The sequence below is a fragment of the Campylobacter sp. TJR-1 genome (genome assembly GCF_032840035.1).
Taxonomy (GTDB): Bacteria; Campylobacterota; Campylobacteria; order Campylobacterales; family Campylobacteraceae; genus Campylobacter; species Campylobacter fetus.
Map to the genome: position 1 here is coordinate 57672 of NZ_JAWIZX010000002.1, position 226959 is coordinate 284630.

The following is a 226959-nucleotide window of genomic DNA, read 5'->3' on the forward strand; positions in this document are numbered from 1 at the left end:
TCAACATACCAAGAAACAAACTCGGACTAAATGGAGATGACGCGGTTGATGTTTTGAATGTCAAATGCGAGAAAGATTTGGCTATTTTGCTAAAAGATAACAAAGCCATCTTTTCCGCTTATCACATGAACAAAAAGAACTGGATATCGATTTTGCTTGAAAAGGCGGAAAATAAGATGGTTTTTGATCTCATTTCGCAAAGTTATAAAATAACTCTTTAACTATTTTATCAACTTTGAGATATCTTTAAATTTGACATGCTCGGCACTTCACATCATCTCAAACGCTATCATTTCGGTAGATTTTACGGTAACGCCATTTAAATTTAAAAAAGTAAGCTCTTTGTTTCTTTCGTCTCTACTGCCCACACACTCGTCTACCAAAGTCACATTATAACCATTATTTAGCAGATCTTTTGCGCTTTGATATACACATATATGAGCTTCTACTCCGATCAAAATCACATTTCTATAACCTGAAATTTCATCTTTTATAACGTTAAAAGCCGAGAATTCCGACTTATCAAATATTTTGGAATTTATCAAATTTAATATCTGCTCATCGGTATCGCCAAGCCCTTTTTTATACTGCTGCGTAGCGATCACCTTAAGTCCTAGATCATTTGCTATTTTTAGAAATTTAACACTGTTTTGCAACAAATTTTTATCGCTCATCGTGTTTAAAAGCTTAGTTTGCATATCGATAACCGTGACTATACTATCCATGATTTTCCTCCGTTTTTTTTATAGATCTATCTCGATACCCACTGGACAGTGATCGCTACCTTCTATGCTATCAAGTATAAAGGCATCTTTTAGTTTATCTTTTAAATTTGAGCTAATGAAAAAATAATCAATCCGCCAACCGACGTTTTTAGCTCTTGCGTTAAATCTATAGCTCCACCATGAGTAAGCGTTCTCTTTGTCGCCATTTATAAATCTAAAAGTATCTATAAATCCGCTATCGATAACCCTATCTATCCACGCCCTTTCAATAGGCAAAAATCCGCTTGTTTTGGAGTTGGCTTTTGGATTTTTAAGGTCGATTTCACGGTGAGCGGTATTTACGTCGCCGCAAAATATCACTCCTTTGCCTTCGCTCACCAAAGCATTGATATAAGATAGAAATTTGTCATAAAAATCCATCTTATATGCTAGTCTTTCATCTCCGCTTTGACCGTTTGGAAAGTATATATTGAAAAGATGTATATTATCAAATTTATGTTCCAAAACTCTGCCTTCATCATCATCAAAAAACTGCGATTTTAAATTTTGAGATTTTAAATTCGACAAACTCATCACACCTGAGTAGCCAGGTCTTTTGGCTGAATTTGCGGATATATTTTCAAATCCCAGATTATAAATTTCTGCTGGTATCTTATCTTCACTTACTTTGATCTCTTGCAAAGCTAAAAAGTCCGGTTTATGCTCATCTAGCCACGAAAAAGACTCTTTTCCAAGCGCTGCTCTAAGTCCATTTACGTTCCACGAAATTAGTTTCAAATTTAATCCTTTTATATATTTTCTTGCTTAAATTATAACTTCAAATTTAAAATACTTATACTAAATTTTTATCTATTTACCATATTGAATTATAATTTTAACAAATAATTTTAAGGATCTTCATGAAAATCAGCTCAAATATTTTTATATTGAGTTTTGCTCTTTTTATAACCTTGCTTAACTACAAATTTTTTGAATTTGCAATCAATAAAGCAGGTTTTTACGAAAACAAAATTGTTATTTTAACGCTTCCGGTGCTATTTTTTGCACTATTGATAATAGCTTTTAGCTTATTATTCCTACCTTATCTAACTAAACCATTATCAATTTTTATAGGTATTAGCGGAATTGCCGGAGCGTACTTTATGAACACGTACGGCACAATAATAGATAGCGATATGATAAGAAATGCGGTGCAAACGGATGTAAAAGAGGTGAAAGATCTACTAAATTGGGATATAATTTTATGGATTTTAGGCGCCGTTTTCGTCGTGATTATCGTAGTAAAAACGAAAATTATCTATTCTAAGGTTTTGCACGAGATAAAAATCAGATCTATTTTTATAGTAGCGGCTTTAGCCATTTTCGGAGCTTCTTTTGGTATATTTAGCAAAAACTTTATACCATTTTTTAGAAACTATCCGGAAATCAGGTTTTTTACAACTCCGTTTTATCCTATATACTCTATAATTAAATTTACAAAATCACTAACTCCTAAAGCAGAATTTCAAAAAATAGGACTTGACGCAACTCTAAAAGATGATAAAAAAAGATTATTTGTACTTGTAGTAGGAGAAACTGCGAGAGCTGCTAATTACTCGTTAAATAACTATATGAAAAACGATACCAACCCATACTCGAAAGAAAACGGCGTACTTAGCTTCACGAACTTCTACTCATGCGGAACATCTACTGCTATAAGCGTACCTTGTATGTTTTCAAATTTAACAAAAAAAACGTTTTCTCCAAGCAAAGCTAACAATACGGGTAATTTATTAGACGTATTTACTGTAGCAAATATTGATGTAAGCTGGTTTGGTAACAATTCTGGATGGTGCAAAGGAGTCTGCGATAGACTGCAAAACGCTAAAAATTACGGCGGAGAGGGCTTTGATGAAGTCATGCTAAAAGATATAAATTCCAAAATACAAAACGCTTCAAAAAACAGCTTTATAGTAGTTCATCTGCAAGGAAGCCATGGGCCAACTTACTTTAAAAGATATCCAAAAGAGTTTGATAAGTTCAACCCTACTTGCGATACTGCCGTACTAAAAGACTGTACGCATGATGAAATAGTAAATACATATGATAATACTATACTATATACCGATTATGTTATGAATAAAATAATAAATATGCTAAAAGATTCTAAATTTGAGACCGGGCTCCTTTACGTAAGTGATCACGGCGAGAGTTTGGGAGAAAACGGATTATATTTGCACGGTATGCCTTATGCTTTTGCTCCGGATTTTCAAATACATGTTCCTGCCATACTTTGGTTAAACGACAATAAAAAATTAGATGAATTGAGCAGATTAAAAGATGAGAATTTATCACAAGACTATGTTTTTCACTCTATGCTTGGATTTTTTAGTATAGATTCAAACGTGTATGATAACAATCTGGACTTATTTGCTAAGGATATAAAGTGAGAAATCAACCGAAATATAGCTTTTTTAAAAACTCATCATATGCCTTTAGCGGACTTTTTGATATCATATCTAGCGAAAAAAGCTTTAAAATAGAACTAGCCATCATAATTCCTCTACTTATCGTATCTGTTTTTTTAAATTTAACCCTAAGCGAACATCTACTTTTAGCCGCCGTGCTATTTTTGATTCTTGTAGTAGAGTGTATCAACTCATCTATAGAAAGAGCCGTAGACCTTACTACGACAAACTATCATATACTAGCTAAAAAAGCAAAAGACGCTGCAAGTGCGGCTGTGTTTTTAAGTATATGTTTAGCGGGATTAGTATGGATAAGTATAATTTTAAATTTAATATTCTAACAAAACTCTTTAAAAAAATTCTAGGCGAAAAGAAAACGCTTATAATGGAGCTTCTAGTAGAAAATATGGATGAAAAATATCTTGTAAAATATACTATAAAAGAGATTTGCGACGAGCTCGAAGTAAGCAAACCCACAGTTATTCAGACCTTCAAGCTCTTAGAGGAAAAAGGCGTTTTAACAAAGATAAAAAACGGTTTATATAGACTTAATTTATCAGATGAGTTATGATAATTTTACAGCCTATCAAAATAAGTATAACGCCGCCAAGAACTAGAGCTTTGCTTTCTAACATTTCGCCCAAAACTCTGCCCATGTAACTAGCAATAACGCATAAAACAAAACATACCAAGCCTATCACAAAAGCCGCGATAGCTATATTTATCTCTTCAAAACTAAAAGTAATTCCTACGGCAAGCGCATCCAAACTAGTCGCAAAAGCTCCTAACATAAGCATTCTTAAACTTAAATTTAAACTACAATGTACGCTAATCTGTCGACTCTCTTTTATCATTTTTATACCTAAAAATAGCAAAATAGCAAAAGCTACGTAATGATCTATATAAGATATAAACCCAACAAATGCGAGACCCAAAAAATAACCGATAACCGGCATAAAAGCTTGAAATATTCCAAACAAAAAAGACATTTTAAAAATTTGCAAAGCTTTTATGTTCATACACCTTGCGCCGTTTGCCATACTTATAGCCACACTGTCCATTGCTAAAGCGATAGATAAAAAAATCAGCTCCATTATTATCCTTATTTTAAAAAGAGTGTAATTATATCTTAATTTACATTATGCTAGAATTAACGCATTTTTTATTGAAAGAAGATTAAGTTGAAAAAGAGTGTCATAGCTGAGATCTTACTTATTTTTGTAGCGATCTCTTGGGGAATGACGTTTGTACCGGTAGCCGAAGCTATAAAAAGCGTTAATGTTTTTAGCTTTTTGTTTTGGAGATTTTTAATCGCTACTATTTTTATGTTTGTTTTTTGCATCAAAATATGTAAATTTGATAAAAAATCAATTTATTATGGTTTATTTTTAGGATTTTGGTTATTTTGCGGATTTGCTTTTCAGACATATGCGCTCAAATACTCATATAGCTCAACAGTAGCATTTATCACAGGATTAAGCGTCGTTTTAGTACCGTTTTTGATGCTTGTATTTTTTAAGCAAAGTGTGAATAAATTTGCATTTGGAGGAGCTCTTATAGCTTTTATCGGACTATATTTTCTTAGCGGCACGGGAGAATTTGGGCTTGGTAAAGGCGAAATTCTATCCATTATTTGCGCTGTTTGTTATGCTTTGCATATCTCATTTACAGGAGTTTTGGTTAGCAAATGTAATATTTATGCGATGGTAATTTGCGAATTTTTTGCCGTGACGATTTTAAGCTTTTTTGGAGCGATATTGTTTGAGAGTGGTGATACAAATTCATTATTTCAAGGACTTCAAATTAGTTTTGAAACAGAGTTTTTAATGGCACTTATAGTCTGCGCTCTATTTGCTACCGTATTTGCATTTTTCGTACAAAGCTACGCTCAAATTTATACAACTGCTACAAAAACAGCTTTGATATTCACGCTTGAGCCAGTAAGCGCCGGATTAGCCGGTTATTATATCGCAAATGAAATTTTAAGCGTAACGCAGGTACTAGGAGCTACGGCTATACTTTTTGGAGTGCTGTTTAGCGAAATAGGTTCAAATTTAATAAAGCAAGCGACTCTTAAATTTGAAAATTAAATTTGAGTTTTATTTTTTAGCTTAGACTTAAATGTGCAAAATACCTCAACACCAAAAAAGCAGATCGTGGCGACTAAGATAATGCTAGCACCGCTCGTAAGATTATAACTATAACTAAGCCACAAACCAAAAATAGTGAAAAGTGCAGATATAACGCCTGCTAAAATCATCATAATACCTAAATTCGGACTAAACTTTTCAGCGATATAAGGAGGTATAGTAAGAAGAGCTATAACAAGTATAAGTCCAACTACTCTTATAGTGGCTACCACGCAAAGAGACATAAGAGCCGTCATTGCATAGTATAAAAGCGTTGTGTCGACTCCTCTAAGTTTAGCAAACTCGCTATCAAAACTTACTGCGCAAATTTGCCTATAAAGTCCTATACTAAAAGCTATAAAAAGCAGATCTATGAAAGCCATAAACCATAAATCACTGCTAGAAACAGCCAAAATCGATCCAAAAAGATAACTCATAAGATCGCTATTATATCCTGGAGTAATATCTATAAAAATAATACCTATAGCCATACCAAACGCCCATATAGCACCTATTATGCTATCTGTACGATCTCTATTTTTAAGGCTTATAAAAGCTATTAAAAGTCCAAGTGCTATGGCAAAAAAAGTAGCACCCAAAAGTGGACTTAAGCCTAAAAAAAATGCTATTCCTATACCGCCATATGCTCCGTGCGCAACTCCGCCTGCTATAAAAGTCATTTTATTTACAACTATAAGAGAGCCCATAATGCCACACGCCACGCTTACTAATATTCCGGCAAAAAGAGCATTTTGCATAAAACTAAAACTAAAAGCGTCTATCATACATGCTCCTTACAGCCGCACTTCTTTAAAGCTATCTCAACATCACAAAAATGATCGTGAGAGCGACTCAAATGCTCTATAAAACTCTGCTTGTCTCTACCGTCTATGCTATGCAAAAACAGTTCGCGACTAACATAAGCAACCTTACTAGCAAAACTTATAGCCATATTTATATCATGACTTACTATAACTATACCTATACCAGTTGCGTTTATATCTTTAAGTCTAGTATAAATTTCTGCTTGACCCTCTGTGTCTATACTAGCCGTAGGCTCATCTAGCATAAGAATTTTAGCATCGCTGCAAAGTGCTCTTGCTATATAAACTCTTTGTCTCTCTCCGCCGCTTAATTCTCCTATTCCTCTTTTATAAAAATCTTGCATAGAAACTTTTTTAAGTGCATTCATAGCTAATTCTTTATCTTTTTTTGAGTAAAATCCAAATATTTTATTATCCAGTCTACCCATTAAAACAATTTCTAAAACACTCATAGGAAATGCTCTATTTATAGGTATATGCTGAGGAACATACCCTATAAATTTACAGAGCTCTTTTGGGCTTTTACCGTCTATTAATACGCTGCCTTTTAAAGGAGCGATAAGACCTAACATAAGACGCAAAAGACTGCTTTTGCCGCCTCCGTTCGGTCCTATTATGCTAAGAAAATCACTAGAATGATAAACTAAATTTATGTTTTTTAAGATAGTAGAGCCGTCATAACCAAATGTTACGTTTTTTAATTCTACTGTCATAAAACACTAACTCTACTTGAAATAATAAACATATAAACACCAAGAACTATCATTAAAGCAAGAGCTAAAAACTCAAGATAAACTCTAAGATTTTTAAATTTAAATAACGAATCATTCATACTTTTACCAAATACCGCCGCTATAAATATCACGCTAGCCATACCAAGACCTATCATAAAAGCACTTGCCAATCCTATACCAAAACTACCTAAACTAAATGCCAAAACAAAAACAAGCACTGTTCCTGGGCAAGGTACAAGAGCTGCGGCAAAAACAAGCATCCACTCATAAACCGAGCGAGGAAATCCTGAAGAAAAAGAGGCGCAAACACAGCCGCAAGTACCGTTATGTTCATGATTCGAATTTGAATAGTTAAAAATTTTGGTATATATTTTGGATTGATCGCTAATTGTTTTAAATTTAATTTTTTTCGACTTGAAAAATATCTTTAATTTAGTAAAAATCATAAAAATAGCTATTAATATAATTATGACGGCCGAGATTTTTGTCGTGATACTAGCAGCTTCGTTTGTAGCTTTTGTTATAAAAGCATTTATAACAAACATCATAACATAAACCAAAATCAACGCTCCAATAACATGCAAAAAGCCGATTTTTAAGGACAAGTTGATCGCCTTCATATAACTAGCGCGGTTAGCCGCAAAATAGCTAGTAGTAAGAAGTTTTCCATGTCCCGGACCAGCAGCATGTAAAAATCCATAAACAAACGAAACTAGCAAAATAGCAAACACTCCAGAACCGCTGCTATCTTTAATAAGCATCTTTAAATTATCAAGATAATTTGTACTAACTTTTGCTAAAAGATTATATTTTTCTTCATCGATTCTATCTATATCTTTTAAAGAATCCAAAGTAGCGTTTTGCGTAGAGTCGTATTTTGGACTTTCATCCGCATTTGAGGGGTTCGTATTTTTAGGTATTATACTAGCTAAACTAGGCTTATCGGGATTTGTTTTTTTCTCTTTATCAATCTCGTAAAATGCAATATTTAAATTTATATTTGGATTGATGAAAAGTCCACTTTTTGTCTCATATGCACTAGAATCTGCGATTTTGAAGTTAAAATACTCTTGCGTATCAAATATACTTATTCGAATTACTCTACCATCTTTTAAATCCAAATTTAAAGGAAATAAAAATGTAAAAACGAGTCTTCCGTCCTCGATAGCGGTTTTTACCTCATTTGCTTTTAAATTTAGTTTTTTGCTTTTTTCCTCTCCGTCATAATACGAAAAATCCATTAAATAATCTTTAGGCTCCAAATAGTCCAAAAGAGCTTTTTGAATCTCTGATAATTCATCTTCTTCTAGTTTTAAATTTGAGTTTATATCATATGTTTTAAAAGTCAATTCGGTAAAATTCTCAGAAAATATCCATTTGACTTTTGCATCTTTTATTTTATCATCATCTTCGATAAAACTTATCTCAGTATGAGCCGTAGGTGAATAAAGTGAGCAAAGCGCGCATCCAAACGCACTTTGCAATAATAAAATTAAAGTTAAAAAAACTACTTTCATAAACCTTCTTTAAATGCATTTGCCGTATTTTTCATACTTTCTACCCAATCCTCGGCTAAATTATCTATCTCTACAACATTTGCACCGGCTTCTTTAGCTATAAGCTGTGCTGCTTTTTTAGAAAACTGCGGCGCTACAAAGATAACTTTTACGTTCTCTTCTTTGGCTTCTTTTATGATATTTGCCAACTGAGCCGGTTTTGGCTCTTTTCCTTCAGTCTCTATAGCTATTTGATTTAAGCCGTAGCGCTTAGCAAAATACGCCCACGACGGATGGTAAACTATGAAATTTCTATTTTTTACAGAAGCTAGTTGCTCTTTTATATAACTATCTAGCATATCAAGTTCATTTTGAAATTTAGCTAAATTTGCTTCATATAAAGCTTTATTTTTAGGATAATGAGCTATTAAAGCGTAAGCTATATTTTTAGCTTGTATTTTAACAAGAAGAGGATCAACCCAGATATGAGTATCAAAATTCCTGTCTATATGTTCTAACATATCTTCTATGATATCTGCTTTTTTCATATTTGATTTATAAGAAGTAGGCCAATTTTCAAGTTCTAAACTAAGAGTTTTAAAACTATCATCTCCCATATAAATACGAAAATGAGAGATTTTTGCAGGACCGATCTCATGGTCGCTAAACTGAATAAATTTAGGTGCATTACTATTTTTATCTATATTTTCCAACTGATACCTGACACCTTTTTTACCGCTTTTATATGTTAGAATTTCATAACCTTTATAAGCATATTTTCCAGTATTTACACCGTTAGAAGTATAAAAACTTATATTACCGTTGTTTATAACTATACGATTTATACTGCTTTTATAGCCTTTTTCATACTGTTTTTTATACTCGTTGAAATTTTTATCACTATTTGGAGAGCTTGCCTTGGCTTCTAAAACAGGGTCAAGACTACCATCGATCAAATACGGATATACACTATTAAAATCTCCGTTCCAGTCGCTGATATCTCTATCTTTTACATCATTATCATCAAAAATTCCGTAATAACTATCTTTATGTTGTTTAGCGTGATCGTGTTTTTCATGGTCGTGATCTCCATGCTCATGAGCCTCGCTAGTTATAAGCGGAACACCTTTTTGAGTTTTGATTATATCTAAGCTCGGATAGCTTTTAGCAAATCTTGGAAGCCACGTATTTTCGTATTCCATTCCAACGGCAAAAAATATATCGCTTTTTTCTAGATTTTTCATCTGTTCGGGACGCGGCTCATAAATATGAGGATCGGCACCGGCATTTACCATATAATTTACGTCTACACTATCTCCTGCTATTTGCTCAACAAAATACTTCGTAGGTAAAATGCTAGTAGTTACAACTGGTTTTGCATATATAAATGCAGCGCCTATACATAAAACGCAAAGAAATTTGTTCATCTTTTTCCTTTTAAATTTAATATTTTGCAGAGCATTATATCAAATGCAACTTAGTTGCAACTTAACAGTAAATAATTCAAAAATTATATTCTAATATGGCTAAAATTTGACTTATTTTTTATTATATATTTTAAATTTAACTGTTTTTATGATATGATTTTAACCAAAAAAATTAGGTGGTTAAATGAAAGCGACTACTTTTTTACAAAGCCATAATATATCTTCAACTCCGCTTAGAATAGAGTTAGTAAAGATGTTGCAAAACGCAAACAAACCTATAAGTTATGATGAGTTTTTGTCTAAAATCAAAGCAAATAAAACAACAATTTATAGAAATTTAGATCTTCTTTTAAGCAAAAATTTGATCATCAAAAATGAAATAGAGCATAAAAGTTTTTATGAGTTAGCAGATCATGCTAAAGCATATTTTGTATGCGAAACATGCCATGAGATGGAAAAAATCGAAGTTCCAAATTTACCTGGTAAAAATATAAAAAGTGCCGTTATAAAGGGTATTTGCGAAAAATGCAGCTAGTAAGATATTTTAAATTTTCAACAGATAGATTTGATTTTAAGCCTTTTTTTTATAAAATGATACATTTAAAAAAGGTTAGCAATTGCAAAATACGCTAGTAAAAATAGCTCGCCAAAAACATCAGTATAATGAAAGCATTGGCATAATGAAAGTATTGGTATTTTGATGATAAAGTTAATTCTGATTTTAGGAATTATCACGAGTTTGTTTGGACAGATCAGAGATGAGATATTTATGCCTCTTACGCAGCAAAAAGCATATAACAAGCAAAAAGCAGATCTAGGAAAAGAGCTTTTTAGAGATAAAAGACTAAGCAAAGATAAAACTATCTCTTGTGAAACTTGTCATAATCTTGAAATCACCGCAACCGGAACTTCAAATCAAAAACTGTTAAATCCTCCGACTCTGCTGAATTCCTCTTTAAATTTTATATTTTCTAGTAAAGGAGATATAAAAAATCTCAGTGAACAGATAAAAAAATCATTAACTAGCGATAAAGAACTTAACAGTCAAGAGGAATTTATAGTATCTCAAATAAACAAAAATCCTAAATATGAAGCTAAATTTAAAAATCTCTACAAAGACGGCGTGACGTTTGAAAATTCAGTAGATGCTTTAACTGAGTTTATCAAAGCACTTACTACGCCGCTTAGTCGTTTTGATAAATTTTTAGCAGGAGATAAAACCGCACTCAGCGATGACGAACAAAAAGGACTTGATATATTTATAAGATCTGGCTGCGTTAGCTGTCATAACGGAATAAATTTAGGCGGAAATATAATAAGCATTATGAAAAATGAAATGATAAATACAAACGAGATATTAAAAGTGCCAACGCTAAGAAACATCTCTCTTACAAAACCGTATTTTCACGATGGACGCGTAAATGAGCTTAGAGACGCTATCGAAATGATAAGATCAAGGATACACTCGAGAAAACACAACGAGGAAGAGTGCGAACTGATATATAAATTTCTACTTACTTTAGAGGGAAACACTCCGGAGATATTATATGAATAAAAGATATATTACGAATAAAATAATTGTTGTTATGGTTTTGGTGTTATCTCTTTTTTGTGCGTATTTTATATTTCACACTAGTGAAATTATATCAAAAAATAACTTTTGGCTTGACAAAGCATCGGAGATAAAAATATTAAATAACGATATAGATATTCAAATGTCTAAACAACTATCTATGATAAATTACGATGATATGAACGCTAAAATAACAGAGATAAACAGACTTATTCACGAAATAGAGATGTCAAAAGACTTTTCTAAATTTTTCTTTAAGATCAAAAATAAAAAGATATTTATGGGCCTAAAAAAGGCTATAGAAAACAAAAAAATTATCATAGAAAAATACCAAACTCTAAAATCAATATCAAGCAATGATCTTGTATACATAAGTCAAAATATACAATACGCATCAAATTTAAAGTTTGTAAGCAAACTATACTCGTATATAATTCTTAGCAAGTTAGGAACAGAGTTTAACGCAACTATGTTCAATCACGATATAAATATGCAATTAAACAATATAGGAGATACTAAAAGTTTTGATTATTCTCTTTTAAGCGCCATTAAAGATGTAGGAAATAGTATTTTAGCGCTTTCAAATTTATCGTACGATAATATAAATTTAAAAACCACGCAAAAAATAGACGCCTTTTTAAATGCTATAAATAATCATTTCAAATCAAACATCAATGATCTTATGATAAGCGTAGTCGTACTTTTGTTTATTATTATATTATCATCTACTAGAAATATCTATACAAGCGTAAAAAATAGAAAAAATGCAGCCAAAATAAACCAGATGGGAGATATGATAGCAAATAGTCCAAATCAAATTTTAATCATAAATCGAGAAGGCAAAATCATAGATGCAAATCCTGCTTTTGAACAGATAAGTGGATATAAAAAATCAGAAGTTTTAAATAAAACTTTAAGCTTCTTAAATACAAATTTAAAAGGTACAAATATCTATGACGATATACTCCAAAGTAAGCAAATCTGCAGATATAACGAGTTTATAAGCAAGTCAAAAAAAGGACTTTTGATATATGAAAAAATCATAGCCATACCGACTTTAGACGAGTATTCACAAATATCTGGAGCTATCATAGTCAAACAAGATATCACAAAAGAAAGACTTATAGCAAAAGAGCTTGGATTTAAAACTGCAGAGATAAGAAACAGCGCTCTAACAGATAAACTAACAGGTTTAGGAAATCACATAGCGCTTATGGAAAAAATAGATGATAAGAAAAAAGGTATCGTCATCTATATAAATGTAAATCACTTTTCAAATTTAAGATTTTTTTATAAAACATCGACTGTGGATCTTATATTAACTGCGATATCAGAAACGCTTAAACTATGCATAGAAACATATAAAATGAACTCAAGCATATACAGAATACAACTAGATGAGTTTTGTATATGGTATGAAGGAAGCAATATAAATAAAGATGTAAAACATATCTTAGAGTATTTTAAGGTAAAAAATATAGACATAATAACAAGCGAAGGCAGAGAAATATTACCAAATATAAATATCACAATGGGCGTTAGCATGGAGGCAGACACTCCAAATACAAACCGCCTCACTCAGTCTATCTTAGCTCACCATGAAGCGATATCGAACGACCAAAATATAGCATTTTATCAAGATAACAACATAATAGAACAACAATATCATAAAAACCAGCTAATCTCAAGAATGGTACAATACGCACTAAATGAAAATAGAGTTATAGTCGAGTGTCAAGGCATATTTGATATTAGATCAAGCAATAAACCTATATTGTCGTCATATGAAATTCTAATACGCATCATAGATTCCGAAAATAAAATACACTATCCCGGAGAGTTCTTAGGAGTAGCAAAACAAACATCGCTTTATATAGCACTCACAAAACAAGTTATAAGCAAAGCTTTTGATCTATTAGAAACATTTTGCGATAAAAAGTTTTCTATAAATTTATCAAGCATAGACATGGTAAACGAATCTGTTAAAAAGCTATTTATGCAAAAACTTTCTCTTTGCTCACAGCCTAGCCACCTTACTGTAGAAATATTAGAAAGTGAAGGTATAGACGACTATGCATCGATAAATCTATTTATAGAAAGCATAAAAGATCACGGATGTAAACTCTCTATAGATGATTTTGGAAGCGGATACTCAAACTACTATAGAATGCTTGAGCTTGACATCGATTACTTAAAAATAGACGGTTCGATCATCAAAAAACTTCCGTTTGACGAAAATGCAAGAAGCGTCGTACAAACTATAGTAGAGTTTGCAAATAGACAAAAATACGATGTTGTAGCCGAGTTCGTATCATCTAATGAAATTTTAGAACAAGTACTTAGCTACGGTATAAAATACGCTCAAGGCTTTTTACTTGGCAAACCTATTCATCCTAGTAATATAGATTAGCAAGGAGTTTTCGTGCATGATGTTATAAATGGTGCAGTTAAATTTATGGAAGAAGATTTCTTAGAGCATAAAGAGTTATTTGAAAAATTAGGCACAAAACAAACACCTCACACTCTGTTTATCGGATGTTCTGACTCAAGAGTTGTTCCGAATTTGATAACAAATACGCTTCCGGGCGAACTTTTTGTAGTAAGAAATATAGGAAATATCGTACCGCACTACAGAGTAAGTGAAGAGTTCTTAGCAACTACCGCAGCAATAGAATACGCTATAAATGTTTTACATATAAAAAATATAATCGTATGCGGACATAGCAACTGCGGAGGCTGTGCGGCTTTGTACGATAGCGATGAGCAATTAAGCAAAGTTCCTATCGTAAAAAGATGGCTGATGTTGATATCGGATATAAAAGAAGAGGTTTTAAAATACAAAACTCTAAGTCCTGCTAAAAGAGCATGGATAACAGAGAGGTTAAATATCATAAACTCCACTCAAAATCTATTAACTTTTCCTGGAGCTAAGGAAAAAATAGAAAACGCAGAGATCAAAATTTACGGTTGGCACTACATCATAGAAACAGGAGAAGTTTATAATTATGATGAACCTACAAAAACATTTAAATTACTTGAAAAGAGCATAGACTATGATAAAATTTTTAATCAAATTTTTACTGATTTTTAGTATTGGCTTACAGGCAAACGAGTCGTTAACTAGTATAACAGATGAAATATTCACGATAAATCATCAAATTTTAATCATAGACGAGCAGAGCAAAGATAAAAATGCTAGTTTAGGACATGATCTTGACTCGTTAAAATCAAAAAAAGCTGCACTTCTTGAGCAAATTCCTCTTTTTATAACAAGTTATGATAGTGCAAATTTAAATAAAATCAAACGAGAAAGACTAAATTTACAAAAAAAGGCTGAACTTTTATCGGATAATCAAGTTTCTGATAAATTTATAAGAGCAAAACTAAATGCTGAAAACGCGAATTTAGACGAGATATTTTATAGCGCGATATCTAACTTGGCAAACGCGTTTCTAAAATATGCAAAACAAGATGATATAAACTCTATACTAGAAAATACCATAACAAATGTTCAAGTATCGGGATATCAAGATATAAAAGCTCTAAAAGACTCGCTTAGCGACGAATTAAAAGCTGAATTTAACGATAATTTTATAAATTTAGAGATCAAAAGACATAGCTATCAAGAGATTTTGGACTATTTAAAAAGCCATTCAGACTTATTAGCAGGCAACTTTTTGTTTTCGAGTTTAAAATTAAAAGATGTGATAAACTACATAAATAAACTTGTTCCGTTTGATCAAGACACGTTTAATTTCGGTAAATTTTTTCTTATTTTAGTTATTTTTGTATTTTTCATATCTATACGAAGAATGCTTTCAAAGATTGTATTTAGCATATTTACGGCATTTTTATCAAAAGAAAAGAAAATAGCCCACAAAGAGCTACAAGAGCAGTTTATACTAGTTATCAAAAAACCGATTTCCGTCTTTTTAATAGCGTATTCTGTAGATATATGCCTTAGTATATTTTACTACCCGAGTCCAGTTCCTATAAATTTTGCAAACTATTTTACTATAATCTATATAGTTCTTATATCATGGCTAGTTCTTGGTATATTAGATGGATACGGAATGGTTATTTTAAGCAAAATTGCTCAAAAAAGTGGTAGAAAAGAGGTAGTAAATCTTATTATAAAGATCTTATATTTTATAGTAGTTATAATCACGATTTTACTGATTTTAAGTAGGCTTGGATTTGATATAAGTACCCTTATAGCGTCTCTTGGCATAGGAGGACTTGCAGTAGCTCTTGCTACAAAAGATATAATAGCAAACTTTTTTGCTTCCATTATGCTTTTGTTTGACAACTCATTTTCTCAAGGAGATTGGATAGTTTGCGCAGGAGTCGAGGGAACTGTAGTAGAGATAGGACTTAGAAAAACTACTGTTAGAACATTTGATAATGCTTTAGTATTTGTGCCAAACTCAAAAATAATGAGCGAAAACGTAAAAAACTGGAATAGAAGAAAAGTCGGCAGACAGATTAAAATGACTGTAGGTCTTAGCTATTCTTGTTCAAAAAAGAGTATAGAAGCTTGCATAAACGATATAAGAACAATGCTGCTAAACCATCCGGGGATTGCTAAAAGCGGAGTAGATAGCGCGCTAAACTCTAAAGATTTTAGAATGAAATATCGCCAAAATATGATCTCGGTAGATGATTTAGCCGGATATAAAAGCAACCTTTTTGTAGTGCTTGACGAATTTGCAGATAGCTCTATAAATATACTGATTTACTGCTTCAGTAAAACGGTGGTATGGGGAGAATTTTTAGCTACAAAACAAGATGTTATGTTAAAGATTATGGATATAGTAGAAAAATACGATGATGCTAGTTTTGCATTTCCGTCAAATAGCATATACATAGAGCAAATGCCAAAAATTGAATTTGAAAACTTAAATTTGAAAGGGGATAAAAATGCGTGAAGATTTTGAAGAATTAGATGAAGAATTAGATGATGATATGGAAGAGCAAGATCTTGATAAGAACTTTGAAGATGAATTTAACGACGATAAAAAAGATAGTTATAATTATGATGAAAACGACTACTCTTACGATGATGAAGATGAAGAAGAGAGCTACGAGTATTAATGCATTATTTCATATATCCAAACGGCGGGCATTCGCTTATGCTCGCCCATAATTTAGAAATTTTAGGTCATACGTACGAATTCTTAGATGACTTCAAAGCAGGACTTAAAATAGAAGAAAACTTAGACAAAATAAATACCATAGGGGGGGGGTTGGTATTAATAGCTTGTGACACGACTCATCCAAAAAATCTAATTTTAAAAAAACAGCTGATCAAAAAAGTTAAAAGTTTAAATTTGATACCGGTGGATGGATTTAAATGGATAATGAGCGAAATCCTAAGCTATCTAAAAATAGAACATCATAAAACTGCGGCTCTGCTTCATTCTGGTATGAGCGACGGAAAGCATCTTGGCGATATCATAAAATATCTGCAAAATAGCAAAACTTGCTTTGTAGAGATATTTACAGATTATTTCAATTACCAAATACGAAAATCATCTCAAAGCAGTGATGACAAAATACTGCTTATCCCTTTTGAATATCTTAAATTTTTGGATTTCAAAGTAGTAGCGGCAACGGGTAATTTTGAGAAATTTAATAAAAAACTTATGGTACATCCAAAATCTATAAAAATTATGATTCCGCATGGATATACGACTCCGCTTGCACTTTTAAGCTACTACGCAAGAAAAGATATTCACATAGAAGAAGAGATAAAAGAGTATCAAAATATGGCCATAGACTACTTCATAGTTCCTAGTCGTACAAATTATAAACTGTTTTTAGATATGGGTATAGATAAAAATAAACTTGTACCGCTTGGTTACCCGAGTTTGGATTTAAATTTAAAAAATCACAAAGATCTCAAAGCGCAAAAATCGATTCTTATAGCTTTATATAGCACAAAAAGCGTAGATAGTATCGTGCCTGCTTTAAGAGATCTACTAAAAAACGGCTATAAAGTTATATTTAGACCAAAACCAGGACAAGAGGAATTAGACTGCAATCAAAATATTTTAAAAGAGTTTAGTACAAATGAACTTTTTAAATTTGATACAAACACGAGAAAAACATCTCATGCTAAGATAGACGATGAGCTTATAAGTGAAATTTGCTGCTGCGTAAGCGACTACTCAAGCCTTGCTTTTACGCTACCACTTACAAATCTTAGACCATGTATTTTGTATTACCCTGAACATGTATTTGGTAAAAACTTTGGAAAACATCGTATAAATAAAGTAGATTATTCACTTGCAAATAGCGACTTGCACATAGTAGCAAAAAACTCTAACGATATAATAAAAGCTATAAAAAATTTAAATTTAGATGAGTTTAAAACCAAAATAAAAAGCTATAGAGACAATGAGGTTTATAATTTAAGAAGCTCTAGCGAGGCTATAGCAAATTTTATAAGCGAGAAGCTAAACTCCTAAACGGATTTTAGCTTATTTGAGATAAATTTTAAGAGTAGATTTTTTTTAAATTTGAAAGCTTTGAGCTAGCATTTAAAAGAAGCATATCAGATATAACTAGTCTTGCCATAGCATTAGCAACTACGCTGCCTCTTATGCCTATACAAGGATCATGACGACCTCTTAAAGCGCAAGTCACCTCATCGCCGTTTAAATTTATGGTAGGCTGATCTTTAAATATACTTGGAGTCGGCTTAAAATAAGTTTTTATCATTATAGGCTCACCGTTTGAGATTCCGCCTAAGATTCCGCCTGCGTTATTGCTCATAAATCCGTTTTTATCCATAAAATCATTATTTTGACTTCCTAAAATAAAACTAGCTTGGCTTCCTAAACCTATCTCTACTCCTTTTACTCCATTTATACCCATCATAGCAGCCGCGAGTCTAGCATCAAGCTTATCATAAAGCACCTCTCCTAGCCCAGCAGGAACGCCATTTATAATAGTAAGAGTAGCAGCTCCTACGCTATCGTTGCTATTTTTTACATCTAGTATAAGATTTTTTGCGTCCTCTTCTATATCGCTATCAAGCATAAAAATCTCACTTTTACTGGCAAATTCAAAATCAATTTTATTTGATTTGAGTTTTCCTATACTAAAAACTCCACTTTTAATATCTATATCAAACTCTTTTAACATCATAGCTCCAAAAGCTCCTGCGGCTACTCGAACGGCAGTTTCTCTAGCGCTACTTCTGCCTCCGCCTCTATGATCTCGCACTCCAAATTTAGAAAAATACGTAAAATCCGCGTGTCCTGGTCTGAAAAGATCTTTTATACTATCATAATCTTTTGAGTGCTGATTTGAGTTTTTTATTATAAATCCTATAGGTGTTCCTGTACTAAATCCTTCAAAAATACCGCTCAATATCTCTACTTCATCGGCTTCTTTTCTACTTGTAGCGTACTTTCCGCCCGGTTTTCTTTTATCCATCTCGCTTTGCAAAAACTCTTCATCTATAGCTACTCCGGCAGGAAATCCATCCAAAACTCCTCCGATAGCTTTTCCGTGACTCTCCCCAAATGTAGTTAGTCTAAGCTTGCTTCCAAACGTATTCATATATTCATTCCTTGCAAAACTTTCCACGCAGCACTCTGTTCAGCCTCTTTTTTGCTATTTCCAATAGCGCGAGCAAGCTCCTTGTCGTTTAAAAAAACAGCCATTTCAAAACTTTTTTTATGATCCGGTCCGCTTGAACTTACAAGCTCGTACCTAGGCGTAACGCCGAACCTCGCTTGAGTAATCTCTTGTAAAGTCGTTTTATAGTCTTTCCCAAGGCTTTGTAAGTCTATATTATTATACTGAGATTCTAAAAGATTTATAAAAATTTTTTTGACCGCTTCTAAACCGCTTTCTAAATATATAGCTCCCATAAGTGCTTCTAAAGCATCGCTAACTAAGCTTGGCTTATTTCTTCCGTTATTATTATCCTCGGCAGCAGACAGATACAAAAAATCTCCTAATCTTATCTGCGAACTTATACTTGCAAAACTCTTTTCATTTACCAAAGCCGCTCTTAGCTTTGAGAGATTTCCCTCATCCGTATCTTTAAATTTAAAAAATAGATACTCTCCTACTATAAGATCCAAAACAGCATCTCCTAAAAACTCGAGCCGCTCATTATTTACGCTACTTTTTATGCTCTTATGAGTTAGCGCCTCTTTTAGCAACGTTTTATTTTTAAATTTATAACCTAAATGCTCTTCTAATCTATTTAATTTATCCATTTTGTGCCTTTATCGCTTGATTTCTTGCCAATTTATCGCACTCTTCATTTTGCGGATGACCGTTATGTGCTTTTACCCAGTTTGCACTAACTTTGTGAATATTTAGAAGTTCTAGCAACTCCTGCCATAGTTCTACGTTTTTTACATTTTTAAATTTTTTCTTAATCCAACTATCAAGCCATATATTTATAGCGTTTGCTACGTAACTACTATCTGTATAAAGGCTTACTTCGCACGGCTCTTTTAATGCTTTTAAACCTTCTATCACGGCTTGTATCTCCATTTTGTTATTTGTAGTATAAGCAGCTCCGCCGCTAGAGGATTTTTTATACCCTTCATACTCAAGTATATAAGCCCAGCCGCCGGCTCCTGGATTATTTAAACAACTTCCATCGCTAAAAAGGCATATCTTCTTCACTAGTATCCTTTATAACGTGGGTTAAAATTTTTACACTTCCTAATCTCGCGCAGTTTGGACAGCGGTAGAAAAATAACGGATAACTTGTTTTGCACTCGGTACAAAAATAACTAAAACTAAGAGTTGCTCCAAGAAAATTATCGTTTGCGGCCTTTAAAAGAGCTAAATTAAAATCTTTTGGCTTATCATCAGATAGACCCTTAGCGCCTAAAAGCTCTTTAAACTCCGTATTTTCTAAATTTAAAAGATTATCAAGTCTAAAAACTATGTCTATACACTCATCAAGACGCAGCATACTTAGACCGTCTAAAGGCTCATTATGCTTTATAAACTGCTCTAAAACCATTCTTTTTAAAAGTGGAAAATCTTCACTAAGACTTAGAATTTGAGCCACTTTTTCACTAAATTTACTAGTTTTGCTAGTTATGATAAGAGCTTTTATATAGGCAACTTCTGCTTTTGTATCCGCGCCTTGTTCATTTAAAGCGTCTAAAGTTTCAAGACTATTTTCATACATTCTAAGTTTTTCATATGTTACGCCAAGATATCTTAAAGCTTCACTATTTCTAGGACTTAGTTTGAGAGATTCTAAAAACACTTCACTGGCTTTTTTTAAAAATCCAGCTTTTAGATATATTTTTCCTAACGCTACTAATAAAAACTCACGCTGCTTTTTACCGGGTGATTTATCGATAGCAACCAAATACACGCTTATAGCCTTATCAAAATCTCCGCTTTTTGCGAATGTAAGGGCTAAAACGCTAAGCGAGTTTGTATCAACATCAAGTTCAAGAAGCATCTTTTTGTGCTTTTCACTAAGTCCGCTACTATTTTCAAATTTTTTAACAAATTTCTCTATGCTGTGTTTTTCATCTTTGATAGAAAAAATACCCCAAACATAGCTAAGCACGGCTATTAAAAGAAGCGCTCCAAAAAATACAATAAGCCCAAAAATCGGATCTCTATACTCTACAAAAAAGAAGTCCAAATACAAACCTATATATTAAATTTAATGACCATTATAGCAAATTCAAGGTATAATCTCGCTTATGATAGAAGCTAGTAGCATTGAAAATTTAAAAAATATCGTTGATATAGCAGACGTTGTAGGAAGTTATCTGCCTCTTAAACGTTCCGGAAGCGACTTTGTATGCGTATGCCCGTTTCATAATGATAAAAATCCGTCTATGAGAGTAAGTCCTAGCAAAGGTATTTTTCACTGTTTTTCATGCAAAGCCGGCGGAGATAGTATTAAATTTATAATGGATTATGAAAAACTAAGCTATCCTGAAGCTATAGAAAAACTAGCAAATATGTACAACTTCACGCTTAATTACACAGATAACAAAAACGAACATCACTATGATAAAAAAATATTAGAAAATTTAAATTTATATTATAAAAGTATGCTTTATAAAAACCGTGAAGCTATAAACTATTTATATAGTCGCGGTATAAACGATGCTATGATAGAAAAGTGGGAACTTGGCTGGGCTGGAGCGTCTCAAGCAACTATAAATTTACTAGAAAATGAAGAGATAGAACCAAAAGAAGCGCTGTACGTAGGAGCAGTCAAGCAAAACGAAACGGGGCTTTATGCCAGCTTTATAAACCGCATAACTTTTCCTATTTATAATCATCTTGGAAAACTTGTCGGATTTGGCGGTCGCACAATATCAAATAATCCGGCAAAATATGTAAATTCGCCTCAATCTGCTATATTTGATAAATCAAAACTGCTTTACGGATATGATAAAGCCAAAAATCAGATATTTAAAAAAGGCGAAATCATCATTTGCGAAGGATATATGGACTGCATAATGCTGCATCTAGCAGGAATTAGCAACGCTGTAGCCGTGCTTGGAACTGCACTTACCGAAAAACATATTCCTCTTTTGAAGCGTTCTGATATAAAAGTTATTTTAAGTTTTGATAACGATGAAGCCGGCGTAAATGCTGCATTTAAAAGTGCAAAATTGTTAGCTAGCAGCGAGTGCGACGGAAGAGTAGTTCTTATAAGCGGGGGGAAAGATCCGGCTGAGCTTGTAGCTAGCGGTAGAGCAAATGAGTTAAGAAATAGTTTAGAAGGTGGGGTTGAACTTGGAGAGTTTTACATAAGACATCTCATAAAATCCTCAAATCCAAAAACTCCTCTTGAAGTTGCTAAAACTCTTGAAAACGTACAGGAATTCACAAAAGGACTAAAAGAAATAGTGGCAAACTCATACGTGCCGCTGGTATCTTCACTTCTGAGTTTAGCTCCAAATAGCTTTAGTCTTTGTGGCAATGGTTTTAGATATTCACCCAAAAAGCAGATGGCAAAAGAGACCAAAAGTGCAAAAAAAGATCTTTTAGAGCTTGAAATTTTAAAAAATATGCTTTTAAATAAAGATTATTTAGAGGTAGTGAAATCAGATTGCGGAAGCGATATGTTCGTAACTCACAATGAAATTTATAAAGCAGTAACTATCTCTCAAAATCCAAATAATCCACACATAAGAGAGCTAAGCTTAAATGATAATTTTGAAATTTACGATAGTTTAGATAGACTAAAAAAAGCACTAAATATACTAAAAATCAACTTTTGTGATAAAACTATCGTTTTGCTTGCTAGCTCAAACGACAAATCTAAATTTGAAAAAATAGCACAATTACAAAATATAAAAAAGCAATTAAAAGGAATTCAATGAATAAAAAATGTCTGGCACTATTTAGCGGAGGGCTTGATAGTATGCTTGCTATCAAACTTATAAGCTCACAAGGTATTGAAGTGCATGCTTTAAATATCGATATCGGTTTTGGAGGAAACCCGGATAAAGCAGAGCTTATGAGTCGTAGAGCTAAAATGGCTGGAGCTACTTTTGAAGTGATAAATGCAAGAAGCAAATATCTGCAAGAGGTTCTTTTTAATCCTAAATTCGGATATGGAAAACAGTTTAATCCTTGTATTGATTGTCATGGTTTTATGTTTAGAACAGCTATATCTATGCTAGAGGATTACGGCGCGAGCTTTGTTATCAGCGGTGAAGTAGTCGGTCAGCGACCGATGAGCCAAAGAAACGACGCTATGGTGCATGTAAAAAATCTAGCCTTAGATGACAATGATATAATTTTGCGACCGCTTTGCGCGAAACTTTTAAAACCTACTCGTCCTGAGCGCGAGAGTTTAGTAGATAGAGAGCTTTTACTTGATTTTAACGGACGCGGCAGAAGCAGACAACTAGAACTTGCACACAAATTCGGCTTTAGTGATTTTGAAACTCCGGGGGGGAGGATGTCTGTACACGATGGAAGGATTTTCTAATCGCATTAGAGACTTCATTAAATTTGATAAAAATATGAGTGAAGACGATCTTCAAAGTCTGCGCTACGGCCGCCATTTACGACTGCTTGGAGGAGCAAAAATGATAATCGGTCGAGATGAAAAAGACAATGCTTATTTAGAAGCTTTGAATTTAAAAAAGATGGAAAGTATAAAATTTGATGATATCATCGGCGCTCATTCATTCATCAGCAAAAACGCATCAAAAGAGGATTTAGAGTTTGGCGCACGTCTTGCCATCACTTATTGCAAAAGCGAAAAAGACAAAATATATAGAGCAAAAATAGGCGACAAAACGCTCGACGTATCACCATTCGATAATAAAAATATAGCACAAACGTATTTTATAAAGTAAGTTTACTAAGTTTATGTTTAAAAAAGTATATATTGAAATCAGCGATATCTGCTCTTGTAAATGCAGTTTTTGTCCATCTCCTCTTATGAAAACAAGGCGTAAAACAATGAGTCTTGAGCTGTTTGAAAAAGTTTTGTATCAAGTATCACCTTTAACTAAGAGAATTTGTTTGCATATTTTAGGGGATCCTTTAGAAGTAAGCAATTTAAAAGAATATATAAATTTAGTATCCAAATTCAACCTAAAAATCGATCTAGTTACGACTGGGAAAATGATTTGCGATCATGATTTTGATATGCTTTTAAAACCTCCTTTCCATCAAATTTCATTTTCTTTGAGTGCGTTTTTGGATGAAAATAACCATTTTGAAGATGATTATATCGCTAATTTACTTGAATTTTGTGATTTTAGTTTAGCAAATAGGAGCGATACTTTTATAAATTTACGTATTCAAAGCGATTTTTTATTAAGTGATAATGAAAAAATGATTCAAGTTTTAGATAAATTTGAAAAACATTTTAATATAAATTTAAGCGAGCATCTAAAACATATAAAGCTAAATTTTGCTCAAAAAATTTATGAAAAAAACGTAAAAATTCGGCTTGCAAGAAAGGTATTATTAAATTTTAAAACCTCTTTTGAATGGAGAAATGATAATTTAATAAACAGCACTAAAACTTGTTATGCGTTAAAAGATCAACTTGGAATTTTGAGCGATGGGGTGGTTGTACCTTGCTGCATAGATTACTCAGGAGCTATAAATTTAGGTAATATAAAAAGCGAAAGTTTAGCTCAAATTTTAAGATCACAGAGAGTAAAAAATATCAAAAACGGATTTAAGCAAGGTAAAATTGTTGAAAATTATTGCCAAAAATGCGCCTACTTAGTCGGAGTCAGCTAAGCTAGGAATTATAGAATTTTGATATAATTATCGCATCAAATTTAAAGGCGAAATATGCAAATCGATAAACATAATCTTATATTTTTACCTGCTTCGATAGTCATAGCTGCAGTGATTTTGGCTATAGGTTTTAGCACTATCGTAAAAAGCGAACGCAGCGTAAGCGTCAGGGGATTGGCAGAAAAAGAAGTGCTTGCGGACTTAGCAGTATGGCAAATGAGTTTTTCGGTCGGAGATAATGACCTAGTAGAGCTTCAAAAGAAAGTGTTAGAAAAAACGAAAATAGCCGAAAATTTTCTAAATAAACGAGGTTTAAATGCTAGTGATTACACTATTCAGGCGCCTTCTATTATTGATAATTCTATAAATCCTTATATGGATTCTCAAAAAATTCGCTACACATACATAGCCAAAGCCACCTTACTGATACGCACAAATAAAATATCTGAAATAAAACAAGCACAAAGAGAATCTTTGGAGCTAGCTAGTGACAATATCGCCATCAGTCAAGACTATGAAAACAGAATTGCATTTGAATTTACAAAACTAAATGATATCAAACCGCAAATGATAGCCGAAGCGACAAAAAACGCTAAACTAGCAGCCGAGCAATTTGCGACTCTCTCAGGAAGCGAAGTCGGCAAAATAAAAAAGGCGACTCAAGGGCTTTTTAGTATCGAAAATGCGGCCGTAGGATTAGAGGAGAAGAAAAATATCAGAGTTGTAACTCAAGTTGAGTATTTGCTAAAATAAGAGATAATATTAAGAGTAAATTAAACTTTACTCTTTTTAGATATATGAAGTTATTTAGTATAGTAACGCACACTGCACCAGCGTTGATAATCGTTTTAACTTACTTTGCATAAAGCATAAATTTATATTCATCTTTGTTTTACACTAGCCAAAACTCCAGAGACTATGGCTAGCATAAGCGAGATAAGATAAACCCTAATACCTCTTCGCCAAACATCAAAACCACAAAAAATGCCGACAAAGTGAGTATGCTTGAGTAAAAAAGATACTGATAATCTAAGCTAGTCCGGGCAAATTTATCAAATACCAGTATCAAAGACCAAAGCAGTATGCAAAAAGCTAAGTAAATACTAGCTTATAAGTTTATTCATTATCTAAAATGATTCTAAATTTAGATAAATAGCGAAAATATCACGCCAAATACGATTAGCGTGATATTGAAAAATATAAAAGTCGGTACGCAAGTATCGTAGATGTGGCTATGCTTACCGTCGCTATTTAATCCTGAAGTCGGTCCTAAAGTACTATCACTAGCAGGACTTCCGGCGTCTCCCACGGCCGCGGCGATACCGACTAAAAGTATAGTCGCAGAAACGCTAAATCCAAGGCTCACGCAAAGTGGCACGTAAATCGCGGCTATGATAGGAATAGTTCCAAAACTAGTTCCGATACCCATAGTTACAAGTAGTCCGATAACTAGCATAATGATAGCTCCGCCAAGCTTACCGCCGCTTATAGAACTTGCAAAATTTATAAGCTCATTTATACCGCCGGTTTCTCTGATAACAGAACCAAATCCCGCAGCTACAAGCATGATAAAAGCGATAAAAGCCATCATAGCAAGACCTTGCTCCATAACTTTATCCATCTTTTTATACTCGATACCACCAAAGATTATCATAACTATAAGCCCCAAAAGAGCTCCTAAAGGAAGAGAGCTACTCCAAATTTGGACACCAAAAGCTATCACGGCGCCGCCAAGCACGACACACTCTTTTTGCCCCATACAAAGATCTTTTTTATCCGATACTTTTATCTCTTTACTTTCTAAAGCGCTTTGCGTATAATCTCTAGGTTTTCTATAATAAAACAGCGCCAAAACTAAACCGATGAGCATAGCTACGCCGCCTATCCACATAACGCTACTTATATCGCCTATCTCTACGTTCATACCGTTACTATTTAACTCTTTTTTAAGAATGGTATGGAACAAAAGACCAAAACCGACTGAAATGCTTACATAAGGAGCTTTTAATCCAAAAGTAAGTGCGCACGCCACAGCTCGTCTGTCTATCTTAAGCTTATTCATCAAAGCAAGTAACGGTGGTATCAAAATAGGTATAAAAGCTATATGAACAGGTATGAGATTTTGAGAAAAACATGCTATAAAAGCTATGCTCAAAGAAAACCAAAAAACCTTTTTACTTATAAATTTACTAACGTAATGTATCAAAATAGGAGTTAAATTCGTCATACTGATAGCCGCCGCAAGCGCTCCAAGAAGTATGTAGCTAAGTGCGGTTTCTAAGTTGCCTTGCATTCCTGTTATGAGTAAATTCGTAGTCTCTACCAAACCTTTTCCGGCTAGCATTCCAGCAGCTAAAGCCGAGATAAGTATGGCTAAAAAAACGTTAAAGCGCAGTAAGCACAAAACGCACATAAGCAAAACGCTAAGCACCACGGGATTTGTAAGCAACATAATCTACCTTTGAAATTTAATAAGCTAGTATTATACAAACGTATAGCTTAAATTTAGAAAATATTAATATAATTTAATTTAATTTTAATTTGAAATAGAACTATTTGACAAACTATCAGCGTATAAATCATTTTTAAAATTTGATTTATCTAAATTTTCAATCAGCTTTTTGGTTCTGATGTCTCTGCCATCAGGATTTGCATGAAACCATGTATCTAACATATATTTTCTATCTGGCAGATAACTATCGTTAAAATCACCTATAAACTCGAAGCCGTTTGAAGTTATGTAGTTTTTCAGCTCTATTAAAAACTTTTTGAACTCAACTCCCTTTTCACCGCTAAAATCATAACAACTCTCACCTATAACAGTAGGATAAGTAAATATAAACTTTACGCCTTTTTCTTTTTCTATCTTTTTCATTAGTTTTATGTTTTCTTTAAATGCTTCACTTATAGCTGCCCTACCACCAGTAATCTCTTTTGTAAATATATACTCATCGCAAGGAACTTTCATATCATCTTTTTGGGGAAGCTGACCTTTATATAAGTAATCCCCTCTATGCTCTTTTAAAGTAGCTTTTAAATCAAACTCTTTTGGAAGTTTATCTCTAAAAAGTTTTTTTAAATTTGACGCTGCTTTTTTAACTCCGGTTATAAACACGTAAGAAGCTGGAGTTTGAAGCATCACTTTGAGTTTTTCATTAAATGGTAAATTATCAAAATAGAAGTAAATTTCAGATAAAAGATGTTTATAAAATACAGTGGGAGCAACATCGTTCATATAGTACCTGTACTCCAAAGGATATATCACAACATCTCCTTTATGTGCAAATTTATATGTTCTATAAAGTCTGATTTTGAGCGGATATCCGGCGTAATCTCCTAAATTTAAAGTAAGTTTGCCAAAATGATCTTCTATCATTTTGGCGTTGATTCCATGAAATGAATTTGACCCGCTTTCTACTATAATACGATTTTCATTTATGGTATGAGTAAGAAGGAAATTTTTTACTGAACGAGAATCTAAGGAGCCAATTTTACCCAAAGCTATAAAAAATAGCACGTATAATACGGAAACACCGACTATAAAAGCAGCTAATTTTAATAAAAAATTTCTATAATATTTCATAAAATTCCCTAAAAATTAAAATATAAAAATTGTGATTCTTGAACGCTTCTAGTAGCAAAAAACGCACACACAAATAAAAACACAACAAAAATCGCCGTCTTATATCCGAATTTAGAGTTTGCGACCATCTCATTTGAGTTTTTAAACAATACGCAAATTATAAAAGCTAAAGCAGTAACTATAAAGATACTAAGGCTAGCAGCTATTTTATGAGTAACATTTTCCATAAAACCAAATGCTTCATTTATCACAATTATAAAGCCGCTATTTGGGGCTATAGAGTTTATATTAAACATTCCTTTTAATACCTTAAAAGCAGACTCCATATCTTTAGCTCTAAAAAATACCCATGTAATATTTATAAAATTAAAGGTGATAATCCACGCCAAAATCCTATGCAAAGGTTTAAAATGAGAACTATAAAAACGATGAGTCATAAGAGCTGTTCCGTGAAGAGCTCCCCATATAATAAATGTCCAACCGGCGCCATGCCATAATCCACCAAGTAAAAATACGATAAAAATATTTATATACGCCCTGCTCTCTCCAAGCCTATTTCCACCAAGAGGAATATAAATATAATCGCGTAAAAACCTTGAGAGAGTCATATGCCATCTACGCCAAAACTCTTGAATACTAAGTGATTTATAAGGAGAGTTAAAATTTAGAGGTAAAACTATATTAAACATATATGAGATACCTATTGCCATATCAGTATATCCGCTAAAATCAAAATATAGCTGAAAAGTATAACTCAAACTTGTTATCCACGCTTCACTCATACTAAGCATAGCAACACTATCAAATCCATAATTTGCAAATTTAGCAAAAAAATCGGCTATCACGACCTTTTTAAACAATCCAATAGCAAATAAAAATATACCTATACTGATATTTTTATAATGTATTTTTTTACGCCTTAAATTTGCAAATTGCGGCATCATTTCAGCGTGATGTATGATAGGACCTGCTAAAAGATGCGGAAAATACGTTACAAATAAAGCGTATTTGAGATAATTCGTCTCTTTAACATTACCGCTGAAACAATCCACTAAAAACGCAATTTGAGTAAATGTAAAAAAGCTGATACCAAGCGGTAAAATGATATGATGCAAAGGAATATTCGAGCTAAACATACCGTTAAAATTTTCTATAAAAAAGTCCGTATATTTGTAATATCCGAGCAAGGCTAGATTACACAATATACTAAACCACAAAAATATCTTTTTAAATTTAAACTCTTTACAAAGATGATTTCCTGTAAAAAAGTTAAATGTGATAGACATCAAAATAAGCGGCACATAGATAAAATTCCAATATCCATAAAAAACCAAAGATGCCGCTGTTAATATAAAAATGCTAGCCTTCATCAGCCTAAATTTAGATAGTAAAAAATATAAAAAAAACGTGATAGGTAAAAATACAAATATAAATTCAAACGAGTTAAAAAGCATAAGTATCCTTGAAAAACAACTTAAATATCTATGATTTTACTTTAAATTTATTTAAAGTTGAATAAATTGTAATTTTTAAACATTTTAAACTAAATTTTGATAAAATGGAGCAAATTTAAAAATAAAGGCAAAACTCATGCGAAGTGATATCATAAAAGACGGCTACACAAGGACTCCGCATCGCTCACTTCTAAGAGCGACCGGACTTAAAGACGACGACTTTAAAAAACCGTTTATTGGCGTAGCAAATAGCTTTATAGAGATAATCCCCGGTCATTTTTTCCTAAATAAATACTCTGAAATTTTAAAAGACGAAATCCGCAAAAACGGCTGCGTACCGTTTGAGTTCAACACTATCGGCGTTGATGATGGTATCGCTATGGGGCACGAGGGTATGCTTTATTCACTTCCAAGCCGCGAGATCATCGCAAACTCTGTTGAAACAGTGATGAACGCTCACGCTCTTGATGCGCTTGTTTGCATACCTAACTGCGACAAGATCGTCCCTGGAATGCTTATGGGTGCACTTAGGGTAAATGTGCCAACTATATTCGTAAGCGGCGGTCCTATGGCTGCTGGAGTCGGAGCCAAAGGAGAAGCTTTGGATCTAAACTCTGCTTTTGAAGCGGTCGGAGCTTATGAAACAAAACAGATAGACGAAAAAGAGCTTAAATTTATCGAGTGCAACGCCTGTCCAAGTGGCGGAAGCTGTTCAGGAATGTTTACCGCAAACTCGATGAATACACTTTGCGAAGCTATGGGCGTAGCTCTGGAGGGAAACGGTACCGTACTTGCGCTTACCCCTGAACGTGAAGAACTCATAAGAAAAGCTGCACGTAGGATCTGCGAGATCGCACTTGATGAGCGCTATCAGATCAGAAATATAATCAATGAAAAAACTATCAAAAACGCTATGGTAGTGGATATGGCGATGGGCGGAAGCTCAAATACTATACTTCATATGCTTGCCATCAGTCGAGAAGCCGGATATCCGTTAGATATCGCTAGTCTAAATGACATAAGTCGCTCGGTACCGCACATAACTAAAATAGCTCCGAGTCTGCCTAGTGTGCATATGCAAGACGTCGCCAAAGCCGGCGGACTAAGCGCGGTTATAAACGAGATAGCTAAATTCAATAGTGATTTATTAAGTTTAGACGCTCTTACCGTGAGCGGCGAGAGCTTAGGAGATAGAGTAAAAAATGCTGAAATTTTAGATGAAAGCGTGATCCATACCGTGCAAAATGCTTACTCAAAAGTGGGCGGACTAGCTATTTTATTTGGAAATTTAGCCGAGCAAGGATGCGTGATAAAGGCCGCCGGTATCATCGGTAGCAGACAATTTAGCGGAAAAGCGGTCTGCTTTAACTCTCAAGATGAAGCTATAAAAGGCATATCAAAGGGAAAAGTACAAAAAGGCGACGTCGTAGTTTTAAGATACGAAGGACCAAAAGGAGGCCCCGGAATGCAAGAAATGTTAAGCCCGACTAGCCTTATAGTAGGACGTGGACTTGGAGCGGACGTAGCTCTTATAACCGATGGGCGTTTTAGCGGAGCGACTCGCGGCCTAAGCATAGGGCACGTAAGCCCTGAAGCTGCTGAGGGCGGTATGATAGGTCTTTTAAAAGACGGTGACATCATAGATATCGACGTAGATAAATTTAGCATAAACGTACGTTTAAGCGACACTGAGATAGAAGCGAGACGCAAAGAGTGGAAATACGCTGGAAAACCAGTAAATAGCCGCTGGTTAAGACAATACCAAAAACTAGTCACAAACGCGAGCAATGGCGCGATTTTGGAAGCATAAATTTATAAAAGGCGGAAAAATCGCCTTTTATGCTCATCTTAAAACTTAATCTTTAAAAATATATAATCAATTTTTCTATATAAATCTTAAAAAAATCAAAATATCAATTTTCAATATCCGTAAAATATATAAATAAGAAAATAAAAAATATTTACATTAATAAAGTATTCTTATGCTTAAATTATATATTTATTATATTTTTAACTAAAAAGATAATAAATATATACTAGGAACAAATATGAACAAACTAAAAAAATACGTCGCTTCAACAGTGATTTTTGCTGCATTTTTATTGATATTTAACGGTTGTGTAAATTTAAATAACAAACACGAGAACGAGCTGTTAATTCTTCACACAAATGATCACCACGGCGCTCTTTTGCCATATGAAACTAAAGACGGTACGCTAATTGGCGGTGTAGCTTTGCAAGCTAACTTAGTAAAGCAGATGAGAAACGAATATAAAAATGCGCTTTTACTTGACGCAGGAGATGTAAATACCGGCTCATCGCTTTCAAATATATTTGATGCAAAACCGGATATTTTAGCTTTTAATGCTCTAAAATACGACGCCGCTACTCTTGGAAATCACGAATTTGACGGTACATATGAAAAATTAAAAATGCAAATGGAGCTTTCGAATTTCCCTTGGCTTAGCGCAAATGTTAAATTTGAAAATAATTATATCGCAAAACCATATATTATCAAAGATTTTAATGGATTTAAAGTCGCCATAATGGGGCTTACTACGAGTACGACAAAGTATATAACTATTCCGGCAAAATTTGATGGCGCAAATGGAGAAAAGATCGAATTTCTACCAGAAATCCATGCCGCAAAAGAAACATTGGATGAAATAAAAAATACAAACCCCGATTTTGTAATCGCTTTAGTACATCTTGGAGATATTAAAGGTGATCCCGTGCATATAACGTCGGTTGATCTAGCTAATAATACACATGGTATAGATCTTATAATAGACGGGCATTCGCACTCGGTATTTCAAAAACCTTTGGTAATAAATGGCGTACCCATAGTGAGCGCAGGAAGCAATAACCGCTATATAGGAAAAGCTGTTTTAAATTTAAAAGATAAAAAGATAAAGTGGAATTTAGTTGAACTAACTAGCAAAGATTTTGATTTAGACGATGAAATGAACGGAATTTTAGAGCCGTTTATACGGATTCACGACGAGGCTTTAAATAGTAAAATCATAACGTTAAAAGAGCCGTTACTGTTTGAAAATAACGAGATCAGATTCAAGCAGCTGCCCATAGGAAGGCACGTAACCGACTCTATGATAAATTTGCTTTTTAAATTTGGTATAAAAGCGGACTTTGGTATCATAAACTCAGGAGCTATAAGATCTGGTATAAATGCCGGAGACGTAAGTAAAAAAGATATTTTGATCTCTATGCCTTTTCCAAATACGATATCTGCAGTAAGCCTAAAAGGTGATGAAGTGATGGAATTATTTAATTATATAATCAATATAAAACCGGGATTCGGAGGATTTGCTCAAATATCAAAAGACGTTAGTTTTACTATAGATAGTTCAAATAAAACTATTTTAAATTTAAAAATTAAAAATGAGCCTATAAATCCATCTAAACTTTATACTATAGCGGTTACTGATTTTTTAGCTAACGGAGGAGACGGTTATGCTATTTTAAAAAAAGGGATAAATAAATTTGACTCATCGGTGACTTTAAATGAAGCGTTTATAGAGTATTTAAAACTTCTTGAAGGTAAAATTTAAATTATATAGTCGCCATAAATTTATAAAAATAAATTTTAAATTCGATGTTATATAATTTGCTAACGCACTAAAGCAATAAAACTAAATTTATCAGATAGTAAAAAAACTTTTGATATAATCGCTTTAGAAAAGGAATGATAATGAGCAAATTGAATCAAACAAAATACATTTTTGTAACAGGCGGAGTGCTCTCTAGTCTTGGAAAAGGCATAGCAGCTGCTAGTATCGCCACTTTGCTTAAAAATGTAGGATTAAAAGTAAGTATTTTAAAAGCAGATCCGTATATAAATGTAGATCCAGGCACCATGAGTCCGCTTGAGCACGGTGAAGTTTTCGTAACCGATGATGGTGCTGAAACTGACCTTGATCTTGGACATTATGAAAGATTTTTAGATGAAAATTTAACGCAAAATAACAACTTCACTACAGGTAGAGTTTATAGCTCGGTAATAGAAAAAGAGAGACGCGGCGACTATCTTGGTAAAACAATTCAAGTTATACCTCATATCGTAGGCGAAATAGTAGAACGAATCAAAAAAGCCGGAGTTGGCAAAGATATATTGATAGTAGAAATCGGCGGCACCGTAGGTGATATAGAGGGGCTTCCTTTCTTAGAAGCGATAAGAGCCTTAAGAAGCGAAGTAGGACGAAAAAACGGTATGTTTATTCATTTAACTTTAGTACCGTATATAAAAGTTGCCGGTGAATTAAAAACTAAACCGACTCAGCATAGCGTCGGAGAACTGCGCCGCATAGGAATAAGTCCAGATATGATAATATGCCGCTCAGAAATTCCTATAAATCGCGAATTAAAAGATAAGATAGCTTCTAGCTGTGGCGTTGAGAGAAACTCAGTTATAGAAAGCCCAGATTTACAAAGCATATATCAAGTTCCGCTTAGTTTTTTAAAACAAGATATACTTGAGCCTATAGCTGACGTGTTAGATCTTGGTGATCTAAGACCAAATATGCAAAATTGGGATAATCTAGTAAAAAGAGTTATAGCTCCGAGCGATAGCGTAACAATTGCATTTGTAGGAAAATATATTGATTTAAAAGAGAGCTATAAAAGTTTAACAGAAAGCATCATTCACGCTGGAGCAAATCTCGATGCAAGAGTACATTTAAAATGGTGCGATAGTGAAAAAATAGATGAAAATAGCGCATCTGAAACATTAAAAGACGTAGATGGAATACTTGTAGCAGGAGGTTTTGGTTCACGCGGTATAGAAGGCAAAATGCAAGCCATAAAATACGCTAGAGAAAATAAAATACCATATCTTGGAATTTGCCTTGGTATGCAGCTTAGTTTGATCGAATTTGCTAGAAATATTTTAAATTTAGAAGATGCGAATTCGATTGAATTTCAAGAAAACTGCAAAAATCCTATAATATATCTTATAGATTCATTTATAGATGCAAACGGTAAAAAACAGTTACGTACCCACAAAAGTCCGCTTGGAGGCACTATGAGACTTGGAAGCTATAAATGCAATATACTTCCAAACTCTCTTTTAAGTAGAATTTATAATGGAGCAAAACAGATAAAAGAGCGACACCGACACAGGTACGAAGCAAATCCAAAATACAGAGAAGCATTTGAAAAAAATGGTCTTATAGTTAGTGGAGAGAGCGAAGGCCTTATAGAAGCAGTCGAACTACAAGATCATCCGTTTTTTCTAGGTGTGCAGTTTCACCCTGAATTTACTTCACGTCTAACAAAACCGAATCCTACTATTTTAGGCTTTATAAAAGCCGGTATAGACAATAAAAAATGTTAGATAAAACCGAGATCAGGAATCTGCTTAATAAAAGGTTTAGTAACGACTTACATAAAAAACTTTCAGAGATTCCTTTGCCTTGCGAACTCAAAGATACTTATAAAGCTGCAGAGCGTATCAAAACTGCGATACAAAACAATGAGCTTATAGCTATAGTTGGAGATTATGATGTAGATGGAGTTGTTAGTACTGCTATAATGGCTGAGTTTTTAACAGATATGAGTACGGATTTTATAATACGAATTCCAAATAGATTCAAAGACGGTTACGGTCTTAACTCAGATATAGTTAATGAACTTGAAAGCGTTGCACTCATAATAACAGTAGATAACGGTATAAGTGCAAATGAAGCAGCTGATCTATGCGCCAAAAAAGGTATAGATCTTATCATCACAGATCATCATATGCCTCCGCAAATTTTGCCTCAAGCCTACGCGATAATAAATCCAAAACAGCCAGAATGCACATTTCCAAATATTGAAATTTGCGGTGCTCAAGTAGCATGGTATCTTGTTGGAGCGTTAAAAGAGGTTTGCAGTCTAAAAAATTACGATATGGGCAAATTCATTGATCTTTTAGCGCTAGCAATTATCGCTGATATGATGGAGTTGAGAGATTTAAATAGGATACTAGTTAGACTTGGTATAACTCGAATTAACTCTAGTAAAAGAGCATGTTTTGAAGCTATAAAATGTTTTTACGGAAAAGATAAATTTGAATTTGACGATATAAGCTTTCTTATAGCTCCACTTATAAACTCGGCCGGAAGAATGGATGATGCAAGCGTGTCTTTTAAATTTTTAAGAAGTAAAACTATAGATGAAGCAAACAGATATCTTGATATGATAACCTGTTTTAATAATTCAAGAAAAGAGCAAGAAAAAGCATTATTCGAATCGTCTATAAAAGATGTAAACGATAACGAAGATATCATAGTTACTTGGGGAAATGAGTGGCACGAGGGCGTAATAGGAATAGTTGCTAGCAGACTTGCAAAAAGATATAAAAAGCCCGCAATTGTATTTAGCATTGATGGCTGCAGAGCAAAAGGAAGTGCTAGAAGCGTAGGTAAATTTGATATATTGGCCCTTATAGCATCACAAGAAAAACTTCTTTGCGGATTTGGCGGACATAAAGGCGCGGCTGGATTAGTTATAGAAACTAACAATCTAGACGAGTTTAAACATGCCGTAAATAACTCCTGCTTTTTACAAGATTTATATGATTTTAGTGGAAGCGACGAGGTTTTAGGCGAAATTGATCACAATGCGATTGATTATGAGCTTTTGGAGATTTTAGAGTATTTTGAACCATACGGTCAAAGAAATCCAAGACCGTTATTTGAGCTAAAAAGTGCAAAAGTAAAAAATACCAAATTTATAGGCAAAGAAGAAAATCATCTAAAACTAATACTTCAAAAAGGCGGCAAATCGTATGAAGCAATATTTTTTAACTACGACTATACGCCTCATGTCGGAGATAATATAGATCTTTTAGTCTCCGTATCAAAAAACTCATTTAGAGGTCTTATCACGCCTCAACTTTTAATAAAAGAGATATATGAACTAAAGAATCAGGAGAAATAAATGAAAATAAATTTAAACTTTGTAAAACACGAATCATTCGGCGGTGTTTTACTTATCATCGCTACTATTTTAGCACTTTTATTTCAAAATGGGTTTTTAAACCATTTTTATACCGAAATTTTAAGAGCTGAATTTACGGTCGGTTTTAGGGATTTTAATCTATCAAAACCACTGATTTTATGGGTAAATGATGGATTGATGGCGATATTTTTCTTTGTTGTGGGACTTGAATTAAAAAGAGAAATATTGCAAGGCGAACTTTCAAAACCATCTCAAATAGCTCTACCTACGATAGGCGCACTTGGCGGAGTGATACTACCGGCCGTTATATTTTGGGCATTTAATCACGGAAATGATTTTGCTATTAGAGGCTGGGCTATACCTACTGCGACCGATATAGCTTTTGCGCTAGGAGTTTTGATGCTTCTTGGTAAAAGAATACCATCAAGTCTTAAAATATTTTTACTTACTTTAGCCATCATAGATGACCTATGCGCTATTGTTATAATAGCTATATTTTATACGACTAAACTATCTTTTATCTCTTTTGTTATAGCCGGGATCTGTTTGTTTGCGCTTTGGGTATTAAACAAATTTAAAGTATCAAAAAAATCAGCATACATATTAGTTACTTTGATACTTTGGGTAAGCGTACTAAAAAGCGGAGTCCACGCTACCATTGCAGGGGTCGTGGCAGCATTTTTTATACCTATGAGAGACGATAGTGGAAAAAGTCTGCTAGTAGAGCTTGAACATGATCTTCAAGGAATAACCAGCTATTTCATACTTCCAGTTTTTGCTTTTGTAAATGCGGGCGTAAGTCTTGCCGGAGTACAGATAAATCAACTTTTAAATTCAGTAGGAATGGGAATATTCTTTGGATTACTTATAGGCAAACAAGTAGGAGTTTTTCTGTTTAGCTATATTTTTATAAAGCTAGGCTTTGCTAAACTTCCTGAAGGTTCGTCTTGGACGCAATTTTATGGAGTGTGTATACTAACTGGTATAGGATTTACTATGAGTTTGTTTGTAAATTCATTAGCATATCATGATAGCAACGAGTTCTTCCACGCAGATAAACTAGGTATTTTATTAGCTTCATTTACCGCAGGAGTTATAGGATATATATATCTGCTTGTATTTTCAAAAGTAGCAAAAAACCATCGCAAAGACAATGAATCTTAAAAATAAAAATCTAATTCTAAGCGCTATAACTTTACTATCGGTATTTTATAGCGCTCTAAATTTAGCCGTTCTTGCGTTTATAAATAGATATTTGTTAAATATAACAAGCGGCGAATACGGTTTAATCTTATATTTTATCATTTTACTTTTACTATTTTTTATAGCATCTTTGGCTTTTAGATATACCATATCTTTAGCTAGTCAAAACTATATTTATGATATGCGATTAAGCATAATAAAGCGTATTTTAGATACTGATTACCACCATACAAGGCAAATCGGCAGAGCTAAACTCATAGCTCTGCTTTCAAGCGATATAGCAAGCATAACAAATGGATTTGTACGCATACCTGAGATTTTGCAAGGAGGTCTTGTTGCGATTGTATCGTTTTTTTATATTTTATATCTATCCCCTATTTTAGCTTTTAGTGTTTTTATATGGCTGGGATTTGGGGCTATCTTGTGTTTGTATTTTATCAAAAAACTATATAATCTTTTTAAGCAGCATAGAAAAAATGAGGATAGACTCTACAAAAATTATGAAACATCTATAGACGCTCATAAAGAATTTAGTCTAAATTTAAAAAGAGCGGCGGATTTTTTTAATCTCAAATTTAGATTAAATGTACAAGATATGAGAAAAAATATGCTAAGCATAGATTTTTACCAATCGCTAGTAAGTAACTGGGTAAGTATGATGACGCTAGGAGCTGTTGGGTTGGTTATTTATCTCAGTCTTGGATTTGAACTGCTTGATATGGCCGGAGCCGTAACTATATCTATCACTATACTATTTTTAAGAGCTCCGCTTATGATGGTGCTTTTTGCCTATCCATCGATAATAAAATCAAAAGTTGCCGCTCAAAAGATAAAATCTTTAGAGTTAGCCGCGTATAAAGAGGAATTTGATACATATAAGAGTTTTGATAACTGGCAAAGAATCGAACTTAGAAATATTAGTTTTAGTTATGAAAACAAGCTTATATTGGATAATATAAATATGAGATTAGATAGAGGCGAATGTCTGTTTTTAATAGGAGAAAACGGCAGCGGAAAATCAACTTTATTTCTTATTTTAGCGGGACTTTTGAAGCCCAGTAGCGGTGAAATTTATATCGATGACGTAAAAATAGACAGCTCAAACATTCAAATTTATAAAAATACTATAAGCGCGGTATTTAGTGAATTTTATCTATTTAGCGATATAGAAAATGATGCTAAAAAATGGTTTGAACTACTTGAGTTTAGAGCTCCAAACGACTCTCAAATAGATCCTCAAAATCTCTCTCAAGGTCAAAAAAAGAAATTAGCTCTGATAAATGCGCTATTAGAAAATAGAAATATTTTGCTACTTGATGAGTGGGCAGCAGATCAAGATCCACACTTTAGAGCAAAGTTTTATACTGAAATTTTAAAGCTATTTAAACAGCAAAAAATTACCGTTTTTGCTATAAGTCATGATGATAGATATTTCAAATACGCAGATAGAATATACGAACTAATAGATAGAAAACTTATAAATTATTTATCATAACTTATAATTTTTAAATTTAATATTTATAAAGTTTTAAGAAAATTTATGTTAAATTTTGGTATTTAATATCAATATTAATTTTAAAAAAGGAGAATAAATGGATGCGAAACGAAAAGCAATAGAGCATATGAACAGCGAGCATATGGATACGCTTATAATGCTTTGCAAACACTTTGGGGCGGTACAAAATCCTACAAACGTAAGGCTTGATTCTATAGACGAAGACGGTATGGATATAGCGTGTGATCAACTTTTAGTACGAGTTGCGTTTCTAAAAAAAGCCGAACAAAACGGCGAAGGATTTAAAACAGCGATAATAGATCTTATGAGTAGTCTTGATATAAAAGAAGGTATTGCTGCGGTTTCAAAAGATATGATAGATTTCATAGATAGCTTTAACAGCGTTCTTATCTCGAGCCTAAACGGCGATCACTGCGTCTGTTCGTATGCTCCAGTAGTGAGAGATAATAATGATTTTTATATACTTATATCTGAAGTTAGCGAACATTTCAAATCCATAAAAGAAAATAGCAACAAAATATCAATTATGTTTTTAGAAGATGAGAGCAAAGCTAAAACTGTTTTTGCTAGAAAAAGAGCAAGTTTTAGATCTAAAGCGATATTTTTAGATGATAAAAAAGAGAGTCTGTTTTCTAAATTTGAAAGTAAATTTAAAAGCGAATCGGCTATAAAAATGATAAAAAATATGTCTGATTTTCACATAATTAAGATAGAAATTAACAAAGGAAGATTTGTAAAAGGTTTTGGAGCTGCGTATGATACGGATGGTTTTGAAATTATCCAAAGAGCGCATGGTGCAAATCCTCACAACAATAAGAGGTAATGAAAAATGTCAAACCAAAAGAGACCGGCAAGCTATTTATGTCTTATTTTTCTTTGTTAATCACTGTTTTATGGGTGATATTAGAAAAGCCGGTCTGTTTGATGAGGGCAAAAAACTCTAATCTCAAATTTGATGCTAAATTTGATAAATTTACCAAATACATAATCTTCCAAAAACAAAAGTATAAATTATAACGATAAAGCCTATCTTAATTACATATTGAGCAAGTAAATATTAATAACATAAAACTGAATATCAAACTAAATTAAAGGAGTTCATCTATGTTAAAAAAAATAACTATTTGCAGCTTAAGTGCGGCTACGCTTGTATTTGGTGCACAAATTAGGCTAGATACCACAGTTATATCAACTAGCGGATTTGAAACCAAACTAAAAGATGAAGTAAGAAACGTGATTGTCATAACTAGTGAAGATATCCAAAATAAAGGCTATAAAAACGTAGAAGAGATCTTAGAAGCAGAACCTTCGATAAGCTTTATAGATCCCGGTTTTGGCAGAACTATAGATATGAGAGGTCAAGGCATAAACTCAAATTTCTCAACAAAAATTATGTTAAATGGAGTCGCTCTAAATATGCTAGACACATCTCACGCAACAGTGCCTATAAATACTATATCAGTCGATGATATAGAGCAAATAGAGATAATACCAGGAGGCGGAAGCGTACTTTATGGAAACGGCACTAGCGGAGGAGTTATAAATATAATTACAAAAAATCAGCCTAGAGATTTTTATACAAATTTATCTACCAAATTCGGATCATACAACTATAAAGATCTAAATTTCGCAGTCGGAGGAATGGCGAACGATGATCTGTTTTTAAAATTCAATGCAAAAAAGTTTGATGAGAAAGGCTACAGAGACGGCGAGAAAAATAGAGGTTACTACACAAGCGGCGGAGCAACGTATCAAATCAACGACAACCAAAGCATAGTGCTCAACTCGAGCTATTATAACGCAACAACTAGCACTTTAAACGCTCTTAGTAAAGCTCAAGTAAATAGTGATCCAAAACAAGGCGGTAAAAAAACGACCAAAGATGAAACAAGACTTGATCTCACGCTTGATTATGCTTTAAAATACGGAGATTACGTAGATTTTCATATCTTCCCATATTATCAAAAAATTAAACAAGAGCTAGATGATAATAGCGGATTTGAAGATAAAAAATATGGAATAAATTTAAAAAACCGTATGGATTACGGCAACGGCGAGCTAATTTATGGTTATGAATACTATATAAACAAAGGATTAAGATATAGAAATAATCAAGGCTCCAGAAGAGGCGTAACCGTAAAAAACAGTATAAACGTAGATTTAGAAAAAAAATCTCACTCGATTTATGTTATGGATAATCACCATTTTAACGACTGGTTTAGTATAAGTAGCGGATATAGATTTGAAAAAGCTAGTTATGATTTGGATAGAAGTTCTATCACGAATATTTATATGCCAAACTCGACACGCCCGATGACAACGGTAAAAAATATTGCAAATCAGCCAGATACAAATAATCACGCATTTGAAATAACTCCAAATTTAAAATACTCTGATACCGGAAATATATATTTTAAATTTGAAAGAGGATTTTACTCTGCATCTCCGACTCAACTAACAAATAGCGTACGTCCTCAAGGCGCTACTCGCGGTTCAGTTTATAAATTTAACAATTTAAAATCAGAGATATTTTATACATACGAGATCGGCGCTAAAGACTATTTTCTAGGCTCGTACATGAGCGCTACGGCATTTATCACGGATAAAAAAAATGAGATAAGAAACATAATGGAAGAAGACCATACTCTATGGCGTTTTATAAATTTAGATAAAACAAGAAGGCTTGGGATAGAACTTTACGCAAGTCAATATATGTTAGATAATGATCTTAGCTTAAAACAAACATATTCATACGTAGATGCAAAAATCACAAGCGGTGAGTTTAATAATAAAAGAATACCTCTAGCGGCAAAACATAAATTAGTTTTCGGAGCAGACTACAAAGTGATTAGAAATCTAAATGTTTTTGGCGATATAAAATACTTTTCTGATATGCTCGATAACGGATATGAGAAAATAAACTCGAAAACCATAGTAGATATAGGGGCAAAATACAGTTTTCCAAAAGGCTTTTTAGTCATTGCCGGGATAAAAAATTTATTTGACAAGAGATACTTTACATATCAAGATAAAATCAAAGACCAGTATAAACCGGCAAACGCAAGAAATTATTATGTAGAGTTTAAATATGTCTATTAAAAGCTATCTCATTATAAGCTTTTTAATCTGCCTTCTTGTTTTAACGATCATTTCGCTAGCTTTGGGAGGAGCTAGCGTAGGATTTAATGAGATTTTTAATCTATACTCGCAAGATCTAAGCGATACGCAAAAAACTATACTGATTGACATAAGACTTCCTCGCATAGTGATGGCTATATTAATAGGAGCTCTTTTGGCCAGCTCCGGTGTTGTCGTTCAAACTATATTTTTAAATCCTCTAGCAGATCCATATATAATAGGAATTGCATCAAGCGCAACATTTGGGGCGGTTGTAGCTTATATATTTGGATTAGAGGATATATATTACGGTATTTTTGCTTTTATAGCTTCGTGCATTCTTTCTATAGTTATATTTAAACTATCAAAAAACGGTCGCTCTGTAGCTACTTTGCTTATAATAGGCATAGCATTTTCATCTATGCTTGGAGCTTTTACATCACTTGCTACTTATCTTATAGGAGAAGATAGTTTTAAGATAATAGCGTGGATGATGGGATATCTTGGAGGCGCAAGCTGGTTTAAAGTAGGCTTGCTAACTCTACCTTTGATACTTTCGCTAATATATTTTTATAAAAAGAGAAATGAGTTAAATTTACTTTTAAGCGGAGACGAAGAAGCAAAAAGCTTAGGAGCCGATGTAGATATAACAAAAAAAAGACTGCTCATAGTAGCATCTTTAAGCGTGGCATTCTCAGTTGCATTTACTGGGATGATAGGTTTTGTCGGACTCATCATACCTCATATTTTAAGAATGATACTAGGCACGTCAAACAATGCTGTTTTGATACCTATATCTACTTTAGCAGGTGCACTTTTTTTACTATTTTGCGATCTTGTAGCTAAAAATGTGCTCAATCCGACAGAAATTCCGATAGGAGTCGTAACAGCATTTTTTGGAGCTCAGTTTTTTCTATTTTTGGCTATTAAATATAGCAAAGGAGTCATCTAGTGAGTATCGAGATATCAAATTTAAGTTTTAAATTTAATAAAAATCAGATACTAAATAAGCTAAATATTCAGATAAACAGCGCAGAGTTTATAGGAATTTTAGGTCCAAACGGCTGCGGAAAATCAACTCTTCTTAAAAATATATTAAAAATTCTGCAGCCAAATAGCGGCGTTATAAAGATAAACTTCAAACCGCTAAAAGAGTATTCGCAAAAAGATTTAGCCAAAATTATAGGTTTTGTACCGCAAAAATCTGATTTAGCACTTCCTCTTAGCGTAGAGGATTTGATACTTATGGGAAGATATGTGAGTATAAAAGGGATATTTGGCAACTACGGCTCAGATGACTATAGAAAAGTGAGTGAAGTAATGGAACTTTTGAATTTAAAAGAGTTTAAAGATAGATCCGCAAACTCTCTTAGCGGAGGCGAATTTCAAAGAGTTTTACTAGCCAGAGCGATAGTCTCGGATCCTAAAATACTACTTCTTGATGAGCCTACAAGCGCTCTTGATCTTAACTATGCAGTCGAGATCATGAGTCTTTGCAAAAAGATAACTAAAAAATTAAATATATTTAGCATAGTAGTTCTACATGATCTAAACTTGGCAAGTATATTTTGTGATAAAATTATAATGCTAAAAGATGGAAAAGTCGCTTACAGCGGTACTCCAAAAGAACTATACAAAAAAGATATTTTAAAAGAAATTTACAATCTTGAATGCGACGTGCTAAATCATAACGGTTGTTCGATAATAATACCAAAAAATAAAGGATAAAAATGAAAAAAATATTAATCATACTTGTAGCTCTGTTTGAATTTGCATTTGGAGTAAAATTAGTAGTGCTGGATCCTGCTGTGGTAGAAATACTATATATGCTCAAAGCCGAAGATAATATAGCCGCTATAGCCATTTCATCTATGACTAAAATTTATCCAGAAGATAAAACCTCACAACTTCCAAATGTCGGCTCTTATATGAAACCGAATTTAGAACGCATAGTGGAGATAAACCCGGATCTTGTGATAACAAGTTTCCACTCTATAAATGTAGATAACGATCTAAAAAATCTAGGCTTAAAAACATTAAGTTTAAATGCAAACAGTTTGAACGACATTTATAAAAATATAGAAAAAATAGCAGATATAACTCAAAAACAAGAAGAAGGCAAACAGCTTATAGATGAGATAAAATCTAAGTTATCACATCAAGATAAATTAAGTGGTAAAAAGGTTGTAGTTCTATTTTCTGCACTAAATTTAATGGCTTTTAATAGCGGAACTCTGCCCATAGATATCACAAATAACTTAGGTCTAAAAAACATAGCCGAAAATCTGCAAGGGGCTACTTCGGTGATTCAAACTGAGTATATTTTAGAGCAAAATCCCGACTTTATCATAGTTGTAGAAACAGCAAACAACTCCAAAAGTCTCTTGCAACTCTATCCTGTTTTAAGCAAAACTAAAGCTGCCAAAGATGGCAAGATAATCTCAGTGCCCTCAGCCCTTATATTAAGAGGAACTCCAAGAATAGCTCAAAGTATAGAAAAAATTTATGAAATTCTAGCAAAATAAATATAGCTGATATTTCTTCTATCAAAAGTAGACAATACTCCGGACTTAAAAAATAGAAAAAGAAGTGAATTTAAATCCACTTCTTTTAAATTTAAACAGCATTTAAAGCTAGTTAAACAACCAAAAAAACTATATAAATTGTTAAGATAACATACAAAAACAAATTATAAGCATTAATAATAATATGATAAAATGCCATCTCATAAAACGATATATTTTGAGAAATAATATATAAACGAATATATCAAAAAATAGTAGAAAACGAGACAGCATGAAAAACATAGTTATATACTCAAGCGTCACAGGTAACACAAAAAAGATAGCAAAAGCAGTATCTGAATCTCTTAGTTGTATCTATATCAGCTTCAAAGACGCAAATTTTGTAAATTTAGATGAATTTGAATTTATAGCTCTTGGATTTTGGGTAGATAAAGGATATCCAGATAGAGATATGAAAGCTTTTATGCAAAGCATAAAAAATAAAAATATCGGTCTTTTTATGACTCTTGGAGCAGATCCAAAAGGCGAACACGCTAAAAAATGTATGCAAAATGTAAAATATATTATGCAAATAAATGGTTGCAATATTAAAAAAGAGTTCATATCTCAAGGCGCTATAAGCCCGAATTTAATAAATAAAATTACAAAAGCAGGCAAATCAACGCCGCATAGAGAAGCTAGATGGAAGGAAGCTAGCACTCATCCAGATAACAATGACCTTTTAAACGCCAAAATAGCATTTAGCAAAAACAAGCAGCTTCCTAAAATGAACTCTATTTAACTCTTATTGTCTTCTACCAAAAGTTATAGCATAAACTTCATTTCTTATATCAAATAACTTATCTTTTGGTGCGCCAACTCCAGAAGGTATTTCTGAAGGAAAATACACATCAGAGTTGCAACCCTCGCCATCGTATTTATATACTTTTAAAGTTCCGGCCAACACCTCTTTGTGTTTTCCTTTCCAAAGAGTAGCAGGATCATCTACAGGATCATTTTCATTTGCCAAAGTCAAGTACATTTTATACTCAACCGGCGAGCTTTTTACATGCTCTTTAAATCTTTGTGATAAATAGTCGTTACTAAGAGTTTTTTCCTCATCTTTATTTAAATACTTCACACCGCTAACAGGTTCAAATCTCCATTTAGCAGCTATCATTTTATCATCTTTAGCACTCTTAAACCAAAATGTATGAGCACTGAAAAATGGCGTATTTGCAACGCTAGAAGTGATTCCGATGCTATTTATATAGCTATCAAAGTTTCTATAAGAATTTACTTTTTGCATAGACTCTTTGATAAAATCAGAATCAACTTTTCCATCTACAGGAATACGCATTTTAAAAAAATCTCCGAATTCTTTAGCGTTTTTAGCAAAAACTATAGGTAAATTTAGCATAACCATAGTCCATAAATCGCCATCACCTTGAATTTTTATAGCCATACCGCGAGGTTTGCTTTTATCATCCATGATAGCTCCGCCTAAAGAGTATCTTATCTGAGCATCTATCTTATCTTTTTTAAAAAGAGGAACATTAACAAATTTTGAAATCTCTTTTGAAGGCTCAAAAACACCGCTTGCGCAAAAACCTTTTGTATGATTTATCTTAGCTTTTGGATGCTCTGCAGAGTAATTTAGTTGATAAAATATATCAGCTAGATCCTCGGCACTATATGAGCTCGGTAATTTTTGCTCAGCATTTAGCGCAGACACGAAAAGACATGCTGCAGCACAGAAACTAAAAACTTTATTCATTATTTCTCCTTAAAATTTTAATAAGGAATTAATATAATTAAATTTAGTAAATAATAAATTAATTACTAAATTAAAAATTAAATTTATATAAACTTATTATAATAAAATTGTAAATCAATAAAAAACTTAAATGACGGATTATAAATTTAAAAATATATAAAAAATATAGTAGAATATGGTGCCTAGGGGGAGACTCGAACTCCCGACCTCCGGCTTATGAGACCAGCGCTCTAGCCAGCTGAGCTACCGAGGCGCACCAAAAGTAAGAAGCGCATTATATCCTATGAAAGCTTATATCTAAATTAATCTTTTTTAAGATAAATTTGGATTTTTAAGGTACAATAACGTTTAAAAATTTATACAAAAAAGGAACAATTATGTTAAATTTACTTAAAAAGATGGCATTTGCTCTCGCGTTTTTAGTTATATTCGTAGCAGGAGTTACATTTGATGCAAAGTTTTTGATGCAAAATCAATTCAGCGACAAAGAGCTCACATTCTCTAGAAATGTTGATGAAAGTATCAAAGTAGAACCTTCGGTATTTATTTCTGAACCAAGATTCGTGTCTTCTGCTCTACTAAGAAACAAAAGCTCACTCACTACCTTAGAAAAAGATTCTATCAAAAACACGTTCAACGCTATCATAAATCGTGCAAAAGAAGACGGTATATGCACGGGAGGTAGCTATAGTATAGAACCTAGCTATTCATATGAAAACGGTAAAGAAGTTATAGTAGGACAAAATGCCAATGCAAAACTCAGTTGCAAAATCACAAAAGAAAACCTCAACTTATACAACAAATTTCTAGCCGATGTAGATACGATACTTGAAACAAACGAATTCATATCATCTGTAACTCCGGCTATAAGAGAAAGTAGCGATCCAGAAGTAGCAGCCAAAAGCGCAGAGATACTGTATGATAAAATCATTCAAAAAGCACTATCTTTCGAGAAGCATTATTCAGAAATTACAAATAAATTATGCACAACCAAAGATATAAATTTTGATATGCCACCTACTCTTTTAAGAGCAAATTATAAAACTATGAGTATGCAAGGAGATGGCATAGCGCTGCCTATAACAGATGAACAAAATCAAAAACTAAGCGCAAATGTAATTTATATGTGCAAATAAATAATTATTTTTGTTCTTTTAGCAAATAAAAGCTAAAAGAACAAAGCATTAAAAAAGTTAAATTACTGTTTTAATTGAAGTAAAGTATTAAGCATCTGATCGCCGGTGGTTATCGTTTTTGAGTTAGCTTGATATCCACGTTGTACGACTATAAGCTGAGTTAAAGAACGAGATAGATCAACGTTACTCATCTCAAGGCTAGAAGCATTTATCTTTCCACGGCCTGCTGTTTGAGCCGAACCGATAACAGGAGCTCCAGAGTTTGCAGTCTGAACAAATACGTTACCGCCATCGCTCTCTAAACCTTCGTTATTCGTAAATTTAGCAAGTGCCACTTGAGCTAGTCCAAAGCTTCTACCATTTGTAAATGCTCCGATGATAGTTCCGCTCTCATCTACTCTTAGCTCATTTAGCGTACCGGCTGTGTAACCGTCTTGAACAATGTTATCTGTAGTACTGGTATTATCATTGCTTCTTAATCCGTTGTAGTCTCCGATTTTTCCAAAATTTATCTCTATATTTTGTCCTGGAGCACTACCGTTATTTGCAGTGAAAGTAAGATTTGATGGACTATAGCCTAGTAAGCTTCCATCGGATTTAAATCTAACGGTACCTGCTATGACATTTGCGACTTCACCTGTTTCGGTATTTATTTTACCTGGTTCTGGTACTTGGATAAGCATAGACCACTCAGTACCGTTTTCAGGGCTATAACTGATCTTTCTAAATTCCATTTTTATCTCGTGTTTTGAACCCAAACTATCGTAAATTTCGGTTGTAGCAGCGTGACTTGACATAACTATATTTGACGAAGTTTTCTCACCGGTTCCGGTACTTAAACCGCCGCCCAAGCTCGAAAATACATCCGTGAATTTAGTATTTTCATTTATATTCGTGTTTGGATCACTTAGTCCAGTGATAGCTAAATGCATATTGTAGTCGTTGGTAAACGTATCGTTATTTACAGGGACATTTACGGTACCATCCGGATTTGTAGTAGCTAGAGGATTATCTGACGCACTACCATCTGTAACTAAAGCACCTGTCCTATCTACGGCTAAATGACTATCATTTTCTCCGTATGCAGCGTCGCCTTGTGGATTTTTTACCACAAACTGACCTTTTTCATTTACGGTTATCTCTACACCGTCGTTTCTATTTCTATCTTTGAGGCTTGCATTTGAGTATTTACCGTCTGGATCTTCTACTGGTAACTGAATACCGGCTGCCGCATCATTATCTATAGCTCCGGACCAATCTAAAGCCGAATATTCAGCTAATTTATCATTTGATATGGCGGCATTTATAGCAGCAGTAACTTCTGCTGGAGTAGCTGTAGCTTGAGTAGCATCTATAGCGGCTATTATAGCGGCAGTAGCGGCTATCGCTCCTTGACTTATAGGAACTATAGCATCTACTCTAGTTTTTTCAGCTCTTGCAGCAGCTAGCATAGCAGCCCTATCTGCTCCTACAGCCGCCTTAGCAACAAGTTGAGCATTTGTAGCTGCTTGACTTACATTTTCTCCTTGATAGTTTACATACTCCCTTGCATCTGTTTGCATAGCTTTTCTTAAATCTTCAGTAGTATGCACCTTTCTAGCAGAGCTATCGTTGTATGAGTGATTACCTCCGGTAGCTGTAGCGGTATAAGTATATTTATAAGCCGTAATAACATTTGTAGATGTCATAGATGTAGTATCTCCGCTAAGCTTAGTTATCTTGATATTTTTCATAGTATCGGTGCTACCGAGATTATTTTGATTTACTAGTTGGATTTGGTTGCCGTTTATAAGGCTAGCAGTGACGCCTGTCTTATCAGTAATCGTATTTATCTTATTTACCACATCTTCTATATTGGTAACGCTAGTAGAAGGTATCTCTATACCGTTTATCGCTATATTGAGTCTATGTCCTCCTACTGGAGCGACAGCTAAACCACCGAATGTAGCTTTAGCATCGGCGTAGCTTACCCACATACCTTGGCCGTCTCTTAAGTTAAAAGCTTCGCCTGTTGCGTTAAAGAGAACTCCTAGGTCAACTCCGGTTTCTTTAACCTTGACTTGTTTATCTTTATCTACATAGTATTCGTTTTTGCTCAAATCATTTTCGTTTTTAGTTTCACCATCTTCCCATATACCGTTACCATTTTTATCTAACCAACCGTTTTTAGAATCAAGTGAATAAATAGGTGAGCTTTTAGTTCCTATCGAACTTCCTGAGTTTAAATTTCCTATTAAAGCTACTTCGGTAGTAGCGCGCGCAGGAGTGCTAAGACCCGGTTCTATCTGGATATTTTTAACAGGACCGGTAGGATCTATAGTGCCCGTATCTTCATTTCGGAGCCAGCCTTGAACGATATAACCATTTTTATCGACAAAATTTCCTAAACTATCACGGCTAAAATCTCCGTTTCTAGTATATTTATACGTTTTTCCACCGTCTGGAGAAACGACAAAAAATCCATCACCTTGTATGGCTAAATCTGTATTTTTATCTGTTGTTTGAACTGAACCTTGCTTGAATATCTTTGTTACTGAGTTTATCTGAGTACCTAAACCTATTTGCATTGAGTTTTTACCGCCTAAGTCGCCTTGTGGAGCGGTTGCTACTTTTGCTGTTTGACTAAATAAATCTGCAAAGCTCGCACGTGAATATTTAAAGCCTACTGTATTAACGTTGGCTATATTATCACCTTCGACGTCCATGGCTATCTGGTGAGCTTGAAGTCCAGTAACTCCAGCCCATAATGCTCTCATCATATCTTATCCTTTATGTTGGCTGCATTTGCTGCGGATTAAAATTTGATGTTATATAAGCAATTTTTGTTCCGAATTTGATTTTTTAAATTTTTAAATTTTTATCAACGATAATTTGAAAAAGTAAAATACCGCTACGATCAAACCGGGCTAAATTTAAAAATCAAATTTAGTAAGATCGTATAATTTAATAGTTTTTTCTAGCTGTTTTACGTATGTTTTACCCATTTGTGAATAATTTTCCATAGTTTTTGCAGCCTCTAAACCATCGTATATTAGCCCTTTTTCTCGGTAAATAGCTCTCATATCTCGAAACTGAGCGTAAGCAGGATGAGAGTTCAAATTTAAAGCGTAAGCATTTACCGAATCATCAAGAGAGTTAAATATCTTGATTTTATGCATTTTGTTCTCATCTCTATTTAGAGGAACTAGTCCTTTGCCGCCCCACGTCCAGTGACCAAAAAGGTTATTTGCTTCTTTTGCAAAACGACTCTTTCCCCAACCGCTCTCTATAGTAGCTTGAGCTATAGCTAAAGAAACTGGCACGGAGTCTAATTTTAACTTATATTCGCTCTCATCAAATAAATTTGAGATTTTATACTCTTTTTGGATAGATACGAGCCGTTTTAAATTTGAGACATCTATATCTCTAAAAGATTTTTGGTAAATTTGTTTTAGATAATTCAATGCAAACGCGCGTTTTTGCAAAGTCTGGGTATTTGTATTTTTAGTAAGCTTAGAAATAGTTTTGGCAAACTCTACTTTTTGTTCATTTATACTAAGCATATAATAGTTAGGAGAAAAGCCTGCAGCTAACTTAACAGCCATAAATATAAGTATAATTTTAACTAATACTCGTATCAAAGCAGTGTTTGACCTTGCCTTTAAAATATATAGTTTCGCCATCAAATTTAAGCCATAAATCCTCTTTGCTTTTTGGATTTACTTTTAAACAGGGATTAAATTTAAAACGATCGACTCCAGTATAAAATGAAGCCGCCATACCGGTACCGCAAGCATTTGTTTCGTTTTCAACTCCACGCTCAAACGTGCGCACCTCTAAAACTCCGTTGTCTTTTAGATGAGCGAAATTTACATTTGCGTTGTATTTTTTTCTAAGTTCGGAACAAACGTTGAGATCAAATTTAGAAAGATTATCTACAAAAGTTACTAAATGAGGAACTCCCGTATCATAAAAACTCCACTCAAAACCGTACTCTATAAATGGCTCACTCAGCTTTTTTGGCGCCGTTAAAGCCACTTCTACAAAATCATTGTCTATGCTCGCTTTTATGATCCCTGCACCTGTTTTAAATGAGCAGTTTTTAGAACATAGTGAGTTTTGATAAGCATAAAGCGCGGCTGCTCTTGAACCATTTCCGCACATTGATGCTAAACTCCCATCGCTATTGTAAAACTCCCATTCAAAATCACACTCTTTGCTGGGCAAAATAACTATAAGTCCATCTGCTCCTATAGAGTTAAATCTATCACATAAACTCATAGCCAACTCTCTTCTATTCAAGCTTTTAAACGTATGAAATATAACAAAGTCATTTCCGCTGGCATTATATTTTGAGAGTTGCATAATTTTCCTTTAATTTTTCTATAAAATTATTTAGTTCTAAATTTAGATTTTTTAAGTTACCGTCATTTTTAATGACAAATTGGGACTTAGCCACTTTTTCTTCTATATCTATCTGCGTACTCAAACGAAGCTTAGCATCTTCTTTGCTGAGTCTATCTCTGCTAATAACTCTATGCAATAAAATATGCTCCGGAGCATAAATCAAAACAACTTTATCAAAATTATATGCGTTTTTTTCAAAATATAGCGGAATATCGATAAAGTACGGAAGACCTTTATCTTCCAAAAAATGTGCTTTTTCATATATAATAGATCTTATTTGCGGATGTAAAATACTCTCAAGAAGTTTCAATTTTTCTCTATCTTTAAAAACTAGAGCTCCTAACTTTTTTCTATCGACATTGCTTCCGCTAACAAACTCTTTTCCAAATTCTTTTACTATCTTATCAGAACTCTTATCTAGCACGTCGTGAGATATTTTATCTGCATCAATCACGCTAAAACCGTACAATTTTAGCATATTTACGACTGTACTTTTGCCAGATCCGATGTTTCCGGTGATAACATATGCGTTGCGGAATTTAGAGTTTATGGGCTATTACCTCTATTTCTATTTTTACGCCTTTTGGCAGATCTTTAACGCCAACCGCACTTCTAGCCGGATATGGCTCACTAAAATACTTAGCATACACTTCATTCATAGCTGAAAAATCATTTATATCAGTTAAAAATACGGTGGCTTTAACAACATTTTTGTAACTAAGTCCAAGCTCTTCTAATATACCTCCGACATTTTTTAAGGCTTGAGTAGTTTGATCTTCTATACTGCTAGCTATTAAACCGTTGTTGGGATTTACCGGAATTTGACCTGAGCAAAATATCATATCACCAACTTCTCGATAAGCGCTGTATGGTCCGATAGCTTTTGGGTATCTCAAGGAAACATCGGTATTACCGAGTACTTCGCTTGTTTTCATCTTATATCTCCTTAAAAAATTATAGATTACATTCTATCATAAATTTATAAATTTAAAAAGACTACCTAAAAAGCATAAGAAGCTCTTTTAATAGAATGTAAGCTGAATTTAGCTAAAATCCTGCCAAAAATAAAGGTTAAACAATGATAAGTTATAAAGAAGCCGGTGTAGATATAGACGCGGGAAATAGCTTTGTAGAAGGTATAAAACCTTTTGTGAAATCAACTCTTACGCCAAATGTAATAGGAGGTATAGGATCATTTTCAGGAGCATTTCGTCTACCAAGCGGATATCAAAAACCGACTCTTTTAGCAGCTACGGATGGAGTAGGAACTAAGCTTCGCCTTGCTATAGACTCAAATAGATTAGAAACTATTGGGCAAGATCTAGTAGCTATGTGCGTAAATGACCTTATTTGTAACTTTGCTACGCCTATGTTTTTCCTAGACTACTACGCTAGCGCAAAGCTTGATGTTGATAGTGCCAAAAAAGTCGTAAAAGGTATAAGCGATGGATGTATCATTGCAAAATGCGCTCTTATAGGAGGAGAAACCGCTGAAATGCCTAGTATGTATGATGGAAAAGACTTTGATCTAGCAGGGTTTGCGGTGGGAATTGCCGAAGAAGATGAGATAGATAGAACTAAATTTGTAAAAAACGGTGATATTTTAGTAGCTCTGCCTAGCTCTGGTTTGCATTCAAACGGATATTCATTAGCTCGTGCAGTTGTATCGAAAATGGGATTAAATTTAAATGATAAATTTGAAGATAAAACTCTTATAGAAACACTTTTAGAGCCGACTCGTATCTATGTAGATGATTTTTTAAATTTAAAAGATAAAATATCTGCTCTAGCACATATAACAGGCGGCGGAATAGTCGAAAACCTACCTAGAGTATTTCCATCTGGTCTTGGCGCAAAAATAGAAAGAAGCTCAATAAAAACTCCTGAGATATTTAAACTTCTAGCTAAAAACGTATCTGTTAGCGAGATGGATAGAACATTTAATTGCGGAGTCGGAATGATCTTAGTAGTACCAAAAAATAATGTTACTAACGTGTTAGCAAACTGTAACGGATATGTTATAGGTGAAGTAACACAAGGAGATTCGGTCCGCTTAATATAAGCAAAATAGCTCAATTTAAGCGGATTAAACTTTATGGCTCTATAAAATCAAAAACAAGTTTATTGTATATGATGCTCTCATATCCTTGCCTTAATATAAGATCAAAATCCTGTTCAGTAGGATTTTTAAGCGTAGTTGGATAATTTGCCACTTTTTGGCAGTCCTCTTCGCTCAAAAAATCATTTTTATACTTATCTGCCAAACTCATATCTTGTTTTGCTCGCCTAACAACTTCACTAAAATCCCGACCCATTTTTAGATAATAACCGTTTTTATTTCTAAAAATGAAATCACGAAATGCTCTAGCTCTTAAGATCGATATTTGATCTGTCGTTACATCAACTATACGCGTGACTGTCTTTTTTGACTGAAATGATATAGATTTACCCGCATTACTAAGTATGCAAAAATTAACATCATCTGAGTACATTCCGTTATTTTCCATTTGATAAATCGGCTCAAGACCAAAATTATCATAAACGCCACCATCCCACAAATGCAATTTATCGCTTTTAGGCTCGATTTTAGCTCCTGATTTATCGCACCATTCAAAAGGCTTAGTATCTATCTCGTAAGTTCCTATCAAAAATGGAAACGCTGCACTGGCTGCTATCGCGTCAGCTAATGGAAAATTAGAATCTTTAATATATCCAAAAGCCCAGTCTCCAACAATATCTTGTGAAAAACGAAAGTGTTTACCTGTTTCGTAACTCGTGCAAACAACACTCCATAAAGGTTTTTTAGATATATCGCCAAATCCTCCATTAATTCCCCAATGTTTAGCAAGAGCCAAAGCAATGGCGTTAGCTTTTTTATTAAATTTAAACTTAAAAATAGCTTCTATAATAGCCTTTTGCTCTAAATTTACGTTTAAAATTTGGTCTTTAAGAGTCGGCAAAATAGTAGTTAAATACTCACTACTAGTAGGAAAACGCATATTGTTTTTAGCATACAAAAGCCCTACGCACATACTAGCTCCAGATACTGACGATATATGCGTAACTTGCTCTAAAAGGTTATTTTCGGCTAGATATTTTAGAACTCCAAGATGATAAATCGCAGCTCTAATGCCTCCTCCAGACAATGCTAAACCGATTTTCAATTCAGATCTTTTCATTATAACTCTCTTTTAATTTTGTTATCCATTCATCTAAGGTTTTTTCAAAACCTATTGCATTACTTTTATAAAATTTAACTTGTGTGCTCATATATTTTTGCTCTACCCAGCCTCCAAAATCATGCGGATATAGATATTCGCTTTTTGCCTTATCTGTATTTATGAGATACTTTGGCACCGGCAACGCAGGTCTGTTTTCTACAAATTCTATAGCATCATTTATAGCTTTATAACTTGAGTTTGATTTTGGTGAACTTGCCAAATACACGGCGCATTGAGCCAATATAATTCTAGCTTCAGGATAGCCTATTTTACTAACAGCTAACATAACGTTAGTAGCTAAATTTAGTGCGTTAGGATTTGCATTTCCTATGTCTTCACTAGCAAATATCACCATACGTCTAGCTAAAAATGCCGGCTCTTCACCGCCTTGTATAAGCCTTGCTAGATAATAAATACTAGCATCTATATCGCTACCGCGCAGACTTTTTATAAGTGCGCTTGTCAACTCATAATGCGTATCACTGTTACTTACGCCTTCACTTACTCTATGAGAACGAAGAGTTTTTAATATATTTAAACTAATACTTTTATCCGCGCTCAATGCAAACTCAAGTAAATTTAAAAGGCTTCTAGCATCTCCCCCGCTACTGTTAATAAGATAATCTTTTGCTTCATTTGTTATTTCAAATTTAATAACATTTTGAACTTTTGTTAGTAAAATCGTTAGCTCATCATGGCTAAGAGGTTTGAACTCAAATATCATCATTCTTGATCTTATCCCACTACTAACAACAAATTTAGGATTTTCTGTAGTAGCGCCCATAACGATACATTTTCCTTTTTCCATAGGAATCAAAAGAGTCTCTTGCTGAGTTTTACTAAGCCTGTGAAACTCATCTATAAAAATCAACGGTTTATATAGAGTAGTTTCGAATTTAGATATAATTTTTCTTATATCTTCACTCTTTAAATTTGCGCCGTCGAGTTCAAAAAACTCATAATTCATCTGCTTTGCTATAATTTTTGCCATAGTCGTCTTACCACAACCAGTAGCACCAAAAAATAGACTATGAGGTATCTTTTTAGATTTTATAAATTTAGAAAATAGCTCTACAATATCTTTTTGTCCGACCATATCATTGATATTATTTGGTCTAAAATCATTACTTAAATCCATCTTAGCCTTTTTTTGATAATATAAAAACGCAAAGCATTATCAGTATAAACCCTAAATAATCAAAAAATACAAACCTAACTCCCAGCCAAACAGAAGTAAAAAATGCGGCGGCAACAGGTTCAATGGCGGCTATAAGACTTGCTCTACTAGCTCCTATTATACCTACTCCGGTCATATAAAAACTAAAAGCTAAAACCGTCCCAAATAGTATAACTCCGCCAACAGCCAAGTATCCGCCAAGATCGTTAACCCCATCTAAAGTCCAAACTTTCATATATAAACTCAAGATAGTTCCACCGATGATAAGACCCCAGCCAAGCACCAAAGATATAGGAAAATCTTTATTAAGACGTTTTGGAACTATGTTATAAACAACCACGCAAAGTGCGCTTATAAAACAAAATACAAGAGCTTTTTGACTTATAACAAGAGTGGTAAAATCCCCATGAGTAGCCAAGAAAAATACTCCAAATATAGCAAATCCAAGCGCTACTAGCTCTTTAAAATACGGTAGTCGCTTATCCATAAAGCATACTACTATCAAAATGAATACCGGAGCCGTGTATTGTATAACAGTTGCAACTGCAGCATTTGAAAGCTCAATAGAGTAAAAATAACTGTATTGAGTCATCATAAGACCTATAATCGCATAAACTAAAATTTGCGGTATATTTTTTGGATTCTTAAATGGAAGAAAAATTATTTTCGGACTTTTTATAAGATAAACTGATAGTAAAATTATACCAGATATAAGCAGTCGATATGGAACAAGCCAGTCTGAGCCTACTCCTTTTTGTTCAAAAAGATACTGACCACAAGCACCGCTAAAACCCCATAAAACTCCGCCGATAAGCGTGATGAAAACGCCAAAAATGTAGCTATTATTTTTCATCACACTATTATAGCAGAGTTTTTTATATTTAAATAGAATTTAAATTTTTATTTGATTAATGGCAACCACAACCATCGCTAATAGCATGTAAAACAGCTTCATAGTTTGGCTCTGTTGTTATCTCGCTAACTATCTCTTTATATTTTACAACTCCGTCTTTGTCTAGTACAAAAACAGCTCTTGTAAGAAGTCCTTCAAGTGGGCTATCTTTTACAAGCACACCGTATGCATTACCGAATTTGGCACCTCTAAAATCACTACCTACTCTCAAATTTTCGATACCTTCTGTAGTGCAAAATCTACTCATAGCAAATGGAAGATCCATAGATATAATGCTTATAGATACTCCACTTTTGCTAGCCATTTTTTCATTAAATTTTCTAGCTTCAGCTGCGCATACTCCAGTATCAAGTGAAGGCACTACAACTAAAACTTGATATTTGCCCGTAGCTCCGCCTACTTTGAATGTAGAAAGATCTTTGCCTACCAACTCAACTTCTGGTGCTACTTGACCTACATTTACACTATTTCCGCTTAAAGTTACCCGATTACCTTGGAATGTTACATTTGACATTTTTTTATCCTTTTAAATTTGATCTAAAAATTATAACACACAAAAGATAAATAAACTCTTAAAATATTAATTAAAAGTTATCTTTTAGTCACTACAATAGTACTCGTAAGCAAATCTTGAATATTACGCTTATCTTTCCTAAAAAAACAAAATAGTGATCCGCCAAATATAAAAGTAGTTATAAAAAGAATATAGCGGAGCATATAAGAGATAAATCCGGCTTTTTTGCCATCTAAGCTCACAAGATATATATTTTGTGATCTATATCCGGGGCTTTGAGCATTAAGTGCAAAAAATAGACTTTGGATAACACCAAAAACCAACCAAACGCCAAATATGGCAAGCTGATTATGCTGAAAATCATTTTTACCGTCTAAAATCAAATATGTTGTTATATATAAAAGAGGCACGGCTATAAGAAACATATCTATTATAAAAGCCTTTACTCGGCTTATAAGAGCAGACGGAACGGCTTTTGGTTTTTGGCTCATCAGTTGCCGCGACTTCCTGGTTTTATAGCTTTGCTGCCGATTTTACAAAGAGGGCACTCTTCCGGAGTATAAATTTCAAACTCAAAATTTCCAAGAGCAAATAGAGGTTTATCAACAGGAAGTTTACAACTTGATTTGCCTTCGTTTCTCATATTATGAACTTTACAAAATCCTCTATTTGCAAGTGCCGCAAATCCAACCACCACGCCGCCTAACTCTTCTATAATCTTAGCGCTTTCAAGAGCTGAGCCTCCAGTAGTGATAATATCTTCGCAAATAATAAATTTTTCGCCCTTAGCAACGCTAAATCCGCGTCTTAAGCTCATTACTTTTTCTACTCTTTCAGTAAATATAAATCTTTTAGCTCCGGCACGCGCCAGCTCATATCCAGCTAAAATTCCTCCAAGAGCAGGAGAGCAAACACTATCAAACTCCACTCCTGCGTTTTTTATAACTTCAAATAGCTCGTCTGCTAATTTTCCGGCTAAAATAGGATTTTCTAAAACCTTTGCGCTTTGCAAATAATACTCAGAGTGGTTTGCGCTGCTGAGTAAAAAATGTCCCTTTAAATACGCTCCCGCATCACGGTAAATATCTTCTAAGTTCATAATTAAACCTTTAAAAGCTCTGCTTCTTTGTCTTTAACGAGTTGGTCAATCTTTGATATATAACTATCTGTGATTTTTTGAACCTCATCATAGCCCTTTTTTATTTCGTCTTCGCTAACTGATTTATCTTTTTCTATTTTTTTGATATCATCGTTTGCGTCTTTTCTAATATTTCTTATGGCAACTTTGGCTTTTTCACCCATAGATCTCGCCTCTTTTGCATTTTTTTGTCTATCTTCTGTAGTCATAGGAGGAAAAAATAGTTTAACGCTATCTCCATCATTATTTGGATTTACTCCGATATTTGCTGCTTGAATAGCAGAAGATATAGCTTTTAGCATGGTTTTCTCCCATGGAGAAATAGATATAGTACTAGCATCGGTAGCAAGCACCGTAGCTACTTGATTCAACGCAGTAGGACTGCCGTAGTAATCAACATTTATATGATCTACTATATTTATATTTACCTTACCTGTTCTAAGAGTGGTAAAATCACGCTTCAAAACTTCTAAAGCTTTATCTGAAAATGCTTTTTGGTTTTTATAAATTTCATCTAACATTTTTATCCTTTATAATCATTTGGGTTGTTGTTTTGTGACCGTCATTTATTATTACTCTAACTCGTCTTTTTGTAAGCTTTTTTGAGATATTTACATCTATAATACCATCACTCACATCAACTCTCATAGATCCCAAGCCGCTTATATATAATTGAGCAGATGTAGAGTTTGAATCTATTTTTGCTATTACATTATCTAAAATAGAATTTGATGGATATGTTAATGGCTGTATGAAATCAGCTTTTAAATATCTGCTTGACAACATCGCCTTTAAATTTGTTCCGTCCATAGACGGTATTCTATCTAAATCGCCTATACTGCTACTAGCAGATACGGCTCCTGAGTTTTGGTTAAAACTAGCTTCTAATCCATACTCTTTTGCCATATTAGTTATAGTTTGATTATACTCGCCATAAGGATAGCTAAAATACTGTGGTTTATATCCTAAATTATGTTCAAAAATTTGGATGCCTTTTTCAAAATCATCTTTAATTTCAGACTCGTTTAAATATGTCATATATTTATGTGAATAGCTATGATATCCTATCTCGGCACCCCAGTTCTGCACATCTTTTATATCATCAAAACTCATATAATCGCCGTACTTTTTCTGCGAAGCCGCAACATAAACAAAAAGGGTAAATGGATATCCAAATTCCTTGAAAATAGGAAATCCGTTTTTATAAAAGCTTTTATATCCGTCATCTATAGTTAAAACCAACCAATTATCCGGTATATATTCTGAATTTTTAACTTTTTGAATTAACTTTTTAAGCGGCACTATCTCATATCCGTTTTCATTAAAATATTTAAACTGCTCGCGTAAATTTTGGAGCGATATATTAGTACTCGGATATCTATCGTCGCCAAATCTATGATATATCAAGATATGGGCATCTGCAAACATCCAAGTTGTAAACAGGAAAAAAGATAACAATAACCGCATTAGTTGGCCGGTGCAACTGGTGCTGCTGGCGCAGCCGGAGTAGCTCCAGTTTCTGGAATTATCATATTTTTAAACTCTTTTGTCTCTACAACTGAATTTCTTAAAGATTGATTATAAGTATAACCTAGTGCTAATGTATTTAATACAAAAAGTAGTCCTATAAAAAATGTAAATTTAGCCAAAAATCCAGCAGGACCTTTAGCGCCAAATAAACTTTCATTGCTTCCGCTATATGCGCCAAGACCTATTGAAGAGCTTTTTTGAAGCAAAATAGCGATAGTTAAAATTACAGCTAATATAAATTGTAAGGCTAGAAATATTGAACTCACGAGTATCCTTTTATTTTGTTTATTAACTCGTGATTATATCAAAATAAGATAAAAATTTAGTTAAAGCTTAGCGCCGCCAAGAAGCAGCGCTATTTTATTCTATTCGTTTTTATTAAATATGCCAAGAAGTTGCAATAATGATATAAATAAATTTAATATATCAAGATATAACGCAACAGCTGCCAAAACAGGACTATCATATCCGCCACGTATTATCATCTGAGTATCATACAGTATATATGCGCTAAAAAGTATAGCTCCGATCGCCGCTACAACTGTCGCTAAAAGAGCACTTTGAAAAAATAAATTTAGTAAGCTTGCTACAACTATAACTATCAAAGTTATAAATAGCATTTTTCCCATAGCTGAGAAATCTTTTTTTGTATTAAATGCAAAAACAGTCAAACCGCCAAAAGCAACAGCAGTCATTAGAAACGCTTGAGTTATGATATTTCCCATTCCTGCACCGATATATGTATTTAATACAGGACCCAAAGTAAGACCGCTAACAAACGTAAAACCAAATAGCATAACTAATGCCAAACTTGGATTTTTCTTTGAAAACATAAGCCCAAATAGAAGTGCAAACTCCACTATAAGCAGCATCCAGCTAAAAGTTTTTATATAATCTACGCCGATATAAGCTCCGGCTGTTGCAGCTACCAAAGACGCAGTAAGAAGCTGATAAGTTTGTTTTACAAAAGTGGCTCTAGCACTTTGCAAACCCGCTTCTTCATAATTCGCTTGCTCTTTGGCGTAATTTCTATCATAAAGACTCATTAATTATCTCCTTTTTTGAATTTATATGAGTGTATCAAAAAATATTTAATATAAGATAAATTTTATATTAAATATATTATTTAAGTTTTAGAGTATAAATATTTTTTAAGCTATATTTTTAAATTTTCAAAAAATTAAATTTAATTCATCAAACTTTATTCATAATCTTAAAATATCTCTTTATTTATGTTCATTAAATTTCAATAGTGAAATAGGATAAAATTATAATTTAACTTTGATATATTGAAGATATTTTTTAAATTTAAAAAAGTATAAATTTAGTGGCCGGGAGAAAGGGATTCGAACCCCTGGAGGCTTTCACCTCAACGGTTTTCAAGACCGCCGCTTTCGACCACTCAGCCATCTCCCGAATTAACATTAATCTGAAGTTTTTTCTTCTACCCAGTCAGCGCTTTGATTGACCTTTTTCTTTGACCATTGATAAGCACTATTAGAGTCTTCTTTTATACCATGCCAAGTGCTTGAACAGCCTAAAAATGCAGTAATTATAAGCGTCATAACAAAGTAACGCACAATTAACTCCTATTTTATCATGGAGGCGACACCCAGATTCGAACTGGGGGTAAAAGCTTTGCAGGCTTCTGCCTTACCACTTGGCCATGTCGCCATGCAAACAAATACTAAATTTGGTGGTGCCCAGAGCCGGACTTGAACCGGCACGGAAAAAATATCCGAGGGATTTTAAGTCCCTTGTGTCTACCATTCCACCACCTGGGCTAAATAAAAATGGAGCGGGAAACGAGATTCGAACTCGCGACCCCAACCTTGGCAAGGTTATGCTCTACCCCTGAGCTATTCCCGCAAAATTTTTAAGAGTTGAAATAATATCAAAACAAAGCTTAAAATTTTATTTGATAAAATTAGAAAAATATTAAATTTCAAAAAAATATAAGTAAAAAGTTGGTAATATTCCAAAACACGAATTATTCGTGTACATTTACTTAGGGGTTATAGCTCAGCTGGGAGAGCGCTTGAATGGCATTCAAGAGGTCGGCGGTTCGATCCCGCTTAACTCCACCATTTTTAAATTTAAATAATCCAAAATATCTTACTTTAGTATAAAAAATCATATAAAGTTTAAAAACAATAGCTTAAGCAAATATTTAGTTTAGTGTAACAAATATATATTTATTTCATATTAATTTATAAATTTATAAAAATTTAAATTTTATTTAAATAAATTAGAATAATATATATTTAAGAAAATAATAAAGGAATATTATGAAAAAAAAGCGATAAAATGGTTATAATCGCATTGTATACATTTTTAAATAGCTATATTTTTGCACTTGAACCAAATTTTGAAAAAGATTTAGATATTATAAATACAAAATCTGCTTATGAGCAAGGCATAACCGGGCAAGATGTATTTATAGGCATATTTGATAATGATTTTAGGTTAGAACATAGTAGTTTAAATGATCAAATACTAGAAGCTCTTACTTTTAGTGATCAAACTAAAGCAAATTATTGGAATTATAATTCACACGGTTCCCAAGTAGCCGCAATCGCTCTAGGAGCTTTTAATAATCCCATTATGCATGGAGTTGCTTATAACGCAAAAGGTTATGGAATGCAAGCTCCTGCCTCGCTTGATGCATTTAATCACATTAAGGAAAATTTAGATGCGGAGTATAAGTTTTTCGGAGATCCAAATAAAAATATTAAAATTATAAATAACTCATTTGGAGATTTTGTATTTCCTATTTTGCATATCGACGCCACTGAAGATTTTTATGAATTAACGCAAGATGAAGTCGAGGATTATATAATCGAAGCTATGGATCAAACAAATGCAAACTCATCTATAATCAGACTGTCGAAAGAAAAGCAAATTTTAAATATTTTTGCTGCTGGAAACTCAGGCATATCTTCTCCATCCACTTTGGCTTCTTTGCCTCATTACGATCAAGATCTCAATGCTTGGAGCTATAGATTCGTCTAAAGTAACGAAGTTGGGCGATGAGGGATTTGATATGAGCAAACCTTTTGCATTTACGGATTTTAGTAACGCTTTTAAAGGAACGGCTTATTTTTCTATATTAACTCCTGGTGAATATATCTGGTCTGCCGATAGCGCCACTACAAATGGTTTCGTACCAGAACAAGGCACATCTATGGCCGCTCCTTTTGCAACTGGAGCGGCGGCTTTAGTATCTCAAAAGTTTCCTTTTTTAAACGGCAAACAGATAGGAGATCTGCTGCTTAGCACTGCAAACAGCAATATAAAACTGCCAAAAATGGTTTTAAAAAATATCACAAACAATAAAAGTAAAAAACTATTTGTAAGCTTAATTTACGTAGATAATGCAATTCCTACTATGGCAGACGGTTCTCTTGATTGGACACAGATAAATAAAGATAGGATAGAAGCGGGTTATACAGATGAGGAGATTGCAAAATTTTATACGCAGTACTTCAAAAAATACTCTATCAAAACAACAGACAAACAAATTCAAAAATATATCACTGAACAAATAGATTTTATTAGTGATATAAATAATATTCAAGTATCTTCTATAACCAAAGAAGAACTTATAGGTCAAGGTATCTTGGATATCAAAAAAGCCATGAACGGACTAGCGCTTTTAGACGCAAATAGACTTACTCTAAATGATATTTTAAATTATGGAAATGAACAAGCGCTTTATTATACTATAGACACAAATGGATATAACGCTACTTTTGCAAACGATATAGCCCAAAGAAAATATAATCCGCTATGGCACTATAAAGGCGGAGAATATAGTATGCATGATCTAAACGTAGGATTTATAAAAGACGGTGGCGGTATTTTAACTCTTAGCGCAGATGCTTTTTTTGAAGGAAATACTATAGTAAGAAACGGGGGACTAAAGCTGTTTAGAACAGGCAATAAAGGCGGAAAGATTAAAAATAGTAATGTTTTTGTAGAGCAAGCCGGTACATTAAGCGGAAATGGAATTATCCAAAAAAATCTGTACAATCAAGGCATAGTTCGACCAGGAAATGAAGATTTAAGCGATTTAATCATAAATGGAACATATACTCAAAACGGAGAAAATGCATCACTTCAGATAGACGTTGCAAATTTAGCTAAAAACAACTCTAAATTAATAGCTAATAACTATGATATCAAAAACTCAAAGCTTGTGTTTATACCTCTTACGGATACATTTTATGAAAAAAATACAAAAATAAAACTAGATTTAGGAAATTTAAAAAATCATTTAAATTCATTTAGCACTATAGAGTTAGAAAAATCCTTAACTTTGGATTTTGATATATCTCAAGACAAAGAAAGTATTATATTTAAAGGAGTTAAAAACGGAGCTTATGATATAAAAAACTCGGGCATCGGAGCAAGTTTAAGAGATATTCGCTATAAGCTAAATGATCCAAATTTAAATAGACAAAATCTCTATAAAGATTTTTTTAAAAACTTAGATACAAGCAAAGATATAAGCAGTATACAAAACACGGTAAAAAGTATAGATAATCAAAGCTATCTATCAAATATCTCGGCTTTAATAGAAGATCAAGCAAAAATTACACAAAATTATACTATTTTTGCTATAAATAACAATTTATCAAACACGCTCTTTGCGCCGAACAACGACTATGCTCAGAACAAAGAATATTTTTGGTATGCGGCTCCAAATTACAAAAAAACAGATGCGGATGAGTATAAAGGACGCAAAATAGGAACTGATTTTGGTTTTGGAACTAGCATGAGCGACAATGGACAAATTTCATTAAATTTAGGAGCAAGCAATACAAAAAATAAATTTAACGAATCTAATTACGAAAAAGATAGTATAAATGCGGGTATAAACTATATTTATGATTTTCAAAATTTTAAAGTGCTAAGCGCGGCTGCTTTAGGATACGGCAAAAACATGTTAGATCTAAGCTCAAATCCGATTCTTAGCAGCAGCTCGAAATCAAATTATAACCATTTTATAGCAGGAGCTATGATGGGCTTAGCAAAAGATTTTGAATTTAATAATATCATTTTAACTCCGATTAGCTACGTGAATTATAACTATATTTATCAAGAAGGATTTGATATAAATAGCAATATTTTTGCTAGAAAAGTTGATAGCATCTCTCATCATACAACCAGTATAAATGCCGGACTAAACTTAGCTTATTTAAATAAAAATCAAAACATAACTACAAAGCTATCGAGTTACGCTATTTATGAGTATCGTTTAAGTGGAAAAGATATCAAAAACTCATCTAAATTTATAGATTTTAGTTCTAACGGTTTTACTCAAAAATATGAATTAAGTGAACATTTACTCACTATAGGAGCAAATTTAGAAATGCTATATCCAAACGACGTTTTTATAAGATTTAGCACAGCAGCAAATATACAACAAGATGCAAAAAGCCTAAATTTGACGGCAACAATAGGAAAAATGTTTTAACCAGATATTAAATACCGGTTACGTAATCGGTATTTAATCTTAAAATCAAACCGCACTCACCTCATCAATGGCTCGCAGTGCGTTTAAACTCCTTGGGTAGTAGATATAAGAAATTAACGAAGTTACAACATCTATAAGAATTTCCCTTGTGTTTCTTAAATTTATATTTCTGCTGCGTGAGCTTTTATCTATAGCCTCACCAAAAAACGCTCTTTGTATAGCTAAACTTTTTTCCTTCTCTGTCGCTTATAGTCGTTGTAGATGCATTTTTTAAAGGAAACTTAACGCCATCATTTCTAAAAACCTCATTACAAGCATGTATAAAATCATCTATTTTTACAAAACCGACATAAAGAGTACTTTGATATAGAATTTATTTTATCTCATTTGGCGATACGCCGTTTTCAAAGCCACATTAACAACTCTTTTGTACTCTCTAAGTCCGCCGCTTGCTATCAAACAGCCAAGCCAAAACATAATTATAGTTTTATCGTCTATTTTTAAATACAAAAATATATCTCCGAATGCAAAATTTAGATGATTTTCTATAAACTCAGAGTCTGTTTTTGAAAACGGATTAGTACTTCCGAAGAATTTATTATAATTTTTATTTGAGCTATCGCTCAAATTATCCACCTTTTTTCAGTATTTTACTCTTTTGCCTGTTTTATTAGTCTTTCATACTTCTCATCGCTCACGTGTTCCATCCAAATCACGTTTTTGCCATCTCTTTCTCTGGTAAAAGCTATATGAGCTGCTTTTGTATCAAATCCAGTGCCGTGAAAATGTTTGATATCAGGAGGACAAAGCACAACATTTCCTTTATTTGCCGCGCAGTTCTAGATCTAGGGGAAAACTCCGCCAAAAGGGCGACAAGTATCGCTTTGAAAAAGCATACTAACGCTAACTTCACCTGTAAAGTACCCGCTGCCTCCTTTAACTCCTGATGTTACTATACTTTGGGTAGAAGCGGTGAAAGCACTAGCGCCGACTAAAATCGTACAGAATTTTATAAATTTTTTAAACATATATTTTATTCTCCTTGGAATTTATTTGATTATATTATAAAGCTCGACAATAGGTGTTTGTCAAGAGTAAATTTAAAAAACAACGCTATAATTTTTAAAATTTAAAAAAGGATAATTGTGAAAAAAGTACTATTGATAAACGGAGCAAAAGATTTCGCACATTCAAAAGGCATGCTAAACCAAACGCTGCACAACGAAGCAAAAAACACATTGCAAAATCTCGGTATAACAGTGCAAGAAACTATAATCGATAAAGGTTATGACGTACAAAATGAATTAAAAAAATGGACAAGCAATGAAGCTATCGTCTGGCAAATGCCCGGCTGGTGGATGGGTGAACCTTGGGTAGTAAAAAAATACATAGATGAAATTTTTACAGCGGGTCATGGTGTTTTATATGAAAATGACGGAAGAAGCAGAAGCAACGCATCGGCAAAATACGGATCAGGAGGACTTGTAAAAGATAAAAAATATATGTTTAGCTTGACTTGGAATGCACCTATCGAAGCATTTACAAATACCGATCAGTTTTTCGGCGGCGTCGGCGTTGATGGCGTATATCTGCACCTGCACAAAGCTCATGAATTTATAGGAATGGGCGGTCTGCCGACTTTTATATGCAATGATGTTATGAAAAATCCGCAAGTGGAGATATACTTGCAAAATTACCGCAAACATTTAGAAAAAGTATTCGGCTAAATTTGAGCCGAATTTAAAGGCTTATAGCTCTTGTTGTAAGCCTAATTTATGCAACTCAAATACCCAAACTCTCCAGCCATTTTTTTACACTAGTGCTATTCGTAGTTGAGCTTAACGCTTTTGCGTTTTTGAAATTTGCGTTGCAAGATTTTTTCAAAATTTCCACGCTCGAACGACTGTTTGAGTCGTGCCAATCAAGGTCGGCTGAAGTATAAATTTAAATTTTTAACATATAAAGCTACTTATTTATATTTGATATATTTTGTAAATTTGAAATAGACAAGTTAGATGCGATTTGCTCTGTATTAAAGAACAAATCTCTTTTGGTTTTTTCTTTAAACTCTGTTTTTTGGCGGCTAATGAGACCATTTGGTCATAATTGATTAGATAAGTATCGAAAGTTTCTAGCTTCAGCATATCTGCACCAACAATATGTTGGATATATGAGGCTAAAATATGTGTATTTAAAGTGTGTAAATAATAAACTACAAGGGTTTTTGAACCACTACTTGCGAATATTTTATTTGGCATATCAATAATTAAAAGCATAAATTTGATAAAATCTCTTCTATTATTCATCTAAGCTCCTTTTATCTAGTGCTAAATGCGCTCAAAGCAAATTTACTCATGCAATACGGTGTTGAATTGTTTGATACCCTAAATCCTCTTATCGAGCTAAGGTTAAATATCCTAGCCTTCACGTTTTGCGCATTTTTACCCTCATTGATAGCTTGTGGGCGCATAAACTTTAAGGCGTGTTTTGCTACAAGAAACGGTCTGTCAAATTTAGTCTTAATTACTTCGATATTTGCATAGTGTTTTTCATAAATTTATGCCTAGAATCTTGCATTTTAGCTCCTTATCTTTAAATTTATAATCCTCTTTTTCATATTTTTTACCGAATCAAGGAAATTTTTGACTTTATACTTACTCTCGCTGTTAAGTGGTACGAAAAGCATTTCCCTGCCCGGTTTTACAAGTGCATACTCGCCTACAAGTCTTATACTCATCACAAGCACCAAAAACCCCAAAACAGGATAAAACGCAAGCAAAACAAATCCCAAAGCAACCAAAAAACCAAGCGTACCTAAGACCGATTCCGATATCTTGCATTTTTTTACCTTTTTTTATATAATGTAGCCATAAAAATATTTGCCATTTTTATTACACTTTGCATTACATCATTTGTTGTTCTATTCTTCACAGATAATGATGAGTACATAATCGCTTCATCTATTATTTATGCTACACTTATCTATCTTTTTTATATATTACTGACTTATTGCCACGTAGCAAAAATAATATGTTTTATCACATTTTATGCTGTATTACACGCATTTAATGATTTGAGAATTTCTATAGCTTTTTTTAGATAATTCTTATACTAGCCCAAATCTATACTCATAATTTCACTATATGAAAAGTGCAAAACATGACCTATGAGAGCCACGCCTTGCACGCTGTGGGCTAAGCTAAAAAACTACTCACTTCTTTTAAGACCATAGCACAGTCTTTTGCTTCCATATTTTCAAGTTCATCTTCGCTAAGACAAGTAAGGTTGCTCGTTAGTCTAAATAGCAGATCACTATCATTTTGCCCACTACCACTCATCATAAATCTCACATCACGACCTTTTGGGTGTCTGATTTTTACTTCCTTTTTATCGCTTAACGTAACTACCGTATATTTCTCACCATTCTCTGTGAGTATTACATTACCAGCTCCAAGCCCAGCTAAAGCAGTCTCTTCTAAAGCCCTATTTGTGGGCTCCCACATTACATTATTGTTTTTCATTTTTATTGTAATCTCTATTTCTTTTCCGCTGTGGTAAATACTTGCTTTAAAGAGAAACGGAACTCTATTTGTAGCTATTCAGTCCTATGGTTAGAAACTGGTTTTTGTCTATTTTTGAAACGGTAAATTCAATTTTAATAGCATTATAAAACCTAAAATTAGGTGTTTGTCAAGGGAAAAATAAGAATATTTTGAAATTTAATTTTGTCTATTTCTTCTAGCTTTTTTATCTCGGCTTTTATAGTCGCTTTTTGCTCTTCTATCGCCTTTGGACGCGTAGCTGTACTACTTTTGCCTTTTGCGGCTAATGTTATATAATGTTTGTTTTTCTATGCTCATACCGGTTTTTCTAAAACAATCCGCCCGCATGACCCACCCAATGTCTTTGTCGCTAAAATAATTCACGCCGTTTTTGTTGCGCTCGACAAACGGGAAAGACCTTTTCCCAGCCAAAATCTAATAGCTCTAGATAAAATTCCAGTTTTCTTTTCTACACCTATGATAGTTTTTGCCATTTTTTGTTCCTTTATTCGGGTTTTATAAGGCAGTTTTCGTAAATAAATTTATGCTCATCTGGCAAATTTCGATAGATCAAATTCGCTAGATCTCTTATCTCCCATAAAGCTGCTTTTGAGCTTCTAAGGCTTAAGAAATTCTGTAAGCTTCTAGCATTTATACTCCAGCTTAACTCTGTTTTATAGCTTTCTGGAAGGCAGTATTTTGCTATATCTAAGCTTGTATTTTGGTTTAGAATTCGGCGCAAATTCTCAAGTGCATTTATACTTGCATTATCGACAAATTCATTTCCAGTAAGCACGATATAAACGCTTGCACTCTCGAAATCTCCGACCTTAAACTCGCTTTCATTTTTTAGCTCTTTTAGCGTGTAGCGCGTGGATTTTACGCTTAGACTTGCTATGCGATGACGGGCTAATTCTTGAAGTAAAGCTCTGCTAACGCCTTTTATGTAGAAGTTATAATATAAATGCTCTAACGTACTTGCGTGTTTGAATTTATTGCCTACTCTATCTATGAGTTCGACATCTTTTTCGCCGCCATTATCGCCCTTGTCAAAACTCTGCCAACAAGTGCGGATCGCATTTGAACAGACCCAAAGCGGAGTGAAATTTAGTAGTTTTACTTCCATAATATTCCTTTTTTTTTGAAGCAATTTTACCAAATTTATACTAAATTTGACAATCTCTTTTTAATAATATCCGAGACCCTAAACGAGTTTGCATATATCGTCCAAGTATATGGAACGCTTCCGCCTGTAGGCATAAATGAAGCGTCGCTAACATAAAGGTTATTTATCTCGTGAGTTTTACAGTTTTTATCCAAAACGCTAGTTTTTGGATCATCTCCAAACCTTGCTCCACCGGCTACCAAATTTGGCGGTGGAGAGCCACTAACACTATAACTAACGTCTTTTGCACCCATCTGCTTTAAAATTTCCACCGCTTTTTTAGATAAAAACTCGCCTACTTCAAGATCTTGTTTGTGGGCATCTAAGCTTATAACGCCAACCGGAATGCCGTATTTATCTCTATGAGTATCGCTAACACTAACAAAAGTCGTGTTAGTGGGAAGCCAGTCGTTAAAAACTTCAAACGTGAGTTTTCTACTTGCATAAACGTTATTTTTTATCTTTTTCATGAGCTTATCACCAAATATCAAATTTCCATTCTCATAAAACTGCGCAGTGACATTAGGGATAACGTTTGGATGCTCAAACAAAAAGTCTATAATACCACCTTTGTATCTTTTACCATCTTTTTTAAACTCATACCACTCTTGTATATGTCTGTTAAAAAACAGACCTCTGCTCATCAGATCCGCGGCGTCTTTTTGACTAAGATCTTTTAGATAAAACGTTCCGCTTCCGACTCCACCGGCTGAAAATATCAAATTTTTACCGACGTTACCTGAGTTATTTGCTAAACCATTAGCAAAATGCCTATTTTTAGAGTTCAAAAGCAGTCTTGAAGTCTCGACTGCTCCGGCCGCTACGACAAATATCTTAGCTTTTATGCTATGAGATTTTTTAAATTTATCGTAGTATAAAGCCTCTTTTACGCTAAACTTATCGCTAACTAGCTTATAAACAAAGGCTTCTGGTATAACTTTAGCCGGGCACTGCTGCAAAAACACTCTGCCGCTCCCCTTAGCCCCGCTCGCACAAGGATAAGCACCGCAAAAATGAGAGTAATAACACGCGTTTCTACCAAGATCGTTCTTAGACAAAATGGCTCTAGGGGTCGGAAGTGGCGTTAGCCCAAGCTCTATCGCAGCTTTATCAAACCACTTTGCGGCGGCATTTTCTTCTAGCTTTTCGTATGGGAACTCGGCCGTACTTCTGGGTTCGCTAAATTTATGTTTTACGACTTTGCCAGATACGCCTACGACTTTTTCAACCTTTGCATAATACGGTTCAAGCTCGTCATAGCTTATGGGCCAGTCTGCGACGTTTGCGCCTTCTATCTCTCCATAAACACTTTTTAGTTTAAAATCATTCGGTTTTAAACAATGAAAAAATCCACTCATCAAATTTGAGCTTCCACCTACAAGAGAGCCGTTCCAAAAGCTCCAAGTACCGTTATATCTACTTACTTCGCCGTTTGGCTCTTTTTCTATTACTATATGATACTCGTCTTTTAAATTTGGCGCAAACATTTTACGCCTTGAAATGGCTAACTCGTCTTTGCTAAAATCCTCTTCTTTATAAAACTTGCCTTTTTCTAAAACTACTATGCTAAATCCGGCTCTGCTTAGCTCGTACGCAACAGGGCTTGCTCCAGCTCCGCTGCCTATTATGCAGACGTCATATATCATTTACTACCTTTAAATTCGGAAATTTATTTATAAAAACGGTGTTTTGGGCTGAGGAAGTCCGGTCTCGTGAGAGATCCATTTCCAACCGTTTCCATCTGTATTTGCACCATAAATAGGATCACTAAAAACCGCTTCTGAGCAAAAAACAAGCATATCATATATCCAGCTTTCTCCCCACTCTTCATCTTTCGAAACAATTTCTAAAAGATCATTTTGCTTTTTATCGGATAAACTTAAATAATCAGACTCATACTGTTTTATACTAACATCATTTAGCCAAATCACACCATTTACGATAAAATTTTTAGCTCCTATAGAAACTTTAGAATGCGATATAATAATCTTTAAATATGACAAAACATCTATATTTAACTGAGTTATAATAGGAAAAAGATGCTTTGAAACACTATTTAATATGTTATAAATTTCATCTTTTGACAGAGTTTTGTCAGCCAAAATATTTTCATCTTGAGCAAATAAATTTATAGGTGCGGCAGAAAATGCCATAGCCCCGTAAGCGACTTTTACAAAAGAGCGTCTATCTTTCATATCTATTCATCACTGCATCAAGACTGATCTTGCCGGCTCCAAACGAGAATATAGCAAAAAGCATAACTAGATAATAAAGCGGAACTTCAAAGCCGTTATTTGCCAAACTATATCCATTGCCAAAATGTACTGCAAATATCGCCACAAGCACTATTACGATAAGTGGAACACTAATAATTCTAGCAAAAAGCCCAAGTACAAAAAGCGGAACCGCTAAAGCCTCAAATATAGCGACTAAATATACGCTTAAAAACGGAAGTGGAAAACCCATAGAAGCAAACCACTGGGCAGTCGGTTCGATATTTTGCCATTTGGGAACTGCGGTTTCATAAAAACCGTAAGCTAAAACCAAACGTATAATAAGCAAAGAGAGATGTTGGAATTTTAAGCCAAACGTATTAAAAATATTATAGAAATTTTTCATTTATTAATAAACCTTGAAAGAGATGCATGCGGCAAAAGAGCCGCATATTTTGAAGCTATAAAAACTATATCAACCGCCGCACTTACTAGCGCCGCATTTTTCAGTCTTATTTGTCTCTTTAGGCTTTTCTACTTTTGTATCGCCGCATTTGCTAGTACCACATTTTTCAGCTGCGCTAAGCGAAGTAGAAAGACCTATCAATAAAAATAGACCTACAAAAATACTAGTTAACTTTTTCATAGTTAAACTCCTTTTAAATTTGAATTGATACGGATGATATTATAATATATTTTAAAATTTAAATTTGTGATTTTCATCACAAAACTATATTAAATTTAGAAATCTTTTCAACTATCTCCAAATCAAAATATCATCTAAATTAAGTCTCATTTTAGCAGGAGCGGTTTCATCACTCATCCCCAAAGCCACAACTAAAACAGGTGTAAAGTTGTTAGTTAAATTTATAAAATTTGTTAGTGAAATTTTATCAAATCCGCCTATTATACAACTTTTTATATCCATACTATATGCGATATTTATGAGATTTGCACATAGCAAATAACATTGCAAACTTGCATAATGTGTTAGCTCATCGTTAGTTTGATGATCAAATCTGTTAGCGAAATATTTCATAGCTTTGTTATATTTTTCAGGTATAGTTTGCTTTCTTTTTACCTGATTTTGTAAAAATTCGCAGCTGCTTTTTAGATCATTTCTAGCTAGTATAATAACCGCGTGAGAACATGCTTTTACTTGATCTTGATTGTTACAAATTTTCCCAAGCTCATCTAGCTCATCAGATTTACTGATAACAACAAATTTCCAAGGCTCAAGCCCGCATGAACTAGGAGTAAGTCTAGCAAAATTCAAAATCTCTTTTATCTTTGCGTTTTCTATCTTTTCGTTTTTAAATTGTCTACACGAAAAGCGATTTTGCATTATATTTTTCAAGGTATATCTCCTTTAAATTTAATTATTTTATAATTTTAGCCTTAGCAGATAAACTCATGATCTTTAGTTCATAAATACTAATTTTCTTAAGCGAACCTTGCACTGCTGTGTTGAAATACTCCATATATTTAGGAGTATATTTTTCGCAAAGTAGGCGCAAAGCTTCTATTTTTTCCTCTTCTTGCGTAATTTCATAAGCTTTGGTTGTAGCTATTGCACTGCAGTATTCAGTAGTAAAAACCCTACCTCCAAGTTCGCTTGCGCTGTCTTTTATACTTTGACAAAACTCATGGCTAGGCGTAGGTACTCTGTTTTGGTTAACGGCGACTAGAGTAACACTCTTGCCATCTTTATACAATCTTGCTTTTGAGCCTGTCTTTGCTCCATGAATGAAAACACTCATGCCATCTCTGGCTACAGAGATAGGAATGCTAAATACCTCACCGTATTCATCTACGCAGCTAAGCGTCGCATACTCGCTCTCGTCTATTATTTTAAGGGCTGTTTGTCGGTCTAATTCACGGTCACTTCGTCGCATAACGCTTCCTTACTTAATCTTTTTATCTTTTAGATAGCTTTCTAATTTATCATTATCCAAAACTTCATCAAATTCGCTTTTACTTCTATACTCTCAAGAAATTTTTTAAAATCAGGATTTTTAATGCTTAATTCATTCATCACAGAATAATCTAAGCTTTCTTTGAATTTAGCCCTAGCTAAAATCACACTTTCATCAACATTTTGCGAACTAAGGCTAATAACTCCTATACCAAATGAAAAACTCAAACGCTTAATCAAATCCATAAGCTCCTCATCGCCCTCATCGATATCAAGCGCAACAAGGTAACCCTCATTCGCCCAGCTTGAATTACTCACAGCTTGAAAATAATATTCTCTAAAACTACCAACACTTAGATGTTTTTTCATTTCAAAAGCATAGATTTTGATTGGAAGCGAATTAAATTTGCCTATAAATTTATTTAGCTCTTTTTGGTAATCTCTATATTCAAAACTAACTCCAACTATATCTGGATATAGCCATTTATCTATACTTTTTTGAAATTTTTTACTACTTTCGTGATAGATTGTTTTAGTATAAGCTTTAAAATATTCACTTGTAAAAATAAATCTAGTTAAAAGTGAATGCAAATCTCGCTCATTATATACAGTTTGTGGCTCTTTTTGGACTATTTGATCTACTAAATGTTGAGATTTTAAATTTATATATTGATTTTTTAGTTTTATAAACATAGGCTTTGTACTAACCACTTCAAATATAAAGTTTGGATTATTTTTTAATATCAACAAATACACGAGCATAAAAGACTGCCAAGGTGTTTTACCTCCTAAATTTAGTTCATCGGTTAATCCAAATTCTTTTGCTATAAAATACATTTTATTAAGTTTTAAAGCCTCTTTTTTACGCTCCAAAATCTCTTTTGCTACTTCTATAACAGATCTTGCTATTTCAATATCTCACCTCATTGAAAGTTATCTTTTAAAAATATCAATTTGAGCTTTTAGATCTTCGCCGATGCTCATACTTAACAAATCAGAAAACGTATTTAAGATATTTTCTAAATATTTATCATTAGTTTTAAAATAATTACTAACGCTAGTGGCTATTTTGCGATCATAAGCGATTTTATATGAATCTGTCACCATTTTAACTAAGTTTATGATTATTCTTCTAAATTTCTTATCTAAATCATCATTTTGATAATTGGAAATAAAAACTCCGTATTTAAAATCTCTATTTAAAAGTATTGTTGAATCTTCAATTAACTCTTTTTCTGTAACATCATTATTTACCAGCCTATAAAGAACACCAAATAATGCTAGCATAATTTGTTTACGATTTTTTAGAATTTCTGCTTGATTGGAGCTTAAATCTCCGCTGGTTTTCAAATCTTTTTCTATTGCAAGATATTTATTGTATAAAGCAATACAATCCACCACAAAGGTTTTTTTATTTTTATCCGCCATATAATTTTGCTTAAACAATCTATTGTAGGTATCATTTTGTTCAAAAATAGCTTTTTTACCAGATCTTGCGGTTCCTGGTTTTTGTAACACAAAAGACAAAATCATTTGACCGAATTCATCATTTTTAATAGATACTTTTAGTTTAGATGGTTGTTTTACGCCTCTTTTTATTTCAAAGAAAATACCTTCTTCAGCAAATTTTCTACTTAACTGCACCATCTCCGGAGTATTAGATTTTAAGTCTCTCGGCAAAATTGGTTTTTGAGAATTTGTGGCTTCGGCAATTTTAGTATAAAATGACAAATTAGGATCTTTCTTTTTTTCTGCCACAATCTTACAAGGAACATAAAACTCTTGGCTATTATTACCTTTGTATTCCGCAATTCTATTAGTTGTTTGACCACCATTAACAATAGAAAATTTATTAAGTTTTATAGAATTACCATCCACATCAAAATCTTCGCACGCAATAACAATTCCATTATTTAAAAACCAAAAGTTTTCTCTTTCTTTATCACTACTAAGCGTTTTTCTAATGCCATCATCAACAAGCTTATTAGGGATATATTTCCTAATGTTTAGGTCAAACAAACCTTTTTTGAGTATTTATTGTACAAATTCACTATAGACTTTGAAGACACATTAACCATAACACCGCAAGATGTATTAGATTCATATTCGAGATAATTTCCTTTTTTATCGATCAAAATTTTTGCTTCCATAACAGTTTCAAGAGTTTGTTGACTCTCTTCTATTTTACGCTCAATATCTGCTATTGTATATAAAGATACCATATCTATTGAGAAGCCATGTTTTGCAATTTCAATCTTATTTGTTATTGCTTGCTTGTCTAAATCTGATGAAGTAAATAAATGATATTCAATATTTGTGGATCCTTCATCTGGCAATCTATCAATGAAATTTTGTATTGTTCTTTTGACTCTATCATTATATATACCAGTATTGCCAACTGTAAAATTATGAATTGTACTATACATCTTATCTAATTCAGCAATAATGTCAGCATATGACAAATTATCAGTAAACTTAGATTGGCATACAACAACTTTTAACTCTTCTTCATCAAAATAGGCAAAATCTATTCCGCCATCATTTGCACCATCCGTTATAAAATCTTCTTGATCTACATACTCCACATCAAAGAAATATTTTAATAATACATGGCTAAAAGCTCTATCGTCTGCTAATTTTTGATTGTTTAAAATAATTTTAGACTGCTTAATTTCCCCCAATAGAATATGACTCATTTTGGACTCCTTAATAATTTTATATACTAATATCTCACTCCGTTTTGTTTCAAAAAATCTCTTAAATCGTCGTATTCACTATTTGTAAAGTATCGCCATTTGCCCTCGCCTAGTTGATCTAGGCTAACACGACCAAAACTAACGCGTTTTAGATCCATAACTTCAAGATCAAAATACCCGAAAAATCTTCTTAATTCGCGGTTTTGTCCTTCGTTTATGATGACTTTTAATCTTGTATATCCGCCGCTAAAACTGATGATTTTATATGCCAAAAATGGCTTAAATTCCATAGAAATTTGCTTTGTTCTAGCGTGAGCGCCTTTTGTGGCATCTTTAGCGAAAAATCCCTCTTGCATCGCAGCTATGACGTTTGGAGTTATCTCTCCTTTGATTTTTAGATAGTATTCTCGCTCTATATCACTTCCCATAAGGGCTTCAGCGATCGCAGGAGCGTCAGTAAGAAGCAAAAGTCCCTCGCTAGCAAAATCCAGCCTACCTATGCTTATAAATTTAGAAAGACCCCTTGGGAGATTATCATAGATAGTTTTTCTACCGCGATCATCTTTTTTAGTTACTAACTCACCTTTTTGTTTGTTATATACTATAATGCTAAACTCTTTTTTTAGCCTTATAAATCGTCCGTTTATCTTGATTTTATCGTCTTCTTTTACATCTGTTGCTAAGTTGTCGATTACTTTGTTATTGATACTAACTTTACCATTTTTTACTAACTCATCTGCTTCACGGCGTGAGTAATTTGTGTTGTGTGAAATAAATTTATTTATACGCATTATAGTCCTAAACTTGTTAAATCGTGGATATGCAAAGCTCCGATTGGTTTTTTATCTTTTGTTATGATTAGAATTTGAATTTTATACTCCTCTATGAGTTTTAAAGCATCATAGGCTAGCATATTTTCATCTTCTAGCACCTTTGGATTTTTAGTAGCAAATTTAATAGCTTGATCATTTATATTAAAATTCTCGTTACCCAATGCGCGTCTTAGATCGCCATCGCTTAGAACTGCTACTAACAAACCGTTTTTATTTGTTAGTAAAACCGTGCCTAATTTGCCATGAGTCATTGAATTAATCGCAAATTTTAAACTAACATCATCACTAACAATAGGCAATTCATCTTTTCTCATCACATCTTTTACTTTTAGATAAAGTCTCTTACCAAGACTACCACCTGGATGAAGCATAGCAAAATCTTCTTTTTTAAATTCTTTTAATTGCATCAAACACACAGCCAAAGCGTCTCCTAAAGCTAAAGTCAAAGTAGTAGAAACAGTAGGTGCGGCACCCAAAGGACAGGCTTCGCGGACTATGTCAAGACTAATAAATGCATCGCTTAACATCTCTAGACTTGAGCCGCTTTTTGCCATTCCTATTATTTTTATACCGCGCTTTTTAATGTGCGGAAGTATCAATAGAAGTTCACTGCTCTCACCGCTAAAACTAATAGCCAAAACAGCGTCGTTTTGACTTATCATACCAAGATCGCCATGAAGCGCTTCAGTAGGATGCAAAAAAAAGCTAGGAGTTCCAGTACTTGCCAAAGTAGCTGCTATCTTAGCTCCTACAAGCCCACTCTTACCCACGCCTGATATTATGAGCTTTCCTTTGCAAGAAAATGCTAAATTTACAGCCTTTTCAAATTTAAAATCCAGTAATTCTACTTGTCTTTTTAACTCATCTGCTTCTAAGCTTAATACCTCTTTAGCGATACTCAAAATATCCATTTTTTCTCCGTTTAAATTTACTATCACATCAAATACACAACCGGAACAATGGTAGGGTACTTTTTAATCTTTCTAAATATATGTTTTCTAATAACTTGCCTAATTTGATTTTCTAACGCTCTTTGATCGTGAAGCAATTCATCTTTAACATTGCTTAAAAACTGCAAAAGAACCTCTTCCATCTCTTTGCTAAGATTTTTACTCTGTCTTTCGCTAACCAAACCATAGCTTATAACACGATTTTGAATTAAAGTTTTAGCATTTTTATCAATCTGAGATATTATAGTTACCACTCCAGCCTCAGCCAATTTTTGTCTATCTATAACAACATCATCAGAAATTTGCTTATTGATTTGATTGTCTATGAAAACCTTACCTGTTTTTACAGTTTTTAATCTTTTTATATATTTTTGACAAACTTCTATCTGATCACCATCGCTCATAAGATAAGTATTTCTCTCATCAACACCACATGCTATAGCAGTCTCTTTGTGTCTTACTATATGATTATACTCGCCATGAACCGGTAAGAAAAATTTAGGTTTTACAAGTCTTAGCATAAGCTTTTGCTCTTCTTGGGCGGCGTGTCCGCTTACATGAATTTCGCTAAAGTCTTGATGAGCTACGCTTGCACCGCTTTTTAAAAGATAATTAAGCACTGTTGAAACACTTGTTTCATTTCCGGGAATCGCTTTTGAGCTGATGATTATCTGATCTGTTGGTTTGATTTTGATATATTTATGTTCATCAGTCGCCATTCTATATAGCGCGCTCATAGTCTCGCCCTGACTTCCTGTGGTTACTATAAGAACTTCGTTATCTGGATATTTGCTGACTTCGTTTGCATCGATAAATATCTTTTTATCTAAATTTACATATCCTAGCTCGATAGCAGTCCAAAGATTTCTCTCCATACTTCTACCTATAACACAAACTTTTCTACCATGCTTTACGCCACGCTCAATGGCTTGATAAACACGGTGGATATTTGAGCTAAACGTACTCATGATAACCCTGCCTTTTGATGTTGCAAATATGGCATCAAAAGTCTTTCCTACGCTACTTTCACTCTTTGTAATACCCTCTTTGTAGCTATTTGTAGAGTCGCTTAACATACACAAAACGCCTCTTTCTCCATAATATGCAAGTCTATTTAAATCTGTCGGATAGCCATCAATTGGAGTATGATCTATCTTAAAATCTCCGGTATGAAGAATTGTTCCTGCTTTTGTAGTGATAACTAACGCGCTCGCATCTATAATAGAGTGAGTTATATGAATAAGCTCTATCTCAAAGTCACCTATCTCATAAAGTTTTCTTTTTTCTATGGGACGAAAATAGCTTCTGTGGGCCTTCAGACCGTGTTCTTCAAATTTATTGCTTATCATTCCTAATGGAAGCGGAGTTGCATAAATAGGAAACTGGAATTCCTTAAAAAAATACGGAACGGCTCCTATATGATCCTCATGTGCGTGAGTGATGATTATGCCGCGAACTTTTTGTTTTATCTTACGTATATAATCAAAATCAGGTATCAAAATATCCACACCATGCATACTCTCGCTCGGAAAACTCATACCGATATCCACTATAATAGCATCATTGTCAGTCTCAAATACGGTCATATTCCCACCGATCTCGCCAAGTCCGCCAAGCGGAGTTATTTTGATCTTATGTTCGCTTGAGTTTAGATATTTTAATGGATTAAGTCTTAATTCGTGAGAGGCTCTATTTGCTTCTATAGAAGCTTGCATATCTTTTTGCCAGCCTTCGTTTCCGCTAATTTTTACGGTATTATTACCGTTTTTATGTTTGCGTTTTTTAGGTTTTTTTACCTCTGATTCTGCTATATCTGTTGCGACTTCATTTGCTTGTACGTTTTGCGTATTAGCATTTGCTTGTTTTTTTAGGTTGTCTCTGTGGTGTTTGTATCTGTGTTTTCTATTTGTTCTTTCAGCCACAGGGGTTTTGTTTTCTTCGTTCATTTTCAGCCTCTTTAAATAGTTTTAAATATAAGGCGACACTAAGCTCGTGCGGACGAATAGTATAAGAGAGATTCTCAGTATTAAAAAATATTTCTAATCTGTCTCTTTGAACTAAATTTGATAAATTTTTTAACAGAGTTTTTCTAGGAGCGCTAAATGCTACACGTAAAAAATTCTTGAAATTATCATATTTTAAATTTAAGCTCAAATCTCTATCTTTTATGATTCTAATGACTGATGAGATAACTTTCGGCGGAGGATTAAAAGCACTACTTGGCACATCAAAAAGCAACTCACATTTGCCTTTTAACCATGTTAAAATAGCCAAAGAACTAAATTCTTTATCGCCGGCTTCGCTACTAAATTTTATAGCAACTTCACGTTGTATCATCACAACTAAACCTTTGCAATTTTTATCGTCTATAGCTTTTAATATCATATTTGTTGCCACGTAATAAGGCAAATTTGCAACCAAAAAATACTCACTTGCGCTTAGTTTATCCCACGCATTTAAAGCATCTGAGTTTATTATATTTAACTTTCCACTATCTAGTTCGCTTCTAAATTTATCTAATAAAATTGTATAAAGCTCACTATCTATCTCAAAACAATCAATCATACTGTCTAACTTAACAAGCTTTTGTGTTAAATCACCTAAGCCAGGCCCAATCTCTACTATGCGCTTAACATCGTTGGGAATCGCTTGGATGATTTGATTTTTTATATTTTCATCTTGTAAAAAATTTTGACCGAATTTTTTCTTTGCTTTTATCATCGCGTTTATGTTACCTGAATTTGACTTACAAACTAATTAAATTTAATTTTCAAATTTAAATAATAACTTTTTATTATCCACCATATAATAAGTAAAATATATACACAAAATCCACATATAACAAGCGCCATTCCGGCTCCAAATTTACTGCCAAAACTCCTGATATAACAGCTCCTATCGGTGTAGAGCCCAGGAAAAATAGAATATACACGCTCATCACTCTACCTCTGAAATCTTCTCTTGAGTTTAACTGCAAAAGCGAATTTATAGTAGAAACACATATCATAAAACTAAATCCGGTCATTGCTAAAAATACCCCGGCTGTAGTAAAATCCCTGCTAAGACCGATTGCTATTAAAAACGTAGCGGCTATAAATGGCATAATTTTAACGGTTTTATAGCTGATATTTTTACTTGTAAACGCTACCCAAAGTGCGCCAAAAAACGATCCGATTCCTAAAAAAGCCATAAGATAAGCAAAAGTATCTTCGGCTCCGCTTAAGCTATATTTTGATAAAGAAGATATTGTCACATTATAATTTGGCAAAAATGTTCCTACTATAAGAACGACTATCAAAGGGCTTATAAGAATTTCACGTTTTTTTATGTAGTGAAATCCTGAAAATATCGATTTTAATATATTTTCTTTGCGTTTATTTGTTTTTGAGGGATTATGTTTTATAAAAAATAAACTTATAAAAATCGCTATAAATGAGACTGAATTTAGAAAAAAACAGGCCGCTAGTCCAAATTTAGTCATAACTATACCGGCAAAAAAAGGACCCATGATCCTAGCTATGTTTACAGACATTGAGTTTAGTGCAACCGCATTGGGAATATCTCCTTTGTCGTCTATTAATTCATATAAAAACGACTGTCTGCAAGGCGAATCAAGACAATTACAAAGACCTGTTAAAAATGCTAAAAATAGTATAATAGGATACGATGCAAAACCAAAAACAACACTAAGAGCAAAGATTAAAGATGTTAAACAAAGTCCTGTTTGGGTAATTTTTAGTATAAGTTTTTTATCAATTTTATCTAATAGCGCACCTGAAAATAGCGAAAAAACAAGAAGCGGCAAAAACTGTACTGCGGCTACTATACCAACTAACGTAGCGTTATTTGTAACTTCAAGCGCCAGCCAAGGCTGAGCGATATTTTGCATCCAAGTTCCTGTTTGAGATATCATCATCCCGAACCAGTATAGCCTGAAATTTCTGTATTTTAACGCTTTTAGCGGATTTGAAAATTTATTTGGCACAGCTTCTTCTTGAGTAATTTATATCTATTTTATCAAAATATAGGTTAATAGTGATTGAATGTTCTATTTAAGTAAATTTTCTAAGCTTTTATTGTAAAATGATGATAAAAAAGAGTTTTTATGGATAAATTTGCAAAACGTATAATTCCTTGTTTGGATGTAAATAATGGACGCGTGGTAAAAGGTATAAATTTCGTAGGACTTCGCGACGCAGGAGATCCGGTCGAAGTTGCCAAACGCTACAACGACGAAGGCGCTGATGAGCTTTGTTTTTTAGACATCACTGCAAGTAGCGACGGTAGAGATACTATCGTACATGTAGTAGAAGAAGTAGCAAGGCAGCTTTTTATACCTCTAACAGTCGGCGGCGGTATAAGAAAAATAGATGATATCTCAAGACTTTTAAACGTAGGTTGCGATAAAGTAAGTCTAAACTCCGCAGCCATTCACAATCCAAATTTGATAAGCGAAGCTGCAAATAAATTCGGCTCACAATGCGTAGTCGTAGCTATAGACGTAAAAAAAGTGGACGGGAGCTATCACGTATTTATAAACGGCGGTAGAGTAGATACTAAAATCGACGCTTATGAATGGGCAAAAAAAGTTTATGAACTAGGCGCAGGAGAGATACTGCTAACTTCTATGGATAGCGACGGCACAAAAAACGGCTACGACCTTGAAGTCACATCTAAAATATCAAATTTAGTCGGCATCCCGGTCATCGCAAGCGGTGGTGCCGGAACTATGGAGCATATCTTAGAAGCGTTTAAATTCGGCGCTGACGCTGCGCTTGCTGCAAGTATATTTCACTATAAAGAGATAGAAATATCGGAGCTCAAAAAATACCTTTTAGCAAACGATATCGGAGTTAGAATTTGATAGTTTGCGCCGGACTTAATGAGAGTTTTGAATTTGCCGTTCCGATAGGTGTAGGAATCACAAGCTCAGCTATAAATTTAACTAAATTATTAACTGCAAATAAAGCAGACGAGATCATTTTTGTGGGAACTTGCGGATTATATAAAGATGGAAATCTTTTAGATATTTATGAGAGTAAAACAGCCGTAAATTTAGAAATTTCGTCCTTGCTTGGACTTTCATATTCTCCACTATTTTCTTCGCCGATTGTGCAAAATTTGAAATATGTTTCACAAGAAACATTGATAACGAACTCATCAAATTTTATAACAACGAATAGAGATATCGCACAAAAATTTAGTGAACTTGGACTTTTTATGGAAAATATGGAGCTATACTCCGTCTTAGAAACGGCAAAACAATTTAAAATTCCTGCTCGCGGGATTCTATGCGCTACAAACTTTTGTGAACCTAACGCGCATAATGAATTTATAAAAAACCATAAAAAAGCAAAGCTAAATTTAGAAAAATATTTGAAAGAAAGAGACATTATATGAGAAATTTATTAGATCTATCTCAAGATGAACTAGCAAATTTACTATCACCGAAATTTAGAGCTAAACAAATTTATGAGTGGGTTTATAAGAAAAATGCAAGAAGTTTTGATGAGATGACTAACATATCAAAAGATGTTAGAGAAAATTTGAAAAGCGAATTTTACCTTGATCCACTAACTTGCGTTAGGAGTGAAACCAGCAAAGACGGAAGCATAAAGTATCTATTTAAACTAACAGATGGCAAAACTATCGAAAGTGTTTTACTACCTATGAAAGGGGAAATTTCAAGCGAGGATGGCAGCGTAGAACGTCACGCGCGTTATACTATCTGTGTTAGTTCGCAAGTCGGCTGTAAGATGGGCTGTAGCTTTTGCCTAACGGCTAAAGGTGGATTTGTTAGAAATCTCAGCGCCGGAGAGATCGTAGCACAAATTTTATGGATAAAAAGAGAAAATAATATACCTTACGAACGCAGAGTAAATGTCGTATATATGGGTATGGGCGAACCGCTTGATAATCTTACTAACGTTAGTAAAGCAGTTAGCATTCTAAAAGACAACGACGGACTTGCTATCGGCGCTAGACGTCAGACTATAAGCACTAGCGGACTTGCGTCTCAGATAAAAAAACTAGGTGAGCTTGACCTTGGAGTGCTTCTAGCTATATCGCTTCACGCCGTAACAGATGAGCTTCGCGCAAAACTTATGCCGATAAACAAAGCTTATAACATAGCTGCCGTTATGGACGCAGTGAGAGCTTTTCCCATCGATATGAGAAAAAGAGTTATGTTTGAATATCTTATAATGGATAAAGTCAATGACAATCTAAGCGACGCAAAAGCACTTGTCAAACTTCTACACGGTATAAAAGCAAAAGTAAATTTAATACTTTTCAATCCGCATGAAGGAAGCCAGTACCAAAGACCGAGCATAGAAAACGTGGACAATTTCAGAACTTATCTGCAAAGTCGCGGCGTAACTTGCACTATTCGTCAAAGTAAAGGACTTGATATAAGTGCTGCTTGTGGTCAGCTAAAAGAGAGAAGTAAGGTTGAAATGTGAGTTCAAAAAGAGAATTTTTAGACTTTGTTTTAGAAGGTTTAGACAACATCAGCTTTAAAGTGATGATGGGCGAATTCATACTATATTATAAAGGCAAAATCATAGGCGGAATATATGATGATAGACTACTAATAAAAAAGACGAAATCCGCCGAAAAAATCATAAAAAATATAAAATAAGGACTACCATATCCTAATGCAAAAGAGATGATTTTGATCGAGAACTTAGAAGATAAAAAATATTTAATGCAACTTTTTAAAGAAATTTATCAAGAATTATACGTCAAAGGAATATAAAAAATGAATCTACTAGATATAGTTCAAATCTGTTTTATCGCAATTGTAGTGATAATAGGTCTTAGCGGAATTTTATTCGTCATAAAAAATGAAAAGAAATAAAAATTTATAAAGCGTATTTTAGGATCACTGCTATATTAAATTTCAAAATTATTTATTAAAATTAAAATCTTGTTCTGATCTTATCTCAAATACTTGATCTTTAAATTTAAATTTAACTGATTTTGCGTGGAGCATTAGCCTTGATGCTCCAGTATTTTTCACCCTATCGCGCTCGCTCATCACGCCATCTAAAATTTGCTCTACATTAAATTTATCCAAGCCGTAAATCGGATCACCCAAAATTCTATGTTTCATATGAAACAAATGTAAGCGAATCTGATGTTGTCTTCCGGTGAGTGGATAACACTCAACCAAGCTGATATCAAATTTAGGATAATACTCTACGAGTTTTACTACGGTCACAGCTCTCTTTCCTTCCGGACAAATTTCCATTCTGATTTTTATATCATCATAATCTTTTGTTATATCCATATTTTTATCGATAACAAAACCTTGGATATTATCAAAAAATTCTAGCTTATCTTTAAAATCCTCAAAGTCATTTATATGAAATTTATCAAGTCCATTACCGTCAAATTTGCCTCTCACAAAAGCCAGATAAGTTTTTGCTACTGCCCTATTTTCAAAAGATTTTTTTAAATTTAACGCGGAATTCGCATTTTTAGCCACAACGATAACTCCGCTTGTTTCTCGGTCAAGTCTATGGGCAACACAAGCTTTTTTGCCCCACAAAGACCAAATTTCATCACATAAACTATACTCGCAATTTCTACCATTTGGATGAGATAAAACTCCGCTTGGTTTATCAAATACACCAAACTCGTCACATTCAAATATAGGTTTTAATCCCTTTGGCTCACACTCGTAATCTATAAAATAAGCTTCCCCGAAAACCGGATCGTTTTTACCGCAAACAGCGTCATTTACGAGCAATCTACCTTTGTCACAAAGCTTTTGAGCTTCTTTCATACTATAACCTAAATTTAAAAAAATACGGTAAGCTTTTTCGCCCAAAAAATATCCTAATTTAAACTTTTTATAAGCCATTTCTAACCAACATTTCAGCCTTATTTTTGTATAATTTCAACTTAAAAATTATACAAAATTTATTATAAAAAAGGGTATAAAGTGGTAGATAGATACTCCAGAAAAATTATGAGCGATAAATGGAGCATGCAAGCAAAATATGATGCTTGGCTAAAAGTAGAACTAGCAGCTGTAAAAGCATGGAATAAACTAGACTTTATCCCAGATGATGACTGTGAAAAAATATGCAAAAACGCTAAATTCGATATAGCTCGCATAGACGAGATAGAAAAAACTACGAAACACGACGTTATAGCCTTTTTAACTAGCGTAAGCGAAAGCTTAGGAGAAGAGAGTCGTTTCGTACATTTTGGTATGACGAGCAGTGACTGTATAGATACTGCTGTCGCACTTCAGATAAAAGATAGTTTAGATCTCATACTTGAAGATATATCAAATTTAATGAATGCTTTAAAAACTCGCGCGATAGAACATAAAAATACGCTTATGGTAGGTCGCAGCCACGGAATTCACGGTGAGCCGATAACATTTGGTTTAGTGCTTGCTATATGGTATGACGAGATAAAAAGAGCTTACGAACTTCTAGAACATGCTAAAAAGACGATAAGCGTAGGTATGATAAGCGGAGCTATGGGAAACTTCGCTCACGCTCCGCTTGAGCTTGAAGAGCTTGTTTGTGAGTATCTTGGTCTAAGTCCTGCTCCAGCGTCAAATCAAGTCATACAAAGAGACAGATACGCTCAAGTCGTAAGCGCGCTTGCCCTGCTCGCTAGTAGTTGCGAAAAAATAGCGGTCGCGATAAGGCACTATCAAAGAACAGAAGTTTATGAAGCCGAAGAGTACTTTAGTCCCGGACAAAAAGGCTCAAGCGCTATGCCTCATAAAAGAAATCCAGTCTTAAGCGAAAACGTGACCGGTCTTTGTAGAATGATCCGCTCATATACTATCCCGGCTATGGAAAACGTAGCTTTATGGCACGAAAGAGATATCAGCCATAGCTCAGTCGAGAGATTTATACTTCCTGATAGTTTCGTAACGACTGATTTTATGCTAAATCGTCTTACGAATTTAATCTCAAATTTAGTAGTATATCCGGAAAATATGATGAAAAATCTAAATCTAACCGGCGGACTTGTATTTTCTCAACGCGTCTTGCTTGAACTTCCAAAACGAGAAGTTAGCCGCGAAGATGCTTATAAAATCGTCCAAAGAAATGCTATGAAAGTATGGGCTGATCTGCAAGAAGGCAAAAAAGCCATAGACGAAAACGGACACAGTCTATTTTTACAAAATTTACTAAACGACATCGATCTAAGAGCAAAATTAAACGAAAAAGAGATAAAAGAGTGCTTTGACTATAGCTACTATACAAAGAACGTAGATAAAATCTTTAAAAGAGTATTTAAATAGTACTAAATAATACAGCTAAATTTGCCGACTAAATTTAGCTTTTTTGATAATCAAATTTAAAAGGTCAAACATATAAATGAAAGTCATAAAACGTAACGGAAGAACAGAAGAATTAGATATTTCAAAGATTAAAAAATACACAAGCGAAGCAGTAGCAGGCTTAGACAACGTAAGTCTCAGCGAGCTTGAAGTAGACGCGAAAATTCAGTTTCGCGACAATATCACTACCGAAGAAATTCAACAAACTCTCATAAAAACCGCAGTTGATAAGATAGATATAGATCGCCCGAACTGGACATTCGTAGCAGCAAGACTATTTTTATACGATTTATATCACAAAACAACCGGATTTAGCGGATACAACTCGCTCAAAGAGTATTTTGAAAAAGGTGAAAAAAACGGACGCATACTTCTTGGTCTAAAAGAAAAATACGATCTTGAAGATCTAAACGCATATATAAAGCCTGAACGTGATTTGCAATTTACCTATATTGGTATAAAAACGCTTTATGATAGATATCTTATAAAAGATAGAAATGCAAAACCTATCGAGCTACCTCAACATATGTTTATGGCAATCGCTATGTTTTTAGCTCAAAATGAGCTTGACTCTCAAAGCTGGGCAAAGAAATTTTACGATCTGATAAGTAAATTTGAAGTGATGCTTGCGACTCCTACTTTAAGCAACGCTAGAACCACTCGACATCAGCTCTCAAGCTGCTATGTCGGAAGTACTCCTGATAATATAGAAGGAATTTTCGATAGCTATAAAGAGATGGCGTTGCTTTCTAAATTCGGCGGCGGTATCGGCTGGGACTGGTGTAAAGTGCGCGCGATGGGCGGAAGTATAGACGGACATAAAAACGCTGCGGGCGGCATAATTCCGTTTTTAAAAGTTACAAACGATATAGCAGTCGCAGTCGATCAGCTAGGAACTAGAAAAGGCGCCATCGCGGTTTATATCGAGCCTTGGCATATGGACGTAAGTGACTTTTTAGATCTACGTAAAAACTCGGGCGAAGAGCGCAGACGTGCTCATGAGCTATTTCCTGCTTTATGGATAAATGATCTTTTTATGAAAAGACTTAGCCAAAATGAGAGATGGACTCTATTTGATCCGGCTGATACTCCAGATCTTTGCGATTTATACGGCGACGAGTTTGAAAAACGCTATATCGAGTATGAAAAAGATCCACATATAGCTAAGAGTAGTATGCTAGCAAAAGAGCTTTGGAAAAAGATACTTACAAACTATTTTGAGACCGGAATGCCGTTTTTATGCTTTAAAGATAATGCAAACAGAGCCAACCCAAATGCTCATAAAGGTATCATAAGAAGCTCAAATTTATGCACCGAGATATTTCAAAATACAGAGCCGAATTACTACCAAACAAAAGTCGTTTTTGATGATGGAAGTTTTAAGCTATTTGATGAGAGTGAAGATATAACCGTAGATGGTGGATATACTAAAAAAGCGAAAAAAATAACCGCTCTTGATAGACTTGATAATAAAGATATATTTATAGTAGAAAAAGGTATAAAAGAGGGAAAAACTGCCGTTTGTAACCTAGCAAGTATAAACTTAAGCAAGATAAACTCAAAAGAAGATATCGCAAGAGTCGTGCCTATCGCTATAAGAATGCTTGATAATGTTATAGATCTAAATTTCTACCCTCACGCTAAAGTCAAACATACGAATTTAGCCAGTCGTTCAATCGGGCTTGGAGTTATGGGTGAGGCGCAGATGTTAGCCGAAAAAGGTATTATTTGGGGAAGTTATGAACATCTTGAGTTTATAGATGAAGTAATGGAAAACATTAGTTATAACGCCATCTATGCTTCATCTAATTTAGCTGTTGAAAAAGGAGCTTATCCTGATTTTGAAGGTTCAAACTGGTCAAAAGGTATATTTCCTATTGATATGGCAAATAAAAACGCAAAAGCTCTTATAAACAGAGGCGGACTATTTGATCAAAATAGCTGCGACTGGGAAAAACTAAGAGCGAAAGTAAAAGAAGGCGGAATGAGAAACGGTTATCTTATGGCAATCGCTCCGACTTCAAGTATAAGCATTTTAGTAGGAACTACTCAAACAATCGAACCTGTTTATAAACGTAAATGGTTTGAACAAAATTTATCCGGAATGATACCTTCGGTAGTACCAAATTTAAATACCGAAACTTGGCAATTTTATACACCAGCTTACGAACTCGATCAAAAGCTTATCATAAAAGCCGGAGCCGTACGTCAAAAATGGATAGATCAAGGTCAAAGCTTAAATATATTTATGAGCTTAGACAAAGCTAGCGGAAGATATCTAAGCGAAATTTACACTCTAGCTTGGGAATTAGGCGTAAAATCTACTTACTATTTAAGAAGTGAAAGTCCGGATTCTAGTCATCTTGATAACAAACCTATGGATAGAAGCGTAGAGTGTGAGGGTTGTCAGTAAGATATTTTCAAACTCAAATTTAAACTAAAAAACTTCTTAAACCTACTTTTTTAATTGACGTCAGACAAAATTTTAAATCTCTGACGTCGAAATAAACCTAAATTTACAAAATAACCCATTGAATAATAAATTATATTTTAAATTTAAAATTACTTTTGATGAAAAATAATTTTTCAGTCAATTTTCGATATAATTGAAAGTTTTTTAAAATCAATCAAAGGAGTTCTTGTGGATAATCTACACGAACATAAACTAAAGCGTGGTATGAACTCACGCCATTTAAATATGATAGCAATCGGCGGAGCTATAGGCACTGGATTATTTGTAGCTAGCGGAAATACGATCGCTACGGCCGGTCCTGGAGGAGCACTTTTAGCTTACGCATTAATAGGTTTTATGGTATATCTGCTTATGCAAAGCCTTGGAGAAATGGCTACGTATATGCCAGTCGCCGGAAGCTTTGAAGAGTATAGCGCTAGATTTATCAGTCCATCTTTTGGATTTGCCATCGGTTGGAATTACTGGTTTAATTGCGCTATAACAGTCGCGGCCGAGCTTGTCGCAGCGGCGATAGTTATGAAATTTTGGTTTCCGGATGTTCCATCTACTCTCTGGTCTGCTCTATTTTTGAGCGTTATTATTATTATAAATTATTTTAGTTCGGGTGTTTTTGGAGAGAGTGAGTTTTGGTTTGCTCTTATAAAAGTTGTGACTGTTTTGGCTTTTATAATCCTTGGTTTAGCAATGATATTTGGTATTATGAACGGTCATTCTAGCGGCTTTTCAAACTGGACTTTAGTGAGTGATAGCGGAGAGTCCGCACCATTTGTAAATGGCTGGTTCGGGATACTTGCCGTGTTTATGGTGGCTGGTTTTAGCTTTCAAGGAACCGAATTAGTTGCAGTGGCTGCAGGAGAGGCAAAAAATCCTGAAAAAAGTATACCAAAAGCGATAAATGCGATATTTTGGCGAATTTTACTTTTTTACATTTTTGCGATCGCGATAATAGGAACTTTAGTTCCGTTCACTGATCCAAATTTACTTAGAAACGATGAAACAGACATAGCTCAAAGTCCATTTACTATGGTATTTAATCGCGCCGGTATAGCATTTGCCGCTAGCGTTATGAATGCGGTTATTTTTACTGCTATTTTTAGTGCCGGAAACTCATGGTTATACTCTAGTACAAGAATGCTCTACGCCCTAGCCCACTCAGGCAAAGCTCCAAAGATATTTGGTAAAACAAACAAAAGAGGTGTTCCTATCTACGCTCTTATCGCTACGGCTATCATCGGAGCAGCTTGTTTTTTCACATCGTTTATGGGGGACGGCTCAGCTTATAGTTGGCTTATAAATGCTTCTGCGCTTGCCGGATTTATCACATGGATGGGTGTAGCATGGGCGCATTATAAATTTAGAAAAGCTTATGTTTTACAAGGCAATGATCCTGCAAATTTACCGTTTCGCGCAAAATGGTATCCTCTTGGGCCTACTCTTGCTCTTATTATGTGCGCTATCGTAATCATAGGACAAAACTTTGAGTCATTTATGCAAGGCAAAGATATGGTAAGCTTACTTACAAGTTATGTAGGACTTTATCTATTTTTAGGAATTTGGTTTGTTCATAAAATCATGACAAAATCAAAACCGATTGATCCCCTAAAAGCAGATCTTAGCAGAAATCACGCTCATATATAAATTTAAGAGCAAATTTAAAAAATATTTAGCGGAGCTTTCCGCTAAATTTAACTAATTCTCACATTAAAACTATGTGTTAAAGCGATGGCTATAGCATCAGTCACATCTAACGGCTTTATTTCTTGATTAATTCCAAGCATCTTTTTTACCATAAAAGCAACCTGCTCTTTTGCAGCCTTTGCCTTGCCTGTAACTGCTTTTTTGATCTGTAACGGAGTGTATTCGCTAAATTCACCGTGAATTTGAAGTATTTTAAGACTAAGAGCGCCTCTGAATTGAGCAAGCTTTAAAACTGTTTTTGGATTGTGTGCATAAAATATATCTTCTATGGCTACGGCGTCTATTTTATGCGATTTAAATATAATATCTAGCCCCTCGCAAAGCTGAGTTATTTGATATTGTAAGCTATCTTGTTTTATTTTTATCAAACCTGCTTCTATTAACGTTTTTTTATTTCCCGTTTTTTCAATTACAGCATAACCACAATTTCTAGTTCCGGGATCAATTCCTAAAATTTTCATCACACGCCTTTTAATAGTTATTCACATCTTTTTCACTATGTGAATAAGTGATATAATTTATTAAATAATATCATAAATTACCATATATTTAAATAAGGTTAAAATCAATAGATAAGTCATTTTTAATTAAATTTTAGATAAAATAGTAAATAATTCGATGTAAAAAGGTAAGCTTTGCTAGCAGATGAAGTAATAGAGCTTTTAGGTCAAGAGATATCTAAAAATGAGATGGAAAACTACATATCTCAAATTAAATTTAATGAAAAATCTTCAAATAGCGAAAATATTATTTTTACAGCCCCAAATGAACTTGTAGCTAAATTTATACAAACTAGATACGCTAACAAAATAGCAAATATCTTTGAAGTTAAAACCGGAATTAAACCGGTCATAAGCATAACAACACAAAAAAATAGAGTATCAATCAAAGCAAAAGATATAGATGTAAAACAAATTCGCACACAAAGCTCACTTCTAAATCCTAGCTATACATTTGAAAGTTTTGTCGTGGGCGATTCAAATCAATTTGCCTATATAAGCTCACAGCAAGCTGCTCAAAATCCGGGTAAAGTTTATAACCCGCTTTTTATATATGGCTCAACAGGACTTGGTAAAACTCACCTTTTACAATCCATAGGAAATTACTGTTTAGAACACGGAAAAACAGTAATTTGCGTAACTAGTGAACAATTTATGAGTGATTTTATCAGAAATGTAGAAAATAGAACTATGAATAAATTTAAAGAAAAATATAGAAATTGCGATATTTTACTCATAGATGATATTCAATTTTTTCATAAATCTGAAAAAACTCAAGAGGAATTTTTTCATACTTTCAACGAAATTCATGCAAAAAAAGGTCAAATCGTTATGACTTCTGATAAACCTCCAAAAATGTTAAAAGGTTTTGAAGAGAGATTAAAAAGTCGTTTCGAATGGGGACTTATGGCTGATATAACACCGCCTGAACTTGACACAAAAATACGAATTATAAAAGCAAAATGCGAATTTGACGGTATAAATTTAAGCAGTGATATAATCGAATATATAGCTACAAATATGGGAGATAACATTCGCGAGATAGAAAGTGCAATTATAAATATAAACGCGTTTGCAAACATTATGCGACAAGAAATTACTTTAGAATTTGCTAAAAATGTTATAAAAGATCAAATAAAAGAGAAAAAAGATAACATAAGTCTTGAAAATATTATAAGCTGTGTAAGTCATGAAATGAACATAAAACCAAGTGATATCAAAAGCAAAAGCAGAACAAAAGGTATAGTTGAAGCAAGAAGAATTTGTATCTATTTAGCAAAAACATTAACTCCAAACTCAATGCCTCAACTTGCAACTCATTTTGGACTAAAAGATCACAGCGCAGTAAGTCATAATATAAAAAAAATAAATGAAATAATAAATAACGATGGATACTTTAAAGCAAGAGTTGAAGAACTAAAAAATAAGATAACATCAAAGGAATAATGTGAAAAGAAGTGAAAAAGTAAAACTTTATTTTCAATATATAAATAACGAATTTTACGGTGTTTAATGTTGATTTTCACAAAATCAACATATCAACTAAAAATAAAAAAATAAATTAAATTTAAAAGGCAAAAAAAATGAAAGTTCTAATTAAAAAAAATGTCCTTGAATCAATAGTTATAAACACAAACCCCTATCTTGATAAAAAAGATTTAAGTTCTATAACTTCTCATATCTTTTTATCTGCTAGAGATGGAGTTTTAAATATAAAAGCGACTGATAATGAAATAGGACTTGAATATAAAGTAAAAAATGCAACTATAGCAGATGAAGGAATGGCAACTGCTAATGGTAAAAAACTTCTTGATATAATTAAAAGCTTAAAAGACGGCGATATAATGCTAGAAACTATTCAAAATCATCTTTACATAAAACAAAATAACTCAAAATATAGACTTCCTATGCAAAAACCAGAGGATTTTCCAGAGTTTCCAAGTTTAGAAAACAAAAAGAAATTTGATATAAATGCAGGATCTTTAAGTAAAAGTCTTAAAAAAATATCAAGCTCAATAGAAAACGTAAATTCAAAAATAGAATTAACAGGAGCTTTAATTGATATAAAAAAAGATCATATAAACTTAGTAGGTACGGATACAAAAAGATTAAGCGTTTATCAACTTGAAATAAATTCTCAAAACGATCCTTTTAGTATAATAATACCAAAAAAAGCTATAACCGAAATTCAAAAATTATTCTTTGAAAACATTGAAATTTATTATGATGAAAATATATTTATAGCGGTATCACAAAACTTTGAATTTTTCACGAAACTAATTAACGGAAGATATCCAGATTATACAAGAGTAGTACCAAATGAGATAAAACAAAATATAATTTTAAATCGAGAAAAAATAATAGAAGGCATAAAAACTATATCAATGCTTTCAGAAATAGTAAAAATAACAATAGCTCCAGATAATATAAGTTTTGAGAGTATAAATGATGATAATAGTGAAGCAAAAACATTCATAGAATATAGAAGTAATGTTAGTGATCAGATTATTTTAGGAGTTAAAAACAGATTTATACTTGATTTTTTATCAAGTATTGAAGATAGTGAGTTTAACTTAGGATATAACGAACCTAATTTGCCTTTTATATTAAGTTCAGGCGATCTTAGAACTGTTGTAATGCCAGTAAATATTTAAGGAAAATAATGGAAAATTTAGAAAAAAATTATGGTGCTGGAAATATAAAAGTACTAAAAGGGCTTGAAGCTGTAAGAAAACGTCCAGGAATGTATATCGGCGATACGAATATTAGCGGTCTTCATCATATGATTTATGAAGTAGTTGATAACTCTATAGACGAATCTATGGCAGGTTACTGTGATACGATAAATATAGAGCTTACAAGAGAAGGTTCTTGTATAGTTACTGATAATGGTCGTGGAATTCCTGTTGATATTCATCCTACAGAAAAAATTTCAGCAGCAACAGTAGTTTTAACTGTACTTCACGCAGGTGGTAAATTTGATAAAGATACTTATAAAGTTTCAGGAGGACTTCACGGTGTTGGAGTTTCGGTTGTAAATGCTCTTTCAAAAAAACTAATTCTTAACATAAAAAGAGATGGAAATTTATATCGTCAAGAGTTTTCAAAAGGAATACCCCAAAATATTTTAGAAGCTGTAAAAACTACAAATCGAACAGGAACTAGTGTTGAGTTTTGGCCTGATGATGATATATTTGAAGTAACTGAATTTGATAAACAAATTTTATCAAAAAGATTTAAAGAATTAGCATATTTAAATCCAAGAATTACTATAAATTTTAAAGATCAAAGAGACGGTTTTAGTGAAACTTATCATTTTGAAGGTGGTCTTGAAAGTTTTGTTACAGATATAAACAAAAGTAATCCAGTAAGCAAAGCAGTTAGTTTTAGCGGTGGTGAAGAAGATGTTATAGTGGATTTTGCTCTACTTTACAATGAAACATATACAGAAAATTTACTAAGTTTCGTAAACAATATAAAAACTTCAGATGGTGGAACTCATGAAGCAGGTTTTAGAGCTGGGCTTACAAGAGCTATTACAAATTATATAGCTGCAAATGCTGCAGCTCGTGAGAAAGATACTAAGATAACCGGAGATGACATAAGAGAAGGACTTATAGCTATAGTTAGCGTAAAAGTTCCAGAACCACAATTTGAAGGTCAAACTAAAGGAAAACTCGGCTCGAGTTATGTAAAACCTATCGTTCAAAAAATGACTTTTGATGTTTTGTGTAAATATTTTGAAGAAAACCCTATCGAAGCAAAAGCTATAATGAATAAAGCTCTTATGGCTGCTCGTGGTCGTGAAGCAGCTAAAAAAGCAAGAGATTTAACACGCAAAAAAGATAGTTTAAATAGCGTAGGAATGCTTCCTGGAAAATTAGCTGATTGTCAAAGTAAAGATCCAAGTGAGAGTGAAATTTATCTTGTTGAGGGAGATTCTGCTGGAGGCTCTGCAAAACAAGGTCGTGATAGAGCGTTTCAAGCGATTTTACCACTTCGAGGTAAGATATTAAACGTAGAAAAAAGTAGACTTGATAAAATTTTAAAATCAGAAGAGATAAAAAATATGATAACCGCATTTGGATGCGGAATTGGTGAAGAGTTTGATCCTGAAAAACTTAGATATCATAAGATAATTATTATGACTGATGCGGACGTAGATGGAAGCCATATTCAAACTTTACTTCTTACTTTTTTCTTTAGGTTTTTAACTCCGATCATTGAAAATGGTTACGTTTATCTAGCTCAGCCGCCTCTTTATAGATACAAAAAAGGTAAAAAAGAGATCTACTTAAAAGATGAAAAAGCTTTGAATGAATTTCTTATAGAAACTGGAATTGAAGGTGAGGATTTTGAAGGTGTTGGAAATAAAGATCTGATTGATTATTTAAAGATAATCGCGGCTTATAGAAGTATTTTGATGGATCTTAAAAAACGTTTTAACGTACTAATCGTTATAAGATATATGATAGAAAATCCGGATGTTATAGCAAAAAATTATAATGAACTTTTTGAGATTATAAAGAAAAAACTTGAAGATGAAAAATTTAATATTTTAAATTCATACGTAAATGAAGATGAGATTAGGATATATGTTCAGACTGAAAATGGGCTTGAGGAACTTGTTATAAATGACAATTTATTTGCAAATCCTCTTTATGAGGAGGCTGTTCATATATTTACAAAAATGAAAGAGCGTGATATAGATCTAAAAAGAGATCCAGTAGAAGTGCTTGAAGATATAGAAAAAAATGCTAAAAAAGGTGCTTATATACAACGTTACAAAGGTCTTGGAGAGATGAATCCTAGTCAACTTTGGGAGACAACTATGAATCCAGAAAATAGACGACTTTTAAAAATAGATGTTAGCAATCTTCAAACAGCTAGTGAAATTTTTGAACTCTTTATGGGTGATGAGGTTGAACCTAGACGAGATTATATACAAGCTCATGCAAAAGATGTAAAACATCTGGACGTTTAATGCTTTATAGCCAGCAAAAAGAGCGAAGTAACCGCTTTGCTCTTGCTCTTAGGATAGCTACTCCTTTTATCATTATTTTATTTATTTGGGGTTATGCGTTTGTAAATTTAAAAAACTATAAAATTTATGAAATAATTCTATTTGCTCTGCTCACATTTATATATGTTTATTATACTTTTTATATGATTTATAATGGATTTAATACAAGTCTTATTGATCAATCTACGGGAAGTTTTACAAGAGATAAAATTATAAAAATTATAAATAAAAGCATTAAAAACGGTGAAAAAAAGTATATCATTATGATATCTATAAAAAATTTAAATGAAATTGCTAATAAATACGGGCTTGGAAGTGTTGATAAAGTTTCAAAACAATTTTTAGAAAAACTCCATAGTTTTTTGGAAAAAAATAGTATTCGCAAAGTTCCTATCGGTAAATATATTGATGGATGTTTTATTTTGCTTATCGACTCTAAATTTAGTAAATTTAATAACTTATTAAAAAGCTTTGAGCTTAGTATTTTAAGAGATAATATCGATAATATAGAGCTTAATTTAGCTTACAATAATATTAGATCTGATTATGATTTAAATTTGAATGTCACTCTTTCAACTCTATTTTATATGATTTTAGATAGACAAAATGAGCTAAAAATAAACGAAAGCAAATATGAGAAGATGATTTTTGAAGCACTGCGCGATAAAAATTTTATTTTTAAATTTCAAACTATAAAAAGTAATAAAAACTCAGATGATATGACATATGTGATGCAAAGACTAAAACTTCCGAACTCAAATACATCAAAAATCAAATTTTCCCAAGTTATAAACAGAATCGGTTATGAGATATTTTATGATAAAGAGGTTTTAAGGCTGTTTTTTAGTAGAATTAGCAAAGATATAAAAGGTAAAATTTTCATAGAAGTTTCTCCTGTTAGTCTAAGAAACTACTTTTTTAAAGCAGAGCTTTTTAAAATGATAAAAAAGTATAATATAAATGCTAAAAATTTAGTTTTTGAGTTTTTTGAGGATAAATTTTATGATGAAATTTCAAATTTTAACAATATTATAAATGAGTATAAAAAATTTGGATTTAGCTTTGCTTTGAGCCATTTTGGTGGAAAAAATAGTAGCTTTGAGTATCTTAAATATTTAAATATTGATTATATAATTTATGATATTGAATTTAGTAAAAATCTACATAAAGATAGATTTAAAATGTTATTTAATAGTGTAAATAGCGCTTCAAAAGCTCTTGATATAAAAACAATTATTAGATTTATAAGTAGTAATGAGCTTTATGAAATAGCAAAAAATAGTGAAGTTGATTATATCCAAGGTTTTTACATTGAAAAACCTAAGTTAAATTTAAAGGATTAAATATGGAAAATAAAAAATATGGTGAAAAAATTATAAATGAATTTGATATAGAAAAAGATCTTGAAATTTGGCCAAACTCTAGTAAAAACGACTATGCTATTCGCATAACTTTGCCTGAGTTCGCGTGTTTTTGTCCGCGCTCGGGATATCCTGATTTTGCTACTATATATCTAACTTACGTGCCGCGTGACTTTGTCGTTGAACTAAAAGCGATAAAACTCTATATAAATAGCTTTTTAAATCGTCATATAAGCCACGAAGCAAGCATAAACGAGATCTATGATACTTTAGATAAAAAATTAAATCCAAAGTATTTACGCGTAGTGGGAGACTTTAATCCGCGTGGAAACGTGCATACGGTTATAGAGTTGGACTCAAATTTAGTTCGCAAAGAAAAATTCGACGTAAGTTCTATCACTTTAGAAACTACTCGCAAATTTTAAGGCTCAAAAATGATAAACGCTAAACTCATAGATCACATCTTTAAAGCTGCTTCGATTTCGCGTTGGAATGACTATCCAAAAATGGTAAATTTAGTCGAGCTTGATAAACAAGCACATAAATTTATAATAGCTTATTTTATCGCAAAGCTCGAGCCTGACGTGGATATGAACTATATCATAGAAGGCGGTGTTTTTGAGTTTTTAAGCCGTGTAGTAGTGACTGACATTCGCCCTGATGTTTTCCATCAAATCCAAAAATCCAAAAATCAAGAAATTCAAAGCTGGATTTTAACTAAACTTGAAAATATGGTTGAAGATATCGATGGGGGTAAATTTTTTGAAAGGTTTAAAGCTTATCAAGATGATAAAACTCGTAAAAAAGAGCGTCTTATATTAAAAGCGGCTAGCTATATAGCGACGAAATGGGAGTTTAGCATAGTTTATCAAACTAGTAAATTTCTAAGTGACATAGAAGAGTTAAAACAAAAAGTCGATGAGGAGTTAGAAGATTACTACGAGCTTATAGGAGTTCGTAAAATCGCTATGAACCAAAAACTAGCTCGTATCATAGATCTAAGCGGACGACTTCGTTTTCAAAAGCGTTGGGCACAAACTCAGCGCATTCCTGAGACTGCAGTGCTTGGACATATGCTAGTCGTGGCGATATTTGCTTATTTTTATAGCTTGAAAGTAGGGACTTGCCCAAAACGACTTGAAAATAACTTTTATTGCGCTTTGTTTCACGACTTACCAGAAAGCCTTACGCGTGACATCATAAGTCCTGTAAAATACGGTATAAATGGACTAAACGAGATAATAAGCGAATACGAGATGAGACTTATAGATGAGCGAATTTTACCTTTTGTTCCTGAAAGTTTTAGAAGTGAGTTTAGCTACATTTTAGGCGTTAGAAAAGAAGAGGGTGTTTTGAAAAAAGATGAGTTTGAAAACCGTATAAATAAAACTACTCCGATACATTTTGAAGGTAGTATGAGCAGCGTAAATGATAATGAGTTCAACGCTATAGATGGTAAAGCTCTAAAATGCTGTGATAATCTAGCTGCATTTGTAGAAGCGGGAATTTCTATAAGTTACGGTGTAAAAAGCAAGGATCTAGTCAGCGGATTTAATAACATACAAGCTAAATTTGATAAAAATCCAAAGATAGAAGGCGTCGATTTTAGTAAAATTTGTGCTGAGATCATAGAGTATTTTGATATAAGACTTTAGAAACCCTTCCCCAGATGACTGCGGCACACACTAAGAAAAAGTGCTCTGCTATGTTCCCATCCTGAAGCGGTTCTTTTTAAAAGCATTGCACAGGTCTAAGGAAAGGCGAAAAGGATTATATCTAAATTATACTTAAATTAGGATTACGCTATGAATTATAAATTTCATTTTTTGTCTGTTTTTCGTGAGATTTTTATACCGCATCATCGCTCTTTAGAGTTTCGTGCTAAAGTTTTAGCTGCTATGCTTTGTGCTAAAAAAACTGTTTTACAAAGTGATTATAACGATATAAAAGATATTGCAACAGAAATTTATATAAACGATGAAAGACGTGTCGGTGTTTTGGTACAAACCGTAAAAGAGTATGTTCAAAAAGTAAAAGAATTTAGTTATATAAGTCTTGATTCATTGCTTATAGACATAGACTATAATTTAAAAAATTTAAGAAGATATGCTAAAAAGATAGATTTTGCTCATTTAAGACGTCTTATGATAGATAGTGATGAAGATGATGCTCTTTTGCAACAAAGAGTTTATGAGTATTTCTTAAGCGAAGTTAGGAGATACTCATAACTATTTTTTCATATTTATCGCTTTTTGTATCATTTGATCACTTGTAGTGATCGATTTTGCACTTGCGTCATAAGCTTTTTGCATAATGATAAGATCGGTTAAAGATACGCCAAGATCTACATTACTCATTTCAAGAGTGCTATTTTTTATAGCTGCTCCATAAACTACATTCCCGTTTTGATCTTGATAAAATATAGGTTGACCTGAGTTTGCAGTTGTTTGATATGTATTTTCGCTGCTTTTTGAAAGACCTTGATTATTTTGGAAATGATATAGGGCAACTTTAGCGACAGAAGCCATTTTACCGTTGTCAAATATAGCTACAACTTCACCGTTATCATTCATAGTATATTCTTTTAGCAAACCTTCTGCTTCACCGTTTTTATTTACAGATAAGTTTAAATTTTGATCCCCCGTTGATCTCATACCGTCAAATCCGCTATTTGGAGTATTTGGATCATATGGAGTACCTAAATTGACGTTTAGTTCAGCTCCATCATTATCTAAAGTTCCTAAAGTATTGCTTACTAAAGCACCTTTTTCATTGAAATTTAAAACTCCGTTTGAAGTCGATATAACTTCGTTAGTAGGAGAAAAAATAGTAGCACTAACATTCCATGCTGTTCCGTTATCAAGATGCGGAACTTGTTTTGAAAACTCCATTTTTAATATATTTTTATTGCCGTTTGGAGAGATTATATCTGTACTAAAACTTTGAGTATTTGGTACTTCTTGTTTTAAATTTACATTTGCTTCTATGCTAAGTTCACCATCTAAATTTAAACTTCTTATATCGAAGTCATTTAAGCTAAAATTACCGTTTTCATCTGTTTTTGCTGCGGTTGTGATGGATTCGCCGTTAGCATCTTTTATAGTGATTAGTACATCTTCGTTTGGGCTATTTGGATTTTGTACTAATGGAGTGTCCGCTAGCGATCCATTTAAACTTATGGTTTTACCTTCTTTATTTATTGCCGTTGTAATTTTTGTGTTATCTAAATTTATATTTATCGTTTGAGTATTTATGGTAGAGTCAAGATTACCGCTAAATGATACGTCTGTTGTTGCAGTAGCAGGTAAAAATAGCACGTCTGGCAAATGTATTTTTGTTTGCGCCGTAGAAGCACTTAACTCTATTGAAGTACCTGTTTGTAGAGTAAATGCTTGTTTATCGTTATTTCCCATAAGATTTCCTAGCTTTTGCTCTGCATTTGTACTAAGAGCTATCGCGTTTAAATTTGCCATCGTACCTAGTAGATAAAGCCCGTTTCTATTTACGATATCTCCATTTACGTCTTTACTAAAATCACCGTTTCTAGTAAAATACTGCTCACCGTTTATCCCACTAAGTCCAAAAAATCCATCTCCTACTATAGCTAGATCAAATACTTTATCGGTATTTTGTAGGCTTCCTGGCTTGAAATTTAAACTAGTTGCCATACTCGTTGAGCCAAGACCGATTTGTGATGTGACCGGACTTGTGCTTGTCTGGTTTAGTGACTGATATAGTATGCTTTTAAACTCAGCGGTGCTTGATTTGTATCCTACAGTATTGATATTTGAAATATCATTTGATATAACATCGATACCGAAATTTCCAGATTTTATCCCGCTTATACCGTTATAGTATCCTATCATCATGAGCTTGGTTTCTCCGAATCATTTGAGTTATTTACTGCCGTAGTTTTAACCGGTTCTGTAAATTCGCTTATTTTATCCATTGATACGTATTCTCCGGCTATTTTGATTTGAGCTATGCCATTTACGAATTTAACCGCTTCTACAGGATAGCTTCCTAATATGCTTTCTCCTGAATTGCCTGATGTATCTGTATATGTTGCTTTTATCAGATATTCTCCTGGTAAAGTTATATCTCCGTTATTATCAGTGCCGTCCCAGTTAAATTTATTTATTCCGGACTTTAACTCATCAAATTTTATATTTTTTACTAAATTTTCTGATGAATCATATATTTGAATGCTGCCTGATTTAACATCATTAGGAAAATATAAACTAAAATCCACAGAGCTAGTCGTAGTATCTTTTGACACTGCGTTCGAGAGATTTGCCATCTTTCCAAGCGCACTCATAGCTGTCATAGAAAGGCTGCTTTGCATTTGAGTTGTTAGTTGTTTCATAACTTTATTTGTATTTTCTTGCATTTCAAGAGTGGCTAATTGACTAGTTTGCTCAAGCATTTTTGCACTATCCATAGGCTCTGTTGGGTCTTGATACTGAAGTTCGACAAGAAGTAGTTTTAAAAATGCGTCTTTATCAAGCTGTGAATATGGATTTGTACCTGTTCCACTGGCGTTATTTAATTTTTCTGCTTCCGTTTGTGCTGCCCATTTGTCTGTCGTGAATTGAGTTCCGGTTGGAGTTGCCGTATTATTCATAGAATTTATTGCCATGGATTATCCTTTTATATGCAATTTTGCTATTTTAAGCAAAATTCATTCCTTTTTAACTTAAAAGTATCGCGGTACGACAACTTCTAAGATGACTTGTTCATCTTCATTTTGGTTTAATACATTTTCAAAATCATTGTCATAGTTTTTAAATTTACTGTTTTGACCTTGTTCTTTATTTTTATTTTGATCGCTAAAATTCATAGAAAGTTCAGTAAATCCCATATTTACAAGGCTATTTTTAAATTCGGCTTGATTTTGGATAAATAGCTGCATAGTTTGATTATTTGAGTTGAAATTTATATGTAGATTATTTCCTCTGTTTATCAAAGTCACCTCTACTTCGCCTAGATTAGTTGGATTTAGTGTCATATGAAATCTAGTAACAGGTGGTTTATATTCAGCTATTTTTTCTTGTAAATTTGAAGCAAAACTCTCAAAAGTTTGTTTGATTTGACCGTTTTTTAATTGGAGTTTAGAGTTTGCGACCACATCTTTTACCGACTGATTTGAGCTTGTTTGACTGCCGTTTTGATCGCTGTTATTTTGCATGTTATCTTTTTCACCGCTATTTTTTGTCTCTTTTGTAAAACTGCCACTAAGTGTAGTTTGAGACTGTTTATCTTTTGTTTCGCTACTTTCTTTTATAGCTCTTTGCATAATATTTGCTAGATAATCATCTACATTCGTATCTTTTGCGTTTTTTTGAGATGTATGATTTACAGTCGCACCGCTTGTATCTTTTGTATGTTTGTCGTTTTTAGTTAGTTCTGTTTCGATATTTTTTGTATTTTGAATTGCATTTTTTTCACCGTTTAAATCTGCTTTTTTGCTATTTTTCTGTTCCGCTTGCTCTACTAAAATTTTTGATTTATCCGTGTTTTTTAAATTTATAGTATCTTCTGTAGCTTCTTTTATGTTATTAGTTTCAGTTTTATTTTTGGTTTTTTTTCCGCTTGCATCATCGATTGTTTGCGTACTTTGAAGAAGTTTTGTTAGACTAGGGGTTGATTCGTCGCTTTTTTTATCTATTTTTAATGATTTTTCTATTTTTTGTTTTGTTACTTCGTTTAAAACTATCTGCGTATCTTGAATTTTAAAAAATCCTTTTGCTTCAAGAGCTTTGAACTCGGTTTTTAGAGTTGCTAAATCCTCTTTCGTAATCTTCAAATTACTTAGACCTAATCCAAATTTATTGCTCAAATTTATTATATCTTGTAAGCTTTTTGCACCTTTTATCTCATTTATATTTTTTTCCGTTGATAAAAATTTTGCTAAAGTATTTGAAAGAGCCGGAAATTTATCAAGTTTTTTTCCGTCATTCAATGCTTCAAGAAGCGATAAAATTTGCATAAAATCAGCATCTTCTAAGATAGATATACTATTTTTATTTGGGCTTTCTTGAGATGAATTTTCTTCTATTTCGATTTCATCCAGATTGGATTTTGAGTCTATTTTTTCATCTTTTTTATCTATTTGGGACTTTTTTGCATTTTGTTCTACTACGCTTTTGCTGCTCTCTTCGCTAATATTTTCATTTTTATTTACGCTATTTATAACCATAGACAAGAAGCTATCATTGCTACTTTCATGGCTATCACTCGGTTTTGTCTGCATCGTACTTGATGCAGTATTGTTTAGTAATGCGTTTAGTGTTTGCATAAATAGTCCTAAATAATTAAAATCTGCTGTTATTCACTAGCAAAAATTATTCCAAACGACTCATTTCATCCGAAATTTATAAAATAATTAAATGTAATATAAATTACTCTTTAAGTTTTTTAAGATATACTAAACAGTTTTATTTTTTAAAGGAGATATATGCAAAATTATACGAAAATCCATGGATTTTCTAAATTTAAAATTATTTTTATCTTGGCTCTTATGTCAGCTATAGCACCACTTTCTACCGATATGTATCTTCCTGCTTTAAAGAGTGTTCAAGAAAGTTTTAACACAAGCGAGTTTCTTACTCAGTTATCTATCGCTACTTTTTTCATAGCTTTTGCATTTGGACAGTTGATATATGGACCATTAAGTGATATTTTCGGTCGTAAAAAACCTCTTATTGTCGGTATAGTGATTTTTATGTTCTCAAGTTTAGGATGTGTTTTAGTCGATAATGTAGAACTTTTCATCGTATTTCGCTTTTTAGAAGCTCTTGGAGGTTGCGCCGGAGTTGTTATAGCTAGGGCCGTGGTAAATGATCTATTTGAATTAAAAGAAGCCGGAGCCGTATTTGCTTTAATGATGGTAGTTTCTAGTTTAGCTCCTATGCTCTCTCCAACTTTTGGTAGTTTGCTTTTAAAGATTTTTTCGTGGCAAAGTATATTTGTAACTCTATTTTTATTAGGAGTTTTGCTCATATTTTTAGTTGTTTTTGTACTTAAAGAGAGTGCGTCCATATCAAATAAAGTTAAATTTTCACAAAAAGAGATTATAAAAAATTACGCTTTTGTACTAAAAGATAGACCGTTTTTAGTCTATATATTTTCATCCGGATTTGCTATGGGTGCGATTTTCGCTTATATTACCGGCTCTTCTTTTGTATTTATAAAAAGCTTTGGGCTTTCTGAGCAGACTTATGGGTTTTTATTTGGGTTAAACTCGCTTGGTTTTATAATCGCTGCAAATATCAATGCAAAATTAGTTCTAAATTATTCTCCTTATATTTTGCTTCCGAAGGCATTTTTTGCTATGCTTACTTTTGGTGCAGCTCTGATATTTTGCTCATTTTTAGGCTTTTATGCGTTTGAAATATCTCTATTTTTTATCATTTCTATGCTTGGTTTTATTATGCCTAACACAACTACTTTAGCGATGGCTAGATTTAGAGATCACTCCGGTACAGCTTCTGCTTTACTTGGCACATTACAGTTTGCTATAGCCGGACTGGTATCTTTTATAGTTGGATTTGTTCAAGCAAATACACCGTTTTTACTTTCTGTAATGATATTTGGATGTATATTTTTAGCTTTTTTTACCTATTTTTTTATTGGAAAGATGGTTTTAAAAGATGAGTAAATTTATAAAGAAATTTCATCATATAAAAGATTTAGAAAATTTAGGGTATAATCTATCCCTAAATTTAAAAAAATCAAGGAAAGCAGTTGGAAAAGATAAGAAATATTGCAGTTATCGCCCACGTTGACCACGGTAAAACTACTATGGTCGATGAACTCCTAAAACAATCAGGAACTTTTACCGAGCATCAAGCAGTAGGTGAGAGGGTGATGGATAGCAATGATATTGAGCGTGAGCGTGGAATTACAATTCTTAGTAAAAATACAGCGATTCGTTATAAAGATCATAAAATAAACATTATAGATACTCCAGGACACGCCGATTTCGGCGGTGAAGTTGAGCGTGTTTTAAAGATGGTAGATGGTGTTTTGCTTCTTGTAGATGCACAAGAAGGCGTTATGCCTCAAACTAAATTCGTCGTAAAAAAAGCTCTTAGCTTAGGTCTTCGTCCGATAGTCGTTATAAACAAAATCGACAAACCAGCAGCAGATCCAGACAGGGTTATAAACGAAATTTTCGATCTATTCGTCGCACTTGACGCGACTGATGAACAGCTGGAATTTCCGGTAGTTTACGCCGCTGCTAAAAACGGTTACGCAAAGCTTAAACTTGATGATGAAAACGTAGATATGAAACCGCTTTTTGAGACTATCTTAGCTCATGTTCCAGAGCCAACTGGAAAAGACGACAATCCTCTTCAACTCCAAGTTTTTACTCTAGATTACGATAATTACGTCGGCAAGATCGGCATCGCTCGTATATTTAACGGTAAAATCAGTAAAAATCAAAACGTTATGCTAGCAAAGGCTGATGGTACAAAAACAACTGGACGCATAAGCAAACTTATCGGATTTTTCGGACTTGATAGAATGGATATAAACGAAGCAGGAACCGGTGATATCGTGGCTATCGCGGGATTTGAGACGCTTGATGTGGGCGATAGCGTTGTCGATCCAAATAATCCTATGCCGCTTGACCCGCTCCATATCGAAGAGCCGACACTTAGCGTCGTATTTAGCGTAAATGACTCTCCATTAGCCGGAACAGAAGGCAAATTCGTCACTTCAAATAAGATAGATGAGCGCTTAGAGAGCGAAATGAAGACAAATATCGCTATGAAATACGAAAATATAGGCGAGGGTAAATTTAAAGTAAGCGGTCGCGGTGAATTGCAGATCACTATTTTGGCTGAAAATATGCGTAGAGAAGGCTTTGAGTTCTGTCTTGGTAGACCTGAAGTTATCATAAAAGTTATAGACGGCGTAAGATGTGAACCTTATGAACTTCTTGTTATCGACTCCCCAGATGATTGTACTGGAACCGTTATCGAAAAATTAGGCAAAAGAAAAGCCGAAATGGTAAGTATGAATCCAACTGGAGACGGACAAACTAGAATCGAGTTTGAGATACCTGCGCGCGGCCTTATCGGCTTTAGAAGCCAGTTCTTAACTGATACCAAAGGCGAGGGTGTTATGAACCATAGCTTTTTGGAATTCCGTCCATTAAGCGGTTCGGTAGAACATAGAAGTAACGGCGCTTTAGTTAGTATGGAAAGCGGCGTGGCTTTGGCGTATTCGCTATTTAATTTGCAAGATAGAGGTATTTTATTTTGCGATCCTCAAACCAAAGTTTATGTTGGCATGATCATCGGTGAACATAGTCGTCCAAATGATCTTGACGTCAATCCTATAAAAGGTAAAAACTTAACAAACGTACGCGCAAGCGGAAGTGATGACGCTATAAAACTAGTTCCGCCGCGCAAACATAGCTTAGAGCGCGCTCTTGAGTGGATAGAAGAAGACGAACTTGTAGAAGTAACTCCTATAAGTATCCGTATCCGCAAACGCTACCTTGATCCAACCATGAGAAAAAGAATGGCGAAATCTAAAGAATAATGAGTTTAAAAGAGCTTGAAATAACTAGAAAGCGGTTAAGGCTAAAGCTTTTTGCCGTTTTAGTCATAGCCGCCGCCTTCGGTTTTTTGGCGGCTGCTTTGCTCTTTAAATTTGACGCTGTTATGGCGATAATAGCTGCTATTTTTATAACGCTTTTTGTCTACTATCATTTTAAATTTAAAATTACAAAAGATTTTGAACATGATTTAAAGGAGCGAGTTTTAGCTCAAATTCTTATAAGCATGAATTTAAAAGCTTTAAAAGACGAGCTTGACGAAAATGAGTTTTTAGAAGGTAAAAATAATTTTCCAAAAACAGATATTTTGTTTAACTCTTATAAAATTTGTCAAGCTGAGTTTGATAGTTTTAATATCAAATTTTACGATGTATATTTAAAAGATACGAATAGCTCAAATACGCTATTTTACGGGCTTTTCGCGAGTTCTAAATTTAAAAAAACTTTAAGTATGGATAAAAATAGTTTGGATATCTCAAATTTAAAAGATATTTTTGGCTCAGATATCAGTTATTTTATTTCAGATAATAAAATTTTATTATATATAAATAGCAAAGGCGATAGTTTATCACTAAATTTAAAAACTCCTATTAGTGATGAAGGAGTAGATATTTTTAAATTTAAATCAGGCATAAACGCAGTTTTAGAGCTGTTTAAAAGCTTTTAAAATAGCAAATATTTAATTTATATTCAAGCCTTTTTTTGATTTATAGAGCTACTGCCCATTGCCAAAATGGCATAACGGAGCATCTGATTCCTTCAAAAGCAATGTTCGAGTTATTTGAATTGCTTATGACTTCGACTTTTGTGATCCCTAAATTTTTATAGTAATTTATAGATTTTTTAAATTTAAGAAATATAAATTCTGGCGGTAAAAACGGAATTACTAAAATCGCTAAATTTTTTTTAGGAATGAAAAAATCTATCTCATCGCTAAAAAATAGTTCATTTTCTAGTTTTAAAAGCTCACAAAAAACCATATTAGCAACTGTTTTTTTTGGATCTTTTTCATAACCAAGAGCATTCTTAAATCCAAAATCGCTAAAATAAACTCTCTTAAGACTGCTTTTTTCATCTATGTGATGTACGAAATTTATTAGATTTTCGTTCTCAAATTCGCTTAAAATACGGTAAATATTATCTTTTGATATCTTTGTAGTCTCTTTTAAATCTTTATAAATTTTATGAGTATTAAATGGCTGATGTACGTAAGCGGCGATTTTTGAGAGTATTTTCGCTTTTTGTTCGCCAAGATAAGCTTTGATTTTCATTTGCAGAAATTCACTCACTTCAAAATCTTGCAAAAATGCACTTTTAGCGCCGTTTCCCCGAGCTAAAAAATGACTAAATAGAGTTTTTGCTTCGTAATTTTTTCTATAAAATGCTATAAACTCTTCATAGTCAAGTCCATTTAATTTAACTTTTGTAAATTTATCTATAAAAAACGAGTTTGAAGTGGTTGAAATAATGATGTTGTCGCATTTGCAAGGAGTATAAAAGTCGTTTTTTACTCCATCGAATCCTATAGCTTTTATCTTTTTATCTTTTATAAACTCATTTAAATTAGGGATGAAATCAACTCTAATATCTTCTAAGTTCAAATATAAAAAATCTTGTCCGAACTCCTCTAAATACTGTATTAAAAGTGCTGTTTTACCGCTATTTATAGCTCCTTGTAGAATAATTTTATTACCGTTAAAATACGTTTTTCTATCTATAAATTTTGGATTTTTTGGCGGATTTTGATAGAAATATTCTAAAATATCCATAACATACCTAAAATAGCGATTTCTCAAGCGCTTTTAGATGAAAACTAAGTCTTGTTAGTTCGTTTGAGCCATGTTGTTTTAAAGCTTCTATATGTGCTTTTACGCCGTATCCTTTATGTTTTGCATATCCAAAATCTGGATAAATTTTACCAAAACGTCTCATTTGTCTATCTCTGCTAACTTTTGCTATTATACTAGCTGCACTTACTTGAGGGACGCTTGAATCGGCTTTTACGATAGTTTTTATATTTTTAACACCGTAATCGCAGTTTCCATCATAGATAAAATCACACTCGTTAAAATGCATTTTTATCACGTTTAAAGCACGCCTTAAGCAGTCGCTAAGTCCGATTTTATCAACTATAGTATTCCTAAAATAAACTACTAAATAATCGCTCATTTTTTCTAAATTTAAAAAAATTTCCTCTCTTTTTTGTTCGGTTAATTTTTTTGAATCGCTAAGTCCAAGTTTAATAATTTCTTTTTTAAATTTAGGCTTAAACACGCATCCAGCTACAACTAATTCACCTGCCAACGCTCCGCGTCCAGCTTCATCTATGCCGCAAATTTTAGCCATTTGTTATCTTTTTATTTTTATAAATAGAGCTTAAAAACGCAATTACTATAAGTCCAAATCCTATGGTTCCTGTTATCGCCTCGCCGACTTCATGAAAAACATTTATAAACATTATGATAGCTAGCGCCAAAATGGCGTAATGCGCTCCGTGTTCAAGATAGATGAAACTTTCAAGAGTTTTTTTATGTACCATATAAATTGTTAAGCTTCTTACAAACATAGCTCCGATTCCAAGACCTATCATAATAATAAAGATATTTTCACTCATCGCAAATGCGCCGATAACTCCATCGAAACTAAAGCTAGCATCCAAAACCTCTAAGTATAAGAATCCCATGAAACCGCTTTTAACGCCATTTGCACTAAAAATATCATCAAACAAAGATAGCGCCATATGCAAAAGCACGGCACCGAAATACGATAGTGCGTAACTAGTATTTTGTGTTAAAAATACGATGATCATGCCTGTTAGTATCGCTATAAAAAGCGCTATAGAATTTGTTTTAGAAAGTATGTGCACAAGGTAGTTATCTTCTATAAATCTTATCCATTTTACATCTTTTTCCTCAAAGAAAAACGACAAAAACACCATTAACAAAAACGCACCGCCAAATATATAAATTTGATTTTTGTTCGCACTTAATGCGTTGTGATAAGCATCAGGATCGTTTAAAGCTAAAGAGAATGTTTCCCACATTCCAAGATTTGCCGCGACTGAAACTATAAGGATAGGAAATAAAAATCTCATTCCGAAAACAGCGATCGGAATACCGAAAATTATAAATCTATCTTGCCATTTTTTGTTCATTCCAGATAGTATTTTAGCATTGACAACAGCATTATCAAAGCTAAGACTAACTTCTAAAATTCCAAGCAAAAAACAGATATAAACCGCTAAAAAACCACCGATAAAATATGCAAGCAAAAGACCTAAAATCGTAATAATAAATGATGAGTAAAAGTATTTCATAAAATCTCCAAAAAAGTGAGAAATATTATAGCATAAATTGATTTAATATTATAATGTTTGATCAATGATATTAAATATCATTAAATATTTTAATGTATAATAGCTCAAATTTATTTAGGAGAGAATTTGCAAGAGATACTAAAAATTAGCCATTTGAGTAAAAAATTCGGAAATAACACTGTTTTAAAAGATATAAATCTTAGTTTAAACTCAGGCGAGATACTGACTATTTTAGGCGGTAGCGGATGCGGTAAATCAACTCTTCTTAGAATAATAGCAAATTTAGAAACCGCAGACGGCGGAGATATCGAGCTTTTAGGTGATGAGGTATGTAAAAATGGAGTATGCAGTAAAAATAAAAAAGTAGGTATGATGTTTCAAAACTATGCTTTGTTTCCGCATATAAACGTATCTGAAAATATCGCTTTTGCGCTTCACGCTTTACCAAAATATCAGAGAAATCAAAAAGTTTTAGAGTTGCTAGATAAGTTTCACATAAGCGAGTTAAAAGATAAAATGATAGATAAAATCAGCGGCGGTCAAGCTCAAAGAGTAGCTTTTGCAAGAGCCGTGGCAAATGAGGAGCGGCTTTTGCTTTTAGACGAACCATTTGCAAATTTAGATTCACATTTAAAAAATATGCTTAGAAATGAGCTAAAAGCTATGATAAAAGAGAATTCGTTAAGCGCTATAATGGTCACTCACGATAAATTTGACGCGTTTTTGCTAAGCGATAAGATAGCTCTCATATCAAGAGGTGAAGTTTTGGCTTGCGCAACGCCAAGAGAACTTTATTTCGAGCCAAAAATGGCTGAAATAGCTAAGTTTTTAGGCGATATAAACGAGATAACCGCAGACGCTGCTTTAAGTTTGCCAGATAAATTTAAAAACTGGTTAGAGGCAAAAAATTTTATGTTTAGACCAGAAGAGATAATAAGCTCAAATGAGTTTGAAGCTAAAGTTATAAGCTCACAGTTTTTAGGTGCGAATTATAAACTTGAGCTTGATTTTATGGGAGTTAGATTTCATACTTTTGTAAGTTCGATCTATGATATAAATAGTAGTTTTAAATTTGGTTTAGCTTAAGTTTTTTGCTTAATCTTGTTTTTGACTAAGCATGTTGCAGCTCTCACAAGCATCTTCAAATCCCATTTCGCATGCATGACAAAAATAGTCTTTTGCTTTGATAGCATCTTGTTCTATGCCGCTTTTTTCTGAGTAGATAAAATACATTAGCGCTAGATAATTACATCCGTTTGCCTCTCCCATTTCACACGCTTTTTTAAATAATTCCATAGCTTTATAGTAGTCTTTTGATATAAAGTTTCCATTTGCATACATAATCCCAAGCTCGCTACAACTGATATAATGTCCCATTTCACACGCTTTTTCATATAACTTTGCAGCTATTTGGCGGTTTTGCTCTACTGCGTTACCGTTTTCGTACATTACTCCTAGATATCCGCAAGCTTTTGCTTCTCCGCCATTGCAGGCTTTTTGAAATAATTTTACGGCTTTTTTATAATCTTGCTTTACGCCTTGATTTAATACATATAAATTTCCAAGAGTATAACAGCTGTTCATATTTCCTTTATTGCACGCTTTTTGAAAGCTTATGACCGCACTTTTGTAATCTCCTTTTTCGTATGCTTTCAAACCGTTTTCATAATCTTTGCAAAACGCTAAAACAGTACTTAAAATATAAACCAAAACTAGCTTTTTCAAATTTATATCCCTTTAAAATAAATACAATATTATAAATTTATCATATTAATTTTTAAATCCAACTTATCATGCGACCGATTTTTATATATTTGTAAATGCCGTTTTATTTTAAATTTAATCTCTAACTCTCCCGCCACTCGGGTTGGATAGTTATGTGACCTATTTCGAGTCTATTTTTTAAACTAAGAGATAGATCGTTGATTATTTCATCAAATTTAAAAATATTATCCTTGTTAAGAACTATATGAGCAGTCAAAACGTACATTTTATGAGTTATTTCACTTATATGTAAGTCATGCACGTCTAAAACTAAAGGGTTTTCTAGCATAACGTTTTTTGCTGCGTTTATATCTATAGGAGATGCTTCTAATAGTATGTTCATACTGTCTCTTGCTAGAGAAAATGACCATTTAGCTATTATGATAGCGATAAATAGAGCCAAAGCACTGTCTATCCACCATAAATTTGTAAAATATACTATTATGCCGCCTAAAATTATAGCTACAGAACTTAATAAATCGCTCATCATATGAGCAAAACTTGATTTGATATTTAAATTACCCATATCCCCTTTTAGCATTATTAATCCAGTCGTGATATTTACTCCTAGACCTATCGCAGCCACTATAAGCATTGTACCTATCTCGATCGGTTCTGGATTTATGAGCTTAACAATGGCTTCATACACTATAAATAGACCAAAAACAGCTATCAAAATCGAGTTTATAAAAGCCGCTATCGTCTCAAGTCTGTGGTATCCAAATGTTTTTTGCTCACTGCTAAAGTTAGAAGCAGCCCATATGGCAAACCAACTAAGCCCCAAAGCTATTACGTGCGATAGCATATGCAAAGTATCGCTCATAAGCGCTAAAGAGTTTGTGATTAGCGCATATACAAATTGAAATATCATAGCGGCAACTGTTATAAAAAGGCTGATTTTGAGAACTTTTTTATTTGTATTTGCCGATGAGTGAGAGTGTGAATGTGCGTGATGGTGGTCACTTGCGTGATCGTGACAACTCTGCTCAAGCGGTTTGTGTGTTATATGTCCATATACGCATTGCATATTTTGTCCTTAGTTTTTAAAATTTAATTTTAATTTAGCACAAAATTACTTTAAAAAAGATAAAATAACTCTTTAAATTAGTAATTTAAATTTATATAAAATATTTAATTAAATAATTTAAGTTTTATTTTAATAATTTTTCTAATTTTATTATAAAACTATGGATTTATCGATACTATTTATTTCATAAAGCTTAAAAAATAATGATAAATTTATTTTTAAATGATATTTGATATCATTGGTAACAATATTGTAATTATATTTCTTAAGCTTTGTAAAACTTAAAAGAATATATAATCCCAGCCAAAAAGGATTAAATTTGAAGATAATTAAACGCGATGGAAGTTTGCAAGATTTTGCAAGTTATAAAATAGAAAATGCGATAACAAAAGCTTATAAAAGTGCTCTTAAAGAACCAAATACGGCGCTTATCAAAAAAGTATTGTCTGAGGTAAAAGACAAAATGAGCGTAGAAGAAATTCAAGATATTATAGAAAAAGCTCTTTTTGATAGCGGTGATTTTACAGTAATGCGAAATTTTATGCTTTATCGTCATACTCATACTATGCAAAGAGACGGTGAGCTTGACGAAAGAACGACTTATATAAACTCGACTCAAACTATAGAAGAGTATATCGGAAAGTCTGATTGGCGTATTATGGCAAACTCAAATACGAGTTATTCAAACGCCGGACTTATCAATAACACCGCTGGAAAAGTCATTGCAAATTATTGGTTAGATGCTGTTTATAGCGATCATGAAGGAGCGGCTCATAGAAACGGAGATTATCATATACATGACCTTGATTGTTTGACTGGATACTGTGCTGGTTGGAGTCTTAGAGCCTTGTTAAATGAAGGATTTAATGGTGTTAGAGGCAGGGTCGAGAGCAGAGCGCCGAGTCATTTTAGAGAGGCTTTATCTCAAATGGCGAACTTTTTGGGAATTTTGCAAAGCGAATGGGCTGGAGCGCAAGCATTTAGTAGCTTTGATACATATCTTGCGCCGTATGTTTTTAAAGATCGATTAAGCGATATAGAAATCAAAAAAGCTCTTACTAGCTTTATTTTCAATCTAAATGTGCCGGCACGTTGGGGTCAAAGTCCATTTACGAATGTTACTATAGATATAACTCCGCCAAGCGATCTTGCCGATCAAATTCCTACAAAAAACAATGAGCATCTATTTTTAAATTTAAAAGATAACGAACTTGAAAAACTTTGCAAACAACGCGGTAAAAATAGTTTAAAAGATATGACTTACTCGGATTTTAAACCTGAAATGGATAGGATAAATATAGCATTTTATGATATTTTAACTACCGGAGATAAGTGTTCGCAGCCATTTACGTTTCCTATACCAACTGTAAATTTGACTGAGGATTTTAAGTGGGATAGCTCTGTGGCTAAAAAGATATTTGAAAATACCGCAAAAATGGGTTCGAGTTATTTTCAAAATTTTATCGGAAGTCAATATACGACAGATGAAAACGGCAATAAAATACCGAATGAAAAAGCTTATAAACCGGGTGCCGTTCGCTCTATGTGCTGTAGGCTTCAGCTGGATTTAAGAGAGCTTTTAAAACGCGGGGGAGGTCTTTTTGGAAGTGCCGAGATGACCGGAAGTATCGGCGTAGTTACTATAAATTTAGCGCGCCTAGGATATCTGTTTAAAGGTGATAAAAGTGCATTTTATGCAAGACTTGATGAACTGCTAGAGTTGGCAAAAAGTACTCTTGAAAAGAAGCGTAAATTTATAAATGAGATGTATCAAAGGGGACTTTATCCATATACCGCTAGATATCTTAGAAATTTTAATAACCATTTTAGTACAATAGGAATAAACGGCGCAAATGAAATGATACGCAATTTCACTGATGATAAAGAAAATATAACGACCAAATTCGGTATAGGGTTTACAAAAGAACTTATAGAATATCTAAGAGCTAAAATGATAGAGTTTCAAAGAACTACCGGAAATTTATATAATCTTGAAGCGACTCCTGCTGAAGGAACAACTTATCGCTTTGCTAAAGAAGATAAAAAACGTTATCCAGACATCATTCAAGCTGGATTTGATGATAAGGTGTATTATACAAACTCTACTCAGCTTCCGGCTGATTTCGGCGATGATCCTTTCGAGGCTTTAAATTTGCAAGATGAACTTCAAAGCAGTTATACGGGTGGAACTGTTTTTCACCTTTATATGCGTGAAAAACTAAGCAGTACAAAGGCTTGTCAGCATTTAGTGAAAAATATAGTGGAGAATTATAAACTTCCATATATTACGATAACTCCCGTGTTTAGCGTGTGTCCAAAACACGGGTATATCGCAGGCGAGCATGAGTATTGTCCAAAATGCGATGAGGAGATTTTGAATTTGGCCTAAGTTGTATTTTTAGTACTTTTTATGGGGATAAACCGTTTGTTTTATCGCTTTAGTGTGCCTTGGGTGCTCATGGTTTCAAACCGTAAAATCATCTAAAAATACTTTGCTGAGCAAGATTTGTTTTTAAGGCATTGGAAAAGCGTTATTTAAATTTGAATTATCAAATTTAAGCCCTTTTTTGATAAAATCGCCAGAAAATTTAAAGGTAAGATATGAATTTGATACTAAACACAGACGGCTATAAACCTTCACATTATCTTCAGTATCCAAACGATATAAAATACGTAAGCTCTTACATAGAATCGCGCGGCGGTAGGTGGAATAGAGTACTATTTTATGGTTTGCAAATGTTTTTAATGGAGTATCTAAGCAAGAAAATAACACAAGATGATATCTTAGAAGCTAAAGATTTTATGAAAATTTACGGACTTCCTTTTAATGAAGAGGGCTGGAGATATATCGTAGATGAACACGGCGGCGCACTTCCTCTTGAGATAGAAGCGGTAAAAGAAGGTAGCATAGTTCAAACAGATAATGTGTTGTTGCAGATACGAAATACCGATCCAAAGCTTCCATGGTTGGCAGGTTACTTAGAAACTGCTATTTTAAGGGCTATTTGGTATCCAGTTGCTGTGGCTACGAATAGTTATTTTTGCAAACAAAACATTTTGCAATTTTTAAATGAGACCGGAACTCCTGAGCTTATCGACTTTTGTTTGCATGATTTTGGTGCGCGCGGCGTGAGTAGCTTTGAGAGTGCGGGGATCGGCGGAAGTGCTCATATGGTAAATTTTAAAGGCTCAGATACGATAACTGGAGCCGTATTTGCTAAAAAGTATTATGACGCCGATATGGCGGCATTTAGTATCCCGGCAAGCGAGCATAGTACGATGACTACTTGGGGAAAAGAGCGCGAAAATGAAGCTTATAAAAATATGGTGGATAAATTTAGCAGTGGTATTTTTGCTTGCGTGATAGATAGCTACGATACGCTAAATGCGATAGATCTTTGGGGAAAGTTATTTGATGAGGTAAAAGCTAATGGCGGTCGCGTCGTGCTTCGCCCAGATAGCGGAAATCCAGTAACTATGGCTAGTGAGTGCTTAGAAAAGATGATGGATATAGCTGGATTTAGCGTAAATCAAAAGGGTTATCGCGTACTTCCAAATCACGTCAGACTGATTTATGGAGACGGTATAAATCCGCAAAGTTTAGTCGATATTTTAAACGAGCTAAAACTTAGAAAGATAAGCGCGGACAATATAGTTTTTGGTATGGGTGGAGCGCTTTTGCAACACCTTAACCGCGATACTCTTAGATTTGCTATGAAAGCAAATGCAGTATCAAAAGACGGTGAGCATTGGATAGATGTAAAAAAAGATCCTATCACCGATCCTTCAAAACGTTCAAAATCTGGACGTCTTGCGTTGGTGAGAAAAGGAAATTTGTTTAAAACGGTTCGATTAAATGAGCTAAAAAAAGAAGAAAATAAACTAAAACCGGTTTTCAAAGACGGTAAAATTCTAAGTAAAGTAAGTTTTGATGATATCAGAGCTAGGGTTAAAGAATTTAATTAAAGGAGAAGATATGATAAAAGAAGAGATACTAGCCAAATTTAAAGACAAACGTACAAAATGCGTGGTTTATACCAGAGTTATGGGCTATCATAGACCAGTTGAGAGCTTTAATCTTGGCAAACAAGGCGAGCATAAAGAGAGGATCAAGTTTTTAGAACCTACTAAATGCTAGACAAATTTATCTACGATATCACGCCTTTTAGCGTTGTTGATTATCCTGATGAACTCGCTGCTATAGTGTGGTTTGCGAAGTGCAATATGCGCTGCGTTTATTGCTACAACAAAGATATAGTTTTGGGTGAGGGCAAGTTTGATATGCGCTATCTAAGCGAGTTTTTAAATTCACGCCAAAACCTTTTAAGTGCGGTAGTTTTAAGTGGCGGGGAATGCACTAAAAGTTTGCATTTTAGTGATGTTTTGAAGCTAGCTAAGAATCTTGGATATAAAACCAAAGTCGATACGAATGGAAGTAGTCCTGAGATTATAGAAGAAAATTTGAGTTTGGTCGATTTTATATCACTTGATTTCAAAGCTCCAAAGGCTAAATTTGAAGCTATAACTGCGTCGAATTTATATGATAAATTTATAAAAACGCTTCAAACTTTACTAAAAAACAGAGTTGAATTTGAGTGTAGAACGACTATCCACGCAGATATGCTAAACGAAAACGATATCAGTGATATGGTAAAAGTTTTAAGTCAAAACGGTTATGATAAAACTTACTATCTGCAAAACTTTTTTGAATCCTTAAATTTAGGGAATTTACAAAAACCAAAAACCAAATTCGATCCGAAGTTGATAAAATCAAATTTAAACATAGAACTTAGGAATTTTTGATTTGGATTAAAATTAGGTAAAAGCCGTTTTTAGCTTTTACCGACTGTTTTATCTAATTACCTTAGCTTCACTAAGCGGCGGTGAAAATACAAAAAGTTGTTTAGGCTCTATGTCGACAAAAAATTCTAAAACGCAGCGTACTAGTCCTACTCTATCTTCGATCGGCACGTTTGGATTTTCAAATGTTCCTAAGCACTCGTTTGTTTTTAGAACTAGTGATCGCAGCTGCATAGCTCCACTACTTGTAGGGATGATCTGAAAAATAGTCTCAAACTCTCCGCTATCGTAGTCTTGCTTGCAGTTTTTTAGTGCTAAAAATCCGCTAGGAGCGATCTGAAGGCACATTTTTACGTCGGCTGCTACTTGAAATTGCACGTATCCAAAAGGAAAAGAATTTGCAAATTTATCTACTTTTTTTATCTTAGGATCTACTCCTAAATCATTTAAAAACCAGTTTTGGTAATTAAACTGCCCTGAAAATCGCTTTATATTTATAGGAATTCCGGTGTTTGCATTGCGTATTTGAAAAGCGTCGGTTATGTTTTCGTTTGCAAAACTTATGCTTACAAATAAAAATATTATTGCTAAAGCTTTCATTAGTTATCTCCAAATTTTCTAAAATTTACCGGAAAATGGTCCGAAACTAGGTGAGTCCGCAGGTTTGCTAGCATCAATACTGCTACAAGCGTAGTTCGGACAAGATCTCCGGCTGAGTTTCCAACTATAGCCCAGTCAAGCGTTCCGCCGCTTCTTTGAGTAGGCGCCGGAGGTGCTAAAAACGTTACTCTGACGCGAGTTTCTAATCCAAGAGTTCCTCTTAAACTCTCAGGTGAGCGGTTAAAATCGCCTAAAATCATCCAAGTGATATTTGGCATATTTCTAAATCTGTCAAATACTGAATTTATTATCGCCGGAGCATCGACTCCGCCATTTGCTAGAGCGTGTATGTTGAAAAATACGTCGTTTCCTATTCTTATACCTATGAGCGGACGAGAAGCTACCGTAGGAGGCGGCAAGATGATGATTTCATCGGCTTTTATGCGTGAAACGATTGCTAAATTTACTCTATTTGCCCCTGTGTCGATTTGAGCATAATATATATAGACTTGGAACGGTCTAGATATACTGCCTAGCTGCCATAAATGCTCAGTTACGATCGTGCCGCCTTGATTTATGCTCCTACCTGTAGGAAGAGCTGTTTGAGGTAAATTTCCTGCTTCTTGAACGGCTAATATATCTGCTGGATTTTCACCGCTAATTATTTGACGTACGCTTATATTCCATTTGCTTTCGGTTATAGCCGAACTGCCTTGCAAATTCCAAGTAGCAATTTTATAATCTTCTGGTTTTGCAAAGCCTAAAGTTGCTATAAATATAATCATAATAACATTTCGCATTTTTACTCCTAATAAAATAGTCTTCCAACTTGCGGCGGCGGGAGCAAATACCATTGTTGATCGATAGTATCAGTGCATTTTGTCGTAAGATTTATCGCCCCAAAAACGTCAAAACCGAATAGATTATTAACAGGCGTTTGCAAGCACGAATTAGTAGCTTTGTTATAAATTTGTACGGCTCCGTTTGTCATTGGACGAAACGTAAATTTCTGAAAAGGATTATCTTTATTGCAAGGTGAGTGAATTACTCCGTTTTTATAAGTATTTATGCAAGTCGTGCGAGTGTTGAAATTTACTATCATGACTTCATTATTTGGTAGTAAAATTAGACGCCAAACACGATATCCTCCTAAATTGCCGCTTTCATAGAGCGAGTAGCCCCATAACCAGTTTCCAGGAGATGTATACCAAATAGTGATCACAACGCCGTTTGCACCCATTATCACCATAAAATCGCTTGTTCTATCAAATAGATCAGGCGGGATACCTTGTAGACTGATAGTCGGTTGTTTGAAATTCAAGTCCGGTTTACTAAAAGCACTTGAAAACATCGGACCATGTGTTAATGAGTTCATTACAGGCAAATCCACTTTTTTAAGTAGCGATGGCGTTCTAGTCGGCATAGGATTTGTAAAATTTGATGTTAGAAGAGTTGGAAAATCGCCTAAATTTAGCGGATCTGGATCATCCGTTTTGCCAAAAATGCTTCCTAATGGATTTATTTTTTGAGTGCTTACATTTGTCGTTTTTGATGAGCAAGCACTAAAAAGAGCGATACAAAATAGTAAAATAAGACTATTTTTAATATGCTTGAAAATAATTTTAGTCATAAATTTCCTTTTTTAGTATTTTTTGATTTTGGTAATTTTTAAAATATCATTTTGGCTGAGTAGATTTAATAGCCGCAAAAGTTTTTTCATAAAATTTACCTATAATGATATTTGTAAAATTTAATAAATAAAAATAAATAAATTTTAAATACATACCAAAATTATAACTTCATAGTCGAAAATTTCGTCATATAATATATTAAAATTTATTTGTATAAAATTTAAGTTGTTGTGAAATTTGAAAAATTTATATTCATAATAAAAATATTTATAATTCAAGGATGATTTATTCAGATCGTTACTTTTCGTATTTAAATTTGATTTTCCGATATTTATTATAAAATTTGAATTTATTATATATTTCAGTTATATAAAAATTATCCAATTATAAATTTAACTGTTTTTTAATATGCTATCTCCGCCTAATTGAATTCCGTTTTGTATCCACTCTTTCATTGTAGGGTGAAGATAAAGAGCGTTGCAGGTCTTTTTCCATGAGATAGATGATTGCTGCCACATGGTTTTAAACTTTATCGTGCTATTATCAATACTATAAAATAAGCATTCAACTGCCCAAGGGTGCTCTTTAGCACCGCGTTTAATCGCCTCAAAATCAGATAATGTCGAGTCATCTCCTATTAATAATCTTAAATGGAGATAACTATCAACTTCGTTTTTATCGGCATTTAATTTTTTATTGACTGAGCTATTTGATATATAGATAGAGTTTATTTTATCAAATGTATTTTTTATATCGACTACTATTTTTGCCACTTCGGCATCCGTTCTTGACATTGTAAGTTTTGGTATACTAACACTTGCTAATAAGCCGGTAATAACTATAACAAATGCTAATTCTACCATCGTAAATGCTTTTTTCATCGGTAATCCTTTTTTTAATTTGAATTCTAATACCAATGTAATTAATATATTATCAATAATTATTAAAAAGCATGCATTATTATTTTATTTTCATAAATTTGTATTCAAAGTTATTTAATACTTTTTTGGATAAAATCTAATCTACTTTAAAATTTGAAAGATTTATTATGAATAGAAAAAAAATTTATAATCCAAGCTCAAACGAGACTTTAAACGATAGAAAAGTATTTGGTGGAAATCCGCATGGAATTCTAAACTTCACAAAAGCAAAATACACATGGGCGCTCAAGCTTTGGGATCTTATGGAAGCAAATACCTGGTTTCCAAAAGAGGTCGATACCACCGATGACGTGCGTGACTACGCATGTAATCTCACGACCGCTGAAAAACGCATGTATGACTTAGTTTGGAGCCAACTCATTTCTATGGATAGTTTTCAGACAAACAATCTAGCCGATAACATAAATCCTTATATCACAGCTCCTGAGATAAATGCGATCTTAGCGCGTCAAGCTTACGAAGAGGCAAATCACTCAAAAAGTTACGCCGTAATGGTAGAAGCGATCTGCGATAACACGGATCTGATTTACGAAATGGAAAAATACGACGACGTTTTACGTAAGAAAAACGACTATATCTCAAGCGTATATGAAGAGCTTGCGGGCGAAGTTACGGATGAGAAACTACTTCTTGCTATGGTGGCAAATCAAATTTTAGAAGGCGTGTATTTTTACAGTGGATTTACAGCGATTTACGCACTGGCGCGCGCCGGAAAAATGCTAGGAAGCGCTCAGATGATACGCTTTATCCAAAGAGATGAGATAACTCACTTACTTTTGTTTCAAAACATGATAAACTCAGTGCGCAAAGAGCGTCCAGATCTATTTACAAGCGAAGTCGAAGCTAAAATTTACGAGATGTTCAAAAAAGCCGGAGACCTTGAAATAGAGTGGGGAAAATACATCACTGGAAATCAGATAATGGGCTTTACCGATGATATTATAGAGGAGTACATCCACTATCTCGTTGATGATAGGCTGACTTCTATCGGGCTTAAAAAGCTTTATAACGCAAAACATCCTATAAAGTGGGTTGATGATTTTGCTAAATTTAACGACCAAAAGAGTAATTTCTTTGAAAGTAAAGTTACGAATTATAGTAAAGGAAGCCTTACTTTTGATGATTTCTAGCCTTAGATCTTTAACTCTTGATTCGCTTGGTGTGGTAAATAGGGCTAGTGAGCTTTTAAATTTAGTAAAAGATATAAAGCCGGGCGAATTGGCGTTAGGCAGTGAGCTTTGCGTGAGCGGATATGAAAGTTTGGGTGATAATTTTGAAAACGCTCTAATAGCGAATTTAAAAAAATCGCTTTCTAACGGTGCTTTTTTCGGTTTTACTCATTTTAGTGATGGTTTTAACGAATTTATACTTTTAAATGGCGATAAAGAAATTTATAAACAGAAAAAAGCGATTTTATTTACTCCGAATTTAGAACAAGATAAGTTCAAAGCTGGAAAAGTTGAAGATATAAATTTATTTGAACTTGAGGGCGTTAAAATCGGCGTTTTGATCTGCTTTGAGCTACGTTTTACTGAGCTTTGGGAGAAATTAAAAGGCGCGGATATCATTCTCGTGCCATCGCTTTGGGGAAAAGGACGCAAAAGGCATTTTGAAATTTTGTGCGAAGCTTTAGCCTTACAAAATAGATGCTACGTGGTGGCTTGTAGCGATAAAGATCTAAAATTCGAAGCAGTTTTTAAGCCAAATGGTCACATTGCCAAAAGCTCTGAGTTTGAACCAAATTCGGCTAATGAGTTTAAAAAATCTTTAGGACTCGTTTAATTTAAATACTACTATAAGCAAATTTTATGTATAATTTCCCTTTGTTGAAGGGAAAAAATGGATAGTTTAGAGCGTGCCAGATGTCAAAAAATGGCTGATGATATAGCCGATGTTATAGAGCTGACGCCTATGGTTTATAAGGCGTTTTGTAGTACTCCACGTACGGATTTTGTTCCGGTTTCGATCAATGCTTTTAAGTTAGATGCTCATCCGATTGGAGGCAATCAATGGATTAGTTCGCCTCTAACAGTAGCTAAAATGACACTTGCTTTGGAAGCTGAAAATTGCGATAATATACTTGAGATCGGTTGCGGAAGCGGATATCAAGCTGCAATTTTAAGTATGCTTGCTCACAGAATTTTTAGTATTGAGCGTATAGAAAAACTTGCAAATGAAGCTAAGCTAAAGATGAAAAAACTCGGTTTTAATAATGTAAATATAAGATATGACGATGGAAACGTAGGCTGGAAAAGTTACGCTCCATATGATAGAATAATACTTAGCTGTGCTTGTTTAGGTGTTCCGACTAGGCTTTTTGAGCAGTTAAAAGATGGCGGAATTTTAGTAGCTCCTATTAAAGAAAATAGTAAACAATTTATAGTTAAATTTAAAAAAAATGGCTCAAATTTAGAAAAAATAGTTCTTGATGAGTGTGAGTTTGTTCCTTTATTAGATGGTAGAGAGTAGTTTTTAAGAGTATATTTCTCTTATTTAACTTTTTTGTGTATAATTATGCTATCAAAAATAATTAAGGAGAAATTATGGAATTAAGAACACTGCCTTTTAATCCGGCTACAAATGCTGTCGTAAGTGAAGAAACCTGTAACTATCATTATGGAAAACATCATCAAACTTACGTAAATAATTTAGACAACCTCATAAAAGGTACGGATTTTGAAGGTGCCGATCTTTTTGAGATTTTAACTCACTCTGAAGGTGCGATTTTCAATAACGCTGCTCAAATTTACAATCATGATTTTTACTGGGATTGTATAGCTGCTAAGACAGATATTAGCGATGAGTTAAAAGCTGCTTTGCAGAGTGATTTCGCGGATTTTAAATCTGAGTTTTTAAAGAGCGCTACTACTTTATTCGGTGCCGGATGGACTTGGCTTGTTTATAATCCAAATTCACATAAACTCGAGATAAAAAACACTAGTAACGCAGGAACGCCGGTAACTGAAGGTTTGATCCCACTTTTAGTAGTTGATGTGTGGGAACATGCATACTATATCGATGCTAAAAATGCAAGAGCTGCTTATTTAGAGAAATTTTATGAAAATATAAATTGGGACTTTGTAAGTGCTGCTTATGAATGGGCTAAAAAAGAGGGTTTAAGCTCGGTTAAATTTTATATAGATGAAATTTATAAAGGTTCGGGCTGTTGCGGTGGACATTGCGGTTGTCATTAAGATATAATTGACTTATAACATTTATATAAATTTATAAATTATAGCAGAACCGGCTTTGGTTCTGCTTTTTTAATCTATTAGTGCTAAAAAATTGATTTGAAATAGTATAATAAATTTGCTTATTTAGCAATCTTTCTATAACCTATAATCTATAATTTTTACCGTTAACTAAACTTTAAATTTAGCTTTTGAACTCAAAAATCTTTTAAATTTAAAATATGCAAAATAGCTTTAAATTTTAATTTATTCCTTTTTTAAAGGAAAATATTTATAAAAAATGTATAAAAATCAACGTAAAATTTGCTATTTACACTCTGTTTTGGATATAATACGCGTCTTTTGATGAGAAGGCTTAGCCTTACTTGTATGCTTATTCTAACCCAAATAAAGCCTATGCAAGCTTGATTATATCAAAAGGTCACGTGTCGTGACAAGTTATTTTTAAAGGAAAAACAATGGAAAGAATTAGGCTTAAGCTAAAAGCTTATGACCACAGAGTTCTAGACCGTACAGTTGCAGCTATCGTAGAAGCTGTTAAAAGAACTGGAGCCGACGTAAGAGGTCCAGTGCCAATGCCTACAAAGATTAAACGCTATACAGTGTTAAAATCTCCACATGTTAATAAAGATTCTCGCGAACAGTTCGAGATGAGAATTCATGCTCGTATGCTAGATATCGTAGCAGCTACTCCTGATACAGTTGATAGTTTAACAAAACTTGACTTAGCTCCAGAAGTTAATGTCGAAGTTCGTGCTATGGGCAAGTAAGAGTAAAAGGAATAAATGATGGAATATATTGTAGAAAAAATAGGCATGAGTAGAACTGTTTCAGCTCCTAGTACTCCTGTAACTCTGCTTAGGCTAGTTCCTGCTAAAGTTTGCGAGCTAGGCGAAGGCGGTAAAGCTATAGTGGCTTATGCGCACACAAAAGCAGATAACAAAGCTATAAAAGGTCAGCAAAAAAAATATGGTTTGAGTAGTGAATTTAATTCATTTGCTACTTTAAGCGTTGCAAATAGCGAAGCTGGCGATTTAGACGTAAATCCACTAAATGAAGCAAAAGTTTTAAAAGTAAGTTTTAATACTAAAGGTAGAGGCTTCCAGGGCGTTATAAAAAGACACGGATTCTCAGGCGGTCCAGCAAGTCACGGCTCACGTTTTCACAGACGTCCGGGATCTATAGGAAACTGCGAATGGCCAGGTCGTGTTCAGCCAGGTAGAAAAATGGCAGGGCATTACGGCAATGAGAAAACTACAGTTAAAAATGAAGTAGTGAGCTTTGATAGTGCTAATGGAATTTTGGTTTTAAAAGGTTCAGTACCAGGATTTAACGGTGCTATGGGTAGAGTAAGGATAGTCAAATGAGTAAAATAGCCGTTTTAAACGAAAAATTTGAAAAAACAAGCGAGATTGAACTTCCAGCAAGTTACGCTGAAGTAAATTCGCATAATTTATATTTATATGTTAAAAGCTACCTTGCTGGTATAAGAGCAAATTCAGCCCACACTAAAGGTCGCTCAGATGTAAGTGGTGGTGGTAAAAAGCCTTGGAGACAAAAGGGTCGCGGCGGTGCTCGTGCTGGTTCAACTAGAACTAACGTATGGGTAGGCGGTGCAGTTGCATTTGGTCCAAAAAACAACAGAAATTATGATCAAAAAGTTAATAAAAAACAAAAAAGACTTGCTCTTGAGTTTGCTTTAAATGACAAAGTTGCAAACGGCAAATTTTTTGCGGTTGATAGCATAGAAATATCAAGCGGCAAGACAAAAGATGCAGCATCTATCATCAATAAACTCGGTGTAAGAGATGCACTTATCATCAAAAATGAACTTGATGCAAAAACACTTTTAGCATTTAGAAATTTAGCAAATTGCTACGTTATAGATGCTAGCGAAGTAAATGCATATTTGGTTTCAGTTTATAGTGCGGTTATAGCTGAAAAAGCAGCACTACAATCTATCGTAAAAGAGGGCTAAAAATGGCAGATATAACAGATATCAAAACTATACTTTATACAGAAAAGACTCTTGGCCTTCAAGAACAAGGTGTAGTGGTTATCCAAACTTCACCAAAAATGACTAAAAACGGTCTAAAAGAGGTGCTAAGAGAGTATTTTGGCGTAACGCCGCTTAGAGTAAATTCATTAAGAATGGACGGAAAAGTTAAGCGTTTTAAAGGAAGAGTCGGCGTAAGAAACGACTTCAAAAAATTCTATGTAAAATTACCAGATGGCGTTAGCCTAGAAAATGGGGAGGCGTAAGATGGCTATAAAAAGTTTTAAACCATATACTCCAAGCAGAAGATTTATGACAGGTTTGTCAAGCGAAGATATAACTGCTAAACCAAGCGTTAGAAGCTTACTTGTAAAAATTCCGGCTACCGCAGGTAGAAATCACAATGGTAGAATCACAAGTCGTCATAAAGAAGCAGGCGCAAAAAAACTTTACCGTATAATTGATTTTAAAAGAAAGAAATTTGGTATTCCTGGAAAAGTTGAAACTATCGAGTATGATCCAAATAGAAATTGCCGTATAGCTCTTATATCTTATACCGACGGCGAAAAAAGATATATTATTCGCCCTAGCGGTTTAAATGTAGGTGATGTTATAAGCTCAGCTGAAAGCGGACTTGATATAAAACCAGGTAATGCTATGAAGTTAAAAAGTATCCCTGTTGGTACAATAGTTCATAACATAGAGCTTAAGCCGGGCAAAGGCGCTCAAATGGCTAGAAGCGCAGGTGGTTATGCTCAACTTATGGGTAAAGAAGAAAAATATGTTATTTTAAGACTCCCAAGCGGTGAGATGAGACAAGTTTTAGCTGAGTGTATGGCTACAGTCGGCGTTGTTGGAAATGAAGATTGGGCAAACGTAACTATCGGTAAAGCAGGTCGTAATCGTTATAGAGGAATTCGCCCTCAAACTAGAGGTTCTGCGATGAACCCGGTAGATCACCCACACGGCGGTGGTGAAGGTAAGAAAAATTCAGGTCGCCATCCTGTTACTCCATGGGGCAAACCAACTAAGGGTGCTAAAACTCGCCGCAAAAAAGCTAGTGATAGACTTATAATATCAAGAAGGAAAGGTAAATAACGATGGCTAGATCGCTAAAAAAAGGTCCATTTGTCGATGATCATGTTATGAAAAAAGTTCTAGCTGCAAAAGCTGCTAATGATAATAAGCCGATAAAAACTTGGTCAAGAAGAAGCATGATAATACCTGAAATGATAGGTTTAACATTTAACGTTCATAACGGTAAGGGTTTTATTCCGGTTTATGTAACAGAAAATCACATAGGTTATAAACTCGGTGAGTTCGCACCAACACGCACATTTAAGGGTCATAAAGGCTCTGTGCAAAAGAAAATAGGTAAGTAAGGGGAAGTTATGAGTAGAGCTATTATTAAATTCATAAGACTATCTCCAACAAAAGCTAGACTTATAGCAGATGAAGTACAAGGAATGAACGCAGAGCTTGCACTTGCAAGTTTGAGTTTTATGCCTAATCGCGGCGCAAAATATATCGCGAGTGCTATCAGCTCAGCTGTAGCTAATGGCGGATTTGAGCCAGAAGAGGTAGTTGTAAAAAGTTGTAGAGTAGATGCTGGTCCGGTTCTTAAAAGATTTAGACCACGTGCAAGAGGAAGCGCTAGTAGAATTAGAAAACCAACTAGCCATATTCTTGTAGAAGTATCTAAACCTGAAAGTAAGGAAGCATAAAATGGGACAAAAAGTTAATCCAATAGGCCTTAGACTAGGTATCAATAGAAACTGGGAGTCTAGATGGTTTCCATCAAAAGCGACTTTACCAGAAAATATAGGCGAAGACTATAAAATAAGAAAATTCCTAAAAACTAAGTTATATTATGCTGGTGTTAGTCAAATTCTTGTTGAAAGAACAGCTAAAAAACTTCGCGTTACCGTAGTTGCGGCTCGTCCAGGAATCATAATAGGTAAAAAGGGCGGAGAGATTGAAAATTTGAGATCTGAAGTTACAAAACTTGTAAATAAAGATATCGCTATCAATATCAAAGAAGAGAGAAAAGCAGGAAGTTCAGCTCAATTGGCAGCAGAAAACGTAGCTATGCAGCTTGAGCGTCGTGTTGCTTTCCGTCGCGCTATGAAAAAAGTTATCCAAGGTGCCCAAAAAGCTGGTGCCAAAGGTATCAAAGTTTCAGTTGCTGGTCGTTTAGGCGGAGCTGAAATGGCTAGAACAGAGTGGTATTTGGAGGGTCGTGTGCCGCTTCATACGCTAAGAGCTAGAATAGATTACGGCTTTGCAGAAGCCCATACTACTTATGGTAACATAGGTGTTAAAGTTTGGATCTTTAAAGGCGAAGTACTTCAAAAAGGTATTCAAGCCGATAAAAATGAAGATACATCACCAAAAAAACCAAGACGTGCTAGAAGGGGTAAATAGTTATGTTATTACCAAAAAGAACTAAATATCGCAAAATGATGAAAGGTCGTAACCGCGGCTATGCAACAAGAGGAGTAGATCTTGCTTTGGGTGAGTTTGGACTAAAGGCTGTTGAAGCTGGTAGAGTAAATTCACGTCAGATAGAATCGGCTCGTCAAGCATATACTCGTCATGTGAAAAGACAAGCTAAAACTTGGATCAGAGTTTTTCCAGATAAACCTATTACTAAAAAACCTCTTGAAACTCGTATGGGTAAAGGTAAAGGCGGTGTTGAAGAGTGGGTTATGAATATAAAACCTGGTAGAATTATATTTGAAATGTCTGGAGTTAGTGAAGAGCTTGCTCGTGAGGCTTTAACTCTTGCAATGCACAAGCTACCATTTAAGACTAAGTTTGTAACTAAAGAGAGCGAAAATGAAGTATATTGATATAAGTGCAAAAAGTATGAGCGAACTTAACGCTTTATTAAAAGAGAAAAAGGTGCTTTTATTTACACTTAGACAAAAGCTAAAAACTATGCAGCTAACTAACCCAAACGAGATCGGCGAGACTAAAAAAGATATCGCTAGAATTAACACTGCAATTAGTGCTGCGAAATAAGGGGCGAACAATGGCAGTAGAAATGAAAAGACAAATTCAAGGCGTTGTCGTTGCAAAGGCTGGTGATAAGACGGCGACTATTCTTGTTGAAAGAAGAGTTATGCACCCAAGATATCACAAATTTGTAAAACGCTTTAAAAAATACCTAGTTCATGATGAAAAAAATGAACTAAAAGCAGGAGATACTATATCTGCTGTTGAGTGCAGACCACTAAGTGCTAGAAAAAGCTTCCGCTTACAAGCGGTTTTGAAAACAGGAGTTGAATAATGATACAAAGTTTTACAAGACTAGCAGTAGCTGATAACAGTGGCGCAAAAGAGCTTATGTGTATAAAAGTTTTAGGCGGTAGCAAAAGAAGATATGCAAGCCTCGGCGATATCATCGTTTGCTCAGTAAAAAAAGCTCTACCAAACGGTAAAATAAAAAAAGGTCAAGTAGTTAAAGCAGTAGTAGTTAGAACGAAAAAAGAGGTCCAAAGAGCAAATGGATCACTTATTAGATTTGACGAAAATGCAGCCGTTATACTTGATAATAAAAAAGAGCCAGTAGGCACTCGTATATTTGGCCCAGTTGGTAGAGAAGTAAGATATGCAAACTTTATGAAGATTGTATCTCTTGCACCGGAGGTTCTATAATGGCAGTTAAATATAAAATTAAAAAAGGCGATGAAGTAAAAGTAATCGCAGGTGATGATAAAGGTAAAGTTGCAAAAGTTATTGCGGTTTTGCCAAAAAAAGGTCAGGTAATAGTTGAGGGTGTTAAGGTTGCTAAAAAGGCGGTTAAACCGACCGAGAAAAATCCAAATGGTGGATTTATTAGCAAAGAGATGCCTATTGACATTTCAAATGTTGCAAAAGTTGAGGGATAAGTATGAGACTAAAAGCAAAATATAATGAGAGCATTAAACCGGCTCTAACAAAAGAGTTTGATATAAAAAACCCTATGCTTATCCCGGCAATTGAGAAAATTGTTATCAGCGTTGGAGCAGGCGAGGGCGCAAAAGATCAAAAATTACTTCAAAATATGGCTGATACGATATCTTTGATAGCTGGTCAAAAAGCAGTTGTAACAAACGCTAAAAAATCAGTAGCTGGATTTAAGGTTCGCGAGGGCTATCCTGTAGGTATCAAAGTCACTCTAAGAAAAGAGCAAATGTATACATTTTTAGATAAACTTGTAAGCGTTGCTTTACCAAGAGTTAAAGACTTCCGTGGTCTTCCAAGAGATGGATTTGATGGTCGTGGAAACTACAATTTTGGTTTAAATGAACAATTAATGTTCCCAGAAGTAGTATATGATCAAATTTTAAGAACACATGGTATGAATATAACTATAGTTACAACAGCGGGTGATGACAAACAAGCATTCAAATTACTTGAATTGTTCGGCATTCCATTTGCAAAAGGAAAGTAATATGGCAAAAAAATCAATGATAGCAAAAGCAGCACGCAAACCTAAATTTAGCGCGCGCGGATATACTAGATGTCAAATTTGTGGTCGTCCACACTCTGTTTATAAAGATTTTGGAATTTGCCGTGTGTGCCTAAGAAAAATGGCTAACGAAGGACTAATACCTGGTCTTAAAAAAGCAAGTTGGTAAGGGAAGCAAGATGATAAATGACTTAATTTCAGATGGACTAACACGCATTAGAAACGCTAGCATGAGAAGACTCGATACAACAAAACTTCTTCATTCAAATGTTGTTGAAGCAACTTTGAAAATTTTAGCCAATAAAAGCTATATAGAGAGTTATAACGTTGTTGAAGAGGGAAATAAAAAGTTTATTAACGTAGTTTTAAAATATGACGAGCGTGGAAGAAGTGTTATAAATGAATTAAAAAGAGTTTCAAAACCAGGTCGTAGAGTTTATCAAGGTAGAGATGAGATCAAAAGATTTAAAAACGGTTACGGAACTATCATAGTAAGCACAAGCAAAGGTGTTCTAAGCAACGACGAAGCCCACAAAGCAGGTGTCGGCGGCGAAGTACTTTGCACAGTTTGGTAAGAGTTGAATTAGCCTTTTAAATTTGTAGTATTAAATTTAAAAAAGGCTAAATCTTTTTTATGGCATTGGGTATCCATTCGTTTTATGTAGAAATACCCTAGACAAATAAAAAAGGAAAAAGATGTCAAGAATTGGAAAACAACCGATATCTATCCCAAATGGTTTAGATGTTAGTTTAAAAGGTAGTGTTTTGGTTTTTAAAAAAGGCAACAACACTAAAGAGCTAGATACTAAAGGTAATGTTAATATCGAAGTTAAAGACGGAAATATCATATTTACAAGCAAAGGCGATGATAGACAAAGCAGGGCTTATTGGGGAACTTATAGAGCTTTAGCGAACAACGTTGTTGTTGGTCTAACTACTGGATTTACAAAACAACTTGAGATAAACGGTGTCGGTTATAAAGCAGCTGCAAAAGGTAAAGTTTTAGAGCTTGCGCTCGGTTTTTCTCACCCTATAAATTATGAACTTCCAGAAGGCATAGAGATAAGCGTGGAAAAAAATATTATCACTATCAAAGGAAGCGATAAACAAGTTGTTGGTCAAGTAGCAGCAGAAGTTAGAGGATTTAGACCGCCAGAACCATATAAAGGTAAAGGTGTTAAATACGTCGAAGAGCGCATAATCTGCAAAGCCGGCAAAACATCTAAGAAATAAGGGTAAGTAATGGTAGCAAATGTATTAAAAAGAAAAATATCTCTAAGAATTAAGAGAAAAAGAAGAATCAGAGCTAAAATTAGCGGTACACCGTCTTGCCCGAGAATCTCAATCTTCAAATCAAATAGAACTATATATGTTCAAGCGATCGAAGATATTAATGCAACAACTCTTTGTGCAAGTGATGGTAGGAAGCTTGGTATAAAGGCAAACAAATCTGGAGCAGCAGTTTTGGCTAAAGATATCGCAGGTAAGCTAAGTGCAAAAGGTATAAACGAAGCAGTATTTGATAGAAACGGCTATCTATATCATGGCGTTGTTGCGGCTTTTGCTGAAGCTTTAAGAGAAAATGGCATTAAGCTATAACGCAAGGATTGTTGATGGAAAAGTATAATAGAGAAGAATTTGAAGAAGTAATCGTCGACATCGGTCGCGTTACAAAAGTTGTTAAGGGCGGTAGAAGATTTAGATTTACGGCTCTTGTGGTAGTAGGCGATAAAAAAGGTCGTGTAGGTTTTGGTTTTGGAAAAGCTAAAGAAGTTCCAGACGCTATGAAAAAAGCGGTTGATGACGCTTTTAAAAACATAGTTGAAGTAAAACTAAAAGGCAGTACGATTCCTCATGATATTGAAGTTAAATTTAACGCAAGTAGAATCTTGCTAAAACCGGCTAGTGAAGGTACCGGAGTTATCGCCGGTGGTGGCGCACGTCCTGTTGTAGAGCTTGCAGGTATAAAAAATATACTTACAAAATCACTTGGTTCAAACAACTCTGCAAATGTTGTTCGCGCTACAATTAAAGCGCTTAGTATGCTAAAAGGTTAAGGAGAGAGCATGGGACTAGAAAATTTACAAAAAGCTAATGGCTCAACTCGCAATACTAAAAGAATCGGTCGTGGTCAAGGTAGCGGTTGGGGTAAAACCGCTACAAAGGGCGGTAAAGGTCAAACCGCTAGAAAAGGTTATAATGAAAAAAGAGGTTTTGAAGGCGGACAACAACCGCTTCAAAGAAGACTTCCAAAAGTCGGCTTTGCTTCTAAATTTGTAAAACCTTATGCCATAAACGTAGATAAAAATGAAGGTATTAAAACTTTAAGCGAAATTACGCTTGATAGCCTTAAAACAGTTCATAAATTTTCAAATAGCATCAAAAAAGTTAAGCTTATTGGTGCGGGTGCTAAAGATTTAGCAAGCAAAATAAAAGACGAGAACATAACCGTTACTGGAAATAACTAATGAATAAAACATTAATCAACAAGATACTTATTACGCTTGGATTTTTGTTTGCTTACAGAGTGCTGGCTTATGTGCCAGTACCTGGCGTCAATGTTGATGTCATAAAAGAATTCTTTACTTCAAATAGTAACAATGCCTTAGGATTATTTAATATGTTTAGTGGTAGAGCAGCTGAACGTTTGAGTATTATTTCACTGGGTATTATGCCTTATATCACAAGTTCGATTATTATGGAGTTATTAGCAGCCACATTCCCTACTCTTGGAAAGATGAAAAAAGAGCGTGACGGTATGCAAAAATATATGCAAATCATCCGTTACGCAACTATAGTTATAACTATTATCCAAGCTGTAGGAGTGAGTATAGGTTTGCAAAGCCTTACTGGACGAGGCGGCGAGCAAGCTATTATGATAGATATAAATCTATTTATAGCTATAAGTTGTATCTCTATGCTAAGCGGAACTATGCTTCTTATGTGGATAGGTGAGCAGATAACTCAAAGAGGTATCGGTAACGGTATAAGCCTTATTATATTTGCTGGTATAGTAAGTGGAATTCCTAGTGCTATTGGCGGAACTATAAATTTAGTAAATACCGGAGAGATGAACTTTTTAGTTGTTATTGGTATAGCTCTTGTTATACTTATAACAGTAGGAATAGTAATCTTTGTAGAGATGGGTGAAAGACGTGTTCCGATCTCATACTCAAGAAAAACGGTAATGCAAAACCAAAATAAGAGAATAATGAACTACATTCCGATTAAAGTAAATTTAAGCGGTGTTATTCCTCCTATCTTTGCTAGTGCGATTCTTATGTTCCCGGGCACGATTTTGCAAGCAAGCACAAATGAGTTTATACTGGCTATAAACGACTTTTTAAATCCAAATAGCTACTTTTTCAACTTTTTAACATTTTTGTTTATTCTATTTTTTGCATATTTTTACGCATCTATTACGTTTAATGCAAAAGATATCAGCGAGAATTTAAAAAGGCAAGGCGGATTTATCCCAGGAGTCAGACCGGGCGAGAGTACGGCTACATATCTTAACGAGGTTGCTAGCAGACTTACTTTAACCGGATCTGTTTATCTAGGACTTATCTCAACACTTCCTTGGATTTTGGTTAAATTTATGGGAGTACCGTTTTATTTTGGCGGAACAAGTGTTCTTATAGTCGTTTCAGTAGCGCTTGACACGATGAGAAAAATAGAGGCTCAAATTTACATGAATAAATATCAAACATTAAGTGCGGTTGGACTTTAATATGGGGATATCTATTAAAAATGCAAAGGATCTAGAACAACTAAGAGCGGCAAATAAAATTGTCGCTAATACTCTTGATTATCTGCATAACTATATAAAGCCTGGAATTTCTTTGTTGGAAATTGATAAAATTTGCGAAGATATGATAAGAAGTGCCGGTGCAAAACCGGCTTTCAAAGGGCTTTACGGTTTTCCAAATGCAGCTTGCATAAGCGTAAATGAAGTGGTTATCCATGGTATTCCAAATGAATATAAACTAAAAGAGGGCGACATAGTAAGTGTGGATATCGGCTCAAATTTAAAAGGATATTTCGGCGATAGTGCTAGAACATATCCAGTCGGTAAAATCTCAGTTACTGATGAAGCTTTGATAGCTTGCAGTAAAGATGCTCTTTATTTTGCGATTGAGTATATAAAATCCGGAATGCATTTTAAAGAGATTTGCTATGAGCTTGAAAATTTTATATTAAATCGAGGATTTGTTCCATTAAAGGGTTTTTGCGGTCATGGTATAGGAAAACGCCCTCACGAAGAGCCAGAAATTCCAAATTATCTTGAGGGAAATAATCCAAAAAGCGGACCAAAGATCAGAAATGGAATGGTTTTTTGCATAGAGCCTATGATATGTCAAAAAGATGGTACACCAGTTATCGCAGATGATAAATGGACTGTGACGAGCAAAGATGGTCTTAGAACTAGCCATTATGAGCATTGTTTAGCGATAATAGACGGTAAAGCAGAGATTTTAAGTCAAATTTAAAGTTTTTAACTTTGTCTTTTTTGACTATGTTGTGTTGGTTTTTAAATTTAGTCAATCACTGATGTTAAGTTTGCATCACTCTAAATTTAAAAATCGCCTTGCTTGGTAAAAATACCTTATTTTAGGTATTTAATTAAATTTACTCAATACTTAAAGCGTGAGCAAAAGCGAACGGACTTTAGTATTTGGTTCTTTAGTACGAATTTATTCGTACGCTAAAAGAACATCAAAATAGAAAGGAGAAAATATTGGCAAAAGATGATGTCATAGAGATCGATGGCAATGTAGTTGAAGCTCTACCAAATGCGACTTTTAAAGTCGAACTTGACAACAAGCATATAATACTTTGTCACATAGCCGGTAAGATGCGTATGCATTATATTAAGATTATGCCGGGGGATCGCGTTAAAGTTGAACTTACGCCTTATAGCCTTGATAAGGGCAGGATAACATATAGGTATAAGTAATATTAAAGCTAAATTTAGATAAAATCCAACTTTTTGCAACTAACTGTGTGAAGAAGTGTTTTCAAAATTAACCACTATTTTGAAAACAGTTGGTTTGAGATTTCGTCAAAACCTAAGTGCAGTTGAATAAAAGTGGTAATAAATTTTTAGGAGACTAAGATGAAAGTTCGTCCTTCTGTTAAGAAGATGTGTGACAAATGTAAAATTGTCAAACGCAAAGGCATAGTTCATGTTATTTGCGAGAATCCAAAACATAAACAAAGACAAGGATAAGGTATGGCTCGTATAGCAGGTGTTGATTTACCAAAGAAAAAAAGAGTTGAGTATGGCCTTACCTATATCTACGGTATAGGCTTATTTACTTCAAGAAAGATTCTTAATGCTGTTGGAATCTCTTATGATAAAAGAGTTTATGAGTTAAGCGAAGATGAAGCTGCTGCTATTCGTAAAGAGATCCAAGAACACTATATGGTTGAAGGTGATCTTAGAAAAAGCGTTGCAATGGATATCAAAGCACTTATGGATTTAGGTAGCTATAGAGGCTTAAGACACAGAAAAGGTCTTCCTGTTCGCGGTCAAAAAACAAAGACTAACGCAAGAACAAGAAAAGGCAGACGTAAAACTGTCGGCGCGGCTACAAAGTAAGGATAGAAAATGGCAAAAAGAAAAGTAATTAAGAAAAAAATCGTTAGAAAAAATATAGCAAAAGGTATCGTTTATATCTCTGCTACATTCAACAACACAATGGTTACAGTGACTGATGAAATGGGAAATGCTATAGCATGGAGCAGTGCCGGCGGTCTTGGCTTTAAAGGTAGTAAAAAATCTACTCCTTACGCAGCTCAACAAGCAGTTGAAGACGCTATGAATAAAGCAAAAGAGCATGGTATCAAAGAAGTTGGTATCAAAGTTCAAGGACCAGGAAGCGGTAGAGAAACAGCAGTTAAGAGTATTGGCGGAGTTGAGGGTATTAAGGTATTGTATCTAAAAGATATAACTCCACTTGCTCACAACGGTTGTAGACCACCAAAACGCCGCCGCGTGTAATGTTAGATAGAATTTAGGAGAATTATAATGGCAAGATATAGAGGACCAGTTGAAAAATTAGAAAGACGCCTAGGTGTATCTCTTGCACTAAAAGGTGAAAGAAGACTAGCTGGTAAAAGCGCGTTAGATAAAAGACCATACGCACCCGGTCAACACGGACAAAGAAAAACAAAAATTAGCGAATATGGTTTACAATTAAGAGAAAAACAAAAAGCTAAATTTATGTACGGCGTTAGTGAAAAACAATTCAGAAGATTGTTTTTTGAAGCTGCTAGAAGAGAGGGCAACACCGGAGCTCTTCTTATAGGTCTTTTAGAGCAAAGACTTGATAACGTAGTTTATAGAATGGGATTTGCTACAACTAGAAGATTCGCAAGACAACTTGTAACTCACGGACATATTTTAGTAAATGGTAAAAAGGTTGATATCCCTTCATATAGAGTTACTGCCGGAGAGAAAATCGAAGTCGCAGAAAAAAGTAAAACTAATCCACAGATTGTAAGAGCAATAGAACTTACAAATCAAACTGGTATAGTTGCTTGGGTTGATGTAGAAAAAGATAAAAAATATGGAATTTTCACAAGGATTCCAGAACGTGAAGAAGTGGTCATTCCAGTTGAGGAAAGATATATAGTAGAGCTTTACTCAAAATAGTAGGAGGCGATTATGAAAAAAATTACAACATCAGCTTATATGCCAACTGAGATTGAGGTTGTTAATGTGAGTGAGAATGTAGCTAAGATTATAGCATATCCGTTTGAGACAGGCTACGCTGTAACTTTGGCTCATCCGCTTCGCCGATTACTTTATACTAGCACGGTTGGATTTGCTCCGACTGCTGTTAAGATAGATGGCGTAGCTCATGAATTTGATAGTATGCGCGGTATGCTTGAAGATGTTACGCTATTTATTATAAATTTAAAAAACTTACGTTTTAAGCTCAAAAATGACTCAAAACGTGAAGTCATAGAGTATAGCTTTAAAGGGCCAAAAGAGATAACCGGAATTGATTTAAACAATGATATAGTTGAGATTGTAAATCCGGATTCTTACCTTGCTACCATAAACGAAGATGCTGAGCTTAAGTTTAGCCTTATAGTAGAAAAAGGTATTGGATATATGCCTAGCGAAGAGATCAGGGATTATATAGATAGCGAGTATATAGCGCTTGATGCTTTCTTTACTCCTGTTAAAAAAGCGGTTTATGAGATAGAAAATGTTTTGGTTGAAGACAATCCAGACTATGAAAAGATCGTTTTAACAGTGACAACAGATGGTCAAGTAAGTCCTATAGAAGCGTTTAAACACTCAATAGAGGCTATGTACAAGCAGATGTCTATATTTAATAATGTTCTAAATATAGATGTAAATATGGCATTAACTTCAAGTCAAAACTCAAATGAGCATTCAAAATTGCTTGAAAGCGTTGAGAATTTAAATTTAAGTGCTAGAAGTTTTAACTGTCTTGACAAAGCCGATATACGCTATATAGGCGAGCTTGCTCTTATGGAAGAGAGTGAGTTGAAAGATCTCAAAAATTTAGGTAAAAAATCTCTTGATGAGATAAAAGCTGTAATGGCAGAAATCGGCTATCCGTTTGGTGAAAATACATTAGGTGATAGTAAAGAAGCGCTCAGAAAAAAGATATCTGAGTTAAAATCATAAGAAGCGAAGGAATATATAATGAGACATAATCACGGATATAGAAAACTAGGACGCACTAGCTCTCACCGTGCAGCTTTGCTTAAAAACCTTACGATAGCTATCGTTAAGGCTGGTAAGATAGAAACAACGTTACCAAAAGCAAAAGAGCTAAGAGGCTATGTAGAAAAACTTATAACAAGAGCTAGAAAGGGTGATTTTAACGCCCATAAATTTGTTTTTGCACATTTGCAAGACAAAGAAGCTACAAATATGCTTGTTACTGAAATAGCCCCAAAATATGCTACAAGAAACGGCGGATACACTCGTATCATCAAAACTCGCGTTAGAAAAGGCGACGCAGCCGAGATGGCTTATATAGAGTTAGTAGCCCAATAACTAGTAGTCTTGTTTTGCCAAGAATTTTCTTGGCAAACCTTTTTAAATTTAAAAAGGCTTCTTAATTATTTTATTATAAATCAAAATTTTATTCAAATTTATTAAACATTCTAAAATTTAAAACGATATTTTATTTAAAGATAATTCATGTTTATTAGCCTAAACAGATAAGTTCTGTTTTAGTCCTTTAGTGATATAATAAGCTAAAAATAAAGAGGAATTTTATGATACCATTTAGCGATGAAGAGCTGTTAGAACCGGTTAAAGAAAGCTTAAAAGTTATTATGCCTATGCTAGAACAAGATGGCGGCGGCATGGAGCTTCTTGGGATCAAAAATGGAGTTGTATATGTTAGACTTACTGGGCATTGTCATGGATGTGCAGCTAGTTCACAGACGTTGAAATACGGCGTAGAAAGACAGCTAAAAGTAGATATTCATCCAGAACTCAGTGTAGTTAATATACCGATAGGAGAGGAATTTGAACTCTAAAAATTACAAAGATCTAGGTATAAAACTTTTTAAGGCTTCTAAATTCGATGAAGCAAAATCATGCTTTTCACTAGCTTATGAAGATAAAAGTAGCGAAGAGTTGTTAGCCCTCATTGATCTATGTGAGGTCGCAAAATCAAGCGGTCAAGAGGCTTTGTCGTTGTTTGAAATTTATATAAATACGGCTAAAGATAATCAACAAGATAATATAAACGAGATTATAAATATACTTCAAAGTGGAAATATGCAGAACTTAAAAGAGTTAGATTATGAAAATGCTATAACATACGCGGATTTTAAAAATCTCTTAAAAGGCAAGGATTTTAAAGATATATTTCAAAGCGTTATGTTTTCGACTAAAATTATTATAGCAGATAAAGAGGATTTGCTTGAGTTTGTCACTAAGCTTATAGATAATGGATATGACGAGATGGGGCTTAATTATCTTGAGAGTTCAGCTGTTATGTTTGCCGGAGATATTCGCATAGAACAGATGTTAAACAAGCTTAGGAATAAAAATGAAAATCTTGTTAAATGACGGAAATTTTATAACCGATAACTCCAAAACATGTGAAAGCGGATGCTTTTTTCTTAAATCAAATTCTAATGCTAAATTTGAAAATGATGCGATAAAGAGCGGAGCTATTATCATAACTCCTAAGAGAGCAAAAACTATTTTAAATTTAGATGATGGAATACGATTAATCGGTATCACCGGTACAAACGGTAAAACTACAACCGCGTTTGCTATTGCTTTTGGACTTAGGTCTCTTGGATATAAAGTCGGGATAAGCGGCACAAGGGGCGCATTTATATGCGATAAACAAATAGCAGATAAAGGTCTCACAACAAGTCAAATTCTAGAAACCCTAAGCTATATAAAGCAGGCAAAAGAGTCCGGATGTAGATATTTTGTAATGGAGGTAAGTTCGCACGCCATAGCTCAAAATCGTATAGAAGGGCTTAATTTTGCTCTTAAAGTTTTTACTAATTTAAGTCAAGATCATTTAGATTATCACAAAAGTTTTAGTGAGTATGCTAGAGTAAAATCAAGTTTTTTTGATGATGATTCTCCTAAGCTTATAAACGGTGATGACGAGAGTATTAAATTTAATCATAAAAATACTATGATTTATTGGCTTAAAAATAGCGACGCAAGTTTTTTCGTAGAAAATTATGATTTTAAAGGCGGTATAAAAGCTAATATAAAAAGCAAAAATGAAACGGCAAATTTGCAAAGTCATTTACAAGGCAAATTTAATCTTTATAATCTTTTGGCTGCGATCGGGTCCATTAAGTTTTTAAGCAGAGTTAGCTTGCAAGAGGCTGCTGACTCTGTGCGCAAATTTGAAAGCGTGGCAGGTAGAGTCGAGATAGTTAGTAAAAATCCGCTTGTTATCGTCGATTTTGCTCATACTCCAGATGGAATAGAAAAAGTTTTAGATGCTTTAAGTCACGATGAGCTTGTAGTAGTTTTTGGCGCAGGTGGAGATAGAGATAAAACAAAACGTCCTATAATGGGTAAAATAGTACAAAAATACGCATCGATATCTATAGTCACAAGCGATAATCCCAGAACAGAAGATCCAAATTCAATAATCGACGATATACTAGCTGGTATGCAGATAAATAACAGCGTTTTTTCTATAGAAAATAGAAAAGATGCAATAAAAAAAGCCATAGAACTAGCAGCCGGTAAAACAGTAGTAGTACTTGGTAAAGGCGATGAACCTTATCAAGAAATAAGCGGTAAAAAGTATCCGTTTAGCGATAAATTAGTCGTTCAAGAAATTTTAAGTGCTATTTAAACCAAAAAAAGGAATTAAAATGGAAATAGAGATGTTATATAGCAAAATTCACAGAGCCACGGTCACAGATGCAAATTTAAACTACGTAGGATCGATAACTATAGACGAGAGACTTATGAAAGCGGCAAATTTACTCGAGTTTCAAAAGGTTGAAATTTTAGATATTAACAACGGTGAGAGATTTCAAACATATGTTATAAAAGGTGAAAAAAAAGGTGAAATTTGCTTGAACGGAGCAGCAGCTAGAAAAGTATGTATAGGTGATATAATAATCATAGTAAGCTACGCGTCGATGAAGCGTAAAAAAGCAAAAAACTTCTCTCCTACGATAGTTCACGTAAATGAAAAAAACGAAATTAACGAATGAAACGGTACAATGCAAGCTTCCCAAATTGGATTTTAGATGCAAAATATACTATAAGTTCTACTTGGGCTATTTAAATTTAAAAATAATCTAGTTTTAAATTTGGATCGCCTAGGTTTATACCCTATACTCTTCATTTAAGATAATAAATTTAGTCTTAATTTGATATATTAAAATATTTAAGTATTTATAAAACTTTTAAATTTGTATAGACTAAAATAATCCTATTTTTAAAAAAAAATAAAAATTTATAAATGTAAATAAATATTGAAAAATAAATATTTGAAATGATGATATTTATCATTATAATATACATAAAGCATAGTTTTTATCGCATTATTTGTACAAAAATAATAAATTATTAGATTATATTTATTAGTTTATTTAGAGATAAAAAATAGAATTATAATAAGTATCAATTATGTGAATTAACATAGAATTAACAAAAAATGTTATAATTCGCCAAATTTAGTTACGAAAAGGATTTGTTTATGAATTATTTTGAGAATTTAAAAGTTTCAACAAAACTTTATCTAAGTTTTGCTATTGTCATTTTTCTTATGATAATAATTAGCGTGATAGGCATAAATAGGGTTGATTTTATCGATAAATCTCTATCTACAATGACAGATGTTAATTCACTCAAGCAAAGATACGGTATAAACTTTAGAGGATCGGTTCATGATAGGGCTATAGCCATAAGAGATGTTATATTGACAAATGAAAATGATGAATTAAAAACATTTTTAAACGATATAGCTAGGCTTGAAAAATTCTATAATGAATCTGACGCTCCTCTAAAACAGTTTATAAAGCAGATCGGCTCAGTAACGAAAGAAGAGCTAGATATGATAAAGGATATTGATTATATCAATGAAACCACCGTTCCTTTATACAAAAAAGCCATTTTGCTAAAACAAGAAGGAAAATACGATGAAGCTCATGAGCTTCTTATGCATGAAATAGCTGGCAAATTTACGCAATGGTTGGCTGCTATTAACAAATTTATAGATTATCAAGAAAACGCAAACAAAGAGCTTACCGATGTTATAAAAGCCGAAGCCTCCGGTTTTAAATACATAATGATCGTTTTGACTTTGATAGCTATCGTTATAGCTTCTACTATAGGATTTTTGATACAAAGTGGTATAAAAAGGCAGATCGGCGGTGAACCAAAAGATGTTAATAACATTATTTCGGAAGTCGCTCGCGGAAATTTAAGTATAAAATCAGATACGACTTATGAGGCTAGTATTTTAGCTCAAACTATCAAAATGCAAAATAAATTAAAAGAGATAGTCGAATCCATAAATCAAGCTTCATATCAAGTCGATGATAAAACTAAGATTTTGATTGAGACGTTTAAGAATGTTAATACATCAGTTACTAAACAAAATGATATAGCAACAAATTCTACAAAAATAGTTCAATTAGCAAAACAAAAAACCGGCGATGTAGCAAATATGGCAAAAGACACTCAGTTAAATTCAAATAAAGCCACAGAGTTATGCCAAAATGGAAAAAATTCTTCAAATGAAGTTGCTCAAAAGATGAATGAGATAAACGCAACTGTTGCTGAACAAGTAAATCAAATAAAACTTTTAAGCAGTCATGCTAAAGATATCAGTGGCACAGCTGAACTTATCTCAGAAATCACAGATCAAACAAATCTTTTAGCTCTAAACGCGGCTATCGAAGCAGCTAGAGCAGGAGAAGCAGGAAGAGGATTTGCGGTTGTTGCAGACGAGATCAGAAAGCTTGCCTAAAGGAACAGGCACGGCCACAGATGAGATTACAAATACAATTAAAATTATTCAAGAACAAACCGAAGTGGCAGTAAGTATTATCGAACAAGGAGTTCCAAAAGTTGAAGACGGATACAAACTATCAAGCGACGTAGCAGAGCTTTTAAATGAAATTTATAATCAAGCAGTTGATTCGTCTCATAAAGCTAGTTAAGTTGTAAGTGTGGCTGAAAATCAAGTAGAATCAATGGTTTTATTGGCTACAAATATAGAAAATATATCAAAAGTCTCACATGATACTCAAGACAATATGAACCAAAATCAAGAAAAACTTAAAGAGTTGGAAGCGATATCTAGAAAGTTGAATGAATTAATAGGATTTTTCAAGATTTGATAATTCGGTAAAAAGCTAAATTTAATACCCGTTTTGTTATAATTAATCAAAACTAAAGGTAGTTTATGTTTAAAGATTTTGATTTTTCTAAAATGGGTGAAATGCTCTCAGAGGCTCAAAAAAAGGCTGCAGAGTTTGAAAATGAGATTGCCGCTAAAGAGTTTGTGGCTAAAAGCGGCGGCGGTCTTATAAGTGTAAAAGCTAACGGTCGATCCCAAATTTTAGACATAAGTATAGATGATACGCTTTTAGAAGACAAAGAGAGTCTTCAAATACTGCTTATATCTGCTATAAATGATGCTATTAAGCTATCTGAAGACGAGAAAAAACGTGCCGCTTCTGCTATGTTTGGCGGTCTTGGCGGATTTGGAGTGTAGAATGAAAAAATTATGCTCATTTTTACTGCTATTTTTAGCTATTTTTGCTTACAGCGCACCTAAGCCGACTCCTGAAGACGTAGATGCGATATATCAAAAAAACAAAGATTCTCAGTTTAACTATAAAGGCAATATCGCAGTTGCATTAAATGCGGATCTTGCTGCTGTTATTTATGATAAAAACAATAAATTAGATAGTAAGGATTATATTAAATTTGATCCGTACTTAGGGCTTTATCTTATCAAATCCCAAAATACTTTAAGAGCTTCATTTATGATAGATGAGCTAGATAGCAAAGAAGATATGTGGGTTATGATTTTAGATAAAAACTCTACTGAAATGGGGCATATAAAGAGTTTTGCAAAAGATATAGGCGAACTCGACGAGCTTAGTTATAACGCTAGCAAAGCCGGACTTTTAGTTTGCGATTGCGGTACTATGGTCGGTATAGGCGTTGGAGGAAATAAATTTATAGGAAATAGATACATAAAACATTTTATGAAATATAGCGATGTATATTACGGCGATATAGGCGTGACTTTTAGTGATGATAATGGAACTATAACAGTAAAAAGCGCAAATCCTTTTGGAGCAGGAAAAGAGCTTTTAACAGGAGATACTATAGTATCTGTAAATTCAAAAGTACCAAATAATCTAAGAGAAATAAACGAGATGATTTTGTTTGCTCCAAAAGATGCGGTGTTGAAATTTGATATTAACAGAGATGGTAAAAACCAGTCTTATAGCATCAAGATGTCAAATTTGCCAAATAAAATTATGAATTCTTCCGATGATAATAAAACATCCTCGCTCAAAGCCAAAAAACCTGTTAAAAAGCGTACTTTTTTAAGTCAGTACGGTATAACTTTAAATCCGAATTTAACTATAAAAAGTGTAGCTCGAAACTCAAAAGCGTATAAAGCCGGTTTTAGGAACGGAGATAAAATAATGCAGATTGATAAAAAACAACTGAATTCCTCAGCCGATATAGAAAAAATAATGTCTGCAAAAAATGGTGCTTTTTATTATCTAGTTTCGCGTGATGATTTTCAGTTTTTTGTGAAAGTTTATAGATGAGCTTTGAAGAGTTTTTTGAGTTAAATTTACCAAAGGTCGATAGTTTCCATCCTCATTTTAATGATTCTCTTTCTTGGGTTTTGAAAGCAGGCGGAAAGCATTTTAGAGCTAAACTTCTTTTAGGAGTCGTAGATGCTTTGAAGCCTGATCTTAAGAGCGCATCTTACCCAGTCGCAGCAGCAGTAGAAATGCTTCATACATATTCTCTTATACATGATGATCTCCCTTGTATGGATAATGCGGATCTTAGAAGAGGCGTTGCAACTTTACATGTTAAATACGATGAAGTAAGTGCGGTATTGGCTGGAGATGCTTTGAATACCCATGCTTTTTATATGCTTAGTTCGGCTAATCTTCCTGCCGAAGCGGTAGTAAAATGCGTCCAAACATTAGCCGAAAATGGCGGTATATACGGTATGGTAATAGGTCAAGCCATAGACTGCTACTTTGAAAATAAGCATTTAAATTTAGATGAACTTAAGTTTTTACATCTGCATAAAACCGGCGCTTTGATCGCAGCTAGCATGAAAATGGGTGCCATAATATCAGCTCAGAGCGACAAACAATGTGAAAAAATTTATAATATAGGATTAAAGCTCGGACTTGCGTTTCAAATTCACGATGATATAATAGACGCTACTAGCGATGAGATGAAAGCTGGTAAAACAGTAAATAATGATTTGTTTAAAAATTCTTTTACAAATTTAATGGGTGTTAACGGCGCTATAGATGCTAGAGATGAGATAGAAAATGAGATTTTATACGAGCTTGATGGATCGCCTCTTAAAACTCTGATTTTAAATTTAATAAATAAATATCTAAAAGGATAGTTAAAATGTTTAAGAAACAAGCCGATACAATAAGGTTTTTATGTGCCGATATGGTTCAAAAAGCAAACTCCGGACATCCGGGTGCTCCTATGGGTTTGGCTGATATAATGAGTGTTTTGGTAAATCATATAAAACATAATCCTAAAAATCCAACATGGTTAAATAGAGATAGATTGGTATTTAGCGGTGGTCATGCAAGTAGCTTGGTTTATAGTTATTTATATCTTTGTGGTTATGACGTTAGTTTGGATGATTTGAAAAAATTTAGACAACTTCACTCTAAAACTCCCGGACATCCCGAGATAGAAACCCCGGGAGTAGAGATAGCAACTGGACCATTAGGACAAGGAGTGGCAAATGCTGTAGGTTTTGCCATGGCGGCAAAAAGCGCTTCAAATTTACTTGGAAATGAGATTATAAATCATAAAGTATATTGTCTGTGCGGCGACGGAGATCTAGAAGAAGGTATCAGTTATGAAGCTTGTGCTTTGGCTGGAAAACACTCTTTAGATAATTTAGTGATTATATATGATAGCAATAATATCACGATAGAGGGCGATACTAGTATAGCGTGGTGTGAAGATGTAAAAGTACGTTTTGAAGCGGCTGGATTTGAGGTTGCGCGGATAGATGGACATAATTATGATGAGATTGAATTTGCACTTTGCGAAGCAGATACGAAAGAAAAACCTTATCTTATTATCGCAAGTACAAAGATTGCTAAAGGCGCAGGAGATTTGGAAGGTAGTCACCATGCTCACGGCGCTCCGCTTGGTGAAGAAATCATAAAACAAGCTAAAATAGAAGCCGGATTTGATCCGCAAAAACAGTTTTTTGTAGATGATGACGTGCTTTTTAAATTTAGAAGTGCCGTGGAGTTAGGAGACCTTGCAAATGCGCAGTGGGACAAGCTAGTTAGCGAACTTCCAAATGAGAAAAAAGAGCTTTTAAACACTCTTTTAAATCCCGATTTTTCTAAAATTGATTTTCCAAATTTAAAAGGAGAGAAACTAGCTACTAGAGATAGTAACGGCAAGATTTTAAATGCTTTAGCTGCCGCGCTTCCCGGATTTATCGGCGGTAGCGCAGATCTTGCACCTAGTAATAAAACAGAACTTAAAGGTTTTGGAGACTTTCCAAGAGGTAAAAATATGCACTTTGGCATAAGAGAACACGCTATGGGAGCTATATGTAATGCTTATGCGCGTTATGGACTATTTTTACCGTTTTCGGCAACGTTTTTTATATTTAGCGATTACTTAAAAGCAAGTGCTAGAATAGCTGCTTTAATGGGTATAAAGCATTTTTTTGTCTGGACGCATGATAGCATAGGAGTAGGCGAAGATGGACCTACGCATGAGCCGATCGAGCAGCTTTCTACATTTAGAGCAATGCCGAATTTTTACTCATTCCGTCCAGCTGATGGTAATGAAAATGTGGAATGTTGGAAAACTGCATTAAATTTAAATGCTCCATCTGCATTTGTATGTTCTCGCCAAGCTCTACCTCCTTTAGATGAGTCTAAATTCGGAGATGTAAAAAACGGTGCTTATTTATTGAAACAAGCCTCAAATCCGAAAATAACTCTAGTTGCTAGTGGAAGTGAAGTCGGACTTTGTTTAGAAGCTGCAGGTATTTTAGATAGTGAGGGCATAGCAACAAACGTTGTATCTGCTCCTTGTTTTGATCTGCTTTTGGAGCAAGATGCGGATTATGTAAATACGATTTTTAATCCATCTACAAAAGTTTTAGCAGTAGAAGCAGCAAGCGCTCTTGAATGGTATAAATACGCTGATGATGTTTTAGGAATGCGTACTTTTGGTGCTAGCGCCCCTGCTAATGAACTTTTTAAATATTTTGGCTTTACCGCTACAAACGTAGCCAATAGAGCTAAAAATCTACTTTAAATTTAAAAAGAGGATTCACTCCTCTTTTGTTACTTTTTTACTCAAATTTATATTAATTATCAAAAATATAAGCCTTTTATCCGGTAAAAAAATAAACCGTTTGCTAAAAGTAGTGTATGATAATATAAATTTATATAAAGGAAATATCATGCGTACTTACGAAATGTATATAGACGGTGCTTTTGTTCCAAATAGAAGCTCTAAGAGCATTGAAGTTCTAAATCCAGCCACAAAAAAGGTTATTTCGACTATTCCAGATGCCGATATATCGCAAGTAGAAGAGGCGATTAGCAGTAGCAAAAAAGCTCAAAAATCTTGGGAGGCACTTGCAGCGATCGAACGTGCAAATTATTTAAGAAAAATAGCAAATGAGATAAGAGAGAATTCAGAAATGTTAGCTCAGACTATTACCGAAGAGCAAGGTAAAATCATATCTTTAGCTAGAGTTGAGGTAAATTTTACAGCTGACTATCTTGATTATATGGCTGAATGGGCTAGAAGATATGAAGGTGAGATTATACAAAGCGATCGCACAAATGAAAATATATTTATATTTAAACAAGCAATCGGAGTTGCAAGCGGTATTTTACCTTGGAATTTCCCATTTTTCTTAATCGCTAGAAAGTTGGCTCCTGCTCTTGTTACGGGGAATACTATTGTTATCAAAGCCAGTGTTGAAACGCCAAATAACGCGTTTGAATTTGCCAAACTTGCCCATAAAGCAGGTCTTCCAAAAGGAGTGTTTAATCTAGTAAGTGGACGTGGAAGTACGGTTGGAAATTTACTAGCAAGTCACAAAGATATAGGTTTAGTAAGTTTTACTGGTAGCGTGGAAACAGGAGCTAAGATTATGGAAGCTGCTAGTAAAAATATCATAAAAGTAAATTTAGAACTAGGCGGTAAAGCTCCTGCTATTGTTTGTAGAGATGCCGATATAGACGCGGCCGTAAATTATATAAAAAACTCGCGTATTATCAATACAGGACAAGTTTGTAACTGCGCTGAGAGAGTTTATGTGCAAAAAGATATTATAAAAACTTTTACAGACAAAATGGTAGAAGCAATGAAACATGTAAAATATGGCATTCCGACTGATGAAAAAGTAGATATGGGTCCCCTTGTAAGCGAAGCCGGATTAAACTCAGTAAATGCTATGGTAGAACGTGCGAAAAATAGCGGTGCTAAGGTATTAACCGGAGGACGCATATCTAGCAATCAAGACGGTTACTATTATGAACCTACTGTTATTACCGATATAGATCAAAAAAGTGAGCTTATCCAAAGTGAGATATTTGGTCCGGTGCTTCCTATAGTGGCTTTTGACAGTATAGATAATGCTATAGAGATGGCAAACGATAGTGATTATGGGCTAACTTCAAGTATTTATACGCAAAATATAGATATAGCGATGAGAGCATGCCGTGAGATTAAATTTGGAGAAACATATATCAATCGGGAAAATTTTGAAGCTATGCAAGGATTTCACGCCGGCTTTAGAAAAAGTGGTATAGGCGGAGCCGATGGAAAGCATGGGCTTGAAGAGTATCTGGCTACTCACGTTGTATATTTGCAATACAATAAAGATGCTAATTTTTAATTTGTAAATTTTAAATTTATATAATTAAATTTAAATAATTATAGTCGGAAAATATATCCGGCTTAACTAAACTTATTTTGTACCGGCTTAACTAAACTTATTTTGTACCGGCTTAACTAAACCATTTTAAGTTTATCAGCATTTAACATTTTTGGCTTTAGCGTCTTGAGCTTCTTTAAAAAACTCAGCCCTAGAAAGAGGTTCTTTCCCGGGGTGAGTTTTGTTAAAATGTTCCAGATATTTTTCATATCTTTGAAGCCCGATCAAAGGATACAAGGCTTCATCTAATTTCTCATAAGCTTGCCAAATTTTTTTAAGTTTAGCAAGTAATGCCATTGTAATCGCTCGCTTTTTTGTATTCGCTTTCACCAAGTGGATAAGCTTTATCATTACCATCTTTGTAAATTCTAAAGCAAATTCTAAATGTTTGTATAGCTACAATAACGACAACTATCATAAAAAATCCACAAAGCACAGCGTCAATTATATTATTTCTAATAACGGCTTCAGCTTTAGCTATGGCTGCTGGATCGGTTAGAGTTTCTAGTTTTTTCGCCCAGTTTTGAGCAGTAGCTATGTGACTTACGGCGTCATGAACTCTCTCTCCATTTGCCGGAAGAAGTTTTTGATATGCTGCATACATTGTAGTTATAAGCACCCAAACAAGAGGAGCTATAGTAACCCATGAGTATTTTGCTTTTCCCATTTTAAATAATACTACGGTTCCAAGCATAAGAGCGATGCCGGCTAGCATTTGATTTGCCGCGCCAAATAGAGGCCAAAGTGTGAATATACCTCCCATAGGGTCAGTAACACCGCTATATAGTAGGTATCCCCAGCCAGTAACGCATATTATAGTAGCTATAATACCCCAAAACCAGTTTTTTGTATCACCTATTGGTTTATGAACGTTACCTAGTATATCTTGTACCATAAATCGTCCTGTTCTAGTACCGGCATCAACCGCGGTTAATATAAATAGTGCCTCAAATAATATCGCAAAGTGATACCAAAACGGCATAGCTTCTACTCCGCCTACAAGCTCATGGAAAAGCAAAGTAAGACCTACTGCAAATGTAGGGGCACCACCTGTTCTGCTCATCATAGTCTCTTCACCTACATTTTTTGCTAGTGCTAAGATCTCTTCAGGGGTTACGCTAAAGCCAAGCTCTGTTATCTTAGCAGCTGCGGCTACCACGTCAGTGCCTAGGCCTCCTATATTTATAGAGAAGTAAAGCCCAGGAGTTAGTATAGTAGCTGAAACTAGTGCCATAACTCCAACAAGGCTTTCCATAAGCATAGAACCATAACCTATAAATAGTGTTTGACTCTCTTTTTCTACCAATTTCGGAGTTGTACCGCTTGATATAAGAGCATGAAATCCAGATATAGCGCCACAGGCTATAGTAATAAATAAGAACGGGAAAAGAGGGCCGGCAAATACAGGACCAGTACCGTCTGTAAATGAAGTAACTGCAGGCATTTTAATTTCAGGTCCGACAAGCAATATAGCTATAGCCATACCGACTATTACGCCTATTTTTAAAAATGTACTTAAGTAGTCTCTTGGAGCTAGTAAAAACCAAACAGGTAAAATAGCGGCTATAAATCCATAAGCTATAGTAAGCCATGCTAATGTTGTGCCTTTTAGTGAAAATATATCCTTCCAAAACGGATCGGCAGCAACGTAGTGACCTCCTAATAGAGCAAACATAAGAAATATAAATCCGATTATAGAAGCTTCTATAACTTTACCAGGACGTAAAAATCTCATATAAATTCCCATAAAAATAGCAATAGGAATCGTCATAGCTATGGTAAATAATCCCCATGGAGATTCAGCTAAGGCTTTTACAACGACCATAGCAAGTATAGCTACGATAATTAGCATAATAAAGAAAATGCCCACCATAGCTACACCGCCGGTGAATGCTCCGAGCTCCTCTTTTATCATCTCTCCTAAGCTCTTTCCGTTTCTGCGAACAGATAAGAAAAGAACAACGAAGTCATGAACGGCTCCAGCTAGCACGACACCGACTAAAAGCCATATCATGCTTGGTAAATAACCCATTTGAGCAGCAACTACCGGACCTACAAGAGGACCAGCACCCGCAATGGCTGCAAAGTGGTGACCGAAAAGAACGTATTTATTTGTAGGAGTATAGTCTCTTCCGTCATTTAGGGTGTAGGCAGGAGTAGCGCGGTTGTCATCTAACATTAGGACTTTCATGGCGATAAAACGACCATAGAAAGTATAACCTATCATATAGATACAAACGCTAGCTACAACTAGCCAAACAGCGCTTATGCTCTCTCCGCGGTTTAGTGCTAAAACACCAAATGTCCAAGCACCTATCACAGATACAAGCAGCCATAACAGTTTTTGATATAGCTTCAAAATTTATCCTTTCAGAAAATGTGGTAAGTTGTTTATTTTATTATATTTAACTTAAAATTATTTTTAAATTTATAATTAATTAAAATATTATTGAAAATTTCCTAATTAGTGTATCAAATTTTCACATTATATATTAAATATTAATAACAAAAACGTATAATCAAACAGTATCAATTCATTAAAAGGTTAGCGATGAAGATAAAAATTAACTCAAATATCATAGATATAGATGAAAACCTTAGTCTAAAAAAGTGGTTAGAGACAAATGGCTATAATTTAGATAGAATCGCTATAGAATGTGATGGAGAGATCATTTCAAAAAGTGTTTGGAATGAGTTTATATTAAGAGAAAATGTAAGCTTGGAGATAGTTGAATTTGTAGGCGGAGGATAATCCAAACATACATTAATGCCATACTTTATCATTTTATATATTCTTATTATGCCTTTTTTGCACTCAAATTTATATTTTAAATTTAAAATCTTTCTTTTAAGAAAAAATTGGTTTTACTCTGTTATAATGAACGTTATGAAAACGATAAAAATTAATTCAATTACACGTCAAACTAACGCAAATAATTTAAATGAGTTACGGAACGAATTAGGTATTAGTAGCGATATGCTTACTATATATAAAGGTTTTGCTACAAATGACAATATAGCTTTAAATGATAATGATAGCGTTGTATTTATAAAAAAAGGAGAAATGCCTCCTAAAGAGTTTTTAGAAGAGATGATGAGTTCAAGAAACTCTCCTGAGATCAACATAGCTTTAAAAAGCGCAAAAGTAGGCGTAGCAGGACTTGGAGGACTTGGAAGTAACGTAGCAATAGCTTTAGCTAGAGTCGGAGTGAGCTACTTAAAATTAGTTGATTTTGATACTGTTGATCCTTCAAATTTAAATCGTCAGCAGTATTTTATAAAAGATATCGGACGTTTTAAAACTGAGGCTTTAAGTGAAACTTTAAGTCTTATAAATCCATTTGTAAAAGTTGAGTTTGAAACCATAAGACTTGAAGAGACAAATGTGAATGAAGTTTTTCAAAAGTGTGACGTAGTAGCTGAATGTTTTGATAATCCAAAGTCAAAAGCTATGATAATAAATTCTTTAACTAAAAAGATGATAATAGCAGCTAGCGGAATGGCCGGATACGGTAGAAATGAAGATATAAAAACTATAAAAATGGCAAATAATCTCTATGTTTGCGGTGATTTAGTAAGTGCGGCTAGTATAGGAAATGGACTTATGGCGCCGCGAGTCGGAATATGCGCTATGCATCAAGCAAATAAAATATTAGAAATATTAATAGATAAGGTAAAACAAAATGGATGAGCTTGTTTTAGGTGGAGTTAGTTTTAGCTCAAGATTTATTATGGGCTCTGGTAAATTTGATCCAGAGTTGATAAGTGCTTGTGTAGAAGACGCTAAAGCGCAAATAGTAACTCTTGCTTTAAGAAGAGTAAATAAAGACAAAGATAGTATAACCGAATTTATACCAAAAAATGTAACTCTCTTACCAAATACAAGCGGTGCCAGAAATGCCGATGAAGCGCTGCGCATAGCAAGACTTAGTCGTGAGTTGGGCTGCGGAAATTTTATAAAAGTAGAAGTCATTCGAGATAGTAAATATCTATTTCCCGATAATTACGAAACTATAAAAGCTACCGAAAAACTTGCAAATGAAGGCTTTATAGTGTTGCCATATATGTATCCAGACTTAACTTGCGCTAGAGATTTAGTAAATGCTGGAGCAAGTGCCGTTATGCCTTTAGCCGCTCCGATCGGTTCTAATAAAGGACTTATAAACCGAGATATTATTCAAATTTTGATTGACGAGATAGATATTCCTATTATAGTTGATGCGGGTATAGGCCGTCCTAGCGAGGCATGCGCTGCTATGGAGATGGGTTGTGCTGCTATTATGGTAAATACCGCTATTGCTACTTCAAAAGATATAAGAGCTATGGCAAAAGCGTTTTGCGAAGCGATAATTGCCGGAAGAACTGCTTATAAAGCCGGACTTGGTAGGGTAAAAAATATAGCAAGCGCTAGTTCGCCTTTAACTGGATTTTTAGGCGAAAATTAAAAGATAAAATGAGAATATAAAATGAGAGATAGAACAGATCATATGCGTTATCTTCCTCATCAAGAGGTTATAAGCCATGATGTGATGAATAAGATATTTAAAGAGTGGGAAGAGACTAAATTTGAAAACTTTACTCAAGATGATGTTATAAGCGCTATTAATGCAAATAATAAAAGTATATATGACTTTAAGGCACTTTTAAGTCCTGAAGCAGCTCCCTTTTTAGAAGATATGGCAAAAGAAGCGATGAGTATCAAAGAGAGGCATTTTGGAAAAAATATCTATCTTTTTACACCTTTGTATATAGCAAATCATTGCGATAATAACTGTGTTTATTGCGGATTTAATGTACACAACAAGATAAAACGTGCGCAGCTTGAAGAAGATGGCATTATACGTGAGTTAGAAAACATCGCAAAAAGTGGATTAGACGAAATTCTTATACTTACAGGAGAGAGTCAAAGCAAAACTCCGCTTAGTTATATAAGTAGAGCTTGTGAGCTTGCAAAACGTTATTTTAAGGTAGTAGGAGTAGAAATTTATCCTCTAAATTCGGATGAATACGCATTTTTACACAAATGCGGCGTGGATTTTGTAACCGTATTTCAAGAGACTTATAATCCGCTAAAATATGAAAAAATCCATCTGGAGGGAAATAAACGCATTTTTCCATATCGTCTAAACGCTCAAGAAAGAGCACTTATGGGCGGTATGAGAGGGGTTGCTTTTGCCGCTCTTTTAGGTATAGATGACTGGAGAAAAGACGCTTTATCTACAGGGCTTCATGCTTATCTTTTGCAAGCAAAGTATCCTCATGCTGAGATTTCTATCTCAGTTCCTAGACTCAGACCTATTATAAACAATAAAAAGATTAATCCAAAAGACGTCGGTGAGAGAGAGCTTTTGCAAGTTATCGTTGCTTATCGTCTATTTTTACCGTTTGCAAATATCACTCTTAGCACTAGAGAAAGTGCGCATTTTAGGGATAACGCAATCAAACTTGGAGTAACAAAAGTTTCTGCCGGAGTTAGTGTTGGTATCGGTGAGCACGGTGGTAAAAAAGATGAGCAAAAAGGCGATTCTCAGTTTGAGATCAGCGACGGTAGAGATGTAGAAGAGATGAAAAGATCTATAAGAAAAGCCGGTTTAACGCCGGTTATGAGTGATTATATTTACGTATAAATTAAAATTATCTCTTGTTGTGTTTATATGACAAGAGATTTTATGAAAATTAGATAATTTCTTTGGCAAATATCGGCACTGCAAGAAAGTAAAATCCATCTATTTCAAAATCTTTTGCAAATTTAAAAAACTCTTCAAAATCTTCTTTTTTAAATTTAAAAGTATAAATAGACCCTTGCTCTACAAATTCCTTCTTTTCGTCTTTTACTCCGTGTTTTTCAAAGTAATGATTAAAACGTGCCAACAAGGCAAACGGTATAAAAAACAGACATTCATCTTGCACTTCGAATTTGATCAAATTTGCGTTATTTATCACTAAATTTGCAATGCTGGAGTATGCTCGTACAAGTCCGCCGACTCCTAGTTTTACTCCTCCGAAATACCGTACAACAAAAACTCCCGTGTTTATAAGGTTTGCTCCTCTTAGCACATCAAGACAAGGTGGCCCGGAGCTGCTTTTTGGCTCACCGTCATCGCTGGAATTTTCTACTATTTGAAAATGTTTGTTGTAATTTCTGTACGCCCATACTATGTGAGCCGCTTTTGGATGATCTTCTTTTAGCTTTTTGTGAAGAGTTTCAAATTCATTTATAGGGCATAAATAGCTTATAAAATTTGACTTTTTTATCTCTTTTGAGCCGGTATAAATTTGATTTACTATAAACATGGATATATTTTAACAGATAAATTTAAATTTAAATGAATTTAAGATAAAATTACTAAAAAATTAAGGATTATCCATATGATACAAACTTGCCTTTTTCCTGCTGCCGGTTATGGTACGAGATTTCTTCCAGCTACAAAAAGTTTGCCAAAAGAGATGCTTCCTATCCTTACTAAGCCTCTTATTCACTACGGAGTAGATGAAGCTAGAGAAGCCGGTATGAAAAATATGGCATTTGTCACCGGTCGAGGAAAAAGAGCTTTGGAGGATTATTTTGATATAAGTTATGAGCTTGAGCACCAAATAGCCGGGACTAAAAAAGAGTATCTTCTTACCGAGATAAGAGATCTTATGAATTCTTGTAGCTTTTCATTTACTCGTCAAAGTAGTATGAAAGGTCTAGGAGACGCGATATATACTGGTAGAACTTTAGTAGGAGATGAAGCTTTTGGTGTTATACTTGCCGATGATTTGTGTATAAACGAAGATGGTGAAAATGTTCTAGCTCAGATGGCGAAAATTTATGAAAAATACCGCTGTAGCATAGTAGCGGTTATGGAAGTTCCTAAAGAGAGTATCAGTAGTTATGGTGTTGTAAATGGCAAGTTTATAGAAGATGATCTTTTAATGGTAAATGATATGATAGAAAAACCAAGTCCAGATGAAGCCCCTACAAATCTTGCTATCATAGGCAGATATATACTTACGCCCGATATATTTGAGATATTAGAATCTACAAAACCGGGCAAAAACGGTGAAATTCAGATAACAGACGCGCTTTTAAAACAGGCTCAAAACGGTATGGTTTTAGCTTATAAATTTAAAGGAAGAAGATTTGATTGTGGTTCTGTTAGCGGATTTGTCGAAGCTACGAATTTCTTCTATGAGAGTGACAATGGTAGTAAATGAGCTGAAGTTTCCATTTAAGGATATGCAAAATATCAGCTCATACGCAAGACGTATGAATGAAGAGCTAAATAACGATGAGATCGGCTATTATCATCTGCCTAGTTTTGGTGAGGAGATAAGCGAAAAACTTACTTTGTATCGTAAAAATGTAAATTTCAACACGGTTGTGTTAATAGGAGTTGGCGGAAGCTCGCTTGGCGTGAAAGCACTTTATGAAATGCTAAATTTAAAAACTAAGCTTATATTTTTAGATAATCTTGATCCGTTTTATATAGAAAATAGATTAAAAGATATCGAGTTTGATAGCAGTATTTTTATCTTATCTAGCAAATCAGGCACGACTATAGAGCCAATTAGTATTTATAAGTATATTTTAGATCTCTATTCGCCAAAAAATTACAAAAATTTTATCATAATTACCGATCCCCAAAGCCCTCTTGAAGAGTACGCTAATTTACATAATATAACTGTTTTTAATATTCCAAAAAATGTTGGAGGACGCTTTAGCGTATTATCTGCTATAGGGCTTGTGCCGCTTGGATTATGTGGAGCAGATACGTCATCCTTGTTAGACGGTGCTGTTTCTTGTAAAAAGCAGTTTTTAGAAGATGATGATAGTTTAATTTTACAAAAAGCATATCACTATGCAACGCATAAAAGCGCTAAGATAAATGTAGTTTTTAGCTATAGTGAAAGATTTCATAGTTTTAATGATTGGTATGTACAGTTATGGGCTGAGAGTCTTGGTAAAAAGCGCGGTTATAAGCGAATGGGACTTACTCCGGTCGGACTTATAGGAAGTAAAGATCAACACTCGTTTTTGCAGCTTATAATGGAAGGAATAAAAGATAAAACAGTTACGTTTTTGATTTTAAAAGATCATTTAAGCAGCATTTGTATTCCAAATTTAAAACTTGAGTATTTAGATGAGTGCGACTTTGTAAATGAAGTGTCTATGAGTACGCTTTTAAATGCTCAAGCAAAATCTACCATTCAAGCTTTACTTAGTGAAAATATCAGCATAGATACGATTTTAGTAGATAGATTAGATGAGTGGCACTCTGGTTGGCTCATTTATTATTACGAGCTTCTTACAAGCGCTACTGGACTTATGCTCGGAGTAAATACTTATGATCAGCCTGGCGTTGAAGCCTCTAAAAGAATACTAAAAAATTTACTATCAAATAACTAATTTTGTCTGTTTGTATTTTGATAATGATTATTCAACAAATAGGGTTCAAAATAGGCAATATTTGTTTTTTATTTATCATTTAAACTATATAATTTACTTAATAAGAGATTCTGTATCTAAATAATAAAAATTCTTATCTAAGATTTATTTCTTTTTAAGAATAATTTGATATAATTCTCGAAATTAAAAAATAAAGGATATAAAATGACAAATGTAGTTAAACAACTTAACCAAATTCAAGCAGACGCTCATGCGTTTTTCATTGCGTTTCATGACTATCATTGGAATGTAAAAGGCCTTCAATTTTTCTCAATTCACGAATATACTGAAAAAGCATATGAAGAGATGGCAGAGCTATTTGATGATGTAGCTGAAAGAGCTATACAAATAGGCGGGAAAGCTATTTTAAAATCTGAAGAGCTTGTAAAACTTGCTCATGCTCCGGTAATGCAAAAAGATAGCTATACTGCTATAGAAGTTATAGAACAATTAAGAGTAGCTTATAAACATCTTGTTGAAGAGTTCAAAAAGCTTGAAGCGGCAGCTGAAAAAGCCGGTGATACAACAACTGCAAATATCGCTCAAGATCATTACGGTTCATATGAGAAGAAAATTTGGATGCTTAATTCTACTTTAGCGTAATTTTTGATACTAAAACCTGATACTTTGATATGAAAGGCGGATTTATCCGCCTTTTTTTATTTATTTTGCTGCAGCTTCTACTTCTATATTTATCTTAATTTCATCTCCTAAAGTTAATGTGCTTGTATCTGGAGCAAAGCTAAAATCGCTTCTTTTTATCTTGCCCTCAAGGCTAAATCCAACGATTTGAATTCCTTTTTGATTTTTGCTTTGTCCGCCAAATTCATAGTTTAGAGTTACTGGTTTTGTTACATTTTTTATAGTTAAATTTCCTATAATTTTACCTTCGTTATCGCCATCTTTTTTAAATTCGGTCATAACAAATTTCATTTCAGGAAATTTAGCAATATCGAAAAAATCAGCTTGTTTTAGATGGTTATCTCTTGCGGTGTTGCTTGTATTGATAGAATCAACGTTTATTATAGCATCTATCTTTTTTGGTATACCGTTTTCTATATCAACAATTCCGCTAAATTTGTCAAACGATCCTGTTACGTTGCTCACGCTTAGGTGTTTGATTTTGAAATTTGTACTTGAATGAGTAACATCTATATCGTAGTTTGCTGCGTTTGCAAAACCTACTAAAAGCATTGCACACAACGCAGATCCAAATATTCTCTTTGTCATTTTTGTCCTTTTTTATAAAATATAAATAATTGTACAATGTAAAATACAATTAATATTAAATTTCAATACAATAAATATACTATTTAATAATTTTTTAAATTTCATTAACTACGTTAATTTTTTCAATTTAAAAATATTAATAAATTTTATGCAAAGTAGATATTATTTTTTGATAAAGTTATAATTTTTTAAATTTAAAACGAGTTGATTTGTAAATTTTTCTATATTTAAATCCCTTTTCGTACCATCTCTTTGTTTTGTACCCCACATCGACTCAGGAAAAAAGCTATCGTCTTTGAATCTGGCTTGAACGTGGATATGTACTTTTGGAACGTAATTAGCAAAACTTGCCCAATTTATTTTATCGGCGCAGTAGAAATCAAGCATAGTTTTTTCGGTAATTAGAGCCGCTTCAAATAGCCATTTTCTAGTCACATCATCTACATCGCTAATCTCTTTGAATTCTTTTTTTGTAAATACCTTTACCCAAGGAATTTCGCTTTTTTCAAGTTCAATGCAGATAAGTTCATTTTCATATATCATAGTTTTACTCTCGCTTTTATAATTTGTTCTTTTAATCTAAGACTTGCTTTTTCAAAGCTTGTTTCATCAAAGTTTTCTAGATTAAAAAAATGTAGATCTTTAAACTGCTTCTTTAAATAATTCTCACTTTGCTCATCTTTAGATCCACTAAAAATAACCCCCAAAATCTCTAAATTTTTCATTTTTAAGGCTTCTATGCTTAAAATAGTGTGATTTATGCTGCCAAGATAGTTTTTAGAAACTAAAAACGTAGGAAGATTTGCTATTTTGATATAGTCGATCATGTAAAATTTGTCATCAAGCGGACAGTAAAGTCCTCCTGCTAACTCGACTAAAATATCGTCTGGTTTTGGAATTTTTATTTTAAGTCCGTCAAAATGTATGTTCTCATTTATCATTCCTACATGCGGACTAGCAGCGGTTTGCAGCATTACGCCAGGAGAGTGTGATTTGAGATTTGGCACAATTTTTTTTACAAAACTTTCATCGGTTATATTTCCGGCTTGTATTAACTTAAAATACTCGTATGAAAACGCATAACACAAAGCCGCACTTATGCAGCTTTTTCCGGCATCCGTATGAATACCGCTGATACAGATATTTCTCATTTTTTACCTTTTTTGCAGATTATATTTGTAAATTTATAAGTTAGTTTGAAATCATTATTAAAATGCGTTTCAAGACTTTTTAAATTTGATTTGGTTAGTTTAAAACTCCCGTTTAAGTTATTTACCCCTGTTTGCTTAAGGTGAGTTAAAAGCTCTTTTAAACTACCGAATTTAGCTATAAATTCCCCATTTTTATACTCTAAAATATCAAATTTGGTTCCAAAAATATCTATGATTTGATCCGTATTTTTATAATTTAAACTATCTTTAGTAAAGCTTGAAAGTTCATTTAAAGTTCCATTTATAAACATAGAAAATGCAAGTATTCCGTTATTTTCTAGGCTTAGAAATATCTTATCACATAGTTTTTCAATCTCATCAATCCATTGAAATACTGAGCTCGATATGATAATATCAATGTTTTTTGGCATTTGTTTAGTAGTTATATCTCCGATATCCATATAAAAATTATTCATAAATTCGCTTTTATAGATATCATTAAGAATTAAATGTTCATAATTAAAATTTTGTATAAAAAGCTTTGTTAAAACTCCGCTTCCAGCACCGATTTCATAGACATTCTTAAAGTTTTGCGTATATTTTTTTAACAAATTTATGAGATTGAGAGCGGCAAATTTTTGAGCCACTGCAAATTCTTCGTAGTTGATAGCTTTTTCAAATTTCAATTATATCTCCAAAGCTTTTAAAGTTAAAAAATGCAAAATGTGGAGCATTTATATATATTTTTTGACATGTAAACCATTCAGATGCTTTTGGCGAAAAGATCAAATCTTTTTTGCTTATAATCGCTTTATCCCAACAAATGTTGTTATCACACGGTTTTATAGCGTTTTTATAGAGATTAAGTAGTTCGAATTTTGCGTTTGTATTGAATTTAAAATTTGAGATTTTTTCTGGTGGAATTCCTAAAAAACAGAACTTTTTGAAGTTTTCAAAATCATAATTCGTTATTGTTTTATAAAAATTACCTGCGTTTATACCGTATTTTTCATCTATACCAAACGGAGTTCCGTTTATGGCTATTGATTTTTTTAAAGATATATTTTTTAATACCAAATTTGCAGCCCAAACCCCCATTGACCAAGACACTAGATAAATATCTTTATCTTTTAAAAAACTATGATCAAACTCAAGTTCGCTATAGTCGTAAATAACCGCTAAAGCGAAATCTCCTACTTCTAAATGTTCTACACAACTAGGCGTAAATGAATAGCCTAAAAATAACAAAATTAGTTTTTTACCGTCTTTTTTAATGATATCTATTTTCATCTAAAATCTTTTTTAAATTTGATAATTCGCCTATTTCTATATCTCCTCTTAAGCTTATCCTAAGTCTTGAATTATGTTTAGGTACTGTTGGGGGACGGATTGCCGGTACAAAATATCCAGAGTCAAAAATTTTATTTGCGAGTTCTAGAGTTTTATCGTTTTCATAGGTCATAAATGGACATATGTGAGTTGTGCCAAGATCTAAAAATTTGATATTTTTTTCTAAATTTGTCCTTTCGCGGCTAAAATCTTTGTTTAGTATAAAGTTCGTCCATGCTATATTTATACTAGGAATGGCAGTAGAGTAAATCAGGCTTCTAGCCGAGTTTATAAAAATATCTTTATACTCTTTATCGCTAAGTATAACAGCTCCTTCTCCCCCGACCGCTTTGCTAAGAGTTACAAGTAAAAAATCCACATCGGTATCTGTTTGGCTGCTTTTTGCTAGACCTAATTCGTCTTTGATAAAAAATGAATGAGCTTCATCGATATAAAGTAGTACATTTTTATACCGTTTTTTTAAATTTATAAGATTTTTGATATCTAGCAAATCCCCATCCATGCTGAAAATAGTCTCTGTTAATATTATAATATTTTCAAATTTATCTTGATTTTGTTCGAGTAAATTTTGAAGTGCTAAAAGGTCGTTGTGAGGATATCTTTTGAAATTTGCTCCGGCTAACTTTAGAGCGTCTATCATGCTAGCGTGAGCTAATTTATCGGCTAAAAATAGAGTATTTGGACTATTTATGGCTGATATACAGCTTAAATTTGCACAGTAGCCGGAGTTAAAAATTGTTGCTTTTTTACCGTCAAATTTCGATTCAAACCAGCTTTCAAGCTCATTAAATTCGCTACTTGAAGTATATACAAGCCTACTCGCGCCAGAGCCAAAAAACCACTCTTTATGTTTGGCGATTGTTAAGAATTCGTCTCTTAAACTTATATTCGTAGCTATGCCTAAGTAATCGTTGCTACCGAGATTTAAAAGAGTTTTGCCTCTATAGTTTATAAATTTGGAATGGCTTTGAGATATTTTTAACTCCCTAAAGTTGCTTTCTTGTTTGGCTTTTTTTATATCAAACATTTTGTACCTAATTATTATACTGAATTAATTATCGTGAATAAATTTATGTCGTAAGATTATATCAAATAGATCTTAAATTTATGACTATTTTATGCGGCTTTCGCTAATATTATGCAAAACAAAAGGTGATATGTGAAGAGCTGCATAGTCTTGTATGATGGAATAAGTATGCTTAGCTTTGCTAAAATTTATGATTTCTTTATAGCAAATAGCGTTGATTTCGAAGTTGCTTCTTTAAGAGAAGAGATAACTTGCGAGGGCTCATTTAAGCTCAATTCACCAAATTACTCTCAGTCGCTTTATGGATATGATATAGTCGTATTTCCAGATGGTACCGGAGCTTTAAATTTAAGCTATGACGATATATTTTTAAGCTGGATAAAAAGTGCAAACGATGCAAAGATAAAGATCGCTATAAACAGGGCTTCTTTGATCATTAAAGAAGCCGGGCTTTTTCATCGTCAACTATTTATGAATGATGATAAGGTGACAGCGATTTGCGAGTTTTGCGTTGATAAAGATGTGATTAGTATGGCTGATACGTCAGCTTCGTGGCAGGAGCTTAAAGAGTGGATAAAGAGCAGAGTATAATAGACCGTTTTTCTCATAAACTAAACGGCGATGATGGAGCAGTAGTCGGCAAAATGGTGCTTAGCAAAGATATGTTTGTTGAAAATTCGCATTTTAAACGTAAATGGTTAAGCGCTTATGAGATCGGCACAAAAGCAATGCTGGTAAATTTAAGTGACGCGGTAGCTATGAACGCAACTCCTAAATATGCGCTTTTAGGGCTTGGTATTCCAAAAAACATATCAAATAACTATATTTATGAGATCTGTAGAGGTATAAAAAGCGCAGCGAAAGATTTTAATGTTGAGATAGTCGGCGGAGACACTATAAAAAGCAGCGAAATAATAATAAGCCTAACGATAATATCATACCTAAACTCCAAAAAACCTATTTTTAGAAATACTTCTAGGCTGGGGGATTTAGTATGCTATACAGGGAAGCTAGGAGACTCCTTAAAAGGCTTGAGAATTCTCCAAAACGGTGGAAATCTACCGAAAAATTCTCGTTTTAAAAGACCTGTTTTAAGAGTAAATTTTATGAAAAAAGCAGCACCTTTTATACACAGTGCTATGGATATCAGCGACGGGTTGGCTAGCGATTTACCAAAAATATGCTCTAAATTTGGAATCAAATTTAAAAATATACTTAGTAAAGATGAGTTCAGAAGCGGTGAAGAGTATGAACTTCTATTTACGGTGAGTAAAAAACATCTAAAACGTATGCAAAATGAAGCAAAAAAATGTAGACTTAAACTAAATATATTAGGAAAACTGATAAAAGGAAAATATAAATCATATGGAAAATACAGCCATTTTTAAACCGCTTTTAGGCACTACGCATTCGCCTATAAACGCGCATTTTAGTAAAAACGCAAGTGATTTTGTAGTTAGAGAAAACCCTCTTTATAGTTTTAGTGGAAGCGGTGAGCATCTCGTTGTTGAAATTCAAAAAAAAGGTATGACGACTTCCGAAGCCCTTACTGTTTTAAGCAGGCAAAGCGGAGCAAAAATGCGTGATTTTGGTTATGCCGGGCTTAAAGATAAAGAGGGGATGACAACACAATTTATTAGTATGCCGGCTAAATTTGAAAATGAAATTTCAAAATTCAGCTACGAAAATTTAAAAATCCTAAGTATAACAAAACATAATAATAAAATAAGAATCGGTCACTTAAAATCAAACAGCTTTTTTATTCGTCTCAAAAAAGTCTTAGGAAGTGAAGCTCTTAAACTTAAAGAGGCTTTAAAAACTATCGATAAAAACGGCTATCCGAATTATTTCGGTTATCAGAGGTTCGGTAGATTTGGAGATAATGCAAATAGTGGATTTGAAATTTTAAATAGTGCTTTAAACGGTGATAAATCGATGTTTAAAAAGGCAAATCCAAAGTTAAGAGATTTTTTAATTTCAGCTTATCAGAGCGATCTTTTTAACAAATGGCTAAGCAAGAGAGTGGAAATTAGCCGTTTTAGTGAAGATTTTAGCGCCAGGGAGCTTGAAGATATATATAAATTTGATAAAACTACTATAAAAAATTTAAAATCCCAAAAACAATTTTTTAAGCTTTTTCAAGGCGAAGTTTTAGGTCATTATCCTTTTGGAAAGGTGTTTTTATGCGAAGATTTAGAAGCCGAGGTTGCTAAATTTGGAGCAAGAGACAGAACAAGCTGCGGATTGATAATCGGTTCTAAAGCGTATGAAAGTACAGGAGTTGCAAAGAGTTTAGAAGATGAAATATTTAGAGACGCTTATAAATTTAGTTCTTTTGTAAGCGGTTCAAGACGATTTGCTTGGATGTGGATTGATAATTTAGAATATAAATATAATGAAGAATCCGCACAGTTTAGCATAAGTTTTGCGCTACAAAAAGGTTCATATGCTACTGTTGTTTTGCGCGAAATTTTAGGTAGAGATATTTTTGAAGAGTAAAAAGTGGGAGTTTTTCTCCCACAAGTATTCACATACTATCGATTTTAAACATATAATATCGGTATAAATTTAAAAAACTTTATTGATCTTTTGAATTTATATCTATTTTAATATATTTTAGTTAAAATAACAGCCGGTGCGATGGGTAGTTGCAAGATATTATCTTGAGGAAAGTCCGAGCTGCAATAAGACAGAGTTCCACCTAACGGGTGGCTAGGGAAACCTAAGGGAAAGTGCAACAGAAAGGAAACTGCCGCTAAAGAAATTTAACGGTGATGGTGAAACGGCGGGGTAAGAGCCCACCAGTATAAGTAGAGATACTTATAGCTATGTAAACCCAACTTGCAGCAAGAAGGGACGGTTTGGAGTCTTATGCTCAACCCTTCGCTTGAGTTTGATACAATATCAAAACTAGATAAATAGCTACCATAACAGAACTCGGCTTATCATCGCACCTACAAAGTAGCTTTTAGTTTAGAAGCTATATTTTCTAGCTTTTTTAACTTTTTGAAACTCTACGTCTAACTCTTTTTGTTTTCGTTTATATATCGCTGCTGCATTTTCCAATAAAGCTGCTGCGCATTGCATCTCTTCTATATCCATTTTATTTGGATAGTTGTTTATCAAATACTCTATTTTATTTAGATCTTCATTTACCAAAGCACTCTTAAAATCATCTAGCCACTTCATCTGACTCTTCTTTCGTAACGTCTCTCCATGCATCAAGAAGCTCCCTTGTTACGTGTATTACTTCATCTAGCGGAGCTTTATCGTTTGTGCTATTTGCTAGAGATATGAGCTGAATTTGCCTTGCGTAAAGTCCATTTAAGTATTGCGATATCGCTCCTTGATTCATATCTAAAGAGTTTATAAGTTCAAAAAATATCGCATTTGTTTTATTTAGAAATTGAACTTTTGTTTCTATATCTCCATCGTCTATCGCTTTTTTTGCACGGTAGATAAATCTCAAAACTCCTTCATAAAGCATAGTGATAAGCTTTTGTGGAGATTCTATACCGATATTATTTTGGTTATAAGCTGCGTAAGCTACATTTGATTGCATACCATCATCCTTAAGATTTAGAGTTTAGTTGTGCATTTATCATGGTTTTTAGCGTAGAAAACTGCTGTTCGATCTTTGCTATCATGCTATCATATTGCACCCATTTTTCAGCCATAGTTTCATACTTTTTGGTAATACTTTCCTCATTGTTTGTTTTTTCTTTTGTTAGCTGTTTGTTGTTGCTAACTAGGCTCTCTTCGTACGTAACTAGCGATCCCTTAGTTCCTATAAATGAATCTAAAGTATCCTTTAACTGTTTGAAAAATCCTCCGGTAACTTCTGAGCTTCCTTTAAGTTCAGTTTCTTTTAAACCTAGTTTTTCTAAAAAAGTAGAGTCGCCTTTTATTTCTAAATTTTCTCCACCGCTACCTTTTATTACTAGTTTTCCGTCTTTATCTATAGTTACAGCGATGTTGTCTATACCTGCACTAGTGATAGCTTTTAGTATATCTTTTGCGTTTTGATTGCTATTGTTTGCAGAGTCGGTTTTGATATCTATATTTTTACCGTTTATAGTTAAACTTCCTTGAAGCTCTCCTGCTTCTACGGCTTTTGTTCCTGTTGTAGATACGTTTGTATACTCTGTTTTTGAGCTAAAAAAGTTTTTAAAATTATCAAAATTGTTCGATAAAGCATCTTTAAGTTTGCTAGCTTCTAGTTTCAAAAGACCATCACTGCTTAGAGATAATCCAAAGTCTTGAATTGATTTTCCGTCTTTTGAGACTCCGTTTATTATCTGGTTAATTTTTGATTTTATCTGCGTTATTTCGCTTACGCCTTGAAATGTTCCGCTAGCTCCTGTCTCTGAATTATAAGAAGTTGCTACTGATAAATTATTCATAAGATTATTGTAACTGTTAACTAAGCCTTCTACGTCTTGAACTATACCTTCTGTATTTTGTTTAATGTCGAAATTCGAGCTTTCTCCTTCTTTATCCACTTTATTTAGCTTTATAGTGACTCCGGTTATGAGATCGCTTATAGAGTTTGTATCTCTTGTTATCTCTATTCCGTTATATTCAAATATAGCGTTTTGAGCAGTTTGCAGTCTTGAAGCTAAATTTGAAGTATCGATAGTCTTATCTGTTAATGCTGCATCTTTTATCTCATCTTCTGTCATCATAGTTAGCTTTTCGCCAGGAGAAGTCGTACTTGGATCTTTAAACATAAATCCTAAAGATTTCATTAAATTTTTTGAGTTGTCTATACTTCCTGCGCTATCTTGTACATAGCTAAAACTTATTTCGTTATCTTTTCCGCTATCTTTTGACTGGATAACTAAACTATATGGATTTTCTCCTCCGACATTTAAAACTTTTGCTTGAATTTTGCCGTCTGTTGCTTCATTTATTTTGTTTGCTATATCTTCAAGCGTAGTTGAAGCATTGATCTCTATCTCATATGAGTCTGATCCTATGCTTAACTTAAAACTTGTTTCAGCCGAACCCGGACTTAAAACAGATTCGTTTTTTAGCTCAAATTTTTTAGACTGATATACATCTTGACTAGCTAGTTGAGATACCCTAATTTTCATTGTTTGTTCATTAACTCCGGTACTTGCATCTACAGTAGCGCTTCCGCTTCCTGAGCTAGATACCGAGCGTTTTAAGTAGCTAGTATCATCAGTAAGTGATGATACGTTGCTTTTAAAATTGCTTAATAGTGTTTTTATGGCTGTTAAGTCTTTTTGTTGAGTCAAATTTGTTTGAATTTTAGTATCTATCGTTGATACTAAATTTTTTGTATCAACTGATTTTAGTTTATCAAGAATATCCCACGAAAGAACATTACTACTTCCCAATCCAAGTTGGGACTTTTCAGTATTAATAGCCATTTTTTATTCCTTTTTATCAAAGATCACACCGACAATCTCTTTAAAATGCTCTGTTAATTTCATAATCTCTTCAGTCGGTATTTTTCTGATAACTTTACCGCTATCAGCTTCTGTTACGCTCACATACATAGAGCTAATTTTATCATTAAAACCAAATCTTATGTTTGTGTTTAGAGTCTCCATGTTGTCATTTAGCTTATTTACTATGTCGCTTATACGCTTTGAGTCTTGTTCATTATTGCCTTTATTTTGGTTAGAGCGTTCTTGCGCTACGTTTTGCTGTATTTTTGCTTGCTCAACTTCTCTTGTTTGGTTGCTATTTTGCTTAGTATTTAAAGCAACGGAATTATCTATTTGCTGCGAGGCTACCTTAAAAATTTCCATCTTTAAATCCTTTGAAATATAAAATCTAACTTTTATTATATCGGTAATTACTGCATAAAGCTTTATAGTTATAGTTGAAATATTATATTAAATATGCTAGAATGATGCATAAGGAGATTCTATGAAAATATCGATAGAGTGCGACTGCGTACTTCTTGCACAGAGTCTAAGACTATTTTTGGACGGTTACTACGCGCCTAAAAAAGAGTGCGATTTTATCATATCAGATAAAAAAACGGTTTCGGATAAACCTGTTTTCATAATAAGCGAAAAATCACCATATCTTAGTGTGCCATTTACAAAAGATACGCTATTAAATACGCTAGAAGAGTTTTATTCCGCTATGCAAATAAGAAATCAAAACTATGTAAAAAAGAGCCCTTCAAGCTTAGAAGAGAGAGTTTCAAATTTAGTCGATAATTTTAAGCGTGATTTAATAAATATTATAAAAGATGAATATGAAAAGTAGTCTGACGACGACTATTAGTAGTGGCAGATTCAAAGGGAAAAAGCTATTTTTACCGAGTTTAAATACAACAAGAAGTACAAAATCTATAGTAAAAGAGTCATTTTTTAGCGCAGCGAGACAAGATATAGTCGGTAAAGTTTTTATAGAAGTATTTGGAGGAAGTGCACTTATGGCTGCCGAAGCGCTTAGCAACTATGCGGCTAAAGCATATGCTGTCGAGTTAGATAGGGATTCGTATAAATTTACAAAGAAAAATATCGATAACTTAAACGACCAAAATATACTTGCGATCAATGCTGATACGTTTAAAATAACTCCTCAAATAGTAAATGAAAATGATGATATAGTATTATACATAGACCCTCCGTTTGATATCAGAGATGGATTTGGCGGAATTTATGAGAGAGTTTGGGATATGATCTCTGCACTTGATAAATCAAAGATATTTTTAATAGTTTTAGAGCATATTTCAACTTATAATTCTCCTGATAGTTGTGCCGGATTTTCTAAATTTAAAAGCCGTAAATTTGGAAAAACAACGCTTAGCTACTATAAGCAGCATTAAATTTAAATTAAATTTGGAATAATTATTGCTTTAATCCTTGCAAAATAAAGCAAGGGTCCATATGAAAATATTTATAAAAATCATCTCGTTCGCGCTACTTCTTAGCACTATAAACGCTGCTCAAATCAAAGATCTTGCAAGTATAGTAGGCGTAAGAGACAACCAGCTTATAGGATATGGTTTGGTAGTTGGACTTAATGGAACCGGAGACGGAAGTAGTAGTGAGTTTACCATTCAGTCTTTGTCAAATATGCTACAAACAGTAAATGTCAAAATAAATCCAAATGATATAAAATCAAAAAACACTGCCGCTGTTATGGTTACTGCGAAACTTCCTCCTTTTGCAAGGCAAGGAGATAAGTTAGATGTTACTATAAGCTCTATAGGAGATGCTAAAAATCTTGTTGGAGGAACGCTTCTTTTAACAGCTTTAAAAGGCGTTGACGGTGATATATACGCTCTTGCACAAGGAGCACTTACTTTGGGTGGCGGTACTAGTAAAGGCGGAAATCATCCTACTGTAGGCACAATTCTTGCAGGAGGTCTTGTTGAAAAAGAGGTAAATTTCGATATCTATACACAGCAATCCGCAAATTTAAGTCTTAAAAACTCTAGTTTCCAAACAGCAGTCGGAATGCAAAATGCCATTAACACAAAATTCGGAGTTCAAGCTGCTATGGCTATAGATCCAAGAACGGTAAAACTTACCAAACCGGCAAATACAAATATGGTCGAGTTTTTAGCTAAAGTTCTGGAAGTGGATATGGATTATAAAGCCGATGAAAAAGTTGTTATTGATGAAAGAACCGGAACTGTAGTAAGCGGTGTAAATATCACTATAGATCCAGTTGTGATATCGCATGGCGCCATCACTATAAAAATTGAACCAAATGCTTATAATCCAGCAGCAGCAAATGCCAATGATGTGGACATAGGCGGAGCAGCGATAGACACTACTACGAATACGTTAAAAATTGATGCAGCAAAAACAACAGTAGCTAATGTAACAAGAGCTTTAAATAAACTAGGAGCTACTCCAAAAGATATTATAGCGATAATTGAAAATTTAAAAAGAGCAGGCGCGATACACGCCGGAGTGGAGATAATATAGATGCAAGTAGATAATAGTTTAGCTTTGGATTCTTACAACTCTCTTAGTACATCAAGCATAAATTCAAATTTAAAAGATTCAAAAAATGATGAACTTTTAAGAGAGCAGACGGATGCATTTGAAGCATTTTTGTTAAAAGAGGTTTTAGATATATCTATTAAAAATGAAAATAGTCTTTTTCCTCAAGATGCTGGAGATAAGATATATTCGTCTATGTATAATGATACGATGAGTAAAGCTTTAAGCGGAGGATTGGGATTTAGTGAGATGTTATTTAATTTTTTGAAAGAAAGAAACTAAATAAAAAGCTTATATGTCCGATTTAGTCATTAATATATGGTTAAAAAGGATCGAACATGATAAGTTCTGTAGGTGTAGGCGCTGCTTACTCAGGTTTGTCAGCACCTAAAAATGAAACAAAAAAAAGTGAACAAACAACACAAACTCAAAGTAGTAATAACGATAGCAAAGTAGCAACTATAGCTAAAGAGATAAATGACGGTACTTATAAAGTAGATATCGATAAATTAGCAAAAAAGATAGCTGACTCACTTATGTAAATCTCTTACTCCTTTGAGAAAAAAAAGGGAGTAAGAGCTATGTTAGAAAAATATTTAGATGATGCTGTTTTACATCTTGAAGAGCTGATAAAAATAACCAAAGCCGATATAGAAAATATAAAAAATGCAGACCATTCTTTTGTCGCAGAACACACAAGGTTAAAATCCGAACTTATAAAAAAATTTGAAAATACAAAAACATTATTAGATAATGAACTAGTAAAACTAGCTAAAGAAAATAATGGAACAGATCTTGCTGATATACTTTGCGATGATATAAAAGAGAAACTATCAAAATTGAGAGAATCTCTTGTATCTTTACAAAAAGTCAATAAAGAGTACGCAAAATCTGTTATTGTAGTAAAGGAATTTTACGACTCTTTATTAAAGTCAATGTTTGGCAGCGACTCTGGATCAGGAACATATGGCTCAGAATCTCTTTCGCCAGAGCAACTTTTTAAATTAAGGGTTTGAGATGGGAATATTCGATTCGCTTTATACAGGAGCATCAGGGCTAAACGCCGCTCAGCTCCAGATCCAAGTAACCGGGCAAAATATAACAAATATAAATAGTGATTACTATACTAGACAAAGAGTTGTGCAGTCGGCTACAACTCCGCTTCATACTTCTCCGGGCGATGTTGGTATGGGAACTAGGATAGATACTATAATACGAATTCATGATGAATTTACATTTGACAAGCTCAAAACTGCAACGACAAATAAAGAAAATACCGCATACAAACAGCAAGTTCTTCAAGAAATAGCTCAAAGATTTCCAGATCTTAAAGATACCGGACTTTTAAAAGATATAGAAAATTACTTTGGCGCATGGAATAATTTTGCGTCTCATCCGTATGAAAGTGCACAAAAAACTAATCTTTTAAATTTAACCAGCACTTTAACAAATAGATTAAACGATACATCTTCTCAGCTAAAAACAGTTCATAATAATATAAATGAGCAAGTAAAATTAGCAGTAGATGAGATAAACAGGATCGGCAAACAAATAGCAGATTTAAATGCTCAAATTCAAAAAGTAGAAACAGGCACGACTCAAAACGCAAATGATTTAAGAGATAAAAGAGATCAGCTAGAGCTTACTTTGGCAAATATTTTAAACATCTCAACATTTAAAAATGATATTTCGAGTAATAGCACTTTTGGAGGTACTCTTACTGATCAAGGAAGAAACTATAATCTTAATATAGACGGCATAACGCTGATAGATGGAGTAAATTTTCATCCTCTTACTCTTGATACTAATGGAAATAAAGATGGATTTACAAATATATATTATGAGTTAAATGACGGTACGAGAGTCGATATGGCTTCAAAGATAAATAGCGGCAAACTTGGTGCCATGCTTGATCTAAGAGGCAGAACTATGGGCGATAATGGAGAAGTCAAAGATGGTATGATAACTGAGTTTAGAAATAATCTCGATACTTTTGCAAAGACATTAATAATACAAACAAATAATATATACGCCAGCGCAGCTCAAGAAGGTATGAGTTCAACCGATCTTTCGCAGATGAAACCAAACACAACTCTTCAAAACTTTGATCAAAATGTTCAAAGCGGTAATTTTGATGTTATAATCTATAACTCTCAAGGCGTGGAAGTAGCAAGAAAAACTATAAATGTAAACTCTTCAACAACCATGGACGATACAAAACAAGGAAATTCAATAGTCGGCGACTTTAACTCAGATACCGATGATAATAATAACGGCAACTTAAATGACGATGTTAATGATTTTTTCACTGCAAAGTTTAACTATGATGAGAAAACAGGACTTGGTCATCTAAGTTTTTCTCCTCTTTTTTCATCCGGCGAATATACTATGGCGATAGAGGATAAAGGAACAAATTTCCCCGGAGTATTTGGAATGAGCCAGTTTTTTGAAGGAGACAGCGCTTCAAATATCAAAATAGAATCATCATTAGCAAGCGATACTTCAAAGATTAAAGGAAATAAAGCTCCGGTAGATGGAGATAATAGTATGGCAAACGCTATGATAAATCTTCAATATCAAAGTCTAAATTTCTATGCAAATGACGGAACTATAAGATCTGAAACGATAACTGGGTATTATAGATATTTAACTACCGATATAGCGTCAAAAACTGAATCCGTTAATGCTTTAAATAACACAAATTTATCTCTTTATAAAAGTGTAAATGCAGAGTTTCAGTCTATAAGTGGTGTAAATATGGATGAAGAACTTGGAAATTTAATTAAATTTCAATCAAGTTACGGGGCGGCTGCAAAGATAGTCACAACAGTAGAAAAAATGTTAGAAACCCTTATAGGAATGAAACAATAATTATGAATTATGGTTTAAAAGAAATTTTAGAAAGAGCTTTAAAAGAGAAAAATACTTTAGAAAATCTCTATTTAGAAGCCGATCCGCTGCAAGTGGCGGCTAAATTTAAAAACGTGCATATAAGTCTTATTTGCGCACTTTTCGCTTACGGAAATGCTAAAGCTATAGTGAAATTCTTAAATTCGCTGGATTTCGAACTTTTAAGCTTAAGCGATCAGATTATAGAAAAAGAGATATTGGCTCAAAAACGACTTTATAGATTTCAAAATCCAAAAGACGTGTCAAATATTTTTATCACTATAAAAAGAGCGGCGCAAGAAGATATACAAGCTATTATAAAAAGTGGGTTTGATAAAAATGGACTTATGATAGACGGAATAAATTCGCTTATAAATAAAATTTATGATTTGAACGACTATAGAAGCGACGGTTATGAGTTTTTCTTTGGCAGAAGTTATCAAAACGAACCCAAAAGTCCATATAAACGATATAATATGTGGCTTAGATGGATGGTTAGAGATAGCGATATCGATCTTGGTCTGTTTAAAAATTTGCCAAAAAGCGAGTTAATAATTCCTCTTGATACTCATACGCATAAAGTTAGTCTTGCTCTGGGGCTTTGCGATAGGAAAAGTTATGATTTTAAAGCGGCTAAAGAGATAACTTTAAATTTAAAAAACTTTGATGCTTTTGATCCGATAAAATATGATTTTGCATTATACAGAATAGGTCAAAGTAAAGAGCTTGATAATGTAAAATCAAATTTAAAAAACATATGAAGTAAAGTAAATTTAATATTAGTTTTGATAGTATTTTAATGTTTCTATTCTAAATTTAAAAAGGTTATGGATTATGTTTGATACGATTTTTAGAGAGTATGATATCAGAGGTATTTATGAAAAAGATCTAAACGAAACCAGCGTTAAAGCCATTGGTTATTGTTTAGGTGTAGAGATGGCTAAAAGAGATGTTAAAACGATAAGCGTTGGATATGATGCTAGGCTTAGCGCCGATACTCTTTTTAAATATTTAATTAGTGGCTTAAATGAAGCTAAAATGAGAGTATTTGATATAGGTATGCTGCCTACTCCTGTTGGATATTTTAGTGTTTTTACAGATGTTTTTGATGCAAACGTGATGATTACTGGAAGCCATAATCCAAAAGAGTATAATGGATTTAAAATAACAACTCATAAAGATAGTTTTTTTGGCGCAGATCTTCAGAAATTAAAAGATAGCGTAAATGAACTTATTTCTTCTAAAAAACAGATAAAAGATAATTTTGAAGCGCAAAAATACGATATATTAAGCAAATACGTAGAGTTTTATAAAAATGAGTTTTCGCATTTGACCGGACTGAAAACAAAGATTATTTGCGATTGCGCAAATGGCACTGCCGGCATTACTTTAGAGCCGATAATACAAGCTTTGAGTTTAAACGCTACTATCTTTTATAAAGAGCCAAACGGAAACTTTCCAAATCACCATCCAGATCCTAGCGAAGAGAAAAATTTAAAAGATTTAAAAAACGCTTTAAGTGGTGAATACGAGATTGGTTTTGGGTTTGACGGAGACGCAGATAGAATAGCTGTTTTAACTAAAAAAAGAGGCATAAAGGGTGACGAGTTAGCCTATTTGTATGCAAAAAATATGAAAAACCCTAGGGTTTTAGGCGAAGTTAAATGTTCGCAAAATATGTATGATGAAATAGACAAAATCGGTAAATCTTTTATGGGTAAAACAGGTCATAGTAATATAAAAAAGGCTATGAAAGAACTAAATATCGATATGGCTGCTGAGGTTAGCGGACATATATTTTTTAAAGAGAGATTTTTTGGTTTTGATGACGCGGTTTATGCTATGATAAGAGTTTTGGAGCTTATTGCAAAAGGATTTAACCTTGATGATGAGCTTGATAGCCTTCCAAAGTTATACTCGAGCGATGAGATAAAAATAGATACCACCGAAGAGATGAAATTTAAAATTATAGATGAATTAAAAAAAGAACTTCACAATACCAAAAACGGACTTCCTAAGATAGTCGATGTTATCGATATAGACGGTGTTAGGATTAAATTTGAAAATGGCTGGGGTCTTGTAAGAGCTTCAAATACGACACCGGTTTTAGTAGCTAGATTTGAAGCCGGTTCGTTAGAAACTAAAGAGCTTTTAGAGCAAAAAGTACTATCTTTAGTACAAAAGTTAAAGGCAAAAATATGACAAATGTAATTCTTTGCGGAGGTAGCGGAACTAGACTTTGGCCGCTTTCTAGAGCGCTTTTGCCAAAACAATTTGTAAAAATCTTTGATAATGATTCGCTATTTAGTAAAACATTAAAACGCAATACTTTTGCTGAAAATAGAATAATTATTTGTAACGAAAGTCACTATTTTTTAGCGCTTGATGAGTGCGGAGGAAATAGTGCTAAATTTATTTTAGAGCCGTTTGGAAAAAATACCGCAGCTCCTATAGTGTTTTGTGCTTTGAGCGTAGATAAAGATGAAATTTTGCTAGTTACGCCAAGTGATCATCTAATCGAGCTTGAAGACGAATATAATAGATCTATAAAAGCTGCAGTAGAGTTGGCAAATGATGGCAAGCTAGTAACATTCGGTATTACTCCAAACGAACCAAATATAGGATATGGCTATATAAAAGCTGATGGAAACAATGTTAAAAGCTTTATAGAAAAGCCGAGTTTAAAAAAAGCAAAAGAGCTTTTGGCGCAGGGCGATTGTTATTTTAATAGCGGAATGTTCTGTTTTAAAGCCGGAGTTTTTATTGATCAAATGCAGAAATATGCTCCAAATATACTTGAACAGGCGCGTCAAGCTATCTTAAATGTAGAAAATAACTCGGATATAATGCGCATTAAACCACAATATATGCAAAATATCGATGATATAAGCATTGATTACGCTTTGATGCAAAAAAGTGAAAATATCGCTATGGTTCCATTGAATGCTAGGTGGAGCGATATGGGAAGTTTCGATGAATTATCCAAAAAGGTTCAGAGTTCGCCATCAACAAGTATAGATGCAAATAATAACTTTGTTATCAGCTATAAAAATAGCGCTTTAGTAGATGTGGACGATCTTATCATAGTAGATACTAAAGACGCTCTTTTGGTTACTAAAAAAGGTAGCTCTCAAAAAGTAAAAAATGTTTATAATCTGATAAAAAAAACAAATCCAAATTTATGCGAAATTCACACCAAAGCCTATCGTCCGTGGGGAAGTTATGAGGTTTTAGAAGATGCTCCAAATTTCAAAATTAAAAAAATTATAGTAAAACCATATAAGCGTTTAAGTTTGCAAAAACATCTTCATAGAAGCGAGCATTGGGTGGTTGTCAGTGGTGAAGCTCTAGTCACGATCGATTATAAAGAGACACTTTTGAAAAATAACCAGTCGATTTATATAGAAAAGCAAAAGCTCCATAGATTAGAAAATAAGCTTGATACGGATCTTATCCTTATAGAAGTTCAAGTTGGGGATTACCTCGGCGAGGATGATATAATACGAATAGAAGACGATTATAGTAGGACTTAATGGTAAATTTAAAAAAAGCTGTTTGCGTGATAAGCGGCGGTATGGATAGTGCTTTAGCAGCGTATAAAGCTAAAAATTCAGGATATGAGATAGTAGCGCTTCATTTTGATTATAATCAACGCACCATGAATAAAGAAAGAGAGTGTTTTAACCTAATTTGCGATGATTTAGATGTTGAAAAACGATTTATTTTAGATGTTGGTTTTATAGCGCAAATTGGTGGAAATGCTTTAACGGATAAAACTCTTAATATACCAAAAGATGGCATAAGCGAAAATATCCCTATAACTTACGTGCCATTTAGAAACGGTATATTTCTTAGTATAGCAGCGGCTCTAGCGCAAAAAGAAGGTTGTGAGGCTATATATATAGGAGTCGTAGAAGAAGATAGCAGCGGATATCCAGACTGCACTGAACAGTTTATAAATTCTATAAATAAGGCTATAAATTTAGGTACCGCAGATAATAATATAGTTATAAAAACTCCTTTAGTTCATCTCTCAAAAGGTGATATAGTAAAAGAGGCTAGTAGCCTAAAAGTTCCATTAGAGCTTACTTGGAGCTGCTATGAAAATAGCGAATTTGCATGCGGTACTTGTGATAGCTGCAGGTTAAGACTAAAAGGCTTTAAAGAGGCAAAACTGAGCGATAAAATACCTTATAAAAGCTAATTAAACGCTATTTTATACTTTTAAAACGCTTAAGCTACAAGATAATATTTAGCCTATTGTGATATAATAAATGAAAAATTTAAGGAAAATAGATGTACCGTTTTGCACCATCTCCAACAGGAGATATGCATATAGGCAACTTAAGAGCTGCTATATTTAATTACATATGCTCATTACAAGATAATAGCGGATTTATATTACGTATCGAAGATACCGATAATGCTAGAAACATAGATGGAAAAGATAAAGAGATCTTTGATATATTGACTAAATTTAATATAAAATGGGATACACTTTATTATCAAAGTAAAAATCTTAAGTTTCATCAGGAATTTGCAGCTAAACTTTTGGCTGAAAAAAAAGCATTTTTATGCTTTTGTGACGAAACGACCTTAGAATCTAAAAAAGAAGCCGCAAAAATAGCAGGTAAGCCGTACAGATATGATGGAACTTGTGAAAATTTAAGTGATGACGATGTTTTAAGCAATCCCCGTCCAGCAGCCGTTCGCTTGAAAATCAAAAACGAGCCGCAAAGTTTTTATGACGCTATAAAAGGCGAAGTCAAATTTGAACCGCAAAATATCGATAGTTTTGTTCTTTTAAGAGCGGATAAAACTCCGACTTATAATTTTGCTTGCGCTATAGATGATATGCTTGAGGGCGTCACGTTTGTTATCAGAGGCGAAGATCATGTTAGTAATACTCCAAAACAAAATTTAATCCGAGAAGCGCTTGGTTACACCGGTAAAATCGGCTATGCTCATTTGCCTATTATCCTAAATAAAGAAGGCAAAAAGATGAGCAAACGTGAAAATAGCTCATCTGTAAAATGGCTTTTAAATAGAGGTTATATGCCTGAAGCCATTGCAAATTATCTTATTTTGTTAGGCAATAAAACCCCTTGCGAGATTTTTACTTTAGAAGAGTCTTTACAGTGGTTTAGTATAAAAAATATTTCGAAATCTCCTGCTAAATTTGACGAGGAAAAGTTAGCTCAAATAAACAGAGAACACATAAAAAAAGCTAGTGACGAAAGGCTAAAAGAACTTGGTTTATCAAAACCTCATTTGGCTAGATTTTATACTCAAGAGTGTAGTTTAATTTCAGAAATTAAAGATAAAATAGATCAAATTTACTCTAAAAAAGATATTTCAGATGAGTGGAAACAAAATGCAAATTTAATAAAAGACGCCGTTTTAAACTCAAATATTCCTAATAATTTTGATGAGTTGAAAAATGAGATTATACAAATTACAAATTTAAAAGGAAAATCTCTGTTTATGCCATTTCGTTTATTGCTTACAGGAAGCGAGCATGGTCCGGAGCTAAAAGAATTATATGCGCTAATCAAAGATGATATAAAGGAGATAATAGCAAAATGATGGTTATAAGCACGTTTATTATAGCACTAGCAAACCTCTTACACATAGTAATCACCGCCTATACGTGGATTATAGTTGCTGCAGCGCTCATTAGCTGGGTAAATCCAGATCCGTATAACAAGATAGTTCAATTTCTGCATCGTATAACTGCGCCTGCTTATGAGTTAGTACGAAAAACAAAGATACCCACTGCATTTGGCGGCATAGATATAGCTCCGATTATCGTACTTTTAGCACTTCAATTCCTAGATCTATTTTTAGTAGGATTGTTAATTGAAATTTCTACTAAAATTTAGTATATTTACAGCTTTTATAGCTGTTTTTTTGGATGCCGGAGTTATAAGTTACGAGCAGATAAAACAAGCTCCAAAAGGACTTGCAAAAGATTATTATATCTATAGATACATAAATGAGAGTAAAAAAGCTACTCCAAACGAGATAAAAACTCTTAGAACCGAAATTTATAGATACTCGGGAAAGCTTAAAAAAGATATAGAATCGATCATAGGACCTTTAAAAGAGCGAGTTGTTGATTGTAGAGGCGTAAATGCAAATAATATAATAGATGCTAACGCTACTTGTCAAAAGATGGTTTTGAGCGTTAAATTTTTACAAACTATGAGTAAAGACAAAAGAGACGAGTTGGCTTTTAAATTTAAAGACGGTTCTCCCGAGCTTGCAAATTTTATTATAGGTTTTGATGCCCCAAATCCAGTGAAGTATTATATGGATACAAATGATACTGTAAGTTATTTTAAGTTTTATAATACAAGCAACAATAAAGAGAAGTTTTTAAACGATAACAATATAACCAGTTCATTTATACCGCACTTATCTAGTAATTGGCAATTTAAAACTCTTATAAATGACGCCGTGATCAACAAAAAATTTGATAATTTTAGGCTGTCTTTATTAAATATATCGCCGCAGTTTGCTAGTTCTGAAATAGCGTTTTTGCTTGGGATAAATGCTATTATTTTTAATAAAGACGATTTAGCGCTTGAGTTTTTCAAAAGTGCGGCAAAGACTTCTAAATTTGCTAGTCAAAGAGATAACGCGAATTTCTGGATATATCTTATTACAAAAGATAAGTCTATCTTAAAAACCATATCAAAAAGCAGCGATATAAATATGTATAGTTTGTATGCAAGAGAGTTCAGCGGTGGAGGCAAGATAAAGATAGTTGTTCCAGATCCGAGCACAAAAACTTTGTTAAATTATGACTATACAGATCCGTTTGTTTGGCAAAAAACATTAAATAAAGTAGCAAAAATGAGCCAGAGCGAGCTTATTAGGTATGGGGTTAGATTTTTTACTAAAAGTACTCTTGGCGAGTACAGTTATATAATGGAAAAAGCTCATAATTATAAACTTCATTTTTATCCGACTCCGTTTATGGAGCATATCGGCACAAATGATGTTAAAAGGCAAGCTCTCATATTAGCATTAGCAAGGCAGGAAAGCCGTTTTGTACCAAGTGCGGTTTCGACTTCTTACGCTCTTGGTATGATGCAGTTTATGCCGTTTTTAGCAAATCATATAGGAAAAGAGCTGGGTATTTCAAATTTTGATCAAGATGATATGTTTAAGCCTGAGATTGCATATAAATTTGCGAATTATCATTTGGATTATCTGGAAAAATATCTTATAAACCCTATTTTTATAGCTTATGCTTATAATGGAGGGATAGGATTTACAAAACGTATGCTTCAAAGAGGAGATCTATTTAGTCAAAATAGCGAATATAAAAGATACGAGCCATTTTTATCTATGGAGTTAGTTCCTTACGCCGAGAGTAGAACATATGCTAAAAAAGTTCTTGCAAACTATATCATATATCTTGCTATTTTGAATTCCAATACAAAGATTTCGCAATTTTTCGAAAATTTAATGATACCTGGAGTGGGCGAGAAGTTCCGTTTGAATCTACAAACCGCTCAAAACTAAGATTTAGTGTGTCGCTATTTTTTTGCGGCGCACTTACCTTTAGATAAATTCCCCATGGCATTTGAAACGTTGTTAGTTTTAAAAGAGGATCGTTATCTTCTAAAATAGATATTTTAGTTCCGTTATTATCATCATTTACTTTAAATGAAGAGTAGTTTATTTTACTATCTTTTGGATAGATTGTGATAATGAAATGCTCATTTTTTTTGTCTAGAAATTCATCTTGATGAATGGGATTTAGATATGTTCCTACGGCTAAAAATTTATCATTCGTATCTTCAAATTTCTGTGTGTATGCTAAAAGCTCATTTTTTAATGGATCTTGTATAACCGCTTTTTTATCGCTACAAGATGCTAAAAATAGGGCAAAGATACTTATCAAAATAGCATTTTTCATAGATAATCCTTTTTCTATTATTATAACATATTTATCTATTATTTTATGATTTTTACGAGCTTAGAGTTGTTTTTTAGTTGGATAATTTGATAAGAATAATCAAAATAAGCTTAAATTCAGTCAAGTGATAATATAATAACGAATATCAAAAAAGTATCAAAGTATCAAGGAATATTATGTCAGTATTAGTAATAGGCGCAGATGAAATAACGCCGATAAAAGCTGTTTTAAGAGATTTAGGTGCTAGTAGCATTGAGCATTGGGATGCGAGAAATGAAAATAGAGTAAATCGCAAACCGATTCCTCAAAATACTGAATGTGTTATTATGTTAACTAGCTTTTTAAATCATAATACGATGAAAAAGATCAAAGGCGAAGCTAAAAAGCGCAACATTCCTATAGTGTGTGCTAAAAGAAGCGTAAGCTGCGTTTTTTGTGAATATTGCAAAGTATTTGGACTAGATAAAGAGTTTGGTTGCCAAGGCTCAAAATGATTTCTAAATTCAGCGGCTTAGACGTTTTTTATGAAATTTACGGCAGTTTGTATAGCAGTAATAGGCTCGAAACATTTTTAACGCTTTATAATTCATCTGTCGATGAAGGCTTAAAAATACCCTATAAATATATAAAAAATAGTCAAAGCGTAGGTCATATATTTCATTTAAGAGTAAATGATTTGCTAAATATTAAGCCGTTTAAATTTACAAAATGTGTTATTTTTTGTTTGATTTCAAATGCTATAATTCGCGCATTTTTAGATGGAAAAGAGTTGCCTATTTTTGCTCGTGAGCCAAAAATGAGAGTTGCAAAACTTATCAAAACTGCATTTTCAAATGCTAAATTTGATATGCAATTTATGTTCAGTGAGTATGTTTTTGATAAGATTTCAAAGCGTCATCCATATAAAGTGGTAGATATGAAAGATGGTTTGATTTTGCTAAAGGATGGTGAAAAAACTATTTTAGGGGTGATAGCATTTTTCAAGCTAGTTGATAGCGACTATGAAAATAATCTACTAGCTGAAATAAATTTTGCTCAGCAAAAAAGCAGAGATATAGGCACTGATCTATATATGGCATTTCCTAGAAATGTGAATTTTACTAGATATATAGATATAAAACAAAATGGAGCTAGACTAAGGCTCGTTCCATATAAAATTTGTAATAAAATTTATGATAAAGGATATTAATGACAGGTATAATTTATGGTAGCAGTATGGGAAATACTGAAGAAGCAGCAAATTTAATAGCTGCAAATCTAGGCATTGACGAAGTTCTAAACATCGCCGATACTGATGCGGCTACGATAAATGGCTTTGATAAGCTTATCATCGGTAGCTCTACTTGGGGAAGCGGAGATTTACAAGATGATTGGGATAGCTTTGATTTTGATAAGCTTGAAGTTAGCGGCAAAACCATTGCTCTTTTTGGTATGGGAGATAGCTCAAGCTATTCAGATACATACTGTAATGCTATGGGAATATTATACGAAAAATTATCTCAAAAAGGCGCAAATATAGTAGGTGCTATATCTACAGATGGCTATGAATTTGATGAAAGTGAAGCCGTAAGGGATGGTAAATTCGTAGGACTTGCGCTAGATGCGGATAATGATAGCGATAAAACCGAAGATCGCATAAAGGCTTGGGTAGAGATAATAAAACCCAACTTTTCATAGTTAATTTTGCACTTGCATTAACTTCTGCTAGCCGCTCATTCTAGGGCGGCTTGTTTTAAATTCAATAACTTTTGCTAAAATCTTTTTTATTAAATTTAAGGAGACAATATGCCATTACTTGATAGTTTTAAAGTAGATCATACCATTATGAATGCACCAGGAGTTCGTTTAGCTAAGGTTATGAATACTCCAAAAGGTGATAAAATAACTGTTTTTGATCTTAGATTTTGCAAGCCGAATATTGAAATTTTACCGCAAAAAGGTACGCATACTTTAGAGCATCTGTTTGCCGGATTTATGAGAGATCATTTAAATAATAACGACGTTGAGATAATAGATATATCCCCTATGGGCTGTAGAACCGGATTTTATATGAGTCTTATAGGTACACCGTCTTGGGAGATGGTAGCAAAAGCATGGGAAGAGTCTATGAAAGATATATTAAACGTAAAATCTCAAGATGACATTCCGGAGTTAAATAAATATCAGTGCGGAACATGCACATTGCACTCTTTAGATGAAGCTCAAGATATTGCTAGAAATATTTTAGCTAAAGGTGTCGGATATATAGATAATGAAGCTATAAAGCTAGATATGAGTAAGATTTAGTTTCTCATTGCAGAGTGCGTTATAGATATAAATTTATATTTAATATTTTTATCGCATCTCTGCTTTTATAAATACCTTAAATTTAGTTTAACGTATAGTTGTTCAAATCCCAATCAATCGGAGTTTTACCGTTTTTTATAAGATAATTATTGCATTTTGAGAAGTGACGTGAGCCAAAAAATGCTCCACGTGCAAGCGGACTCGGGTGAGCTGCTGTTAGTACTAGATGTTTATTAGCTTCTATCAGGTTTGCTTTCGCTCTTGCATAATTCCCCCAAAGCATAAACACCACACCTGTTTTTTTCTCGCTGATATTCTTTATAACGGCATCGCTAAATATCTGCCAGCCGAAATTAGAATGCGAATTTGCCATTCTAGCCCCAACGCTCAATGTCGCATTTAGCAACAAAACCCCTTGTTTTGCCCAGTATGATAGATCGCCGCAATTTGGTTCTATTATACCTAAGTCGTCTTTTATCTCTTTATATATATTTGCTAAACTTGGTGGCACTCTTACGCCTTTTGGCACAGAAAAGCTAAGTCCCATTGCTTCTCCTTCGTTATGATAAGGATCTTGTCCTAATATAACTACCTTAACTTTATCAAATGGTGTTAGATTAAATGCGTTAAATATGAGGTTGCTTGGAGGATATACTTTGCCGTTTTTTAGTGCGTTTATTAAATTAAATTTAATTTCTAAGAAATACGAACTTAGGAATTCGTCTTTTAATACTTCTTTCCAGCTATCTTCGATTTTAACTTTAGCTAAATCAATAGTCATAGTGTAAATTTAAAATTGAGTCCAAGTTGGACTCAATGATTATAGAGCTTTTTTAGCCTCTGCTACGATAGCAGCAAATGCGGCCGCATCATTCATAGCTAAATTTGCCAAAACTTTTCTGTCTAATGCTATGTTTGCTTTTTTAAGACCATTCATAAATCTTGAATAGCTGATATCATTTAGTCTGCAAGCTGCGTTGATACGGATGATCCATAAGCGACGGAAATCACGTTTTTTCGCACGTCTATCACGGAATGCATAAACTAAACTTCTTTCTAATTGTTCTTTTGCTTTTCTAAAATGTTTATGTCTAGCGCTGTAAAAACCGCGAGCTAGTTTTAGAACTTTTTTATGGCGTCTTCTTCTTACTACGCCTGTTTTAACTCTTGCCATATTTATCCTTTACAAATTGGCGTCCAAATTCGGAACTTGTCCTAAGCTTTTTGGCTAAGGAGGTTTAAATGACTTTCGTCAAAAACTTATATACAAAGCATTTTTTTAACGGCTGAAACATTAGTACTATCTACATATTGAGATTGTCTAAGGTCTCTCATACGCTTACTTGGTTTTTTTGTCAAGATATGGCTTCTAAATGCTGAGCCTCTTTTTATCTTATTTTTACCAACTTTAAAGCGCTTAGCTGCACCGCGAACAGATTTCATTTTTGGCATGCTAATCCTTTACTTCAAAATAGGTGCTGATTTTACCAGAATTCTCTTTAAGTATAGATAAATTTAGATTTCGAATATTTTTGTTGCTAATATGTAAATATTGATAATTAATATTATATTTAAAAATCATAGATATACTTAAATAAACAAAATTTTAAAAATAAGGATAAGTGAATGAAAAAAAGAGTACTGTTTTTAGGACTTTTAGCAAGCGCTATGTTAGCTAGTGAAGTAAATTTATATACCGCGAGACACTATGATGCAGATCAGAAAATTTACGATGCATTTGAGAAAAAAACAGGTATAAAAGTAAAAGCAACTCAAGCAAAAGCTAGTGAGCTTATCAAAAAACTTGAGATTGAGGGAGCTAGCTCATCTGCTGACCTTTTTATAACTGCCGATGTTGGGAATTTATACTCTGCAAAGCAAAAAGGCGTACTTCAAAAAGTAAATTCTGAATATTTAGAAAAAACCATACCGCAAAATCTAAGAGACATCGACTCACAATGGTTTGCCGTGACAAAAAGAGCTAGAGTTATAGTTTATTCAAAAGATAGGTTTGATCCTGCTAAAATGGGACTTAAAAATTATGAAGATCTAGGAAATTCAAATTTAAAAGGTAAACTGCTTATAAGAAGCGGAACGGCTGGGTACAACACAACTCTTATCGCCTCTTTAATTGCGCATAATGGTGAAGAAAAAACCCTTGAACTATCTAAAAATATCGTATCGAATTTTGCTAGAGCTCCAAAAGGAGGCGATAGAGATCAGATCAAAGCGATATTTGCCGGCGAGGGAGACGTAGCTCTTGTTAATACGTATTATATAGGTCTTATGCTAAACTCACCAAAAGCAAATGACGTAGATGCTGCAAAGAGCATAGGCATCATTTTTCCTGATCAAGATAGCTATGGTACTCACGTAAATATCAGCGGTGTTGCGCTTACAAAAGCTAGTAAAAATAGAGAAAACGCAATTAAATTTATGGAATTTTTGCTAAGTCCTGAAGCCCAAGAAATAATAACAAATATCAATTACGAATATCCGGTAAATAAAGACGTAAAACCGAGTCAAACTACTGCTAATTTCGGTGAGTTTAAAGCAGATGAAATCTCTTTAAGCAAAGTTAGCGAAAATATCAAAAAAGCCGTATTTTTAGTAGATCAAGCCGGTTGGAAATAAGTGAAAATACTTAAATTAGGGGCGATTTTTGTCGCCCTAGTTATCGTTTTTCCTCTATTTTTTATATTTATAGAGATGTTTTTCGGTGATTTTTCGCTTCTAAATCATTTTAGTAAATATCTGCTTTCGGGATATATAAAAGATACTTTTTTACTCTTATTCGGTGTTTTGGTATCCACTATCACAATAGCTTGTATAAGTGCGTATTTGGTCGTGAATTATAAATTTCCATTTAGTAGATTTTTTGAGTTTGCTCTTGTGCTTCCTTTGGCAATCCCTGCTTATATATTTAGTTTTGCTTATGTGGGGCTTATGGATTATAATGGCGAATTTATGAAAGTTTTTGGATTTCGCATAGATATGATGAATATCTGGGGTGCGATTTTTGTGATAAGCTTATCGCTATATCCGTACATCTATATGTTTGCTAAAACTAGTTTCAAAACGGGAAGTAAAACGGTATTTGAGTTGGCAAAAATTTACAATATCAATGGATTTATGACATTTTTTAAGATATCTTTGCCTCTCGCAAGACCTGCTATTTTTGGTGGAGCTATGCTAGTAGCCATGGAAACTTTGAGCGATTATGGAACGGCGGCTTATTATGGAGTAAATACTTTTAGTGCCGGAATTTTTAAGGTTTGGTATGATCTTGATGATTCATATCTGGCTAGTTTTTTGGCTGGAATTTTAATGGTTATAGTATTTTTTATTATGTTTGCAGAATATCTTAATAAAAAATCCTATAGTTTTAACAATAATACTTCTCTTATTCTAAAACCTGCAAATCTCTCAAAAATAGCTAAATTTTTTGCGTTTTTATGGTGTTTTACACTATTTATGATAGCTTTTGCTTTGCCTTTTTACTGGCTTGTTTATTGGTCGATTTTTGGTGACGTGAAATTTGATGCGGGTTTTATTAAAATGGCTTCAAACTCACTATTTATCGCTATTTTAGCTTCTGTTTTGATAGCTGCTGTAGGGCTATTTTTGACATTTTCATCAAGATTTTTTGTTTCAAAACTGATAAAAACTATGGTTTTAAGATGTTCGTCTCTTGGGTACGCGCTTCCTGGAGCTAGTGTTGGAGTTTGCGTTATGATAGTTTTTGGTTATATAGATAGAAATTTCGGCACGAGTTTACTCTCAAGTAGCTTTGTGGTGCTGATGTTTGGATATCTTGTGCGCTTTATGACTGCTAGTATTTACGCTCTTGATAGTGGTTATTCAAAGATTTCTAAATTTATAGATGACGCGTCTAAAGTTATGAAAATTAGCCTTTGGAACATGTTTTTTAAAGTGCATTTACCGCTTTTGAAACATTTTATTTTGCTAGCTTTTACTTTAGCTTTTGTAGATATAGTAAAAGAGCTTCCTCTGAGTTTGATTTTACGTCCATTTGAGTTTGAAACTCTAAGTATTAGAGCGTTTTTTTACGCGACTGATGAGAGACTTTATTCTGCCGCGTTGCCAAGTTTGCTTATAGTTTTGATATCATTATGCGCTGTTGTTTTTGTAGAAGTTTATGCTCATAAAAAGTCCAAACAGAGTATTTAATTACAGAGATATTTAAATTTTTTAATTTATGCAGTGTAAATCAAGCAGAAAAAAACTGCTCATTTTTGAGCAGTTTTAGGGTTTCCTAAATTTAAATTATCCTCTTTGTAGTTAAATCCTCCGCCAAGAGATTTATACACATCAACTACGCTAGTAGCGACGTCTAATTTTGATTGAGCTAGGCTGAGTCTTGCCGATAAAAGATTTCTTTGCGAGTCTAAAAACTCAAGATGAGTGCTATATCCATCATCATATCTGGCTTTTGATAAGTCATAAACTTTTGTTTGAGATTTTACTAAATCTTGCATGCTTTGTTCTTTTAAAACTGAGTTTTTTCTTGTATCAAGAGCGGTTCTTATCTCTCCAAATGCAGTTTTTACGGCTTTATCGTATGATAAAAAACTAGCATTTTGCTCTAAGTTTGCAAGTTCAACTCTATTTTTTGTCCTTCCAAAATCAAGCAGAGGCATCATAATACTTCCACCTACGCTCCATATATTTGCGTTATTTACAAAAAATCTATTAAACTCATCGCTACTAAATCCAAAAATTCCAGTAAGCGACAATTGAGGTAGCCAAGCCGTTCTAGCTACTCCAACTAAGAAATTTGAAGCTTTAAGTCTTTCTAATGAACTAGCTATATCTGCTCTGTGCAAAAGAACATCCGAACTTATACCGCTTGGAACTTCTGGCATAGTCGGAAGAGTGTTAGGAGAGTCTATGCTCTGATATAAAATATCATTTAAATTTTTACCTACTAACACGCTTAGAGCAGAATTTGTTTGTGCAATTTGAGTTTGGATACCTATAAGTTGAGTTTTAGCGCTGTGCACTGCTGCTTGGGCTTGATAATACGTAAGTTCATCTATAGCTCCTGCATTAAGCTCTTTTTGTCTATAGATGAGCGTTTCTTCATAGGTATTAAGAGTTTCATTGAGTATATTTTCTTGCTCTTTTAACGATATTAGCATGAAATATGTATTTGCTGTAGTACTCGCTATGCTTAACATCGCGCTATCATAGTCGTATTTTGTAGCTTTGAAGATGGCCTCGCTTGCATTTGCGCTATCCCTTACTCTGCCCCAAAGATCTATCTCGTAGCTAAGAGCCGTATTTAGGCTAAATGCGTTGTATTTTTTATTATCTTGCCCCATGTATGTTTCACCGCTTGAGCGGTTTTTGGTTGCTTCACCGTTTAGATTTATATTTGGAAATAGCTCAACGTTAGCTAAATTTAGATTGATTTTAGCTTGTTCGATATTATTTAAAGCTATCAATAAATCGCTGTTGTTTTTAAGGGCCTGAGAGATGAGAGAGTTTAGTTTTTCATCCCCAAAACTCTCCCACCATTTTTCATTGATACTATAAACATCAAATTTATACTCGTATGTTTGTTGTATCTCTATCATATCAGGTTTTAAAGAGCATCCTGCTACAAATGCTCCTATTAGTAAAATAAGTGCTGTTTTACGCATGTTCTTCTCCCGAGGTTATTTTACCACGTTTTTTGTCTAACCACAAATTGAAACTTTCTAATATATAGAAAAACAGTGGCACAAAGAAAATCGCTATCGTAGACGCCGCTATCATACCGCCTATAACTCCGGTTCCTAGTGCGTGACGAGACGCAGCTCCTGCTCCTGTGGCAACAACCATAGGCAAAACTCCAAGAGTAAATGCTAAAGAGGTCATCACGATAGGTCTAAATCTCATTCTAGCAGCGTTTATCGCGGCTTCTTTTATGGATTTTCCCGCCAAATGCTCTTGCATCGCAAACTCAACTATCAATATCGCATTTTTAGCCGCTAATCCGATAAGAAGCAAAAGTCCTATTTGAAAATATACATCATTGCTAAGTCCTCTTGTCCATGTAAAAAGAAGTGAGCCAAATACTGAAAAAGGAACCGCAGTTACGACTGCTAATGGCATAAGCCATCTTTCATATTGTGCCGCAAGTATCAAAAATACGAATATCATACCAAATACAAATGCTTGAGCACCTTTACCTGTTGACGCTACTTCTTGATACGCCGAGCCCGACCATCCTATATCGTATCCTGTTGGAAGCTCTTCTTTGATAATTTGTTCAATTGCTTTTATAGCGTCTCCTGAAGTGTATCCTGGTTTTGGTTCGCCCATGATCTTGGCTGCAGGAAATGCGTTAAATCTATCTACGTTATCTGGTCCTAAGCTTCTTTTTAATGATACTACCGAGTCTAACGGTACCATTTTGCCGTCCTGGCTTCTAACGTATAATGAACGTAAATCCTCCGGTGAGTCTCTATACTCTGACATTGATCTTATATTTACTTTAAATGTTTTACCTAGCATATTAAAGTCATTTACATAATACTGACCTATTGTGGAGCTTAAAGTATTAAATATGTCTGATATATTTATTCCCATCATCTTGATTTTTTCTTTATCAAGAGTTAGATCGTATTGAGGGAAATTTGTATCAAGCGTAGTACGAACCATATTTAAAGCCGGGTGAGCATTTGCTTTTGCTACCACTTTTTGCATATCTGCTTCTATTTGAGAGTAGTTCTTACCCTCCGTATTTTGTGCAAATAGCTCAAATCCTCCTGTTATAGATAGTCCCATGATGGGAGGCGGAGTCATAAAATACGTCATAGAGTTTCTATCTGCCATATACATCTGTTTATTATATTGAGCTGCAAACGCTGCAGTTGAGTTGGCTTCTCCTGGTCTCTCATTCCATGGTATCATACTGATAAACATTATACCCGCGTTTTCTCTAAGAGTGCCTGCCAACATATCGTATCCTGCAAGTCCGGTTACGTTTTTTACGTTTGGATTTTGAGATATAATGCTTCTTATAAACTCTGTATCTTCAGTAGTTCTACTAAGAGTCGAAGCAGGAGGTAAATTTGTTATAGCTAAAACATAACCTTTGTCTTCAGCAGGAACGAGCCCCCCTGGAACGACTTTAAATAGTTCTGCCATCATAAATATAATTATTCCCACGCATATTAAGCTCATAATGACATGTTTTAAAATTTTAGCTACTCCGGCCGTGAAAATTTTGGTTGAAAAGTCAAAGAATTCATTAAATTTACGCACAAACCAAAATGGAGGATTCTCTTTTTTGCGAAGTATCATAGCACACAAAGCAGGAGTAAGGGTTAGCGCAACAAGTCCTGATATACAAACAGATACGACTAAGGTTAGCGCAAATTGTCTTTGTATGACGCCTACAAAACCTTCCATAAAAGATACCGGTATAAAAACAGCCGAAAGTACCAAAACTATAGATATAACAGGCGCTACTATCTCGCTCATAGCTTTTATAGTCGCTTCTTTTACGGTGAGATTTGGCTCTTCATGCAATATCCGTTCTACGTTTTCTATAACGATAATAGCATCATCGACGACTATTCCTATGGCTAGTATAAGTGCGAACAATGTTATCAAATTTATAGAAAACCCCATAGCATAAAGTCCGCCAAAAGCTCCTAAAATAGATACAGGCACCGCCAACATAGGAATTATAGTAGCCCTTACGTTTCCAAGGAACATATACATAACTATAACAACTAAAATCATAGCTTCAATAAATGTTTTTATAACTTCATCTATAGATACTTTAACAAATTCAGTCGTGTCGTAGCCGACTATATATGTTAAATCTCCTGGAAAAGAGGCTTTGAGTTCATCTACTCTTTTTACGATAGCATCAGCTGTATTAAGAGCGTTTGCACCGCTTTGTAAAAACACAAGCATAGGTATCATTGTAGCGCCGTTGATTCTTCCTGCAAATGTGTAGTTTTGTGCGCCAAGCTCCACGGTTGCTACGTCTTTTAGTTTTATTATATTGCCTTTGTTGTTGGCTTTTATAATAATATTTTCAAATTCAGAAACATTTTTTAGTCTTCCTTCGGGTTTTATGGCATAAACATAAGGATTGCTTGTTTGAGTCGGCTGTTCGCCTATTTTTCCTGTAGCATACTGACTATTTTGCTCTTTTATAGAGTTTATCACGTCTGTTGTTGTTAAAGAGTATTTTTTAAGGAGATCTGGTTTTATCCAAACCCTCATAGAGTAGTCTTTGTTTCCTATAACAACAGCGTCTCCAACTCCCGGAACTCTTTTTATGGCATCAGCTACGTTGATATTTATATAATTGCTGATCTCGGTATCGCTCATTTTACCACTTGGGTCATAAAACGATAAAACATTTAGTATAGAACTGCTTCTTTCTCTAACAGTAACACCTACTCTTTTTACTTCCTCAGGGAGCAAAGACAAAGCAGGAGTTACGCGGTTGCTGACATTTACCGTTGCGGTTTGCGGATTCGTGCCGATTTTAAAATACACGCTTAGACTCATAGTTCCAGCAGAACTTGAAGTGCTTTGCATATATATCATATCTTGAACGCCGTTTATAGCATTTTCCAAAGGAGCTGCTATAGTATCGGCTATAGTCTGTGCGTCTGCACCGCTATAATTGGCTTGAACCATGATTTGAGGCGGAGTGAGCTGAGGATACTCTTCTATCGGAGAGCTTTTGAGTCCGATATAGCCGGCGATGACGATTATTATCGACAAAACGCAGGCGAATACCGGTCTGTTGATAAAAAATTTAGAAAACATTATTTGCTTCCTTTGGCATCATTTATTGCCTGAACCGGTTGTCCTATATTTATTTTTTTGAAATTATCCATTATTATTAGATCGCCGTCATTTATACCGCTTGATATAACTGCTGATGTTGAGTCTTGAGATACTATTTTTATAGGGTTTTTAGCTACTTTTCCATCTTTTAGCGTATATACAAATGGGCTGGCTAAATCTTGCAATATAGCGACTTGTGGAATTTTAAAGCCGTTTTTTTGATAAAATCCATATACATTTACGCTTGCAAATATACCTGGACGAATTTGAGTTGAGTTGTTTTCAAACATAGCTTTTGCGTTAACAGTACCGCTACCCTCGTCAATAACGTTATCTATAAAAGTAAGAGTACCGTTATAATCTCCGTTTTGCATACTCAAAGTGACGAGCGAGTTTAATTGCTCCCACTCTTTAGTGCGAGTTTTTTGAGCGATATTTAACTTATCCACATCCGATATTCCGAATTTAACAAAAATCGGATTTAGTTTAGTAAGTCTTACTAAATCGGCGTCTGATGAGCTTACGTATGAGCCGACGTCTTTTAAAGTGTCGCCTAAAACTCCAGAAAAAGGAGCCGTTACAGTAGAATAATCAAGATCGATTTTTGCAGTTTGTACGTTTGCTTTTGAGGCTAATACGCTAGCTTTTGCAGATTCATAAGCCGCTAAAGCCGCGTCATACTCTTTTTGAGAGATTGCGCTTTTTTCTTGTAATTTTTTTGCCCTATCAAAGTCAGATTCCGCGTTTTTTAAATTTGCTTGCGATACTTGTAAATTTGCAAATGCGCTATCATACGCAGCTCTGTATTTTGCTTCATCTATCTGGTATAGTTTATCTCCTTCTTTTACGCTTGCTCCGGCTTTAAAAAATTGTTTTTCTATAGTTCCTGCTACTTTTGCTTTTAAAACGACATCCATATCGCTAACTGTTTGACCATTAAATGATAAAACAATAGGAATATCACCCATTTTTGCTTGCATAACAGTTACTGGCATAGGCGGTATCTGTTGCTGGGCGGCTGATTTTTTATTATCTGAGCCTAAACATCCAGCTAGTATCAAAGATGAGGTCAGGATAACAAAATTAAAAAATTTATTCATTTATTTACCTTTCAAATTTTCATTTTTAAATTTAGTAATGATAATTACAAAATAGTTTTGAATTATACATAAAATTTATTAAACATTTGTTAAATTGTTAAATAAGTTACTTTTATGGACTTCAAGTTTTTATTTTAGTGCGGCACTCAAAAAGAACTCTACGCACTCTTTTACCCACTCTTTTTTCTCTTGTTTATTCATATTTAAGTGTCTTTTAAGTATTGCGCTTCTTACTGTAAATGGCTCTTCGAGCAAGTAGCAAAATCTAAATGCCAATAGCTCCAAATCATCGCTTTTAAATCTTGGTTTTACGGATGGTTTGCTAAAAAAATCCGTGAGTATTTGATTGACTTTTTTAACACCACTTTCGTAAAATATATCTACTATTTGTGACTTATCTTTAAATGATTCGTTCAAAATCAGCTTTTTAAGCAGCAGAGAGTCTTTTGTCCAAACTAAATTCAAAAATTCTTCACCAAATTTAAATAAAAATTTCTCCAAATCATCAGAAGAGTCAAGATAAATTTGATTCTCTACTTCTGTTAAAAACTGCCTTACTCCACGATTGATTATAGCTTTAAAAAGTCCCTCTTTACTACCGAAATACGTATAAATAGTAGAAAGAGATCCGCCGCTTTTTGAAATAATATCATTCAAGCTAGTGTTTTCAAAACCGTTTTTTAAAAATAGTTCCAGCGAGACAGATAAGATTAACTCATATCTATCTTTTGCTTTTTTACTTTTTATTTGAGAAAGTATTTCGTTACTCATTTTCTTGCTTTTGAATTGCTTTATTTATTTCGGTCATTTTTGGAAATACAAAAATCGTATCCCTTGAAACTTTAACTGTGTTTATATCGTCAACGGCGTAAGCATTTATAGTGATATCAATAGGAGTATCTTTGTTTACCTCGTCGACAAGAGTATCTTTTGTACTAAGCACTACTATTATTTTTCTTTTGCCTCCGGCTTTTAGTTTTATAGGCTCAAGAGGTCTATTTATACTGATTCTAGTGTCATTTACATCAAAATAGTACTCGTGCACTTTGTTTTGCGTATTTTGGATCAAAAACGTATATGCGTTTTGTACTTCAAATTTCGAATCTTCCACTTTTATTTTATATAATTCCGTTGTTCGGTTGATATTCAAAAGCATATGCTCCTTTTTGGTACTCATAAATATCAAAGCTATAATAGCTATAGATAAAACTACCATATAAGCTATAGTTCTAAATCTAAAATAATTTACCTTTTTTCCGGTTTGCAGAGATTTTGCACTTGTCCAATTTATAAGACTTTTTTCGCCAAATCCAGCCATAACTTTTGTACATGCGTCGCTGCATTCAAGGCAGTTTATGCATTCAAGCTGCATTCCTTGTCTTATATCTATATGGGTTGGACAGATATGTACGCAAGCATCACAGCCTATACATTTTGCATCTTTTTCAAGAGGTTTTTTACCTATTTTCGTATGACATTCATATATTTTTCCGCCGCGTTTTTCATCATATATTACTTGAACCGTATCATTGTCAAACATTACGCTTTGAACTCTTGCGTAAGGACATACGTAAATACAGAAATTTTCAGCTAAAATAATTACGTCATAAACGATAAATAGAGTAATTCCTATTAAAATTCCTATTAAAAGTTTGTGCTGAGCAGGATTTGCTAAGTAACTAAAAAAATCCTCAGGCGGCACAAAATACCATAAAAAATTGCTTGCCGCAACTAGGGATAAACATGTCCAAATGAATACAGCTATCATTTTTTTAAAATACTCGCCATCAACTTTTTTTTGCTTATCTCTAATATTTTTTCTTATTTTTAAAATTTTAGTTTGAATAAGATCTCTATATATCACCCTAAAACAGGTTTGGGGGCATGCCCAGCCGCACCATATTCTTCCGCCAAGAGTAGTTAGAAAAAATATCGTTAAAAATAAAATTATTAGTACAAACGGCATCAAATATAGCTCTTGCATATCAAATGATGTAAAGAGCAGGTGAAGTTGCTTTTTATCAAAACTAAGCAAGAAAAAGTGATTATCATTAATTCTGATAAAAGGCAAAACGAGTGCTATAATGGTGACTACTGCGTAAGCTATGTAGCGTTTTGTAGCGTATGGAGTCCAGTTCGCTAAGTATTGTTTGATATTTGCAGACATTCGTAAATCCTTTATAAATTTAACTTGGAACAATTATATAACTTATGATTTTAAAAATAGGTTAAACGTATTTTATATATTTTTTATTTATAAATCAAATTTAAGTCAAATTTAGATATAATCTCAACTTATTTTAATCTGAAAGGTGGTGAGGACTGTGCCAGGAGTAAAGGTACATCCTAATGAGTCTTTTGACGAAGCTTATAGACGTTTCAAAAAACAAACCGATCGTAACCTAGTTGTTACTGAAGTTCGTGCTAGAAGATTTTTTGAGCCTATGACTGAAATTCGTAAAAAACAAAAAATTTCAGCTCGCAAAAAAATGCTTAAAAGACTTTATATGCTTAGACGTTACGAGTCTAGACTCTAAAACCATAGCCGGAAGCTTTTCCGGCTTTTTTCTCTAAATTCTATGATCTATTTTTACTTTTAAATTTGGTAAATTTATATATAAACAATAGATATTTGGGTATGTTTTATTTTAAATTTAAATCTATCTCTTTTATCTTTTGCACTGCCTTTTTGGCAGATATCTTTGCGTTTTGGCTAAGACCTTCTTCAAAGCCAAGAACATTTTCAAGTAGCACCGAGATACCTAAAAACAGCGTTTTTGGAGTGATGGTTCTAAGATAGCTTAGCAAAACCGGAGTAGGTAAATTGTGCGTGGAGTAGATGTAATCTCTCTCGTTCTCAAGGTTAAAAAACTCTATCTTATCGTCTTTAAAGCCGCTCATCGCATCGACTACCACAATGATATCAGGAGCAAACTCTCTGATAGCGCCAAACTCGTTCTCAGGCACTTCCTGCCCGTAAAATACTCTCCAGCTAGGCATCTGTTCTTCTACTAACTCGCCCACGTATAAACCCACGGCGTCATCGCCTCGCATTTTATTGCCTATGCAAAGTAGAGATTTTTTTAGTTCTTTTTTGGTTTTGGGCATTTTTAACTCTTTTTTAGGACGATATAGCCTTCATCTAAGCTTGAAAGTATATCTCTAAATTTTGAGTTTGGAAGCTTGTCTTTTAGCACTTTTGCATGAACAGGCAAGATCTCGACTTCAAAATATTTGTTTACATTTCCGAGTTTAAATTTGACGTATTCATCACTGCTATCAAGCATTTTATTCCACTGTTCATCGTCAAATTCTGCTATCTTTTCGTTGAAATCTATCGTTCCTACGCCGTGTCCTACGCAAGTGCTAAACGTGACTATTTGTTTGTAAATTTGTGGAAGTTCGGCGTTTTCATCAACGTGGCGTTTTGTGAGTTTCCAGACTTGTATCACTTTTTATCCCAAATTTGATCTAAATTTATATGAAATTCATTTGAAGCGTTTGTGTATTTTAAATAAATTTCATTAAAAAGTACGGCTAGACACTCAGCATATCTCTGATCGTCTTGCTCTTTTATGGCTAAGCTAAGTGCGTCTTTTGCAAGAATTGGATCTTTGGGATTGACGCAAGTTTTTAGAGCGGTTATAAATTTATCATATAAGATCCTGCCGTATATATAGCTCATCAAAAACTTAGCTTTTACAAGTAGATCGCGCTCAAAAGAAGCGTTGTCAAGTAGCGATTTTTGAGTTAAATTCGGTAGTAAATCGTCGTCTTTGAAGCTCTGTTTTTCTAGCTTTTGTTCTATCAGACCGACCGCGGTTGCTAAAGCATAAATGATGCTTGCTGGATGAGGTGGGCAACCAGGCGCAAATACATCAACTGGTAAAACCTTATCGGCTCCACCCCAAACCGCGTAACTATCGTGAAATATCCCACCGCTCACTCCGCACGCACCAAAGCCAACTACTATCTTTGGATCTGGAGTGGCTTCGTAGGCTCTAAGAAGCGGATAGTACATTTGTCTAGTGATAGGTCCTGAGACTATCAGAATGTCTGCGTGGCGCGGGTTTGCTACTAGTTTAAATCCAAATCGCTCTGGATCCCAAAGCGGACTAAGAGCGGCAAATATCTCTATTTCGCAACCGTTGCAGCTTCCGCAGTCTATGCGAAATACGCTAAAACTGCGTTTGATGTTTTTAAGTAAATTTAGCTTTGAGTTTAGATCGTTTGATCTTTGTATATCATCAGGTACAACGTACATTATTTTACCGCCTTATACTCTTTGTTTGTCATCATCTCTACTATTGCATTTTTCTTGCAGCTAGGACAGATATGTAGATATTTTTTGGCTTCTTCTAGCCTTTGTTTGCTTAAAGTGCTAAGCCTTTGCTCACAAAACTGCACGAATTTTTTACTCAAAAACGCTTTACCACAAACACTGCATAGCTCACTTTCTAGCTCTCCTTCTTGGATGAGTGCTGATTTATCAAATTTAACCGTAAGTTCGTAATCATTGCTTAGCCTTATAGCCGCAGTAGGACATACCTCGTCGCAACGACCGCAAAATATACATCTACCGCAGTCGTATCGCCATTTTATGAATTTTTTCCCATCCTCCCATTTTACGCTTATCGCGTTGCTCGGGCACGCTACCCCGCAAGCCGCGCAACCTATACAGTTTGTGTAATGATACGTCGGTTTGCCTCTAAAATGCTCTTCTACTATATAAGGTTCATATGGATATTTACTTGTAACGATACCTGTTTTTTTGACTATATCGTAAATTTTCATCTTATATCCTTTGTCGGACTATCTTTTAGGCTTTGGCAGTATTTTTTAAGCTCTTTTTCGCCTATCACTTTTGACTTTCCGCTTTTTACATTTACTAAAGTCACGCGCTCGGTGCAAGAGTAGCAAGGATCTAAACTACATACTATAAGTGCGGCGTCTGCTATGGTATTTCCTTGAAGTTGATATCTTAAGCTTGACCAGTTATTATACGTAGAAGCTCTACATCTCCAGCGATATACTTTTTGAGAGTCGCCTTGCATGATCCAGTGTATATTTTCCCCGCGCGGGGCTTCGTCGTATCCTAAGCAGTAAGTTCCAGGTTGTAGTCTGTAGTTAGTATCTGTAAAAATAGCACCGCCCGGCATTATATCAAGGCACTGTTTTACTAGCCGCAAGGCTTGTTTGCAGTCGTTATATCGAACTAATTCCCTGCTTAGCACGTCACCGTCAAACTGGACGTTAGGAGTAAGCTCAAGCTCTTTGTAAAATCCGTAAGTATGATCATATCTCGTATCTCTTTTAAATCCGCTTCCGCGCACGTTTGGACCGACTGGGCTAAAGTCACGCGCCACTTGTTTATCAAGTATGCCTATACCTTTCCAGCGTCCTATTTGGCGTTTATCTTCCATGACGACTTGCCAAATTTCATCTAGTTGGGTGCCAATTTTTTCTAAGATTTCGTAAGATTGTTTTATCTCATTTAGCGTGATATCTCGTCTAACGCCGCCGATCACGATAGTACCGTATGTTTTTCTACCACCTGTTATGAGTTGAGCTAGTTCAAGCGTGTATTCGCGAACTCTAAATATATGCATAAATGCCGTATAATTTCCAGTAACTTCACAAGCCAAGCCCAAATTTAAAAGATTTGAGTGCATTCGCTCTATTTCGCTACTCATAATCCTGATAGCTTGTGCACGGCGTGGAATTTCAAGCCCTATACCTCTTTCTACTGCTTCAACGCAAGCTATAGAGTGAGCAAATCCGCATATCCCGCATACTCTTTCTGCAAGGTAGCTCATCTGGTTATAGTTTAGTCTGTTTTCGGCTAGTTTTTCCATACCTCGGTGCTGATAAAACAGTCTATAATCGGCATCTACTATGGTGTCGCCGTCGCAGTACAACCTAAAATGCCCCGGCTCATCGGCTGTTATATGAAGAGGTCCTAAAGGTATGTCCGTCACAGAGCCGTTTGGTCGCATAAACTCATAGTCTGGTTCGTCTTTTGGTTGCACCGGATCCGGGCGAAATTTATAATCCATAGCATCTTTTCTAAGCGGGTATAAATTCTCAGGCCAGTCATCGCTAAGAACGAGTCTTCTTTTATCGGGTAAGCCCTCGGCTACTAAACCAAACATATCATAAGCTTCTCTTTCATACCATACACAAGCAGGAACCAAAGGTGTAACGGAGGGATAACAAGGGTCGTTTTGGGGGATAAGGGTTTTAACCGTGATAAAGCATTTTTCGCTACTTTGTATCTCATCTATAGTTCCGTCTTCTTTGCTCATTTTCGAGCCTTCCATAGATAAAACGTAGTAAAGCGCGTAACTTTGATTTATGGTTCTTTCATCGTTTGCTACCATACTAGAAAGCCAACCGCCGATACCGTAGTATAGTTTATGAACGACTTTTGGTAGATCATTTCTATCTACTAATATCGTTATTTGATCTTCACATTGTCTGCTTGTTTTTAAAATATTAAACTCATTTTTTAAAATATCTATAAATTTATCGCCTCTCATTAGTTTCCTTTTATCATTGTGACGCTGTTTTGTACTAATATCCAAAAGTTATCAAACTGCCATATGCCAAAGCTGATTATCAAAAATGCTAATGCGATAAGCGGTAAATTTTCCCATAAACTCATTTCTGATTTAAATTTAACTTCACCTTTAACTTCACCAAAACTTGCCATAAAAAAATGTGAAAAATCGGCTATAAAGATGATAGTTAAAGCCAGCGCAAATAATACGATAGCAGCGTACTGACCGCTTAAAACAGCGGCTTTAAACGTCAAAAACTCACTTACAAAGATAGCAAAACCAGGAACTCCTACGAGTGAGCAGATAGATATGCCAAACAAAACGGTTGTGAGCGGAGCGATATGTATCATACACCCCATTTTACTCATATCGTTTGTCCCGTAAATTCTAGCAGTGTTTCCTGTGGTTAGGAATGCTAAAGCTTTTGTAAAGCTGTGAGCCGCACAGTGAAAAACGGCTGCAAAAACGCCTATTTTTCCACCGACTCCAAGAGCAAAAGCTATAACTCCCATATGTGCTACTGAATGGTAAGCGAACATTCTTTTTACATCATGTTGTCTGATAAGAAAAAACGCAGATACGAAAAGCGTTAATGTACCGCTTATCAACATTATTTGTTCGCTAAAATTACCTCCGGTTGCATTTGAAGCTATAGCGTAGTAACGCAAAAGTCCTAACATGGCGCATTTTATAACGATTCCGCTAAGCATAGCTGAAGTTGGAGCTGGACCCTGAGCGTGAGCATCAGGGAGCCAAGTATGAGTAGGCACTAAGCCCGCTTTTGTTCCAAAACCGATTAAAGCAAATATAAATATAAGTTTTAAAACATCGGGATTTAAGCTACTTGCGTGAAGTATTAAATTTGAAAACAAAATCGCATTTTTCTCATCATGTAAAGTATTTAAACTAGAAGCGTACAAAAGTATGGTCGCAAACATAGCAAATGCTAAGCCGACCGAGCAGATGATTATATATTTGTATCCGCTTTCAAGTGAGCGTTTATCACCTTTTAGCGCCACCATAAATACCGTTGCTAAAGTGGTTGCTTCAAGAGCGGCCCACATTATCGCCATATTATTGCTAATACAGCTTAGAGTCATAGCAAACGTGGTTATATGAGATAAACAGAAATTTGTTTTTATCTGTTTTAAATTTAAAGAATTTGAGTTTAACTGCCACTTAAAATAGCTAGTCGAGTATAAATTTACACAAAATCCAGTCAAACTTATAAGTACTAAAAAAACAGCTCCTAAAGAGTCTAAAAACAACATATCGTTAAATGCATATATGGCACCCAAGCTTAAAACTTTACTTATAGAACAAAGTAGTGCTAAAGATACTGCGGCGCTGCAAAGTATATGCAAAAGGTTTAAAACTTTTACATTTAAAGGAGATACAAATAAAATGAGAGCCGATACCAAAGGAAGCAGTAGAATTAAAAATAAAATATCCATAAATTAACCTTTTAAACTAGCAGCTATACTTGTATCAAGAGTGCCGTAAATTTTATAGTAAGCAAATGCTAAAATACTCATTATGATGATGGCAAAAACAGCGTCGCTAAGAATGCCAAGCTCAACTAAAGCGTGGGAATTATAAGCTGTGAGAGCTAGACTTAGATGAATACCGTTTTCAAATAAACAGTAAGATAAAATTTGCTTTACAAATGAATTTCTAAGTATAAATCCAAATATTCCTACCATAAATATAAAAATTCCTCCTATCAAAGCAGTTTCGTTTTTGATAAGTGAAAACTCCATAAATATAGGAGCTATCAGCATAGCCGATCCTATAGAAAAAGCAAATGCGATCAGCGGTGAAACCAAAAATCCGCCTACGGGCTCAACTTCGTGAGTAACCCCAAGCTTTTTTACTAGAGTAAAGAGAATGAGCGGAACTGCTATAACTTTTATAAAAAATGCGATTATCGCCCATGAAAACAGTTCATTTGCTTTGTATTCGTTTGCTAAAAACAAAAACACGCAAACTAGTGCTATAGCTTCTAAAACGTAGCTTATAATGCTTAATTTATAACTTCTAAAACCAAATACCAAAAGACTTAAAATCATCATTAAAATTATTAAAATTTCCATATCATACTCCTACTACATAGAGGATAAGAGATATAAGAGATATAAAAAGTATGCAAGCTGAGTTAAATTTCAAGCTTGAAATTATCCTAAATCTCGGTCCAAAGTTGTCCATCAAAATCGCTCCTACATAAAAAAGCCCCACTAAAATAAGATGAACAATGAGAGTTAAAAATGGGCTTGAAAAACCGATAGGAACAAACATAACTATGAAAAAGCTTATCATAGCAAACTGTTTTAGCATAAGAGCCATTTCCACTAAAGCCAGATCTTTTCCACTGTATTCGCCGATGACACCCTCTTGTACTTCTTGCTCGGCTTCTGCAAGATCAAACGGTTTTCTTCCTGTTTCAACATACATCGCCCACAAAAATGCTACACTTGCTACTGCGTAAGATGCGCTTGAGTAGCCTATTTCCGCGTTTTGTATAAGCTCTTTTATGATAGCAAGATTTGTTGTTTTTGCAAGCATTGCTATCACTACTAAACAAATTATCATTATAGGCTCTATATAGATAGCTATAAGACTCTCTCTGCTAGCTCCTACTGCTGCGTAAGGATTTGCACTATCTAAGCTTGCGACTCCAAAGATAAATCTAAAAAGCGCAACTAGATAAACCACGACTATGATATCGCTAACTGCTCCGGCGTTTGCTGATCCGCTATAAGTTATAGGTATCATCATCACAAGCATAGCACAAACGCTAAAAAGCATATACGGACTAAATTTAAAAAACCAATGCACGCAGTTTGGAGCCGTGCGAGAACGTTTTAAAAGTTTAAATATATCATAGTACGTCTGTAATATCGGTGAACCTTTGCGACTTTGAATTTTACCACGCAGATTTCTAGCTATACCATCAAACAACGGAGTAAGCGCCAATGCAACAAAAAGTTGTAAAATCATTAGTAAAACAGCTTCCATTTAAGCCCCCAAAAAGTAAAATCCAACTACTAGCATAGCATAGAGATAAACTAGTATATATACAACATAAAAGCTACTTCTTCCGTTTTGAAAAGCACCTATTTTATCAGCTATAAGCATATTAAACTTGATAATCGGCTCGTATAAAATCTTCCACCAAACATCTTCAGTGCCGGTTTTATAATCTACATTACTAAAGTAATTTTGCTGCTTAGTTTCTGTTTTAAATTTGATAACTTTGCTAATAAGTCTTTTAAAATCCCCGACAAACGAATTTGAGTTCATGCTCATTTGCGGACTAAATTTAAATCCGCAAGCCCAAGGTTCGCTTGCTCTGACTTTGCTCATATTTGCTCCAAATAGTCCAAAAAGCAGAAACGGAAGTGCTAAAGCAAACATAAGTAAAATCATTATAGCAGGCATTGAAATAACATTTATGTTCATGCTATACATGGTTTGAGGTACTAAATATAAAACTACGTTTCCTAAGAATAGAATTATATTATTTGCAAAAACAGCAAAATAAATAGAACTAAAAGCTAGTATAAACATGCCAAATGGCATAAAGAATGATTTTTCACAAGCTCTGTTATGTATGTTCTCATCTTTTGGTGTCCCGGCAAATATAACTCCGTAAAGTTTGATAAAAGCATAAACTACCATAGCTCCAGTAAGTGCTAAACATATGATAGCAAGAGCAAAAATCAGTCTTGAAGCTATACTATCATCAAGCGCTCCCATAAACATAGATCTATAAATAAACCATTCGCTGATAAATCCATTTAGCGGAGGAAGAGCGGATATACTAATGGCTCCTATTAGAAAAAATAGCGCAGTAAAAGGCATTTTTCTAGCAAGCCCTCCAAGAGAGTTCATATTTTTTGTTCTAGTGACGCTATATATGCTTCCTGAACCTAAAAATAGCAATGATTTAAATGTTGAGTGATTAAGCACGTGAAATAAAGCTCCTATGAACCCAAGCAAAACTAGAGTCGGCTCAGCTATGCTAATACCGTAAAACCCAACTCCAACTCCAAGCATAATAATACCTAAGTTTTCAACTGAGCTATATGATATTAATTTTATATAATCATTTTGTATCAAAGCGTAAGTTATACCAATCAGCGCGCTAATGGCTCCTAATGCTACAACACTAAGAGCAAATCCAGAAGTTATAGGCAAAATAACGCTAAATTGAATAATTCCGAATATTGCCATTTTAGACATAATACCGCTTAACATTCCTGCTACGTTTGATGGAGCCAACGGATAAACAAGCGGTGCCCATACGTGAAACGGAAACATTCCGATTTTGCTGCCAAATCCTATTAAGAGCAGAATAAGAATACAAGTAGCGACTGTTGGATCTATATCTAGTTTGCTCCATTGTATAAATGAGAAGCTTCCGGCAAAGTATGAGATAAAAAGAAGCGCTATAAGTATGCAAAATGCTCCTATTTGTGCTATGCTAAGATATATCATCACTGTTTTATTGCTATGTTTTTCATCATTAAATTTAAGCAAAAGAGCAGATATTAAAGTCATAATTTCCCATAAAACAATGAAACTAAAAACATCTGAGCTAGAAACTACAAGCAGCATAGAAAGGATAAAAAAGTTAAATAAAGCTGCAAAAACAGCAAGATTTCCCCTGTCTTTAAACTCTTTTATATATCCTATTGTATATATGCAGATACCAATTGCTATAAAAGTTATGATAAAACTAAAAAATCCGCTAAGCGGAGTTATAATAAAATGTGGAGAAAATAAGAAATTTCCTGCTAATTTAAAACCGTAAGTTGAATTGATATTTTTTATAAAATATATCGTGCTAAATATGGATATTATGCAAGGTATCGCAAGTCCAATATAAAGAGCGATTTTCGGCACTCTATAAAGAACTAAGCATATAATTCCTACCAAAAAGAACGACGTATAAATTATTTCAAGCATCTGCTTCTCCTTGCTGCACTTCCCCGGTCTCTTTTAGAGGTTTGTTTTTTTGCGCTATTATGATTTGCGGCGGCGGGCAATCTAGAATTTTAGATATAAAATTTGACATATTATCACCGTCTTTTAGTTTTTTACCGTATTTGTGTTTATTTGTTATAGGATCAAGCATTACTAAAGCGCCTTTTGGACAGACTTCTACGCAAGCGCTTCCTTCATTTCTGCCATCGCAGATATCGCATTTTATCGCTACGCTCATAAAGCCGTCGCCGCACACGTCCATTTCATCTAAATTTGATCCATTTGAGGGGATCTCTAAGCTATCAAGATGAATCGCGCCATATGGGCAAGCATTTACGCATAAAGCGCAGCCTATGCAAAGTTGCTCATGCATTTCTACATATCCATTTTCGTTGCGTAAAGCCGAGCTTGGACATACTAGTGCGCAAGGCGCGTCGTCGCACTGATGGCATTGATTTGGCATAACTCCGTTTGTCATTTTTATAACGTCAAGCCTTGGTTTTGCTAGTTTTCCGCGTTTATAAGCCTCTTTACCGCATGCTTTCATACAGGCTTTACAGCCTATGCAAAGCTCAGGATTACAGATTACAAATTTATGTTTTTTACTCAAATTAACCCCATTTTTGTTATTTTTTATTTTAAATTTATATAACGCAACGCGTATCTTTTAATAGTAAGTTATATATTTTTTATTTTAATTGTATAATTTTAAAACTTAATTTAAAATTTATATTTTCTACATTTTTGTACCAAAATATATTATAAATTTAGGTTATGGTGATATTTATAGCGAGCTTTTTGGTTTGTGTTATTATAATAATAAAATATCTAGTAACGACGCGATTACGTATAAAAGCTGTTGAGCATAGTTGAAATAAAGCAAATTTTTTATAAATTCTTATAATATTTTGCGACTTTGGCACTTGAATTTACTAAAAAAATTATCTACTAATATGCTACTTTTAGTAACAAATTTAAATGTTGCTCAGACATCTATAAACTAACAATATTTATATTTTATTACATTATTATATAAAAAATAATTTAAAATTATTAAAATATATAAAATTTAAAAGATTACTTTTTGGAAATTATTTTTATTTAAAATTACGTTAAATTTCTTACAAAGGGGATAATATGAAAAGTTTTGTGATTTTATCTGCTGTGGCAGCGTTGGCTCTTAGTTTGAGTGCTAGTAGTGTAACATTAGATGGCAATAGTGTAACGTCTCGCGATATAGTAGATATAGCAAACGGGGCAAAGGTAGGCATTGATCAAAATGCTTTTTCAAAAGTAAAAAAAGCACACGAAATTTTGCTTAACGCGGCAAAAGATGGCCAAAAAATTTATGGACTAACAGTCGGCGTCGGTCTTAATAAAGATAAAAATTTCGTTGATGCAAAGGGAAATTTAGATCCAGAAGTCATCAAAGCATCAACGGATTTTAATATAGGTCTTATACACGCTCATTGCGGCGGTGTCGGCGAGATCTACCGCTTCAAACGGTAAGAGCGATCCTTGCAACTAGACTTAATAATATGCTTTTTGCCGGAGCTGGTGTTCAAGAAGAGGTCGTGCATCTTTATCAGGAGTTTTTAAATCAAGACATACTTCCTGTTATGCCAAGTAGTGGTTCAATGGGAGAAGCCGATATCACTATACTCGGACACATCGGTCTTGCGATGTTGGGAGAGGGCAAGGTCTATTATAAAGGTGTAAAAATGGACGCTGGTGAGGCTTTGCAAAAAGCAGGGCTTAAAAAACTATCACCTTTTGGTAAAGATAGTCTATCTATAGTAAGTTCAAACGCTTACTCAGCAGCGCTTGCAAATCTTGCGCTTGAAGATTTTAAGCAAGCATTTGAAGTTTCAAAAACAGTATTTGCACTCAGTTTAGAGGCTTTAAACGGTAATGTTGCTCCATTTTTACCAGAAGCTACTAGTTTAAGACCTTATCCAAGCTTTGTTTCAACTGCAAAAGAGATAAGGGAGATCTTAAAAGGTAGCTATTTGTGGGAACAAAACGGTGAGAGAGCTTTGCAAGATCCGCTTAGTTATAGAGACGCTACGTATTTGTTTGCTGCACTTAAAAGCAGTATTGACGAATTAGAAAAACTAATGAAAATTCAGCTAAATTCTTCAGACGATAATCCGGGAATTTACATAGGAAAAAGTCCAAAAGATGCTAGTTTTCAAGAAAATAAACTATTTACAAGCGGCGGTGCAGTTGTTCCTACATCAAATTTCGAGCCGTTACTTTGGGTAGTTGAGTTTGAAAAAGCATCTATAGTTTTAGCTCATAACTCAAAAGCTTCATCGCATAGAACTATAAAATTATCAGACGATAATTTCACCCATCTTAGCAGATTTTTAGGCACCGATAAAACTATCCATGCTTTTGGAGCTATGCAAAAACCTTTTGTGTCATTAGCGGGTGAAAATGAATTTCTAGCAAATCCTGCTTCGCTTGATTACTCTCCCGTAGCAGGAAATATAGAAGATGTTGCGACAAATGCACCGTTTGTAGTTCAAAAGTTCCAAAAACAGATAGATAACTTTTATCATATTTTAGGTATGGAACTCATCCACGCAGCCCAAGCTATCGATCTAAGAAAACAAAAAGATCCAAATTTAAAATTATCAAAATCTACACAAAAATTATATGACGAGTATAGAAAAGTTGTTGAGTTTATGAATATAGATAGACCTTTAAGCGATGATTTCAAAAATTCGGCGAAATTTTTGAAAAATTATAAATAAAAGGGTATCGCTATGAAAAAAAGTACATTTTTGCTTATTTCAATGATCGCTAGTATGGCTTTGGCTAATAGCGATACGTTGCAAAGTGCGCTTAAAGACGGTAAATTTAGCGGAGATATCTCCGCTTTTTCAGAAACTCGTCATATAAATGAAGGTCAAAAAAGCGTTTATTATAATAATACATCGTATATCATAGGTTCTGTTGGCTTAAAATACGAAAGTGATTTTTATAAAAATTTTAAATTCGTAACAGGCTTTAGAGGTACGGCTCCTCTATACGAAAAAGATAAAAATTATAAAACATTACACGGTACCGGAGATTCCACAGAGAGAATTTACGAAGACGATAGGATGATGTTATCAAATTTGTATTTAGAATACAACGCGTATGATACGTCAGTTAAAGTAGGTCGTCAAGAGATGATAACTGACTGGGTCGGTAAGATAAATGACGGAGTTAGAGTGACAAATAACTCTATCGAAAATTTGACTTTGGACGCTATTTGGACACGCGCTCAAGGTAGAGTTTATATGAAAGAGATGTGGGGCTTTAAAAGTATAAATAAAGATAACGGCGGACTTTTTAACCTCGGCGGAACTTATAAATTTGATAACGGGCTTGGATTTAAAGCGTACGGTTTGTACGCAGATGAGGTATTTTCAGCTCTTGGCGCAAAGATAATCTATGATGGACAAGTAAGCGATGAGCTTGGTGTCGGTGGTACCATTCACTACGCCCAAAGCGACGAAGATAAAAACAAAGACGATGGTAGCGTTTTTGAAGGATTACTCTATGCTAAATACTTAGATACAAAACTTACTTTAGGATATGTGAAATCAGGTAAAGAGATCGGCTGGGGGAGTTTAAATACGGCTGGAGATCAAATCGTTCAATTTGAAGAAGGCGATGTAATGTACGAAAGAGACGTTAAGACGTTTTATGCGATGTTATCAACAAGCATAGCAGATTTTTCGGTAACTGGTATATTTGGTACGACGGAGTATAAACTTAAGGGCGGCGATGATACGAATTATAGACAAAATGAATTTAGCGCATGGCTTAGTTATCCTATAATGAAAAATTTACAAGGACTTTTGATATATGATCAAGTATTTAAAGCTCAAGCGGGATATCCTAGTTTGACTCAAGTCGGCGTCGGGCTGATTTATAGTTTTTAAGGAGATTAAATGAATAGTAGAAGAAAATTTTTAGGTAGCTTATGCGCTCTTACATCGGCCGCTGTTTTAAAAGCTAATAACTTTAGCGATGAGCAGTTTAAGTGGGACGAAGAATGGGATGTTTTGGTAGTCGGATCGGGATTTGCCGGTACGGCTGCTGCTTGTCAAGCAATCGATGAGGGCGTAAAAACATTGCTGATAGATAAAATGCCCGTTCTTGGAGGAAATTCAGCTATAAACGGCGGAGCGTTTGCGGTCGTAAATTCAAAATTTCAAAAGGTTCGCGGCATAGAGGATTCTTATGAGCTTTACGTAAAAGATATTTTAAAAGCCGGACTTGGGTTAAATAGAATGGATCTAGTGGAAGTTATAGCTAAAAACGGAAATGACGCTTATGAATATACGTTAAAAAAAGGCGTGTATTACAGAGACGCGCTAGGTCAGTTCGGCGGACATTCTGTTCCAAGAACGATTTGGCCAGAAATAAACTCGGGCGGCAAGATCACGATACCTTTGCAAGAATACATTATGAAAAGCGGTGGAACGATCAGGACTAGGGTTGTATTAGATGATTTTATAAGAAATGATAACGGAAAAATCATTGGAGTAAAAGTTAGGGAAAATTACGACTTTATATTTGATCCTTTAAAAAACGAAGATGATAATAAAAGCGGTATCGTGAAATTTTACAAGGTAAATGGCGGAGTCGTTATGGCAACGGGCGGTTTCGCTTATGATGTAAATTTCAGACAAACGGTCGATCCGAAATTAACTGCGGATCTAGACTGTACGAATCACTATGGTGCAACGGCGTACGCTCTAAAAACTATGATGAGAAACGGCGCTGATACGGTTGGTCTAAAATGGATACAACTAGGACCTTGGGGGAGTCCTGATGAAAAAGGATTTGGTATAGCTCCTGTTTTTGCGATACCTGCTTTTAGTTATGGCGTAATGGTCGATGCAAGAACAGGAAAAAGATTTGTCAATGAGCTTGCAGATAGAAAAATTCGCTCAGATGCCATTTTAAAAATGCATAAAAATCCAGACGGAAGCATAACTCATCCAGTTGTTATATGTGATAGCATCGGCGCACAAGGCACTACAAAAGCAAACGTACAAAGAGGAATAGATAAAAAAGTCATAAGAGTTTTTGATACGCTTAAAGAATTAGCAGATTTTTATAAAATTCCTTACGAAGGGCTTAAAAAAACCGTTGATGATTATACGAGGTATTCAAAAAACGGAAAAGACGAAGAGTTTGACAAACCGTTTTTTAAATTTAACGATATGATCCCGGATCTCACAAAACCGCCTTTTTACGCATGGCAAGCCTTGCCAAAAGTTCATCATACGATGGGCGGAGTGAAAATAGACACCGAAGCTAGAGTTATAGACAAAAACGGAAATATAATCGAAGGGCTTTTTTCTGCCGGAGAAGCAGTCGGCGGACCGCATGGAGCTAGCAGGCTCGGAAGTTGTGCTATACCTGATTGTTTAGTTTTTGGAAGGATAGCCGGCAAAAACGCTGCTAATCTAGCAAAAAAGGAGAAAAAATGTTAAAAATTTTCAAGATATTTTTAACTATATGTATCGGACTATCTATAAGCTCTTTTGCCGCAAATTTAGATCTTAATACATTTACGAAAGAAAATTATCCTATAAAGGCTCATCACGAGAAACTTGGATTTGACTGCAAAAATTGTCACAAAGAAAAAATCCAAACGAATATAAAGCTCTAAAAACAGATGAGTGTTTGAGCTGCCATAAAAGCTACAAACGTTTAGCAGAGAGAAGCGGTCACCTTGGATATGATGATAACATACATAGCAGTCCGCATTATCCTAATATGGATTGCAATAACTGTCATAAATCACACAAGTCTTCACAAAATTATTGTGTAATGTGCCATTCGCAAGATGGTATGAAAAAAATATTGGTGCCATAAGGAGATATGATGAAAAATATTTTTATAAAAATTTGCATATTTTGTATTTTTGCATTCATCATATTTTTTGGCGATAACTCTTTGATACACGCTACAAGCGACGATAAATTTTGTACCGTTTGTCACGAATGGATGGACCCTATGGTAGAAGCTTATGGGCAAAGCATTCACGGAGGTGCGAATAATCACGGATTTAAGGCAAGTTGCACTAGTTGCCATTTGCCTAATGATAGTTATGTAAAATACGTTTTCAAAAAAGGCTTAAACGGCATCAGCGAAGCTACTCATATGGTTTTTAACGATGCAAAAGAGATGGATTGGCAAGGCAATAGAAAAAATCGCGAGGAATTCGTATATGATAGCGGTTGTATAAGTTGCCATCAAACAATTTTAGATATAAACTCAAGCAATCAAAATATCAATGATATGCATAATCTATACGCGGCGTCTATTCAAAATAAAGATAAAAAAATAAGTTGCGTAAGCTGTCATAAAACCGTAGGTCATAAAAATTTGGGTAAAATACTGTATGAGATCAAACATCCGCCTGTCGGAGACTGGGGAGATGAAATAAAAAGATAAGGAGCCTTATGAAAGAGATATTATACAAAAATAATATCTTTATAATATTTTCTATATTTTTCTTATTGCTTATGATAGGAAATTATTACCTAAATCGCTCATTTGTGAAAGAAGTTCTCACAAATGAGCAGCTTAGTATTTTAAAAAATTCAAGCGACAAGATACAAGAATGGCTTGAAAATAAAAAAACTAGTCTCAAATTCATTAGTTTGCTTGTCGCAAATTTCGACCATACGAAAGAGCAAAATACTATACAAGATATACTTATTAAATCTCAGGAAATAGCAAATTTTTCAAGTACGTACGTCGGATATGAAAACGACACGATGCTTTCTAGCAGAGTATTTCAAGGTCCAAAAAATTACGCGCCGACGCAAAGACCTTGGTATATAAACACTGTTTTACAAAACGGAATTTACATCACCAAGCCATATCTTGATGCCGGACTTAAAATTCCAGTTATATCGATTTGTCAAAGTATAAAACGAGAAAATAAACTACAAGGCGTGATTTGCGGTGTGATATCTTTCGAGAGTATAAAAAATGAAATTTTAAATTTGAGACTAGAAAACGGATATATATTTTTAATAGACGAAGATCTTAACATCTTACTTCATCCAGATAGCGAAACAGGATTTTCCCAAACAAAATTTAATATAGAAAATTTAGATTTTATCAAATCGTTAAGCCATGAAACGCAAAATGAAATTCTAAATTTCAAACCGCTTGAAAACTCAAAATTGATCTTGGTTACAAAAACGCTAAAAGATAATATATATATAACAAAATAAACGAGCAATTTATAATAAATCTTATGATATATGTTATCAGTATTATTTTATTTTTGATATTGGCTTACTTTTACAACAAAAGGTTAGAGCGACAATCAAAAATATTTGAAAAAGCAAAAAGAGATTACGAAGTTCTTTTGTTCCAACAAACTAAAATGGCGGAGCTCGGTCAGATGATAGCGGCGCTTTCTCATCAGTGGATACAGCCTTTAAATTCACTCGGAATTTTCCTTGGAAATTTGATGCAGTTTAAAAAAATGAATAAACTAAGCGATGAAATTTTTTATGACAATATCACTAGATCTTTACAAAATATAGATTATATGTCAAAAACTATGGATATGTTTAAGAACTTTTATAAGATTGAAAAAAACGTTCAAGAATTTGATATACAAAAAGCGATAAACGATACGGTATGTGTTCTTTTTCCGGTAAAATCAACGATAGATATCAAAGTTACCATAGCAAAAGGCGTTACGCCGATGTGTAAAAATTATATAAATGAATTTAAACAGATAACTGCTTGTTTGATCCAAAATTCAAAACAAATTTTACAAAATAGTAAAAACAAAAAAAGAACCAGAATAGTAGTTAATATAAAACAAACTCAAACTCATTTTGTTATCAGAGTTATCGACAACGGTGATGGAATAGCTCAAAATTTCAAAGACGATCTTTTCACTCCTTTTATGAGTACGAAAGGCAGCTCCGGACTTGGTTTGTATATATCAAAATTGATAGCAAATAAAAAATGCGGCGGAGATCTATATGTAAGCAGATATCAAAATCCGACTATTTTTACGCTAACTATACTAAAAAAGGTAAAAGATGATAGATGAAAATATACTTAAAAAACTAAAAAATATATCGGTTTTGCTTGTTGAAGATGATGAAAATACAAGATTTGCCATAACTCAATCCTTGCAGTTTTATTGCAAAAAAATAGACGTCGCAAGCGACGGGCTTGAAGGATTTGACAAATTTTTTAAAGATAATTTTGATATCGTAGTTACTGATATAAATTTACCGAATTTAAACGGTCTTGAGATGCTAGATGAGATTAAAAAAAGAGCCCCGCATGTAGCATCTATCATAATCACATCGTACGATACAAGCGAAAATATACTTGCAAGTATCGAGCTTGGGGCGTACAATTATCTTAGAAAACCTTTTAAAATCGAAGAGCTTCAAATAACTATTTTAATGGCTACAAAAAATTTATACGACAATAAAATATCCTTAAAAGACGACTATGAATATGACCTAGCTTCAAAAACGCTCTACAAAGACGGCGATATGATCTCATTTACAAAAATAGAATCAAAACTTCTGTATCTGCTTGTAAGCAATATCGATAAAATAGTAAGTTACGAGATGATCGAAAATTTCGTATGGGGCTATAAGGCGATGAGTAGCGAAGCCTTGCGTATGGTAATCAAAAAGATAAGATTAAAAACTACAAACGATATCATCGAAAATATTTCGGGTGTCGGATATAGAGTCATATCAAAGAAGTAAATTTAAACTCGGTGTTATAAATTTGATTGGTTTTAGGAATTTTATGGCGGACAGAGAGGGATTTGAACCCTCGAAAGCTTACACCTTACACGCGTTCCAGGCATGCTCCTTCAGCCGCTCGGACATCTATCCATTGAATCTTATGATTATATAGTAATTTAGCTTAAATTTAAAATAGAACTCTGAAAGAAACCGCCCACTTTTCAGTGAGCGCTTTACAAAAAGGAGGTTATTTGTTTAGGAGTTGACATTATATTCTTGAATTTTTAATATTAAATTAATGTAACGTTAAGATTATAATTTAAAACATTAATTTATTGCCATATTGTTTCAAATTTTATAACTATTCTATCCGCTAAAATAGTTTTTATTAAGTTTTCGCTATAATCGTCTTAAAAAAGGAGACTTTTATGCTGACGCATTTAAATGAGCAAAATCTTCCAAAGATGGTTGATGTCGGTCTTAAAGATGTTACTAGGCGAGTAGCTGTTGCTAGTGGAGCGATAAAAATGTCTTTAGAGGCGTACAGCGCCATTAAACAAAATACGGGTAAAAAAGGTCCGGTACTTCAAACAGCAGTAGTAGCAGCTGTTTTAGGAGCTAAAAAAACCAGCGATTTAATTCCTATGTGCCACCCTTTGCCTATAAACTCTATTAATATAAATATAGAAGATTTGGAAGAGCTTCCAGGGTTTAAGCTCGAAGCTACAGTGATTACAGATGGAAAAACTGGAGTAGAAATGGAAGCATTAACCAGTGTTAGCGTTGGACTTCTTACTATTTATGATATGATAAAAGCTATCGATAAATCTATGGAAATAATCTTTATAAGATTAGATAGCAAAAGCGGCGGGAAAAGTGGAGATTATAGGAGAAAAAATGGCTAATGTATGTGATTTTAATGAAAAACCAGAGATAGTTTATCCGATTTTTTGGGAGTATAAAATTATTTTAGATAAAGACTCTGATGAAAAAAATTTGGTAAAAGAGTGTGTTGGAAACAGAAATTATACGCTTGATTTTTCTAAAAATAGCGCAGAGGGCAAATTTAAAAGTTTTAATCTTGCTGTTTTAGTAAATAGCGATGAAGAAAGATTGGAGCTTTTTAGCCTGCTTAAAAGATATTCAAAGTTCGTTTTATAAGGAGATACTATGAATTTAAAAGTGGTAATAGAGCAAAATTTAAATAACGATAATCTTGAAAACATTATCAAAAAAGAGATATTTAAATTTGCAAAAGATAGTTTTTTGGGACTTAGTTATGAGGAGAAATTAGAACGTTCTAAATCTTGCTTTAGTGAGATTTGTTCTTGTTTGAATGAGTTTGAACTTTTAAATCCTAAATTCGTAAATGCAGCCGTAGAATCTCTAAATAGGGCAATTGCTTACGAATCTGAGCAGTATCTATACAAGATAATATATGAAAGAGATAAATTAAAAAAGCAAATTATAGATCAAAAAGATCGGATAAGAGCTATTACGACGCTAAATTGTAAAAACATAGAAAATTATATATGTAAAACGGATTTTAAAAACAAAGATCAAATTTCAAAAGTTTTGAACGATAGATTGCTTTATGACACTCAGATGCTCGGTATCTTAAAAGAGACTACCGAATCTGCTTTTTTGACTACTATAGAGATGGGCGATGATGTTGAAGACACTGCGTATGAAATCGCTAAAAATATAGTTTATTTGGCTATAAATGAGGGGGATTTTACAAAAGAAAGATTTATAAATATCGCAAGAGTCGTGATAAAAAGTGCCGCTAGCATTGCAAATGAGAGTAAAATTTATGCAAAAGAGCTTGTTAAAAGCGCGATAAATGGCAGCAACGACGGCATTTCAAAAGCTATTGAAAAGTTTAAAGACGAGCTTAAATTTGCTCCGGACGAGATAGGAGATAGTTTAAATTATAGTGCAAAAGAGCTTATGAAAATAGAAGAAGATTTTATAATTCTATTAAAAGATATATCTTTAAGCGTGAATGAACCGGCTTCCATCATAGTAGCAGAAGTTTTGCAAAGCGACTATGATTCGTATTTTGCTAGACTAAGAAGAATTTCAGCTGAAACAAGAGAACAGATAATGGATAAGATAGATGAGATTAGCCATAAAAGATTTAAATTAACGGGTGATTTAAACATAGATGAGAGGATTTCAAATTTAAAAAAAGAGATTGGTGAGTTAGAGAAAAAAGCCAATCAAAAATTAACTCAGATAAAAAGTCTTCAAACATTTGAAAATGCAAAAACAGAAGCAAAAAAACTTGGAGATAGAGTTTATGAAGCCGCAAAAAATCTGATAGATTCGGCAAAGAAAAAGTAGAATATCAGAGTCAAATTTAGATAAATTTAACTATAAAGGCAGTAAAAAACTGCTTTTATAGTTGTTTTGTTCCAAATTTAGACTATTTTATCTCATCAGAACCTTTATATGTTGCCCAGACTTTTTGACTTCCGTCTTTATAAAATGCAATTATTTTATAAGTTTCTTCTATACCATCTTGTTCCATACCAGGACTTCCGATAGGCATTCCAGGAACACTTATACCAATGACGTCGTCTGGTTTTTGAGATAATAATTTTTTTATCTCGGCTGCTGGAACATGACCCTCTATAGCATATCCGCCGACCAAAGCCGTATGGCAGCTAGATAATTCATCTGGAACTCCAGCATTATGCTTTATATTCATTATATCGTTTGTTTTGTACTCTTTAGTACTAAATCCATTTTTCTCCATAGCTTTTGACCAGTTACTGCAGCAACCGCACTCCGGAGTTTTATAAACGTCTATATCTGCGCTAAACGCAGTAGTAGCAAGTAGCGTAGTGCCGATAAACAAAGAAGCAATTTTCATAAAAATCCTTTATAGGTAAGTTATGAAATTGTAAAATATTAGATTAAATGTAGAATTAATTAAAAGTGATTTGGGTCAAAGCCCAAATCATTATATATTATAGATAGCCATAAAGTCCAGCAAATATATATCCAAATATACAAGAGCTTATAACTCCGATAAGCCCCGGAATAATAAAGCTGTGATTTATAACGTATTTGCCTATATGTGTGGTTCCTGAGCGGTCAAATTGTATCGCCGCAAGGTCACTTGGATATGTAGGTAAAATATAATAACCATAACAAGCGGGAGCAAAAGCTAAAATTATAGCTGGGCTAACGCCTATTCCTAAAGCAAGAGGAACAAATGCAACTAAAGCTGCAGCTTGAGAATTAACAAATTTAGATACCAAAAGTAGCATTATGGCGTATGTCCAAGGATATTGAGTAACAACTCCACCAAGCATATCTTTCATCATAGGAGTATGCACTCCAAACATAGTCTCAGCCATCCATGATATACCAAATACGGCAACCAAGGCTATCATACCTGAGCGGAAAATCTCGTTTTTACCTATGCTTCCCGCGTTTGTAGGAGTAAAGATTAAGATAAGAGCTCCTGCTAAAAGCATAAAAATTTGAATAGTATCAACCATGCTTAGCGTAGTTTTTCGCTACTTTATTTGATAAAGAAATAGTTGAGTTTGGATACTCTTTTACTTCGCCTTTTACGTTTGTATAAATAACGCTACCTTGCTCATTTTGAGAAAGCATTAGTTTTGAACCGTCTTTTTGTGTGATAGTTAGTCCTGAGATATTGTTTGCAATATTTTTAACTTTACTACCTGAAATATCTATGCTAGAGCCAGAAACCTCAGCTTTTGCATCTTTTAAAACGATTTTTTCTAAGATCTTTTGCTCTGTCGGATATGTAGCTACGATTTGAACTACTGCACCGTCTTTATTTGAATTCCAAGCCGGTCTTAGGTCTTTGAAATATCCAAGTGTAGCAACTACGGCTATAGTTCCTAAAAATATCCACATAGCGGCCCAGCTGTTTTTTGGAAGTTTTTTACCAAGAAGAGTCGTGCCGTCTCCATACACGTATTTCTTTACTTCAGGATCTTTAATTCTTCCTTGAAATTCAAGGTCTTTATCGAGATCTTTTCCTCTAAACCAAGAAAACATTCCAACTCATAAAACACCAAGATATGTTGAAGGAATTGTTATTTTAAGAAGATCTAAATAACCGTCAAATCCAGCTAGATGATGATCTGCGCTTATAAGAAACGCTGTTAAAGTCACAACCGCAACAGAAACCGGACTCGCAATGATACCCATTTGAGAAGCGATCGAACTAGCAGCCATAGGACGTTCTGGACGAATTCCATTTTTGATGGCCACATCATAAACGATAGGAAGCATTGTATAAACAACGTGTCCCGTTCCGCAAAGTATAGTAAGAGTAGAAGTTACGAACGGAGCTAAAATACTTATGTATTTTGGATTTTTACGCAGTACTTTCTCTGCTATTTGCAGCATCACATCAAGTCCGCCGCTTGCTTGTAAAGTAGCGCTTGCTACAACTACTGCGAGTATTGTTAGCATAACTGCAATTGCAGGTTTTCCCGGTTGTATACCAAATGCGAAAACTAGAACTATAAGGCCTATACCGCCAAGAAGTCCTAAAGCTATACCGCCTTTTTTCGCACCGTAAAATAGACAAATAAGCACAATTAAAAGTTGAATTGTAAATTGCCAACCTTCACTTAGATTTATTAGAAAATCCATCGTTTCTCCCTTATTTAAAAAGTATTAGTAATAATTGTATTCCTATTAATTTTAAATTCTACTTAAATGCTCTGCAAATACATATTAATTATTAATATTTATAAAAAATAAATTTGTAAAAAATGTGCTATAATCAGCTAAATTTATAAGGGTTTATAGATGTTTTCATCGTTTTTTAAAAGTAAAAAGTGGTCTCTTTGGGCTTATGGCGGACTTCTTGTGATAGTCATTTCGCTAGTTCTTCAAACAAGATTAAATGTAGCAATTAATGATTGGTACAAAAATTTTTACGATATTTTACAAAATGTCAAAGAACATTCCATAGATGAGTTTTGGGCCGGAATTTGGAAATTTTTATTTATTGCTATGCCTTATGTTATTATCGCTACTCTTACTAATTTTTTTGCTAGTCATTGGGTATTTCGTTGGCGTGAAGCTATGACTTTTTCATATGTGGATATCTGGAGAAAGTGTGAACAAGATATAGAAGGATCTAGCCAGCGTATGCAAGAAGATGTTTATAGATTTGCTAAGATAACAGAGACTTTAGGACTTCAAGTTCTTAGAGCTATTATGATTCTTATAGCTTTTATACCTGTTTTGTGGGGACTTAGCAAAGGTGTTGACGTGCCTATTATAAAAGATATCCCAGGATCTTTGGTATGGGTAGCGCTTATAGTTAGCGTCGGAGGACTCGTAATATCATGGTTTGTCGGTATCAAGCTACCAAAACTAGAGTATAACATACAAAGAAGCGAAGCTGCATTTAGAAAAGAGCTTGTATATGCCGAAGATGATAAGATAAATTATGCCAAAAATGAGAGCGTTGTAGAGCTATTTACCGGACTTAGGATAAATTTTTACAGACTGTTTTTGCATTATGGCTACTTTAATATCTGGTTAATCTCATTTTCTCAATTTATGGTTATAGTACCTTTTATGATAATGGGAGCAGGGCTTTTTACGGGTCTCATCACTCTTGGTATTTTAGTGCAAGTTAGCAACGCATTTGATCAAGTAAGAAGCAGCTTTAGTGTATTTATAGATAATTGGACTACTATAACTGAGCTTAGAAGTATTCATAAACGTTTGGATGAATTTGAGAAGAATATCAAATTTAAAGGATAAATTTATAATGAAGAGTAATTTTGTTGCTATTTTGGCTTTTAGCTTAGTGATTTTAGGCGGATGTTTTTACAGCTCAACAAAGCCGACGGTTTCTCAAGCTAGCCATTCTCAGCTATTTTTAGTAAGCAAAGAGCAGATGGATGTCGGTGCTAAAGATGCTTATAATGAAGTTTTAATAGCAGCTAAAAACAAAAACAAGCTAAATGTCAACACCAAAGAAACCAAACGAGTAAGAGATATATCAAGCAGACTTATATCGCAAGTCGGTGCTTTTAGAAGTGATGCTAGGAGTTGGGATTGGCAAGTAAATGTGATAAATGAAAGCACGGTAAATGCGTGGTGTATGCCAGGAGGTAAAATAGTAGTTTATAGCGGAATAATAGAAAAATTAAATTTAAATGACAATGAACTAGCTGCTATAATAGGTCACGAGATCTCTCACGCCTTAAGAGAACATAGCAGAGAAAATGCTAGTATAGATTTAGCTAAAAATGCAGCTATCACGATCGGAGGTAAGCTTTTAGGGCTTGATGAGGCTAGTATGAATTTAGCAAATTTAGCTATAAAATATACGATAACTCTTCCATTTTCTAGATCAAATGAGACTGAAGCAGATGCTATGGGAGCCGAATTGATGGCAAGAGCTGGATTTGATCCAAGCTCTGCGATAACTCTTTGGGAAAAGATGTCAAAACTAAGTTCATCATCTGCTTTACAGATAACTTCCACTCACCCATCTCATTCTACTAGAATAAACGACTTAAAAAATATCATTAAAAAAGTAGAACCTTTATATCTAAATTCACAAAAGTAGTTTTTATATCGGTTTTATTTTAAATTTAAAATTTAGGTAAATTAACCTATCTAAATTTGCAGCTTTTATACTGCAAATTTATAGCTAAGATCAAGCAGTCGGGATTATAAATGGTAGCCAGTGAGCTATTATATAAGTTATAGCGCCACAAGCTATTATGAATCCTATCGAGTATTTTACTGTAAATCTAAATAGATCGCTTTCTTTTCCTACCAAACCAACAGCTGCACACGCTATAGCGATACTCTGCGGACTTATCATTTTACCTACTACGCCCCCAAACGTATTTGCTGCTAAAAACAGTACATCAAGACCTTGCTTGATTGTCGCATCAGGTGCACTCATAAGTGCGTTTGCAGCTGCTACTTGAAGTGATCCAAATAGTAAATTTGAGCTAGTATCCGAGCCTGTTAGAAATACTCCTAACCAACCTATAATAGGTGAGAAAAATGCAAACGCGTCGCCCGTTTGAGCAAGAGCCGTTCCCATAAGACTTGCTTGACCGCTTTTTTCGGCTAAAACTGCGTAAGCGACCACCAGACCTATCGTAAGTACCGGAATTTTCATCTCTTTTAAAGTATCTTTGGCTGCTAAAGCGACTGTTTTTGCATTTACGCTTAGTATAAATATGCTCACTATGCCGGCTAAAAGTATAGCCGTACCTGCTGTAAGTATTAAGTCTAGTCTAAATTTTATATCTTCATATATGACAAATGTCATACCGGTAAACTCAAACATCCCTCCGGTTTTAAATAGTGCTTTGAAACTAGGAATCTGCCAGATTATTACGGCTACTACTAGTATAATAAAAGGCGCCCATGCTAACCAAATATCTTTTAAAGGTATTAATTGCCCATCATCTTTATATTCGCTTCTGTCAACTCTGAATATATTTTTTGGTTTCCAAATTTTTAAAAATGCAGATGTAACTATGATGGATACTATCGCCGAAATAATATCTGGAAGTTCCGGTCCTATATGGTTTGAACTATAAAACTGTGTCGCCGCAAAACTGATAGTAGCTACAAATATAGCAGGAAACGTCTCCCTAACTCCTTTAAATCCATCCATTAAAAATACGATGAAAAACGGAACAAAAAGACTAACAGGCGGAAGCATTCTTCCTACCATTGCGGAGATAACGTTTTGATCGACATTTACAGCTTGAGCCATAGCTATAATAGGAATTCCAACAGCGCCAAATGCAACTGGAGCGGTATTTGCTATCAAACAAAGACCAGCAGCGTATAAAGGGCGAAGGCCAAGTCCAACTAACAAAGCCGCAGTTATAGCAACAGGTCCGCCAAATCCGATAGCGCCTTCTAAAAACGAGCCAAAACAAAACGCGATCAATATAACTTGAATTCTGTGATCCGGAGTTATACTCATTACACTATGTTTTAATACGTTAAAGTATCCGCTCTTATCAGAAAGTTTGTACAAAAATATTGCGGCGATTATAATCCACGCAATAGGCCATAAGCCTTTTAAAAATCCGCCTGCAAACGACGCTAAAGCCTTGATCACGGACATATCATTGAGTGTGATAGCTATGATAAAACTTAGAGTAACCGTAGCTGCTGCGGCCACCCAACCTTTTAGCTTCAGCCATACTAAGGCTGTAAAAAATAGAATAATAGGCAGCCCGCTAATAGCGGCATGTAGCCAATTTACTTCATTAGTCATTAAGTCTCCTTATAATTTTTTTATAAAGCTATGGTGTTACTATATCAAAAAAATTAAGTTTTATAAAGAATACTTATTCAATTTATCAAAAAAAATAGTTAATATGTTTAAATTTGTTACATACTAGGCAATATTTTAATAGTTTATTATAAAATATTTTAAGTATATAGTTTAAATTTATAATTGTTTAAATTTGAAACATATCGTAAAAATAACACACATTTACTTTTTATAAGTTTGAAATTTGAATTATGAATTGTTTAATATATTTTTGTAAAAAAATTTGATATAATATGAAAAATTTTTTCTAAATAAGGATATTAATTGGACACGGAACCCATTCTTATGATTATACTTGCCGCTGTTTTTATATTTTTAAACGGCTTTTTCGTTTTATCTGAATTTTGTATTGTTAAAGTCAGAAAGTCAAGGCTTGAAGAGCTTGTAAAAGACAGAGTCCCAAATGCAAAACTCGCCTACAAAATGTCAAATTCACTAGATACTTATCTTAGCGCTACTCAACTTGGTATTACCCTTAGTTCGCTTGCTCTTGGTTGGATAGGTGAGCCGGCGGTTGCAAATGTTATAGTATCTCCTCTTAAAAATTACTTCGGTATAGAAGGAGTAGCTGTTCATACGATATCATTCATTATAGCTTTTAGCATTATTACTTTTTTGCATGTCGTGTTAGGTGAGCTTGTACCAAAGTCTGTAGCTATAGCAAAATCAGAAAAAGCAGTTCTTATTATAGCTAGACCGCTATATTTCTTTTGGATTATATTTTTTCCTATTATAAAGATGTTTGATTTTATGGCTGGAATGTTTTTAAAGCTCATAGGTATAAAACCAGCCAAAGATAGTGAGCTTGCTCACTCTGAAGAGGAGATAAAAATTATAGTCGGAGAGAGTTTAAAAGGCGGCGTTTTAGATAGCATGGAAAGTGAAATTATCAAAAATGCGGTAGATTTCAGCGATACGGTTGCAAAAGAGATCATGACTCCTAGAAAAGATGTTATATGTCTAAATAAGCAAAAGAGTTTTGAAGAAAATATGCAAGTTATCCAAAATAGTAAATTTACTAGATTTCCATATATAGATGGGAGCAAGGACGTTGTTTTAGGTATGATACATATAAGAGATATTCTCCAAAATGATTTAATCGGGCACAACACAAATCTTGATAAAATCGTACGTAAATTTATAATTGTTCCTGAAAATAGCTCTATCTCAAAGATATTGGTAATGATGAATAAAGATAGAATTTCAGCAGCTCTCGTCGTCGACGAGTACGGTGGAACCGCAGGACTTCTTACTATGGAAGATATCATAGAAGAGATAGTAGGCGACATAAACGATGAGCACGACGATAAAAATCAAAGTTATAAAAAAATCTCTGAGCATAGTTATGAGTTTAACGGTAGATTTGATATAGAAAGCGTTGAAGAGATTATGGAGATAAGCTTTGATGAAGAAACAGAACAGCTTACTATAGGCGGATATGTATTTAATCTTTTTGAAAGACTTCCGGTGGTCGGTGATACGATTGAAGATGAAAACTGTATTTATGAAGTTCTGAAAATGGATGGAACTAGCATATTAACAGTAAAAGCAACTCTTAAATCCGAAGATTCTAACAATTTTATTTAATAATACCCAAGGCAGAGCGTATCAGTAAGTTTGATACGCTTTTCTAACGGAGTAGGCGAAAAATACTTGCACTTTTCTATATAAATATGCGTTTTATAATCAAGCCCCAAGTCATCATATAGCTTTTTCAAATTTACAAATTTAAATTTAGCTATATTTCTAATCTCTAATTTATCATATAAATTTGAACCGTTCGATTTTGTTAAGTGAGAACTAGAAAGTCCGGTAAATGAGCAAAATGCACTAGAAAGAACAAATCCGTTTAAATTTGAGCAGCTTTTTAAATAAATTTGGTATTTGACTGGAATTGATTTTTTGTGTAAAAATACCGCTTTTGAATTTTGATATGATGCGCAAACTCCGTTTTTCCAAAATAGATAAGCATTTGAACTGATGTTTGCTAATTTATATATTTCGTAGTTAAGAACATATTCATCTAAAAATTCATTACAGGGCAGTGTTATTTTGAGCATATAAACCTCGTTATTAGAATTTAAAATAAATTTTTATTATAATCTAAAATTTAATACTATTTTATCTTAATAATGTATATATAATTTATAAATCTAGTTAAATATCATAATTGCACTAATTATTTTGCAATCTATCTACCATTTTAAGCCTCCTTTAAGCACTACTCTTGTATAATTCCAACTCACGAAACGGGAAAGACCTTTTAACTCTTCTAGTTAGAAATCCTTTTTATTTTCGATGTTTTTTAAAT

Annotated in this window: 245 protein-coding genes, 7 tRNA genes, 2 other RNA genes and 6 pseudogenes (1 of these 260 cut by a window edge); 150 read left to right on the forward strand and 110 right to left on the reverse strand. The window is 33.9% G+C overall.

Annotation, left to right across the window (positions count from 1 at the left end; genetic code table 11):
* On the forward strand, positions 1–221 hold the 3' portion of the coding sequence (locus RVY88_RS02105) for an MmcQ/YjbR family DNA-binding protein (RefSeq protein ID WP_002850814.1). The gene continues 130 nt to the left of window position 1, outside the view; the window shows 221 of its 351 coding nt (coding positions 131–351); its start codon lies off the left edge, out of view; the stop codon is at positions 219–221.
* Positions 222–269: 48 nt separating this feature from the next.
* On the opposite strand, the gene RVY88_RS02110 is transcribed toward RVY88_RS02105, so the two are convergent.
* Positions 270–725, reverse strand: a complete 456-nt coding sequence (locus RVY88_RS02110) for an isochorismatase family protein (RefSeq protein WP_162167211.1) — start codon at positions 723–725, stop codon at positions 270–272.
* Positions 726–743: 18 nt separating this feature from the next.
* On the reverse strand, positions 744–1502 hold the full coding sequence (locus RVY88_RS02115; protein ID WP_057040789.1) for an exodeoxyribonuclease III: 759 nt from the start codon (positions 1500–1502) through the stop codon (positions 744–746).
* 122 nt (positions 1503–1624) lie between these two features.
* On the opposite strand from RVY88_RS02115, the gene RVY88_RS02120 reads away from it, so the two are divergent.
* The 3 genes from RVY88_RS02120 to RVY88_RS02130 are packed head-to-tail and all read left to right on the forward strand — an operon-like array spanning position 1625 to position 3743.
* Entirely contained in the window at positions 1625–3154 is a 1530-nt protein-coding gene (locus RVY88_RS02120; protein WP_024305259.1) for a phosphoethanolamine transferase, read from the forward strand.
* Positions 3151–3513, forward strand: coding sequence for a diacylglycerol kinase (locus tag RVY88_RS02125; protein ID WP_002850819.1), 363 nt, complete (start codon positions 3151–3153; stop codon positions 3511–3513). The genes RVY88_RS02120 and RVY88_RS02125 overlap by 4 nt, the downstream gene beginning before the upstream one ends.
* Positions 3480–3743: a winged helix-turn-helix domain-containing protein gene (locus RVY88_RS02130; RefSeq protein ID WP_024305260.1), complete on the forward strand. Its 264-nt coding sequence runs from the start codon at positions 3480–3482 to the stop codon at positions 3741–3743. Before RVY88_RS02125 ends, RVY88_RS02130 begins: the two co-directional genes overlap by 34 nt.
* Here RVY88_RS02130 and RVY88_RS02135 read toward each other — a convergent pair.
* Entirely contained in the window at positions 3721–4266 is a 546-nt protein-coding gene (locus RVY88_RS02135) for a manganese efflux pump MntP family protein (protein ID WP_011732322.1), read from the reverse strand. The two genes, RVY88_RS02130 and RVY88_RS02135, sit on opposite strands and share 23 nt — an antisense overlap.
* Positions 4267–4353: 87 nt before the next feature.
* Here RVY88_RS02135 and RVY88_RS02140 point away from each other — a divergent pair, with 87 nt between their 5' ends.
* A complete protein-coding gene (locus RVY88_RS02140) occupies positions 4354–5262 on the forward strand; it encodes a DMT family transporter (RefSeq protein ID WP_002850823.1) in 909 nt (302 codons plus the stop codon).
* On the opposite strand, the gene RVY88_RS02145 is transcribed toward RVY88_RS02140, so the two are convergent.
* Genes RVY88_RS02145 through RVY88_RS02160 form a run of 4 tightly spaced genes read right to left on the reverse strand, consistent with a single transcriptional unit; the run spans position 5259 to position 9782 of the window.
* A complete protein-coding gene (locus RVY88_RS02145) occupies positions 5259–6086 on the reverse strand; it encodes a metal ABC transporter permease (RefSeq protein ID WP_011732323.1) in 828 nt (275 codons plus the stop codon). The two genes, RVY88_RS02140 and RVY88_RS02145, sit on opposite strands and share 4 nt — an antisense overlap.
* Positions 6083–6838, reverse strand: coding sequence for a metal ABC transporter ATP-binding protein (locus RVY88_RS02150; RefSeq protein WP_011732324.1), 756 nt, complete (start codon positions 6836–6838; stop codon positions 6083–6085). The genes RVY88_RS02145 and RVY88_RS02150 overlap by 4 nt, the downstream gene beginning before the upstream one ends.
* A complete protein-coding gene (locus RVY88_RS02155) occupies positions 6835–8376 on the reverse strand; it encodes a DUF1007 family protein (protein ID WP_162167209.1) in 1542 nt (513 codons plus the stop codon). Before RVY88_RS02155 ends, RVY88_RS02150 begins: the two co-directional genes overlap by 4 nt.
* Complete coding sequence (locus tag RVY88_RS02160; protein WP_317051251.1) at positions 8373–9782, reverse strand: metal ABC transporter solute-binding protein, Zn/Mn family; 1410 nt, start codon at positions 9780–9782, stop codon at positions 8373–8375. The genes RVY88_RS02155 and RVY88_RS02160 overlap by 4 nt, the downstream gene beginning before the upstream one ends.
* 184 nt (positions 9783–9966) lie before the next feature.
* On the opposite strand from RVY88_RS02160, the gene RVY88_RS02165 reads away from it, so the two are divergent.
* The 7 genes from RVY88_RS02165 to RVY88_RS02195 all read left to right on the forward strand — a co-directional run bounded on the left by RVY88_RS02165 (position 9967) and on the right by RVY88_RS02195 (position 17825).
* Positions 9967–10317, forward strand: coding sequence for a Fur family transcriptional regulator (locus RVY88_RS02165; protein WP_162167207.1), 351 nt, complete (start codon positions 9967–9969; stop codon positions 10315–10317).
* A gap of 165 nt (positions 10318–10482) precedes the next feature.
* Positions 10483–11337 (forward strand): cytochrome-c peroxidase, encoded by an 855-nt coding sequence (locus tag RVY88_RS02170; RefSeq protein ID WP_065844636.1) that lies wholly within the window; start codon positions 10483–10485, stop codon positions 11335–11337.
* Positions 11330–13765 carry a GGDEF domain-containing phosphodiesterase gene (locus tag RVY88_RS02175; protein ID WP_202930973.1) on the forward strand — a complete coding sequence of 812 codons (2436 nt, stop codon included), beginning with the start codon at positions 11330–11332 and terminating at the stop codon, positions 13763–13765. The genes RVY88_RS02170 and RVY88_RS02175 overlap by 8 nt, the downstream gene beginning before the upstream one ends.
* Positions 13766–13777: 12 nt before the next feature.
* The gene (locus RVY88_RS02180; RefSeq protein WP_002850835.1) at positions 13778–14446 is read left to right on the forward strand and encodes a carbonic anhydrase; all 669 of its coding nucleotides are present in this window, start codon (positions 13778–13780) and stop codon (positions 14444–14446) included.
* Positions 14409–16283, forward strand: coding sequence for a mechanosensitive ion channel family protein (locus RVY88_RS02185; protein WP_162167206.1), 1875 nt, complete (start codon positions 14409–14411; stop codon positions 16281–16283). The genes RVY88_RS02180 and RVY88_RS02185 overlap by 38 nt, the downstream gene beginning before the upstream one ends.
* Positions 16276–16449, forward strand: coding sequence for a hypothetical protein (locus RVY88_RS02190; RefSeq protein WP_002850853.1), 174 nt, complete (start codon positions 16276–16278; stop codon positions 16447–16449). Before RVY88_RS02185 ends, RVY88_RS02190 begins: the two co-directional genes overlap by 8 nt.
* A complete protein-coding gene (locus RVY88_RS02195; RefSeq protein WP_317051252.1) occupies positions 16449–17825 on the forward strand; it encodes a hypothetical protein in 1377 nt (458 codons plus the stop codon). The genes RVY88_RS02190 and RVY88_RS02195 overlap by 1 nt, the downstream gene beginning before the upstream one ends.
* A gap of 28 nt (positions 17826–17853) precedes the next feature.
* Here the strand turns inward: RVY88_RS02195 and aroC are convergent, their stop codons facing one another.
* From aroC to RVY88_RS02215, 4 genes are read right to left on the reverse strand one after another with little or no spacing between them, the layout of a single operon-like run.
* Positions 17854–18924, reverse strand: a complete 1071-nt coding sequence (gene aroC, locus RVY88_RS02200; RefSeq protein WP_002850860.1) for a chorismate synthase — start codon at positions 18922–18924, stop codon at positions 17854–17856.
* Positions 18921–19592 carry a ribonuclease III gene (rnc, locus tag RVY88_RS02205; protein WP_162167204.1) on the reverse strand — a complete coding sequence of 224 codons (672 nt, stop codon included), beginning with the start codon at positions 19590–19592 and terminating at the stop codon, positions 18921–18923. Before rnc ends, aroC begins: the two co-directional genes overlap by 4 nt.
* Positions 19585–20010, reverse strand: a complete 426-nt coding sequence (gene rnhA / locus RVY88_RS02210; protein WP_002850862.1) for a ribonuclease HI — start codon at positions 20008–20010, stop codon at positions 19585–19587. The genes rnc and rnhA overlap by 8 nt, the downstream gene beginning before the upstream one ends.
* Positions 19988–20998, reverse strand: a complete 1011-nt coding sequence (locus tag RVY88_RS02215; RefSeq protein ID WP_002850864.1) for a tetratricopeptide repeat protein — start codon at positions 20996–20998, stop codon at positions 19988–19990. Before RVY88_RS02215 ends, rnhA begins: the two co-directional genes overlap by 23 nt.
* Before the next feature lie 61 nt (positions 20999–21059).
* On the opposite strand from RVY88_RS02215, the gene dnaG reads away from it, so the two are divergent.
* The 4 genes and pseudogenes from dnaG (at position 21060) to RVY88_RS02235 (ending at position 25341) form a co-directional block, all read left to right on the forward strand.
* A complete protein-coding gene (gene dnaG, locus RVY88_RS02220; RefSeq protein ID WP_162167203.1) occupies positions 21060–22700 on the forward strand; it encodes a DNA primase in 1641 nt (546 codons plus the stop codon).
* Positions 22697–23687 (forward strand): annotated as a pseudogene (locus RVY88_RS02225) (argininosuccinate synthase domain-containing protein). The gene dnaG and the pseudogene RVY88_RS02225 overlap by 4 nt, the downstream one beginning before the upstream one ends.
* 13 nt (positions 23688–23700) lie before the next feature.
* Entirely contained in the window at positions 23701–24588 is an 888-nt protein-coding gene (locus tag RVY88_RS02230; protein ID WP_162167202.1) for a radical SAM/SPASM domain-containing protein, read from the forward strand.
* Positions 24589–24642: 54 nt separating this feature from the next.
* Positions 24643–25341, forward strand: coding sequence for an SIMPL domain-containing protein (locus tag RVY88_RS02235; protein WP_162167201.1), 699 nt, complete (start codon positions 24643–24645; stop codon positions 25339–25341).
* A gap of 391 nt (positions 25342–25732) precedes the next feature.
* Here RVY88_RS02235 and RVY88_RS02240 read toward each other — a convergent pair whose 3' ends face one another.
* The 3 genes from RVY88_RS02240 to RVY88_RS02250 form a co-directional block, all read right to left on the reverse strand.
* Positions 25733–27040, reverse strand: a complete 1308-nt coding sequence (locus RVY88_RS02240; RefSeq protein WP_162167200.1) for a Na+/H+ antiporter family protein — start codon at positions 27038–27040, stop codon at positions 25733–25735.
* Positions 27041–27124: 84 nt separating this feature from the next.
* On the reverse strand, positions 27125–28171 hold the full coding sequence (locus tag RVY88_RS02245) for a cell surface protein (protein ID WP_162167199.1): 1047 nt from the start codon (positions 28169–28171) through the stop codon (positions 27125–27127).
* Positions 28172–28179: 8 nt separating this feature from the next.
* The gene (locus RVY88_RS02250) at positions 28180–29625 is read right to left on the reverse strand and encodes an MBOAT family O-acyltransferase (RefSeq protein ID WP_317051253.1); all 1446 of its coding nucleotides are present in this window, start codon (positions 29623–29625) and stop codon (positions 28180–28182) included.
* A 136-nt stretch (positions 29626–29761) separates the two neighbouring features.
* Here RVY88_RS02250 and ilvD point away from each other — a divergent pair, with 136 nt between their 5' ends.
* From ilvD to RVY88_RS02315, 13 genes are all read left to right on the forward strand, one after another.
* Positions 29762–31435, forward strand: a complete 1674-nt coding sequence (ilvD, locus tag RVY88_RS02255) for a dihydroxy-acid dehydratase (RefSeq protein ID WP_038454321.1) — start codon at positions 29762–29764, stop codon at positions 31433–31435.
* A 238-nt stretch (positions 31436–31673) separates the two neighbouring features.
* Positions 31674–33194, forward strand: a complete 1521-nt coding sequence (locus RVY88_RS02260) for a bifunctional metallophosphatase/5'-nucleotidase (protein WP_162167197.1) — start codon at positions 31674–31676, stop codon at positions 33192–33194.
* A gap of 149 nt (positions 33195–33343) precedes the next feature.
* Complete coding sequence (locus RVY88_RS02265) at positions 33344–34975, forward strand: CTP synthase (RefSeq protein WP_202930974.1); 1632 nt, start codon at positions 33344–33346, stop codon at positions 34973–34975.
* Positions 34969–36561 (forward strand): single-stranded-DNA-specific exonuclease RecJ, encoded by a 1593-nt coding sequence (gene recJ / locus RVY88_RS02270; protein ID WP_127349702.1) that lies wholly within the window; start codon positions 34969–34971, stop codon positions 36559–36561. The genes RVY88_RS02265 and recJ overlap by 7 nt, the downstream gene beginning before the upstream one ends.
* Positions 36562–37746: a Na+/H+ antiporter NhaA gene (gene nhaA / locus RVY88_RS02275; RefSeq protein WP_002850877.1), complete on the forward strand. Its 1185-nt coding sequence runs from the start codon at positions 36562–36564 to the stop codon at positions 37744–37746.
* Complete coding sequence (locus RVY88_RS02280; protein WP_162167195.1) at positions 37736–39280, forward strand: ATP-binding cassette domain-containing protein; 1545 nt, start codon at positions 37736–37738, stop codon at positions 39278–39280. Before nhaA ends, RVY88_RS02280 begins: the two co-directional genes overlap by 11 nt.
* Positions 39281–39377: 97 nt before the next feature.
* The gene (locus RVY88_RS02285) at positions 39378–40124 is read left to right on the forward strand and encodes a HugZ family heme oxygenase (protein ID WP_162167194.1); all 747 of its coding nucleotides are present in this window, start codon (positions 39378–39380) and stop codon (positions 40122–40124) included.
* Positions 40124–40318 (forward strand): hypothetical protein, encoded by a 195-nt coding sequence (locus RVY88_RS02290; protein ID WP_011732334.1) that lies wholly within the window; start codon positions 40124–40126, stop codon positions 40316–40318. Before RVY88_RS02285 ends, RVY88_RS02290 begins: the two co-directional genes overlap by 1 nt.
* Before the next feature lie 87 nt (positions 40319–40405).
* Positions 40406–42400: a TonB-dependent receptor gene (locus tag RVY88_RS02295; protein WP_162167193.1), complete on the forward strand. Its 1995-nt coding sequence runs from the start codon at positions 40406–40408 to the stop codon at positions 42398–42400.
* Positions 42390–43370: a FecCD family ABC transporter permease gene (locus tag RVY88_RS02300; protein WP_317051254.1), complete on the forward strand. Its 981-nt coding sequence runs from the start codon at positions 42390–42392 to the stop codon at positions 43368–43370. The genes RVY88_RS02295 and RVY88_RS02300 overlap by 11 nt, the downstream gene beginning before the upstream one ends.
* Positions 43370–44146: an ABC transporter ATP-binding protein gene (locus RVY88_RS02305; protein WP_162167192.1), complete on the forward strand. Its 777-nt coding sequence runs from the start codon at positions 43370–43372 to the stop codon at positions 44144–44146. Before RVY88_RS02300 ends, RVY88_RS02305 begins: the two co-directional genes overlap by 1 nt.
* Before the next feature lie 2 nt (positions 44147–44148).
* Positions 44149–44943: an ABC transporter substrate-binding protein gene (locus tag RVY88_RS02310; protein ID WP_162167191.1), complete on the forward strand. Its 795-nt coding sequence runs from the start codon at positions 44149–44151 to the stop codon at positions 44941–44943.
* 271 nt (positions 44944–45214) lie between these two features.
* Positions 45215–45724 carry a flavodoxin family protein gene (locus RVY88_RS02315; RefSeq protein ID WP_162167190.1) on the forward strand — a complete coding sequence of 170 codons (510 nt, stop codon included), beginning with the start codon at positions 45215–45217 and terminating at the stop codon, positions 45722–45724.
* A gap of 3 nt (positions 45725–45727) precedes the next feature.
* Here the strand turns inward: RVY88_RS02315 and RVY88_RS02320 are convergent, their stop codons facing one another.
* Together RVY88_RS02320 and RVY88_RS02325 are read right to left on the reverse strand one after the other, a co-directional pair.
* Complete coding sequence (locus tag RVY88_RS02320) at positions 45728–46699, reverse strand: catalase (protein WP_162167189.1); 972 nt, start codon at positions 46697–46699, stop codon at positions 45728–45730.
* Between the two features lie 176 nt (positions 46700–46875).
* Positions 46876–46952, reverse strand: a tRNA-Met gene (locus RVY88_RS02325).
* Between the two features lie 124 nt (positions 46953–47076).
* On the opposite strand from RVY88_RS02325, the gene RVY88_RS02330 reads away from it, so the two are divergent.
* The gene (locus tag RVY88_RS02330; RefSeq protein ID WP_162167188.1) at positions 47077–47835 is read left to right on the forward strand and encodes a hypothetical protein; all 759 of its coding nucleotides are present in this window, start codon (positions 47077–47079) and stop codon (positions 47833–47835) included.
* Between the two features lie 62 nt (positions 47836–47897).
* Here the strand turns inward: RVY88_RS02330 and flgE are convergent, their stop codons facing one another.
* The 5 genes from flgE to RVY88_RS02355 all read right to left on the reverse strand — a co-directional run bounded on the left by flgE (position 47898) and on the right by RVY88_RS02355 (position 53156).
* Entirely contained in the window at positions 47898–50594 is a 2697-nt protein-coding gene (flgE, locus tag RVY88_RS02335) for a flagellar hook protein FlgE (protein WP_317051255.1), read from the reverse strand.
* Positions 50595–50747: 153 nt separating this feature from the next.
* A complete protein-coding gene (locus RVY88_RS02340) occupies positions 50748–51455 on the reverse strand; it encodes a glucosaminidase domain-containing protein (RefSeq protein WP_317051256.1) in 708 nt (235 codons plus the stop codon).
* On the reverse strand, positions 51436–52179 hold the full coding sequence (gene dapF, locus RVY88_RS02345) for a diaminopimelate epimerase (RefSeq protein ID WP_038454339.1): 744 nt from the start codon (positions 52177–52179) through the stop codon (positions 51436–51438). Before dapF ends, RVY88_RS02340 begins: the two co-directional genes overlap by 20 nt.
* Positions 52160–52771: a dephospho-CoA kinase gene (gene coaE / locus RVY88_RS02350; RefSeq protein WP_162167214.1), complete on the reverse strand. Its 612-nt coding sequence runs from the start codon at positions 52769–52771 to the stop codon at positions 52160–52162. Before coaE ends, dapF begins: the two co-directional genes overlap by 20 nt.
* Positions 52761–53156, reverse strand: coding sequence for a RidA family protein (locus tag RVY88_RS02355; RefSeq protein ID WP_002847808.1), 396 nt, complete (start codon positions 53154–53156; stop codon positions 52761–52763). Before RVY88_RS02355 ends, coaE begins: the two co-directional genes overlap by 11 nt.
* A 143-nt stretch (positions 53157–53299) precedes the next feature.
* On the opposite strand from RVY88_RS02355, the gene purM reads away from it, so the two are divergent.
* Positions 53300–54283, forward strand: a complete 984-nt coding sequence (gene purM, locus RVY88_RS02360; protein ID WP_002847810.1) for a phosphoribosylformylglycinamidine cyclo-ligase — start codon at positions 53300–53302, stop codon at positions 54281–54283.
* Between the two features lie 31 nt (positions 54284–54314).
* On the opposite strand, the gene RVY88_RS02365 is transcribed toward purM, so the two are convergent.
* The 15 genes from RVY88_RS02365 to RVY88_RS02435 all read right to left on the reverse strand — a co-directional run bounded on the left by RVY88_RS02365 (position 54315) and on the right by RVY88_RS02435 (position 62583).
* Positions 54315–55400 (reverse strand): patatin-like phospholipase family protein, encoded by a 1086-nt coding sequence (locus RVY88_RS02365; protein WP_162167186.1) that lies wholly within the window; start codon positions 55398–55400, stop codon positions 54315–54317.
* On the reverse strand, positions 55387–56580 hold the full coding sequence (locus RVY88_RS02370; protein WP_042960330.1) for a replication-associated recombination protein A: 1194 nt from the start codon (positions 56578–56580) through the stop codon (positions 55387–55389). The genes RVY88_RS02365 and RVY88_RS02370 overlap by 14 nt, the downstream gene beginning before the upstream one ends.
* A 1-nt stretch (position 56581) precedes the next feature.
* The gene (locus RVY88_RS02375) at positions 56582–57472 is read right to left on the reverse strand and encodes a DMT family transporter (RefSeq protein ID WP_011732342.1); all 891 of its coding nucleotides are present in this window, start codon (positions 57470–57472) and stop codon (positions 56582–56584) included.
* 55 nt (positions 57473–57527) lie between these two features.
* Positions 57528–58046 (reverse strand): thiol peroxidase, encoded by a 519-nt coding sequence (gene tpx / locus RVY88_RS02380; RefSeq protein WP_162167185.1) that lies wholly within the window; start codon positions 58044–58046, stop codon positions 57528–57530.
* A 77-nt stretch (positions 58047–58123) separates the two neighbouring features.
* Positions 58124–58537 (reverse strand): RDD family protein, encoded by a 414-nt coding sequence (locus RVY88_RS02385; protein ID WP_002847822.1) that lies wholly within the window; start codon positions 58535–58537, stop codon positions 58124–58126.
* Positions 58537–59145 carry an orotate phosphoribosyltransferase gene (gene pyrE, locus RVY88_RS02390; RefSeq protein WP_038454349.1) on the reverse strand — a complete coding sequence of 203 codons (609 nt, stop codon included), beginning with the start codon at positions 59143–59145 and terminating at the stop codon, positions 58537–58539. Before pyrE ends, RVY88_RS02385 begins: the two co-directional genes overlap by 1 nt.
* A gap of 2 nt (positions 59146–59147) precedes the next feature.
* A complete protein-coding gene (frr, locus tag RVY88_RS02395; protein ID WP_002847832.1) occupies positions 59148–59705 on the reverse strand; it encodes a ribosome recycling factor in 558 nt (185 codons plus the stop codon).
* Positions 59695–60612, reverse strand: a complete 918-nt coding sequence (locus RVY88_RS02400; RefSeq protein WP_251148992.1) for a polysaccharide deacetylase family protein — start codon at positions 60610–60612, stop codon at positions 59695–59697. Before RVY88_RS02400 ends, frr begins: the two co-directional genes overlap by 11 nt.
* Before the next feature lie 38 nt (positions 60613–60650).
* Positions 60651–60980 (reverse strand): preprotein translocase subunit SecG, encoded by a 330-nt coding sequence (gene secG / locus RVY88_RS02405; protein ID WP_002847836.1) that lies wholly within the window; start codon positions 60978–60980, stop codon positions 60651–60653.
* A gap of 99 nt (positions 60981–61079) precedes the next feature.
* Positions 61080–61760 (reverse strand): Bax inhibitor-1/YccA family protein, encoded by a 681-nt coding sequence (locus RVY88_RS02410; RefSeq protein ID WP_002847838.1) that lies wholly within the window; start codon positions 61758–61760, stop codon positions 61080–61082.
* Between the two features lie 282 nt (positions 61761–62042).
* Positions 62043–62130 (reverse strand) — tRNA-Ser (locus tag RVY88_RS02415).
* Between the two features lie 8 nt (positions 62131–62138).
* The gene (locus RVY88_RS02420; protein WP_011732343.1) at positions 62139–62294 is read right to left on the reverse strand and encodes a hypothetical protein; all 156 of its coding nucleotides are present in this window, start codon (positions 62292–62294) and stop codon (positions 62139–62141) included.
* A 20-nt stretch (positions 62295–62314) separates the two neighbouring features.
* Positions 62315–62388 (reverse strand) — tRNA-Cys (locus RVY88_RS02425).
* 23 nt (positions 62389–62411) lie between these two features.
* A tRNA-Leu gene (locus RVY88_RS02430) sits at positions 62412–62498 on the reverse strand.
* A 10-nt stretch (positions 62499–62508) separates the two neighbouring features.
* A tRNA-Gly gene (locus RVY88_RS02435) sits at positions 62509–62583 on the reverse strand.
* A 142-nt stretch (positions 62584–62725) separates the two neighbouring features.
* Between RVY88_RS02435 and RVY88_RS02440 the strand changes: the two genes are divergently transcribed.
* The 3 genes from RVY88_RS02440 to RVY88_RS02450 all read left to right on the forward strand — a co-directional run bounded on the left by RVY88_RS02440 (position 62726) and on the right by RVY88_RS02450 (position 66193).
* Positions 62726–62801: transfer RNA gene (locus RVY88_RS02440), tRNA-Ala, on the forward strand.
* A 220-nt stretch (positions 62802–63021) separates the two neighbouring features.
* Positions 63022–63726, forward strand: a complete 705-nt coding sequence (locus RVY88_RS02445; RefSeq protein WP_202930970.1) for a S8 family serine peptidase — start codon at positions 63022–63024, stop codon at positions 63724–63726.
* Positions 63701–66193: an autotransporter domain-containing protein gene (locus tag RVY88_RS02450; RefSeq protein WP_202930969.1), complete on the forward strand. Its 2493-nt coding sequence runs from the start codon at positions 63701–63703 to the stop codon at positions 66191–66193. The genes RVY88_RS02445 and RVY88_RS02450 overlap by 26 nt, the downstream gene beginning before the upstream one ends.
* Positions 66194–66571: 378 nt before the next feature.
* On the opposite strand, the gene RVY88_RS02455 is transcribed toward RVY88_RS02450, so the two are convergent.
* From RVY88_RS02455 to RVY88_RS02465, 3 genes are read right to left on the reverse strand one after another with little or no spacing between them, the layout of a single operon-like run.
* The gene (locus RVY88_RS02455) at positions 66572–66820 is read right to left on the reverse strand and encodes a hypothetical protein (protein ID WP_024305300.1); all 249 of its coding nucleotides are present in this window, start codon (positions 66818–66820) and stop codon (positions 66572–66574) included.
* Between the two features lie 23 nt (positions 66821–66843).
* Positions 66844–67005: a hypothetical protein gene (locus tag RVY88_RS02460; RefSeq protein ID WP_162167183.1), complete on the reverse strand. Its 162-nt coding sequence runs from the start codon at positions 67003–67005 to the stop codon at positions 66844–66846.
* A 33-nt stretch (positions 67006–67038) separates the two neighbouring features.
* Complete coding sequence (locus tag RVY88_RS02465) at positions 67039–67221, reverse strand: hypothetical protein (RefSeq protein WP_162167182.1); 183 nt, start codon at positions 67219–67221, stop codon at positions 67039–67041.
* A 117-nt stretch (positions 67222–67338) separates the two neighbouring features.
* Between RVY88_RS02465 and RVY88_RS02470 the strand changes: the two genes are divergently transcribed.
* On the forward strand, positions 67339–67920 hold the full coding sequence (locus RVY88_RS02470; RefSeq protein ID WP_065843629.1) for an NAD(P)H-dependent oxidoreductase: 582 nt from the start codon (positions 67339–67341) through the stop codon (positions 67918–67920).
* A gap of 246 nt (positions 67921–68166) precedes the next feature.
* Here the strand turns inward: RVY88_RS02470 and RVY88_RS02475 are convergent, their stop codons facing one another.
* From RVY88_RS02475 to RVY88_RS02565, 19 genes are all read right to left on the reverse strand, one after another.
* Positions 68167–68499: a hypothetical protein gene (locus RVY88_RS02475; RefSeq protein ID WP_002847848.1), complete on the reverse strand. Its 333-nt coding sequence runs from the start codon at positions 68497–68499 to the stop codon at positions 68167–68169.
* Positions 68500–68510: 11 nt separating this feature from the next.
* Positions 68511–68663, reverse strand: coding sequence for a retinol dehydrogenase (locus RVY88_RS02480; RefSeq protein ID WP_080736722.1), 153 nt, complete (start codon positions 68661–68663; stop codon positions 68511–68513).
* A 108-nt stretch (positions 68664–68771) separates the two neighbouring features.
* Positions 68772–68993 carry a hypothetical protein gene (locus RVY88_RS02485; protein WP_011732345.1) on the reverse strand — a complete coding sequence of 74 codons (222 nt, stop codon included), beginning with the start codon at positions 68991–68993 and terminating at the stop codon, positions 68772–68774.
* Between the two features lie 394 nt (positions 68994–69387).
* Positions 69388–69714, reverse strand: a complete 327-nt coding sequence (locus tag RVY88_RS02490) for a phage tail assembly protein (RefSeq protein WP_238389010.1) — start codon at positions 69712–69714, stop codon at positions 69388–69390.
* Positions 69715–70240: 526 nt separating this feature from the next.
* A complete protein-coding gene (gene thyX / locus RVY88_RS02495) occupies positions 70241–70861 on the reverse strand; it encodes an FAD-dependent thymidylate synthase (RefSeq protein ID WP_065843633.1) in 621 nt (206 codons plus the stop codon).
* A 35-nt stretch (positions 70862–70896) separates the two neighbouring features.
* Entirely contained in the window at positions 70897–72546 is a 1650-nt protein-coding gene (locus RVY88_RS02500; RefSeq protein ID WP_317051257.1) for a GMC family oxidoreductase, read from the reverse strand.
* A 27-nt stretch (positions 72547–72573) separates the two neighbouring features.
* Positions 72574–73095 carry a gluconate 2-dehydrogenase subunit 3 family protein gene (locus RVY88_RS02505; protein ID WP_162167181.1) on the reverse strand — a complete coding sequence of 174 codons (522 nt, stop codon included), beginning with the start codon at positions 73093–73095 and terminating at the stop codon, positions 72574–72576.
* On the reverse strand, positions 73085–73519 hold the full coding sequence (locus RVY88_RS02510) for a DoxX family protein (RefSeq protein ID WP_162167180.1): 435 nt from the start codon (positions 73517–73519) through the stop codon (positions 73085–73087). The genes RVY88_RS02505 and RVY88_RS02510 overlap by 11 nt, the downstream gene beginning before the upstream one ends.
* A 69-nt stretch (positions 73520–73588) precedes the next feature.
* The gene (locus RVY88_RS02515) at positions 73589–73759 is read right to left on the reverse strand and encodes a hypothetical protein (protein ID WP_002847863.1); all 171 of its coding nucleotides are present in this window, start codon (positions 73757–73759) and stop codon (positions 73589–73591) included.
* A 111-nt stretch (positions 73760–73870) separates the two neighbouring features.
* Positions 73871–74470 (reverse strand): nitroreductase family protein, encoded by a 600-nt coding sequence (locus RVY88_RS02520; RefSeq protein ID WP_011732350.1) that lies wholly within the window; start codon positions 74468–74470, stop codon positions 73871–73873.
* 22 nt (positions 74471–74492) lie between these two features.
* The gene (locus RVY88_RS02525) at positions 74493–75008 is read right to left on the reverse strand and encodes a pyridoxamine 5'-phosphate oxidase family protein (RefSeq protein WP_162167179.1); all 516 of its coding nucleotides are present in this window, start codon (positions 75006–75008) and stop codon (positions 74493–74495) included.
* 41 nt (positions 75009–75049) lie between these two features.
* Positions 75050–75901 (reverse strand): HrgA protein, encoded by an 852-nt coding sequence (locus RVY88_RS02530; RefSeq protein ID WP_224727730.1) that lies wholly within the window; start codon positions 75899–75901, stop codon positions 75050–75052.
* A 60-nt stretch (positions 75902–75961) separates the two neighbouring features.
* Positions 75962–77047: an AIPR family protein gene (locus RVY88_RS02535; RefSeq protein ID WP_238389009.1), complete on the reverse strand. Its 1086-nt coding sequence runs from the start codon at positions 77045–77047 to the stop codon at positions 75962–75964.
* Positions 77035–77724 (reverse strand): hypothetical protein, encoded by a 690-nt coding sequence (locus tag RVY88_RS02540; protein WP_238389008.1) that lies wholly within the window; start codon positions 77722–77724, stop codon positions 77035–77037. Before RVY88_RS02540 ends, RVY88_RS02535 begins: the two co-directional genes overlap by 13 nt.
* A 26-nt stretch (positions 77725–77750) precedes the next feature.
* Positions 77751–78515 (reverse strand): pseudouridine synthase, encoded by a 765-nt coding sequence (locus RVY88_RS02545; RefSeq protein ID WP_144685932.1) that lies wholly within the window; start codon positions 78513–78515, stop codon positions 77751–77753.
* Positions 78515–79468, reverse strand: coding sequence for an SIS domain-containing protein (locus tag RVY88_RS02550; RefSeq protein WP_038454365.1), 954 nt, complete (start codon positions 79466–79468; stop codon positions 78515–78517). The genes RVY88_RS02545 and RVY88_RS02550 overlap by 1 nt, the downstream gene beginning before the upstream one ends.
* Positions 79469–79491: 23 nt before the next feature.
* On the reverse strand, positions 79492–81453 hold the full coding sequence (locus RVY88_RS02555) for a ribonuclease J (protein ID WP_002847880.1): 1962 nt from the start codon (positions 81451–81453) through the stop codon (positions 79492–79494).
* Positions 81422–82228 (reverse strand): 16S rRNA (adenine(1518)-N(6)/adenine(1519)-N(6))-dimethyltransferase RsmA, encoded by an 807-nt coding sequence (rsmA, locus tag RVY88_RS02560; protein ID WP_162167178.1) that lies wholly within the window; start codon positions 82226–82228, stop codon positions 81422–81424. The genes RVY88_RS02555 and rsmA overlap by 32 nt, the downstream gene beginning before the upstream one ends.
* Before the next feature lie 73 nt (positions 82229–82301).
* On the reverse strand, positions 82302–83492 hold the full coding sequence (locus RVY88_RS02565) for an MFS transporter (protein ID WP_202930968.1): 1191 nt from the start codon (positions 83490–83492) through the stop codon (positions 82302–82304).
* Between the two features lie 120 nt (positions 83493–83612).
* Between RVY88_RS02565 and hisF the strand changes: the two genes are divergently transcribed.
* The 4 genes and pseudogenes from hisF (at position 83613) to RVY88_RS09205 (ending at position 86264) form a co-directional block, all read left to right on the forward strand.
* A complete protein-coding gene (hisF, locus tag RVY88_RS02570) occupies positions 83613–84371 on the forward strand; it encodes an imidazole glycerol phosphate synthase subunit HisF (RefSeq protein ID WP_002847885.1) in 759 nt (252 codons plus the stop codon).
* Entirely contained in the window at positions 84368–84907 is a 540-nt protein-coding gene (locus RVY88_RS02575; protein ID WP_162167177.1) for a purine-nucleoside phosphorylase, read from the forward strand. The genes hisF and RVY88_RS02575 overlap by 4 nt, the downstream gene beginning before the upstream one ends.
* Positions 84904–85968 carry a 23S rRNA (adenine(2503)-C(2))-methyltransferase RlmN gene (gene rlmN / locus RVY88_RS02580; RefSeq protein ID WP_162167176.1) on the forward strand — a complete coding sequence of 355 codons (1065 nt, stop codon included), beginning with the start codon at positions 84904–84906 and terminating at the stop codon, positions 85966–85968. Before RVY88_RS02575 ends, rlmN begins: the two co-directional genes overlap by 4 nt.
* Positions 85965–86264: pseudogene (locus RVY88_RS09205) on the forward strand (transcriptional regulator). The gene rlmN and the pseudogene RVY88_RS09205 overlap by 4 nt, the downstream one beginning before the upstream one ends.
* A gap of 150 nt (positions 86265–86414) precedes the next feature.
* Here RVY88_RS09205 and RVY88_RS02595 read toward each other — a convergent pair.
* On the reverse strand, positions 86415–87374 hold the full coding sequence (locus RVY88_RS02595; RefSeq protein WP_002847891.1) for a pseudouridine synthase family protein: 960 nt from the start codon (positions 87372–87374) through the stop codon (positions 86415–86417).
* An 81-nt stretch (positions 87375–87455) separates the two neighbouring features.
* On the opposite strand from RVY88_RS02595, the gene purB reads away from it, so the two are divergent.
* From purB to RVY88_RS02610, 3 genes are all read left to right on the forward strand, one after another.
* Complete coding sequence (gene purB, locus RVY88_RS02600) at positions 87456–88784, forward strand: adenylosuccinate lyase (RefSeq protein ID WP_111738251.1); 1329 nt, start codon at positions 87456–87458, stop codon at positions 88782–88784.
* 76 nt (positions 88785–88860) lie between these two features.
* Positions 88861–91236 (forward strand): ribonucleoside-diphosphate reductase subunit alpha, encoded by a 2376-nt coding sequence (locus tag RVY88_RS02605; RefSeq protein ID WP_162167175.1) that lies wholly within the window; start codon positions 88861–88863, stop codon positions 91234–91236.
* Positions 91237–91464: 228 nt separating this feature from the next.
* Positions 91465–92934, forward strand: a complete 1470-nt coding sequence (locus RVY88_RS02610; protein WP_162166483.1) for an amino acid permease — start codon at positions 91465–91467, stop codon at positions 92932–92934.
* Positions 92935–92981: 47 nt separating this feature from the next.
* Here RVY88_RS02610 and ruvC read toward each other — a convergent pair whose 3' ends face one another.
* A complete protein-coding gene (gene ruvC, locus RVY88_RS02615) occupies positions 92982–93455 on the reverse strand; it encodes a crossover junction endodeoxyribonuclease RuvC (protein WP_002847898.1) in 474 nt (157 codons plus the stop codon).
* Positions 93456–93629: 174 nt separating this feature from the next.
* Between ruvC and dnaA the strand changes: the two genes are divergently transcribed.
* From dnaA to RVY88_RS02645, 6 genes are all read left to right on the forward strand, one after another.
* Positions 93630–94940 carry a chromosomal replication initiator protein DnaA gene (gene dnaA / locus RVY88_RS02620; protein ID WP_024305299.1) on the forward strand — a complete coding sequence of 437 codons (1311 nt, stop codon included), beginning with the start codon at positions 93630–93632 and terminating at the stop codon, positions 94938–94940.
* Between the two features lie 137 nt (positions 94941–95077).
* The gene (gene dnaN, locus RVY88_RS02625; RefSeq protein ID WP_002847901.1) at positions 95078–96148 is read left to right on the forward strand and encodes a DNA polymerase III subunit beta; all 1071 of its coding nucleotides are present in this window, start codon (positions 95078–95080) and stop codon (positions 96146–96148) included.
* A gap of 8 nt (positions 96149–96156) precedes the next feature.
* Positions 96157–98478, forward strand: a complete 2322-nt coding sequence (gene gyrB / locus RVY88_RS02630; RefSeq protein ID WP_162167633.1) for a DNA topoisomerase (ATP-hydrolyzing) subunit B — start codon at positions 96157–96159, stop codon at positions 98476–98478.
* Positions 98478–99860 carry an EAL domain-containing protein gene (locus RVY88_RS02635; protein WP_317051258.1) on the forward strand — a complete coding sequence of 461 codons (1383 nt, stop codon included), beginning with the start codon at positions 98478–98480 and terminating at the stop codon, positions 99858–99860. Before gyrB ends, RVY88_RS02635 begins: the two co-directional genes overlap by 1 nt.
* A 2-nt stretch (positions 99861–99862) precedes the next feature.
* The gene (queF, locus tag RVY88_RS02640; protein WP_002847904.1) at positions 99863–100303 is read left to right on the forward strand and encodes a preQ(1) synthase; all 441 of its coding nucleotides are present in this window, start codon (positions 99863–99865) and stop codon (positions 100301–100303) included.
* A gap of 9 nt (positions 100304–100312) precedes the next feature.
* Positions 100313–101533 (forward strand): HD domain-containing protein, encoded by a 1221-nt coding sequence (locus RVY88_RS02645; RefSeq protein ID WP_162167601.1) that lies wholly within the window; start codon positions 100313–100315, stop codon positions 101531–101533.
* A 4-nt stretch (positions 101534–101537) separates the two neighbouring features.
* Here RVY88_RS02645 and ffs read toward each other — a convergent pair.
* Positions 101538–101635, reverse strand: an RNA gene (gene ffs, locus RVY88_RS02650) — signal recognition particle sRNA small type.
* A gap of 48 nt (positions 101636–101683) precedes the next feature.
* Between ffs and RVY88_RS02655 the strand changes: the two genes are divergently transcribed.
* Positions 101684–102106, forward strand: a complete 423-nt coding sequence (locus RVY88_RS02655) for a hypothetical protein (RefSeq protein WP_002847911.1) — start codon at positions 101684–101686, stop codon at positions 102104–102106.
* Here RVY88_RS02655 and RVY88_RS02660 read toward each other — a convergent pair whose 3' ends face one another.
* From RVY88_RS02660 to RVY88_RS02670, 3 genes are read right to left on the reverse strand one after another with little or no spacing between them, the layout of a single operon-like run.
* Positions 102107–103747, reverse strand: coding sequence for a flagellar hook-basal body complex protein (locus RVY88_RS02660; RefSeq protein WP_162167600.1), 1641 nt, complete (start codon positions 103745–103747; stop codon positions 102107–102109).
* A complete protein-coding gene (locus tag RVY88_RS02665) occupies positions 103744–104517 on the reverse strand; it encodes a flagellar basal body rod modification protein (protein ID WP_038452538.1) in 774 nt (257 codons plus the stop codon). The genes RVY88_RS02660 and RVY88_RS02665 overlap by 4 nt, the downstream gene beginning before the upstream one ends.
* A gap of 57 nt (positions 104518–104574) precedes the next feature.
* Positions 104575–106176, reverse strand: coding sequence for a flagellar hook-length control protein FliK (locus RVY88_RS02670; RefSeq protein WP_162167599.1), 1602 nt, complete (start codon positions 106174–106176; stop codon positions 104575–104577).
* Positions 106177–106335: 159 nt separating this feature from the next.
* Here RVY88_RS02670 and RVY88_RS02675 point away from each other — a divergent pair, with 159 nt between their 5' ends.
* From RVY88_RS02675 to RVY88_RS02685, 3 genes are all read left to right on the forward strand, one after another.
* Positions 106336–107538 (forward strand): multidrug effflux MFS transporter, encoded by a 1203-nt coding sequence (locus RVY88_RS02675; RefSeq protein WP_002847918.1) that lies wholly within the window; start codon positions 106336–106338, stop codon positions 107536–107538.
* Between the two features lie 86 nt (positions 107539–107624).
* A complete protein-coding gene (gene typA, locus RVY88_RS02680) occupies positions 107625–109433 on the forward strand; it encodes a translational GTPase TypA (protein ID WP_002847920.1) in 1809 nt (602 codons plus the stop codon).
* A complete protein-coding gene (locus tag RVY88_RS02685) occupies positions 109433–110116 on the forward strand; it encodes a hypothetical protein (protein WP_162167598.1) in 684 nt (227 codons plus the stop codon). Before typA ends, RVY88_RS02685 begins: the two co-directional genes overlap by 1 nt.
* Before the next feature lie 40 nt (positions 110117–110156).
* Here the strand turns inward: RVY88_RS02685 and RVY88_RS02690 are convergent, their stop codons facing one another.
* Genes RVY88_RS02690 through RVY88_RS02700 form a run of 3 tightly spaced genes read right to left on the reverse strand, consistent with a single transcriptional unit; the run spans position 110157 to position 112765 of the window.
* Positions 110157–111218, reverse strand: coding sequence for an ATP-binding protein (locus RVY88_RS02690; RefSeq protein ID WP_002847924.1), 1062 nt, complete (start codon positions 111216–111218; stop codon positions 110157–110159).
* A 7-nt stretch (positions 111219–111225) separates the two neighbouring features.
* Complete coding sequence (locus RVY88_RS02695; protein WP_162167597.1) at positions 111226–111795, reverse strand: ribonuclease HII; 570 nt, start codon at positions 111793–111795, stop codon at positions 111226–111228.
* On the reverse strand, positions 111788–112765 hold the full coding sequence (locus RVY88_RS02700; RefSeq protein ID WP_002847933.1) for a DUF475 domain-containing protein: 978 nt from the start codon (positions 112763–112765) through the stop codon (positions 111788–111790). Before RVY88_RS02700 ends, RVY88_RS02695 begins: the two co-directional genes overlap by 8 nt.
* A gap of 135 nt (positions 112766–112900) precedes the next feature.
* Between RVY88_RS02700 and RVY88_RS02705 the strand changes: the two genes are divergently transcribed.
* The gene (locus RVY88_RS02705; protein WP_185860441.1) at positions 112901–113851 is read left to right on the forward strand and encodes an ABC transporter ATP-binding protein; all 951 of its coding nucleotides are present in this window, start codon (positions 112901–112903) and stop codon (positions 113849–113851) included.
* A gap of 9 nt (positions 113852–113860) precedes the next feature.
* Here RVY88_RS02705 and RVY88_RS02710 read toward each other — a convergent pair whose 3' ends face one another.
* Entirely contained in the window at positions 113861–114490 is a 630-nt protein-coding gene (locus RVY88_RS02710; RefSeq protein ID WP_162167596.1) for a tetratricopeptide repeat protein, read from the reverse strand.
* A 121-nt stretch (positions 114491–114611) separates the two neighbouring features.
* Positions 114612–115556 carry a cation diffusion facilitator family transporter gene (locus RVY88_RS02715; protein WP_317051259.1) on the reverse strand — a complete coding sequence of 315 codons (945 nt, stop codon included), beginning with the start codon at positions 115554–115556 and terminating at the stop codon, positions 114612–114614.
* A gap of 319 nt (positions 115557–115875) precedes the next feature.
* On the opposite strand from RVY88_RS02715, the gene RVY88_RS02720 reads away from it, so the two are divergent.
* The 4 genes from RVY88_RS02720 to RVY88_RS02735 all read left to right on the forward strand — a co-directional run bounded on the left by RVY88_RS02720 (position 115876) and on the right by RVY88_RS02735 (position 120359).
* On the forward strand, positions 115876–117945 hold the full coding sequence (locus RVY88_RS02720; protein WP_002847939.1) for a ribonucleoside triphosphate reductase: 2070 nt from the start codon (positions 115876–115878) through the stop codon (positions 117943–117945).
* A 212-nt stretch (positions 117946–118157) separates the two neighbouring features.
* Positions 118158–119522, forward strand: coding sequence for a nicotinate phosphoribosyltransferase (locus RVY88_RS02725; protein ID WP_011731678.1), 1365 nt, complete (start codon positions 118158–118160; stop codon positions 119520–119522).
* A 10-nt stretch (positions 119523–119532) separates the two neighbouring features.
* A complete protein-coding gene (nrdD, locus tag RVY88_RS02730; RefSeq protein ID WP_162167578.1) occupies positions 119533–119694 on the forward strand; it encodes an anaerobic ribonucleoside-triphosphate reductase in 162 nt (53 codons plus the stop codon).
* Positions 119688–120359 carry an anaerobic ribonucleoside-triphosphate reductase activating protein gene (locus RVY88_RS02735; RefSeq protein ID WP_162167577.1) on the forward strand — a complete coding sequence of 224 codons (672 nt, stop codon included), beginning with the start codon at positions 119688–119690 and terminating at the stop codon, positions 120357–120359. Before nrdD ends, RVY88_RS02735 begins: the two co-directional genes overlap by 7 nt.
* A 48-nt stretch (positions 120360–120407) precedes the next feature.
* Here the strand turns inward: RVY88_RS02735 and cdtC are convergent, their stop codons facing one another.
* From cdtC to RVY88_RS02755, 4 genes are all read right to left on the reverse strand, one after another.
* Positions 120408–120956, reverse strand: coding sequence for a cytolethal distending toxin subunit Cf-CdtC (cdtC, locus tag RVY88_RS02740; RefSeq protein WP_042960141.1), 549 nt, complete (start codon positions 120954–120956; stop codon positions 120408–120410).
* Positions 120956–121756 (reverse strand): cytolethal distending toxin nuclease subunit Cf-CdtB, encoded by an 801-nt coding sequence (cdtB, locus tag RVY88_RS02745; RefSeq protein ID WP_002847942.1) that lies wholly within the window; start codon positions 121754–121756, stop codon positions 120956–120958. The genes cdtC and cdtB overlap by 1 nt, the downstream gene beginning before the upstream one ends.
* An 8-nt stretch (positions 121757–121764) precedes the next feature.
* Positions 121765–122586 (reverse strand): cytolethal distending toxin subunit Cf-CdtA, encoded by an 822-nt coding sequence (gene cdtA, locus RVY88_RS02750; RefSeq protein WP_002847943.1) that lies wholly within the window; start codon positions 122584–122586, stop codon positions 121765–121767.
* 393 nt (positions 122587–122979) lie between these two features.
* Positions 122980–123468, reverse strand: a complete 489-nt coding sequence (locus RVY88_RS02755; RefSeq protein WP_162167576.1) for a type II secretion system protein — start codon at positions 123466–123468, stop codon at positions 122980–122982.
* 167 nt (positions 123469–123635) lie between these two features.
* On the opposite strand from RVY88_RS02755, the gene RVY88_RS02760 reads away from it, so the two are divergent.
* The 46 genes and pseudogenes from RVY88_RS02760 to aldA all read left to right on the forward strand — a co-directional run bounded on the left by RVY88_RS02760 (position 123636) and on the right by aldA (position 151806).
* Positions 123636–124658 carry a ribonucleotide-diphosphate reductase subunit beta gene (locus RVY88_RS02760; protein WP_002847947.1) on the forward strand — a complete coding sequence of 341 codons (1023 nt, stop codon included), beginning with the start codon at positions 123636–123638 and terminating at the stop codon, positions 124656–124658.
* Complete coding sequence (locus tag RVY88_RS02765; protein ID WP_065843861.1) at positions 124648–125310, forward strand: carbon-nitrogen hydrolase family protein; 663 nt, start codon at positions 124648–124650, stop codon at positions 125308–125310. The genes RVY88_RS02760 and RVY88_RS02765 overlap by 11 nt, the downstream gene beginning before the upstream one ends.
* A gap of 57 nt (positions 125311–125367) precedes the next feature.
* A complete protein-coding gene (locus RVY88_RS02770) occupies positions 125368–125997 on the forward strand; it encodes a protein-L-isoaspartate(D-aspartate) O-methyltransferase (RefSeq protein WP_002847951.1) in 630 nt (209 codons plus the stop codon).
* A 71-nt stretch (positions 125998–126068) separates the two neighbouring features.
* Complete coding sequence (locus RVY88_RS02775) at positions 126069–126722, forward strand: superoxide dismutase (protein ID WP_317051261.1); 654 nt, start codon at positions 126069–126071, stop codon at positions 126720–126722.
* A gap of 455 nt (positions 126723–127177) precedes the next feature.
* Positions 127178–127489 carry a 30S ribosomal protein S10 gene (gene rpsJ, locus RVY88_RS02780; RefSeq protein ID WP_002847957.1) on the forward strand — a complete coding sequence of 104 codons (312 nt, stop codon included), beginning with the start codon at positions 127178–127180 and terminating at the stop codon, positions 127487–127489.
* 18 nt (positions 127490–127507) lie between these two features.
* Entirely contained in the window at positions 127508–128086 is a 579-nt protein-coding gene (gene rplC, locus RVY88_RS02785; protein WP_002847959.1) for a 50S ribosomal protein L3, read from the forward strand.
* On the forward strand, positions 128083–128697 hold the full coding sequence (gene rplD / locus RVY88_RS02790) for a 50S ribosomal protein L4 (RefSeq protein WP_002847960.1): 615 nt from the start codon (positions 128083–128085) through the stop codon (positions 128695–128697). Before rplC ends, rplD begins: the two co-directional genes overlap by 4 nt.
* 2 nt (positions 128698–128699) lie before the next feature.
* A complete protein-coding gene (locus tag RVY88_RS02795) occupies positions 128700–128981 on the forward strand; it encodes a 50S ribosomal protein L23 (protein WP_002847963.1) in 282 nt (93 codons plus the stop codon).
* A 1-nt stretch (position 128982) separates the two neighbouring features.
* Complete coding sequence (gene rplB / locus RVY88_RS02800; RefSeq protein ID WP_162167574.1) at positions 128983–129813, forward strand: 50S ribosomal protein L2; 831 nt, start codon at positions 128983–128985, stop codon at positions 129811–129813.
* A gap of 2 nt (positions 129814–129815) precedes the next feature.
* Positions 129816–130097 (forward strand): 30S ribosomal protein S19, encoded by a 282-nt coding sequence (rpsS, locus tag RVY88_RS02805; protein WP_002847965.1) that lies wholly within the window; start codon positions 129816–129818, stop codon positions 130095–130097.
* A gap of 9 nt (positions 130098–130106) precedes the next feature.
* Positions 130107–130439, forward strand: a complete 333-nt coding sequence (gene rplV, locus RVY88_RS02810; RefSeq protein WP_002847968.1) for a 50S ribosomal protein L22 — start codon at positions 130107–130109, stop codon at positions 130437–130439.
* 1 nt (position 130440) lies between these two features.
* Entirely contained in the window at positions 130441–131139 is a 699-nt protein-coding gene (rpsC, locus tag RVY88_RS02815) for a 30S ribosomal protein S3 (protein WP_002847979.1), read from the forward strand.
* Positions 131140–131141: 2 nt separating this feature from the next.
* A complete protein-coding gene (gene rplP / locus RVY88_RS02820; protein ID WP_002847980.1) occupies positions 131142–131567 on the forward strand; it encodes a 50S ribosomal protein L16 in 426 nt (141 codons plus the stop codon).
* A complete protein-coding gene (gene rpmC / locus RVY88_RS02825; protein ID WP_002847981.1) occupies positions 131554–131739 on the forward strand; it encodes a 50S ribosomal protein L29 in 186 nt (61 codons plus the stop codon). The genes rplP and rpmC overlap by 14 nt, the downstream gene beginning before the upstream one ends.
* A gap of 22 nt (positions 131740–131761) precedes the next feature.
* On the forward strand, positions 131762–132007 hold the full coding sequence (gene rpsQ, locus RVY88_RS02830; RefSeq protein WP_370510335.1) for a 30S ribosomal protein S17: 246 nt from the start codon (positions 131762–131764) through the stop codon (positions 132005–132007).
* The gene (rplN, locus tag RVY88_RS02835; RefSeq protein ID WP_002847983.1) at positions 132007–132375 is read left to right on the forward strand and encodes a 50S ribosomal protein L14; all 369 of its coding nucleotides are present in this window, start codon (positions 132007–132009) and stop codon (positions 132373–132375) included. Before rpsQ ends, rplN begins: the two co-directional genes overlap by 1 nt.
* Positions 132375–132608 carry a 50S ribosomal protein L24 gene (gene rplX, locus RVY88_RS02840; protein ID WP_002847984.1) on the forward strand — a complete coding sequence of 78 codons (234 nt, stop codon included), beginning with the start codon at positions 132375–132377 and terminating at the stop codon, positions 132606–132608. Before rplN ends, rplX begins: the two co-directional genes overlap by 1 nt.
* A gap of 2 nt (positions 132609–132610) precedes the next feature.
* Positions 132611–133153 (forward strand): 50S ribosomal protein L5, encoded by a 543-nt coding sequence (gene rplE / locus RVY88_RS02845; protein WP_002847986.1) that lies wholly within the window; start codon positions 132611–132613, stop codon positions 133151–133153.
* Between the two features lies 1 nt (position 133154).
* Positions 133155–133340 carry a type Z 30S ribosomal protein S14 gene (locus tag RVY88_RS02850; RefSeq protein WP_002847988.1) on the forward strand — a complete coding sequence of 62 codons (186 nt, stop codon included), beginning with the start codon at positions 133155–133157 and terminating at the stop codon, positions 133338–133340.
* A gap of 10 nt (positions 133341–133350) precedes the next feature.
* Positions 133351–133746, forward strand: coding sequence for a 30S ribosomal protein S8 (rpsH, locus tag RVY88_RS02855; RefSeq protein WP_002847989.1), 396 nt, complete (start codon positions 133351–133353; stop codon positions 133744–133746).
* Between the two features lie 121 nt (positions 133747–133867).
* Positions 133868–134404 carry a 50S ribosomal protein L6 gene (gene rplF / locus RVY88_RS02860; protein WP_162167573.1) on the forward strand — a complete coding sequence of 179 codons (537 nt, stop codon included), beginning with the start codon at positions 133868–133870 and terminating at the stop codon, positions 134402–134404.
* A 9-nt stretch (positions 134405–134413) separates the two neighbouring features.
* Positions 134414–134770 (forward strand): 50S ribosomal protein L18, encoded by a 357-nt coding sequence (gene rplR, locus RVY88_RS02865; protein ID WP_002847994.1) that lies wholly within the window; start codon positions 134414–134416, stop codon positions 134768–134770.
* A gap of 14 nt (positions 134771–134784) precedes the next feature.
* Positions 134785–135228, forward strand: a complete 444-nt coding sequence (gene rpsE, locus RVY88_RS02870; RefSeq protein ID WP_002847997.1) for a 30S ribosomal protein S5 — start codon at positions 134785–134787, stop codon at positions 135226–135228.
* Positions 135229–135237: 9 nt separating this feature from the next.
* Complete coding sequence (rplO, locus tag RVY88_RS02875; RefSeq protein ID WP_010402709.1) at positions 135238–135639, forward strand: 50S ribosomal protein L15; 402 nt, start codon at positions 135238–135240, stop codon at positions 135637–135639.
* Entirely contained in the window at positions 135639–136901 is a 1263-nt protein-coding gene (secY, locus tag RVY88_RS02880; protein WP_162167572.1) for a preprotein translocase subunit SecY, read from the forward strand. Before rplO ends, secY begins: the two co-directional genes overlap by 1 nt.
* Position 136902: 1 nt before the next feature.
* The gene (gene map / locus RVY88_RS02885) at positions 136903–137661 is read left to right on the forward strand and encodes a type I methionyl aminopeptidase (protein WP_002848003.1); all 759 of its coding nucleotides are present in this window, start codon (positions 136903–136905) and stop codon (positions 137659–137661) included.
* Between the two features lie 248 nt (positions 137662–137909).
* Positions 137910–138128, forward strand: a complete 219-nt coding sequence (gene infA / locus RVY88_RS02890; RefSeq protein ID WP_002848031.1) for a translation initiation factor IF-1 — start codon at positions 137910–137912, stop codon at positions 138126–138128.
* 159 nt (positions 138129–138287) lie between these two features.
* Positions 138288–138401: a 50S ribosomal protein L36 gene (gene rpmJ, locus RVY88_RS02895; RefSeq protein WP_002848032.1), complete on the forward strand. Its 114-nt coding sequence runs from the start codon at positions 138288–138290 to the stop codon at positions 138399–138401.
* A 3-nt stretch (positions 138402–138404) separates the two neighbouring features.
* On the forward strand, positions 138405–138773 hold the full coding sequence (gene rpsM / locus RVY88_RS02900; RefSeq protein ID WP_002848033.1) for a 30S ribosomal protein S13: 369 nt from the start codon (positions 138405–138407) through the stop codon (positions 138771–138773).
* 9 nt (positions 138774–138782) lie between these two features.
* Positions 138783–139175 (forward strand): 30S ribosomal protein S11, encoded by a 393-nt coding sequence (gene rpsK, locus RVY88_RS02905; protein WP_002848034.1) that lies wholly within the window; start codon positions 138783–138785, stop codon positions 139173–139175.
* A gap of 27 nt (positions 139176–139202) precedes the next feature.
* Entirely contained in the window at positions 139203–139829 is a 627-nt protein-coding gene (gene rpsD / locus RVY88_RS02910; protein WP_162167571.1) for a 30S ribosomal protein S4, read from the forward strand.
* A 12-nt stretch (positions 139830–139841) separates the two neighbouring features.
* A complete protein-coding gene (locus RVY88_RS02915) occupies positions 139842–140840 on the forward strand; it encodes a DNA-directed RNA polymerase subunit alpha (RefSeq protein ID WP_162167570.1) in 999 nt (332 codons plus the stop codon).
* An 18-nt stretch (positions 140841–140858) separates the two neighbouring features.
* Positions 140859–141215, forward strand: coding sequence for a 50S ribosomal protein L17 (rplQ, locus tag RVY88_RS02920; protein ID WP_002848037.1), 357 nt, complete (start codon positions 140859–140861; stop codon positions 141213–141215).
* Positions 141216–141439: 224 nt separating this feature from the next.
* Complete coding sequence (locus tag RVY88_RS02925) at positions 141440–141706, forward strand: NifU family protein (RefSeq protein ID WP_002848038.1); 267 nt, start codon at positions 141440–141442, stop codon at positions 141704–141706.
* On the forward strand, positions 141696–142244 hold the full coding sequence (locus tag RVY88_RS02930; protein ID WP_162167569.1) for a hypothetical protein: 549 nt from the start codon (positions 141696–141698) through the stop codon (positions 142242–142244). Before RVY88_RS02925 ends, RVY88_RS02930 begins: the two co-directional genes overlap by 11 nt.
* Positions 142225–143514 (forward strand): UDP-N-acetylmuramoyl-L-alanyl-D-glutamate--2,6-diaminopimelate ligase, encoded by a 1290-nt coding sequence (locus RVY88_RS02935; RefSeq protein ID WP_002848040.1) that lies wholly within the window; start codon positions 142225–142227, stop codon positions 143512–143514. The genes RVY88_RS02930 and RVY88_RS02935 overlap by 20 nt, the downstream gene beginning before the upstream one ends.
* Positions 143515–143533: 19 nt before the next feature.
* Complete coding sequence (gene panD, locus RVY88_RS02940; RefSeq protein ID WP_002848041.1) at positions 143534–143881, forward strand: aspartate 1-decarboxylase; 348 nt, start codon at positions 143534–143536, stop codon at positions 143879–143881.
* 488 nt (positions 143882–144369) lie between these two features.
* Positions 144370–144924 (forward strand): annotated as a pseudogene (locus RVY88_RS09210) (MCP four helix bundle domain-containing protein); the annotation flags it as partial.
* Positions 144925–145428: 504 nt separating this feature from the next.
* Positions 145429–145641 (forward strand): annotated as a pseudogene (locus tag RVY88_RS09215) (methyl-accepting chemotaxis protein); the annotation flags it as partial.
* Entirely contained in the window at positions 145616–145837 is a 222-nt protein-coding gene (locus tag RVY88_RS02950) for a hypothetical protein (RefSeq protein WP_202930977.1), read from the forward strand. The pseudogene RVY88_RS09215 and the gene RVY88_RS02950, both read left to right, overlap by 26 nt.
* 9 nt (positions 145838–145846) lie before the next feature.
* A complete protein-coding gene (locus tag RVY88_RS02955; RefSeq protein WP_202930976.1) occupies positions 145847–146017 on the forward strand; it encodes a hypothetical protein in 171 nt (56 codons plus the stop codon).
* Between the two features lie 65 nt (positions 146018–146082).
* Positions 146083–146394: a YbaB/EbfC family nucleoid-associated protein gene (locus RVY88_RS02960; RefSeq protein WP_002848044.1), complete on the forward strand. Its 312-nt coding sequence runs from the start codon at positions 146083–146085 to the stop codon at positions 146392–146394.
* 1 nt (position 146395) lies between these two features.
* Positions 146396–147472: a PDZ domain-containing protein gene (locus RVY88_RS02965; protein ID WP_011731685.1), complete on the forward strand. Its 1077-nt coding sequence runs from the start codon at positions 146396–146398 to the stop codon at positions 147470–147472.
* Positions 147469–148302 (forward strand): polyprenyl synthetase family protein, encoded by an 834-nt coding sequence (locus tag RVY88_RS02970; RefSeq protein ID WP_002848047.1) that lies wholly within the window; start codon positions 147469–147471, stop codon positions 148300–148302. Before RVY88_RS02965 ends, RVY88_RS02970 begins: the two co-directional genes overlap by 4 nt.
* Before the next feature lie 5 nt (positions 148303–148307).
* Positions 148308–150209 carry a transketolase gene (gene tkt / locus RVY88_RS02975; RefSeq protein ID WP_065843888.1) on the forward strand — a complete coding sequence of 634 codons (1902 nt, stop codon included), beginning with the start codon at positions 148308–148310 and terminating at the stop codon, positions 150207–150209.
* 148 nt (positions 150210–150357) lie between these two features.
* Positions 150358–151806 (forward strand): aldehyde dehydrogenase, encoded by a 1449-nt coding sequence (aldA, locus tag RVY88_RS02980; RefSeq protein ID WP_162167271.1) that lies wholly within the window; start codon positions 150358–150360, stop codon positions 151804–151806.
* Between the two features lie 135 nt (positions 151807–151941).
* Here aldA and kcuS read toward each other — a convergent pair whose 3' ends face one another.
* Together kcuS and RVY88_RS02990 are read right to left on the reverse strand one after the other, a co-directional pair.
* On the reverse strand, positions 151942–152142 hold the full coding sequence (gene kcuS / locus RVY88_RS02985) for a KCU-star family selenoprotein (RefSeq protein ID WP_011731686.1): 201 nt from the start codon (positions 152140–152142) through the stop codon (positions 151942–151944).
* Complete coding sequence (locus RVY88_RS02990) at positions 152126–154207, reverse strand: carbon starvation CstA family protein (RefSeq protein WP_024305266.1); 2082 nt, start codon at positions 154205–154207, stop codon at positions 152126–152128. The genes kcuS and RVY88_RS02990 overlap by 17 nt, the downstream gene beginning before the upstream one ends.
* A 189-nt stretch (positions 154208–154396) precedes the next feature.
* Here RVY88_RS02990 and thiS point away from each other — a divergent pair, with 189 nt between their 5' ends.
* From thiS to thiH, 4 genes are all read left to right on the forward strand, one after another.
* A complete protein-coding gene (gene thiS / locus RVY88_RS02995) occupies positions 154397–154597 on the forward strand; it encodes a sulfur carrier protein ThiS (RefSeq protein ID WP_011731687.1) in 201 nt (66 codons plus the stop codon).
* A gap of 135 nt (positions 154598–154732) precedes the next feature.
* Positions 154733–155536: a sulfur carrier protein ThiS adenylyltransferase ThiF gene (gene thiF / locus RVY88_RS03000; RefSeq protein WP_238389020.1), complete on the forward strand. Its 804-nt coding sequence runs from the start codon at positions 154733–154735 to the stop codon at positions 155534–155536.
* Positions 155529–156290 (forward strand): thiazole synthase, encoded by a 762-nt coding sequence (locus RVY88_RS03005; RefSeq protein WP_002848055.1) that lies wholly within the window; start codon positions 155529–155531, stop codon positions 156288–156290. Before thiF ends, RVY88_RS03005 begins: the two co-directional genes overlap by 8 nt.
* A gap of 21 nt (positions 156291–156311) precedes the next feature.
* Complete coding sequence (thiH, locus tag RVY88_RS03010; protein ID WP_002848057.1) at positions 156312–157472, forward strand: 2-iminoacetate synthase ThiH; 1161 nt, start codon at positions 156312–156314, stop codon at positions 157470–157472.
* Positions 157473–157521: 49 nt separating this feature from the next.
* Here thiH and RVY88_RS03015 read toward each other — a convergent pair whose 3' ends face one another.
* Positions 157522–158139, reverse strand: a complete 618-nt coding sequence (locus tag RVY88_RS03015) for a YigZ family protein (protein WP_162167269.1) — start codon at positions 158137–158139, stop codon at positions 157522–157524.
* Positions 158140–158214: 75 nt separating this feature from the next.
* Between RVY88_RS03015 and galU the strand changes: the two genes are divergently transcribed.
* The 3 genes from galU (at position 158215) to RVY88_RS03030 (ending at position 160879) form a co-directional block, all read left to right on the forward strand.
* Entirely contained in the window at positions 158215–159045 is an 831-nt protein-coding gene (gene galU / locus RVY88_RS03020) for a UTP--glucose-1-phosphate uridylyltransferase GalU (protein ID WP_058908926.1), read from the forward strand.
* Positions 159032–160237 (forward strand): glucose-6-phosphate isomerase, encoded by a 1206-nt coding sequence (locus RVY88_RS03025; RefSeq protein WP_065844681.1) that lies wholly within the window; start codon positions 159032–159034, stop codon positions 160235–160237. The genes galU and RVY88_RS03025 overlap by 14 nt, the downstream gene beginning before the upstream one ends.
* A gap of 204 nt (positions 160238–160441) precedes the next feature.
* Positions 160442–160879 carry a Dps family protein gene (locus tag RVY88_RS03030; protein ID WP_002848063.1) on the forward strand — a complete coding sequence of 146 codons (438 nt, stop codon included), beginning with the start codon at positions 160442–160444 and terminating at the stop codon, positions 160877–160879.
* Positions 160880–160939: 60 nt separating this feature from the next.
* Here the strand turns inward: RVY88_RS03030 and RVY88_RS03035 are convergent, their stop codons facing one another.
* The 6 genes from RVY88_RS03035 to RVY88_RS03060 all read right to left on the reverse strand — a co-directional run bounded on the left by RVY88_RS03035 (position 160940) and on the right by RVY88_RS03060 (position 165034).
* The gene (locus tag RVY88_RS03035) at positions 160940–161506 is read right to left on the reverse strand and encodes a YceI family protein (RefSeq protein WP_002848064.1); all 567 of its coding nucleotides are present in this window, start codon (positions 161504–161506) and stop codon (positions 160940–160942) included.
* 162 nt (positions 161507–161668) lie between these two features.
* Complete coding sequence (locus RVY88_RS03040; protein WP_002848066.1) at positions 161669–162049, reverse strand: HIT domain-containing protein; 381 nt, start codon at positions 162047–162049, stop codon at positions 161669–161671.
* On the reverse strand, positions 162046–162657 hold the full coding sequence (locus tag RVY88_RS03045) for a dethiobiotin synthase (protein ID WP_162167268.1): 612 nt from the start codon (positions 162655–162657) through the stop codon (positions 162046–162048). The genes RVY88_RS03040 and RVY88_RS03045 overlap by 4 nt, the downstream gene beginning before the upstream one ends.
* Entirely contained in the window at positions 162654–163343 is a 690-nt protein-coding gene (locus tag RVY88_RS03050) for a biotin synthase (protein WP_038452590.1), read from the reverse strand. The genes RVY88_RS03045 and RVY88_RS03050 overlap by 4 nt, the downstream gene beginning before the upstream one ends.
* Positions 163333–163947, reverse strand: coding sequence for a pimeloyl-ACP methyl esterase BioG family protein (locus tag RVY88_RS03055; RefSeq protein ID WP_162167267.1), 615 nt, complete (start codon positions 163945–163947; stop codon positions 163333–163335). Before RVY88_RS03055 ends, RVY88_RS03050 begins: the two co-directional genes overlap by 11 nt.
* Positions 163928–165034 carry an aminotransferase class I/II-fold pyridoxal phosphate-dependent enzyme gene (locus tag RVY88_RS03060; protein WP_011731691.1) on the reverse strand — a complete coding sequence of 369 codons (1107 nt, stop codon included), beginning with the start codon at positions 165032–165034 and terminating at the stop codon, positions 163928–163930. The genes RVY88_RS03055 and RVY88_RS03060 overlap by 20 nt, the downstream gene beginning before the upstream one ends.
* Before the next feature lie 132 nt (positions 165035–165166).
* On the opposite strand from RVY88_RS03060, the gene RVY88_RS03065 reads away from it, so the two are divergent.
* The 4 genes from RVY88_RS03065 (at position 165167) to rnpB (ending at position 167995) form a co-directional block, all read left to right on the forward strand.
* Positions 165167–165625 carry a hypothetical protein gene (locus RVY88_RS03065; RefSeq protein WP_167497326.1) on the forward strand — a complete coding sequence of 153 codons (459 nt, stop codon included), beginning with the start codon at positions 165167–165169 and terminating at the stop codon, positions 165623–165625.
* On the forward strand, positions 165604–166422 hold the full coding sequence (locus RVY88_RS03070) for a thiamine-phosphate kinase (protein WP_002848076.1): 819 nt from the start codon (positions 165604–165606) through the stop codon (positions 166420–166422). The genes RVY88_RS03065 and RVY88_RS03070 overlap by 22 nt, the downstream gene beginning before the upstream one ends.
* Complete coding sequence (truD, locus tag RVY88_RS03075) at positions 166400–167533, forward strand: tRNA pseudouridine(13) synthase TruD (protein WP_010403376.1); 1134 nt, start codon at positions 166400–166402, stop codon at positions 167531–167533. Before RVY88_RS03070 ends, truD begins: the two co-directional genes overlap by 23 nt.
* Before the next feature lie 133 nt (positions 167534–167666).
* An RNA gene (gene rnpB, locus RVY88_RS03080) (RNase P RNA component class A) lies at positions 167667–167995 on the forward strand.
* Positions 167996–168007: 12 nt separating this feature from the next.
* On the opposite strand, the gene RVY88_RS03085 is transcribed toward rnpB, so the two are convergent.
* Genes RVY88_RS03085 through RVY88_RS03100 form a run of 4 tightly spaced genes read right to left on the reverse strand, consistent with a single transcriptional unit; the run spans position 168008 to position 170814 of the window.
* Positions 168008–168223, reverse strand: a complete 216-nt coding sequence (locus RVY88_RS03085; RefSeq protein WP_010403374.1) for a hypothetical protein — start codon at positions 168221–168223, stop codon at positions 168008–168010.
* A complete protein-coding gene (fliS, locus tag RVY88_RS03090; RefSeq protein ID WP_002848078.1) occupies positions 168207–168596 on the reverse strand; it encodes a flagellar export chaperone FliS in 390 nt (129 codons plus the stop codon). Before fliS ends, RVY88_RS03085 begins: the two co-directional genes overlap by 17 nt.
* Before the next feature lie 10 nt (positions 168597–168606).
* Entirely contained in the window at positions 168607–170430 is a 1824-nt protein-coding gene (gene fliD, locus RVY88_RS03095) for a flagellar filament capping protein FliD (protein WP_162167266.1), read from the reverse strand.
* 3 nt (positions 170431–170433) lie between these two features.
* Positions 170434–170814 carry a FlaG family protein gene (locus tag RVY88_RS03100; protein WP_002848079.1) on the reverse strand — a complete coding sequence of 127 codons (381 nt, stop codon included), beginning with the start codon at positions 170812–170814 and terminating at the stop codon, positions 170434–170436.
* Between the two features lie 121 nt (positions 170815–170935).
* Here RVY88_RS03100 and RVY88_RS03105 point away from each other — a divergent pair, with 121 nt between their 5' ends.
* The 14 genes from RVY88_RS03105 to RVY88_RS03170 all read left to right on the forward strand — a co-directional run bounded on the left by RVY88_RS03105 (position 170936) and on the right by RVY88_RS03170 (position 183399).
* Positions 170936–171283, forward strand: a complete 348-nt coding sequence (locus RVY88_RS03105) for a hypothetical protein (protein WP_002848081.1) — start codon at positions 170936–170938, stop codon at positions 171281–171283.
* Positions 171273–171848: a 16S rRNA (guanine(966)-N(2))-methyltransferase RsmD gene (gene rsmD, locus RVY88_RS03110; RefSeq protein WP_223261882.1), complete on the forward strand. Its 576-nt coding sequence runs from the start codon at positions 171273–171275 to the stop codon at positions 171846–171848. The genes RVY88_RS03105 and rsmD overlap by 11 nt, the downstream gene beginning before the upstream one ends.
* Before the next feature lie 73 nt (positions 171849–171921).
* Positions 171922–172959, forward strand: a complete 1038-nt coding sequence (locus RVY88_RS03115) for a flagellar basal body P-ring protein FlgI (protein WP_024305270.1) — start codon at positions 171922–171924, stop codon at positions 172957–172959.
* A complete protein-coding gene (locus tag RVY88_RS03120) occupies positions 172960–173259 on the forward strand; it encodes a rod-binding protein (protein WP_002848085.1) in 300 nt (99 codons plus the stop codon).
* A 56-nt stretch (positions 173260–173315) separates the two neighbouring features.
* Positions 173316–173519, forward strand: a complete 204-nt coding sequence (locus tag RVY88_RS03125; RefSeq protein WP_002848086.1) for a flagellar biosynthesis anti-sigma factor FlgM — start codon at positions 173316–173318, stop codon at positions 173517–173519.
* 39 nt (positions 173520–173558) lie between these two features.
* Positions 173559–173993 (forward strand): flagellar export chaperone FlgN, encoded by a 435-nt coding sequence (gene flgN, locus RVY88_RS03130; RefSeq protein WP_002848087.1) that lies wholly within the window; start codon positions 173559–173561, stop codon positions 173991–173993.
* Position 173994: 1 nt separating this feature from the next.
* Entirely contained in the window at positions 173995–175848 is a 1854-nt protein-coding gene (flgK, locus tag RVY88_RS03135; protein ID WP_002848088.1) for a flagellar hook-associated protein FlgK, read from the forward strand.
* Between the two features lie 2 nt (positions 175849–175850).
* Complete coding sequence (locus RVY88_RS03140; protein ID WP_002848089.1) at positions 175851–176627, forward strand: TIGR02757 family protein; 777 nt, start codon at positions 175851–175853, stop codon at positions 176625–176627.
* Between the two features lie 73 nt (positions 176628–176700).
* Positions 176701–178068, forward strand: coding sequence for a phosphomannomutase/phosphoglucomutase (locus RVY88_RS03145; RefSeq protein ID WP_162167265.1), 1368 nt, complete (start codon positions 176701–176703; stop codon positions 178066–178068).
* Positions 178065–179399, forward strand: coding sequence for a mannose-1-phosphate guanylyltransferase/mannose-6-phosphate isomerase (locus tag RVY88_RS03150; protein ID WP_011731695.1), 1335 nt, complete (start codon positions 178065–178067; stop codon positions 179397–179399). The genes RVY88_RS03145 and RVY88_RS03150 overlap by 4 nt, the downstream gene beginning before the upstream one ends.
* Positions 179399–180070 carry a 7-cyano-7-deazaguanine synthase QueC gene (queC, locus tag RVY88_RS03155; RefSeq protein WP_002848093.1) on the forward strand — a complete coding sequence of 224 codons (672 nt, stop codon included), beginning with the start codon at positions 179399–179401 and terminating at the stop codon, positions 180068–180070. Before RVY88_RS03150 ends, queC begins: the two co-directional genes overlap by 1 nt.
* Before the next feature lie 92 nt (positions 180071–180162).
* Complete coding sequence (gene gltX, locus RVY88_RS03160; RefSeq protein WP_162167264.1) at positions 180163–181452, forward strand: glutamate--tRNA ligase; 1290 nt, start codon at positions 180163–180165, stop codon at positions 181450–181452.
* On the forward strand, positions 181452–181748 hold the full coding sequence (locus RVY88_RS03165; protein WP_024305271.1) for a YggT family protein: 297 nt from the start codon (positions 181452–181454) through the stop codon (positions 181746–181748). The genes gltX and RVY88_RS03165 overlap by 1 nt, the downstream gene beginning before the upstream one ends.
* On the forward strand, positions 181726–183399 hold the full coding sequence (locus RVY88_RS03170; protein WP_002848097.1) for a lytic transglycosylase domain-containing protein: 1674 nt from the start codon (positions 181726–181728) through the stop codon (positions 183397–183399). Before RVY88_RS03165 ends, RVY88_RS03170 begins: the two co-directional genes overlap by 23 nt.
* Here RVY88_RS03170 and RVY88_RS03175 read toward each other — a convergent pair.
* On the reverse strand, positions 183296–183796 hold the full coding sequence (locus tag RVY88_RS03175; RefSeq protein ID WP_081303747.1) for a hypothetical protein: 501 nt from the start codon (positions 183794–183796) through the stop codon (positions 183296–183298). The two genes, RVY88_RS03170 and RVY88_RS03175, sit on opposite strands and share 104 nt — an antisense overlap.
* Positions 183797–183972: 176 nt before the next feature.
* Here RVY88_RS03175 and RVY88_RS03180 point away from each other — a divergent pair, with 176 nt between their 5' ends.
* The 4 genes from RVY88_RS03180 to luxS all read left to right on the forward strand — a co-directional run bounded on the left by RVY88_RS03180 (position 183973) and on the right by luxS (position 186082).
* A complete protein-coding gene (locus tag RVY88_RS03180; RefSeq protein ID WP_002848103.1) occupies positions 183973–184290 on the forward strand; it encodes a DUF2325 domain-containing protein in 318 nt (105 codons plus the stop codon).
* Entirely contained in the window at positions 184287–184985 is a 699-nt protein-coding gene (locus RVY88_RS03185) for a hypothetical protein (RefSeq protein ID WP_011731698.1), read from the forward strand. The genes RVY88_RS03180 and RVY88_RS03185 overlap by 4 nt, the downstream gene beginning before the upstream one ends.
* Positions 184985–185473, forward strand: coding sequence for a flavodoxin FldA (gene fldA, locus RVY88_RS03190; protein WP_162167263.1), 489 nt, complete (start codon positions 184985–184987; stop codon positions 185471–185473). The genes RVY88_RS03185 and fldA overlap by 1 nt, the downstream gene beginning before the upstream one ends.
* A 108-nt stretch (positions 185474–185581) precedes the next feature.
* Positions 185582–186082: an S-ribosylhomocysteine lyase gene (gene luxS / locus RVY88_RS03195; RefSeq protein WP_002848106.1), complete on the forward strand. Its 501-nt coding sequence runs from the start codon at positions 185582–185584 to the stop codon at positions 186080–186082.
* Positions 186083–186164: 82 nt separating this feature from the next.
* Here luxS and ung read toward each other — a convergent pair whose 3' ends face one another.
* From ung to rpmI, 3 genes are all read right to left on the reverse strand, one after another.
* Positions 186165–186863: a uracil-DNA glycosylase gene (ung, locus tag RVY88_RS03200; RefSeq protein ID WP_162167262.1), complete on the reverse strand. Its 699-nt coding sequence runs from the start codon at positions 186861–186863 to the stop codon at positions 186165–186167.
* A 39-nt stretch (positions 186864–186902) separates the two neighbouring features.
* A complete protein-coding gene (gene rplT, locus RVY88_RS03205; protein ID WP_002848108.1) occupies positions 186903–187256 on the reverse strand; it encodes a 50S ribosomal protein L20 in 354 nt (117 codons plus the stop codon).
* Between the two features lie 86 nt (positions 187257–187342).
* Positions 187343–187534, reverse strand: coding sequence for a 50S ribosomal protein L35 (rpmI, locus tag RVY88_RS03210; RefSeq protein ID WP_002848109.1), 192 nt, complete (start codon positions 187532–187534; stop codon positions 187343–187345).
* Between the two features lie 174 nt (positions 187535–187708).
* Between rpmI and RVY88_RS03215 the strand changes: the two genes are divergently transcribed.
* The gene (locus tag RVY88_RS03215) at positions 187709–188716 is read left to right on the forward strand and encodes a Fe(3+) ABC transporter substrate-binding protein (RefSeq protein WP_065844691.1); all 1008 of its coding nucleotides are present in this window, start codon (positions 187709–187711) and stop codon (positions 188714–188716) included.
* Positions 188717–190273 (forward strand): ABC transporter permease, encoded by a 1557-nt coding sequence (locus tag RVY88_RS03220; protein WP_162167261.1) that lies wholly within the window; start codon positions 188717–188719, stop codon positions 190271–190273.
* A gap of 59 nt (positions 190274–190332) precedes the next feature.
* On the opposite strand, the gene RVY88_RS03225 is transcribed toward RVY88_RS03220, so the two are convergent.
* The 5 genes from RVY88_RS03225 to ccoG all read right to left on the reverse strand — a co-directional run bounded on the left by RVY88_RS03225 (position 190333) and on the right by ccoG (position 198175).
* Positions 190333–191748, reverse strand: a complete 1416-nt coding sequence (locus RVY88_RS03225; protein WP_002848112.1) for an efflux transporter outer membrane subunit — start codon at positions 191746–191748, stop codon at positions 190333–190335.
* Positions 191741–194887, reverse strand: coding sequence for an efflux RND transporter permease subunit (locus RVY88_RS03230; RefSeq protein ID WP_162167260.1), 3147 nt, complete (start codon positions 194885–194887; stop codon positions 191741–191743). Before RVY88_RS03230 ends, RVY88_RS03225 begins: the two co-directional genes overlap by 8 nt.
* Positions 194887–196008 (reverse strand): efflux RND transporter periplasmic adaptor subunit, encoded by a 1122-nt coding sequence (locus RVY88_RS03235; RefSeq protein WP_002848114.1) that lies wholly within the window; start codon positions 196006–196008, stop codon positions 194887–194889. Before RVY88_RS03235 ends, RVY88_RS03230 begins: the two co-directional genes overlap by 1 nt.
* Before the next feature lie 129 nt (positions 196009–196137).
* Positions 196138–196779, reverse strand: coding sequence for a TetR/AcrR family transcriptional regulator (locus RVY88_RS03240; RefSeq protein WP_317051260.1), 642 nt, complete (start codon positions 196777–196779; stop codon positions 196138–196140).
* Positions 196772–198175 carry a cytochrome c oxidase accessory protein CcoG gene (gene ccoG / locus RVY88_RS03245; RefSeq protein WP_011731704.1) on the reverse strand — a complete coding sequence of 468 codons (1404 nt, stop codon included), beginning with the start codon at positions 198173–198175 and terminating at the stop codon, positions 196772–196774. Before ccoG ends, RVY88_RS03240 begins: the two co-directional genes overlap by 8 nt.
* Before the next feature lie 157 nt (positions 198176–198332).
* Here ccoG and rpsU point away from each other — a divergent pair, with 157 nt between their 5' ends.
* Entirely contained in the window at positions 198333–198545 is a 213-nt protein-coding gene (rpsU, locus tag RVY88_RS03250) for a 30S ribosomal protein S21 (RefSeq protein WP_002848116.1), read from the forward strand.
* A gap of 106 nt (positions 198546–198651) precedes the next feature.
* Here the strand turns inward: rpsU and RVY88_RS03255 are convergent, their stop codons facing one another.
* From RVY88_RS03255 to RVY88_RS03300, 10 genes are read right to left on the reverse strand one after another with little or no spacing between them, the layout of a single operon-like run.
* A complete protein-coding gene (locus RVY88_RS03255) occupies positions 198652–199116 on the reverse strand; it encodes a hydrogenase 3 maturation endopeptidase HyCI (RefSeq protein ID WP_162167258.1) in 465 nt (154 codons plus the stop codon).
* 2 nt (positions 199117–199118) lie between these two features.
* Positions 199119–199460, reverse strand: coding sequence for a formate hydrogenlyase maturation HycH family protein (locus RVY88_RS03260; protein WP_002848118.1), 342 nt, complete (start codon positions 199458–199460; stop codon positions 199119–199121).
* Positions 199457–200272: an NADH-quinone oxidoreductase subunit B family protein gene (locus tag RVY88_RS03265; RefSeq protein ID WP_162167257.1), complete on the reverse strand. Its 816-nt coding sequence runs from the start codon at positions 200270–200272 to the stop codon at positions 199457–199459. Before RVY88_RS03265 ends, RVY88_RS03260 begins: the two co-directional genes overlap by 4 nt.
* Positions 200272–200802: a formate hydrogenlyase complex iron-sulfur subunit gene (locus tag RVY88_RS03270; RefSeq protein ID WP_065844696.1), complete on the reverse strand. Its 531-nt coding sequence runs from the start codon at positions 200800–200802 to the stop codon at positions 200272–200274. The genes RVY88_RS03265 and RVY88_RS03270 overlap by 1 nt, the downstream gene beginning before the upstream one ends.
* Complete coding sequence (locus RVY88_RS03275) at positions 200799–202547, reverse strand: NADH-quinone oxidoreductase subunit C (protein WP_162167256.1); 1749 nt, start codon at positions 202545–202547, stop codon at positions 200799–200801. The genes RVY88_RS03270 and RVY88_RS03275 overlap by 4 nt, the downstream gene beginning before the upstream one ends.
* Entirely contained in the window at positions 202547–204022 is a 1476-nt protein-coding gene (locus RVY88_RS03280) for a proton-conducting transporter membrane subunit (protein ID WP_002848122.1), read from the reverse strand. The genes RVY88_RS03275 and RVY88_RS03280 overlap by 1 nt, the downstream gene beginning before the upstream one ends.
* Positions 204023–204025: 3 nt before the next feature.
* The gene (gene hyfE, locus RVY88_RS03285; RefSeq protein ID WP_011731707.1) at positions 204026–204661 is read right to left on the reverse strand and encodes a hydrogenase 4 membrane subunit; all 636 of its coding nucleotides are present in this window, start codon (positions 204659–204661) and stop codon (positions 204026–204028) included.
* Position 204662: 1 nt separating this feature from the next.
* The gene (locus RVY88_RS03290; protein ID WP_162167255.1) at positions 204663–205583 is read right to left on the reverse strand and encodes a respiratory chain complex I subunit 1 family protein; all 921 of its coding nucleotides are present in this window, start codon (positions 205581–205583) and stop codon (positions 204663–204665) included.
* Positions 205584–207536 carry a proton-conducting transporter membrane subunit gene (locus RVY88_RS03295; RefSeq protein ID WP_162167254.1) on the reverse strand — a complete coding sequence of 651 codons (1953 nt, stop codon included), beginning with the start codon at positions 207534–207536 and terminating at the stop codon, positions 205584–205586.
* A complete protein-coding gene (locus RVY88_RS03300) occupies positions 207529–208164 on the reverse strand; it encodes a 4Fe-4S dicluster domain-containing protein (protein WP_162167253.1) in 636 nt (211 codons plus the stop codon). Before RVY88_RS03300 ends, RVY88_RS03295 begins: the two co-directional genes overlap by 8 nt.
* 527 nt (positions 208165–208691) lie before the next feature.
* On the opposite strand from RVY88_RS03300, the pseudogene hutH reads away from it, so the two are divergent.
* The 9 genes and pseudogenes from hutH (at position 208692) to RVY88_RS03345 (ending at position 216331) form a co-directional block, all read left to right on the forward strand.
* A pseudogene (gene hutH / locus RVY88_RS03305) lies at positions 208692–210313 on the forward strand (HAL/PAL/TAL family ammonia-lyase).
* A gap of 12 nt (positions 210314–210325) precedes the next feature.
* Positions 210326–211492 carry an Opr family porin gene (locus tag RVY88_RS03310; protein WP_002848128.1) on the forward strand — a complete coding sequence of 389 codons (1167 nt, stop codon included), beginning with the start codon at positions 210326–210328 and terminating at the stop codon, positions 211490–211492.
* Between the two features lie 9 nt (positions 211493–211501).
* Entirely contained in the window at positions 211502–213055 is a 1554-nt protein-coding gene (locus RVY88_RS03315) for a flavocytochrome c (protein ID WP_162167252.1), read from the forward strand.
* Positions 213049–213234 carry a hypothetical protein gene (locus RVY88_RS03320; protein ID WP_238389017.1) on the forward strand — a complete coding sequence of 62 codons (186 nt, stop codon included), beginning with the start codon at positions 213049–213051 and terminating at the stop codon, positions 213232–213234. The genes RVY88_RS03315 and RVY88_RS03320 overlap by 7 nt, the downstream gene beginning before the upstream one ends.
* On the forward strand, positions 213195–213440 hold the full coding sequence (locus tag RVY88_RS03325; RefSeq protein WP_238389016.1) for a cytochrome c3 family protein: 246 nt from the start codon (positions 213195–213197) through the stop codon (positions 213438–213440). The genes RVY88_RS03320 and RVY88_RS03325 overlap by 40 nt, the downstream gene beginning before the upstream one ends.
* A 9-nt stretch (positions 213441–213449) precedes the next feature.
* Positions 213450–214022: a cytochrome c3 family protein gene (locus RVY88_RS03330; protein WP_162167251.1), complete on the forward strand. Its 573-nt coding sequence runs from the start codon at positions 213450–213452 to the stop codon at positions 214020–214022.
* A gap of 8 nt (positions 214023–214030) precedes the next feature.
* Positions 214031–214813, forward strand: coding sequence for a cache domain-containing protein (locus tag RVY88_RS03335; protein WP_238389015.1), 783 nt, complete (start codon positions 214031–214033; stop codon positions 214811–214813).
* Between the two features lie 23 nt (positions 214814–214836).
* Positions 214837–215652 carry a sensor histidine kinase gene (locus RVY88_RS03340; protein WP_238389014.1) on the forward strand — a complete coding sequence of 272 codons (816 nt, stop codon included), beginning with the start codon at positions 214837–214839 and terminating at the stop codon, positions 215650–215652.
* On the forward strand, positions 215642–216331 hold the full coding sequence (locus tag RVY88_RS03345) for a response regulator transcription factor (RefSeq protein ID WP_162167250.1): 690 nt from the start codon (positions 215642–215644) through the stop codon (positions 216329–216331). Before RVY88_RS03340 ends, RVY88_RS03345 begins: the two co-directional genes overlap by 11 nt.
* A 44-nt stretch (positions 216332–216375) precedes the next feature.
* On the opposite strand, the gene RVY88_RS03350 is transcribed toward RVY88_RS03345, so the two are convergent.
* Positions 216376–216463, reverse strand: a tRNA-Ser gene (locus RVY88_RS03350).
* Positions 216464–216741: 278 nt separating this feature from the next.
* On the opposite strand from RVY88_RS03350, the gene moaC reads away from it, so the two are divergent.
* The 3 genes from moaC to RVY88_RS03365 are packed head-to-tail and all read left to right on the forward strand — an operon-like array spanning position 216742 to position 218659.
* The gene (gene moaC / locus RVY88_RS03355) at positions 216742–217218 is read left to right on the forward strand and encodes a cyclic pyranopterin monophosphate synthase MoaC (RefSeq protein WP_011731713.1); all 477 of its coding nucleotides are present in this window, start codon (positions 216742–216744) and stop codon (positions 217216–217218) included.
* On the forward strand, positions 217211–217474 hold the full coding sequence (locus RVY88_RS03360; protein WP_002848135.1) for a DUF493 domain-containing protein: 264 nt from the start codon (positions 217211–217213) through the stop codon (positions 217472–217474). Before moaC ends, RVY88_RS03360 begins: the two co-directional genes overlap by 8 nt.
* 9 nt (positions 217475–217483) lie before the next feature.
* Positions 217484–218659 (forward strand): hypothetical protein, encoded by a 1176-nt coding sequence (locus RVY88_RS03365; RefSeq protein WP_162167249.1) that lies wholly within the window; start codon positions 217484–217486, stop codon positions 218657–218659.
* Positions 218660–218741: 82 nt separating this feature from the next.
* On the opposite strand, the gene RVY88_RS03370 is transcribed toward RVY88_RS03365, so the two are convergent.
* Both RVY88_RS03370 and RVY88_RS03375 read right to left on the reverse strand, forming a co-directional pair.
* Complete coding sequence (locus RVY88_RS03370; RefSeq protein WP_002848137.1) at positions 218742–219191, reverse strand: DUF411 domain-containing protein; 450 nt, start codon at positions 219189–219191, stop codon at positions 218742–218744.
* Positions 219192–219288: 97 nt separating this feature from the next.
* A pseudogene (locus RVY88_RS03375) lies at positions 219289–220960 on the reverse strand (anaerobic C4-dicarboxylate transporter).
* A gap of 159 nt (positions 220961–221119) precedes the next feature.
* Between RVY88_RS03375 and RVY88_RS03380 the strand changes: the two are divergent.
* Positions 221120–222088, forward strand: coding sequence for a putative transporter (locus tag RVY88_RS03380; RefSeq protein ID WP_002848139.1), 969 nt, complete (start codon positions 221120–221122; stop codon positions 222086–222088).
* A 7-nt stretch (positions 222089–222095) separates the two neighbouring features.
* A complete protein-coding gene (locus RVY88_RS03385; RefSeq protein ID WP_162167248.1) occupies positions 222096–222902 on the forward strand; it encodes a M48 family metallopeptidase in 807 nt (268 codons plus the stop codon).
* Between the two features lie 90 nt (positions 222903–222992).
* Here the strand turns inward: RVY88_RS03385 and RVY88_RS03390 are convergent, their stop codons facing one another.
* Positions 222993–224588, reverse strand: a complete 1596-nt coding sequence (locus tag RVY88_RS03390) for an L-lactate permease (protein WP_002848144.1) — start codon at positions 224586–224588, stop codon at positions 222993–222995.
* A 345-nt stretch (positions 224589–224933) separates the two neighbouring features.
* Between RVY88_RS03390 and RVY88_RS03395 the strand changes: the two genes are divergently transcribed.
* Positions 224934–226235 (forward strand): hemolysin family protein, encoded by a 1302-nt coding sequence (locus tag RVY88_RS03395; RefSeq protein WP_162167272.1) that lies wholly within the window; start codon positions 224934–224936, stop codon positions 226233–226235.
* On the opposite strand, the gene RVY88_RS03400 is transcribed toward RVY88_RS03395, so the two are convergent.
* A complete protein-coding gene (locus RVY88_RS03400; protein WP_002848148.1) occupies positions 226232–226708 on the reverse strand; it encodes a hypothetical protein in 477 nt (158 codons plus the stop codon). The two genes, RVY88_RS03395 and RVY88_RS03400, sit on opposite strands and share 4 nt — an antisense overlap.
* Between the last annotated feature and the right edge of the window lie 251 nt (positions 226709–226959).

Excerpts from the sequence above, each read along its gene's own strand:
- RVY88_RS03120 (WP_002848085.1), top strand. The coding sequence starts at position 172,960 with ATGCAAGTAGATAATAGTTTAGCTTTGGATTCTTACAACTCTCTTAGT.
- secY (WP_162167572.1), top strand. The coding sequence starts at position 135,639 with ATGAATAAAACATTAATCAACAAGATACTTATTACGCTTGGATTTTTG.
- thiH (WP_002848057.1), top strand. The coding sequence starts at position 156,312 with ATGAGAGATAGAACAGATCATATGCGTTATCTTCCTCATCAAGAGGTT.
- nrdD (WP_162167578.1), top strand. The coding sequence starts at position 119,533 with ATGATAAAAGAAGAGATACTAGCCAAATTTAAAGACAAACGTACAAAA.
- RVY88_RS02555 (WP_002847880.1), bottom strand. The coding sequence starts at position 81,453 with ATGAACGAAGAAAACAAAACCCCTGTGGCTGAAAGAACAAATAGAAAA.
- thiF (WP_238389020.1), top strand. The coding sequence starts at position 154,733 with ATGAAAACGATAAAAATTAATTCAATTACACGTCAAACTAACGCAAAT.
- rplV (WP_002847968.1), top strand. The coding sequence starts at position 130,107 with ATGAGTAGAGCTATTATTAAATTCATAAGACTATCTCCAACAAAAGCT.
- RVY88_RS03345 (WP_162167250.1), top strand. The coding sequence starts at position 215,642 with ATGATAGATGAAAATATACTTAAAAAACTAAAAAATATATCGGTTTTG.
- kcuS (WP_011731686.1), bottom strand. The coding sequence starts at position 152,142 with ATGGCATTACTTGCTAAACTTAAAAAAATTTGGCAAGCTTATGAGAAA.
- RVY88_RS03335 (WP_238389015.1), top strand. The coding sequence starts at position 214,031 with ATGAAAGAGATATTATACAAAAATAATATCTTTATAATATTTTCTATA.
- rpsC (WP_002847979.1), top strand. The coding sequence starts at position 130,441 with ATGGGACAAAAAGTTAATCCAATAGGCCTTAGACTAGGTATCAATAGA.
- RVY88_RS03100 (WP_002848079.1), bottom strand. The coding sequence starts at position 170,814 with ATGGAAATTTTTAAGGTAGCCTCGCAGCAAATAGATAATTCCGTTGCT.
- rplN (WP_002847983.1), top strand. The coding sequence starts at position 132,007 with ATGATACAAAGTTTTACAAGACTAGCAGTAGCTGATAACAGTGGCGCA.
- RVY88_RS03230 (WP_162167260.1), bottom strand. The coding sequence starts at position 194,887 with ATGTTTTCTAAATTTTTTATCAACAGACCGGTATTCGCCTGCGTTTTG.
- RVY88_RS02500 (WP_317051257.1), bottom strand. The coding sequence starts at position 72,546 with ATGATATATGACGTCTGCATAATAGGCAGCGGAGCTGGAGCAAGCCCT.
- RVY88_RS02230 (WP_162167202.1), top strand. The coding sequence starts at position 23,701 with ATGTTTAAAAAAGTATATATTGAAATCAGCGATATCTGCTCTTGTAAA.
- RVY88_RS02480 (WP_080736722.1), bottom strand. The coding sequence starts at position 68,663 with ATGCGCCCACAAGCTATCAATGAGGGTAAAAATGCGCAAAACGTGAAG.
- rplB (WP_162167574.1), top strand. The coding sequence starts at position 128,983 with ATGGCTATAAAAAGTTTTAAACCATATACTCCAAGCAGAAGATTTATG.
- RVY88_RS03385 (WP_162167248.1), top strand. The coding sequence starts at position 222,096 with ATGAAGAGTAATTTTGTTGCTATTTTGGCTTTTAGCTTAGTGATTTTA.
- RVY88_RS03280 (WP_002848122.1), bottom strand. The coding sequence starts at position 204,022 with ATGGATATTTTATTTTTAATTCTACTGCTTCCTTTGGTATCGGCTCTC.
- RVY88_RS03045 (WP_162167268.1), bottom strand. The coding sequence starts at position 162,657 with ATGAGAAATATCTGTATCAGCGGTATTCATACGGATGCCGGAAAAAGC.
- RVY88_RS02505 (WP_162167181.1), bottom strand. The coding sequence starts at position 73,095 with ATGAAAGATAGACGCTCTTTTGTAAAAGTCGCTTACGGGGCTATGGCA.
- RVY88_RS02135 (WP_011732322.1), bottom strand. The coding sequence starts at position 4,266 with ATGGAGCTGATTTTTTTATCTATCGCTTTAGCAATGGACAGTGTGGCT.
- cdtB (WP_002847942.1), bottom strand. The coding sequence starts at position 121,756 with ATGCGAAATGTTATTATGATTATATTTATAGCAACTTTAGGCTTTGCA.
- rlmN (WP_162167176.1), top strand. The coding sequence starts at position 84,904 with ATGAGAAATTTATTAGATCTATCTCAAGATGAACTAGCAAATTTACTA.
- gltX (WP_162167264.1), top strand. The coding sequence starts at position 180,163 with ATGTACCGTTTTGCACCATCTCCAACAGGAGATATGCATATAGGCAAC.
- RVY88_RS02365 (WP_162167186.1), bottom strand. The coding sequence starts at position 55,400 with ATGAAAAGATCTGAATTGAAAATCGGTTTAGCATTGTCTGGAGGAGGC.
- RVY88_RS03275 (WP_162167256.1), bottom strand. The coding sequence starts at position 202,547 with ATGAGAGGCGATAAATTTATAGATATTTTAAAAAATGAGTTTAATATT.
- RVY88_RS03365 (WP_162167249.1), top strand. The coding sequence starts at position 217,484 with ATGAATTTAAAAGTGGTAATAGAGCAAAATTTAAATAACGATAATCTT.
- RVY88_RS03005 (WP_002848055.1), top strand. The coding sequence starts at position 155,529 with ATGGATGAGCTTGTTTTAGGTGGAGTTAGTTTTAGCTCAAGATTTATT.
- RVY88_RS02960 (WP_002848044.1), top strand. The coding sequence starts at position 146,083 with ATGTTTAAAGATTTTGATTTTTCTAAAATGGGTGAAATGCTCTCAGAG.
- RVY88_RS02150 (WP_011732324.1), bottom strand. The coding sequence starts at position 6,838 with ATGACAGTAGAATTAAAAAACGTAACATTTGGTTATGACGGCTCTACT.
- RVY88_RS03370 (WP_002848137.1), bottom strand. The coding sequence starts at position 219,191 with ATGAAAATTGCTTCTTTGTTTATCGGCACTACGCTACTTGCTACTACT.
- RVY88_RS03380 (WP_002848139.1), top strand. The coding sequence starts at position 221,120 with ATGTTTTCATCGTTTTTTAAAAGTAAAAAGTGGTCTCTTTGGGCTTAT.
- RVY88_RS03240 (WP_317051260.1), bottom strand. The coding sequence starts at position 196,779 with ATGAGTAACGAAATACTTTCTCAAATAAAAAGTAAAAAAGCAAAAGAT.
- RVY88_RS03320 (WP_238389017.1), top strand. The coding sequence starts at position 213,049 with ATGTTAAAAATTTTCAAGATATTTTTAACTATATGTATCGGACTATCT.
- RVY88_RS02760 (WP_002847947.1), top strand. The coding sequence starts at position 123,636 with ATGAATAGAAAAAAAATTTATAATCCAAGCTCAAACGAGACTTTAAAC.
- rpmI (WP_002848109.1), bottom strand. The coding sequence starts at position 187,534 with ATGCCAAAAATGAAATCTGTTCGCGGTGCAGCTAAGCGCTTTAAAGTT.
- RVY88_RS02355 (WP_002847808.1), bottom strand. The coding sequence starts at position 53,156 with ATGAAAACAAGCGAAGTACTCGGTAATACCGATGTTTCCTTGAGATAC.
- RVY88_RS02725 (WP_011731678.1), top strand. The coding sequence starts at position 118,158 with ATGAATTTGATACTAAACACAGACGGCTATAAACCTTCACATTATCTT.
- RVY88_RS03235 (WP_002848114.1), bottom strand. The coding sequence starts at position 196,008 with ATGAATAAATTTTTTAATTTTGTTATCCTGACCTCATCTTTGATACTA.
- RVY88_RS02130 (WP_024305260.1), top strand. The coding sequence starts at position 3,480 with ATGGATAAGTATAATTTTAAATTTAATATTCTAACAAAACTCTTTAAA.
- rpsJ (WP_002847957.1), top strand. The coding sequence starts at position 127,178 with ATGGAAAGAATTAGGCTTAAGCTAAAAGCTTATGACCACAGAGTTCTA.
- fliD (WP_162167266.1), bottom strand. The coding sequence starts at position 170,430 with ATGGCTATTAATACTGAAAAGTCCCAACTTGGATTGGGAAGTAGTAAT.
- ung (WP_162167262.1), bottom strand. The coding sequence starts at position 186,863 with ATGACTATTGATTTAGCTAAAGTTAAAATCGAAGATAGCTGGAAAGAA.
- RVY88_RS02715 (WP_317051259.1), bottom strand. The coding sequence starts at position 115,556 with ATGCAATGCGTATATGGACATATAACACACAAACCGCTTGAGCAGAGT.
- RVY88_RS03395 (WP_162167272.1), top strand. The coding sequence starts at position 224,934 with ATGATTATACTTGCCGCTGTTTTTATATTTTTAAACGGCTTTTTCGTT.
- RVY88_RS02110 (WP_162167211.1), bottom strand. The coding sequence starts at position 725 with ATGGATAGTATAGTCACGGTTATCGATATGCAAACTAAGCTTTTAAAC.
- RVY88_RS02765 (WP_065843861.1), top strand. The coding sequence starts at position 124,648 with ATGATTTCTAGCCTTAGATCTTTAACTCTTGATTCGCTTGGTGTGGTA.
- rplF (WP_162167573.1), top strand. The coding sequence starts at position 133,868 with ATGTCAAGAATTGGAAAACAACCGATATCTATCCCAAATGGTTTAGAT.
- RVY88_RS02375 (WP_011732342.1), bottom strand. The coding sequence starts at position 57,472 with ATGAAAAATAATAGCTACATTTTTGGCGTTTTCATCACGCTTATCGGC.
- RVY88_RS02550 (WP_038454365.1), bottom strand. The coding sequence starts at position 79,468 with ATGGATATTTTGAGTATCGCTAAAGAGGTATTAAGCTTAGAAGCAGAT.
- rpmC (WP_002847981.1), top strand. The coding sequence starts at position 131,554 with ATGAAGTATATTGATATAAGTGCAAAAAGTATGAGCGAACTTAACGCT.
- rnc (WP_162167204.1), bottom strand. The coding sequence starts at position 19,592 with ATGGATAAATTAAATAGATTAGAAGAGCATTTAGGTTATAAATTTAAA.
- RVY88_RS02285 (WP_162167194.1), top strand. The coding sequence starts at position 39,378 with ATGGATGCGAAACGAAAAGCAATAGAGCATATGAACAGCGAGCATATG.
- rpsQ (WP_370510335.1), top strand. The coding sequence starts at position 131,762 with ATGAAAAGACAAATTCAAGGCGTTGTCGTTGCAAAGGCTGGTGATAAG.
- recJ (WP_127349702.1), top strand. The coding sequence starts at position 34,969 with ATGTTAGATAAAACCGAGATCAGGAATCTGCTTAATAAAAGGTTTAGT.
- queC (WP_002848093.1), top strand. The coding sequence starts at position 179,399 with ATGGTAAATTTAAAAAAAGCTGTTTGCGTGATAAGCGGCGGTATGGAT.
- rplD (WP_002847960.1), top strand. The coding sequence starts at position 128,083 with ATGAGTAAAATAGCCGTTTTAAACGAAAAATTTGAAAAAACAAGCGAG.
- hyfE (WP_011731707.1), bottom strand. The coding sequence starts at position 204,661 with ATGGAAATTTTAATAATTTTAATGATGATTTTAAGTCTTTTGGTATTT.
- RVY88_RS02915 (WP_162167570.1), top strand. The coding sequence starts at position 139,842 with ATGAAAAAAATTACAACATCAGCTTATATGCCAACTGAGATTGAGGTT.
- RVY88_RS02315 (WP_162167190.1), top strand. The coding sequence starts at position 45,215 with ATGAAAAACATAGTTATATACTCAAGCGTCACAGGTAACACAAAAAAG.
- RVY88_RS02605 (WP_162167175.1), top strand. The coding sequence starts at position 88,861 with ATGAAAGTCATAAAACGTAACGGAAGAACAGAAGAATTAGATATTTCA.
- rplE (WP_002847986.1), top strand. The coding sequence starts at position 132,611 with ATGAGACTAAAAGCAAAATATAATGAGAGCATTAAACCGGCTCTAACA.
- RVY88_RS03315 (WP_162167252.1), top strand. The coding sequence starts at position 211,502 with ATGAATAGTAGAAGAAAATTTTTAGGTAGCTTATGCGCTCTTACATCG.
- RVY88_RS02935 (WP_002848040.1), top strand. The coding sequence starts at position 142,225 with ATGAAAATCTTGTTAAATGACGGAAATTTTATAACCGATAACTCCAAA.
- RVY88_RS02175 (WP_202930973.1), top strand. The coding sequence starts at position 11,330 with ATGAATAAAAGATATATTACGAATAAAATAATTGTTGTTATGGTTTTG.
- RVY88_RS02250 (WP_317051253.1), bottom strand. The coding sequence starts at position 29,625 with ATGCTTTTTAACTCGTTTGAATTTATATTTGTATTTTTACCTATCACG.
- ruvC (WP_002847898.1), bottom strand. The coding sequence starts at position 93,455 with ATGAAAATTTTAGGAATTGATCCCGGAACTAGAAATTGTGGTTATGCT.
- RVY88_RS03030 (WP_002848063.1), top strand. The coding sequence starts at position 160,442 with ATGACAAATGTAGTTAAACAACTTAACCAAATTCAAGCAGACGCTCAT.
- truD (WP_010403376.1), top strand. The coding sequence starts at position 166,400 with ATGGAAAATACAGCCATTTTTAAACCGCTTTTAGGCACTACGCATTCG.
- RVY88_RS02595 (WP_002847891.1), bottom strand. The coding sequence starts at position 87,374 with ATGGCTTATAAAAAGTTTAAATTAGGATATTTTTTGGGCGAAAAAGCT.
- rpsK (WP_002848034.1), top strand. The coding sequence starts at position 138,783 with ATGGCAAAAAGAAAAGTAATTAAGAAAAAAATCGTTAGAAAAAATATA.
- RVY88_RS02735 (WP_162167577.1), top strand. The coding sequence starts at position 119,688 with ATGCTAGACAAATTTATCTACGATATCACGCCTTTTAGCGTTGTTGAT.
- RVY88_RS03400 (WP_002848148.1), bottom strand. The coding sequence starts at position 226,708 with ATGCTCAAAATAACACTGCCCTGTAATGAATTTTTAGATGAATATGTT.
- tpx (WP_162167185.1), bottom strand. The coding sequence starts at position 58,046 with ATGTCAAATGTAACATTCCAAGGTAATCGGGTAACTTTAAGCGGAAAT.
- RVY88_RS02240 (WP_162167200.1), bottom strand. The coding sequence starts at position 27,040 with ATGTTGCTTACAAATCCCGTGGTGCTTAGCGTTTTGCTTATGTGCGTT.
- RVY88_RS02655 (WP_002847911.1), top strand. The coding sequence starts at position 101,684 with ATGAATTATAAATTTCATTTTTTGTCTGTTTTTCGTGAGATTTTTATA.
- RVY88_RS02965 (WP_011731685.1), top strand. The coding sequence starts at position 146,396 with ATGAAAAAATTATGCTCATTTTTACTGCTATTTTTAGCTATTTTTGCT.
- moaC (WP_011731713.1), top strand. The coding sequence starts at position 216,742 with ATGCTGACGCATTTAAATGAGCAAAATCTTCCAAAGATGGTTGATGTC.
- RVY88_RS03330 (WP_162167251.1), top strand. The coding sequence starts at position 213,450 with ATGAAAAATATTTTTATAAAAATTTGCATATTTTGTATTTTTGCATTC.
- luxS (WP_002848106.1), top strand. The coding sequence starts at position 185,582 with ATGCCATTACTTGATAGTTTTAAAGTAGATCATACCATTATGAATGCA.
- queF (WP_002847904.1), top strand. The coding sequence starts at position 99,863 with ATGGAAAATAAAAAATATGGTGAAAAAATTATAAATGAATTTGATATA.
- RVY88_RS02490 (WP_238389010.1), bottom strand. The coding sequence starts at position 69,714 with ATGAAAAACAATAATGTAATGTGGGAGCCCACAAATAGGGCTTTAGAA.
- RVY88_RS02685 (WP_162167598.1), top strand. The coding sequence starts at position 109,433 with ATGAGTTTAAAAGAGCTTGAAATAACTAGAAAGCGGTTAAGGCTAAAG.
- RVY88_RS02410 (WP_002847838.1), bottom strand. The coding sequence starts at position 61,760 with ATGAGTCTTTATGATAGAAATTACGCCAAAGAGCAAGCGAATTATGAA.
- RVY88_RS03295 (WP_162167254.1), bottom strand. The coding sequence starts at position 207,536 with ATGCTTGAAATAATTTATACGTCGTTCTTTTTGGTAGGAATTATATGC.
- galU (WP_058908926.1), top strand. The coding sequence starts at position 158,215 with ATGATACAAACTTGCCTTTTTCCTGCTGCCGGTTATGGTACGAGATTT.
- RVY88_RS03360 (WP_002848135.1), top strand. The coding sequence starts at position 217,211 with ATGGCTAATGTATGTGATTTTAATGAAAAACCAGAGATAGTTTATCCG.
- RVY88_RS02295 (WP_162167193.1), top strand. The coding sequence starts at position 40,406 with ATGTTAAAAAAAATAACTATTTGCAGCTTAAGTGCGGCTACGCTTGTA.
- cdtC (WP_042960141.1), bottom strand. The coding sequence starts at position 120,956 with ATGAAAGCTTTAGCAATAATATTTTTATTTGTAAGCATAAGTTTTGCA.
- RVY88_RS03125 (WP_002848086.1), top strand. The coding sequence starts at position 173,316 with ATGATAAGTTCTGTAGGTGTAGGCGCTGCTTACTCAGGTTTGTCAGCA.
- RVY88_RS02320 (WP_162167189.1), bottom strand. The coding sequence starts at position 46,699 with ATGAATAAAGTTTTTAGTTTCTGTGCTGCAGCATGTCTTTTCGTGTCT.
- flgE (WP_317051255.1), bottom strand. The coding sequence starts at position 50,594 with ATGATGAGAGCATTATGGGCTGGAGTTACTGGACTTCAAGCTCACCAG.
- RVY88_RS02170 (WP_065844636.1), top strand. The coding sequence starts at position 10,483 with ATGATAAAGTTAATTCTGATTTTAGGAATTATCACGAGTTTGTTTGGA.
- thiS (WP_011731687.1), top strand. The coding sequence starts at position 154,397 with ATGAAGATAAAAATTAACTCAAATATCATAGATATAGATGAAAACCTT.
- aldA (WP_162167271.1), top strand. The coding sequence starts at position 150,358 with ATGCGTACTTACGAAATGTATATAGACGGTGCTTTTGTTCCAAATAGA.
- RVY88_RS02330 (WP_162167188.1), top strand. The coding sequence starts at position 47,077 with ATGTTAAATTTACTTAAAAAGATGGCATTTGCTCTCGCGTTTTTAGTT.
- RVY88_RS02465 (WP_162167182.1), bottom strand. The coding sequence starts at position 67,221 with ATGTTTAAAAAATTTATAAAATTCTGTACGATTTTAGTCGGCGCTAGT.
- RVY88_RS03150 (WP_011731695.1), top strand. The coding sequence starts at position 178,065 with ATGACAAATGTAATTCTTTGCGGAGGTAGCGGAACTAGACTTTGGCCG.
- RVY88_RS03310 (WP_002848128.1), top strand. The coding sequence starts at position 210,326 with ATGAAAAAAAGTACATTTTTGCTTATTTCAATGATCGCTAGTATGGCT.
- ccoG (WP_011731704.1), bottom strand. The coding sequence starts at position 198,175 with ATGTCTGCAAATATCAAACAATACTTAGCGAACTGGACTCCATACGCT.
- RVY88_RS03145 (WP_162167265.1), top strand. The coding sequence starts at position 176,701 with ATGTTTGATACGATTTTTAGAGAGTATGATATCAGAGGTATTTATGAA.
- RVY88_RS03015 (WP_162167269.1), bottom strand. The coding sequence starts at position 158,139 with ATGTTTATAGTAAATCAAATTTATACCGGCTCAAAAGAGATAAAAAAG.
- fldA (WP_162167263.1), top strand. The coding sequence starts at position 184,985 with ATGACAGGTATAATTTATGGTAGCAGTATGGGAAATACTGAAGAAGCA.
- RVY88_RS03175 (WP_081303747.1), bottom strand. The coding sequence starts at position 183,796 with ATGAAAAATGCTATTTTGATAAGTATCTTTGCCCTATTTTTAGCATCT.
- dnaN (WP_002847901.1), top strand. The coding sequence starts at position 95,078 with ATGAAAGTTCTAATTAAAAAAAATGTCCTTGAATCAATAGTTATAAAC.
- flgK (WP_002848088.1), top strand. The coding sequence starts at position 173,995 with ATGGGAATATTCGATTCGCTTTATACAGGAGCATCAGGGCTAAACGCC.
- RVY88_RS03255 (WP_162167258.1), bottom strand. The coding sequence starts at position 199,116 with ATGCCCAAAACCAAAAAAGAACTAAAAAAATCTCTACTTTGCATAGGC.
- RVY88_RS03390 (WP_002848144.1), bottom strand. The coding sequence starts at position 224,588 with ATGACTAATGAAGTAAATTGGCTACATGCCGCTATTAGCGGGCTGCCT.
- hisF (WP_002847885.1), top strand. The coding sequence starts at position 83,613 with ATGGATAAATTTGCAAAACGTATAATTCCTTGTTTGGATGTAAATAAT.
- RVY88_RS03165 (WP_024305271.1), top strand. The coding sequence starts at position 181,452 with ATGGTTATAAGCACGTTTATTATAGCACTAGCAAACCTCTTACACATA.
- RVY88_RS02165 (WP_162167207.1), top strand. The coding sequence starts at position 9,967 with ATGAAAGCGACTACTTTTTTACAAAGCCATAATATATCTTCAACTCCG.
- RVY88_RS02970 (WP_002848047.1), top strand. The coding sequence starts at position 147,469 with ATGAGCTTTGAAGAGTTTTTTGAGTTAAATTTACCAAAGGTCGATAGT.
- rsmD (WP_223261882.1), top strand. The coding sequence starts at position 171,273 with ATGAAAAGTAGTCTGACGACGACTATTAGTAGTGGCAGATTCAAAGGG.
- rpsH (WP_002847989.1), top strand. The coding sequence starts at position 133,351 with ATGATAAATGACTTAATTTCAGATGGACTAACACGCATTAGAAACGCT.
- rplT (WP_002848108.1), bottom strand. The coding sequence starts at position 187,256 with ATGGCAAGAGTTAAAACAGGCGTAGTAAGAAGAAGACGCCATAAAAAA.
- RVY88_RS02300 (WP_317051254.1), top strand. The coding sequence starts at position 42,390 with ATGTCTATTAAAAGCTATCTCATTATAAGCTTTTTAATCTGCCTTCTT.
- dapF (WP_038454339.1), bottom strand. The coding sequence starts at position 52,179 with ATGCAACTCTCAAAATATAATGCCAGCGGAAATGACTTTGTTATATTT.
- RVY88_RS02515 (WP_002847863.1), bottom strand. The coding sequence starts at position 73,759 with ATGAAAAAGTTAACTAGTATTTTTGTAGGTCTATTTTTATTGATAGGT.
- RVY88_RS02660 (WP_162167600.1), bottom strand. The coding sequence starts at position 103,747 with ATGATGATAGGATACTATAACGGTATAAGCGGGATAAAATCTGGAAAT.
- pyrE (WP_038454349.1), bottom strand. The coding sequence starts at position 59,145 with ATGAACTTAGAAGATATTTACCGTGATGCGGGAGCGTATTTAAAGGGA.
- RVY88_RS03225 (WP_002848112.1), bottom strand. The coding sequence starts at position 191,748 with ATGCGTAAAACAGCACTTATTTTACTAATAGGAGCATTTGTAGCAGGA.
- rplO (WP_010402709.1), top strand. The coding sequence starts at position 135,238 with ATGGGACTAGAAAATTTACAAAAAGCTAATGGCTCAACTCGCAATACT.
- nhaA (WP_002850877.1), top strand. The coding sequence starts at position 36,562 with ATGAAAATAAATTTAAACTTTGTAAAACACGAATCATTCGGCGGTGTT.
- panD (WP_002848041.1), top strand. The coding sequence starts at position 143,534 with ATGGAAATAGAGATGTTATATAGCAAAATTCACAGAGCCACGGTCACA.
- rsmA (WP_162167178.1), bottom strand. The coding sequence starts at position 82,228 with ATGATAAAAGCAAAGAAAAAATTCGGTCAAAATTTTTTACAAGATGAA.
- RVY88_RS02635 (WP_317051258.1), top strand. The coding sequence starts at position 98,478 with ATGCTTTATAGCCAGCAAAAAGAGCGAAGTAACCGCTTTGCTCTTGCT.
- RVY88_RS03035 (WP_002848064.1), bottom strand. The coding sequence starts at position 161,506 with ATGACAAAGAGAATATTTGGATCTGCGTTGTGTGCAATGCTTTTAGTA.
- RVY88_RS02145 (WP_011732323.1), bottom strand. The coding sequence starts at position 6,086 with ATGATAGACGCTTTTAGTTTTAGTTTTATGCAAAATGCTCTTTTTGCC.
- RVY88_RS03185 (WP_011731698.1), top strand. The coding sequence starts at position 184,287 with ATGATTTCTAAATTCAGCGGCTTAGACGTTTTTTATGAAATTTACGGC.
- RVY88_RS02385 (WP_002847822.1), bottom strand. The coding sequence starts at position 58,537 with ATGAGCCAAAAACCAAAAGCCGTTCCGTCTGCTCTTATAAGCCGAGTA.
- thyX (WP_065843633.1), bottom strand. The coding sequence starts at position 70,861 with ATGGAAGTAAAACTACTAAATTTCACTCCGCTTTGGGTCTGTTCAAAT.
- RVY88_RS03140 (WP_002848089.1), top strand. The coding sequence starts at position 175,851 with ATGAATTATGGTTTAAAAGAAATTTTAGAAAGAGCTTTAAAAGAGAAA.
- RVY88_RS02290 (WP_011732334.1), top strand. The coding sequence starts at position 40,124 with ATGAAAAATGTCAAACCAAAAGAGACCGGCAAGCTATTTATGTCTTAT.
- RVY88_RS02445 (WP_202930970.1), top strand. The coding sequence starts at position 63,022 with ATGGTTATAATCGCATTGTATACATTTTTAAATAGCTATATTTTTGCA.
- aroC (WP_002850860.1), bottom strand. The coding sequence starts at position 18,924 with ATGAATACGTTTGGAAGCAAGCTTAGACTAACTACATTTGGGGAGAGT.
- RVY88_RS03040 (WP_002848066.1), bottom strand. The coding sequence starts at position 162,049 with ATGATATATGAAAATGAACTTATCTGCATTGAACTTGAAAAAAGCGAA.
- RVY88_RS02695 (WP_162167597.1), bottom strand. The coding sequence starts at position 111,795 with ATGGCTAAAATTTGCGGCATAGATGAAGCTGGACGCGGAGCGTTGGCA.
- RVY88_RS02795 (WP_002847963.1), top strand. The coding sequence starts at position 128,700 with ATGGCAGATATAACAGATATCAAAACTATACTTTATACAGAAAAGACT.
- RVY88_RS02665 (WP_038452538.1), bottom strand. The coding sequence starts at position 104,517 with ATGGCAATAAATTCTATGAATAATACGGCAACTCCAACCGGAACTCAA.
- RVY88_RS02850 (WP_002847988.1), top strand. The coding sequence starts at position 133,155 with ATGGCAAAAAAATCAATGATAGCAAAAGCAGCACGCAAACCTAAATTT.
- RVY88_RS03290 (WP_162167255.1), bottom strand. The coding sequence starts at position 205,583 with ATGGAAGCTGTTTTACTAATGATTTTACAACTTTTTGTTGCATTGGCG.
- map (WP_002848003.1), top strand. The coding sequence starts at position 136,903 with ATGGGGATATCTATTAAAAATGCAAAGGATCTAGAACAACTAAGAGCG.
- rpsM (WP_002848033.1), top strand. The coding sequence starts at position 138,405 with ATGGCTCGTATAGCAGGTGTTGATTTACCAAAGAAAAAAAGAGTTGAG.
- RVY88_RS02925 (WP_002848038.1), top strand. The coding sequence starts at position 141,440 with ATGATACCATTTAGCGATGAAGAGCTGTTAGAACCGGTTAAAGAAAGC.
- rpsD (WP_162167571.1), top strand. The coding sequence starts at position 139,203 with ATGGCAAGATATAGAGGACCAGTTGAAAAATTAGAAAGACGCCTAGGT.
- RVY88_RS03215 (WP_065844691.1), top strand. The coding sequence starts at position 187,709 with ATGAAAAAAAGAGTACTGTTTTTAGGACTTTTAGCAAGCGCTATGTTA.
- rplC (WP_002847959.1), top strand. The coding sequence starts at position 127,508 with ATGGAATATATTGTAGAAAAAATAGGCATGAGTAGAACTGTTTCAGCT.
- RVY88_RS02525 (WP_162167179.1), bottom strand. The coding sequence starts at position 75,008 with ATGCGACGAAGTGACCGTGAATTAGACCGACAAACAGCCCTTAAAATA.
- RVY88_RS02475 (WP_002847848.1), bottom strand. The coding sequence starts at position 68,499 with ATGAATAATAGAAGAGATTTTATCAAATTTATGCTTTTAATTATTGAT.
- dnaG (WP_162167203.1), top strand. The coding sequence starts at position 21,060 with ATGATAGAAGCTAGTAGCATTGAAAATTTAAAAAATATCGTTGATATA.
- RVY88_RS02545 (WP_144685932.1), bottom strand. The coding sequence starts at position 78,515 with ATGCGTATAAATAAATTTATTTCACACAACACAAATTACTCACGCCGT.
- RVY88_RS02540 (WP_238389008.1), bottom strand. The coding sequence starts at position 77,724 with ATGAGTCATATTCTATTGGGGGAAATTAAGCAGTCTAAAATTATTTTA.
- RVY88_RS03105 (WP_002848081.1), top strand. The coding sequence starts at position 170,936 with ATGAAAATATCGATAGAGTGCGACTGCGTACTTCTTGCACAGAGTCTA.
- rplR (WP_002847994.1), top strand. The coding sequence starts at position 134,414 with ATGGTAGCAAATGTATTAAAAAGAAAAATATCTCTAAGAATTAAGAGA.
- RVY88_RS02190 (WP_002850853.1), top strand. The coding sequence starts at position 16,276 with ATGCGTGAAGATTTTGAAGAATTAGATGAAGAATTAGATGATGATATG.
- RVY88_RS02510 (WP_162167180.1), bottom strand. The coding sequence starts at position 73,519 with ATGAAAAATTTCTATAATATTTTTAATACGTTTGGCTTAAAATTCCAA.
- RVY88_RS02120 (WP_024305259.1), top strand. The coding sequence starts at position 1,625 with ATGAAAATCAGCTCAAATATTTTTATATTGAGTTTTGCTCTTTTTATA.
- tkt (WP_065843888.1), top strand. The coding sequence starts at position 148,308 with ATGTTTAAGAAACAAGCCGATACAATAAGGTTTTTATGTGCCGATATG.
- RVY88_RS02645 (WP_162167601.1), top strand. The coding sequence starts at position 100,313 with ATGATAAACGCTAAACTCATAGATCACATCTTTAAAGCTGCTTCGATT.
- RVY88_RS02675 (WP_002847918.1), top strand. The coding sequence starts at position 106,336 with ATGCAAAATTATACGAAAATCCATGGATTTTCTAAATTTAAAATTATT.
- RVY88_RS02260 (WP_162167197.1), top strand. The coding sequence starts at position 31,674 with ATGAACAAACTAAAAAAATACGTCGCTTCAACAGTGATTTTTGCTGCA.
- RVY88_RS02195 (WP_317051252.1), top strand. The coding sequence starts at position 16,449 with ATGCATTATTTCATATATCCAAACGGCGGGCATTCGCTTATGCTCGCC.
- rpsS (WP_002847965.1), top strand. The coding sequence starts at position 129,816 with ATGGCTAGATCGCTAAAAAAAGGTCCATTTGTCGATGATCATGTTATG.
- RVY88_RS03025 (WP_065844681.1), top strand. The coding sequence starts at position 159,032 with ATGGTAGTAAATGAGCTGAAGTTTCCATTTAAGGATATGCAAAATATC.
- rpsE (WP_002847997.1), top strand. The coding sequence starts at position 134,785 with ATGGAAAAGTATAATAGAGAAGAATTTGAAGAAGTAATCGTCGACATC.
- RVY88_RS02280 (WP_162167195.1), top strand. The coding sequence starts at position 37,736 with ATGAATCTTAAAAATAAAAATCTAATTCTAAGCGCTATAACTTTACTA.
- RVY88_RS02770 (WP_002847951.1), top strand. The coding sequence starts at position 125,368 with ATGGATAGTTTAGAGCGTGCCAGATGTCAAAAAATGGCTGATGATATA.
- RVY88_RS03340 (WP_238389014.1), top strand. The coding sequence starts at position 214,837 with ATGATATATGTTATCAGTATTATTTTATTTTTGATATTGGCTTACTTT.
- RVY88_RS02310 (WP_162167191.1), top strand. The coding sequence starts at position 44,149 with ATGAAAAAAATATTAATCATACTTGTAGCTCTGTTTGAATTTGCATTT.
- RVY88_RS02155 (WP_162167209.1), bottom strand. The coding sequence starts at position 8,376 with ATGAAAGTAGTTTTTTTAACTTTAATTTTATTATTGCAAAGTGCGTTT.
- flgN (WP_002848087.1), top strand. The coding sequence starts at position 173,559 with ATGTTAGAAAAATATTTAGATGATGCTGTTTTACATCTTGAAGAGCTG.
- RVY88_RS03180 (WP_002848103.1), top strand. The coding sequence starts at position 183,973 with ATGTCAGTATTAGTAATAGGCGCAGATGAAATAACGCCGATAAAAGCT.
- rplP (WP_002847980.1), top strand. The coding sequence starts at position 131,142 with ATGTTATTACCAAAAAGAACTAAATATCGCAAAATGATGAAAGGTCGT.
- rplX (WP_002847984.1), top strand. The coding sequence starts at position 132,375 with ATGGCAGTTAAATATAAAATTAAAAAAGGCGATGAAGTAAAAGTAATC.
- RVY88_RS02160 (WP_317051251.1), bottom strand. The coding sequence starts at position 9,782 with ATGAACAAATTTCTTTGCGTTTTATGTATAGGCGCTGCATTTATATAT.
- RVY88_RS03085 (WP_010403374.1), bottom strand. The coding sequence starts at position 168,223 with ATGAAGTGGCTAGATGATTTTAAGAGTGCTTTGGTAAATGAAGATCTA.
- rplQ (WP_002848037.1), top strand. The coding sequence starts at position 140,859 with ATGAGACATAATCACGGATATAGAAAACTAGGACGCACTAGCTCTCAC.
- RVY88_RS02400 (WP_251148992.1), bottom strand. The coding sequence starts at position 60,612 with ATGTTTGCAGATGCCCATATCTTGATATATCATAGATTTGGCGACGAT.
- cdtA (WP_002847943.1), bottom strand. The coding sequence starts at position 122,586 with ATGACTAAAATTATTTTCAAGCATATTAAAAATAGTCTTATTTTACTA.
- RVY88_RS02185 (WP_162167206.1), top strand. The coding sequence starts at position 14,409 with ATGATAAAATTTTTAATCAAATTTTTACTGATTTTTAGTATTGGCTTA.
- frr (WP_002847832.1), bottom strand. The coding sequence starts at position 59,705 with ATGTTAGATGAAATTTATAAAAACCAAAAAGCATTTTCAGATAAAGCT.
- RVY88_RS03060 (WP_011731691.1), bottom strand. The coding sequence starts at position 165,034 with ATGTTTGATATAAAAAAAGCCAAACAAGAAAGCAACTTTAGGGAGTTA.
- RVY88_RS02700 (WP_002847933.1), bottom strand. The coding sequence starts at position 112,765 with ATGAAATACTTTTACTCATCATTTATTATTACGATTTTAGGTCTTTTG.
- RVY88_RS02670 (WP_162167599.1), bottom strand. The coding sequence starts at position 106,176 with ATGCAAACACTAAACGCATTACTAAACAATACTGCATCAAGTACGATG.
- RVY88_RS03265 (WP_162167257.1), bottom strand. The coding sequence starts at position 200,272 with ATGTACGTTGTACCTGATGATATACAAAGATCAAACGATCTAAACTCA.
- RVY88_RS02245 (WP_162167199.1), bottom strand. The coding sequence starts at position 28,171 with ATGAAATATTATAGAAATTTTTTATTAAAATTAGCTGCTTTTATAGTC.
- RVY88_RS02450 (WP_202930969.1), top strand. The coding sequence starts at position 63,701 with ATGCTTGGAGCTATAGATTCGTCTAAAGTAACGAAGTTGGGCGATGAG.
- purM (WP_002847810.1), top strand. The coding sequence starts at position 53,300 with ATGATAAGTTATAAAGAAGCCGGTGTAGATATAGACGCGGGAAATAGC.
- RVY88_RS02235 (WP_162167201.1), top strand. The coding sequence starts at position 24,643 with ATGCAAATCGATAAACATAATCTTATATTTTTACCTGCTTCGATAGTC.
- RVY88_RS02755 (WP_162167576.1), bottom strand. The coding sequence starts at position 123,468 with ATGAAAAAAGCATTTACGATGGTAGAATTAGCATTTGTTATAGTTATT.
- fliS (WP_002848078.1), bottom strand. The coding sequence starts at position 168,596 with ATGCAATCAAATGTAGCTTACGCAGCTTATAACCAAAATAATATCGGT.
- RVY88_RS02690 (WP_002847924.1), bottom strand. The coding sequence starts at position 111,218 with ATGGATATTTTAGAATATTTCTATCAAAATCCGCCAAAAAATCCAAAA.
- rpmJ (WP_002848032.1), top strand. The coding sequence starts at position 138,288 with ATGAAAGTTCGTCCTTCTGTTAAGAAGATGTGTGACAAATGTAAAATT.
- RVY88_RS03270 (WP_065844696.1), bottom strand. The coding sequence starts at position 200,802 with ATGAAAATTTACGATATAGTCAAAAAAACAGGTATCGTTACAAGTAAA.
- gyrB (WP_162167633.1), top strand. The coding sequence starts at position 96,157 with ATGGAAAATTTAGAAAAAAATTATGGTGCTGGAAATATAAAAGTACTA.
- ilvD (WP_038454321.1), top strand. The coding sequence starts at position 29,762 with ATGCGAAGTGATATCATAAAAGACGGCTACACAAGGACTCCGCATCGC.
- RVY88_RS03055 (WP_162167267.1), bottom strand. The coding sequence starts at position 163,947 with ATGAAAATAGATATCATTAAAAAAGACGGTAAAAAACTAATTTTGTTA.
- RVY88_RS02370 (WP_042960330.1), bottom strand. The coding sequence starts at position 56,580 with ATGGATTTAAGTAATGATTTTAGACCAAATAATATCAATGATATGGTC.